This window comes from Psychrobacter sp. 2Y5 (assembly GCF_051847375.1).
Classification (GTDB): Bacteria; Pseudomonadota; Gammaproteobacteria; order Pseudomonadales; family Moraxellaceae; genus Psychrobacter.
The window spans coordinates 230686-426980 of the sequence record NZ_JBPYDA010000002.1 but is presented as its reverse complement, the minus strand read 5'-3'; the positions used below and the strand labels follow the sequence as shown (position 1 = coordinate 426980).

Here is a 196295-nt window from a genome sequence, read left to right as displayed (position 1 = left end):
TGCCCAATCAGTTCATTCATGCGAGTGGACTCTTTTTGGATACGGTCAAGATAATGCGTCGCATTAGGTGCATAGTCCCGAGTCAGCTCAGTCGCCACCTCAAGGCGCGCTAGTGGCGAGCGCAGTTCATGAGAGATGTCGCTGAGCATTTGTTTACGGGACATTTCGCTATCAGCCAGTCGATTGGACAAATGAGACACATCCTTCGCCAGGGCGCCTAGCTCATCATCCCCAAACTGTGATAAGTCATCACCAGATATATAATCGCCTGCGCTCATACGGTGTACTTTAGATTGAACACGGCGAATACGTGTCGATAAAGCACGGCTAAACCAGTAACAAGCTAATAGACTAAGCAATAAAATAATACCAAAGCGCACCGGAAAATGAGTTCTTTGTAAGGCTATTAGATCTGGCAATGGTAGGCGCGGTTGTAGTTGCACGGTATAGGTATAACCATCAGGTGTGGTGACAGATATATCTTGCAGCTCAGGATAATCCTCTGTATTTGGTACCACCTCTTGAATCATTTGATTGGGTGGTAAGGCGGGATTATTGAGTGCCTCGGGTGGTTGATTCTTTCGCACTCTTGACGGTATAAACCGAGAGTATAGGGGCATGCCTTGTTCATCAACAACTATAATCTGATTACGAAGACCGCGCTCATTGCGATAGATTTGTCGCACTCCATCATAGTCACCTGACTCTAGTGTATGTATTACCTCTTGACGCACAGTGATTAGGTGCGCCACTTGCACCGCCATTCGAGATTCTAGTGCTTGCGCGTTTATCCACCTCTCTATGGCGACTGATATCACTGATGTTAGTAGCAATAGCAATAACAGACTTAAAAATAGTCGCCAAAATAAAGGCAGTGATAGATTAAGTTTGCGCTTAGTATTTGTAGTGTCATCTAAGCGGTTGTTTAAGCTATTATTTGAGCTATTCTCTAAAGGTTTCATCATAGTACCAACTGATAGCCCTTGCCGCGAATAGCTTTGATAGGCTCATCATGAAAGGGTTGCAGTTTTTTGCGCAAGCGTGATACGTGCACATCAAGGCTGCGATCAAAGGGTTGCAGCTCACGCTGTAGCACGGTTTGCGATAGCCACTCTTTACTAACGACCTCACCTTGATGCTGTAGCAGAGCCACTAATAAATCAAACTCAGTACCCGTCACTTGTAGTTCAGTGCCATCAATGGTGCAGATACGATGACCTTGATCTAGAGTCATTCGCTCATGAATGAGGGCAGGGGTATCTACTGATGGTGTAGTGGTACGCTTGATAACGGCATTGATACGTGCCAGCAGTTCGCGCGGATTGCAGGGTTTGGCAATATAATCATCAGCACCAAGCTCAAGACCGATAATACGATCAATCTCATCGCCTTTTGCCGTGAGCATAATCACAGGGATTTGACGGGTGGCTGGCAGTTGACGCAATACGCTAAGTCCATCTATTTTGGGCATCATGATATCAAGGACTAATAGATCATACTCAAAGGCAGTATCTTGCAAGCGCTCTAGTACTTGCTCGCCATCATAGACACAATCACAGCTAACCTCATGATTAGACAAGTACTCTTGTAGTAATTGAGTCAGCTCTTCGTCGTCATCACCAAGCAAAATATGAGTCATAACTTAGTCCTAAGTTATTAATAAATAATAATTTATTATCCTACCGTTTTTTAATGCGCTCATATCAATAAATTAGATGAGGCGGTTTAGTGCATCTAGTACATTTAGTGCATAAAGTAAGTTTACAAGAGATAAGGGCTTAATAGCATCAATCGTTACCTTTCTTAAAGTTTCATAAATCTACGCAACATGCATTTGTATTATGATTTGTTTTGTCGATAGAGCACTGTTTATCAACGGGTTCATAACGATTTGCAAGACTGTAAATTGAAGAAACCCTAACATTTATAATATTCATTCCAAAAGGTAATCATAATGAAAAATTTAACCATCGCTACACTATTATCAGCGTCAACTTTATTGGGAATGGCTGGCATTGCCAGTGCTGCTCCAGACAATCAACCACTGCGCACATCCCAAATGCAACATCATAAAGGCGGTATGTCTGCAGATAGAGGTCCATTATCACAGCTCAACCTGACAGCCACGCAGCAAGCTCAAATTGAGGCTATCAAAGAGGCTAAAAAAGTGGAACGCGATAATAACCGCGCGCAAAACCAAGCGCAGCGGGAGCAAATGCGCGAGCAGATACAAGCTCTAGCAAATGCTGATACGCTAGATACCGTCGCCTTAAATCGCTTAGCAGATAAACATGCCGAGCAGGCCAGACAACGCTTTGTTGATAGGGTCCAAAGCCAACAAGCGATCGCTAAAGTATTGACTGCTGATCAGCGATCGCAGCTGCAGCAAATGAGAGCAGAACGCGGCGAGCGAGGTGGTGAGCATAGAGGTAGCAGCGACAGAGGTCATAGCCGTGGTGGTGCTTAGTGTTATTTGCTCTTGAAAACACTCTCTAAAAGTGGCACCCATAAATGTCAAAACCCTATTATCACAAGAGGCATAAACGTTACCTTTCTTAAAGTTTCATAAATCTACGCAACGTAGAAAATAAATATACTCCCTTAATAGGAATAGAGAAGTCGCTTCAAGGTACTACCTATCGATTCAGGCATTTAAATTATGGCTGTTCATAGTAAATTTAAACGTAAATGGAATTAGTATGAAGGATCAAAGAATAGGATCTGGGAGTTGTAGCTCTTAGCTTTAAAACTAAATATTTAAATTAATAGCAAAATATTAACTTTACAAAAAGGAGTATTATCATGAGAAATTATCTTAATCTGTTTAGCACGAAAGCGCGATTGCTCTATTTAGGCTCAGCATTACTCATAGCACCAGTAACCTCGACCTTTGCTATATTACCTATGATGTCACAAGAATTTGAACCTAGCTCAGTTACTGTGGCTTCTGAAGATGAAGAGCAGTGGAATAGCTATACTGATTTGAGTGGTGAAGACAGCTATTTAGATGTTGCCAATAATACAGCTAAACAATACGAATCTGAATTACTGGTATTTAATATACAACAATTACCTATTGTGAGTCTCCGTGAACGCACTATTATTATGAGCTCAACCTTATAAGTAATTTTATTGCAATATCGAAGAACAGCGTCCAACTATGCATTAAAGAATATAGCGCCACAATTAAGTTAATAGCATCTTAAAACAGCCTTTCCTAAAAAATGAGTCTCTCCTAGTATACTGGATCGACTCATCTTCTATATTATTAAAAATAAGAAATGCACTGAGCTTATAAGTCGCTTAACCTTATAGTTCCCATTATTTTGACACTGTCGACTACTTCTTAAGGGAAATGGTGGACGGGTGAGCCGTACCGCGATATCTACCTGATCACGGTCGAAATCTGCAATAGATTCAGTAGCGACAGTACGTAGATCAACGTCAGGAACAGCGATTGATAGCGCCGAAAGACTGGGTAGTAAAATTTTAGTGGCAAATGTCGGTGTCACACTAATGGTCACCGCCTGAGGTTCTTTGAGTATTTGAGTGGTGGCTTTTCTTAAAATCTCAAACGCTCGTGTGACTTCTGCAAAGTAGATTGCGCCTTGCGAGGTAAGAGCCACGCCCTTTGGCAGCCTTTGAAATAGCGCAAATCCCATGTATTCTTCTAATATACGCACCTGCTGAGCGACTGCTCCTTGGGTCACGAAAAGCTCATCTGCTGCGGCGCGAAAATTTAAATGACGCCCTGCTGCTTCAAATGCACGTAAAGCATTCAAAGAGGGTAAAGCGCGATAAGCATTTGACACAACCACCTCTTAGACAATAGATTTTCTACAGTCTAGCACTTTTTAATATCATGTGAGATATCTGCAACCATTAGTTATGATAGATAAACCAATCACTAATGGAGAAAATCATGACTAAAGAAAAAGTTGCGCTTATTATGGCAGGTGGCTCAGGTATGGGTGCTGCGGCCGCTCGTAAGCTCGCTCAGGATGGCTATAAGGTCGCTATCTTATCGTCCTCAGGCAAAGAGGGAGGCGTTAGCAAAAGAGTTGGGAGGTATTGGCGTCACGGGTTCTAACTTGGTAGATGTCGATGTACAGCGCTTAGTTGATTTGGCAATGGAAAAATGGGGCCGTATTGATGCGCTGGTAAACTCTGCCGGTCACGGTCCACGTGCGCCTATTTTAGAGATCACCGATGACGACTGGCATACAGGTATGGAGGTTTACTTCCTCAGTGCTGTGCGTCCGATTCGCCTCGTCACGCCAATCATGGTGGCACAAGGCGGCGGCGCTATTGTCAATATTTCCACGACTTGGGTCACAGAGCCGACAGCAACCTTTCCAACTTCGACAGCGTTTCGAGCCAGTCTTGGTGCTTTTACTAAGATCTTCTCTGGTGATTATGCGCCGCAAAGCATTCGCATTAATAATGTCTTACCTGGTTGGATTGACAGCTTACCTGAAGTCGATGAGCGCCGTGAGAATGTTCCGATGGGGCGTTATGGTGAAGCTGAGGAAGTTGCTGCAACGATTGCCTTTTTATTATCAGAGGCAGCTAGATATATTACGGGTCAGAGCATACGCGTTGATGGCGGTGTAACTCACTCTGTTTGATAAAAGGTAATGCTAGGTTTAGAGCACACACAGCGCTAGTATTACTTGGTGTGATTTGAGAGTCTAACTTCATTTTTATGAAGTGGGCTACCGCTTTAATTTAATAAAGCCTTTTCAAGCTGTATTTCTACGAGTGTTGTTTGGGTTTATACTTTTAGCGCTAATCGCATGGCGTCATAAAGTCATTACTCGGGAGCAGCTTGCGTATTTACCGCATTTTATTGTTATGTCAGTGCTCGCGACCTCCTTTTATTATTCTGGGTTTATTGCCGGTACTGCGTTGTTACCACTGTATTACGTTACGTTTACTTTATTCCCTGTATGTCTTACCCATAGCTGTAGACCGTCACCATCACTATGCTTATCAGGACGGCTAGGGGTGCATTTTTTACTTGGGACTAGCTTATTGATAATAGTATGAGTTAATGGCATGTTGGTATATTCCCGTGTTGATATAATATATACCAACAAATATACCTATATTCTATATGTTTCGCCACATACCAAGATATTCGTAAAACCCGCAAAACCCCATAAAAAAAGGCTTGCCGCATCGCTGCGAACAAGCCTGATTCAATATGTGGTGGGCCCAGTAGGACTTGAACCTACGACCAAAGGATTATGAGTCCTCTGCTCTAACCAACTGAGCTATGGGCCCTAACGTTAGACGCACAATGATACCTGATTTCTCTAAATTTTCAAGTAAAAGATAAGCAGAATCATGACTATTTACTAAATTTTAATACTTACCACCTGCTAAGGTGAGACCACGACCGCCATCAACATCAATAATCTGTCCGGTGACATAACTGGCTTGTATTAAATATAGCACACTATGAGCGATGTCTTCGGGTTTACCGACGCGCTGTAGAGGTATGGAGTCAACGATACTCTTTTGCAGCGCGGACTCGAGAGCTTGATCGCTATTTGCTTCTGGCAAGATATTGACGCCTGGAGCGACACCGTTGACTCGTACATCAGGCGCAAGCTCTAATGCTAGAGACTGTACCATCATCCGCTGGGCCGCTTTTGCCATATTATAAAGGGTGTAGTTTTTGAACGGTTTATTGTGCGCATGGATATCGAGTAGGCTAATGATGCAACCTTGCCTCGCTTGCAAGTAGGGCAGTAGCGCTTGGCTGAGTATCAAAGGCGCTTTAGCATTACTCAAAAACAGCTCATCCCATTGCTCATTATCGATACTATCTATAGGGGTAGGGTAAAAGCGAGAAGCATTGTGGACTAAGACGTCGAGTTGACCAAATGCAGCGATAATAACTTTGACAAAGGCCTCTAAGCTGTTTTTAGTATTAACAATTGATAAATCCGCCAGTAATACTTTGGCACTATGCGGGCGTATTTGATTGAGCTCGTCGCTGAGTTCTTGAGCTTCAGGCTGGCTATTATGGCAGTGAATGATAACGCGGTAGTTCTGATTATGGGCGGCTTTAATAATAGCCGCTCCAATACGCTTAGCGCTGCCAGTGACGAGTATAACGGGGGCAGTGTTATGATCTGTCATAAACTAGGTTTGCTCATTTTGAGTTTGTAGGTGCTGGATTCGAGCGTCGCGGAGAGCCGCTCCAATAGCTGGTCCTTTTAGCCCGCTTGTAATATCAGTCATATCAATAGCATGAAAACTACTCAGCGCTAGCATCATTTGCAGGTGGTGAATGGCCAACTGCAGCACTTGGCTAGTGACTAATAATTGCGAGAGTTTCTCAGGCGTTTTGTGAGCGTTACAAGCTTGAATAAGATCAATCTTTTGTGCCGCGTCTAGCTCCTTTATTTTATTTAGCTGCTGCGCGTGCTCGACAAAAAGATTAGCAAACTGGGTATGCGCTTTAGGGACTTTAGCGCTCTGGCCTATGTCAATAATACTTTTAGAAGCTGTGTCTTCATCGTTTTTTAAGTGAAACAAAGAGTCATCAAGACTTGCCATAAGCAGCGCCCAGCGCTGCGAGAGGTTCAGCTGCATTTGACCGGCAAAGTATAAGGCGGTTTGTACGGTTTCTTTGATAGCAATGTTTTGCCATGCCCGCGCAATTGCTGCAAAATTATTATCAAGCGCACCAATGTCAAATAGCGTCTGCCAGTAAATATGAGGAGAGGGCTGCATAGTAGCGCGGCTCGACTCTTGCCAAACACGCTCGCCACTTAAATGCGTAAGCTCGCCTGATTCCACTAATTGGCGCATTAAGTCCAGCGTTTCATCAGCGATGCTAAAGCCTAATTCATAGTAACGGCCGTAAAAACGCGCCACTCGCAGCACTCGTAGTGGATCTTCGCTAAAAGCAGTCGAGATATGACGTAAGGTTTTATTGTCGATATCATCTAGACCACCATGATAATCGATGACTTCGCCTGTGAGAGGTGTGTCATCGGTTAGGCTGGTCACCTCGATTGCCATCGCATTGATGGATAAGTCGCGGCGCTGTAAGTCATCGAATAGAGTCACATCAGGACTGGCATGGACACTGAAGCCTTGATAGCCGTGCCCTTGCTTACGCTCTGTGCGGGCAAGAGCGTACTCTTCGTGCGAGGTTGGGTGCAAGAATACTGGGAAGTCTGCGCCTACTTGCTGAAAGCCTGCCGCTAGCATTTGCTCGACACTGCTGCCTACTACTACGAAGTCTTTGTCAGTCACAGGGCGATCAAGTAGCCCATCGCGAACTGCACCGCCAACTAAGTACACTTGCATGATTACCTCGAAAACCAAAATATTAGGCAAAAAAACCAGCTAACGCGTGACGTTAGCTGGTTTTATTATAGCATAGCACTTATCAGTACATGATAAGTGCACCTAGTTCTCAAAATTGCAGAACTATTTTTGTTCTTCTTCTAAGTCCAGCGCTTCGGTAACGGCAAGCGCAGTCATATTGACAATACGGCGCGCGGTCGCTGATGGCGTTAGGATATGTACCGGCTTGCTAGCACCCAATAAGATAGGACCGATTGAAGCGCTATTAGTTGCTGTCTTTAACAAGTTAAAGGCAATATTTGCTGAATCAAGTGTTGGTAAGATGAGCAGGTTGGCCGCCCCTCTAAATTCGGTAGAAGGGAAGTCCTCTATACGAATATGCTCATCAAGCGCGGCATCCCCTTGCATCTCACCATCGAAGTCAAAGTTGACCTTCATTTCGGTCAATAGCTCATAGACTTTGCGCATTTTTACCGCGCTTGCGCGGTTTGAGGTACCAAAGTTAGAATGCGAAACCAAAGCGACTCTTGGCGTGATACCGAAGCGCTCAAGTTGCTCCGCGGCTAATACTGTCATCTCGGCCAATTGCTCAGCAGTAGGGTCTTCATGGACATAAGTATCCGCAATAAAAATATTACGATCTTGCATCAATACCGCGTTCATCGCATAAAAATCACTAACGCCTTGTTTTTTACCGATGACGTTTTGTACATATTCTAAATGCAGCTGATAATGGCTAAACGTACCGCAGATCATGCCTTCAGCATCGCCATTCTCGACTAATAAAGAGCCGATGAGTGAGGTCTTACGACGAACATCACGGCGAGCCAGCTCAATGCTAACGCCTTTACGTTTGTTCTTTTCGTAGTAGCCTTGCCAGTAATCTTTATAGCGTGGATCATCATCTTGATTGACGATAGTCATGTTGACGCCATCTTGTAGACGTAAGCCAAGTTTTTCGATATTGGCTTCAATCACTGCCGGACGACCAACCAGAATAGGCTGCGCCAATTGCTCATCGACCACAACTTGTACGGCTAATAGAACATTATTATCTTCGCCTTCACAGTAAACAATACGCTTGGGATCTGATTTGGCGCGAGCAAAGATTGGTTTCATCACAAACGCGGAATTATAGACAAACTCAGATAACTGTTGGCGATACGCTTTCATATCTAAAATAGGCAGGCTAGCGACGCCTGAGTCCATAGCTGCCTGTGCGACAGCAGAGGCAATCTCAATGATTAAGTTTGGCTCGAGTGGGCCTGGGATCAAATAGTCGCGACCGAAACGGCGCATTTTATCCGTGGTTTTGACATTACCTACAGGGGTGGCTTCAACATGAGCCATAGCCGCAATAGCACGGACGCAAGCGATTTTCATCTCTTCGTTAACGGCGGTCGCGCCGACATCTAACGCGCCGCGGAAGATATAAGGGAAGCACAGTGCGTTATTGACTTGGTTAGGGTAGTCTGAGCGACCGGTTGCCATAATCACGTCTGGACGTACTGAATGCGCCAATTCTGGCATAATCTCAGGCGTTGGGTTAGCAAGAGCAAAGACGATAGGGTCTTTTGCCATACGTTTGACCATATCAGGAGTTAAAATGCCAGGCATCGATAGTCCCAAGAACATATCGGCATCATCCATAACTTCTTCAATCGTCGTCGCGTCGGTATCGCGGGCATAGCGCTGTTTAGATTCGTCAAGATTATCACGGCTAGTAGACAAGATACCGCGTGAATCAGAGACAAAGATATTGTCTTTATTAACGCCTAAGGCACAGATAATATCCAAGCACGAAATGGCAGCAGCACCAGCCCCTGAACAGACAATCTTAATCTCTTCAATTTTTTTATCGATTAAGATTAAAGCGTTAAGCAAAGCGGCCGCAACGATAATAGAAGTACCATGCTGATCATCATGAAAGACTGGGATGTTCATACGCTCGCGCAGTTCACGCTCGATTTTGAAACATTCTGGTGCTTTGATATCTTCAAGATTGATACCACCAAAAGTTGGTTCGAGAGACGCTACCGCTTCGATGAACTTGTCAGGATCGTTTTGGGCTATTTCAATATCGAAAACATCAATACCAGCGAATTTTTTGAACAGGACGCCTTTACCTTCCATAACAGGCTTTGAAGCTAGAGGACCGATATCACCTAAGCCGAGTACTGCTGTACCATTAGTGATGACACCAACTAGATTGCTACGAGCCGTATATTTAGCCGCTAGTTTTGGATCTTTTTCGATCTCAAGACAAGGTACGGCAACTCCTGGTGAGTAAGCAAGCGCTAAGTCGCGTTGGTTGGCTAGCTGCTTGATAGGAGTGACTGAGATTTTACCTGGACGAGGATGTGAATGGTAATGAAGAGCCGCTTGTTCAAACTGTTCTATTTCTGAAGCTGGGCTGTCCGTATTCAAGGAGGTATCGTCATTCATAATAATGGCCATAGTTAGGATAAAATAGTTAGAATAAAGGTGTTATAGGAGATCCAGAGGTGTCATAAAAAAGGGTGCTTCAAGCTGACTCATAAAAAAAAGGCTAACATCAGCGCCTTAATATTGTGAAGGCCGTTATCCATAAAAGATAATGGCTAATATACAGCCAGTTTTTTATAAAGCACACAGCGTTTAGCTAGACTGCTAAAGACCATATGCTAAAAAAATAACTATTCTAGCATCAATGTCAATTCACTGCCTAGTCAACCGGCCTTAAATGTGCAAATTAATATAACGTTACAAGTCATCTATTCAGCATAAAACTGCATAGGCTTACCCATCAGCATCGACAAATCATAAATGGATAAGCCATAGGCAACAAGCCATCTAAGAAGAGCAGCTGATCGGTAATTGCGGCGCGTTAGGTGTAGGGGGAGTCGTATCAAGTTCGGTAGCGATATCTTGTACGTCATAAGGCCGACTTAATAAGTCATAAACTCTAGCCACCTCGTCGAACTGACCTTGCTGGGCTGCAGTGATAGCGCGCTGTGCCATCTCGTTACGCAGCACGTAGACTGGATTGTTGTTTTTCAAACTATCGATTACCTCATCGGTAGCTAAGGTAGCTAATCGGTTTAGATAACGCTGACGCCAGTCTTGCCAAACCGCTAGCGCTTTTGGAGGTAGTTCATGGCTTAGAATCGTTAACAATTGCTTTTCATGAGGATGTTTATTAGGAGCAACCAAGCCTAATAAAGCTCGAAAGCTATTGGTATAATCGAGTAAGTTATCTTCTAGTAGGCTCATCCACTCAAACGCTAGCTCTAAACTCTCTTGCTCGTGGGGAAGACCTAGCTTACGACACAGCCCTTGTTGATAATGCTGCATAAAGACAGTCTCGTAAGGCGCTAAACAATCTGCTAGAGTCTCACGAGTTACGCCCTCTAGGCGCATAAAATGCGGTAGCCAGACGTTAAGGTTCCAATAACCAATAGCGGGCTGATTTTGATAAGCGTAACGTCCAGTGTGATCAGAGTGATTATTAATCCAAGCCGGATTAAAGCGCTCCATAAAACCAAACGGTCCAAAATCTAAGGTGCTGCCGGTAATTGATAAATTATCGGTATTCATCACCCCATGGGCAAAGCCAATCAACTGCCAGTCGGCAATCATATGCGCTGTACGCTCGACAACATTGCTTAAAAATGCCAGTATCGGCTGCTCAGTATCGCGGCACTCTGGATAGTAAGTATCGATCATATAGTCAGTAAACTCGCCGAGTAAGTCCGGTGCAAAGCTCGCTATCCATTCGACATGACCGAGGCGTACATGACTATCTGCTACTCGCATCAAAGCGGCGCCTGCTTCCATTGTTTCGCGGCGCACGGGTGTATCTGAGACCACAAACGCTAGCGCATTGGAGGAGGGGATACCTAGCTGAGCAAAAGCATGGCCACATAAGTACTCACGGATAGTACTGCGTAACACCGCTCGGCCATCTCCCATTCGCGAGTAAGGCGTCAGGCCAATACCCTTAAGATGCAGGTCTTGTAAAGTTTCACTATTATCCAAGACTTGCGCCATCAGTAGACCGCGCCCATCGCCCAACTGTCCCGCCCATTGCCCAAACTGATGACCGGCATAAGCCATCGCTAGCGGCTCAAAATTCTCAGGCACATAGCGTCCGCCAACGATATCGACCCAATGCTCCATCAGCTCGCTATCAGCTGACCAACCTAATTGCTCAGCGACTTGTGAGTTAAAGTGGCCGGCAAGCGGGTTAATCAGAGCGCTTGGCGGTTGCTTATGATACAGACGCGGGTCTAATTTGGCATAGCTATTTTGGTAGCGCATAACGGCTTCCTATTATGATTAAATCTCTTAAAAAGCCACTATAACATAGCCACAATATCGCAATGATAAGCTCTGTTGCTTAGTGGTAATTTATATCCAGCAGGCCCTATAAATACAGAAGAAATCTAGACAAAAAAATCCCTCTATCTATAACAGATAGAGGGTAGGAGAAACTTATTGATTAGAGGAGCTAGGAGCTAGCTTAGTTCTAACTAAGCGGCTTTATTATCAAAGCCAATCGAGCGAAACGCGGTTTTGAGATTGTTATTATGCTCAAATATTTTTTGCTCAACTTTGATATATTCGTGCTTAAGCTTATCATCAACCTCATGCAAGCGATCAGCAAACTCCGTCTTTTTCATCTCCACTGCTTTGGCTTTTAGCGCTTGCCATTCTTCAACAGTTTGTTTAAACGCATCATATTCAAACTTAATACGATCTTGGAAGTTTTGCATTGCTTGTGGAATATCAATACCGTCAGAAGTTGCTTTGTCGATTTGCTGCTGAGCACGCTTAAACTGCATTTGTACTTCGGCATGCTTGATAGTGGTGTCATCCACTCTACGCAACTCACTAGTCAAACCAAGCTTAGATAAACCTACGATTAACCATTTCGTTGGATCGTACTGCCACCATTTAACACCATTGCGATAGTCGTATTGGAAGAAGTGATGATAGTTGTGATAACCCTCACCCCAAGTAAAGATAGCTAAGATTGCGTTATCACGTGCACTATTAGTATCGGTATAAGGGCGTGTACCAAACATATGGCATAAAGAGTTGATAAAGAAAGTAAAATGATGAGTCAAGACTAGACGTAGTAGGCCTGCTAGCACTAACGTACCCCAAACATCACCGATCAACCAGCCTACGGCTGCGACCATAGCGACATTAGTCGCTAATACCCAAAGACCATAATACTTATGCTGAATTTGTAGCACTTTATCTTTGGTTAGATCAGGGATGTTTTTGTAGTCAAAGCGGCCACTAGGGTAGTTACGTAGCATCCAACCAATATGGCTAAAGAAAAACCCACGCTGCGCTGAATACGGATCTTCCATACGATCATCGACGTGACGATGATGGGTGCGGTGACCTGAGACCCAGTCAAAGGCTGAACCTTGCACAGCAAGGGTTGATCCTAATAGTAAGAAGTTTTTTACTAAAGGATGCGCTTTGTAGGCGCGATGCGACAGCAAGCGATGATAGCCTGCAGTGATACTGATACCTGTCCAGACCATAAAGGCGCCAAAGACCCCCCAGACTGGCGCACTAACTTGATGCGTTAGCAGATACCAAGGAGTAATCACCGCTGCTGCAATAGGCGTTGCTATTAAAAAAATCGCGGGTACTAAGTTAATGGGCGACTTTTGGAATTCAAGCTCAAGAGGGTCGACACCTTCATAGTTAGCCGCTGAATTCGCATTCTCGTAGCCGCTTGTAGCAGCAAACTGAGTATCTGCTGCTGCATCAGTGTTGCTTTTGTTATTATCAAACCACGTCTTAAAACGTAGCGCTTGAGTGCCAGCAGTTTGTATAAGCGTATCACTAGACTTCATAGCGAGACGTAAGCCTTTAAGTGGTAAACCTATTACTTTTTTAGCAATCATGTAATATCCCTAACGGTATTAATTTCAGCGTCTATATTACCCTAAATAAAGTATAAAGTGAACAGGTATACACTAGAAAAATATTGCTAAATAACAATAACTTGTATGAGTTATGGGATATTTATAATGAAAGCCATGTTAGCTATCAGGAGTTCAGTGAAAGTGTAAAACTGTGCGGAGATATGTTACATAAGGCATGACGCTTAGTGAGTGGATAAATCGTATTACTATTCAGGGTAAGCCTATAGTTTTTAACAAAATATCAATCGAGAACTCTCAACGCTAGGGTCATAATAATTGCGAAGGAATATCGGTGATAATGACATCCACTTGCCATTCTACCAGCTGTTTTATAGCCTCGATATCATTGACCGTCCAAGCGCTTACCGGCAACTGATAGCGGTGACAGTTATCGATAATTTGCTCGTTTAACAACGCGTAATGAATACCCAGTTGTGTACAGCCTAATCTTAGCGCGGTATTAGGTGCCGATGGTATAAGACTAGGCTCGAGCACTAATAATCCACGAGGTATCGATGATAGCTGCTGATGTCGCTGTAATTGGGCTAGTAGCTTTTTATCAAAGCTAGTCAATACCAACGGCAGGCTGGATAATGGGCTATTCACTAAATAGCGCAGTAACGCTTGCACAAGCTTGTCATGATTAGTGCGCTCGTGCGTTTTAATCTCAAGCTCGATATGAGTAAACTGGCTCAAAGTATGAGCTTGACTTCTTAATTCTGTCACCTCATAAGCCTTATCAGTACTGGCTTTATCTATACCCCACAGACTATTGAGCGCTTGACGTTGAGGCTTAAATGTAGGAGTAGACATCGAGAGTGGTAAAGACTGCGCTAACATATCGAGCGTAATGATATGGTGGCCCGATTGGGTGTGACGTTGAACCTCGCGTAGACTCAATTGGTCAATCCGCGCTTGTAAACCGCATAAACGCTGTAGAGTGTCGTCATGAAAAACAATCAAATGACCATCAGCGGTGAGTTGCACATCGAGTTCAACGCCTGCTAAGCCCCTTGCTTGCAAGCGCTTAGCGTGTTGAAAGCCGAATAAAGTGTTTTCTTGTGCTTCCACGCGCGCGCCGCGATGACCAAGGAGTTGCGTTTTTTTGAAATCTATCATAATTAAAGCAAGAATTTTTTCAGTGATAAGAGCCGGTTATTATACCTATCATAAGCTGTCTTTTATGATAGAACGTTTACTTTGAAGGTTGGTTATTGACTACGGCGTCTTTAGACGTTCTGTGTTGTGTTTTTGCAACTAATGCTGATTTTACCGCTATTAGTGGCTTTTATTTGTATATCTAGAAATTGTGATGCTGAACATCTTAGACAAACCCCGTATAATGATTTAATTTTTAATTAAGTGCCATTCTCTAAAGTAGTTATTCTTTTCTTTAAAATAGCCATTTTCAAATTATCTATTGTACAGTGCTATAGATAATGAATATGGTTCACCCTTGATTTACAAAGGATGATTGGCTACAAGGCGATTGGCTATAAAGAGTAATAAAGGCAGCTATAAAAAGGTCAGTAACTCAGGAGCTAAATGAGTATGAGCGTAGTCAAAAATAAGTGGATGAAATGGCAGCAGATTGCTGGTATTAGTTTGGTGTGTGGTTTAGCCGTTGCAGGCTGTAGTCGCCCAGATGATGAGGACAGCGTTGATACCACTGACGTCAGTGCTGAGCAGCAAGCCACTGGCGATGCTGATATTGCACCCGCAATGAGGTGTGATGACCCTATGGTTCAAGACCGCCTCAGAACTGCATTAATGAACACTTTAGATCAACAAACGCAAACGCTCGCGACTAACTATGCAAACAATGCAGAAGTGGCTATTAGCAGTAGCATGCTCGATACTAAAGTGGGCAATATCAAGATTGACGTACAGAACGCAGCGATTTTACAAGAAGGCAATGCTAGTGGCATGACCACTTGTCAGGCGAGCGTCAGCATGACCTTGCCTAGCGAGGACTTGTACCAAGCAAGCTTAATAGATTCATCCAATAATAAACCAAGCTTGCAATCGCGTTTGGCTAACGAAAACATCCGTATCAATAATAATATGTTAGTAGATGATGCTTTTAGCTATGTCATTGGTGCTCAAAACGGTCTAGTGCAAGCCCGTATCGCAGGCCAACCTGCTTTGATCCGCATTGTTGCTGATGTTATGGCAGGCTCGTCACTTAAAACTATGCTAGATGAGCAGGCAGCGATTCACCGAGCCGAGGCGGCGGCTGAGCGTAGAGCAGCGGCGTCAAGCAGAGAGGAAAATCAAACTATTCGTCAGCCAAGAACGGTGACGCCAGTAGAGCCAATCCGTCAAGCGACTCCGCCAACACCACCGGCACCGCCGACGATTAATCAAAATAACAATGCTAACAATGATGATGAGAGTGTAGCCGCTGCTAGTACTAGTACGGATAATAGAGCCAGTACGCCAGTGAAACCAGCGCTCCCTAAGGCAACTCCTGAAGATAAGAGTATTGATATGATCATCGTTGAAGATGATAGTGCGACTTATTAAGCTTTGTTTTTTTTAAGCTTTATTTTTGCTGTGTCTAAAAGCTGTTCATGACCTAGTCAATAACTAAGAGACAAAGCGCTGATAGATTTAAGCTATTGGCGCTTTTTTTAGGCGTGATTAAACGGCGCTATTTACCTTCATCAAGCTTTTGTAACACTTGACTATCCCATAAGGCCTCAGAGATTTGGGCAGGATCGGTACAAAAACGTGCCGCGACAAATAACCAATCAGATAACCGATTAATCAAGCTGACAGCGGTACTACGGATAGCTTGCGGGCGCTGCTGTTGTAACAACACGGCCTGACGCTCAGCGCGGCGACATACGGTACGCGCTATGTGCAATTGACTGACCAATATTGATCCTGTGGGCAAAATAAAATCTTTGAGCGGTGGCAAGCCAGCATTCATGCTATCTATCTGCTGCTCTAACCAGTCGATATGAGTCTCGTTCACGCCTTCATACTCTGGCATCGCAAGCTCCCCACCAATGTTGAATAGTAAATGCTGAATAATCACTAAGGCATGCGCAAAGTCTGACTCATTTATAAGTGATAAATGCTCAGATAGCGCTGTGTTAGCAACCGTGTTCATTTGCGTTAATTGGGCGCGTACTAAGCCAACATGCGAGTTGAGCTCATCGATATCACCCATGACTGTGAAGAGCATATCAGCTTTGCTGACGCGGCTGCCATCCGCCATGCCTGTTGTGCCATCATCACCAGTGCGAGTGTATATCTTACTTAAACGATTGCCCATTTATAACTCCTTATCTTTTATACCTAAAATGCGTGATACGCTGAAAGGTCTGTTTCTTTAACGGTTTTATTTAACAGCGCCCTGCGCTCATTGTAGTATTTTATGTCCGTTTTCGCTAAGATAATGCGTTAATATTTATATCACTTTATTTTATCAAAAGGCTATTTTGTTATGACTACCTCAGTTACCGATGCGCAGTCTCAGCTTGTTGTATACGACTCATTGACTGCCCGCAAGCAGTCCTTGCAGCCCTTAGTGGCTGGCAAGTTAGGAATGTACGTCTGCGGCATGACGGTTTATGATTACTGTCACATCGGTCACGCTCGGGTGATGGTGGCTTTTGATATGGTAGTGCGTTGGCTGACCCAATTAGGTTATGACGTCAATTATGTGCGAAATATTACTGATATCGATGACAAGATTATCGCGCGGGCTATCGAAAATAATGAAGATATCGGCACTCTGACTGAACGCTTTACAAAAGCGATGCATGAAGATGCTGCCGCGCTTGGCTGCTTGAGTCCAGATGCAGAGCCGCGCGCGACTGATCACATCGATGAGATGCAGCAAATGATCGCCACTTTAATCGAAGGCGATTATGCCTATGCTGCCAATAACGGCGATGTTTATTATGCCGTCGATAGCTTTGCCGATTATGGCAAGCTCTCCAAGCGAAAGCTTGATGAGATGCAAGCGGGCTCTCGCGTTGAAGTTGAAAGTATCAAGCACAATCCTTTTGATTTTGTTCTATGGAAAGCGGCAAAAGCAGGCGAGCCGCAGTGGATGTCTCCTTGGGGGCAAGGGCGTCCAGGCTGGCATATTGAATGCTCCGCCATGTCGACTAAATGCTTGGGTAATACCTTTGATATCCACGGCGGTGGTCATGACCTGCAGTTTCCGCATCATGAAAACGAGATTGCGCAATCGGAGGCAGCGACAGGCTGTGAGTACGCGAACAATTGGATGCACGTTGGCTTTATTAATGTCGATGGCGAAAAAATGTCTAAGTCTTTGGGCAATTTTTTTACCATACGCGAAGTCACTAACAGATATCATCCAGAAACTGTTCGGTTTTTCTTATTATCGAGCCATTACCGCAGTCAAATAAACTTCTCTGATAGCGCCTTAGATGAAGCGCATAACAGCCTAAGTAGATTATATAATGCGCTTAAAATCGCTGAGCAACAACAGAATCAAGCGCTTGAGACTGACAATGAGCTTATCAATCAAGCGTATCAAAGCGTGGCAGGTCAAGACTTTATGGCCGCTATGAATGATGATTTTAATAGCTCAGCGGCTATTAGTGTCTTGTTTGGTCTAGCAAGCGAAGTCAATAAAGCGGCAAAAGCGGAAGATACAGCTAAGGCTTGGCAGTCAGCCCAGCAGCTGCAAGCGCTCGCCAAATCATTAAATATCTTACAGCAACCGCCAAAGCAGTTTTTGCAAGCAGTTATTGGTGAAGAGTCGGAGGATGGGCTTAGTGATGCGGCTATTGATGCGCTTATTACTGAGCGTGGCGACGCCAAAACGAATAAAGACTATGCGCGGGCTGATGAGATTCGAGGTCAACTAAAAGAGGCGGGCATTGAGCTTGAGGATAGTAGCGCTGGCACGACTTGGCGCCGCGCTTAACACAGCTGCTGCTATAAACGGACAAAACCACCAAGATAACTACAAATACTCATAGATAAAGTCAGCTTAATGCTGGCTTTTTTTAATGGACTCAATTAGCTTATATTTAAAGTAGTTTGATAAGCGATAACACTCCATGCGAATACATGTTTTCTTACTTTTTATGCTGAGTCTCTGCTCCTTTTCGCTCAATGCAGCAACGGAAGAGAGGGGAGTGTCTGCTAGCGTACAAACTCAGCAGCAAGCAAGGCAGGCCGATAAGCTACAAGTAAATACTGAGCTTAAAGGAGAGTATAACGAAAACTATTATCTGTTAGAAAAGTTGAATACGGGGTTGCCGCCATTATCACCGCCGCCCAATTTATTAACGCCGATGGCAACTTTAGAGTTTTTTCAAACGGCGGTAACGAGGGAGCAGTTTGATTTAGCTGTCTATGCGCTAAACTTGAATTTGTTTGCGCCCAGCACCCAAACTAGCCGCGGTATTGAGCTGTCTAAACGTCTTAATTATTTATTAAATAGAAAAAATCTTTATGTTTTTAATAAAATGCCGGATCGTCCTGATGGTTTGATTGAGCCTTCTTTTGGAGGAGGGAGCAGCATTCATGGCGTCTCGCGCCGCTCTATTCGGCTTGGCGACATAGAGTATTTAGAGCACCGCATACCGATATTTATCGAGCGGGTAAAGATAGAGGACAACACGCCGGTTTGGGTATTCTCAGCACAAACGGTCAGCCATATCGATAAGCTCTACGAGCAATACAAACCGGCGACGTTTGAGCGCTATCTGCCCTCATGGCTACTGTTAAGGTTTTTTGGTATCGCTGTTTGGGAGTTTTTAGCCTTACTCATTTTCTTCTTCATCACTATCGCGGTGGGATGGGTGTTCAGTAGACTCACTGGTAAACTAATAGATCACTATACGAGTAATGAAGTGCTGTCTAAAGTGGGTCATAAAAAAAGCATCACTGAATTAGTCAATAAATTTACTGTGCCGCTGACTTTTACCATTAGTTTTTCTTTAGTATTTACTTTGGTGTCAGGTGGTTTTCCCTTTATACAGGCTATCGCCACGGACACTAGGCCTATCGTATGGGTAGCTTTAGTACTGAGCGTCTTATGGCTAGGTATCCGCGTGATTAACTTTTTTGCCAATCGCTACGAGGATCTGCAAATCGAAAGTTTGGGCGAGGAGCAGTACGATGAGTATCGCCAGCGTAGTACTTATTTGTCGATATTTCGGCGCGTTTTTATCTTTGTTATGGTGCTTGGCAGTGTTTGGATAGGCTTGAGCGAGTTTGTCAATATAGAAGGACTTGGCAAGACCTTATTGACTTCAGCCGGTATCTTGAGTGTGATTATTGGTATTGCCGCGCAGCCGACACTTGGTAATATCGTCGCTGGCATGCAGATCGCCATTACTCAGCCCATACGTATCGGTGACACGATTATGATTGATGGTAATTGGAACACAGTCGAGAATTTAGGCTACACCTATGCCACTATTAAAACTTGGGACGAGCGCCGCTTATTTGTGCCGATGCGCTATTTTGTCAATCAGACTATTGAAAACTTGTCGCATCCTGAATCTCATCTAACGCGCACGGTCTCTTTACTCGTAGATTATGGCATCAATGTTGATGATATTCGGCAAAAATACAGCGAGGTGGTCAAAGCCAGTCAATACTGGGATGGCGAAACTGAGCCTATGCTGCAGGTGCTGTCAGTCGCTAGGGATACTATTGAGCTGTACGGCACTATAGCAGCTAATAATCCTGATGATGCTTGGATGCTAGAATGTGAGGTACGAGAGCAAATGCTAAAGTATCTTTATGATAAACAAAAGCCTTATCTGCCAGCTGAGCGTATCACCTTTAAAGAGAACTGAAAAAGTAGAAAAAAAGAAGTAAAAGCTAAGGGGTATGAAGAAAAACACATTAGCACGGTTTTTTATTTTTATAGTGGAGCGACTTTATAAGCTAAGTAGATAAAATACGTAGACTAACAAATAAAGTCAGTTCTATACTGGCTTTATGTTATGGACTGCTTTAATTTATCAGCATACTTCTGCCAGAAAATTATAAATATGACAAAGTTTCATGCTCTTATATCCTGTAGTGCTAAGCGGTGCAAAGTAATGCCTTGTAATACCAAGCATCATGCGTCTAAGGGCGTTACTGTTATGCCCAATACGGTTGTGCTTGATAACCCTCTGCCCAATAATGTAGCTAAGACTAAGGGTGCTACGATCTCTTTGCGCTCAAGCAGTATGGGGATAGTCTATATACTGACGGCTTGGTTATTACTCTCGATTATCTATCTACCTGTCTATGCTGCAGAAAATGTCCAAGACAGCCAAGCTAATACGGCTGATAGTTCGCCGATATCTATCACCACTCAGCCTGACAATATCGTTGATTACGCTGAAGATAAAATTAAGAGTATCGATCTAGAAGATATCAACCCTGCCAAAATGATTAACAAGGTCCTTGATCCCTCAGAAAAAATAGCAGTGCCGCAAGCTGGGTATTTGCAAGGCGATACTGAGATTATAGGAGACTATAACGCCAACTATTATCCTCTAAATAAGCTCAATGAAGGCTTGCCACCTTTGTCTGAACCACCGCATTTATCGAGTCCACTAGCAACGATGGAGTTTTTTCAATCCGCTATTATGAAACAGCAATTCGGGTTGGCAGCTTATGCACTAAATATGAACCTGATTGATAGTGAGCGCCAGCCTAACCGCGCCGTTGAGCTCTCAAAACGCCTAGATTATTTATTGCGTAAAAAAGAGCTGTATGTTTTCAACGATATGCCGGATCGTCCCGATGGTTTGATTGAGCCAACGATAGGCAGCAGTAATAGCGTGCGCGGCATTCCGCGTCGCTCAATCCGCTTGGGCTATATAGATTATCGTGAGCGCCGAGTACCTATCTCTATAGAGCGTGTGCGCGTTGGCGAGCAGCAGCCAGTTTGGGTGTTTTCGGCGCACACTGTTGGTAATATAGATAATCTGTATGAGCAATATCAACCCGCTAAGTTTGAGCGTTATTTGCCCTTAATACTGACCGCGCGTCTCTTCGGTATCGCTATATGGGAATACTGCGCTTTGCTGTTGTTTTTTCTAACGACTATGGGTCTGGGGTGGCTGCTGAGTACAGGCGTTGGTAAGCTTATCAATATGGGAGCAAGTAAAAGCGATAAGCAAACGAGCGAGAGCGTAGGACGCCGTAGTGTTAAGGATATGGCCAATAAACTGACCGTACCTTTGACCTTAACCATTAGCTTCTCTTTGGTCTATACCTTAGCTTCCGGCGGCTTTCCTTATCTTGATGCGGTAGCAACCGCGACTCGGCCGATCATTTGGGTGTTTTTAGTCATTAGTACGGTATGGCTAGGGATTCGGATCATTCATTTTTTTGCCAACCGTTATCAAGACTTACAAATCGATAGTTTGGGTGAAGAGCAGCTCGATAAATACCGTATACGTCTCACTTATGTCTCGATATTTAGGCGTGTCTTTATTTTTGTTATGATCTTGGGCAGTATTTGGATTGGCATCAGTGAGTTTACCAATGTCGAGGGATTAGGGAAAACCTTATTAACGTCAGCGGGTATTGCTGGGGTAGTGATTGGGGTGGCGGCGCAGCCTACTTTGGGCAATATAATCGCTGGCATGCAAGTAGCTATTACTCAGCCTGTGCGCATCGCTGATACTGTGATGATAGAAGGCGATTGGACGACTATTGAGGATCTGCGATATACCTATGCGGTGCTCAAAACTTGGGATGAGCGGCGGTTAATTATACCGATGCGCCATTTTGTCACTGAGATTGTCGAGAACTGGTCACATACGGAATCACATCAAACAAGGCCGGTTTATCTCTATGTTGATTATGGCGTCGATGTTGAGGTCATTAGACAAAAATTTATTGCCGTGGTTAAAGAAAACGAACTATGGGATGGTGAGACTACACCTGAGCTCATCGCCACTGTAGTTAACGAAGATACGATTACCCTACGCGGCGCGCTAGCTTCTGATAGTCCACTGAATGCTTGGATGCTCGAATGCCAAGTCCGTGAGGTCATGCTTGCTTATTTGTACGAGGAACAAAAATCGTATCTACCAACCGAACGCATAACTTTTAAAGAGGACTAGATAAAGACACTAATTAAAGAGACTTAGCGATAAAAATAGGATGTGAGAAGGCGTTGAATTTGCTATAATATGGCGTTATTTTAAAGGGATAACTAAGACATCAAGATAGCTGCTGCGTTATATTTACGCCTTTATCATCTTGTAGTCTAGCTCCCACCCATCAAAATAGCCACTATTAGGGGTATGTATGTTACGTATTGTCGATGAAGCCTTAACTTTTGATGACGTGTTATTGTTACCCGCCTATTCTGAAGTCCTGCCAAAATCTGCCGATCTCTCTACGCGCTTAACCAGAAATATCACTTTGAATCTACCTTTAGTCTCTGCTGCTATGGATACGGTGACTGAATCTGAGATGGCCATCACTATGGCGCAATTGGGCGGCATTGGTATTTTGCATAAAAGCATGGATATCGATAAGCAGGCCACGCAAGTACGCCGCGTCAAAAAGTTTGAAGCCGGCACGGTTGTCGATCCTATTACCGTCCACCCTGAGATGACTATTGGCGATCTCTTAAGGCTCACTGAGGACAATAACATCTCAGGTGTACCGGTCGTAGAAAAAGGCACTGATAAAGTCGTCGGTATTGTCACTCATCGTGATTGGCGCTTTGAGACCAATCTAAAGCAGCCTGTCAGTGAGATCATGACCCCAAAAGAGCAATTAGTAACGGTTCATGAAGGCGAGAGTAATGAGAATATCAAAAAATTGCTGCACGAGCATCGCATTGAAAAAGTGATTGTCATTGATGATGATTTTCGTCTGCGCGGTTTGATTACGGTCAATGACTTTGCTAAGGCTGAAAACAATCCGAACGCTTGTAAAGATGATAAAGGTCGTCTGCGCGTCGGCGCCGCTGTTGGCACTGGGGCGGACACTGAGTCGCGCGTAGAAGCTTTGATCGCCGCTGATGTCGATGTATTAGTCGTTGATACCGCTCATGGACATTCTAAAGGCGTGATCGAAAAGGTTTCTTGGATTAAAAAGAACTTTCCAAATATCCAAGTTATCGGTGGTAATATCGCCACAGGAGATGCTGCCTTAGCCTTACGTGATGCAGGCGCTGATGCGGTAAAAGTCGGTATTGGTCCTGGCTCTATCTGTACTACTCGCATCATCGCTGGTATCGGCGTGCCACAAATATCGGCGATTGATAATGTTGCAAGCGCGCTAAAAAACAGCATTCCGCTGATTGCTGATGGCGGTATCCGTTATTCAGGAGATATGGCGAAAGCTATCGCTGCTGGCGCCTCTTGTATCATGGTCGGATCCTTAATGGCAGGTACTGAAGAAGCGCCAGGAGAGGTTGAGCTCTTTCAAGGGCGCTATTATAAAGCTTACCGCGGTATGGGCAGCCTTGGCGCGATGTCAGGCTCAAACGGCTCCTCGGATCGCTACTTCCAAGATGCCAAAGATGGCGTAGAAAAATTAGTGCCCGAAGGTATCGAAGGCCGTGTTCCTTATAAAGGTCCAGTCGCTGGTATCGTCAATCAATTGGTCGGCGGTTTGCGCTCATCGATGGGTTATACAGGCAGCGCGACTATTGAGGAAATGCGTAGCAATCCGCAGTTTATCAAAGTCACCTCAGCAGGTATGAAAGAGTCGCATGTCCATGATGTGCAAATCACTAAAGAAGCGCCTAACTATCGTGTATAAGCTATCGCGCATAAGCGCTTAAGTGTGAAATCTTTTATCAAACTACAAGCGTTATTTATAATATAATAATAGCGAGATACAAACAGTCAACAATGCTCTGTCATTGTTGACTGTTTTTTTTCGTAAAATAACTGAGTAGTAAAGCCCCTTATAAAAGGATGGTTATACTGGTTGTTAGGTGTTTTTTAAATTAAGTGTAAGGATGTCATAATAATGAGCTATTTCGGTACAGACGGTATTCGTGGGAAATTTGGGGAGTTACCAATCACCCCTGATTTTATTCTTAAATTAGGCTATGTGACCGGACAAGTACTGATAGAGAACCAAAGCCATGCTGCGCGTAAGCCAAGTGTCGTCATCGGTAAAGATACGCGGCTGTCGGGCTATGTCATCGAAGGCGCGTTGCAAGCAGGCTTCAATGCTGCAGGCGTCGATGTCCATATGCTAGGGCCGCTGCCTACGCCTGCGATTGCCCATCTGACTCGCAGCTTTAATGCCGATGCTGGGGTAGTCATTTCAGCCTCTCACAACCCGTACTATGATAATGGTATCAAGCTGTTCTCAGGTGATGGTAAAAAACTTAACGATGAGATGCAAAACGCTATCAATGCGAAATTAGATGCCATCATGACAGCGGATCCAGCAGACGAGGCGGCGCTAATGATGCCTATTGCCGATCCTGCCAAACTAGGTAAAAACCATCGCATTGATGATGCAAAGGGCCGCTATATTGAGTTCTGTAAGGGTAGCTTCCCTTATCAGCATGATTTAGATCATCTCAAAATCGTCGTGGACTGCGCCAATGGGGCGGGTTATAGCGTAGCGCCAAGAGTGCTACGCGAGCTTGGCGCTAACGTGATTGCCATTAATAATACGCCTGATGGTATCAATATCAACTCTGAATGCGGCTCCACGCATCCTGAAGGGCTGCAAAAAGCAGTATTAGAACATAATGCAGATGTCGGCATCGCGCTTGATGGCGATGGCGACCGTATTGTGATGGTGGATGACTTAGGTCATCTAGTCGACGGTGATGGTATTCTCTATGTGCTCGCCACGCAAGGCAAGCAGCTGGCGAAAGGGGTTGCCGGTACCTTGATGAGCAATATGGGTTTAGAGCTGGCGCTACAAGCGAAAGATATTGAGTTTGCGCGCGCTAAAGTTGGTGATCGTTACGTGATGCATGAGCTGGAAGCGAAAGGCTGGATATTAGGCGGCGAGCCCTCAGGCCATATTTTATGTTTAGATAAGAGCCGCACCGGCGACGCGATTATAGCAGCGCTACAAGTACTCGCAGTGATGCAAGAACAAGATAGAGCTTTAAGCGCTTTAATTGAAGATTTCACAGTCTTACCGCAAAAGCTAGTCAACGTGCGTCTGGCGAAAATGCAAGATCCGTTTGCCAATCCAGAGCTGGTCGCAGCTTTTGATAAAGCCCGTACTAAGCTTGAGGGTCGTGGTCGCTTGCTTATTCGTCAGTCAGGCACAGAGCCGATGATTCGGGTAATGGTCGAGTCCGATGATGAGATAGAATGTGATGTGATGGCGAATGAGCTCGCCGACCAAATCAAAGCTCACTTGGGCTAGGCGCGTTTAACATTCACAAAAGGAGTCTTTATGAGTATGGATTTTACCGATCAGCGTTTGTCTTACGAAAAAGGTGAGCTTGATCAGTCCTTGGTACCAAAGTCGCCATTTACGCTATTTAAAGCTTGGATGAATGAAGCGCTAGAGCAAAAAGTACAAGAGCCTTATGCGATGAGTCTTGCGACATGCGGCGCAGATAACAAGCCTAGCGTGCGTATCGTCTTATTGCGGGAAGTGACGGATACCGGTATCGTCTTTTATACCAATTATGAGAGCGCAAAAGGCCAAGACATCGCTCAAAACCCGAATGCTGAAGTACTGTTTTTTTGGCACGAGCTTGAGCGTCAAGTGCGTATCAGTGGCTCTATTGCCAAAATAGCTGCTGATAAGTCGGCTCAGTATTTTCAGAAGCGCCCGCATGATAGTCAAGTCGGCGCTTGGGTGAGTCAACCGCAAAGCGGGGAAGTGGCCAATCGGGAAGTGATGGAGGATAAGTTTGCTCAGTTATTAAAAGAGTACCCTCAAGATGCCAAAGTGCCAACGCCTGAATTTTGGGGTGGTTATGAGATTACGATTGAGCGTATTGAGTTTTGGCAAGGTCGTGCCAATCGTGTGCATGATCGCATCGTTTATAGCAAAGAAAACAGTTGTTGGACGACCAAACGCTTATTACCGTAGCATGACGTTTAATGAGTAGTACAAAAAGCCATTTTATCGCTGTTAATTCAGTTTAAAGTGGCTTTTTTGGTATTTCAAAATTAGTTTTGTTGATTCCGTGGGTTATCACTAGCGCTAGGCCAAATTTTAGGAAATCCTATTTAAAGGACTTCCCTTGCGAACCTAAAATTGTAATACAATTTTTTAACGGTTCTCAGTATCGACCTCTACTGACACCGACATACCTGGACGTAGTTTTGCCAGCTCAGGCTGATTTTGTTCTAGATCAATACGCACTGGGATGCGCTGAGCGATTTTTATGTAGTTGCCGGTAGCAGGATTGGCCGCGCCGGCACTGAACTCACTACCAGTTGCCGGTGAGATGCTGCTGACATGACCGTTGAATTTTGCACCGTCTAGCGCGTCAACTCGAATTGATGCAGGCTCACCAATAGCTATATTTGCCACTTGAGTTTCTTTGAAATTAGCGATAATCCAAACGCCTTTGGGTACGATATACATCAGTTGAGTACCGGCATTGACATACTGACCAACTTTTACGCTGACTTGGCTTAATTGTCCTGATTCCGGAGCTTTGATAACAGTGTTGTCCAAGCTGATTTTTGCTTGTTTGGCGGCCGCTTCAGCATTTTTGATATTGGCATCTAATGAAGAGCGACTACTGCTAGTTTTTTTGCGGTTTTCGCGAGCAGCCTGTAGATTCGCCTGCGCTTGTTGTACTCCCGCTTGCGCTTGTGCTAACGCCGCTTTGGTATGAGCAACCTCAGCTTTTGATACAGCGCCGATAGCATCTAAACCTTGATAACGATTGACATCTTCAACAGCACTATCAACGCTTACTTTAGCACTATACAAATCAGCTGCACGCGCTTCGATTTGTGCTTGACTGGTTTGCGTATCCTGAGCGTTGCTGGAACGATTGGTAACGGCCACTTCTATATTCGCCTCAGCTTGCTCGAGCTGCTGCTGAAAGGTACGGTCATCAATTTTGACTAACAAATCGCCCGCTTGCACGTTAGCAAAATCCTCTACCGCAACCTCAGTGACATAACCTGAGACTTGCGGACTGATTACCGTGGTTTGACCTTTCACAAAAGCATTATTCGTTTGCTTCACAACGGGGGTAAAAGGGGGGAGCTTCCAGGCATATAAAATTAAGGCAATGCCGAGAATAATTAAGCCAATGAGTAATGCTAAATTCAGATAAGACTTCTTTTTGGGAGACCAACCTGCCGGAGAGGAGATAGGTTCTTCAGGAGGTAGGGAAGGTGCTTGCGAGTCATCATCTAAATCTGTCTTATCGGCAGCCGGAGTGGTGGTCTTAGAATCTGGAGTAGGGTTGTTTTCTACTGGCGTTTTTGAGTCAAGCTCATTAAGTTTTTCTTGGCTCATAACGCGCTCCTATAGTTTGGCATAAGCATGTGAGTTAGCTTTAATGGCATTGAGTGTTTATTGTTTCAAGTTAACAATATAGTTGTAATATAAGTGATGAGTATGAAGAAAAACATTATTTTTGTTCACGCATTTTTGCTATGGCTGCTAGCTCTTTGGCAAGAGGGTTAATCTTATGGTAACGATTATAGAGATAGCTTATTAATAATATGAGCATGGTTAGGGTAGCGATAGTCGCCATTAAAAAAAATAAATCAGCGTAAGCGGCAACGCTAGCTTGGCGCTGAATACCTTGAGCAATTTTTCCCATGGCCGCTATACTTGCTTGATTCGCGTCCAGCGTTTGAGTAGAAAGTGCTGCACGCGCATCTGTCAGCTGACTCAGCACTCCAGGGTCACCTAAATTGAGTGAGCTGACCATATCCGCATAATGCATCTGAGTACGAATAGTAGTAAAGGCTTGGATGGCGGCGGCACCTGCCAAACCACCCACGGTTTGTGAAATACTAAAAATCACCGAAAAGCTTATAATATAAGCGGGTCCATTAGAGATAGCTCGGAACATCCCTTCAAAAACCATTGGCCCCATAAAATAGACGGCGGCAAAAGCAATAAGAAATTGGCTGAGATAAAACATATAAGGGGCTGAATTTAAAGAAACATCCGTATCCAACCATGCTCCTAAGGCAATCAAAGCTAACGAAAAAATGATCGGACGCCGCAAATCTATAGCTTTGGTAGTAAAAATGCTAATGCTCAAAGCTAGCACGCTGGCGGCTAATATCACGGCATAAAAAGTAATGAGCTGCTCATTCGCGTAGCCAAGATTGGCTAGTAACCCAGCTGCTCCTACATTTTGCTCAGATAATAAAATACGCATCACAGCGCCGGTTATCATAAAGGCAATAATATTGCGGCTACGCATCCAGCGCACTTGCAGCATAGGGTTTTGGCGATGAGTTTCAATCCATAAAGCTATCGAGATAGTCGCGACCGCAATGATTAGAGGGTAGCTCAACCAAGGAGTCGTCCACCATTGAATTCTACCTTGCACTAAGAATACTGCTAAGGCTGCAAGGCCGCTAGCAAAGAAAGCAAAGCTTAAAATATCAAGTTTCTCAAAGACTTTTTCGGTAATACCCGGTGGTAGCTCTAGTAGATTAATCAGTCCAAAGCATATCAGTGCTAGACCAAGCTCAAATAAAAATAAACTCTCAAGTAAGCCATCAGCGGTTAGATAAGGCGAGATGATTCGTGATAATGGGGTGCCAAACTGCAATAAACCAAAACCTAAAATCAAGCCGCTAATACGTTTGGCGCTCGGCATACCTTGAAGGCAGTAAAAAATAGCTAGCACGGTCATAGCACTAGCGACAATGCCACTAAGAGCACGCGCGATAATTTCTAAATGATAAGCATTGATGATAATACCGGTAGTCGTACTCAATAAATGACTACTTACTAACCATTGCAAACTAGTAGCCGCTAATAAAAAAAACAGAGTAATTTTACTAAAGAGCGACATGCCAAATTGCTGACGAATTTTGTATAGCAGCACCGTAATACAAGCATTAGTCATATTATAAGCGACAGATATCCAACCACCCTCTACTGGAGTCAGTCCCATTTCGCCTTGAATTTGGGGTAAGTTAGCGACCAGAAGACCATTTTGAAAACTAGCAGTTAGACCGATGAAAATTCCAATCAGTAAATAAAGGACTTTGCGGCGCGCAGGATGATCAGGATTGGCAGGAGAGCCAACCATAAACGGTTTTTCATGAGGTTTGAACTGATAGTCAATACTCATCAGTGTTTATCAATTTAATTAAGAAGGGTGATAAGAGCATATAGTGCAGTTGCCAAATAAAGTGACCTTACTTCGGTACTATTTTATCATAACTTTTATTAGCGGCTAATAAGCTAAACTAATATTTGAAGGGTGATGGATTATGACCGCAGGTTTTACATTTTTATTAGTCCCCTATAACATATCGACTAATAAGTTCTAAAATGTTAATTGCTGACTAAAGTTTAAAATATATAATAAGATTTACTTTAGCTTTAAATAAAGCCAGTTTAAGGAAAGCAAAATGGATTTTGCCCACATTGTTCCCTCTAGTAACGCACCAAGCGCTTGGCTCGATATGGAAGCCCTCGATCATAATATCAATCTAGTCAATCAAAAAACCCAAGCCGTCAATTTACGCTTAGCGACCAAGTCTATCCGCTCTATTGATGTACTACACTATATCAAAGACAATTCTCCAAATTATGTTGGCCTCATGTCTTATGCTGCCGATGAGTCGGTTTTTTTATTAGAAAACGGCTTTGATAATATCTTATGCGCTTATCCTACTTTAGACAAAGATAGTGTCGCACAAACCTTTAGCTATACCGATAAGGGCGCGAAAATGGTTTGGATGGTTGATCGCCCTGAACATGTCGTGATACTCAATCAAGTGGCAAAAGACCATGCAGTAATCGTCGAGATTTGCCTCGATATAAATATGTCTATGCCGTTACCTAAGCTATATTTTGGCAGCAAACGCTCCGCACTTATGAGTAAAAAAGACGTTAAAGCTTTGCTCAAAATCATAAAAAAATGCCCGCAGGTTAAACTAACTAGCGTCATGGGTTACGAGGCGCAAATTGCAGGCTTGGCTGAGCACGTACCCGGTAAAACCCTGCTGACCCCTGCCATCCGTTTGCTTAAACACCGCTCCAAAAAGCAGGTCAGTCAACGCCGTAACTCGATAGTCGCTTGGCTAAAAAAACAAGGCTATGCTCTAGAGTTAGTCAATGGCGGTGGTAGCGGTAGTATGGATTTTACTTCAAGCCAAGCTGAAGTTACTGAGATTACGGTCGGCTCCGCTTATTATAAGCCTGCTTATTTTGATTATATGGAGACTATGCAGGAGTTCAAACCTGCGGCAGGATTTGTGTTACCTGTCACTCGCCACCCTGAAAAAGGGGTAATCACTTGTCATGGTGGCGGCTTTATTGCTTCAGGCGCGGTTGGTGCGGATAAAATACCGGTCGTTCATTATCCAAAATACTTATCGATACTGGCCGATGAGGGTTTTGGTGAAGTGCAAACGCCTATGGCTATTGATAAAAGAGCTACTGCTATCAATATTGGCGATTTTGTATGGTGTCGACACGCCAAAGCAGGGGAGCTAAATGAACACTTTAATGAGCTCGTTTGCTATCGGCAATCTGGTTCAATCACGATAGCTCATGCCTCAAAGGATAAAAAAGGACTTAAAACTATGATGACTTACCGAGGAGCGGGACAATGTTTTCATTAACCGAGTGGCAGCGCAGTAATAAATGGCAAAATTGGGTAGGTTACGTCAGCGCTGAGCCTGAGCAAAAGCTAACGCCTTCCTCAGTTAAAGAGCTACAAGAGATCGTCAAAAAAGCTCGCGCTGATAACAAGCGCGTCAGAGTCACGGGAGCCGCGCACTCTTTTAGTGGCTGCGCTAAACCTGAAGAGATCGCTATTAGTTTGCATCATATGCGCGGGTTGATTTCAGTTGATAAAGACGCGAAACAAGCCACGCTACATGCAGGGACTTATTTATCGGAGATAGGCGAGGCGTTAAGAGAGCATGGCTTGGCACTTGAGAACATGGGCGATGTGCAAGAGCAGACTATCGCAGGTTCAGCCAGTACCGCAACCCACGGTACAGGTCTAAGCTTAGGCTCTATCGCTAATCAGGTCATCGCTTGGGAATGGGTGGATGGCAAAGGAGAGCTATACACTCATCAAAGAGGCGAGGCACGAACTGATGAGCTTGGTAATGCCTTGCATGCTAGCCTTGGCATGCTCGGAATCTTTACCAAGCTAACTATTCAAGCCGTTGACTTGTATGGTCTAGCTGAGCGTAATGAAGTGTTGGAGTTTGAAGAGGGCTTAGCGCGCTTTCGTGATCTGGCGCAACAGCACCGCCATCTAGAGTGGTTCTTATTTCCCGGCACCAATAAACTGCAGCAAAAAACCTTATCAATCATTGCGCCAAAAGCGATGACAGGCTGGCAAAAATTTAAAGACCAATTCGATAGCAAAGTCACTTTAAATGGCGCTTTTTATTTATTGTCTGAGATGGCAAGAATGAATCCAAAGTGGACAAAAAAAGTCAGCCAAATCTCAGCCGACTCCATTCCTAATACTAAGCGAGAAGGCTATAGCTATGAGGTGTTTCCTACGCCGCGCGGCGTTAAATTCAACGAGTCAGAATACTTTATAAAACTCTCTGATTTTGACGCTTGTATCTCCGAGGTCAATAGTATTTTATTGCAAGGCAATAAAGGCTCGCACTTTCCTATTGAAGTACGTACTCATAAAGGAGAAACCGGTATGCTCAGTCCGACGCAAGGCGCGGACTGCGCGGTACTGTCTTTTCATGTCTATAAAGGTATGGATAGTGAGCCATTGTTTAACTGGCTATATGAGTACATGAAAAAGTGGCAAGGCCGTCCACACTGGGGCAAAGTTAATAAGTTAAGTGCTGATGAACTGCACGCTCTGTATCCTGATCTAAAACGCTTTTTAGAAATTAGAAAACAGTACGATCCTGATAACGTCTTTATGAATAGTTGGCTTGAGCAGAAGTTTTTAAATCAAACCGCTTGTTAAAGCCTGATACTCAAATCATCTGAACACTCCTAGAATGTCCATAAAAAAAGATAGCTCAAGAGGAGCTATCTTTTTTTATGGACATTCTATAGTTTATTACCAGCTATAAACACTCATCATTCTACTTCATTATATTAGGCTGTACAGACTCATCGTAATTGTCTTCAAGCCTCATAGCACGCTGATAGCTGTCTAAGCTGGCAAGTTGTAATGCATACTGTTTAACATGCACATAGTCGTCCAGTACTTTGCTTTGCGCCATGATTATCAAATCAAAAGAGAGCATAAAATCAGCGCCACTAAGCTTATTGGCAACAATATAAGATTTGTTTTTTACTACTTTGTCTAAGTAACTTAGCAAATTATGCTTTTCCCTTTTTATATAAGGGCCTAAATATTTATCATCACTTCTAATCGCGTTTTTGGTAAGGACTTCTAGTAGCGTAGGTACCATTAATGAGCTTTCAGCAAAGTGAATCCATTGTAGGTATTCGCCATACTCGTTACTATCGACCGCAGGGCGCAAACGCTCAGGAGCAAAACGCTCGATCAACAGCTCAGTAATCGCTCCCGACTCTGCTATGAGTCGCCCATCCAATTCTATTACTGGAGACTTACCTAAGGGGTGTACTGCTTTGAGACTATCTGGCGCCATAAAGGTTTTTGCATCACGTTGATGACTGAGAATCTCATAAGGAACGCCCAGCTCCTCTAATAACCAAAGAATACGCATGGAACGTGATTGGTTAAGGTGATGCAAACGAATCGTAGTATTAGGTTTAATACTTAATCTCCTTTAAGCTTGTAATTTATTAATCAAACGTTTGGCCGCTTCTTCTGAAGACGCTGGGTTTTGACCAGTGATGAGCAGCCCATCTTCAACCACATAAGCCTCCCAGTCGCCTGCTTTTTGATAGTTACCGCCATTAGCTTTGAGCGCATCTTCTACTAAGAAAGGCACGACATCGGTAAGGCCAACAGCGTCTTCTTCTGAGTTGGTGAATCCGGTGACAGTTTTACCTTTTACTAAATATTCACCATCGACTTTAACGTTCTTAAGCGCTGCAGGAGAATGACAAACAAAAGCAACCGGCTTGTCTTGCTGTACAAAAGTTTCAATCAAATTGATTGAGTCTTTATCGACTGCTAAATCCCATAGTGGACCATGACCACCGGGATAGAATACGCTATCGAAGTCTTCTGCTTTCATATCCGCCAGTTTTTTGGTATTGGCAAGGTGCTTTTGCGCCTCGCTATCTTCTTTGAAGCGCGTTGTATCTTTGGTTTGAGCGTCCTCAGTATCGCTACTAGGATCAAGCGGTGGCTGACCACCAGCAGGAGAGGCGAGGGTGACATCAACCCCAGCATCAATAAAAGCATAATAAGGCGCGGCAAATTCTTCTAGCCAAAAGCCTGTTTGCTTACCGGTATCGCCTAATTGGTCGTGTGAGGTTAGTACCATTAAAATTTTCATAATTATCCTTATTGTAGTTTTATTAAAATTTTTAGATTAACTGGTCTATGACTTGATAGGTATCAAAACACTTTGTTAAGTTAATCAATCGAGTCACAGTACAGTATCAGCTGTTGATTAGACGACATCCGCGACTTTGACGACGGTTTTACCAAAGTTATCGCCATTGAGCATTCCTACAAAAGCGTCAGGAGCTTGGTCTAAGCCATCAGCGACATGCTCTTTGGTTTTGACTTTGCCCGAGGCTACCATCTCGCTCATGGTTTTTAGGAATTGAGGGAAGTGATCGCCGTACTCTTCAAAGATAATAAAGCCTTTGACTGTCATACGCTGTCTTAGTACTAGACCCATCAATACACTTAAACGGTCTTTACCATCTGGTAGTTCAGTAGCATTATATTGTGACACTAAGCCGCAAACTGGAATACGCGCATGGGCATTGAGTAGCGGCATGACCGCATCAAACACTTTACCGCCGACGTTTTCATAATAGATATCGATACCATTAGGGCAAGCGGCTTTTAGCTGCTCAGCGAAGTCATCTGCATAATGGTCAATACACGCATCAAACCCGAGCTCATTGACAGCAAAATCACACTTCTCCTTGCCGCCTGCCACACCGACAGTGCGCGTACCGTAGGTATTACCAACTTGTCCGACCGTAGCGCCAACTGGGCCTGTAGCCGCAGCAACCACTAAAGTCTCACCTTCTTGCGGTTTACCGATATCGGTCAATCCCATATATCCAGTAAAGCCTGGCATACCTAAGACGCCTAAGCCATAAGAAGGATTTGCCATGTTTTTATCAAGTTTTAGCACGCCTTCGCCATCACTGATGCTATAATCCTGCCAGCCTGAGTTTGATACCACTAAATCGCCCTCAGCAAATTTATCGATATTGGACTCGACTACTTGTGCCACAGTCGCGCCCATAATGACATCACCGACTTCTAGTGGGTCGGCGTAGCTCTTAGCATCGCTCATACGTCCCCGCATATAAGGGTCTAATGAGAGATAGACAGTACGCAGTAGCATCTCATTGCTACCTACTTTGGGTATATCGTTAGTCGCCATCTCAAAGGTATCGGCTTTTGGCTCACCTGTAGGACGACTGGCTAATTTTATTTGGCGGTTTTGTTGTTTATTTTGTTGTTTATCAAAACTCATAAATGATTTCCTATTCTATTTATTGTCTATTAGGTCTGTATCAACAACAATAGAGCTCATTGTTGTGTACAAAAACTGCTAAATGCTTTGTTTGTTAAGTAGCAAAAAATCTTTTCTTAACTACCCATACTAGCAACCTATAGAGTCTCACTACTATGGGCTATTAGGGTTAAAGCGTTACGAAGCTTTGCTAGTTGTTGCCCGCTCTAGAATACGGCGAGAAACTTCTAAATCATTTTTGCCATGCTCACCCAATTTGACCATTCTATGCGTCTCTAACTGCTTGATGATAGGTTCGATAGCGGAGTCATCAAGATTGGCATCAGCCAAACTTACTGGTAAACCAAGATCACGGAAAAACTCTTCAGTGCGAACGATAGCAGCTTCTATGACCTCGTCATCGCTTTGCTGATTATCAGCTTCAAGATTCCAGACATTACGAGCGTACTGTAGTAGCTTGTCTTTTTTACTGTCTTTTAACTCGCGCATTACTGACGGCAATATAATCGTCAACGTACGGGCATGATCGATAGCGTGTAGTGATGTCAGCTCATGACCTATCATGTGCGTGGTCCAATCTTGCGGCACGCCAGTACCAATCAAGCCGTTAAGGGCCATAGTCGCCGTCCACATGATGTTTTTGCGCGTTTCCATATTGTCGGGATCGGCTTTGACTGCATGACCTTCTTCGATAAGAATTTTGAGCAGACTCTCAGCGAAGGCGTCTTGTACTTTGGCATTGACAGGATAAGTCAGGTACTGCTCCATAACATGTACAAAAGCATCTGCGACACCATTCATGACTTGGCTATCGGGTAGGGTAAGGGTTTTAGCAGGATCTAAGATAGAGAACTTAGGAAAGGCAAGCGGATTACCAAAAGGCAGTTTAGCTTGACGTTCGCTATAGTTGACTACGCCGCCTGAATTCATCTCAGAACCCGTTGCTGGAATGGTCAATACCGCACCAAGGTCCACAGCTGAGTCTAATTTTTTGGTATAACCAATCAACGCATCCCAGGCTTTCTCACGTGAGACCGTACCATCTTCTTCTTTTAAGGAAGACACTAAGGCGACAAATTTACTGCCATCAATGACTGAACCGCCACCAACCGCTAAGATAAAATCGATGTCATGCTCATTCACTTGATCAGCCGCTTTTAGCAAAGTAACAAATTCTGGATTGGCCTCGATACCACCAAATTCAAAAACTTCGCGATTACCGTTCGCTGATAAGGCCGTTCTAACCTCATCCAAAGTACCAGTGCGCTCAGCTGAGCCGCCACCATAAGTAATAAGGACACGAGCATCAATCGGTACGAGTTCTGAAAGTTGTTTGATTTGACCTTCACCAAAGACGATACGTACTGGATTGTAGTATTGAAAATTATTCATAAAAATCCCAAATGATTATTGTGGTGTTTTTCAGTGTGAATTGAATAGTTATAAGAGGTACTTTTCTAAAAGCTTCGACTAACCGCTATTTAATGAGTAGCGATAAGTAGCTATAAACTATCTTTTGATGAATAGCATTGTACAGCAATTAGACCAGTCGTCTAGTAAATGAGGTGAGAAAATACTATACAGTTACAAAACCCTACAAGAAGCGATGGCTCCTATGATATTACACGGATATTAAACGCGTACTGATAAAGTTCTCTTAGCGACCTAGTTGAATAGTTGTCATCTGCCATACTTCGGCTAATGGTGTATTCGTTTTACTAATTTTGGCTATTAAGCTAGCGCCTAACCAAGTGAAGTACCAACGCTTAGCTATGCTCTCAGCAGAGACGTTATCCAGCTTAGGGATTGACTGATCGTTCCAACCGGCTTTGATTTGTTCTGTTAACCAACGAATCGTTTGTTGATAGCCATTATGCAAAGCTTCTCGCATAGGCTCTGAGATATCAGCCACTTCAGCGCTTAATTTGACTACCAGACACTTTTCATGATCACAGCCGTTTTGCTGGGTGTCATACCAATTCTGAAAATAGTCATAGAGTTTTTGTTGAGCATTACCATCTTCATCAGCGATAAGGTCTAAGCGTCTTTTATAACGAGTGAAGTAGTGGGTAATGATTGCTTCACCAAAGGCTTCTTTGGAGGTGAAGTAATGATAAAAAGAGCCTTTAGGCACCCCTGCAGTGTCAAGGATCTGCTTGATACCTACCGCTGTAAAGCCTTTATAGGCGATAAGCTGGTAACCCGTATCTAGCAGATGGGTCTTAGTGTTGGATAAAGCGGTAGCAGAGACCTTATTATCCAAAGAGGGTAGTGAGTCAGGATTATCAGGGGTAGACATGAAAGCTATGTTCTCCTTATTTTTATAATTTTGCTTATATCAACGTTATATTTTTAGTCGGTTTGATTGTATTGAGTTTTTGCAAAATGCACTGATAGCAAAAAATCGGTTATAAGAATAGTTTGTAAAATTATAGTTTGTAAAAGTTACGTTCAATCAACAAACTTTAATGTGAAGTTATCTTAGTTTTATAAAAGCTATGTTAACATTAGACCAGTCGTCTAGCAAGTTAGCTTTTGTATTGCCCAATTAATCGATATTACAAATCTCTTGCTAGCGTCACCAATCAAAAATAAAAATCTAAAATCAATAAAAAGGATACACCATGTCAAATAACACTAATGAAGGTGCTAATACAAGCGCGTATAGCGATTTTGACTTGCAGTATATTGCAGGTGAATGGCAAAAAGGTCAGGATGAGAGCGTTAATACCAATATTAATCCCTTCAACGGCGAGACTTTAGTCAAGATTAAGCAAGCCACAGAAAAACAATTAGATGAAGCTTACAAGGCTGCAAAACAAGCGCAACTAGAGTGGGCTAAGACCATGCCCGCTGAACGTGCAGGCTTGCTTTATAAAGTCGTTGACATCTTAGATAAGCGTCAGGAAGAAATCGTTGATTGGTTAGTCAAAGAGTCGGGCAGTACCCGTATCAAAGCGATGGTCGAGTTTGGCAGTGCGCGCGCTATTACTGTTGAAGCGGCAACTTTTCCCAATCGTATGCATGGTGAGATTCGCCCCTCAAACATCCTAGGTAAAGAAAACTTCGTTTATCGCGAGCCTATTGGCGTAATTGCTGTGATTAGCCCATGGAACTTTCCGCTGCATTTGACTCAGCGCTCTATCGCTCCTGCTATAGCTTTAGGTAATGCGGTGGTACTGAAACCTGCTAGCGATACGCCTATCACTGGTGGTTTATTATTAGCGAAGATATTTGAAGAGGCTGGTCTACCTAAAGGTTTACTCAACGTAGTAGTGGGTGCTGGTAGCGAGATTGGTGATGCTATCGTCACCCATGATATTCCAAGCTTTGTCTCCTTTACCGGTTCAACCGCAGTTGGTAAACACATCGGCGAGCTTGCCAATGGCGGCGATACTATCAAACCGGTGGCGCTAGAGCTTGGTGGTAATAACCCGTTTGTGGTGCTAAAAGATGCGGATCTAGATAATGCGGTAAAAGCGGCAGTCTTCGGTAAGTTCCTGCATCAAGGTCAAATTTGTATCGCTATCAACCGTATCATCGTTGAAGATGCTATTTATGATGAATTCGTTAAGCGCTTCGTTGAACACGTAAAAACGATCAAGGTTGGCGATCCTAACGATGAGGACACCGCTGTTGGTCCTATTATCAATAAAGATCAGCTCGATTCTTTAAAAGATAAAATCGCTAAAGCTAATGATGAAGGAGCTAAGACATTACTGAGTGGCGAGATTAAAGGTCAAATAGTGCCACCGCATATCTTTACCGACGTTTCTGCCGATATGGACTTATTCCGCAATGAAATCTTTGGACCATTAGTGGGTATTGTCCGCGCTAAAGATGAGGACGAAGCACTTAAACTGGCTAACGATACTGAATATGGCTTATCAAGTTCGGTATTTACGACGGATATGGAAAAAGGCTTACGTTTCGCGCGTGGTATCAGAGCAGGTATGACCCATGTTAACGATATCACCGTCAATGATGAAAGCAATGCGCCCTTTGGTGGTGAGAAGAACTCAGGTATTGGCCGCTTTAATGGCGAGTGGGTCTTAGAAGAGATGACGCGTCTGCATTGGGTGTCTTATCAACATCAGCCGCGTAGCTACATGTTTTAAGATATTTTGAGCTTTTTGGTAATTATTTTAAGCTTTCTAATGAAGAGTTTAACTAACAAAAAGACTGCCCTAGAGCAGTCTTTTTTCTTAATAATATATATTTTATGAGTTCACAGCCTACAATTATTTATCTTAATGATGAACCTGCTACTTTAAGTTAAAGCCCAAAATGGACTGTATCTCTTCTACGCTGATATTCCTAACTAAAGCTTGCTCTTCTACGCTTAAACGATTGGTGTGCTCTTTAATCAAAGTATAAATACTGCGGGAAATCTCAGCGGTAGAGGCATAGTACATTTGCGGCTCTTCGCGGGTCAGCTGAGTCAAAAATCTATTGATGATTTTACGTTTTTCAGTGGCGGCATTGTCTTCGCTCATAATATTTTCCTAATTATAATTATTGCTCTTCGATCATTTAATCAGTCCGCACATATAGAGTCAATGTCTATCAGTGGTATAACGCTGATGATTTGTTAAACATGCTTTGATAGCCTTAAGTCGAAAGAGCTAGCAGGAGTTACCATTTTGACGGTAACGGATAATTTGATATTGAATAAATTATAACATTCATTTAAAATGAATCTTTATTAATTATCCTTTAAGTCAAACACTAATAATAAGCTGAACGCTATGCAATCAATTAAGTTACCAACGCAGCCACCAAGCTCACCGCATCCTATCCTTAATCTCAGCTTTCGCATTTTCTTTAGCGGCGCGGCAGTTTTTGCAGTAGTAGTAATGACTTTATGGGTATTGGTTTTTACTGGACATACCGATATCGACGCACAGACTTTGAATCCGTTATATTGGCATGGTCATGAGATGATTTATGGTTATGCCTTGGCGGTGGTCGCAGGGTTTTTATTGACCGCCGTGCAGACTTGGACTGGGGTTAAGATGCCTTATGGCTACAAGCTGCTAGCTATTTTTAGCTGTTGGTTGATCGCACGCTTAAGCTGGCTTGCTTTTGGTTTAGGGTTTGATTTTGGTGGTGGCTCAAGCTTATTATACCTAGCGGCTATATTTGATATGCTATTTGTTGGTCTGATGGCCATTGTGGTTTTTCGAGCGGTCTTGCAAGTTAAGCAGTATAAGCAGATGGGGATTCTGGCAAAGCTTGCGCTACTAACGTTAGGTAATGGGCTATGCTATTGGGGCATCTTTACTAGTGATATGACTATCACTAAGATAGGCGTCTATCTAGGGTTTTATCTGGTTATAGGGCTCGTATTGACCATAGGCCGGCGAGTGGTGCCGTTCTTTATCGAGCGTGGACTGGCCCATGACGGTATTGTTATCAAAGTACGCAATAGCAAATGGCAGGATATTCTAAGCTTAGCTTTTTTCTTAGCCTTTTTTATAGTCGATCTATTTTATTCGAATAAATATCTGCTCACTATCGCCGCTCTAGGGGTTGCCCTAATTAATATCGTACGCTTAGCTGGTTGGTATCATCGCGGTATCTGGCAAAAGCCGCTATTATGGTCGCTATATCTTGCGTTTTTGGGCATGTGTCTAAGCTTTCTATTGTATGCACTACAGCCTTGGCTTGGCTTTAGCCATAGCATTGCCGTACACGCCTTATCTATCGCTGGTGTTGGTATGATGACGTTGGCGATGATGGCACGAGTATCGCTTGGGCATACGGGGCGCAATATTCATCAGCCACCAAAGAGTGTGAATGCGATGTTAGCGCTAATGGTGTTAGTATTTGTCAGCCGCATCTTTTTACCTATCATCGCTACTGAGCATTACTTATTATGGGTTATGATTGCGCAAGGCGCTTGGATCGGCTGCTTTATACTATTTTGCATCAGCTACTTACCGATGCTATCCAAGCCTAGACCAGATGGTTTGTTTGGCTAAATTTTGATTACTACCCAAAGGAGCGCTTGCCCATGAAATTGACCAATTATAGTGATTACGCGCTGCGCTCCTTAATTTATCTAGCAGTAAAGCCCGAACCGCAAGCTTTGGCCAATATCAGTGATATCGCTAATAGCTATCAGATATCCAAAAGTCATTTGACAAAGATTATTCATCAGTTGGGCCAGCTTGGCTATATAGAGACGATTCGCGGTAAAAATGGCGGTATCAGGTTAGCTAAATCGCCTGAGAGTATTAATTTAGGCATACTAATCAAGCAAATAGAGCCTGATTTTGCGTTGGTAGAATGCTTTGCGGCAACCGTACCTAAGGTTGATAACACCGAGCAACAAGGGTTACCGATAACCTTGATTGATGAGACGGCTAACGAGTCCTCATCACTTACAAAACAAGGCTGCGTCATCAGTCCTGCTTGCCGATTGAAAGGCGTTTTTTTTGAGGCACTGACTGCCTTTGTTAGCGTTTTAGAGGGCTATACTTTAGCCGATATTATTAATAACAAGGTGGAGTTAGCGGCTTTGTTATCTTAGGTTGTGACAGATTTTACGAGCTTATTAAGCCACACAAAAAAGGCTGCCAACAGGCAACCTAAAATGTAATTCTATTTTCAAGTGCTTTAAGGTTTTAGCGCTCTAAGCTACTGCGCTTTTTCAAGCTTAGGACGGGCACTATCAATCGTTTTTAATAATGTCTCTTTAAATTGACCTTGCTCAAATTTGACTAAATGCGTATGTGCGGCGCAGAAGTTTCGCACATCCCAATCTTGAGCCAATTGCGTGGCCCAATCACAATACTGTTTAGCCGCATCAGGCTCATCTTTAAGCGCTTTTTTGGTATCGGGTTGTAATAACACTTCGGGTAGTACCGCATCTAGGAGCTTGATTGGTGGGGTCATAAAAGTGTCATCGACGTGCAAGCTTTTGCTCGCTGGATGGTAGACCAATAGCGAACCGGCGTGTACTGAATCATCAGGCGCAATGTAATAGATGCCTTTTGGCATAGAGAATTCCAACTCAGGATAGCGCTTAGCGACCGCTTCGCTCTCAACCAAATCGTCTGACCAATCTACATTTGGCGCTTGCTCAGGATGACGGCGACTGCCATAGAAGGTTGCTTGCGGGAAGTCCTTTGCCATCTGTTCGCAGTGTACGGTATGAAAAGGATGCACGTTTAATACTGCTTCGACGTCTTGACCGTCATTCGTTAGCTTCATCACCGTATCTCGAACGTCATCTTTTAGCTCATAGCTGTCCAAAAAGATGAATTTGCCCGATGCTAGCTTGATTAGCGAGCACTGCGCACCGACATCGAGAACGCCGCCAACTTTAAAAGAGCCGCGTATATTCCAAAATCCTGCGCCTAAATCTTTGATTTCATCTGCCATTGTCATCATCCTTATTTATTAATAATTGTGAATTATTTCAAATTTTATAGCACTGCAAATAAGGGTAGGGGATGACAAGTTTAATTAATAGTTAGGCTTTGTTATCCCTTGTGGGCTTAATATTATTTAGTCTCTCTATCTAATATCAGAGATATCGAGCTTAAATGTTATACAAAAAACGATACTTTATACAAATAGCGATATAGTGTATGAGGGGACTGCTTTATCTTAAACATTATGGTATAAAAGTGAATGACTAACCTAAATAACTTAAATAGTCTTAAACTTAACTCCAACGAGATAGCCTCATGTTTAAAATAAAAGTAGAACGCATTGTAAAAAAACCGATTAATGAGGTTTTTGAAGCGATAAGTGATCATGCCAGTTATGGGTCGTTTAAGGCGGTAGGTACGGCGAAACTAGTAACTGAAGGCGATGACGAGCGTAATGGCATTGGTGCTTTACGAACCATTCAAACGGGACCAGTCAAATTTTGGGAGCGCATTACTGCGTTTGAGCGTCCCACTCATATGCAGTACAAAATTGAAAAAGCTAAGCCAGTTAAAATGAAACACGACAGAGGGAGCATTGATCTAAAAGATTTAGGAGATGGCACTACGCAGGTGATTTGGATATCTGAAGGTCGATTAGTGATACCACTGCCGTTGATTGGCCGCTTGCTTGATCGCAAAATGCAAAAACAAGGTACAGTAGGGTTTAACAGTATACTTAAAGCAATTGAAAGCCGCTAAACAATAGTCGCTAAGATAACGGCCTTCAGATTAATCCTAAGTTAATACTGACTTCATTGTAAGCTTAATCCTCTTTATTTTTAGCCGCTTCAAGCTCATTAAAGCGCGCTAATTGCTCGGGGGTAGCCTTTTGCTGATACTTCTGTTTCCACTCAGCATAGGGCATCCCATACACAAGCTCACGAGCGTCTTCATAGTCGATATCGATACCACGCTCCTCGCCAGCCGCTTTATACCATTTGGACAAACAGTTGCGACAAAAGTCAGCTAGGTTCATCAGCTCAATATTTTGTACATCCTTACGCTCGTCTAAATGGGCTAATAACCGACGAAATGCCGCGGCTTCTAATTCGATGTTGGATTCTAATTTTGCCATAAAGTTTTTCCTAATCCTTGGTGCGTATTTATAAAGGGAGAAGCTTTAACTTAACCTAAGTATTCTCAAGCTTAGGACGAGCTTTATTCACTGCCTTGAGTAAAGCTTTTTCAAATTCACCTTCTCTGAATCGAATTAAGTAAGAGTGCGCTGCACAGAAGTTGCGAACGTCCCAGTCATGAGCGATCTTAGTTGCCCAATCACAATATTTTTTGCCTGCATTTGGCTCGTCTTTAAGGGCTTTTTTGGTAGTAGGGTGTAGCATTATCTCTGGCAACACTTTACCTAGTAGCTTAGTTGGCGGACTCATAAAAGTATCATCGACGTGCAGACTTTTACTAGCAGGATGATAAGCCAATAAGGAGCCGGCGTGAATCATCTCATTAGCATGAATATAATCGATGCCTTGTGACATAGAAAATTCAAGCTCAGCATAACGCTCAGCGACCGCTTGGCTTTCAACCAAATCCTCGCTCCACTCAACCTCAGGGACTTTTTTGGCGTGGCGAGCACTGCCATAAAAGGTCGCCTGTGGAAAGTCTCGAGCCATCTGCGCGCAGTGAATAGTATGAAACGGATGCACATTAAGTACCGCTTCTACATCTTGACCGTTATTAGTCAATGCCATCACTTTATCGCGCACTTCACCGGTAAGCTTATAGCTGTCTAAAAAGATAAACTTGCCTGATTCTAATTTGACTAGCGAGCACTGCGTACCAATATTGATGACACCGCCAAGACGAAATTCACCGCGTATATTCCAAAACCCTGAGCCTAAATCATGAATATTTTCTGACATTTATTTCTCCTAATTAGTAATTGTTTAAGTCAATGATATACCGTTTAATACTGTCAAATAAGTAGTTTGCAAATTAATCTGCTTCTAAAGTCGAGCGAGCTTTATTAATAGTTGCTGTTAGTTTTTCTGCAAACTCGCCAGTTTCAAACACTACCAATCCTGAATGTGCTCCGCAAAAATAGCGCACATCTTGCCACTCATGGGCAAGCTTGATGGCCCAATCACAATAGTCTTGACCAGCATTTGGCTCGTCTTTTAGCGCTTTTAAGGTAGTGGCATGCAAGTTAATATCGGCTTGTACCTCGTTAAATAATTTAGATGGCGCAATCTCGAAGGTGTCATCGACATAGAGACTTTGGCTGGCAGGGTGATAAACCAATAGCGAGCCTGAGTGTACCGAATCGTCAGGGGATATGTAGTCAATACCTTTTGGTAATGAGAACTCAAGCTCAGGGTAGCGCTTGGCTACCGCGTCGCTCTCTACATAATCCTCACTCCAATCGACCTCTGGTACTTGCTTATGATGGCGGGCGCTGCCATAAAAGGTAGCGTGCGGGAAGTCTTGGGCGACGCGGGCACAGTGTACAGTATGAAAGGGATGGACATTGAGCACCGCTTCGATATCTTCGCCATCGTTAGTCAGAGCCATGACTTGTTCTCTAACTTTATCGGTCAGCGTATAGCTGTCTAGTAGGATAAATTTACCAGAAGCTAATCGTACTAGTGCCGATTGATTGCCAATATCGATCATCTCGTCTCTGACAAAGGAGCCGCGAATATTCCAAAAGCCGTGACTTAAGTCGTGTAGTTGATCTTTCATTTATTATAATCCTCAGCCCAAAAACAATAGTTGTAAAAACAGCAGTTGTAGAAACAGTGGCTGTAGAATACTGCTTATACAACTAGGTTCTAAAGCTCGTTTTTATTAGTCATAAAGTGAGGTTAATCATACTGAAACCGATGAGCCATTGCAGTATTTTTCACCATTACTATACAAGGCTTACAGACAGTTAGCATGGTCATAGCTTGAGATGCGTGAGCTATCGCTATAATTTTCATTGTCACATAAAAATTTATCAAAGCGTTTGTCTTCGTTAATATAGCGCTGCATCCAAGCGATAATTGGTTTGCTTAGCAGGATCTCATTAAAGCGGTAGCTTGGACAAAAGTGGCTAGCATTGTTGACCTCGACCTTCATTTTCGGGCCTATAGCTTTATCATAAAAAACACTGCCATATTTTTTATTACGGGCGATACGATCAAATTCGCAAGCGATGACTAAGGTTGGCGTACTCACCTCGCCGTAGTCTTGGTCATGATAAGGCGCTAAGGGCACGATAGCGCGAACCTCTTTGCGGACAGTAGCTAGTTTCAGTGCACCGCCGCCGCCCATAGACCAGCCAATAGCGCCTAATCGATTGGGATCTACTATCGGGCCTACGCTGTTATCGCTGATGATGGTATCTAAAGCTGCGCTGAGTTGTTCGGCGCGGCTATCAGGATTGTCATAGATAGAGTTGGTATTGATGGTCATGACGACAAAGCCCCAAGAGGCCAATCTTGGCCCTAGCCATTTGATTGACGATTCATATGAGACGAAGCCTGGCACTACTGCGATGGCGGCAAGCAAGCCGCAGCCGCTGGCATTAATCGGATAGTGAATAGTACCGCCACCAAAACCTGTAGCGGATTGGCGTGGTATGTCTTTGCTACTGATAGTGAAGGGGCCATTGCTCTGCGCCTGCGATAAATTATCAACGGTAATATCACTGTCAGCAATACAGTTGGTAGCGGTCGCCAAAGGCAAGGTTAGAGAAGAAGGGATACTTGGTTTCTTTATTGATTTTGCTGATACCTTAACACTCTCATTGGCTCGCACGACTTGTTCTTCAGTGATAGTCATGTCAGCCATCGTCGTTACAGAAACTAATGATGCTATGAGAGCGACAACTATGTTTAATCTTATCGTTTTTGCGAATTTGACGCTTATGGAGTTAGCGTTTGTAGGCTCAATGGTCATAATGAAGAATTCTTGTTAAAAGAAGAGTTTGGGACGTATAAATTTTTCTGGCGTACTGTGCCTGCGCAGACAGCGGCTACGTAACTGATATTTAAAAGCAAGCATCCCAGTCCCGCTATATTATTTTTATACTGAACTTGCTATAGCTTAAAAAAACGATAACACATAAACGCTTAGCTTCGCCTAGGAGCGTGATACCATAATATCTGTTTGCTAGGCTAAATACTTAGCCAAAACTAGTCAAAATAGATCTACTTTTCTAACCACGCTTGTGAAGAGCGTCATAACAAATCAGAATTTTGTGAATAAAAATAATACTCTAAGCTTACCCTCCGAAAGTGATTCGTTCTACAAACCTTCTTTAGTGCTCAAACTGACTATCGGTTTGATTGGGATGTTTGCTTTTTTGCAAGTGTATTCTATCCAAGCGATTCTACCGGTATTAGTGACAGATTTTTCTGCCACTGAGGTGCAAGCGGGCATGGTCGTTGGCGCCACTATCTTAGCCATCGCTATTATGTCGCCATTTTTAGGTATGCTGTCGGACGCAGTAGGGCGCAAGTCGTTTGTTGTCGGTGCCTTGCTATTTTTGACCCTGCCTACTGCGCTGATTGCTCAGAGCACGACTATCGAATGGATAGGGCTATGGCGTTTTATACAAGGCTTGTCAGTTCCAGGTATTACCGTGGTCATTATTGCTTATATCGGTGAGGAGTTTGAAGGGCAAAGCGTGACCGGGCTGATGTCTTTTTATGTCTCAGGCTGCGTGCTCGGCGGCTTTATGGGCCGGTTTTTACTGGGTCATTTGCATGAGTTTTTTGGTTGGCGTCAGGCTTACTATGTACTAGCGGCGTTGACGTTGATTAGTGCACTGTGGGTGGCAAAAACGCTGCCTAGCTCGAAGCATTTCGAGGCCAACCCTAATTTTCGCTCCGCTATAAAAACGCTTGGCTCGCATCTGGTCAATCGCTATGTGGTCACCGCCTGCTTGCTTGGCGCTTGTGTGCTGTTTTCACTGGTAGGCTGCTTTACCTTTATCAATCTATATTTAGCCGAGACCCCTTATAGTCTAGGTACTGGCGCTCTAGCTAATATTTTTGCCGTCTATTTGATAGGGGTAGTTATTACGCCATTATCGACTATTCTACTGCGCCGCTTTGGCTCAGCGCGCACGATTATCGTTGCAGTCATTATCTCGATGCTTGGGGTGTTGTTGACGCTAGCGACACCGTTATGGCTGATTGTTATAGGCCTTGGGGTTATGTCTTCAGGGGTGTTTGTCACGCAGTCGGCGACCATCAGCTATATCGCGGTCAATGTCAAACAAGGCCGCTCGCTCGCCTCAGGGCTGTATTATATGTTCTATTATGCAGGTGGCACGCTAGGGGCTTGGCTTTGTGGCTTGGCCTATGCTTATGGTGAATGGCAATTTACCGTATGGATATTACTGTTAGTGCAAGTTTTAGCGTTACTTATCGCAAGTTTCGGCATGATAAAAACCAAATCACAATCTGCTTAATTCATTATAGAGTCAGTCTTATCACTAGTAAGCAGCATCGGCAGTAGGCAGTTAAGTTTTTGAATGAGGTTATTCTTAAATTACGCAAGCCTACTTTACATAACAAATTATTTTTTCTACCATCGAAGAGGTCATTTCAGAGTTTGAAAAGAGCCTAGTAGCCTACCTATAACTCATCAAATACTATAAATAACAAGGAAGCTCATTTATGTCAAATGCTTATCATAGCGCTCCATCTGCTTACGATTATCCGCTGATTATCAAGCAGCTATTGAACCGTGCTAAGACGGTATCGCAGGATCAAGAGATCATTTATGCCGATAAAAAGCGCTTTACTTACAGCGAGTTTTTTACCCGTGTCAATCGCTTAGCCAATGTCTTAGACGGTCTTAATTTAGACGCAGGTGATGTCATCGCTGTTATGGATTGGGATAGTCATCGCTATCTTGAGTCCTATTTTGCCATTCCGATGTCTGAGTATGTGCTGCAAACGGTCAATATTCGTCTGTCTCCTGAAAAGGTGCTGTATACCGTCAATCATGCCAAACCAAAAGTACTCATGCTCAATTCAGAATTTGCGCCTCTAGTTAAAGACTATCAGTTCGAAAACTCCAGTATCGAGCATATTATCTGGCTTGATGATAATGGTACAACAGTCGAGGGGGTATTTGGTGATAACCAAAGCCGTGTCACAGGCGAGTACGAAGCGTTATTAGCAGACGCCAGTGATGAGTTTGATTTTCCAGACTTTGATGAAAATACCATTGCTACCACCTTTTATACTTCAGGAACTACGGGTAACCCTAAAGGCGTATTCTTTAGCCATCGTCAACTGGTGCTGCATAGCATGGCGGAGGCGGCAACCTTAGGTATGCTTCCAGACAAGCAAGGCGTAAGCTATGGCGATGTCTATATGCCGATGACGCCGATGTTCCATGTGCACGCGTGGGGCTTTCCTTACACCGCGACGATGACAGGCCTCAAGCAAGTTTATCCGGGCCGCTATGCACCTGATACTTTGCTCGATCTCATTATCAATGAAAAGGTCAGTATCACCCACTGCGTACCAACGATACTCCAAATGGTGCTTAAAGAAGCCCAAGATCGCGGTAAAAGCTTTAATGGTCTAAAAATGATCATCGGCGGATCACGATTGACCGAAGGCTTAGCCAAAGCGGCTCTCGAGCAAGATATCGAAGTGTATACCGGCTATGGAATGTCAGAGACCGCGCCGCTCATTGGCTTAACTGAATTCACTATCAATGAGCCTGAAATGAGTCTTGATGAAGATATTAATCGCCGCTGTATGTCAGGCAAACCTGTGATGATGGTCGATGCGCAAGTGTGGAATACCGATAACCAGTCGGTCGGCACAGGTAAAGAAAACACTGGTGAGCTAGTGCTACGCGCGCCTTGGCTGACGCAGAGCTACTTTAAAAACGACGATGCCGGTACTGAGCTGTGGGAAAATGGCTATATGCATACCCAAGATATCGCTTATATGACTAAAGAGGGCTATTTCAAAATTACCGATCGTCTCAAAGACGTCATTAAGTCGGGCGGCGAGTGGATATCATCACTAGAGATTGAGACTATTTTATCATTGCATCCAGCGGTAGCAGATGTCTCGGTCATTGGCGTTCCTGATAAAAAATGGGGCGAGCGCCCTGTGGCACTTATCGTGCTCAAACCTAGTCATCAAGATACGACAGCTGAGGACATCATGGCTGTCGCTGAACAAGCAGTTACCAAAGGCATCATTCCTAAATACGGCATTCCTAGTGAATTCCAATTCGTGGATGATCTACCTAAGACCTCAGTCGGTAAACATGATAAAAAAGTCATGCGTGACGAGTATAGCGAGCAGAATAACAGCTAATCATCTTGCAAGAGGTTAGTACTAACCCTTTGCAAAGTTCTTTATTAGTGTCAAAAAGCTCATGAGTATTCATGGGCTTTTAAATTTAACAAGTAATGTATATTTACAAATAGTGAGTCGCTGTAAAGCGCTTGACCCTAAATTGACATTATTGCTATAGTCGATGACCATCGAATTCTCAATCTGCTACTCACTAAAACCTCAATAGCTATTTTTGTCACCTATTTTCTGATGACTCAAACAAGATAAGGATATCTTATGCATCACGTTAAACAGCTCATCAATGGTCAATTTACCCAATCCAAAACTGACGAGTGGATAGATATCACGGATCCTGCGACCCAAGAGGTAATCGCTAGAGTACCGCAAACTACTAATGATGAGATTAACGAAGCTGTCGCCACCGCAAAAGCCGCTTTTAAGACTTGGCGCAAGACGCCTATCACTACTCGTGCACGTATTTTCTTGAGATACCAAGCGCTCATTCGCGAGCATATGGACGAGTTGGCTCAAATCCTAACCGCTGAGCAAGGTAAAACTATTGCCGATGCGCGCGGCGATGTCTTTCGCGGTTTAGAAGTCGTCGAACATGCCGCTGGTATTGCCAATTTACAAATGGGAGACTTTGTCGAAAACGTCGCCTCAGATGTCGATACTTATAGTATTTGGCAGCCTCTTGGGGTTTGTGCGGGTATCACGCCATTTAACTTTCCTGCGATGATTCCACTTTGGATGTTTCCGATGGCTATCGCCACGGGTAATACCTTTATCTTAAAACCCTCCGAGCAAGACCCTATGGTCACTATGCGCTTAGTCGAGCTAGCCGTTGAGGCGGGCGTACCAGAAGGGGTGCTAAACGTCGTCCATGGTGGCAAACCAACCGTCGATGCCATCTGTGATCATCCTGATATCAAGGCCGTGTCTTTTGTCGGCTCCACCGCAGTTGGCAAACATGTCTATGAGCGTGCTAGCCAGTCAGGTAAACGTGCTCAGTGCATGATGGGAGCTAAGAACCATGGCGTTATCTTGCCAGATGCCAATAAAGAGCAGACGCTGAACCAGTTAGCAGGGGCTGCCTTTGGCGCGGCAGGACAGCGCTGCATGGCGCTATCGGTGGTGGTATTAGTCGGCGCGGCAGGCGAGTGGATTGATGAGATCAAAGCCAAAGCCGAAACCTTAGTAGTCTCTGCTGGCAAGAACGATAAAGATCTAGGCCCGCTCATCTCACCCGCGGCAAAAGCTCGCGTTGAGCACTTAATCGATACGGGCGTCGAAGAAGGCGCTAGCTTGATATTGGATGGTCGCAGTATTAAGGTCGAAGGATTTGAAAAAGGTAACTTCGTTGGACCGACGATTTTTGATCATGTCACCAGCGACATGCAAATCTATCAGCAAGAAATCTTCGGCCCTGTGCTCTGTATTATGCGAGTCGATAGCTTGGATGAAGCGATAGAACTACTGAATGCCAACCCAAATGGCAATGGTACCGCTATCTTTACCCAGTCAGGAGCCGCCGCGCATAAATTCCAGCAAGACGTGATGGTCGGTCAAATTGGGATTAACTTGCCGATTCCTGTACCGCTACCTATGTTCTCTTTCTCAGGCTCACGGGCGAGCAAACTTGGTGATTTAGGCCCTTATGGCAAGCAAGCCGTGCAGTTCTATACCCAAACCAAAACCGTCACGGCGCGCTGGTTCGATGATGAAGCGAGCCGTGGTAAAGTGAATACCACCATCTCAATGTAAGCTGCATTTTGCCTCACTATTTAAGGATAACGGCATGGATTTTTCACTAACCGATGATCAAACGGCTTTCGAGCACAGCGCTCGTCAGTTTGCATTAAAAGAGCTAAAACCCAACGCCGCTGAATGGGATCGCAGCTCGCACTTTCCTATTGAGGTGATAAAAAAATCAGGCGAGCTTGGCTTTTTAGGACTCTATACTAATCCCAACTTTGAGGGTCTAGGGCTGCCGCGATTAGATTCGGCCATGGTTTTTGAAGCGCTAGCTTGGGGCGACACCGCTGTGGCTTCTTATATGAGCATTCATAATATGGTGTCATGGATGATCGGTGAGTATGGCCATGAGGCGCTTTGTCAAAAATATCTGCCGAAGATGGTCAATGGCGACTGGTTAGGCAGCTATTGTTTGACGGAGCCTAATGCGGGCTCTGACGCCGCATCGCTGCGTACTAAAGCGGACAAACAAGGCGATTATTATATCCTTAATGGCGAAAAAACCTTTATCTCAGGAGCGGGGTCTACCGATGTGTTGGTCGTCATGGCGCGCACAGGTGCTACAGGTGCTAAGGGCGTTTCTGCCTTTGTAGTCGACGCGCAAAGCGACGGCATTGAGTATGGCAAAAACGAGCATAAAATGGGCTGGAAAGCGCAGCCTACCCGTACCATTAGCTTTAAGGATGTCAAAGTTCCTGCATCCAACCTATTAGGTGCTGAAGGTCAAGGCTTTAGCATTGCCATGAAAGGCCTCAACGGCGGCCGTATTAATATTGGCATCTGTGCGGTAGGGACAGCGCAGGCCGCGCTTGAAACAGCAACTGGGTATGTCAAAGATCGCAATCAGTTTGGCAAGCCGATAGCAGGGTTTCAATCAGTTCAATTTAAGCTTGCCGATATGCTCACGCAAACCATTACTGCAAGACAGATGATCTATCTGGCTGCCAGCAAAGTCGATAATGACGACCCGCAGGCGGCAACTTATTGCGCCATGGCAAAACGCTTAGCTACCGATTTGAGTTTTGAAGTCGCTAATGAGGCGCTACAGCTGCATGGCGGCTATGGTTATCTCAATGAGTATCCGCTTGAGCGTCATGTACGAGATCTGCGCGTGCATCAGATACTAGAAGGTACTAATGAGATTATGCGCGTCATCGTATCCCGGCAGATGTTGCAAGATGACGCTCTTAGCTCTTTGCGTTAGCAGCCGTTTTTCCAGCCAGTTTTTAAATTCTATAAAGTTTCGTAGGTAGTTTTATGAGCACAAATGATAATGTTAGTAGCCCAACAATTCCCTTTTTAAAACAAGAAGCGGCAGTACTTTTCGAGATTGAAGAGACGCATTGCGGTCATCAGCTTGGTATTATGACTTTAAATAGCCCAAAGTCGCTCAATGCTCTAAGCGTTGAGATGTGTCAACTGTTATCACAGCAGCTCGAAGCTTGGCAAACGGACAGCCAAATAGTCGCCATTATTGTTCAGGGCGCTGGCGATAAAGCTTTCTGTGCCGGAGGAGATATCCGTAAGCTTTATGACAGTATGTCAGAGTCCGCACCATTACCGAACCCTTATGCAACAGAGTTTTTTGGTCATGAGTATCGCCTGTATCGGCAAATGCACTTTTATCCTAAGCCACTGATTTTATGGGGTGATGGTATTATCATGGGCGGCGGTATGGGGCTTATGGCGGCTTGTAGCCATCGTATCGTCACGGAGCGTACCCGCTTTGCGATGCCTGAGATTACCATAGGTCTGTTTCCTGATGCTTCAGGGAGCTGGTTCTTGCAGCGTATGCCCGCCAAAACAGGTCTGTTTTTGGGTCTGACCGGCGCTATGTGTAATGCTGGAGACGCTATTATTGGTAACCTTGCTGAGTACCATGTTGAAAGTAGCGACTATGACGCTATCATTGAGCGCTTAAAAGCTGCTAATTGGCGAGCGGAGATAGAGCAGGGATCTAGTAGGCTGCCGAGTATTACCAGCCGCGCTTTAGCGGCTCAGCCATCGACTGACCTGCCTGAGAGTCATTTGGCCAAATATTGGCAAACCATCAATAAGCTTATGAATAGTGGCGGACTGGCTGAAATTGATCATCTGCTACAAAACGATGACGCTCTAGCTAAGATTGATGCTGACTTTGCTGCCGATAAATGGACACAAAAAGCGCTAGCAACTTATCGTCAGGGTTGTCCAGTAACTGCCGCTTTGACTTACGAGCTTTATTATAAAGTCAGCGCCTTATCACTAGAGCAAGTGCTCTATTTAGAAGCCAATGTCGCCGTACACTGCGCGGCCAATCCTGACTTTAGAGAAGGGGTGCGAGCACTGCTCATTGACAAAGATAAAAATCCGCAGTGGTCACGCACATTAGCTGACTGCCTAAGCGCCGAGGGGCAGGCGTATATCGAGTCACATTTTGAGAATCCTTATGCGCCTTATCAGCATCCTTTGCAAGATTGGCTTACCGCCGATGCTTTAGGCTCGCAGCACGTCCGCTAGCGTGGCACTATATTTATCTTATAGTGGATTGACTATAAGTCATTACTAAATAATTACATCAAGGAATGATGGAATGAACAACACAGATAGCGCAAGCGACTCCGTTAAAGATATAAAGCCTAGTATCGCCTTTATTGGTCTCGGTAATATGGGCGCGCCTATGGCAGAGAATCTACTCAAAGCAGGCTACGCTCTAAGCGTTTATGATCTATCATCGGCTGCGACTGAGCGTCTACAGCAAGCAGGTGCTAGCGTGGCTGACAGCCCAAAGCAAGCGGCTGCCAATGCGCAAGTGGTGATTAGTATGCTCCCCGCTGGCGAACATGTGCTATCGGTGTATTTAGGAAGTAGCCAAAATGATGCAGAGGGAGCAAACGGTGAACAAGGACTGTTATCCCATCTTTCTAAAGACACGTTAGTCATCGACAGTAGTACTATTGCCGCTGCAGACGCGCGGCAAGTAGCAGAGGCGGCAAGCACGCTTGGCATAGACTTTTTGGATGCGCCAGTCTCAGGTGGCACCGGTGGGGCGACAGCAGGTAGCTTAACTTTTATCGTAGGAGGTGAGGCTGACGCTTTCGCTAAAGCAGAGCCTATCCTTGCCGCAATGGGTAAGAACATCTTTCATGCAGGCGCTAATGGCGCCGGACAAGTCGCCAAAATCTGTAATAATATGCTGCTTGGTATCTTAATGACAGGCACGGCAGAGGCGATAAATCTCGGCGTCAAGAATGGCTTAGACGCCAAAGTACTATCGGATATTATGCTGCAAAGCTCAGGGCGTAATTGGACACTAGAGGTCTACAACCCTTATCCGCAAGTGATGGACAATGTCCCCTCTAGCAATCGCTATCAAGGCGGCTTTATGAGTAAGCTTATGCAAAAAGATCTGAATCTTGCGCTGCAAACTGCAAAAGAGACTCAGGTCGACACGCCAATGGCACAACGAGCAGCGCAGCTTTATAGCGCTCATACTAGCGAGCATGGTGATAAGGATTTTTCGAGCATTATGGCTATCCATGACAAATCAGTACTGCCTTAATAGCTTGTAAAGGGAACCAAAAACATCTGTCTTAGTAAAGTTATAGATTTAGAGCCAAATCCGCTGGTTATTTCATTTCAAACTCATAACACAGTGTTTGGATATCCTGCGCGGCGACTCTAAGTCTCGGTACATGAGTCTGTAACTTCTCTAAAGAGACGCGGATAGTAGGCGCATTCACGAAGAGGGATGCAAGATAGCGTGATTCTTTATCAAGGATAGGCACGGCTACTGATAAGGTCTCAGAGATGAACTCTTCATTATCTATGCCCACGCCTGACTCAGCGATAGCGTCTAATTCAGCATTTAAAGCATCAGCATCGGTAAAGGTATTTTCAGTAAATCTATTGAGTGAGAGCTGGCGCAGCATCTTAGTGCGGGTTTGCGCGGGCAGAAGACTGAGATATAGCTTACCCGTTGCGGTACACCACATCGGCGATTGAGAGCCGGCTGGTAAGTAGATCTGGATAGGCAGATCAGTCTGTACGCGATTGGTATATAGCATGCTCATCTCATGCGGCACGGCGATACCGCAGCTTTCCTTTATATCATCAACCAATCCTTGCAGTATCAATTGTCGCTCATGAAAGAATTGCTTTTGTTGCCACAGCTCTATACTCAAATTACGTACTCGCTTTCCTGGTATTATTCCGCCTCCTATATCCACTCCTACAAATCCTTCTTCTACCAAAGTCTGTATCAACCGATGGATAGTTGGTTTTGGAATGTCTAGATCCTTTGACAGCTCAAGGGGTGAGAGTGGCCTTTGGGCATAAGACACTGCTTCTATAATCTCTAATACACGAGTAATAGACGATACTTTAGGCATAATATTGGCTCGATAGTTAAGGGTTGATCATTCATGCGTTTGCTAATCAGGAAACTCGCTAACATATCCATTCTAGAGAAGTAGGGCTTACTATTTTCATCATTCAGGCAGGATATCAGCAATAAGCTGTACTACTCTTTTTGTATGTAAGGTTCGCTAAGATACATCATTTCACATAACACAACAAACAGTAGTAATTAGTTATATAAGCTACACTGTTTAAAATCTCATAATAAGCCAAAATAGCATTCAGTTACTTAGATATGTGCTTAATAGTTTTAAGCTTGTCGATGGCTTATTTATTGGTTATTTGTGGTTGTCGAATGTTGCACTAATTTATAGTATTACTTACTTTAAAGTGCTACTTAATACAGCTAATGTTAAATGTTAAAGGTCAACGGCATTAGCCATTATTTATTAAAGCTATTGATACACTAATAATTCTCTTGAACACATCTTGTAACACTAATGCGCTTTATGACAGAGTGTAACGGTAATAATTACAATACCTACGTAATCTTTACATAATGGCAAACAAAAAGCGCTTCTTAGGGGATGACTTTTAGAGTCAAAATTGTTTTAATCTGCTCAACAAAATGATGGTTTGTAAAAATGCTAAGTCGTCATTCACTGTGGGCAAGCTATTTCATATTTTTAGGAGATTAATGATGAAACTTATTAAACTTACAGCGGTATCTGCCGCTATTTTAGCCTCAACTGCTGCTATGGCTGCTGACCCAATTGTTGTCGTAGATGACAATGATGCAGTGGTATATGAAGCAGCAACTCCTGCTTATCAGTATAACCAAGATGCGGGTATCATTCGTAACACGACAGGCGCTCTAGTCGGTACTACCAAAACTTTATTTAACACTGCTATCAATCCAGCAGCGGTTAGTGCTGAAGTCGGTACTTTAGGTTATGGTGCTAACGTTGCATGGGGTATCAACGATAAAGTTGAGCTACAAGCTGGTTGGGCAGGTGGTGATCCAGCTGATTTATTCGGTGGTGATTTTGACGCTAACGATGTTGAGTATGATGTCGATGCTGACTTTAGTAACCCTTACTTAGGTGTTCAGGTGCGTCCAGCAGCGAACTGGTTCACTATGGGCGCTGGTGTTATCGTACCGGACAACAGTCTTGATGTAAAAGCCAACCCTGAAGGTGGTTACTATAAAATTGACGGCGTAAGATATGATGCTAATGATGTCGGTTCGTTAGAAGGTAGCATCGACCATCGTAACAAGCTAGCGCCTTACGCGACTATCGGCTTCCGTCCAAACATCACTAATAACTTTGGTGTATTCGGTGAGATTGGTGCAGCATATTTAGGTTCAACGAATGCGGATGTCCGTACGGTTGGCGGTGTTAATGGTTTCATTAGAGATGAAGATGGCAACTTAACAGGCGAAAACTCAGCTAGTGTTGCTAACAAAGCCCAACAAGAATTAGAAGATGAAGACTACTTAGAGTGGTTACCAATCGTTAAACTAGGTGCAACTTACCGCTTCTAGTTCGATAGTTGAGCTATTTTAATAGTATAAAAAAGCGGCCTTTGGGTCGCTTTTTTTTGTGTTTTGAATTCCCTAAATGCTATATGAATATTGAATAGTCGAATAGTAAAGCGAATGCTGTCTTATATCAGAATACCACTATAATCTGATGGTTTGAAATATAAGCTATTTTGTGCACAGCGTCTCGGTGCAGCTCAATAAACATCTCGTTAGTAGAGGAGGTATTATTCTGAATATTATTATCTGCGCTATTATGTTCAATAAGTGTTTGGATCAGTGGGACATAAGCGCTACCTAAACCTACTGTTAGCTCCGTTTGATTGATTTTTATTAAGCTTTCTTTGACTTGCCAAAGTAACCTAACCAAATAATCACGTTTAGCGACAGGAAGTTGCTCTAGCAGAGCAATTTCATCAGGATGATAGAAGCGTTTGGCGACTTGCCAAGCTACGCTATTGACCTCAATATCTATGCCGATAGCGCTATCATAGCTCAGAGCGACGGCTACTCTATCTGCCGAATGACTAAAACACACATAATGGCGATGATTTTTGAGTCGATAGGGAAATGCTGACTCGTCTAACGTATCAATTATACCGAGCTCAACTAACAACTTATTTAAAAGTAAGCGCACGCCAGTACGTTGGCTTTGGCGCTTAACTTTTTTGTTTGCTAGGGTTTGTTGTGCAGAATCTAGTGAAGAGGAGTCATTGGCAAGTGGGTTATGAGAGTGTTGGACTAAATAAAATGTCTGTAAAGACAGCGCTTTATTCTCGAGGCTGCTAGCGGATAAAGCTAAAGGAGTGAGGGCAGTCGAATAATTTATCCATAATTGAGCGACAGTAGCTCCTAAGCGACCAATAGCACAATAGTGGGTCGCAGTGAGCTGGGTATAGTGGATATTATTAAGTAAGATCATAAGGTGAAGTAACAATATCAATAATCATAAGAGTACTAGTATGGCAGGTGTCAACGGGTAAGCGCAAAGCTCGTTAGCTAAGCTTTTTTAAACTATAAAAAAACCCAGTAATACTTATATTACTGGGCCAAACTCAAAACAGAGAACGAATCACAAATACGCTAGCAAGGGCTATTAATACGACAGCTCAGCACGGCGGTTTAATGCGTAAGCCTCTTCAGTGTTGCCAGCTGCCGCAGGGCGTTCTTCACCGTAGCTAATCACACGGATATTATTAGCGGCGACCCCTTGTGCTGCTAAGTAGTTACGCGCAGCTTGTGCACGGCGCTCACCCAAAGCGATGTTATACTCACGGCTACCGCGCTCATCAGTATGACCAGCGATTAGCACTTGCGTACCTGGATTTGCATTTAGTAAGCTGACATGTTGATTGAGTACGCTAGCAGACTGTGCGGTGATTTCGCTACTATCAAACGCAAAATATACCACAGCTTGCATGTTCTCTGCAGCATTGACTACGCCTACTTGGTTATCAACGATAACTGCGCCTGTATAAGCCCCTTGACCACCAGGGATGCCTAAGGGTGCCACTACCACTTCAGAAGTGGCGCGCTTGGTAGCACAACCTGTGGTCAAGGCCACAGCACTAGATAAGACTACCAAAGCACTAATCTTGGCAAAACGGTTATTAAAAATAGAATGTTGTGACATTTGAAGCTCCTAAATATAATTAATTTGTTGTTTTAAATATTTTACAAGAAACTTAAGCAATTGACGTTTATCATAAAATCAATGTTACGTTGTGTAAGTAGCATTACTGTAAATAATATCAAGGTTCGGTAAATATTACAGTATGTGTCTGATAATTTATTTTCAAAAAATATATATTCTAACTTTTATCAAGTTTGGTTGTAATAAGCCGCAATTTTATTTAAGCAATTGCTACCTGTGATTACCAACGATGCTTATCCCAATTTTCAGGATTAGCCCAGTATTTATTATTTAACCAATTCGGCAAGCGTTTGTAATCATAAAGGTTAAATTGCCAAAGGGATAGGGAGGGTTGTGCGACCAGTGAATCACTAGACGCATCAGAAGCCGATGTTTTTATAGCCGTATCTAAGGGTTGGTCATTTAAAATATTAAATGGTGTAAAACCGTAGGCTCGTAGATCTGAGCTGTTATCAATAGCGAGTAGTAGATGGGCGGCATATAAGTCTCGGTAGCGCATTATGATAGGGGTAAATTGCGGTAGCTGCTCTTTTGAGAGAGTAGGTAGCCAAAAGCAGGCAAGCTCATAACGCTGCGGGTTATATTGGTTATTAAGCTCAGCTAAAGTACTTATTTTAATATCAGTGTCTCTACTATCTGCAACCCTATTCGCCTCACTTGGCTCCTTATCAGTATCACTATCAGTGTTAACTGGAGTCTTTTGCTTATTTTGTAGCTGTCGGCTTAGACTTTCTGCTTCCTGGCTGTTTTCTACTACCCATAGCATCTTAATCGGCTGATTGCTTTTGTTTTTCACCTCAGTATTGGTATCAGTATCAGCAGTCGCTTGATACAGTGATGGCAGAAGGGCTTGAGTATAAGAGATTAGTAAAGGCAGGGTGAGGGGAGAAGGGTTAACAGCAGCAAGATTGGGAGTAGTGTTCATAAAGGGCGCCAAAGTGATGAAACTGTGAGGTTGCTCTTGAAATTTACGTATTCAAGCCAATGTAGCGTTAAAGCGTAGCAGAATCAAACTTAATTTAAAGAGTGTGCTAAAAGCTAAAGCAAGCGGTACAAAAATAGCTTATCACTAGTCTTTGTTTTCTTTATAAAAATAGTAGGATGATCAATGTCAACGACCCAAACCGATGCCAACATTATCAATGCAGACATGCCTGATGTCCCTGCGCACATTCCCAGTAAAATCCACCTAAAAGACTATAAGCCACCCAGCTTCGATGTTGAAACGGTCGATTTAGATATTCAGCTGTTTGATGATAATGCCATCGTCGATAGCACTTTGGTGATGCAGCGGCAAAGCGATGGCGACTTAGTCCTCTATGGCGAGGATCTTGAGCTGATAGCTATTAAACTCAACGGTCAAACACTTGCTGATGAGCGCTACCAGCAAGCTGACGGCAAGCTTATCATTACCGATGCTCCAGCTAAGCTGACTTTGCAGCTGCAAGTGCGTATTTATCCGCACACTAATACCGCGCTTGAAGGTCTGTATATAGCGGGTAGTGGTAGCGATACCATGTTTGTGACTCAGTGTGAGCCTGAGGGCTTTCGCAAGATTACTTTTTATCCTGATCGCCCTGATGTGCTAGCAGTATTCACCACGCGCATTGAGGCGAATAAGCGCTTTCCAACTTTACTTGCCAACGGTAATTTAATCGAAGCTGGTGAAGTCGCCGAAGATAGCAATCGTCATTATGCGATTTGGCACGACCCAACCAATAAGCCCAGCTATCTATTCGCCAGCGTCATTGCTGATTTAGAAGTGTTAAGTGATAGCTATACTACTAGTGAGGGACGCGAGGTCTTGCTTGAGCTCTACGCTAAAAGCGATGACATTGAGAAATGTCATGTGGGTATGCAAGCCCTAAAAGACTCGATGCGCTGGGATGAGGTCAATTACGGCCGTGCTTATGATTTGGACCGCTATATGATAGTGGCGGTCAGTCAGTTCAATATGGGCGCGATGGAGAACAAAGGCCTCAATATCTTTAACACTGCTTGTGTGCTCTCAAGCCCTGAGACGACTACGGACGCGCGTAGCTTCAGTGTCAAAGCGATCATCGCTCACGAGTATTTTCATAACTGGACCGGTAACCGTATTACCTGCCGCGATTGGTTTCAGCTGTGTTTAAAAGAGGGGCTTACGGTCTACCGCGATCAGTCCTTTTCAGCCGATCAGCAGTCAAGCGCCGTGCAGCGTATTGATGACGTCGCCACCTTACGCGCGCATCAGTTTAGTGAGGATGCAGGGCCACTTGCGCATCCGGTACGCCCTGAGAGCTTTGTGGAGATTAATAACTTTTATACCACGACGGTGTATGAAAAAGGCGCTGAAATCGTACGGATGCTTGCTAATACTTTGGGCGCAGAGAACTTTCGCACAGGTACTGATGAATACTTCCGCCGTTACGATGGGCAAGCGGTAACGGTTGAAGACTTTTTATCAGCGCTAAGTGTTACTGATAGTAGGATTGAGGACTTTATCGACTGGTATCGCCAGCCCGGTACGCCCGTAGTATCTGGTCATCAAGACTATGATAGTGACACCCAGACTTTGACGATTCATCTACAGCAACAGACGCGCCATGTACCAGGATTTGCGGCGCCAAAGCCACTACCGATACCAGTAGCGACTGCGTTATTTGACAAAGATTCAGGCGCTATCATCAGCGAGCGTATGCTGATGCTTGATCAGGCAGAGCAGACTTTTAGCTTTGATAATGTTGCACAAGAGCCAGTGGTTTCCTTGCTGCGTGATTTCAGTGCGCCGGTGCAGCTCAACTACGACTATCAAGATGAAGATTTAGCGTTTTTACTTGAGCATGAGACCAACGGCTTTAATCAATGGCAAGTGACGCAAATGCTAGTCAATCGTATCTTGCTCAATATTCAAGGTAATAAAAAAAGCAGCCCTGATATCTATTTGCAGGCTTTAGCGAAGACTTTACCTAAGCTGGCAGCGAGTGATGCCATGCTAGCGGCGCGTCTGCTCGATATTCCATCGGCGCAGGAGCTGGCTTCAGCCATACACCAAGACTACGATCCTAAAGTGGTCAAACAGCAGCGTGATGGTTTATATAGTCAAGTGGCGCAGGCGCTCAAAGATCAGTGGACGGCCTTGTATGAGCAGCTACCAATGCAGCCTTACTCAGATACGCCAGAAGCGCTTGCTCAGCGTGCCCTACGTAATGTAGTGTTAGATATGGCATTAACCGCTAACGTAACTGGCGCAGGGGAGTGGGCACAGCAGCAATATGATAATGCCAGCTGTATGACAGAACGCTTCGGTGCACTAAAAGCGATGGTCAATCATCAAGCTGCAAATGCGAATGAATATTTAGCAGACTTTTATCAGCGTTTTAAAGACAATGATTTGGTCATTGATTTATGGTTTAGCGTGCAAGCCTCGAGCACTCATGTCACCGCACAAGATATTAAAGCTTTATTGGTGCATGATGATTTTGACTGGAACACGCCTAACCGGATACGCTCGGTGATTAGCGCCTTTACCTCGCAGCCGACAGTATTTTGGACCGCTGAGGGCTTGTCTATCTTTACAGGGGTTATCAAGTCGTTAGATAGCACCAACCCGGTGTTGGCGTCTCGCTTGTTACAAGTGCTAGCGCGCTGGTATACGCTAGTAGAGCCAACTCGGCAACTGGCAGAAGATGAGCTTGTGGCTTTGCAGCAGCAAGTATCTTCGAAGAATGTATTAGAGACATTAGATAGTGTGCTCAGTGCGGCAGATGTTTCTGCTTGATGGCAAGCCTAGCAGAAAATAAAAAGCTCATCTAATAAGATGAGCTTTTTTTGGGTTGAGTGTCAGTAATATTAGTAACTATCGGTTAGGTAGTATGTCTTTTACCGCATCACGAAGCTCATGAAGAGCGGTCACAGTACTATCCCAGTCTAAGCAGCCATCAGTGATAGACTTGCCGTACTCAAGCTGACTGAGATCAGCGGTGAGCTTTTGATTGCCACCTTTTAGATGACTCTCAATCATCATACCGATGATAGACTTGTTGCCATTTTGAATTTGCTCAGCGACGTTATTAATGACCATCGGCTGCAAATACGGATCTTTACCTGAATTAGCATGGCTTGAGTCAATCATAATCTTCGTGCTAGTTTTGCCTTTCTCAAGCTGGCTTTCAGCTTCTGCCACTGCAGTTTCATCATAGTTCGGCTTACCATTGCCGCCGCGTAATACGACATGGGCATAAGGGTTGCCTTTAGATTTAATAATAGACACTTTACCATCAGCAGATAGGCCTAAAAAGCTATGACCTGCTTTGACCGCTTGCATAGCGTTGACAGCGACTGTCATACCGCCATCGGTGCCGTTTTTGAAGCCGACAGGGCAGGATAAGCCTGAGCTCATCTCGCGATGCGTCTGACTTTCAGTAGTACGCGCGCCAATCGCTGACCAGCTGATGAGATCTTGCATGTACTGCGGCGTATTCGGATCGAGCGCTTCGGTAGCACAAGGCAAGCCTTTCTCATTGAGATCGATCAACAGCTTACGAGCGCTCCGCAGACCCTTTTCGATATCGAAACTGTCATTCATATCAGGATCGTTGATCATGCCTTTCCAGCCCACAGTGGTACGCGGCTTTTCAAAATAGACTCTCATCACTACAAATATACTATCTTCGACCTCTTTGGCCAATATAGCTAAGCGATCGGCGTATTCGTGAGCGGCTTTTATATCGTGAATAGAGCAAGGACCAATAACCACAAACAAGCGCTTGTCTTTACCATCCAAGATGTCTTGAATCGTATGACGGCCTTTTAGTACGGTTCTATAGGCGGCATCGGTAAGGGGTAGCTCAGTTTTTAGCTCAGCGGGGGTGACTAAAGGGATGAATTGTTCAATATTCACGTCATCAATATCTGCGTTGTGGGTAGCTGTTGTTGTCATGGGTATCTATCATCTAGCTGATTTGTAGGAATATTCATTATGAGGTCAAAAGTGTTCGTTGACAAGGGTAGCCTTGCAGTTAATTGACTGATAACTGGAATGTGAAAACCAAAATTTTGTTATACTTGTTTTTTTATGATTATGTTTCTCTTTATTTTTATCAACATTAAAGGTTTGTCATGACTCATTTTGCTAAGCCTACTGAAGCTTCTGAACAGATTGTTCCCTTAGATGATCAGGCATTATCATCAGTGCCATCATTAGCGCCATTGATCATAGGGATAGTTGCTGGCGAGGTGTCGGGGGATAGCTTAGGGGCAGACTTTATGCAGCAGATGAATAACTTGCGTGGTGATATCGTCTGGGTCGGGGTTGGCGGACCAAAAATGCAAGCGCAGGGGTTACAAAGTCTGTTTCCCTTATCGCGGCTAGCTGTAATGGGTTTGGTCGAAGTTGTCGCACAATTATCTGACTTATTTAAAGCGCGTCGTGAGCTTTTGACCGCCTTTGTTGATGCTAAGATTGATTGGTTTATTGGTATCGATGCACCTGACTTTAATCTACGTGTTGCTAAGAAGCTCAAGCCGAAAGGGGTATTTTGTGTACAATACGTCAGTCCCTCTATTTGGGCGTGGCGCGAGTCGCGTATCCATGGTATCAAGGAGGCGACTCACTTGGTGCTTTGCTTATTTCCATTCGAGTTGCCCGTCTATGAGCGCTACAACCATCCGGCGATATGCGTGGGCCATCCGCTACTCAGAACGCTCGATGCTGCGCTGATAGAGACGCCGACCAATCAGCTGCGTAGTGAGCTGGTTTGGCAAAATGACGGGCTACAGCAGTTCTTTATCGAGCGCTTCGATGCAGTCAGTCAGCTAATTTGTGTGATGCCAGGGTCGCGTCGCGGTGAGATTACCGCTATTTTGCCGTTGATGCTCGATGGGATGCAAAAACTGTTATTAGTCGATCCTAAGCTGTGTTTTATTATTCCGACTGTCGATCAAAACCATCAATATATCGTACAAGAGGTGATAGATAAACGCTCTGAACCACTGCGCGCCGCTATCGCCGTTGTCTATGATGAAAGTCAGCCGACTTTCAGTCAGCAAGCGATGGCTGCCTCTGATATTGTGTTATTAGCTTCAGGTACCGCTACTTTTGAGGCGATGCTCCTAGAGCGTCCTATGGTGGTCATTTATCAGCTTAATCAGCTGACTTATCAGATTGCTAAGCGCTTGGTCAAAGTTCCTTATGTGGCGCTACCTAATATCTTAGCCGGAGAGATGATAGTCACTGAGCTCATTCAAGAGCAAGCGACAGGCGAGAATATTTGCCGTACGCTGACTAAGCTTTTACAGCCGCGGGCTTATGACGAACAGCTACACAATTTACTAGCGACCAAGCGGGATTTGCAGCAGCAAAGCAACCACGATCCTGCCAATAGTGTAGTCGAGCAGTGGTTTGCACAAACGAGAGCGCATACCGCTCGCAATGAAATAGTCTAATAGCGCCTTAAGTCCTAGTAATATAAATTAATTTCAGTGATATAAAATGAGTATTGATTTTCAAGTTCTGCCTATCGACACTGGTATTGAGCACATCAATATTAAAGGTCAATATACGTCTTTAGCCGCCCCTATAAAGTTAACCGGACAGCTGCATCTGCTACAACTCGCGGCTGAATATCCAGCGCTAGCGGCGCAAAGTGAAATCTTGCCAACGCTACAAATTGGCATTGATGAGGCGGGGCGTGGGCCTTTATTAGGGAGTGTCCATGTTGCGGCGGCTATTCTACCGAATATCTGGTCAGATCTTATCGAAAACCAACCGCTAAGAGACACGCCTTTATCTATCCTGACCGACTCCAAAAAGCTCAGTGAAAAAAAGCGCGATACGCTTTATCCTTTAGTGCAGCAGTACGCGCTTGGCTATATCATTGCTGATATTCCAGCGGCAGTCATAGATCAGCTGAATGTTTTACAAGCAACGATGCTCGGTATGCGCTTATGTACCGAAGGTCTGCTAGAAGCAGTGGCTACCAATGTTGCTAATGTCCAAACAAGGCAAGTTGAGGTGTTATTCGATGGCAATCGCTACTCTGAATTGGATTATGCTAGGTTAGCTGAATTTGGACTATCCTCATCTGTTATTGATTGCCAAGCTTGGGTCAAAGGGGACGCACGGCACACCAGTATAGCGGCGGCTAGTGTCTTAGCCAAAGTCAGCCGTGATCAGACGATGTATGCCTTAGATAGTAAGCATCCTGAGTATGGTATTGCCAAGCATAAAGGCTATCCGACCAAAGCGCACCTGCAAGCTATCGAGACACATGGCGTGCTAGCTGAGCACCGCCGCAGTTTTGGACCTATTTGCAAAGCACTGGTAAATAGTGCGCTTAGCTGTGCTACTAAATAGCCTAAGTAGAATTGTTATAACTCAATACGTTTTAAATAATAGTCGATAAAACAATAGTTTGTGATTGAAACTAGCTTAGTTTGCATTTATAGTTTGTTAGAAGGGCTTCATTATGATGCTCAAACTCTTTATAGGATAGCTGATGTCGCAAATATCGTTAACTAGAAATCTAGGCGTTATTATTTTTTTCAGTGTGTTTTTGAGCGCTTGCGGCGGCGGAGGTAGCGGTTCAGAGGCTAGCTCTAATCCGCCAGCTAACCCAGCACCACCAATTCCACCTACAACAGACAATAAAGATCAGATTATTCCTCCACCCGTCACTGCTACTCCACCAGTAGATAATAATTCTCAAGCAGTTCTGATCGCAAACAATGAGTTCAGTATTGCTCGTACCAGCTGTGGCCTTGGCGGACTACAAATGGATCAACAACTAGCTAATATTGCAAGTCAGCATAGTCGTTATATCAAGCATGTGTTTGCTAATAGTACCCCAACGGTTTTTAACCCTCATTACGAAAATAAGATCAGTGATATCGCTGAGGTCACTGCCCAAAACAATCCTTTTTTTGGCGGGGTTAGTTTTTCCGATCGACTGGCTAATGCTCAATACGCGAATCTAAAATACGGCGCGACTGAAAATATCGCTCAGACTATTTATTACAGCTCTGTAGGAGCACTTATCAGTGCTGATGATGCTGCCAGCTCAATGGCGAAATCTTTACTAGCGGCGCCTTATCATCTGCGTTCACTGATGCGAGCAAGCTCAAGCGTAGTAGGAACTGAGGTGGTCGGCTACAAGCCTTTTAATAGAGATAACAAAAACAACCAAGGTTATGTATTAGTCACTCATGCTGCCGCGACCGCGGCGAGTGCAAATGATACGGCGCAAGGGATTTTTACCTATCCTTGTCAAGAGGTTCAGGGTACGGTCACTGGGCTTTATAACGAAAGCCCAAATCCGGTACAGGGCACCGGTCGCGATTTACGCGTCGATCCTATTGGGCAACCTATTTATATTCATGTACCTGCCGCACAAAGCATCAAAGTCAGCAATATAGAATTTTATGATGTCAAGCGTCAAATCACTGTGCCTGTTAGCTTGCTAGATTATGATAATGATCCGCACAGAGCGACTGCTAACAGACTGCCTGATAATGAAGCTTTTATTTTACCGTTGACAGACAATCTGCAAAGCTGTGAAGCTGGTAGAAAAAAAGGCGGCAACTGTGGTCTGTATGGTAACAGCGAATACCGCGTCAGCTTCGATGTGCTAGTCGATAATAAAGGTTTTCAAAGCAAATCATTTAGCTTTACAACGGGCGCTGTCAATTATTAGGCGCTGTCTAAATAAGCAATGTTTAAATTCATTTGCTTTGCACCGCCAAAATTGACAGCCAAAACGAACCACCAAAATTGACGACAAAATTGACGACAAAAAGGGTAGTCAGTGACCGCTAGATCTTCTTCTACAATGCCAGTGATGTTACTGGTTTTACTATTGCTGATGCCTGCCTATGATGGGGTGAAAAGAGCGTACCTACCGGAACTTTATCTCCAAGATATAAAAGCGGTGATAGCACACTTGCAGTTAGAGGAGGCGTTTGAAACCTTAGGTATAGCAGGAGAGGAGCAAGCTGATACGAGTGTTTTAGCTCATGAGGATAATGATCTAAGCTTAAGTGAAAACGCTCAAGATAATAATAGTAATGAGAATATTAACGTCAATAACAATGATAATGCCGCCGCTGTAGCGAATAAAGAGTTTAATTTAGCCAGAAGAAGCTGTGGTCTTGGCACTTTATCGCCAGATGCTGAGCTTGAAAAGGTCGCGTTAGGCCATGCGAACTATATCAAATATGTTTTTACTCATTCGCAGCCAACACTATTTTATCCGCACTATCAAAACGAAATTAAAGGTATTCAAGCGGTTACTAGCAGTAACAACCCACATTATAGCGGCCTAGATATCAAAAACCGCTTATTCAATGCCAGCTACGCCAATCTAAAGTATGGCTTTACAGAAAATATTGCGCAGAGTATGTATTATCACTCTGCAGGTGAGCTACTCTCCGCAGAGGCGGTAACCACTTCGATGGCTAGATCCTTGCTTGCAGCGCCTTATCATCTGCGCTCTTTAATGCAGCCAAGCTCGAAAGTGGTGGGAACGGCGGTCGTCGCCTACAAACCTTATGATAAAGAGGTGCGCAACAATCAAGGCTATGTGTTAGTGAGTAACGCCGCAGCAACAGCCGACACGGTGGGTGCTAGCTATAATGGTATCTTGACTTATCCTTGCCAAGGGGTAACTGGCACTGTAACCGCCCTTTATAATGAAACCCCAGATCCGGTACAGCATACCGGCCGCAACTTAAGTACTGATCCTATAGGTCAGCCTGTCTATATCAAGGTGGCAAAAGCCAACACTATTCAAATTATTAATATCCGCTTTTATGATGCGCAGCGCGGGACAACGATACCGACGCAAGTGCTCGATTATCAGTCAGACCCCTATCTGAATACAGAATATGAGCTTCCCAAAAATGAGGCTTTTATCTTGCCTATCACAGACTCAGTGGCTAGCTGTGAGACGAGCATAAAGCAGGCGATGATAAAAAAAGCAAAAAACTGCGGCCTGCATGGCAACAGTGACTATAAAGTAAGCTTCGATGTCATCATAAACGACCAGCGCATGATCCATCAGTCGTTTAGTTTTATGACAGGCGAGGTGAATTACTCATAAGGGCATTTGCTTAAAACCTAGTCGTCAGCTTAGCCCTTTGAGCTGGGCCTAAAATGAAGAGCCGGGCTGTTGTAAAAATTCTTTTTCTTTATCAGTAGACTCTCGGCCTAAAGTCTCATTACGATGCGGATAGCGACCAAACTGCTCAATAATATCTTTATGACGATGCTCAAATCCTAAAGTGCTTACATCACCTAATCGCTCAAATAATGGCAAATACTGCTGATGAATCGCTAAGGATTCAGAATGCATAAACGGCATAATAGTAAAGCGTCGCCATTCCATCGGTAAGCTAGCAAAATGCGGCTGCTTGATCGCTTCTTGTGCGAGCACCACTGCCATGCCATCTTGTGAAAAAGAACAAGGCTCACCGCGGCATAAGTTACGCGAGAATTGATCTAAGACAATAATCTCAGCCAAACGTCCTGCTAGATTGGTAATGGAGCTGTTGGCGTCGACTTTATTGTCACCGCGGCGCCAATGAGCGCATTCACCCTGTTTGGCCGCTTGCCAAATTTTGCCAAACTTTGACTCAATACGCTGATCAAAATCCTCATTTTTTTCAAACCAGTAAGGCTCGTTGTCTTTAGCAAACCAAAATTCTAACACGGCACGCGCATCAGCATCTATATGTTGTAGATTGATATCTGCAGCATTTATTTTATTATTACTCGCTTGACTAGCGCTTGTAGAATAATCGGTTGAGAGTGACATAAGCTATTCTCCTAGTAATGAATTTAGCTTACTATAACCCAAATAGTAGCTGTGGTCATGATGTTAAAATGTAGCGACCCTTGTGCTTGCAAAAGCGAATATATGCCTTATTATTAGTCGCAATAAATGATCATCAACTTTAATTTTTTGGCGCTATGCTATTTCACCTGTTTTGCTTATCTGCTTTAGGTTACCTTATATGAACTCAGTAAATCCAAACTTAGCTACTCCCAAATCGTCGTCTCAATTACCGGCAACTCCTTACTATTTGCTCGATGAGGCCGCAATCGTCAGCAACATGCAAATTATTGCAAAGCTTTGTAAGCTATCAGGAGCTAAGGCGTTGCTAGCGCTCAAGTGCTTTGCAACTTGGGGCGTGTTTGATGCTATGCAGCCTTACTTGCACGGCACTACCTCATCGTCACTCAATGAAGTGCGCTTAGGCTTTGAGACGTTTGGCAGCTCACAAGATAAGGAAACTCATGCCTATAGCGTCGCTTATAGTAGTGATGAGATAGATGAAGTATTGAGCTATGCTGATAAGATTATTTTTAATTCCATCTCGCAGCTCACGGCTTTTAAAGAGCAAGCTTATGCACAAAACATTCCTGTAGGCTTGCGTCTGAATCCTAAGACTAGCAATTCGTCTTTTATTATCGCTGATCCGGCGCGCCCCTTTAGCCGTTTGGGCGAGCATGATAAAGATAAAATTAAAGCGGTGCTCACTGACATTAGCGGAGTAATGATTCATAACAACTGTGAAAATGATAGCTTCGAAGCGTTTAGCGATAGTTTGGCAGATATCGAAACTAAGTTTGGTGATGTTTTAGCAAAGCTAGAGTGGGTCAGTCTAGGCGGTGGTATTCATTTTATTGCACCTAACTATCCATTAGAAAAATTGGCCGATAGGTTAAAAGGCTTTAGCGAAAAATACGGCGTGCAAGTGTATTTAGAGCCAGGCGAGGCGAGTATCCATAGCGCGGGCACGCTAGTAACGACGGTGCTCGATACGTTGCAAAATGAAAAAAGCATCGCGGTGGTCGATGCTTCTATCGAAGCGCATATGCTCGATTTATTAATTTATCAAGAGTCGGCGGCTATAGCGGCTATCAATGATGAGACCATCGATATCCTGCCAGTAGCGGAAAATTTTAAGCAGCAGGCGGTAGACAATACTATTGTTTGCGGCCGTTCCTGCCTAGCAGGAGATATTTTTGGCGAGTATCCGCTAGCAGATCAGCTAAAAATAGGCGATCAAATCAGCTTCGCTAATGCCGCAGGCTATACTATGGTCAAGAAAAACTGGTTCAATGGCGTCAACATGCCAGCCATTGTGATTCGCCGCTTAGATGGCAGCATTGATATCCAACGTGAGTTTGATTATCAGGATTATAAGGCAAGCTTGTCTTAGCTCTGTTATTTGAGTCGCGTTAATTTGTGCTACTGGTTAGGAGGCTATAAAGCTACGAAGCTATAAATCTAGTATTGACGACTAACAGTCACTAATTATGACTAAAAGATACGATAAAAATTGTTATAATTGCGCTGGGTAAAATTATTGAAAGAATCATAGTTTTTGCCTTACGGGTGTATGGGTTTTCCTCGGTCTTCCTTTTTAATTCATGCACATCATTCATCTGTTGCTGTTTTGCATAGCCACCTCTGTGGCATCGGCAGGAACACAAAGGAGGATTGTTCATTGAACACCAATCAAACTAAGCTCAATAAAAAAGATGTCCTTATCATTGGCGCAGGCGGCGTGGCGCAAGTGGTCGCACATAAGTGTGCCATGCATAATGACGTACTCGGCGAGATTCATATTGCCTCGCGTACTAAGCCCAAATGCGATGAGATAGCGCAAAGCGTCCATGACAAAGGTAGCTTTAAACTTCCGGCGACTTTGCATACCCATCAAGTCGATGCCATGGACAGCGAAGCGCTGATCAAACTTATCAACGATACAGGCATTCAGATCCTTATCAATGTCGGCTCGGCCTTTATTAATATGAGTGTATTAGAAGCTTGTATTGAGACAGGAACGGCTTATATTGATACCGCTATTCACGAAGATCCGCGAAAGATTTGTGAAACCCCGCCTTGGTATAACAATTACGAATGGCAACGCAAACAGCGCTGTGCTGATAATAATGTCACTGCTATCTTAGGCGCAGGGTTCGATCCTGGTATGGTCAACGCTTATGCGCGTATCGGCTACGATATGATGGATAAAGGCTCAGTGACTGATATCGACATCATTGATATTAATGCGGGTAGTCATGGCAAATACTTCGCGACTAACTTCGATCCTGAGATTAACTTTCGTGAGTTCACCGGCACCGTTTACTCTTGGCAAGATAGCCAATGGCAGTCTAATGATATGTTCGAGGTCAAGCGCACTGATGATCTGCCTGTTGTTGGCTTACAAAACAGCTATCTTAGCGGGCATGACGAAATTCATTCATTATCGGCGAACTTAGACGTGCCGAACATTCGCTTTTGGATGGGTTTCGGTGAGCACTATATCAATGTGTTTACTGTCTTGCAGAATTTAGGCTTGTTATCTGAGCAGCCGGTGATGACGGCTGAAGGTCAAGAAGTGATCCCGCTAAAAGTGGTCAAAGCGGTACTGCCTGATCCAAGCTCACTGGCGCCCAATTATACCGGCAAGACTTGCATCGGCGACAAGGTAAAAGGCCAGATAGACGGCGTTGATAGCGAAGTTTTTATCTATAACGTCTCCGACCACAAAGACGCCTATAATGAAGTGGGTAGCCAAGGTATCTCCTACACCGCAGGCGTACCGCCCGTTGCTGCCGCTATGCTTGTCGCGACTGGAGAGTGGGACACGGGCACAATGGTCAATGTCGAAGAGCTGGACGCTAAGCCCTTTATTAATCTACTCAATAAGATAGGCTTACCGACTCGCATTCAAGATGTTAATGGTGATAGAGCGCTCGAATTTTAGGCGAAAAATTAATTTTATAAAGAAGCTTATCTCTTAGAGATAGGCTTTTTTTGGCTTAGGTTTTAGAATCTAGGTATTTCAATCAAAACAGTCGTCTCTGATTTTATAACGTTACACTTTTAATCTAAATACAGCTGCTAATACTGGTCACTAACACTATGAAATTATCCAGTATATGACATAATCCTATCATTGAGCTAAAGGACTACTACAAGTGCTGCCAAAAGACACTGACAAACGCCTTCTTTTAGCAAACCTAAAATAAATACAGGAAGTACAAATGGCCAATGGACCCGATAACGATGAGTTAAATTCAGCGCAAGAGCCTCAGGCTGCAACTACTGGGTCAGAGGAGTCTTCACGTACCCCGTTTGAGCGTAGTCAGTTTGGCGGTACCGAGCGTCAATCCAAACCTTTTGATGAAGACGTACCCATATCCCGTAATGATCTACAAAAAGGCGCGCAGGAGCTATCCGAAAATAGCGTGGCTCATATTAATTGGAGCGTGCTTATTATCTCATCGGTAGTAATCGTGGCATTTTCAATATGGGCTATCTTTTTGCCGGCTAGTGCTAGTACTACCATGAAGATGGTTGTGGACTGGATTGCCAGTAATCTAGGCTGGTATTACGTCATTACGATGGTGTTGGTGATTGGCTTTGTACTTTGGGTAGCCTTATCTAAGGCAGGTAGTATCCGTCTTGGGCCTGATGACTCGCGCCCGCAATACAAGCTGGGAACGTGGGCGGCGATGTTGTTTGCCGCTGGGGTCGGCATCGACATGTTGTTTTTCTCAGTGACCGGCCCGGTCGTACAGTACCTAACACCGCCTGCTGGTGAAGGTTCAAGCGCTGCTGCCATGCAAGACGCTGTGGTCTGGACGATGTTCCATTACGGTATTGCAGGCTGGTCAATATATGCGCTGCTCGGCATGGCGATGGGCTATTTTGATTATCGCTGGGGTATGCCGTTATCGATTCGAGCGGCGCTTTATCCGCTGCTAGGTAAGCGTGTTCTAGGTCCTATCGATCACGGTATCAGTACGATAGCGCTAGTTGGGACCGTGTTTGGCGTCGCTACCACTATGGGTATTGGGGTAGTGCTGCTAAACGTCGGCTTCTCAAGATTATTTGGTTTTGAAGAAGGCTTGACCCTACAGATAGCGCTAGTGGTTGGTGCGGTTATTTTGACTATTTTAGCGACTACCTCAGGCGTTGACCGGGGTATTCGCTGGATATCGGAGCTGAATCTTTGGAGCGCAGTGGCGATGATGGCGTTTATCCTTATCGCTGGCGAGACCGCTTTTTTGTTAAATGCTTTGGTCGAGAACTTAGGTCAATTCTTTGTCACCTTGCCTGCACGGATGTTCAAAACCTTTGCTTATGTGCCGGGTAGTAGCGTCTGGATGGGCAGTTGGACACTGTTCTTCTGGGCATTTTGGCTAGCTTGGGGACCTTTTGTCGGGGTGTTTTTAGCGCGTATTTCTCGCGGCCGCACCTTGCGTGAGTTCGTCATCGCCGCGATTACCGTACCGGTATTATGCGATTTTATTATCGTTTCTTTCTTCGGCAATTCCGCGCTTTATGAGGTGCTACAAGGCAATACTGCCTTTGCTGAGTTAGCTATACAAAGCCCTGAGCGCGGCTGGTATGCTCTACTGGAGCTATTCCCCGGTGCTACTATCTTGGTCGCTCTTGCAACGCTGTCTGGGTTTTTGTTTTATATCACCAGTGCCAACTCAGGGGCGATGGTGATGTCGAACTTCTCGACTTCTATTCCCGATCCAAGCGAGGACGGCCCTAAATGGCTACGCATCTTTTGGGCGGTATTGACGGCGATGTTGACTATCTCTATGTTAATCGCTGGCGGCGTTATTACTATGGAATACGCGACGCTTATTTTCGCGCTTCCTGTGACCGTGATTGTTTATTTAGTGATGTTCTCCTTTTCCAAAGCACTGAAAATTGAGCGAGCTGAAAACGAAGGTAAAGTGCTACGCCGTCCTTCGATTACCCCAAGTGGCGGTCAGAGGCCCGAGCGTTCGTGGAAGCAGCGCCTGGGACAGATGCTAGCGTACCCCTCGAAACGTGAGGCGATACAATTTCTTGAGCGTGTTGTTCGCCCAGCGCTTAACGAGGTTGCGCATGAGTTTGAACGTCAAGGTTACAATATCGAGCGTGATAATGTTCCGCATATAGATAACGATATCGATATCGGCGGCCCTTTATTAAAAGTCGCTTCAGATGCACAAAACAACTTTTATTATCAGGTGTCAATGGTTGAGACACCGTCGCCTACCTTTAGTGGTAAAATGGCGCCCAATACCGATGTTTATTATCGGTTAGAAGTGGCGACGCAAACGGGTTCTGGCGGCTATGACTTGATGGGGCTGACCAAACAGCAAGTCATCAATGATGTACTAGAGCAATACGAGGCGTACTTGACGTTTATCAGTGCATCGGTAAACACTGATGCTGATATAAATAAAGGCGAAACGCTAGTTGGGGCAACAAAGAGTTATTGATAGAGGAACGCTGATAATCCTTTAATTCAGACAAAAAAGCTGATTATTACAGTAATTATTAGCGGGACAAGCAGTGTTATAAAGAAGCTTATCTGGTATAGATAGGCTTTTTTTATAGACAGGTTATAAACGATTTAATACGATAAAAAGAGGCAGCAAATGGCAAAAATTCTAATCACTCTTGGTATTATTTTGGTGATAATAGGGGTTATTTGGCTGATATTTCCAAGCCTATTTTCGTGGATAGGCAATCTACCAGGTGACATCAAACACAGCTCTGGCAATACCAAAATTTACTTTCCAGTAATGACAATGATTGTGATAAGCGTCTTGGCGAGCATTCTCCTGAATTTATTTAATCGCTAAAAGATCATCTAGGTTTTCACCCAAAGTTTTTGTTAAATTTTCTTAAGCAGTACTACCTAATTCTGCTATAGTAAAATGACCGTATCGCGTTATATGACCGGTACTACCTATTAGCAAGGAGTGCTTTTCTCATGGAATTTGACTATGTCATTATTGGCGGCGGCTCAGCAGGATGCGTTATGGCTAGCCGCTTATCGGAAGATCCAAATATCTCAGTTTGTTTATTAGAGTTTGGCGGCGACGGCAAAGATTTAGCTGTACGTGTGCCTGCAGGCGTTATCATGATGATGCGTGATAAGCCGGTTAAGATCAACAACTGGGCATTCAATACTGTGCCACAAACCCATCTAAATAATCGCATAGGATATCAGCCGCGCGGACAGTGTTTAGGTGGCTCCTCCGCTATCAATGCGATGGTGTATACTCGCGGTAGTGCCAAAGACTATAATCGCTGGGCAGATAACGGCTGCGAGGGTTGGGGCTACGACGATATGTTGCCTTTTTTCAAAAAAGCAGAAAACAATATTCACGGTAGCGACGAGCATCACGGCGACTCTGGGCCACTGCATGTGTCAGAATTATTGAGCCCGCGTCCTATTTCCAAAGCCTTTGTCGATGCTTGTGTGGCTAATGGACTCGATGCCAATGATGATTTTAATGGGACTAAGCAAGACGGCGCGGGTCTCTATCAAGTTACCCACTTTCATGGCGATAAGCAGGGCCAGCGCTGTTCAGCCGCCGCCGCTTACTTACATCCTGTTGACGACCGTCCGAACCTCACGATTATCACTGGCGCTATGGTGTCCAAAGTTATCATAGAAGATAAGCGGGCAACCGGTGTCGCTTACGTCAAGCATGGCGAAGAGTATATTGTCAGCGCTCTAGAAGAAGTGTTGCTATGTGCCGGCGCGTTCGGTTCACCAAAGACTTTGATGCTATCAGGTGTTGGCCCAAAAGAGCACTTAGAGCAGCACGGTATTGAGGTGATTCAAGAGTCGCCGGATGTTGGCGGTAACTTGCAAGATCACTTGGATGTGGTATTTGACTATAAGGTCAATACTAAGGATATCATCGGTATCGGCTTAGGCACGGTTGCGCAGATGATGTCCGCTTTAGGACAGTGGCGCAAGGATGGTACTGGCATACTATCGACTAATTATGCCGAAGGCGGCGCTTTTTATAGCGCTACCGATAAGACGCCCAAAGACTGGCCCGATACTCAGCTGCATTTTGTCATCTCGCGCGTGATTAATCATGGACGTGAACTGAAATGGGGCTATGGCGTCTCAGTACATAGCTGTTATTTGCGCCCTGAGAGCCGCGGAACAGTGAGGCTGGCGTCAACTGATCCTAGCGAGCCGCCGCTGATCGATCCCAATTACTTATCCAACGACAAAGATGTGGAATTCATGGTCGCGGGTGCCGAGCGTGCGCGAGCTATTATGACAGAAGCGCCGCTTGCCAAGTTTATCACTGAAGACTACGCAGCGCCTTATATCAAAAAAGATGGCTTGCTTGGGTATATTCGTAATAAGTCCGACACCATTTATCATCCTGTCGGTACTTGTCGTATGGGCGCAGATGAGCTATCGGTCGTCGATACTGATCTTAAGGTACGCGGTATTAAAGGCTTACGTGTGATTGATGCCTCGATTATGCCGACCTTGATTAGCGCTAATACCAACGCGCCCACCATCGCTATCGCCGAAAAAATAGCCGAGCAGATGAAAGCTGAGCGTCATAGCAGTGAAAGCGTACCGACCCAGATTAATAACTATGCCAAAGCTGAGCATGTAACAGCAGGGTAATTAATCTCTTTGGTCTAAGCTATTATTAGAGTTTAAATAAAGCCTTCTAGTGTTTTAAATACTAGAAGGCTTTTTAGATAATCAAAAATTTAAGGAATGATCAGTACGACAGTTTAGGATTGTTCACTGAGGAGAGGGAATAAATTGACTTTTACAAATGATATTTTAGACCTGACAAGCATCATTGAGTTTATGAGCTATCAATTGGGCTTTTATGAAAACAAATAATAGCAAAAAATATAATTCTTCAAATGTAGCTCAGAGCAATGTGGACTGTTATGCGCCAGAGTATACAAAAAAAGAAAAATTAGTATTATTAGCTAAGTATCTTACTATTGCAGCCGGTTCGATAGCTTTGATTGAGTGGTATTTACTACCAAGTTTTAGCTCATATATTGATAATATCAGTTGCTATGACTATAAATGGCTCACAGGTTTTGAAGTGGTATTTTATGGATTGTTTGCAGGGTTTCCTTTAGGACTTGCAATAATGTTATTTTGTTTTGAAGGATTTAGAAATCTTAAAGTATTACAACTAAATCAGAACCCCTTGCCTAATGAGAAGGTTTGGAAACCAACTAAATATAGCTATGGTTTTAGAGCAAAAATAAAGCCGATTGGATTTTTTGCTATGCTTATTTTACTGGTTTTGTTAAGCATTATTGGAGCCTATAAAGCTCATAGTTTGCTTGATAATAGTAGCTTTAAAAAAGATGCAACCTGTCTCAATAATTAAAAAATATAAATATCATCGTTTATCCCTTTGATGACTCTATCATTGATAAGCCCTTAGTTACGTACAAGGTAAGATTTGCTATAATGCTCCGTGATTAACCATAAATAGTTAGCCCCATGATGCACATACAGTCAGAGCAGATATAGTCAAAAATAGGGACAGTTAGATGTCTAATGAATCATCGAGTAATACGTCAAGTGTACAAACCTTAAAGTTGCACTCAGAAACTGATACCCAAGCCTTAGCGCAGCAATTGGCTGCTCTATCCATAGAGGGCAGTGTTTGGTTATCTGGTGACTTAGGCGCGGGCAAGACGACTTTGACTCGCTATTGGCTGCAAGCCTTAGGTCATAAAGGCGCGGTCAAAAGTCCGACTTATACCTTAGTTGAGCCTTATCAGATTGAACAAGAGGATGGCTCAGTAAAGGCGATTTATCACGCTGATTTATACCGCTTGCAAGATCCAGAAGAACTATCCTTTATTGGTTTCGATGAATATCTCGATGAGCCGAATGCGCTAGCCATTATAGAGTGGGCCAGTCGCGCCGATAGCTATTTGCCGCCACCCGCTTTATTTATCGATATGACAGAAGCCGATGACGGCGCTCGGCAAATTGAGCTTCGTCTCTCAAAAATAGGTCGAGCTCAAGGCTTAGACTTATCCATTTTGCACTTATGATTCTTTCATGTTAGAGAACACCGCCATTAGTCGTATAAAAAAACTCTCGCCGCTATTGATCAATCAATTGGCTGCCGGTGAAGTTGTGACGCGTCCAGCCGCCGTAGTCAAAGAGCTGCTTGAGAACGCTATCGATGCCAAAGCCACACATATTGAGGTGCACATCACTCAAGGCGGTATGGGCATGATACAGGTAGCGGACAATGGCCTGGGTATCCATCCAGATGATATGGTGATGGCCATTACTCGCCATGCTACTAGCAAAGTCGCTGATGTGGCTAACCTTCAAGGTATCCGTACTTTAGGGTTTCGCGGTGAGGCCTTAGCCGCTACCGCTGCCGTATCACGTCTGACTTTGATCAGTAGCCCTGATAACAGCGGCATAGGTCGGCAGCTGCAAGTCTCTGGAGTACTCGCTGAGGACCCACCATTAACGCCTGTGGTACACAACCGCGGCACCACAGTAACGATCAAAGATTTGTATTTCAATGTGCCTGCCAGGCGCGGCAATCTAAAGTCTATCGCTACTGAATTTACTCATACTGAAACGATTGTCCGCGAAGTTGCTTTAGCCCGTGCCGATGTGACGCTGGTTCTTTTCCATGATAATAAAAAACGTATCACCCTATCGGTAAATCAAGATGATAACACTATTAGCAACGGCTCTACTAGCAGCGCCTCGATAGCTAATATCAGCCGCTATCTCCCTATTGCTCGATTGGAGCAAGCGCTAGGTTTAGAGCTTCAGGATAATGCTGTAGAGGTTGCTGTGGATTTATCCAGTTTACAGCAGCAGTACGTTGACACGAGTAATGTCAGTCCAACAACAACGACGCAAGCGCAAATTAGCGGTTGGTTATGGCCAACTGCACAGCCGCAGCCTAGTCTTCCCAAGCTGCTTTATGTCAATGGACGCCTAGTCAAAGAAGCTATCATTAGCAATCAGCTAAGGCAATTAGCAGTGAGTGCTGAGATTGCGGCGATGGGGTATGCTTTATATTTTGAGCTGCCATTATCTTGGTTGAACGTTAATGTGCATCCTAGCAAACAGCGCATCAAAATCAGCTCGCTTAATAACATTGTGGCGCATCTGAGTTACGCCATTAGCAACAAACTCAAAAGCGTAGTGATAGACTGTCCTTCGTTAGCATCCTTGAGTCCCAAATCGTTAGAGGACGAGATAAGCGATGATCAGCCTGATGACAGTGAGCATGGCTTTCCTGCCTTTAAACCGCAAGTACAGTCTATTAAGCACTCTTATCAGTGTTCAGAAGAGCCAGTGGCAGCTACGGTCGCCAGTGAGGTTAATAAGGTTAGTGACAGCATTGCGATAACGAGAGCAAGCGATAAGCAAGCTGATACAACCTCACTGATACCTGCTATAAATCATGAGCGCTCAAAGCCTTTACCTTACTGTTTGGAGGTGATTACTGAGCTATCAGAGTATGCGCATGGAGATTCAGGTGATTTTGTGAGCGCGGTAAACTATGATGAACCTAGCGTTTTGTCACCTTGGTTATTATTTTATCGCTCAGTCCAAAATCAAGGTCAATTAATCGTGATAAAAGAAGCGGACTGGCATAAGCAGTTCGCTAGGTTATTTGCTGCCAGCGATTATCCACAGCTTAATAGGTCTGCTAGCCACTTGGCTATAAACCAAGAGATTAATGAGCAGATAAGCCATTACGCTGCGCAAATGTCGACGCCAGATTTGCAAGCTTTTATCACAGATATCATAGAGATACTCACGACCAAAGCCATTGTACAGACAGACAGCAATCATTTAATCGGGTTATTATTATCATCCGCTTTAGCCCAATAATCTCTAGCTCAGCGCTATCAAACTCTTTTTATAGGCAACTTTATGTCAGACGCTCCTCATCCTATGCCAGATAATAGCGTCATCTGCTTGATGGCGCCAACGGCTAGTGGCAAGACCGCTTTAGCTTATGAGCTTTATGATAGTGGGCGTTATGAGCTTATCTCAGTCGATTCAGCACTCATTTATCGTGAGATGAATATTGGCACGGCTAAACCGAGCGCTGCAGAATTGCAGCGCTATCCGCATCACTTAGTTGATATTATCGACCCGACGCAGAGCTATAGCGTCGCTGAGTTCGTCAGCGATGTCGAGCGGCTCATAAATGAATGTCATGCGAAAGGTAAAATTCCGCTATTAGTTGGCGGTACGATGATGTACTACATGGCGCTGATAGAAGGCCTGTCGCCCGTTCCGGATAGCGATGAGCAGGTACGCAGGCAAGTCGAACAGTGGCGACAAACAGCAGGGATTAGCGCTTTATATGATTATCTAGCTGACATCGATCCTCAAAGCCATCAACGTTTAGCGCCCGCTGATACTCAGCGAATTACGCGAGCCGTCGAGGTATATAAACAAACTAATATTCCAATAAGCGACTGGCAGCGTCAACCTAAACAAGCATTGGCCCATAATCCTAACCAGCAGTGGCATGTCTTGTCCGTACTACCGGAGCGTTCATGGTTGCATGAGCGTATTAGTCAGCGTTTAGATATGATGTGGCAAGAAGGCTTAGTTGCTGAGGTTATTGGCTTACTTGAGCGCTATCCTTTGACCCCAAACATGCCCGCCATGCGCTGCGTGGGCTATCGGCAAGTACTCGAGTATTTAGTGCATATCAATCACCCAATATTTGAGCAAGCACATTTAGATAAGTCGCTATTTTATGAGGCCTTTGCTGTCAGTACAGATGACAAAACAAAAGGCGCAACAGATGGCGATCAAGCGGTACCTCTTAATTCTACAAAACCAATGACCCAACTACAATCTCAGCGACAGCATCTCGCTTGTGAAGCGAAGCGAAATAAGGCATTATATGCTACCAGACAGTTAGCCAAGCGCCAGTACACTTGGCTGCGTAAATTATCGAGAGGCTTAGCTGCAGCAAATCAGTCGATTGTAGCGTCTGCACAAAGTGATACAAGCCTTACGGATACGCAACACAATATAGTCATAAGCTCATTTACTTCTATCAACCAAGTGAGAGATTATTTACAGTAACCGCTATCATAAGTTTGTCGAGCAACCATTTTTTGTATCAACATCTTTTAGAGTAAAAATAGTATACTCGCATCTGCTTTTTGGCACTGCGTAAGAAATGATTATATTAAATAACGATAAACGACAATAGATCAGGGTGTTAACTGTTATAATTTAGACTGATTTGTCTTGGTATGAAATCACAACACATTAAAATAAAATAATAACTATTAGGAGAATTTTTATGTCAAAAGGACAGACTCTACAAGATCCGTTTTTGAACTCATTGCGTAAAGATCGTATTCCGGTGTCCATTTTTTTAGTGAATGGTATCAAATTACAAGGCCAGATCGAATCTTTTGATCAATATGTGGTGTTATTGAAAAACACCGTCAGCCAAATGGTCTATAAGCATGCCATATCGACAGTAGTTCCAGCGCGAAACCCTCGTAGCAGTACAACGTCAGCCTCTAGCAGCGGCGTACAATCCTCAGGCGCGGCCGGTAGCTACCAAGGCGGTGGCTTTGAGCGTAGTAATCAAGCAGGCGGCATGAATAGCGGTTACGAAGAGCGCGGCTTTCCCTCAAACCGTAGTGGCTTTAACCGTAGCGGTTTTGGTCAAGATCGTGGTTTTGAGCGTGGCGGCTTTGGCCAAGACTCAGGGCGCAGCGGCTTTGGACAGAGCTCTGATCGTAGCGGTTTTGGTCAGGATCGTGGCTTTGAAAACCCAGGCGAGAATACCGGCTTAAATGATACGCCAAAAGAGGATTTTAACGATAGCGACAACCACTAATCGCCATCATTTATCCAATGTTCTATCGTCAGCTTGTATGGCTGATGGTTTTATTAAGATGTTTTATCAAATGAAGACCTACTAATGCAGTGGGTCTTTTTTGTATCAGGCCAAAATCTAATTTATCCCATTTAGAGTGCGGTTACTAAAGTTGATGATAATATAGTAAAATAAGCTATCAAATAATAGATAATGAGTTATATATGAACAGCGGTAAAAGTCATCTCACTCATGAGCAGTTCATAGCGACTGCTATTGAAGCCATCAATACAGAAATGTCAGCCTTAGCTCTATTAACAGAGCAAATAGACGATCGTTTTGCTCAGGCTTGCGATATTATTTTGGCCTGCCAAGGTCGCTTAGTGGTCACCGGTATGGGTAAGTCAGGGCTGATCGGTCGCAAAATAGCCGCGACCTTTGCTTCTACGGGCACGCCGGCATTTTTTATGCATCCAGGGGAAGCCGGACATGGTGATTTAGGGATGCTAGTGCGTGGTGATGTTTTATTGGCCATCTCCAACTCAGGTGAGTCTGATGAAATCAAAACGCTGCTACCTGTCGTCAAGCGCCTTGGCATACCGCTTATCAGCATCAGTCGCGACAAGCGGGGAATGTTGCCCCGAGCCGCTGATATTGTATTGACTTTGGGTAAGTCGCAAGAGGCTTGCCCGCTCAATTTAGCGCCAACGTCGAGTACTACCGCAACGCTAGCTTTGGGTGATGCATTAGCAGTCGCTTTGGTTCATGCGCGCAACTTCACTTCAGAGGATTTTGCTTTGTCCCATCCTGCAGGTGCACTTGGGCGTCAGCTATTGACGCGAGTTGAAGATTTGATGCACACCGGTAGTGAAAACCTGCCTTTAGTCAATCAAAAGGCTTCTCTCAATGAAGCGCTGTTTACTATGACCAATGGTCGTTTAGGTATGACGGTAGTCGTCGATGATGAAGATAAAGTAGTAGGGATATTTACCGATGGCGACTTGCGCCGAGGACTTGAAAAAGGTATCGATTTAGCCACGCCGATGCGTGAGATTATGACGATAAAGCCCCGTCATGTCAGTAAAATCATGCGCGCCTCTGATGCCTTAAGTGTGATGAATGAAAATGCAATTAGCCAGTTGTTAGTAATGGATGAGCAAGGTCACTTAGATGCTATTATTACCGTTCATGACTTATTGCAAGCAGGGGTAAAATAACAGCTTATCAGCCAGCGTATATCATAAATAAAAACCAATAATAAGAGGTAGCCTATGCAAGATTTAATCAAAAAAGCAGGTAAAGTTAAAATGCTAGTGTTAGATGTCGATGGTATTTTATCGAATGGGCAGATTATTTATGATGCAAACGGGGTTGAAACCAAAGCTTTTTCGGTACAAGATGGCGTAGGTATCAAGGCCTTAGCGCGTTATGGTATTTTGACGGCGATTATTACTGGTCGTCGTAGCCCTATGGTAGATAAGCGCGCCAAAGAGATAGGTATCGATTACGTGGTACAAGGCCGTGATGATAAAGTTGTGGCTCTAAAGGAACTGATGGCCATGGTGGATAAAGTGGCTGATATCACCACAGCAGACTGCGCGTACATGGGGGATGACTTGCCTGATATAAAAGCAATGCAAACAGTCGGATTTGCGGTCACAGTACCTAACGCACACTCTGAAGTCATCAATCGCAGTGATATGGTCACCACACGCGCTGGTGGCTATGGCGCAGTGCGTGAGATATGTGACCTTATTTTAAAGGGTCACGGACATTATGAAGAATACATTGCAGGCTATACCTTAGAGGGTAGTGCTCCCCAAAAAACAGAGTCATCAGTAGGATAAATTATAGTGAATACTCGTGTCTTAATCGTTTTGGCCTTAATCATTGCTGGTATCGCGGGTTGGTTTTTTCAGCAGCAAGCAGAGGTGACGCCGCCAGTTAGTATGGGTCCCTCAGAAGTGGACTACGAAGCTACTGATATCCAAGCGGTACAGACCAATGAACAAGGCGAAACAGAATATGAGCTTAACGCTGAATCGCTAAGACATGATCCCAATACTAATCAAGATATAATGTCCGGTATTACTATGAATTGGGAACCATCAGCTGAGCAGCTGTACCGTATCGAGTCTGGAACGGCAACGGTCAACCAAGAAACTGGCGAGCTGCATCTCTACGGCGGCTTTAGCTTAGCTAGCGAAGATCAGCAAAAAACGACTGAGACTGGCGACAAAATAGCGCCTATCACCGTGACAGGTGAAGCGCTAAAGGGCAATACAAAATCAAAGCTTGTCTATAGCGAGCAACCAGTACAAGTCTTGCAAGGCGCCAATCGTTTTGAGGCTGCCACGATGACAGCCAATCTAGAGACTGGCGAGTATGAGTTTGAGCAAGTGGCAGTTATGTTTACTCCTGCTGAGCGTCAGGATAAAGCGCTTTTTTAATTAAGTATTGTTTTTAACAATAAAACGTTTTTAACTATAAAATGCTTTTAATTATGAAAATTTTCAAAATATAAAACCGTTATTGAATAACCCCTAAATACTGCTGCTTTTAATACCTATCATATGAAGAGTATCCAAACATGAAATCAAGTTTTTTGCCTATAGTTCGTGCGCTAGCGCCTCAGCTATCAGCAGCATCTTATATACGCTCATTACCAGTGGTCATGCTGCTAGCTCTACCTATCTATAGCCATGCGCTACCTTCTGATGCCAATCAGCCTATCAAGCTGCTTGCCGATCGCGCCACTTATAGCGAGAGTACCGGCGTGACTAGCTATTCAGGTACAGTGGTTATCACCCAAGGAACGCTCAAATTGACGGCGGATAATATTACCGTCAACCTCTCAGAGCAGCGCAACATTCAATCAGCCGTTGCAACTGGTCGACCGGCGACTATGCAGCAAGTAGTGACTCAAGAAAAAGGCTTAGCAAAAGGTCGCGCTAATAAGATCGACTACAATGCGGCTACTGGTATCATGACTTTGACAGGTAATGCAAAATTAACGCAAAACGGCGCAAGCTTTGCAGGTAATGTGATTCGCTATAGTCTCAAAGCAGGGGATGTTGAGGCAACAGCGGGTGGCAATCAGCGTGTAGAGTTAATCTTCCCGCCTAATAATAATACCAATCAGACTGGCATACGTTAGTTTATAGCCACTACTAAAGACAAGTGATATGTGATGTTGTCTTAGTAGTTCAGTCATAAGCGCGAACGTATTGTCAAATTGACACGACTAGATAAACGCCTAAGTTTATGAGCCTTGAATAGAGCATGAGTAAGTTATGATAGACAATAATGAGATCAAAACCTCATCAGCGATGAGCCCTGTAGCGCCAGTACCACTGCGCTTATCGATGCAAAACTTAGGCAAACGCTACGGTAAACGCTGGGTTGTCAAAGATGTATCATTCTCTGTCGAACAAGGGCAAGTGGTTGGCTTATTAGGCCCAAATGGCGCGGGTAAGACCACTAGCTTTTATATGGTAGTTGGCTTAGTCAATATGGATAAAGGCCGCGTTACTTTAGGAAAAATGGATCTGTCTAAATACGCTATGCATGAGCGGGCGCGGGCAGGTATAGGCTATCTGCCGCAAGAGGCTTCTATCTTTCGTAAGCTCTCTATCGAAGATAACATTTTGGCTATTCTACAAACGCGCAGCGAACTCTCTGCAACTGAGCAGCGCCAAGAGCTTGAAAAATTGATCGCTGAGTTCCATCTAGAGCATGTCCGTAGCTCTTTAGGTATGAGTGTCTCAGGGGGCGAGCGTCGCCGCTGTGAGATTGCTCGAGCCTTAGCGGCAGATCCAAAGTTTGTGCTCTTGGATGAACCTTTCGCTGGCGTTGATCCTATCTCCGTCGGTGATATCAAAGAGGTGATACTAACCTTAAAAAATCGCGGTATTGGTGTATTAATCACTGATCATAATGTTCGTGAGACGCTAGCGATTTGTGAAAAGGCTTATATTGTCTCAGAAGGAGCTATTATCGCTGAGGGTACTTCTTGTGAAGTGTTAGAGAACGAGTTAGTCAAGTCCGTCTATCTTGGTAAAGACTTTCAAGTCTAAGGTTTCTTGCTGATAACAAGCTAGTGTTTTCTCTGTCGTGTCTTGTCTTTTATGACAGCTTTATTTTAATCGGTTATCAAATGGCTTATCTTAGCCAAAGCCATTGTATTGGTTACCATCTCCTATTTTTCTTATTCAAAAAATTATACCTTCATCTTTTATTCCTAGACTCTTGAGCTTATATTCATTTAAGCTTAAGGTTCATTTAAGGTGCATATATCATGGCAAAAAATAAAAGCAGCTACGTCTGCCAGAATTGTGGTGCTTATTTTGGTAAGTGGGCAGGGCAGTGCGGCGACTGCGGCGAATGGAATACTTTAGTTGAAGCGCCAAATGTCAGTATGCCGCATCACAATAAAAGCTCAGCAAAATCGGCACCTAGTCGCGCTACGCCGCGTGCTACCAGTGCCCCTGCAGGGAATTATTCAGGAACGCATAGTGCAGTGATGCCATTGAATGCGGTAAGCGTTACTTTAGATACGCGTTTGCCAACTGGCATTAGTGAGTTCGACCGTGTATTGGGCGGCGGCTTAGTGGCAGGCTCAGTTGTGCTTATCGGTGGCGATCCTGGCATCGGTAAATCTACTATTTTATTACAAACAGCAACTAATATGGCAAGGGCAGACTCGTTAGCGGGTAGCGCGCTGTATGTCACAGGGGAGGAATCACTGGCGCAAGTCGCTATGCGTGCCAAACGTTTAGACTTGCCAGCAGATAGACTGCGAGTGTTGGCTGAGACTAATGTGGAGACGATTTGCGCCGCTTTGACTCAAGAGCAGCCCGCTATCGCCATTATCGATTCTATTCAGACGATTTATACCGATGCTATCAATTCGGCTCCTGGCGGCGTCAGCCAAATTCGTGAGTCAGCGGCGATCTTGACTCGCTATGCCAAGCAGACGGGCACGGCACTATTCTTAGTGGGTCATGTGACGAAAGAAGGAACCTTAGCAGGACCTAGGGTACTTGAGCATATGGTCGATACGGTACTATATTTTGAGGGCCAGTCTGACTCGCGCTTTCGCATGATTCGCGCGGTCAAAAACCGTTTTGGCGCAGTGAATGAGTTAGGGATTTTTGGTATGACCGATATGGGCCTTAAGGAAGTCGCTAACCCATCAGCGATATTTTTAAGCCGTTATGATAAGCCAGTAGCAGGGTCTGTGGTTATGGTGAGCCGTGAGGGCACTCGGCCTTTATTAGTCGAAGTACAAGCCTTAGTCGATGATTCACAAGGGCAGCCAAGGCGTATGGCGCTAGGGCTTGATTATCAAAGGATGTCCATGCTGCTAGCGGTGATGCACCGGCACGGAGGTATCCATACGAGTGGTCAAGATGTCTACGTCAACGTTGTGGGCGGCGTAAAGGTTATCGAAACGGGCTCTGATCTAGCAGTGCTGCTAGCTTGTGCTTCTAGTATAAAAGAGAAGCCGCTACCTTCGTCGTTAGCGGTATTTGGGGAAGTTGGGTTGTCCGGTGAGATACGCCCTGTACCAAACGGACAAGAGCGCTTAAAAGAAGCGATGAAGCATGGTTTTAAACATGCCATTATTCCTAAATCAAATGCACCCGCTGCTAACTCAGCTCAGTTTAAAGGCATCAATGTCATAGCCGTAGAGCGTCTCGATGACGCTATTGAAAGCGCATTTGAGATAGACTTTTAGGTATTGAGTTCCGTGTCCATCCCTTATACGCAATAAAAAGAGCGCCTAGTTTATCAAACTAGACGCTCTTTTTAGGTTATCAAGTTATTAGATGCAAAAGTAATAAGGGCTAATCAAGATTAAGGACCTGCAACCCGTTCGATAGAAACGTTACCTACGCCTTTACTGGTGATGCCCAACTGTTTAGCTGCACCGTAAGATAGGTCCATAACGCGCTTACCATGGAAAGGCCCACGATCATTAACTTTAACAACGACGCTTTTACCATTATTTTTATTGGTCACTTTCACATAACAGTTCAATGGTAATGAGCGATGGGCGGCGGTCAAAGCATTCATATCGAAGGTTTCGCCGCTAGCCGTTTTGCGACCATGAAACTTACGGCCATACCATGACGCCAAGCCTGTTTGCTTAAATTTGCCGACAGAGTTTGAAGCGACAGCCGTTAGACGTTCAAGCACATCCTCTTCATTGCTCGCTTGTGAGCTGTCACTAGTAAGAAGTGGGCTATTTAGTGCCAATGAGGTTGGCTGACGGGCTGATTTAACTAAACTCGATGCCCCATCGTGTTGACGAGTTAACTCGCCTAATACGCGATCAATATGAGAGGCGTTATCTTGAGACAATGTGGATAGCGAAGGGCTTGTTTCTGCTGCTTGAGCGTTAGAGATTACAGCAGAGCCAGTAAACAGAACTACTGACATTGTAAGTAAACCAGATAGACGCTTATTCATATATACCTCTTTGGCTTATACTCTAAAACTTGAGCACGACAATATTAAAGAATAATAACCTAAATGGGTTATCAGTGAGCCATAAATCGGCTTTAATCGCGCTGGCTTTCTAGAATGATGCTGCTACTGTGTTCTTATAGTAATAGCAGGTATAAAGGCCATTAGTTTAAAAGTAGGGTAAGTTTGTTTTTATACAAACAATTCAATAACAAATAATATAATCAACATCGGACTATACTGGCAAGTTATGACTTTATTATATACTTATGAAAAGTTGCTTAGCAGCTCTGTATAAGTTATGTACCACATTACGATTTAAACAGGTTAACGCAATTAAATCGTAATGACAAGTATAAAAACCTTTCGGTATTATTCAAATTACATGATTAGTTAAGGTTAACTAATCAAAGCGTCTCCTTTATAAAGTTATTCATGTCTTGAAAACTTTAATATGACAATGAGGCTATAGAAATAAGGGTATTGAATGACTATAAAAAGGCTGCTAAGTAAAAAAACGCTAGACAGCTCGATGCGTATGGATAGACATTAACAGACCGAAGCCTGCCATCAGAGTGACAATCGCCGTGCCCCCATAGCTGACAAAGGGTAGCGGAACACCAACCACGGGCAAAATACCGCCGACCATGCCTACGTTGACAAACACATAGACAAAGAATGACATAGCGATAGCCCCTGCCAATAGCCGACTGTAGCTATCAGGATGAGTAAAAGCGATGAATAAAGCACGGCTTAATAAACAGGCATAAATAAACATCAATAACATGACGCCGACTAAGCCAAACTCCTCTGAGAATGCCGCGATAATAAAGTCTGTATGACCCTCAGGCAAGAAATGCAGATGCGATTGAGTGCCATCTAAATAGCCTTTGCCCGTGATACCGCCCGAACCGATAGCCGTCTTCGACTGAATGATATTCCATCCAGCGCCTTGGGCATCTGCATCTGGATTGAGCAAAGTCAAAACTCGCGTGCGCTGATAGTCATGTAATAAAAAATACCAAGCAAAAGTCACCAGCGGTATGGATAAAGCGATAGCACCGCCAATCATCCACCACGACAGACCCGCCAAAAACAACACAAAAATACCACTAGCAGCGACCAACAGCGATGTCCCTAGATCGGGCTCTTTGGCGATTAATAAAACAGGGATAGCAATAAGGGCTAACGTTCCGGCAATGCTAGTCATTGAAGGCGGCAGCTCACGTCTAGATAGAAACCAAGCGCACATCATTGGCATACCAAGCTTCATAAATTCAGAAGGTTGCACGCTACCAAAGCCGGGTAAGTTGATCCAGCGCTGTGCCCCCATCCTGACCTCGCCAATAATATCGACTAGCACTAACAAAAATAGCCCTAATACATAAAATATAGGAGTAAAGCTACGGTATATAGTCGGCGGTATCTGCGCCATAGTGATCATCACAGCAAAAGCTACCACGTAACTGATCATCTGGCGCATGACCATATCTACATTCTGAGTAGAAGCGCTATAAAGAATCGTCAGACCGATACAACACACCGCTAGTAGTAATAAGGTCAGCCAAGGATCAATGTGGATGCGCTGCCAAATGTTAGGCTCATGCCGCTGGCCGAGGTGATGGCTTTGACGTGAAAAACGATATTGCAAATTAGAGGACATAGATAAAGCCGATACTGAAGAAAGAAAAGTCTATAAGACGCCACTGATAACGCTAAGCTATAGAGGAGACGCAAAAGTCACGTGATTATGAAAATTATGATGATAAATGTTAAAAGCACGGCTATTGCCTATTATGACAGCCGATATTTTAGCCTGCTTACTCAAAATTTGATAGTATCCATAAACTATACTACAGCAATAGACTCAATACTCTTTGCTAACGCTTGCTGGCGATATTGACTTGATAGTATAGCGGCAAACGCTGTGTCCTAATAAATTCGATAAATATTTAGTGGTAATGATTGAATATGATGAACAAAAAAAATATTGCAGCTCTCAGTAAATTGTCGCTGATAACGCTGACTTGCACGACTAGTATTTATGCGAATGCCGCTATCTTAAATGACAGTAGCGAGCGCCGTATTCAAGTGCGTCAGGGCAGTAGTACCACTAATAATCAGGTTTATATCACCCCTGCAAATACAAATGTCATTAGAGGCGATAGTATGCAAGGGCTTATTGCCCAAAAAAATCGGCAGTATAATCTTGATGCCAAGCTATCTATCGAAGAGAGTCAGCGCACTATCACGCCCAGCCGCTCACCGCGTTATAATACCTCTTACAATACGCATTATAATACTCAGTACAGTAACCCGAGTAGTAATAATAGTAGCTACTATGGTGATAGCGCTACGGACTTTAATACTTGGTTAAATAGTAATCGCTATCGCGCGCAGCAAGTCGCCAACTATCAGCGTTATCTAAGCTCACAGCTAGGGGCGCAAAACGTGCCGCCGATGGAACAGTTGCTGACTACTGCTCGCAGTTGGGATCGCTGTGGTTATGAGCCTTTTCAGCTACCGCCGCAGGAGCTTTGGTCAAATATGGTGCCGACGCTAAGCTTATATAGTCAGCTAAAAAATCAAGGAGTGCTGCCAGCCAGTACCGAGATTCGTTCCGTCTACCGCAGCCCTAACCTCAATGCCTGTGCAGGCGGTGCTACTAATAGTAAGCATATGACGGCCGGCGCGATCGATATCTGGGTGCCTGAATATGATGGGGACTTATGGCAGCTTAGCCGTATGCAAGATAGCTTATGCCAGTTCTGGCAATATCAAGGGCAAGCTATGGACTTTGGCTTAGGCTTATATTCGACAGGAGCGGTGCATTTAGACTCACAAGGCTATCGCAAATGGGGGTTTAGTAATGCTAGTAGTAGCTCGTCTTGTCGTTACTAGCGCTCTATTCTGAATAATTGTTTGCTTTTTAGACCTATTAGTCATTTATTAACGCTTAACAAAAGCCTAAAGTATGTTTTAATGCTTAGCTTGCATAGCAAGATAACAGAGATGATGAGTTTTTTCTTCTGTTGTCAATTAACAGTATTGTCAAAACATCAAAGCTACCAATAAAATAGTTTATCTTAAGGTTAAAGCGCTCAAAGAGGCTAAAAACGCAAAGGGTATAAAAGTGCCAGATCAAAAATTGCCTCGAGTAGCGAATAGCTTTTCGGCTCAAAGTAATCCGTTAGGGTTAGCAAAGAAACGTCTGATATCTTTGGCTCTGGCAGTCAGTGCAGGCTTGCTCTTTATCGCTGCTTGTACTCCCGAGAATTCCAATTTGCCTATCACAGACAAACAAGCCGTACCAAGCGAGCAAGTCCAATCTGATATTGAAGATAAAATTGTCAACTCGTATGCTCGCGTTGCTTCTCAGCAATCGCATCTATGTCCAAAGCTCGTGCAAAAAGAGATAGATAATACCGTTATCGAACGCAAGGCTGAAATTATGGTAAATAACAGCTGCGATTATTTATTATACCCTAGAGTAGGTGAGCGTATCGCGATTAGTCTCAACAATAATCAGATTGAAGCGTTATTAATTACTCCAAAGACTTATAATTTTGCCAATGGTGACTACGAAGTGAAGTCTTATGATAAGCATGTGATACGCCTGGCTTATAATGGCGCAGGCTATAAGCCTGAGCATTTCAGTTATGACGTAACGATAACAATCAAAGAATAAGGTGTCTTTTTAGTAATAAAATTAGTAGTCATAAAACTAGCAAGAAGAGCTATCGATCGATAACAATGAGGCTTGCCATCTATTGTTTAGTGACTATTATTTGCCTATCTTTTTTTTCACATTTTACTCTTTAACGCTATCGCCTTTATCCTGCCAAGGATCATCCGCCCCTACAGTCACAATCAAAAACTTATCGGTATCTAGTGTGCTACGCATCGTCTCATTGACTTCTGCTAGCTTGACGCTATTAATACGGCTCATATAATCACTCAGATAGCTGTCAGGTAATTTATAAAAATTCATCATTCCAAGTAAGCCATTGATTCCCGCATTACTGGCAAAGCTCATAGGGAAGCTGTTTTTTAGATTATCGGTCGTGAGAAGTATCTCATCCTTAGTAATGCCTTTCTCTAAAGTGTTGTTAATCACGCCTAAGCTGGCATCGATGGCTGCGCGGGCTTTATCATTGCGGGTTGAAAATCCAATCTGATAGGGACCGCGCGCAAGCATTGGATTCATCGAACCTGAGATGCCATAAGTGTAGCCCAAGTTTTGGCGAATCTCAGTCATTAGCCTAGCATTGAAATCCCCGCCTGCTAGGACATCATTACCTACGGCGAAGTTCGTCTGTTGCTGCTGGGCAATAGGATCAGTGGCACGCTTTGTACCTAGTTGCCCCATCAAGACAGTCGTCTGCGTACTGGGAAAATCAATATGAATATTTTGCGACTGCGTTAAGGGTTTAGGCTCAGGTAATATCGCCGCCGTTTTGCCTTTTGGTAAATTATTGGTAATGTTATTTGCCAGCCGCTTCGCTTGAGTCAATGTCAAATTACCAGTCATCGCAAGAGAAGCATTATTCGCGACTAAATAGCGATCCTGAAAATCTCGCAAGTCTTTTTGGTTGATAGTCGGCACGGTGTCAAGGGTACCAGAGGAGGGGTGAGCGTAAGGGTGCGTGCCATATAGAGTCTTGTTAAAAGCGAGACTGGCAAGGCTACCTGGATCTTGTTTTTGTTGCTGTAGACCGACTAGGAGTCTGGCTTTATTGCGTGCCAATATTTGCTCGTCAAAAGTAGGTTGAGTAAGAATCTGAGTCATCAAGTCGATGGCGGGTAGTAAATGCTCATCATCAGACAAACTTCTGAGCGAGACGATAAACATATCCTTATAAGCGCTACTATTTAGAGTAATACCTAAAGTCTCCACCGCGCGAGTGAAGTCATCTTCGTCCCTTGTTTCGGTGCCTTGCGTGAGCATAGTGGCGGTCATGTTAGCGATACCAAAACCTTGCTCACGAATACTACCATCACGGGCGCTACCCGCATTGAAACGCAAATCGATATCGACGATAGGTAGTGCGGTAGTACGGACGAAGGAGACTGGAACGCCAGCGCTAGTCTTGAAATGCTCAATATCAGGAACAGTCATTTTTAAAGGAGCGACGTTATCAAGGCTATTGAGTTTTGATAGCGCGGCAATAGGTGCACTGCTGTCAACATTCGTAGCCGAACCTTTATACTCTTCAACCATACTAGCATCGGCAAAAGCAGGATTGGAAAAAACAGCTAGTCCTAACAGGAGGCTACTGGTTAAAGCGGCGAGTAAGGAGCTTTGAGTAGCCTTAGCAGTAGTTGTCTTGGTGACCAATGACGATTTATTATTCATAGCTTGTTTCTTATTTGTAGTAGATATTTGAGTAGCAGTGTTCTAATTAATTATGCTTTTTGATCGCATTATTAGTACTAGTATTGTCTGTGCTGTTAGGCGGTACGATATGCATAACGGTTAAATTATCTTTGACGAGATACTTTTGACTGACGGCCTTAATATCAGCTACAGAAACTTCATCGAGCTTAGCTGGTAGAGTGGCAAGTAGCCTATCGTCGAGACCAATCGTCTGTAGCGAGCCAATCATACGCGCTTGCCCTGCCATGCTGTCTTGCGCGTAGATGAGACCGGTCACGGTATTGGTTTTTGCCCGTGCAATCTCATCAGCCTTAATAGTTTCACTCATCAGCTTATCGATCTCATTGGTGATAGCTTGCTGAGCTTCCTCTAAGCTGACGCCTTCGCGCGGGGTCGCTTGAATAAGAAACAGACCATCGCCGCGATCAAACAAATCATAAGAAGTACCGACGCTAGTAAGTAGATTTTGCTCACGTATTAATCTGCTCTCAAGCCTGGCAGAGAGTCCGCCATCTAGCACGTCTTGCGCTAACGATAAAGCGTAAGCTTGGTTTTCATTACCTGAACCAACGGTCAGCAGACTAGGCACGTTATAGCCCATTAGTAATACTGGCACTTGTACCGCTTGTACTGAGTCGACTTGTTGATAGCCGCGAAAGCCTCGTTGCTGCACCGCCGGACGCTCAGGTAGCTGGCTTGCCTTAAGCTGGCCAAAGTAGCGTTTGACTTGTGACAACACCGCTTCGGGCTGCACGTCTCCTACGATGACTAACGTAGCATTATTAGGAGCATACCAAGCTTGGTACCAGTCTTTGAGTTCATCAAGCTTGATAGATTCAAGCTCAGCCATAGGACCAATCACTGACTCGCCTTTAGGGCTATCAGGTAAGGCGAGTAGACGAAATGACTCATAAGCTTTGGCTAGCGGATTATCGTCAGTGCGTTGGCGGCGCTCCTCCATGACTACTTGATGCTCTTTAGTAAACTCCTCTTCATTGAACAACAAATTTGTCATGCGATCTGCTTCAAGCTCTAATGCTAGCGGCAAACGATTGGCCGGAAATAGCTCGTAATAGCCAGTGTAATCGTAGCTAGTAAAGGCGTTGTTCGAGCCACCAAACTTAGCGATTAGGCGCTCATAGTCATCGCTTGAGACGTCAGCGGTGCCTTTGAACATCATATGCTCAAGCAAATGCGAGATACCGCCTTTATCCACCGGTTCATCTGCTGAGCCGACGCGGTACCAGATCTGGGTCATAGCGACAGGAGCGCGATGATCTTCTTTAATAATGACTTTAAGACCGTTATCTAATAGATACTCATGACGGCCTGAGAGATCCATTTGCAGATCAGAGGCGCTATTAGCCGTCTCGCTAGCCATAACTGATGGGGTAGCGGCTTGCCCTGATGAAGTTGCAGTCATTGTTGTAGACTGACAAGCGGCAAGCGTGGCTGACAAGCTCAAGGTAAAAACGGTACGCCATAATAAACGAGACGGTTTTGGTGAAAAGTTGTGACGCTTAGCAAGCATAGTATTCTCAAAGTTTAAAAACGATAAATAAGCTCTAACACAAAGATGCTAGTTAATTAAATAGACTTATGTCCACCAACCATCACGCTAGCGGTAGGTTTAAAGTCCTGCGTGGTGTTACAACCACTAGTCGCCAAAGCGAATACCGCGATAACTATAGCTAAACTACTGGTCACGACTGTCTTAGAAGCAGTAGTTTTCGGCTGAAGTTTTTTATTGCGTTTTTGAGTTGATAAAGTAGATGACATGAGCGTTCCTAATAATAAAAGCCTGAACATAAAGGCAATAAATAAATCAGAGACTAAGGATAGGCGAAACTTATTTAAACTGAGGTCAGAGTTTTGTGTCTAAACCTTAAGCTAAGCTTGCATAGCTCTTTATTGAATGAGGTTGCCGCTATTATCATATTTGCTATGACGTCTCATTAGACTCCATAAAGTCTATCTGTTTTTTATAAGCATAGATAACTACCATTAATGAGCCAGCGCCGAATTATGCTAAACTAAGATAAATACTTCTGACGTTTAGATGCTGCTAGTTATAACGTTTTTATAAAAATGCAATTCATTAAAAATTAAATAATACTTTGATCAATTTTAGGGCAAACTTATGAATAATGCTGACAATCCCAATCGTGTGGTTATCAATCTAGATGGTGATCTAGATAATTTAGATGACGATGATATTACCTTACCCAGTTTGCCGACGCAATCGGTAGCTATCGTTGATGAGGAACAGACCGAGAATACCTCTCCTAATGAGCCTATCAATGAGGATGTTGAGAGCGCTTCAGATAAAGCCACCAATGCTATTCAAGTGGGTAATATAGCCTTAGGTTCACCTATTTTGTCGCCTGAAGCCGACAGCGAATCGTCAAACCAGTCCGCCGAAGTAGCGGCTAGTGAAAAAGTAGCTAATAAAGACATAGCTCATAATGACTCACCTCACTCTGATGCCTCTAAGGTTGACGTTCCAAAAATGCCCTTGCAAGCGCAGTTAGGGAAGGCCGCAAATGCTAGAAAAGAGAGTACTCATTCAGAGCCAAGCGCCAGGCCCACAGCGCAAGACGATCTACAAACCACTGATTCTACTGAGCCTAAAGGTCGTCAAAAAGGCAGTTGGTTCAACCGGATGAAGTCAGGTCTGAGCAAGTCGCGAAAGAATCTAGCCGAGGGTATGGTTAGTATTCTTATCGGTGGCAAAGAGATTGACGATGAGCTGCTAGAGGAGGTAGAAGATCAGCTGCTTGTTGCGGATATTGGGGTAAATGCCACTAACCGTATTATCAAAAGCTTAACCGAGCAGACCGCTCGTGGCGATTTGATTTACGCGCATTCTCTCTATAAAGCCCTACAAAGCGAGCTGGTCGATATTTTAACGCCGAAAGTTGCGCCTTTGGTGATTGATACCAGCAAAAAACCCTTCGTGATCTTGGTCGTCGGGGTCAATGGGGTTGGTAAAACCACGACTATAGGTAAGCTTGCCAAACGTCTGCAAGGTGAAGGCAAATCAGTAATGCTCGCCGCTGGGGATACGTTTCGGGCGGCGGCGACTGAGCAGCTACAAATTTGGGGTGAGCGCAATAGCATTCCCGTTGTGGCGCAAGGCCATGGCTCTGATAGTGCCTCGGTTATCTTTGATGCGATGCAATCGGCTAAGGCAAAAAACATCGATGTACTGATTGCCGATACCGCTGGGCGCTTGCAAAACAAAACCCATCTGATGAGCGAGCTTGAAAAAGTAGTCAGGGTCATGCGTAAAGCGGATGAGACAGCACCGCACGAAGGCATGATCGTACTCGATGCCGGTACTGGTCAAAACGCGATCAATCAAGTCGAGTTATTTAATAAAGTAGTGCCGCTGACTGGCATTACGGTTACTAAGCTGGACGGTACTGCTAAGGGCGGGGTGGTCTTCAATATCGCCGAGACCACTGAGGTTCCTATTCGCTATATTGGTGTTGGCGAGTCTATTGATGACTTGCGTGCCTTTAGTCCTAAACAGTTCGTCGCAGCATTATTTGAGACGGATGATAAAGAGTAGAGGCTAGTGCTTAGGGTTTAAACATTAGTTTTTGAGAATAAGGAATAATGATGTTAGTCACCACGACCAAGTTACAAACTTATATGCTCGTTTTGATGGTCACTGAAAGTAATATCAGCTCAGCTGACAAAGATGAGCCCAGGCTTGTGCAAGTCAACTGGCTATCGCAAGATAAGTGGTGGACGGACTCAAAATCATTTACCAAGCTCAAAAAACACTATCAACTGGCAGATAGCGACTTTAAGTTTATTGAAAAAAATAGCCTAAGCATAGACGATCCTGCACAAGCACTGTTGATTAAGGCCATCAAACAAATCAATGAGTATGCGTTAGAAGAAAGACAAGATTTTGACTTACCACTTGATTTGACACTAGGAACTGAATTTCAGCAGCAAGTCTGGCAAGCGCTACAAAAGATCAAGCATGGCGAAACCATAAGCTATGCCACTTTAGCTCGCCGCATCGGTAACCCCAAAGCTTTTCGGGCAGTCGCCAATGCCAACGGTAACAATCCTTTTAGCCTTGTTATTCCTTGTCACCGAGTGATTGCTAGCGATGGTAAACTTGGCGGCTATACTGGTGGTCTAGATAAAAAAGAGTATCTGCTAGCACTTGAAGGCGTGAAATGTAAGTTTTAAAAATAAAGGCTAAACGTGTACCACGTTTAGCCTTTATAACGATTAGTGTTTAACTAAACTGATAGAGTCTCACCAAACTTAGTTATTCTGCTTCTAACTGCGCCATTACGTCATCTGAGATGTGCACATTGCTATACACTTCTTGCACGTCGTCGATGTCCTCCAGCATATCGATCATTTTCATCACTTTTTCGGCATCATCGATATTGTCAATCTCAGCACTGGTTGAGGGAGCCATAGTGACCTCAGCATTGTCAGAGACTAGGCCCGCTTGATTGAGCGCGTCTTTGACTTGACCGAAGTTTTCCCATTCGGTAATGACTATCAGCGACTCGCCATCATTCTCAACATCGAGCGCGCCAGCGTCAAGGGCGGCGAGCAGCACTTCATCCTCAAGGCTAACATCATCGAAGCGAATCTCGCCGCGTTTGGTAAAAAGATAAGCGACGGAACCGGTCGTTCCCAAATTACCATCAAACTTAGTAAAAGCATGACGGACTTCGCTGACCGTACGATTGAGATTATCCGTCATGGTTTCTACTAATACCGCTACGCCGCCGACACCGTAGCCTTCATAGCTGACTTCTTCCATGTTTTCGTTGTCGCCGCCGCCGGCGCCGCGATCGACAGCACGATTGATAGTGTCGCGGGTCATATTGACAGAAAGCGCTTTTTCGACAGCGGCGCGCAAACGTGGGTTCTTATCAGGATCGGCATCGCCTTGCTTGGCAGCTGAAACAATTTCACGGATGACTTTAGTAAATATTTTACCTTTTACCGCATCTTGACGGGCTTTTTTGTGTTTAATGTTGGACCATTTTGAATGACCTGCCATATTACATCCTTAAAGTTTACCTAAACGGCTGATGTCTAAGTGTGCGATTTGTATATTGTTAAAAGCTATTTTTTGCTACACTGTGACAACCTGACTGCGGGTTAGTACGCAAATTAGCCTTAGTGAATGAGCAGTATTATAAACCACTTATGGCTATTTTGACAAAACTCCCCTATGGCGACTGAGCCTATTTATCAGAATCACCTTCCTACTTAAGCCCTAAACTCTATGAAGCAACCAACCGCTGAAGCTATCACTCATATGCGTAATCGTATTCATGTCATCATCGAGGGCACCGATACGCGCTTGGGTAAGCTTTTTGATATCGTGTTACTGATTGCCATTTTGACCAGTGTAGCCGTGGTGATGTTAGATAGTGTGCTTTATATGCGTTTGCAATATGGCACTTTGTTTTTTTATGCTGAATGGTTTTTTACTATTTTATTTACCATTGAGTATTTGCTGCGTTTATTTTCAGCGCCTAACCGCTTTCGATACGTCTTTAGCTTTTTTGGTATCGTTGATTTACTATCGGTACTCCCAAGCTATTTAAGCTTACTGTTTGTGGGCGTGCAGTATCTGTTAGTAATCCGGATTTTGCGGATCTTACGCGTATTTCGGGTGCTCAAGCTCAAAGCTTATATGCAGCAAGCGGGCTTTTTGGCCTCAGCACTGAAAACCAGTCAGCAAAAGATTACCGTCTTCTTTTTATCTTTAGTACTGCTCGTGACCATTTTTGGTTCGGTGGTATACGTGGTGGAAGGTCCGGAAAACGGCTTTACTAGTATCCCACTCTCGATCTATTGGGCGGTAGTGACAGTAACGACTACTGGTTATGGTGATATGTCACCCAAAACGCCGATTGGGCAGGCGATTGCATCTATGGTGATGATTACCGGTTATGCAATTATTGCCGTACCTACGGGTATTTTTACCGCAGAGTTGGCGCGTAATATGCGTCCCCAGCTCAACCCCATTACTTGTCCGAACTGTGGTAAATTCGGCCATGCGGTAGGGGCTGAATACTGTGATCGTTGTGGTCACGCGTTACATGTCTAATCTGGTATCGGAGTGGTTGGTAGCAGGGTTATTGCCAAAGCCTACTGGTCTTGACTCTCAGTAAGCTGAGGCGATTTTGTCGCTGTTGACTCTGCTTTGGCTAGGTTAGCCGATCGGGATTCTGGTCCGGCGGCTTCTAGATACTCATCAACCAAAGGCGACAAATCAATCTCCACCCCAAGGTTAACTAAATTCCAGTACTGTCCCGACACCGTACGATCAAGCATCATCGTAGTCGCTGAGGGCTGGAACTGGCTAAAATACTTCAAAGAAGTACGCATTTGAGTGATCGCTTCGTGATGGACTTGACTATTAGCAAAGTCAAATGAGCCGTGTTGATAAGGGACAATAGATAAAGGTTTAAGACCGATAGCTAGCCACTGTTTATAAAACTCCCCTGGAATATCAGTATCATCGTTACGACGTATGCCTAGCGCAATAAGGTCTTGTTCAAGCGCGGTAACATCGCTGCGCACGGCATGCTGAGCAAAGCGGCGAAACAGCTGTACTTCATTGTCGCTATAACTACGGATACCGCCGAAATCATAAGCAATGACGCTGCCATCAGGGCGAAACGCAAAGTTGCCTGGATGCGGGTCACAGTGCATCCGGTATAAGCTAAAAAGCTGTCCAGCGCTAAAATGAAACAAACGCTCAGCGATTTTTTGTTTAATCTCGTTATCCCAAGTACTAGCCGTCGCTAAGCTCTCGCCCATCTCTTCAGTCAAAGTCAGAATACGCTTTGAGGAGTGACTGCCAATCACTTTGGGAATGATAAGCCCGGCATCGTTAGCATGAAACGCACCAAATACTCTTAGGTTGCCTGCTTCTTTAATATAATCAAGTTCGTCGTATAAGCTCTTACGAATCTCATCGAATAACTGATTTTGCAGCTCGCGACTCATATTGAGAACGCCAGCGATTTTTAGCGCCATACGCACCTGTTTTAGGTCGCTATCGCAGTTCTCATCGACATTCGGGTATTGGACTTTAACTACTACATTTTGACCGGAAGGCAAAGTCGCTTTGTGTACTTGACCGATAGAAGCGGCGGCAAAAGGCGTCTCTATAAAATCCGCAAATAGCTCATCGATAGGCGCTTTTAGTTCGCGCTCTACTTGCGAGCGTATCTGCGAGTAGGGCATAGGTGGCGCATCTTTTTGTAGCTTTTCAAGCGCCGCCGCGACTTCCGGCGGAAAAACATCTTTATATTGTGAGGCGATTTGACCCACTTTCATCACCGCACCTTTCATCTCGCCTAGCGTTTCAGCGATCTGAATACCGACATCTTGCATCAGCTCTGAGCGCGCTTGTAAGCGCTTTTCTTCGTCGCTAGATAAGTGCTTTAAAGAATTTTTAGCGGCTTTGCCTGCAATGCTCGCGGTCATACCTGCAAGCTTCATAAAGCGTTTTCCGGACGTTTTTGCCATTCATATCACCATCTATCGAGTGTTGAGTCATTACCTTTTTATTAAGGCGTTTTTATTTTAATCAAGCGACCTTAGTTATATTAACCACAAGAGTTTAGGCTTAAAGCTTTTTGCTTACTCCTTCAAGTTTGCTTGATATAAGTGTTCTAGCCAATACTCTAGCGCCATCTGATAGCCTAAATGCCCAAGCCCGCAGATGACACCAGTTGCGATATCGCTCAGATAAGAGTGCTGACGAAACGGCTCACGGCTATGAACATTGGATAAATGCACTTCGATAAAAGGCTTTTTAGTGGCGAGTAAGGCATCGCGGAGCGCCACTGAAGTATGAGTAAAGGCGCCAGGATTGATAATGATAGCATCGACTTGCGCTGCCATATCCGCTAATAAACCATAGTGCTGAATCTCATCGATTAATTGTCCTTCGTGATTGGACTGAATACAGATAAGCTCAATACGATGTTTTGCCGCTTGCGACTGTAGGCGAGACTCGATATCAGCCAAAGTGGTATGGCCGTATATCTCAGGCTCACGTTTGCCTAATAAGTTTAGATTGACGCCATTCACTACTAGTAGCTTATGGTTATAAGTAGATGCATTCATAATGGCCTCGGTAAATTAAAATAGACAATGATAATAAGTAAATATTACAGGATGAAAAATAGCAGCTACCGAAATCTTACTTGCTAGTAGCCAATTATAATAACAGTTTAGGTGATTATTCTAAAAATTTATTAAAAAAGTCTTCAACCCGCAAAAATCATGCTAAAAGTCTTTAAGTTACTAAAAACCCGTGCTATGATATTTTCAAGCAACATAGGTTACAAATTTATTACTGGTGAGTTCAATAGTAATTTTCGTCGCCTGCCTACCATTACTGCGTATCTTTATAGCTATCTGATACAAACTAATGGGTCTGTAATTCTAATATCATTATCTTAGTACCCGTTTATATGCAATGTTGCAAAGGAATTTGGGGCTAAGCGCACTGTTTAGGAAGTTTTATTATGTCAGCTCGTGAGCAAGGTATCGTTAAGTGGTTTAATGACTCAAAAGGGTTTGGTTTCATTCAACGTGATGGCGGCGAGGACATCTTTGTCCATTTCCGCGCGATTCAAGGTGATGGTTATCGTTCCTTGAAAGATGGTGAAAAAGTAGAGTTCAGTGTAGTTGAGGGTGAAAAAGGCCTACAAGCTGAAGAAGTTAGAAAACTAGAAGAGTAGTCGCTGCAGACGTTATGGCATTTTGTCATAATATTTGTAGCAACTACGCTATACTATCGAGTCAAACCTGTCTCATCTAGCCAGTATTGTATGTATTATCGTATACAGGTACAGGTAAAGATGAGCCACTAGGTTTGGCTTTTTTGTGTGTTATAGCTAGGATACTTGCTTTTGCTTTGCATTAACGCTAGCAAACGCTATCATTACTTTCAAAGTAATCGTAGTGTTGACTAGTATTGGCTGTAGGCGTTTTAATAAAAAGACGCTTCACCTATAAGGATGATTTTTTGAGTAATTTTACCACTTTTAAAGACTTACCATTATCGGCGCCGACCTTACGCGCGATTAAAGATTTAGGCTTTACCGAACTTACCGCTATTCAAGCGCAAATATTGCCTCATACTTTAGCGCATCAAGACGCTATCGGTCAGGCACAAACTGGTACTGGCAAGACGGCAACGTTTTTGATTACCATTATAGAAGCGCTGCTTAATCGACCTTTTGGTGATGATGAGGAGCGTTATCTTGGGGAGCCGCGGGCGGTTGTCATGGCCCCGACGCGAGAACTTGCGCAGCAGATATTTGATGACTGTGTTGAGCTGACCAAATACACTGACTTGCATAGCGTTTGTATCATGGGTGGTACTAGCTATGATGCTCAGCAGCACGAGCTTGAACGTAAGTATATCGATATATTAATTGCCACCCCCGGACGGCTGATTGATCTGATGCATAAAGGTATGGTTTATTTGGATCGGGTAGAGGTATTAGTGTTAGATGAAGCCGATCGTATGCTCGATATGGGCTTTATCCCTGATATCAAGCGACTAGTCGGCCGGATGCCGGCTAATAGCGATCGTCAAAGTTTATTATTTTCAGCGACTTTCAATCAAGACGTGATGAATCTAGCCTATCGCTGGCTACATGAGCCGCAGTTTGTAGAGATTGAGCCTGAGCACAAAACTAGCGAGCTGGTTGATCAGCATTTTTACCTCTTGACTGAAGAGCAAAAGCTGGCCGCTTTGCAGGGTATTATTGCAGATAACAGCGTTGATAAAGTGATAGTCTTTGCTAATCGTAAAGATCAAGTGAAGCGTCTATATCATAAGCTGCGTCAATCCCACAAAGTCGTCATGCTATCGGGTGATGTGATCCAACAAAAACGCGAGAAGTATTTGCAGCGCTTTAAAGACGGCCATGCCTCAATTTTGGTTGCGACTGATGTCGCAGGACGCGGCATCCATGTTGATGATATCAGTCATGTGGTCAACTATACTTTGCCCGATCAACCAGATGATTATGTGCATCGTATTGGCCGTACCGGACGCGCCGGACAAACGGGAATTAGCATCAGCTTTGTGAGTGAAGATGACGCATTTAATTTGCCCGCGTTAGAGAAGCACTTAGATACTAAGTTTAATCTTGAGCAGTGGCAACAGTAATAGGGCAAGCTTTGGGCTCTTAATCTAAAGCCTAAACTAAAAACCTTCTACAAGAATCGTTTGTAGAAGGTTTTTTTATATATTTAACAAGGGCTAAGTTTCAATGCTTAGCTTAATTCATTAGTTAATGCTTACTGGCTATCCATATTATGCATACTATGACCGCTATCACTCATATTTTGATGGCTATTGTTAAGGTTGGATATCATAGAACTAGAGCTCTCTTGAGTCATATGGGCGTCGCCATGAGTATCTCCATGACCGGTATGCATACTCGCCATAACTATAGGGACAAAAACGACGGCTAAGCCCGAGAGCACCATAATAGCGCCATTGAATTGGCGTAAACGCAAGCGGCCGATTTGACTACGTAGCCAGCTCACTGTCTCGTGAGTCGCAACCAACATCGGGATGGTGCCTAAACCAAATACGAACATTAAGGCGGCACCGCTAAGGGGGTCATGGGCGACGACAGCGATTAAGAGGGCACCATAGACTAAGCCGCAGGGTAAGTACCCCCACAATAGTCCCGCTGCCAAGGCGCGTGGATAAGTATTGAGCGGAAATACTTTTTGGCGTATTGGACTTAAAAATTGCCAAAAGCGCATACCAACGCGCTCAAGCTTGGTCAAAAATGGCAAGCCAAGCATAGTAGCGCCGACAAACACCAAAACTAGCCCCAATAAAATACGTGGCATGCTATTGCCCATCATTAAAGGGGCCAGTACGGTAGTACCAACCAGTCCGGCGACTAAACCTAATACTGCATAACTGGTCAGGCGCCCAACATGATAAGTAGCGATTAAGGCGCGGCGTTTGGCGGGGCTGACATCCTTCATCGATAGACTAAAAGCGGCGACCAAACCTCCACACATGCCTAAGCAGTGCGGAGAACCAAAAAAACCCATAAATAATGCCGCAACGAGTAAAGCTGTGGTCATAAAAAACCTCTCCTACCAAACAATAGCACTATTAGTCTTGAATCTAAGGATAAATGAAAATTAGAAATCAGGGTGCTGACTATCTTTGTTATTATTGATATTAGTATCAGCGGCATCAGATGGTTTATTCGTAACCTCTTCATGGGCTTGAATCACCTGACGACGCTCTTGACGATCTTCTAAGATAATACGCTGAGAGGCGTTATCTAAATCCTCGAATTGATTGGATTTGACCGCATAACGCACCGCCCAAATGGCGACGACAAATAGCATTAAACTCAAGGGAATCAATAAAAAGATACTGAGCATCATGAACCTCTAAGGGATAACTCTAAAAATATTTCTCAGCTGCTATTATACGCTTAATAACGCTTAATCAGTTGAACGCGTTAGGCTTATAATGCTGTTTTATGACTAGTTAAAAGTCTTTACTGCCTCGCCTCTAGGAGTCAATAGCTCCTCATTGCTCATCTCTTTAGCTTCACGGCAATTATTTTGCGGGCGAATGATATCGCGTAAGTAGGCTGCAATCTCATAGACTGCGCGCCGCGAATGGGTCAAGTTTTGCGCCGGCTCCATCCAGTCACGTCTAACCGGCAACGGAGCGTTGAGAGCGGTGCTATTGATACCATTTAGAGCAAACTGCCTGCGCGCACGCGGCATGTGATAACGATCAGTAATTAAATAAACGTGATGCAAAGGCACGCGTTTAGCGGTAAAACGCGCATTTTCGCAAGTATTCATACTGGCGTTTTCACTAATCAAACCGTCAATGCCGTGCTCAAGCAGCCACTGCCCAAGCCAAGGAGCCTCAGCGCCGCTAAGGACAATAGGTAAGGGCAGATCATGATAAGCTGTAGCCGCAGTTTGCGCCCGATTGAGACTATAGCCATTAAGGACAATCTGATTATTATTATCATTAGTTAACCCACCGCCTAGTACCACGTAAGCGGTTGGTGGCGAACTCATAGCCGATGAGGTCATAGCAGGGAGAGGCAGGCGCGTAAGCACATAGACAACAGCTTGCGAAAACAGGGGGGTAAATAAGCTAATAAGCACTAAAACAACAGCAGTTGAACCCACCAAAAAGGTGATATTAATAATACGAAATACTTTGACCATACGCTCAGCGGAACGTAGATAATAACGCCATAAACGTTTTGATAATGGTCGCTTAGTCGGCATATGCACTCTGTCCAATACTAGCGTTAGCATTGACCCAAATAGGTTCACGAGTTAAAGCCACCTTGAACTTATCATAGACTTGGCTGCTAATGAAATCTTGGGATTTTTCGACATCTATTTGCCGCGCTTGGTAGGGCTGCTGATTGGTCAAGACTAATGCTTGCTGCTGATGAGTGAGAATAGGCGCAATGCCGCCGCCCTTTAGCCCAGCATGCTCAATCAGCCAACCTGCAGCTACTTTGACCTGTTGCTCTGGCATCGGGTAGCCGACTATATTAGGATAGCGGCTTTGCAAATTGGCGAATTGATCATTATCAATGATAGGATTTTGAAAGAAACTGCCACAATTAGGCAGCTGCTTAGGATCGGGTATTTTTTGTTGACGAATATGGATAATGGCCTGCATCACATCGCTAGGCTCAGGCTTAGCTCGGTTTTGCTGCTCAGCAAAGCTTTGCGCGACTGCTTTGACATCACCATAATTGACGGATATTCGCGCCGCATCGGTGTGCAAACGTAAGCCAACCCGGCTAATGAGCCAAGTATTAGGCGCACGTTTAAATAGGCTATCACGGTAGCCAAATTGACAGTCATTAATCGATAAGTCATGCCAAGTTTGGCTGGGTAGATGGTAAGCTCGCACCGATAGCAAGCAGTCTTCTAATTGTACTCCATAAGCACCGATATTTTGGACGGGAGCGGCGCCAGTCAAACCTGGAATCAGCGCTAAATTTTCTAAACCATACCAGCCTTGAGCGACCGTGTAAGTCACTAACTCATGCCAGTTTTCACCAGCCATCACTTCAATGTCAATATATTCTGCTGTTTGTTTGCTTACCTTAATACCGCGCATAAAGGGACGCAGCACGATAGCATGGAGCTGTGAGGGGAGCAAAACGTTACTACCACCTGACAAGACAAATAAAGGTAGCGTATTAGATTGCTGATGATAATGAATCATAAACGCATCTAGCTGAGTTTCTTCAGTGATAACAACTGCTTTGTCCGCCATGCAAGCTAGTGCCATAGTATTAGCATGTGACAAATCATATAAATCGCATAAGTCATCTGCACTAACGTTTGGGCTATGGGGTAAAGCTGAAGCCATAAATAGTCCTATGCGAATAAAGTGGAATTATCTAAGAGTAAAGTTGAAAAAACTTATCAGCAAACCAAGCAACTGAGGGCAGAGTATTATAGAGGATAAGTCTCATCAAAGGAGCTAAAATAGTTCAGCAAAGAACAATTCAGTTAAAAATAGTTTTACTGGATTTTAATTATGACTGCAAAAACTAACAGTAAAATTTAGTCAACTTCTAAGCACCTTAATTGGTCTTCCAGCTCTCAATCCAAGCTTGCGTACTAGATTCAATACGTTCAATAACGTCCTCGAACGCTTCGCTTTCCCCTTGATAAGGATCAGGCACATCATCACCGCCATAAGTAGGATCTTCTTCACTAAATAAAGCCAATTTAGCTAAGGTCTCTACAGGCTCATCTATCCCATCCTTTATGGCCTGCAAGTCATCTAAATTTTTGGTGTCCATAGCCAAGATTAAATCAAACTCACGAAAGTCATCAGCAGTCACTTGGCGAGCGACTAATTTGCCAATATTATAGCCATTGAGTTTGGCATGACGCTGAGCACGCGCATCAGGAGCATGACCTATATGCCAATCGCCTGTTCCTGCTGAATCTATTTTCATCGTTAGACCGGCTATAGCGGCCTGTTGACGAAAAATCTCTTCAGCGGTAGGTGAGCGACAAATATTACCCAAACAAACCAAGAGTACAGATGAGGGTGCAGAGGCTTTAATCGGCATAAAGTAACCTTTTTTATCAGCATATTTACTATGTGTTGATTCTATAGCACACAAGCTATCTAAAGAAGAACAGCTGGCGTCTATTTTAAATATAAGATGAATTATTTAATATTCTTTGAAGGAGTAACGATCCGTCACACTGTCATAAAATAGCCACTAGCGTAACGATAAATGGTGACAAAGGCAAGGAGCGGAATGAGATAAAAGCTAGTGATAATAAGGGGTGTAGCGTTAGAGCTAAGTGAATACTGGCTTTATTAACACCAACTTTAGTCTTGTTTATCTTTAAAACGTTGTAACTCTCGGCGCTGCTTCTTATTAGGCTTATTATCAGGACGTGCTAGATTGGCCAGTTTACGCTGCTCAGCATAATAGGCGCGGCGCTCGGTACTTTCATCCGTCTCTGAATAGAGCACTTGCGCAGCAGAGGCGTTACCACGCTGGGCACTTAAGGCCTCAACGATCACAGTTTTTTCGGTCATTGCTGTCGCGGATCCTTGCCGAATCTGCAACTCGTCGCCAACGGCAATCTCTTTACTGGTCTTTACGCGGCTGCCAGCATAATGCACACGTCCGCTCTCAATCGCTTCTTTGGCGAGCGTGCGTGTACGATAAAACCGTGCCGCCCACAGCCATTTATCGATCCGCATGCGCGCTGTACCTGGCTGGCTATGACCTGGTTGATTATGGTTTTTATTGTGTTTACTCATCAAAACCTCATAGATATCAATAAACTATGATCATAAATGGTGATTTTTTTATAAATTAAAAGAGTGCTAGGCCTCTTTTAAAAACCGCTATTTCAAAAACAGCTGATAAGCGACATTATCGTTAAGCATAGTACAGTCATAGCCGATATCTAATAACGCATCTTGTAGTTGACGCGAGTTACTTGTCGAAGCCTGCAAGCCTACTAGTACGCGACCTTCAGCCGCGCCATGATTGCGATAATGGAACAAGGTGATATTAAAATCATCGCCAAGCTTTTCCAAAAAGCTTAGCAGCGCGCCAGGACGCTCGGGAAATACCACTTTTAATAGCTGCTCGTTTTCGACATGAGCATGGCCACCAATGAGATGGCGGATGTGCGATTTGGCGATGTCGTCGTCGGTGAGGTCATGGGCAGTATAACCATCGTCTGCCAGTTGTTTGCTGATGGTGTGTCGCTCTTTTTCGCCTTCTTTTAGAGCAATACCGACGAAGATTGAGGCAGGCTCCATCGAGTCTGGTGATTTTTGACTATCGGCGCGGTAGTTAAACTCGGTAATGTTACGTCCGTGCAAGCTGCGGCAGAAGTTTAAAAAAGCGCCCGTTTGCTCAGGAATCGTCACGCCAAAGATCGCTTCTTTTTTCTCGCCGATTTCGGTACGCTCAGCGATGTAACGCAAGCGGTCAAAGTTCATGTTGGCACCGCAGATGATGCCGACGCAGTTTTTGCCTTGCAAATCATGCGCTTTGATGTATTTTTTCATACCAGCTACTGATAAGGCGCCGGCGGGTTCAACGATACTACGGTTTTCTTCAAACACATCTTTAACCGCTGCGCAGACTTCATCGTTAGTACAAGTCACCACTTCTGGCTCGACGATAGGCCCGGAGCCATCGCTTTTTTGCGTACGCACCACATCAAAAGGCAGCTCACCGATTTGCGCCACCGCCACCCCATCGACAAACAGACCGACTTGCTCAAGCTTAACGCGCTCATTCGCTTCTAAAGCAGCTTTGAGTGATGCTGATTGCTCAGCTTCTACGGCGATGACTTTGACGTGCGGCGCGACTTCGCCTAAAAATGCGGCCACCCCTGAGACTAAGCCGCCGCCGCCAACCGCTACAAACACATAATCCATGTTGCGCCACTGCTGCGTGAGCTCAAGCCCGATGGTGCCTTGACCGGCAATGACCAGCTCATCGTCATATGGGGGGATAAAGGTCAAGCCTTCGGTCTCAGCGCGGTTAATCGCGTAGCGGTTGGCTTCATCGAAACTGTCGCCATGCAGATCGACATTGCCGCCTAAGGCGCGTACGGCCGCAACTTTGATGTCGGGTGTGGTCGTTGGCATGACGATGATGTTATTAAGCATGAGCTTGCGTGCAGAATAAGCCACGCCTTGCGCATGGTTGCCTGCTGAGGCACAAATGACGCCGCGTGCTTTTTGCTCATCAGACAGCTGACTGATACGATTGTAAGCGCCGCGCAATTTAAAGGATTTAACCGGCTGCAGGTCTTCGCGTTTAAAGCGAATGTCATTAGCAAAACGTTGGGTCAGCTTGGGAGCAGCTTCTAGTGGCGTTTGAATAGCAACGTCATAGACGGTGGCTTGCAAGATGGCGCGTACCCAATGTGATAGCATAATAATTCCTAAAAGAGAGTTAAAAAAGCAAATGGAGGCAAAAAATTTAAATAGATTAGCCTATGCTGATTTTGCCTATCTTGCAAGACACAATTGCAGTTTTTATAGCAGTTTTACTGCCTTGATGATTTTTAAGTAAAAAACAGCCTTCTTATAGGGTCGTGAATTTAAACCTATTGAATTATTTTTATATGTCTGTATTATTGGACATATGGAAATAAATAACGCTATCGCAAGCTTTGCGGCACTGTCTCAAGACACGCGTCTCAAGGCCTTTAAACTACTGGTCAGTCAAGAGCCTGACGGCCTACCTGCAGGTGAAATAGCCCGTCAGCTATGTGTGCCGCATAACACCATGTCCGCGCATTTAGCCGTGCTGGCACGAGCAGGGTGGGTGGTGTCAAAACGCCAAAGTCGGCAAATTATCTATCGCGCGTCGTTGTCGCATATGGAGGCGGTCGTGCAGTTTTTGTTGCAAGACTGCTGTGCGGGACATCCAGAGCTGTGTGCCTCGCTGCTGGATAGTTTAAGCGGCTGTGAGACTGCCAAATCTAATAAACAAGACAGTCTGTAAAGCACGCCCTAATAACTAGATTCAAAAAATAGGTGAAATCGCTATGAAACCATTAATTTTTCATAATCCAAACTGCGGTACCTCTCGCAATACGCTTGCCATTATAAAGGCATCAGGTGAACAGCCAGAAGTGGTGGAGTATCTAAAAAATCCGCCGAGCCGTGATGAGTTGGTCGAGCTATTGGCAAAGATGAATATCTCGCCAAGAGAGTTACTACGTAGCAAAGAAACCATCAATGATGAGCTGGGCTTAGATAATCCTGAGTTATCTGATGATCAAATTATCGATGCGATGATGGCCCATCCTATCTTAATCAACCGTCCTATCGTGGTCACGGATAAGGGTGCAGCATTATGCCGACCATCAGAGCGGGTGTTTGAATTGTTAGAAAATCCAGTGAGCAGCTTTACAAAAGAGGACGGCGAGACGATTTATCATGACAAAAGCGAATAAAAATCAGCCTCACGCAGAGGGTTCGTTAAAGCTAGACGACCTGCCCAATATTGATGCCAGTCAATTACAACCGATCGATATTGAGTCGCTGGTTGCGCCAACTGACCCACGTCATCCGCCTAAGATACTAGTGCTATACGGGTCATTACGTGAGCGCTCGTTTTCCAGGCTGGCGGCTGAGGAAGCAAGTCGGCTGCTGCGGTGGTATGGCTGCGAGGTGCGGATGTTTAATCCATCGGGTCTACCGCTGCCAGATGATGCTGATATCGATCATCCAAAGGTACAAGAGCTGCGCGAGTTGGCGCAGTGGTCAGAAGGCATGCTGTGGGTGAGTCCAGAGCGTCACGGTAGTATGACTAGCATTATGAAAGCACAAATCGATTGGATACCACTCGCACTGGGCGGCGTACGACCAACTCAGGGTAAAACCTTAGCGGTGATGCAAGTGAGCGGTGGCAGTCAAAGCTTTAATACCGTCAATCAGCTGCGCATTCTGGGGCGCTGGATGCGTATGATTACTATCCCCAATCAATCGTCTATCCCTAAGGCCTTTTTAGAATTCAATGATGACAATCGCATGGATATGTCGCCTTTATATCTGCGCCTTGTCGATGTCTGTGAAGAGCTGGTAAAGTTTACATGGCTGACTCGTGGACGCTCAGCTTATCTGACTGATAGATACTCTGAACGGGTAGAAAGTGCCGAAGCAGTGTCGCAACGTGTCAATCAAAAGTCGCTGTAATATCTCCTAGTTATAATCAACACGCTGTAAATAAGGTTGCTCCATGCTCGCATTAACTATCTTTATCGTGACTTTGGTTTTGGTGATATGGCAGCCTAAAGGCTTGGGTATTGGTTGGAGCGCGCTGGGTGGGGCTTTAATCGCCTTAGCTTTTGGCGTGGTGCAGTTATCCGATGTCGGTATTGTATGGGACATCGTTTGGAATGCGACCTTTACTTTTGTAGCGCTAATTATCATCTCGCTTATCTTGGATATAGCGGGGTTTTTTGGTTGGGCGGCGCTACATGTGGCCAGACTTGGCAATGGGCAGGGACGGTTGTTGTTTCCCATGATTGTGATATTGGGCGCGTTTATCTCGGCGTTTTTTGCCAATGATGGCGCTGCATTACTTCTGACACCGATTGTCATCGCTATCTTGCTACGGCTTAAGTTTTCACCGCCATCGGCGTTGGCTTTTATCATCGCCACGGGCTTTATTGCTGATACCGCCAGCCTGCCGTTAGTGACTTCTAATCTGGTCAATATCGTCAGCGCTAATTATTTTGATATTGGCTTTGGACGTTATGCGGCGGTCATGGTGCCGGTCAATATTGTCTCTGTCATCGCGACATTAGCAGTGCTGTGGGTGGTCTATGCCCGCCAAATCCCAACACACTATTCTATTGCCAATCTGAGCGCACCAGAGTCTGCTATCGAAGATCCGTTGGTGTTTAAAGCCGCTTTTCCGCTACTTGCCTTATTATTGGTTGCTTATTTTGCCACCGAGTCATTAGGTGTGCCTATTTCCCTCGTTACTGGAGCAGCGGCATTGGTATTAATGGCAATCGCAGGCCGCTGGTGGCAAGGCGGGCGAGATGCGGTTGTTTCGGTGCCTGATGTTGTACGTAACGCGCCTTGGCAAATTGTCTTGTTTTCTGTGGGTATGTATTTGGTGGTGTATGGCTTGGGTAATGCAGGGCTAACGGCTTATGGTGCCCAAATACTCAATTGGCTAGGGCAGCAAGGCAATATCATCGCCACAGTAGGCACGGGATTTCTTTCAGCGATTGTAGCTTCTATCATGAATAATATGCCATCTACCTTGGTAGGTGCATTGGCTATTGATAGCGCGCAAGTACCGGCTGCCACTCGCGAGCTGATGATTTATGCCAATGTGATTGGCAATGATTTGGGACCGAAGTTTACGCCCATTGGTAGCCTTGCGACCTTATTATGGCTACATGTCTTAGCAGAGAAGGACTATAAAATCAGCTGGGGGCAATATATGAAAATCGGCCTGCTCATTACGCCGCCAGTATTACTAGCCACGCTGTTGGCTTTGGTGTTTTGGTTACCTCATGTCTCTGGGTTTTAAAAGGCATTTATATTAGTTATCAATTCCGGGTGGAATACCTCATTATTAGAATTGGTTTTACGCTGACATATATCAAGGTCATCGGTTATAATAGCCGCGCATTTTACCTTTTTTAGCCTTTAATTTTTTCAAGACGGTACGTTTGTTCTGCCAAGGATTTATGATGAGTGATCAGCAAGCACAAAAGCAAGCCGCAGCCAACGCTGCTCTAAGTTATATCGAAGATGACATGATACTTGGCGTAGGGACGGGCAGTACGGTGAACTGCCTGATTGAGCTGCTGCCGACGGTCAAGCTTGCTGGCGCGGTTGCAAGCTCACAAGTAACAGAAGACAAATTGCGCACTTTGGGTATCGAGATTATCGATCTAAACTTTGCAGGCCAGCTTGATGTCTATATCGATGGTGCTGATGAAGTTAATGCGCATCTGCAACTTATCAAAGGCGGCGGCGGAGCACTGACGCGTGAAAAAATCGTCGCTGCAGCGTCTAATAAGTTCGTCTGTATGGTGGATGCCAGCAAGACGGTCGAGATACTAGGCCGGTCGTTTCCTGTACCGATTGAAGTCTTGCCGCAAGCGCGCTCATATGTCGCTCGTCAGCTAGCGCAAATGGGCGGTGAGCCAGTCTACCGTGAGGACTTTGTCACTGATTATGGCAATGTCATTCTCGACACTTATGACTTAGATGTCAGCAACCCTATTGCACTTGAAAAAGAGCTCAATAATATCGTTGGGGTCGTGTGTAATGGCATCTTTGCGGCGAATCAAGCTGATGTTTTATTAAAAGCCAGTAGTAGTGGTGTTGAAACGATAACGCGTTAATAGGCGTCATTGTTTATCGTTAAACGTTTGAAGCTTGGAACTAAAAAAAGGCAGATTACTATAAGTAATCTGCCTTTTTGCTATCTGTTTTAAAAAACATTTGCTCTCAAACGAATCGGTTATCGATCAGTTAAACCGATAATTTAATCTTATCTTTGAGCAAAAACTCCATCAGTGCTTTTTGCGCATGTAAGCGGTTTTCCGCTTCGTCCCAGACCACTGAGCGCGGATCATCGAGCATGTCGTGTGATATCTCTTCGCCGCGATGGGCCGGCAAGCAGTGCATAAACACTACTTCTGGATCAGCTTTATCTAATAAAGAAGGCGTGACTTGATAGGGTGCAAAACGACGGGCGCGCGTGTTTTGCTCAGACTCTTGCCCCATACTGGCCCACACGTCGGTGACGATAAGGTGCGAGTCTTTTGCTGCATCTTGTACATCCTCGACTAAGCTGACGCAATGCGAGAAGCGCTCCATAAGCTTAGGATCAGGTTCAAAGCCATATGGCGCGGCCACGCGTAGCTCAAAGCCAAATTGATTGGCCGCTTGCATGTAGGAGGCGCACATATTGTTGCCATCGCCAACCCAAGTGACGGTCTTGTTTTCAATACTGCCGCGATGCTCATAAAAGGTTTGCATATCAGCGAGTAGCTGACAAGGATGAAAGTCGTCAGTCAAAGCGTTAATAATAGGCACGCTAGAGTATTTAGCAAAAGTTTCGACCTTTTCGTGACCAAAGGTGCGAATCATTATGATATCGACCATACTCGATATGACGCGGGCTGAATCTTCTAAAGGTTCGCCGCGACCTAATTGCGTATCATTCGGCGATAAAAAAATCGCACTGCCGCCAAACTGACCCATACCGGTCTCAAACGAGATGCGCGTACGGGTAGAGGACTTCTCAAATATCATGCCAAGCGTTCGGCCAACAAAGGGTTGATAAATCTCGCCCGCGTGTTGCATTTTACGTAGCTCGCTGGCTCGTTTAATCAGGGTTTCTAGTTCTTGTTTGCTTAAATCAGATAAAGTTAGAAAATGGCGCAAGCTCATAGCAGTCCTAGCAGTCGATCACGGTCAATTAAATAATGGGCTATCAGCCGTTGTTGGTAGTCGTGCCTCAGGACACTGACCGCGGTGATAACAAACTTTTAGTATAGCGTAATTACTTTTAATGTAAATGCCCAATTTTTGCGGATTGAGCATAATAAGATGAGGCTCAAAAACTAGAAAGGTTGGAGCGCTTGGATACGCTCAGGTCGTGCGCTCAAGCGGCAGAGAAGCTCATAGCCGATAGTTCCTGCTTGGGCAGCGACTTCATCAACATGAGGGCTACTGCCCCAAAGAATCACTTTGCTATCTAAAGCAATATCGTTAGGGACGCTACTGACATCAATGACTATCATATCCATCGCCACGCGTCCGCGCACCGGGCAGAGATAGCTTTTATAGTCTTGATAGCTCTGATAGCCTTGTTCAGAGCCAACTGACTTATCTTTAACAAGTACACAAACGTGCGTTTCGTTATTTACCACGCGAGGATAGCCATCACCATAACCTATGCTGACAAGTGCCGTTCTAGTGGGTTTATCTGCAATCCAGCGACTGCCATAACCGATAGCCTCACCTGTATTTACGGTAGATAGCGCCATAATTCGGGCGCTAAATTCCATCGCCGGTTGCAACTCTAACTCAAATGCTGACTTATCAATGACTGGCGAGCTACCATAAAGCATAATACCTGGACGCACCCAATCATAATGATGATCTGGAAAATTAACGAGTCCTGCTGAGTTACAAAGCGAGCCTTGGATGTCTTCACTAACTGTATTTTTTAATAGCGCTAGCATCTTATCAAAGCGTTGAATTTGCAGGTCATTCAAAGGATGCTCGCGGTCATCAGCATTGGCAAAATGCGTGGTTAAAATAAGCTGATAACCGGCTTGATGTAGCTGTTTTGCCGCTGTAATCGTCTGCTGATCATCAAAACCTAAGCGGTTCATACCGGTGTTATATTTGAGCCAAACGTTGCGAGTTGCGCTATCAGGGCTAGGTACATTAGCAAGCGCCCAATCAAGCTGCGGCTGATGATGAATCACGCAGCTACAACCAGAGTCGATGGCTTGCCGCCACTCATCAGCGCTGAATACCCCTTCGACTAGACCAATGCTTTTGTCCCAGCCCAACTGACGCGCCTCAAATGCCTCGGTAAAGCTTGCGACCCCAATACCATCCGCTTGCTGCAAGGCCGGTAATACCATAGCGACGCCGTGACCATAAGCATTGGCCTTGACCATTGCTAGTACTTTTGACTTAGGCGCTAGGCGTTTAGCCTGCATCAGGTTATGAGTGAGGGCTTGAGGATCAATAGTGACGGTGGCGGTACGCATAATAGGTTTCTTTCTGGCAAAATTTTTGGGAAATATTTAGGGTATAAGGAGTTTTTTAAGCGAGTTCAAAGCCCCTGATTGGGTAGATGGCAAGCATTACTCATCATCGAAAGTGACGCCTTGATAGTATTCAGGTGTCAGGTTAGTAAAGCGGGTAAATTGTCCTTCAAAAGCTAGGCGTATTGTACCGATAGGGCCGTTTCGCTGCTTACCAATGATGACTTCGCCGACGCCTTTATGGTCTGAGTTTTCATTATAAACCTCATCACGATAGATAAACATAATCAAATCCGCATCCTGCTCAATAGCACCGGACTCACGAAGATCAGACATAATTGGACGCTTATTAGGGCGGTTCTCAAGGCTGCGGTTCAGCTGTGAGAGCGCAATAACTGGACATTCAAGCTCGCGTGCGAGCGCCTTTAGACTACGTGAGATCTCAGAGATCTCGCCAACGCGGTTGCCATCGAGGCTAGGGACTTTCATCAGCTGTAAGTAATCAACGATAACCGCGCCAATTTTACCATCATGGTTTTTGGCAATACGGCGACAGCGTGAGCGCAGCTCTGAAGGTGGCAGCGCAGTACTGTCATCGATGTACAGATGCTTGGATTGTAGATGCTGAATAGCATTCATCATCTTCGCCCACTCATCTTCATTCATCTGTCCAGAGCGCAAATGCGTCTGGTTGATCGCGCCCCAAGAGGACAGCAGACGCATGACGATAGATTCAGCGGGCATCTCCATCGAGAAGACCACCACTGGCAAATCTTCGTTGAATAAAATCCCTTCAGCCAAGTTCATCGCAAAAGTAGTTTTACCCATAGAAGGGCGCGCCGCGACAATGACTAGATCACCTGCTTGCAAGCCTTGGGTCTTATTATTGAGCTCAGTAAAAGGCGTTTGCAGGCCTATCATGCCATCAGGGTTGGATTTGAGTTCTTGAATTTTGTCGATGACATTGGTCAGTACGGAGGTAATGCCGACAGGGCCACGCTGTTCGGCGCGTTTATTATGTTGCTCATTAATACTAAAAATAGTCGCCTCAACGCTATCTAAGATATCGCTGACCGATTGATCTTTTGGATTGTAGGCGAGGCTGAGCATATCATTACTAGCGGCAATCAATTGACGTAAAGTCGACAGCTCGCGGACGCGCTGGGCATAAGCGGTCAGGTTAAATAAAGTCGCTGGGCTTTGACTCAAAATGTCAGCTAGATAGCTATCACCGCCAGCACTTTTTAGGAGCTTTTGCGCCTCTAACCAATCGTGTACCATCACCGTATCATAAGGCTCATTCACTGCTGCCAAGTGGGCGATAGCAGCGAAAATATGCTGATGACGCCCAGCATAAAAATCGTCCTGGGTAACGATATCGGCAATCTTGTCGTACGCCTCTTCAATACTCATCAAAGAGGCCAGTAAGGCCTTTTCGATATCAATATTGTGTGGGGGCTGCTGATTGAGTAAGTCGTCGGTTTTGTCGGTATCTGCCATGAGCGCCTAATATTAAAATGAAAAACAATACAAAATGATGCAATAACTACTATAGGTTTTAAGTCAATTATTTATAAGTGAGGATTGCTGAGTCTACTAAAACGAAAAATAAAATTTAGCTTATTGATGCTACAATTAACAGCGAAGTTTAACACATTATGCCCTTTTTTTAGCGGTGAACGTTAATTATCTCTATCTTGGTCAGTCGTTAATCATCGTCATATTGTTTTTTAAGTTTTAAACTAAAGTAGAAGAAATATAATAAAAAATTAACTAAAATCAATTATTTAATACAAAAGGAAGATTTGATATGCAAGACTTATTGCCGAAGCGACCTTTACTGATTACCACAGGAGAGCCTGCTGGTATAGGTATGGATATCGTACTGATGCTTGCTGATGCCGGTAAGCTGCAGGATTTCGATCGGCCTATTTGGGTCACTGCTGATAACAAGGCGATGACCGCGCGAGCTGAGGAATTGATCAAAGCGGGTACGCTAAAAAACTGCCCTAAATGGCAGGTGATCGATTGGCAAGTAATAAAAGACGATAACGATAAAGTTGACAATAAAAGTGCTATAACGTCAGCTGATGCTCAGACTAAGCCGAATGATAGCGGCTTTACCTTAATCAATATACCTTGTCATGCTCCGGTAGTGGCAGGGCGAATCGATACTAATAACTCAGCGATGGTCGCGCAGCAGCTCACCTTAGCTCACCAGCTGGCTACCAGTAAAAAAATAGCGGCTATCGTCACCGGTCCGCTGCAAAAGTCGGCGCTAATAGATGCTGATATCAAATTACCTGATGGCACCATGTTCAGCGGTCATACTGAGTTCTTTATGCAGCAAAGTGGCTGCGATAAAGTAGTGATGATGCTAGCCAATCAAGCGATGAAAGTGGCGCTTGTTACTACTCATTTAGCGCTTAAAGACGTGCCCACTGCTATTACCCCGGATAATGTACGGCAAACGGTACAAATCGTCCTCGATGATATGCGTACAAAGTTCGGTATGGATAAGCCGCGTATCTTGGTTTGTGGTCTCAACCCGCATGCTGGCGAGGGTGGTCATTTGGGACTTGAGGAGATCAATATTATCAATCCAGTATTGCAGGAGTTTATTGATGCGGGAGTCGATATCTCTGAGGCGATGCCAGCCGATACTTTATTTACCACTAGGCATCTAAATAACTGTGATGCGGTCATCGCTATGTACCATGATCAAGGCTTACCAGTGCTCAAGTCGCATGGTTTTGGCGATACGGTGAATCTAACTTTAGGGCTGCCTTATATCCGCACTTCAGTCGATCATGGCACCGCGCTTGACTTGGCAGGGCAAATTGGTGCTAATGACAGCAGTCTTTACCAAGCGCTGTCAATGGCTAATGATATGGCAAATAAAGCGTTATAGCTAAAGGGTTACCGTTGTTACGCTATAAACGCTAGGACGTCAATACAGCTTAATTATGAGCTATGTTATAATTCTGGTCATGTTAAATGCTGCAGCTAATAAAGCTTCGTTGCACAAAAAATTTACCCTTATTAATTCTAAATTCTATATAAAGAACCTTTATGTCAAAACCTTTGTTCGACGCTCAAACCCTCTCGGCCAGTTTGCGCACTGCCAAACATCAACCGCGTAAACGCTTCGGTCAGAACTTCTTGCATGACAGCAGCATTATTCGTCAGATTGTCGATAGTATACGTCTGGAACAGGATGATAATTTGATTGAAATTGGTCCAGGGATGGGCGCTTTGACTGAGCCATTGCTAGCGGAAGTGAATGCTATGACAGTGGTAGAGCTAGATCGCGATTTGGCCGATAGCTTACGTATTCGTATTGGGGCCAATAGTCATCCTAACTTCACCATTATCAAAGCCAATGCCATGCAAGTAGACTACCGTGAGCTTTATAGTGCAGACAAAGGCAAGCTGCGAGTCGTGGGAAATTTGCCTTATAATATCTCGACGCCGATTTTGTTTCATTTGCTTGAGTTTGCTGATGTAATCAAAGACATGCATTTTATGCTACAAAAGGAAGTGGTTGAGCGAATTACTGCGGATGTCGGCAGCAAGACTTATGGGCGTTTATCAGTGATTATGCAGTATCACTGCGAGACCGACTATCTGCTGACGGTACCGCGTGGGGCTTTTAATCCACCGCCGAAAGTGACGAGCGCGGTTTTTCGTTTGACGCCGCATATCATCAAACCTATAGTTGCTGAAGATGAAGAACACTTCGCTATCGTCGTTCGTGAAACCTTCAACCATCGCCGTAAAACCCTACGCGCTATTTTTAAACAGTCCGCTTTACTACCAACTTTAAGCGCAGATGACTTTGCGGTTTGTGAGATTGATCCGCAAGCGCGGCCTGAGACTTTGAGTGTTAGCGACTTTGTCACTCTTAGTAATCTCTCCGGTGATTTAATGCGAACAGAGTAATGCGAGCAAAGTAGGACATCAGCGTTTTTTAGCTTTTGAGAATTTAAGCTCTCAGTTTCAAAAATAATAATCGACTCTTGAGGTTTTATGAGTTTTCGTCATCAGTATGTCATAGGCGACCTACAAGGTTGCTATGCCGCCTTTAAGCAGCTACTAAAGACTTTAGATTTTGATCCAAAACAAGACAAGTTATGGTTTGCAGGCGACTTAGTCGCACGCGGTGAAGACTCGCTCAATACGCTGCGTGAGGTCAAAGCGCTGTGTGAGCAAGGCGCTGCCGTAACCGTACTAGGTAATCATGATATCAATTTGATCGCAGTATGGCGCGGGGCCGCTAAGCTAAAGAAAAAAGATAAAACCGCGCCCATCTTTGTCGCAGAGGACAAAGATGAGCTACTAGAGTGGCTGCGTCATCAGCCTATCTTAGCCTATCCTGATGAGCAAACTGTGCTAGTGCACGCGGGTATTCCCCCGCACTGGGCGATTGATGAAGCTGCAGGCTACGCTAGCGAATTAGAAGCGCAGCTGCAAGGCAGTAAAAAGAAACTCGATAAGCTGCTACCGCATTTATACAGCAAAAAAGCTGACATTTGGCACGACGATATCAGTGGCTACACCAGACTGCGCGCTATTAGCAATTACTTTACGCGGATGCGTTTATGCCAACAAGATGGCAGCTTAGAGTTTAGCTTTACGGGTAAATTAGAGGAAGCTATGCCAACAGATTTTTTACCTTGGTTTGAGTGGCAAGTACCCCGCACCCGCAAGGTGCTCTTTGGACACTGGGCCGCGCTAAAGGGCGATGTGGATCTGCCGCATGCCAAAGCTCTGGATGGCGGCTGCGTTTGGGGCAATTATCTATTAGCTTATCGATTGAGCGATGGCAAGGTAATCACCTCAAGCGCTTATTGTCCTAAGCCCTAACAAAGGTTATATAAAGGGTAAAAGAAAACTCTAAGTTCCACTTGCCGTCTCCAGGCTATAGCCAAGCCGTCCAAATTATCTTTACTAATTAGGTAATTTAGGCGGTTTTTTAGGTTTTGGTAATGGCGATTTAGCATTATTAGCCGTTTTATCCTCAGAGTCAGTTGCTGCTTTGGAATTCAAAGTTTCAGACTCTAAAGTCTTATTCATTTGCTCATATTGAATATCATCAGCATAAGGCACACTATTTAGCTCTTCATCTCTTAGCCCATCATCCAAATCGATAACTTTCTTAAGTTTATTGACAGCAGTGTTTTGCGCTGTATTTTTTGTATTGTTTTGCATTGAAGCGTTTGTAGCGCCTGCCTGCGTAGTAGAGGAGGGGTTGTTGTAATGAATATCGGTATTTTCTTGCGCGACCGATTGCACCACCTCTGGTGATATTTTGACATCAGACAGCCGTCTTATCACATAGTTGCTTGGTAGGGCTTGCTTACCTTTTTGCGCCGAGCTGTCCTCAAATATCATATGCCCCTGTCTATCGATACGGGCATAACTCATCGGCATGGAACGGGGCCAAAAGAAGTCAGAAGGATGGCTTATCACATGACCGAAGACAAGCCGTGTGAGACGACTCCATTCAAAGAAGCGTACTTCCTTGGAGCGTAAAGCAACAAAAAGCGCTAATGAAAAACTCACCATCAAGTTGACAATACCGATTAGGGCAACACCCAAAGTCGAGATCGCAATTAGGCCCCAGCTCATATCAGCAGCGGGTAAATTAAATAACCCATGGGCAAGGTTGGCTGAGGCAAAGGCGATGTGGCGAATATCAATGGGTAGACCAAAGATATAGCCAATCGTAGCGGTACTGCCTAAGAATACGCCGAATAAAAAGTTGCCCATAATCGCGCCAAGGTTAGCTTCCACAAAACCACCTAAACGCATAAGCCAAGATTTTGGTAAAATGAGCTTTAGCAGCCTATGGCGCTGAATACGCGCGCCTATATGGTTATAAACGGCCAAGTTATCATAGTAGCCTGCGATCAGACCTGATAAGAATAAATACACCCCAGCAATGGCAGCATGCGGTAGCGCAAGAGAGCGAAAGGGGTCGAGATCATGCAGTAAGCTGGCCGCCTTATCTGGATCGATCATCGGTACGCCACTATATTGCCACCAAGCAAAAGAGATAAGCAGAGCAACTGGCATAGCAAGCATAATGTTACCCATGATAGCGATAAACTGGGTGCGCAAGATATCGACGACTAACTCAGACAGCTTAGTTAACTGATGGGATTTTTTGCCGGAGCCATCAGAGATAGTAGATGCGATAGCTGCTGCCGTCATCGCCGGTTGTTTGGTCGCCACCGTACCATGGACGACGTGGATAAAGACAAAACCTAAGCCATAGATCATGCTATTAATAAAAGCGCGACCCATAGGGGCTAGGGCTAAGTGATAAGCGGATATCTTTAAGGTCGCCATAAACGCGATAAAGAAACCACCGATAGAAGCCTTTTTGAACATCTTTTTGTAGCCGGCTTTGTCAGTGCTAATATAGTGCTCACCAACGCGGCTGGCATTTTCGGTGACTTTTTTGGAGAGTAGCTTAGTATTATTATCGATCAGATAGCCGATACTATAACGACGACTGGCGGTACTGATCACAGACTGAATCAGCTCGATAATAGCGCCATCACGCTTATGGTCTACATCTGAAACCAGCTCTGTCAAGATACGAATACGCTGCAGGCTTTGCTCAAGGCGCATCATCATGTTGGTTAAGCGAATAGAGATACCCGTCTTATAGATGCGCTTTCGAACGGTTGCAACTACATCTTCACATTGCTCTAGCATAACCAATAACGGTGCAGCATCTACCGCTTGCTCAGGGGTGATGTCAGTTAAGGTATCGAGCTCATGCGCTTGACGGTACTGATTGACAAACAGCACTGCTTCTTGATTTTGGGCCACAAAAGAGGCGGAATAATTCAATATTTGCGGATAAGATTCCATCAGCTCAGGATGCAGCCCTATGCCGCTGACGCGGTAGGAGAGGATAATAATAGCGTTTAATATACTATTTTTGGCGGTAGCAACTAAGTATAAATGCTCCTCTTTAATCTGCAGAAGGGCAACCAGCTCAACCCATTTATCTTTATCGATATGAGCCAGCCAGCGCTCATCAGTGTTTTTATCAAACAGATAGCCGACCAGCTCGACGACAGAGTCCTCTTGCGGAAGCAAAGGCAAAAATCTATGTCCTATCAGGCGTCGTAAACTACTAAAAAACCCCTGATCTGACATGATACCAGTATCGGTATACAAGGCAATTTGACGATACTCAATGATCAGCTTTATCACGAAGCTGGCAAGCCCATCTCCGTATTCTGGATGTTTTTGCAAAATATCGATAAGTGCCTGTATCTTCTGGTTGGCAAGCGCAGGCTCTTTATCAGTCACTCGCAGCTCATCGATTAAGCGTTTGAGCACGGAAGGTTCTGGCACATCACTTAAGGCAGTAATTTGCTGTAAAATACGTTTTATTTCAGACACATGGTACCCTTAGTTGTTTTTATAGAGTAGGCCGTTGAGGAATAAAAATTAGCAAGCATTAAGTCAGTTGCTGATCTACGTAAACTCACAAGATATTTTAATCGCAACCCAGAGTTTAAGGTTAATTATTTTGTTAGCAGTTATTTATAGGAATAAAAAAGTAATACAGACAAAAAAAGGACAGCTCAAAACTGTCCTTTCTTATTAAATGACTACTATTTAACTTGTGAATACAATGAGCCTTGCCAATACAGATAATAAGACAAAATCCAATGTCTCATAGACCAATGCAATCTTATTAGCGCTGTAATAACGAGTAACCGTATTAGCTAGTTGCGGTGTCAAAATAAGCAAGATCAAAGTCCATCATCGGATCGCTACCCGTTTCGACCATCTGTACATGAGCATCGATGCGCGGCAAAATACGACCAACGAAATAATCCGCAAGCTTCGCTTTATTGGTATAAAACTCACCTTCCTTACCGTCAGCGGCTTCGACCATCATCGCAAACATATAAGAGTAGCAGAGATAACCAAAAGCGTGCATGAAGTCTACCGCGCAGCCATTGATCTCGTTTTTGCGCTCACTGATGTTAGCAAGTACCGTTGTCGTTAAGCTCTCGATTTTATCAGCCGCTGTTAGTGTCGCTTGCTTAACTTTATGATCCGCTTGCATGGTGTTCACAAACTCACGAATCTCGTTTAAAAAGTTATTGATGTATTTGCCATTATTACGCGCCACTTTTCGGCCTAATAAATCGAGGGCTTGGATACCGTTAGTGCCTTCATAAATCTGAGCAATACGCGTATCACGAACGATTTGCTCCATACCCCATTCGCGGACATAGCCGTGACCGCCGAATACTTGCTGACAATCAACCGTGGCTTCAAGCGCTTTGTCGGTTAAGAAGCCTTTGGCAACTGGCGTCAATAAAGCCACACGAGCTGCTGCTGCTTTGGCAACTTCAGGATCATCACTGAACTTTTCTTTGTCGAGATTTTGTGCGACATACATCGCAAAGCAGCGTGATGCTTCCGAGTTAGCTTTGGCATTGAGTAACATGCGGCGCACATCAGCGTGATGGATAATCGCATCGGCAGGTTTTTCAGGGCTTTGCAATTGAGTATCGCTACGACCTTGACCACGATCATTGGCATAGATAACGGCGTTTTGATAAGCCAGCTCAGAGCCACCTAAGCCTTGCAAGCCCATAGTTACACGCTCGTAGTTCATCATGACAAACATTGACGATAAGCCAGTGTTTTCGGCGCCGACCATCCAGCCTTTGGCATCGTCGAAATTCATCACACAAGTGGCTGAGGCTTTGATGCCCATTTTATGCTCGATAGAGCCGACAGCTAAAGTGTTGCGCTCGCCTAAGCTACCATCTTCATTAACTAAGAATTTAGGGACGATAAATAAAGAAATACCTTTTGAGCCTTCTGGTGCGTTTGGCGTTTTGGCCAATACCAAGTGAATGATATTGTCAGTTAAATCATGCTCACCGCCGGTGATGAAGATTTTAGTACCAGAGATTTTATAGCTACCGTCTTCATTAGGCACCGCTTTGGTTTTGATAATGCCTAAGTCTGTACCAGCATGGGGTTCCGTGAGGCACATAGTACCTGACCATTCGCCATTGTACATCTTCTCAAGATAAGTTTCTTTTTGCTCTTCACTTGCCGCCGCGTTCATACACAGCGTCGCGCCAACAGTTAGGTTAGGGTAGAGGGCAAAAGATTGGTTAGTGGTAAAGATCATCTCTTCAGTCAGCATCGTTACCATTTTAGGAAAGCCTTGACCACCGTACTCAGGATCACCGCTTAATCCTACCCAACCAGATTCAGCATACTGCTTATAGGCTTCTTTAAAGCCAGTAGGGGTCGTTACTACGCCATCGCCTTCAAAAGTTGCGCCTTCTTCATCACCGCTGCGGTTGATCGGTAATAAAACATTTTTTGATAACTTTGCCATCTCTTCTAAGATCATATCGACAGTATCCATGTCAACATGAGCAAGCTTATCAGTACTTTGCCAAAATTCATGGGCACGAAAGACATCGTTTAAGATAAAGCGCATGTCATTAAGAGGGGCATTGTAAACAGCCATAAAAAATCCTTTCATTCAAATGTAGTAGAAAAGCCGGCAAGTATCAGTAGCGAAACTGGCTTAGAGCCCAGCTTAAAATCTAGCGTCGTTAACTGTGACAAGCTAGGCTAGCATATCGATTATCAAAAATACTAAGAGCATTGCATTTATTAAAGTTTAGCAAATTAGCGCATTACCATGTGTGTTTGTTCGTGAATACTGGGTGCACCAAAAGTTTTATAATGACCTTGTCATCCTTAAAGCTGACTTAAAAAATAGTAAGGCACATAAAGCAGAATTAATAGACAGCTAAAGCTTATCAATAAAAATAGGCATAAAATCAAAAAGGCAATATACCTAAGTATATTGCCTCTGATAAAACCAGCTAAAATAAAGCAGACTCACCGTTCGTTATAGCAGTCGCCTAAAAAGCAAATTGGTCAACATCCATACTCATATATGGGGCAACACCTGTACCGATACGCTGTGCATGAGTAGTGGTGCGAGGAAGCAATTTAGCAAAATAGAACTGCGCTGTTTTGACTTTCGCATCATAGAAGGCTTGTTCACTATTGCCGTTGGCAAGCTCAGTTTGAGCGACTAATGCCATACGTGCCCATAGATAAGCGACAGTCACATAACCACTGAAATATAAGTAATCGACTGCTGCTGCACCAACTGCTTCTGGGTTTTCAGCCGCTTGCTTACCTATTTCAGTAGTCAGTTCGCCCCATTGTTTGACATGCTTGATGAGTGGCGCTGTGAACTGTGCCATGTCGTCATTGTCTTTATTATCATCACAGAACTTTTGAATGATAGTGACAAAGTTGGCAAGTAGTTTGCCTTGCGATCCCAAGACTTTACGGCCCAATAGATCAATAGACTGAATCTCAGTGGTACCTTCGTATAAGCAAGAAATACGCGTATCACGAACATTTTGTTCCATACCCCATTCACTAACAAAACCATGCCCGCCATAGACCTGAATACCGTGGTTAGCCGCTTCAAGGCCGGTCTCAGTTAAGAAAGCTTTGGCAATCGGTGTGAGTAATGACAACATCTGATCGGCAAACTCACGATCTTCACCTTCACCTTTGGCTACGGTATCAGCGAAGTGTGAGAGATAATAAATTAAAGCGCGGCCGCCTTCTGCAAATGCTTTTTCGGTCAATAGCATATTACGAACTGCAGGATGAACGATAATAGGATCAGCAGCTTTATCTGGCGCTTTAGCTCCAGATAGTGAACGCATCGCTAAGCGATCTTTTGCATAAGGCAGTGATCCTTGAAACGCATACTCAGCAGCAGTTACCCCTTGAACGGCAGTACCAATACGTGCCACGTTCATAAAAGTGAACATGCACTGCAAGCCGCGGTTTTCAGGGCCAATCAAATAACCAGTTGCGCCGTCAAAGTTAATCACACAAGTAGCAGAAGCTTTGATGCCCATCTTATGCTCAATAGAGCCACAAGTTACTTGGTTTGGCTCAGCTAAGCTGCTGTCTGCATTGACATTAATTTTTGGAACAATAAATAATGAGATGCCTTTAGTACCAGCAGGTGCGCCTGGCAGACGGGCTAGCACGATATGAATGATATTATCAGTTAAGTCATGCTCACCGGCTGAGATGAAGATCTTTTGACCAGTGATACTGTAAGTGCCATCGTCGTTAGGCTGCGCTTTAGTACGAATAATACCTAGATCAGAGCCTGCATGCGCTTCGGTCAGACACATCGTACCAGACCACTCGCCGGTGACCATTTTTTCTAGATAAGTGTCTTTTTGATCATCAGTGCCGTGGTGTTCGATGGTTTGAATAGCACCGTGTGAGAGGCCAGGATACATAGAAAATGACCAGTTCGCTGTACCTACCATCTCATTGATCACAGTAGATAAAGAGAAGGGTAGGTTCTGTCCACCAAACTCTTCTTCAGCAGATAGAGCCGGGAAGCCAAGCTCACAATACTGCTTATAAGCTTCTTTAAACCCTTTAGGAGTGGTTACTTTTCCATTATCAAAATGGCACCCTTCGGCATCACCACTTTGGTTCAATGGCGATAGCTCGTTTTCTGCAAAGCTTGCGGCCATCTCAAACAAACTGTTCATCAAATCGCGATCTGCTTCTTGGAACTTTGGTAGACGCTTATAGTGACTTTCACTGTCAAGTAGCTCATGCATGACGAATTGGATATCACGTAGGGGCGCTTTGTATTGCATGTTATTTTGTCCTTTGTTTTTGGATGTCACCAATAACGACCTATAGCCGTTAATTATCGATTAAAAGTGCTGATATTAGCTATCTAAAATTGCCATGATAACCATCAAAGAGGGATACTGTAATGATAACAATAGCGATCTGAAGAGTAGGCCAGTGACAGCATCACTCAGCCTTCAACGCTTACCTTTAAAAGATAGGCTTTCATAAACAATTATACAAGTTTTGAGCTAATACTGATAAGTCATCAACCTGCCTTGCAACCTTTATAGTATAAGCATTAGCGTCTATTTTTTATTAAAGTATTGCAGCTTTAATTAGTAATTCGAGCCGCTGAGCAGCTGAGTGGCAGCTTCAGCATTAACCGGATGGCCTAGCCAATAGCCTTGTCCATATATGCAGCCCATCTCGCGCAGCCGCTCATAGTGCTGCTCAGTTTCTATGCCTTCAGCGACAGCTTGCATATCTAAAGCAAGCGCTAAGTCTAATATCGCTTGCACAATAGCTTGCTGAGTTGGGTTTGAGTCGAGCTCTGATACAAAGCTTTTATCAATCTTTATAAAGTCGAAAGGGTATTGTTGTAAATAGCTCAAAGAGGCGTAACCTGTACCGAAATCATCTAACGCCAGACAGACATTGAGTGCTTTGAGATCGGTGAGTCGCTGCTGTATATTATCGTTACTTGGCAGTAGCGAGGATTCAGTCATTTCTATATGCAGCCGATAAGGCTCGATATGATATTTAACTAATAGCTGGCTAATTGTCTGATTAAAATCAGGATGACTAAATTCGGCGGCATCAGCATTGATACAGATATGCGCCAAAAAATCCATACTTTGCCATTTGACTAACAGCTGCGCGGCTTGCTCTGATAACTGAGAAAATAACGCGAAAGAGAGGCCGTAGCTGATAATATCATCGATAAAGTCTTTGGGTTTTAATAGGCCGCGAGTCGGATGCTGCCAGCGTACTAAGGCTTCAAAACCAATGATGGACTTAGTCTCTAGATTGAATTTAGGCTGATAATAAGCGACGAACTGGTTATCAGCAATCGCTTGGGCTAAGAGCTGCTTTTGATCAGGTAGACTCGCTGAGTGTTTATTGTTTATTGCAGTATTTTTTATCATATCTTCATCTAGTAGATACGCTGATCGCGGCTCCTTGATTACCCCAGCGTCAGTATCTTGTACCGCGCCAATATAAAAAATTTGGTCGTCGACAGTGAACTTTTCAAAAACAATAAGGTAATCTAAAACTTGATGATCTTTATTCGGTAAGGTAAAGGTTTTTTGGAAGCTCTTATTATATTGCAGGTGACCAGCCAGATCTTTTAAAATCTCAGGCTTATGTCTTGTGAAGCACTGAGTGATAAAAGTGCCAAAAGGGTAACCAATCAGCAGGTTTTCACGGTAGCCGGTTAATCTCTCATAGGTACTATTCATCGATAAATAGCGCTTATCAGCATCCAAAATAAAAACGGCCTGATCTAACTGCTGATAGTAATGAGTAAGCAGTTGTTGTTTGTAGGTGGGGGAGAGAGGCTCAAAAGGGGGCATCGCGAATCTCGTGATAAAAACAGAGGCTTTATATTAACTAATCATTATAAGCAAAAAGGTTGCTATAGATGTTGCTGTATATTGAACGAACTATTGTTTTATAATGCTTACTGCGACAAAGCATATAAACTCGACAGCGCGACGACGGGCGCGGTTTCAGTACGCAGTACGCGCGCACCGATTTGCCAAGGCAAAAATCCGACTTGTGCTGCTTGCTGGCATTCCTCTACACTTAATCCTCCTTCGGGTCCTATGAGGAGCTGAAGATAAGGGTGTTGTGTCGCTAACACCTCTCTTAGTGCAACTGGCATCAAGGGTTGATCAGCGGCGGGCACGCTCAATTGTAAACGTAGATCTGCTGGGCATTTAAGTTTTTGATAATACTCATCTTGACTTAAAATGGAAATACTAGCGCTGACTGCTGATGACGAGGACGATACAGACATATTTGCTGCGTCCACACTGTTGTCAGCCGCGCTTTGTGCTAGCCATTGCTGTATAGGTAAAGGAGCTAAGATCAGCGGCGGACGATTCAGGCCACATTGCTCACAGGCGGCAATAGCAATCTGCTGCCAGTGCGCAAGCTTCTTTTCGACTTGCGCCGGCTTAAGAGTGACTTCACCATGCTGACTGCTGAGCAGTTGAATAGCGGTTACGCCAAGCTCTGTTGATTTTTGGATCGCATAATCCATACGCTCGCCGCGGCTCATAACCAAGCCGATCTTAGTAATTATCGGCGCGGTGCGATCGACATCATTATAAGCGAGTAGAACCGCGGTCGCTTGCTTCTTACTGATGGTTTGTAGCTGGACTTGATATTCGCCGCCAAAACCATCGAACAATATACCTTGATCGCCAATGCTGGCCCGCAGTACGCGGCACCAATGATGAGTGATGGCTTCGTTTAACCCAAGGCTTTGACCTATGGCTACGCTGCTAAGCTTTGGATACTCGTTATTGTTAGTGGCATAGAAAAAACGTCGCACGTTGAAGGGTTCCTGTTAGGGTAGAATACGATATAAAAAGTAGCCAAAAAAAACTGGCACTTCAAGAGTACCAGTAATTATACTTTCTTAAGCTGATTTAGCAATGAGCTACCTTATTTATAGGCTTATATGCTAGCCGTCTCAGAAGCCAAGGTTTTAGAGCCTAAAGTTTCAGGGCCTAAAGTGTTAGGGACTAAAGTTTCAGGGACTAGGCCTAAAGCTTCAACTAAGCGCTTATTCGGCTCGACCTTGTTCATGCTATAAAAGTGCATGGCCGGCACGCCCTCGCTTATCAAACGCTCACAGAGGCGATAGACGACATCAAAACCAAACTCACGAATGGCTTTGCGATCATCACCAAAGTCCGCCAACTGTTTGCGCACATAGCGCGGAATATCAGCGCCGCAGCTATCTGCAAAGCGTATTAGATTGCTCGAGTTGGTAATCGGCATAATACCAGCGACTAGCGGCTGAGCGGTAGTGTCAATACCGCGCTGCTCAAGCATGTCGCGTAGGTGAAGGTAACTGTCGGCGTTATAAAAGAACTGCGTAATCGCTGTATCAGCGCCCGCTTTATACTTATTGACTAAGTTGTCAATATCGAATAAGAAGCTTTTGGCTTGCGGATGCATCTCTGGATACGCGGCGACTTCGACATGAAAGTGGTCCCCTGAATGCTCGCGGATAAATTTGACTAAATCCAGTGCAAATGGTAGCTCGCCCATGCCGACTTGTCCTGAAGGCAAATCGCCACGCAGCGCGACCAAACGGCTAATACCTAGTTCTTTATAAAGGTCTAGCAGCTCAGCAATCTCTACCTTATCATCACCGATGCAAGAGATGTGCGGTGCCACTGGCGTATCGCTGCGCTTGCATAGCGCCTGTACAATATCTAAAGTGCGACTACGAGTCGAGCCGCCAGCACCGTAGGTCACTGAAAAATACGTTGGTGACAACTGGTTCAGCTCATCAAAAGTAGCGATTAGCTTCTCATGTCCCTGCTCAGTTTTGGCGGGGAAAAACTCAAAGGAGAAAGCAGGCTTACTCATAGTCACATTCCTTGGATTTAGTATTTATATTCTTCAGGCTTGAACGGGCCTTCGACTGGTACGCCTAAGTACTCTGCCTGCTTCTCAGTCAGCTTAGTCAGCGTACCATTGAAGCCCGCTACCATAGCGGCGGCAACTTCTTCGTCAAGCTTTTTCGGTAGGACTCTGACATATAAGTTATCGAAACGTTCATCGACGGGCAGATCCGCAAATTTTTCATCGAATAGGTACATCTGCGCTAATACTTGGTTAGCAAATGAGCCATCCATCACTCGTGAAGGGTGACCAGTAGCGTTACCTAAGTTGACTAAGCGGCCTTCAGCAAGCAAAATCAAATAATCATTGTCATCATCCGAGCGGAAGATCTGATGCACTTGTGGCTTCACTTCACTCCAACGCCAGTTATCACGCATAAACTGCGTATCGATTTCGGTATCGAAATGACCGATGTTACAAACTACAGCGCCAGGCTTCAATGCCGCTAGCATGTGCTTATCACAGACGTGATAGTTACCAGTAGTGGTGACAATCATATCGGTGTCTTCTAATAGCCGAGTATTGATGCTATCGCTACCGCCAGTGTTATCACCATTGATGTATGGAGATAGCACTTCGTAGCCATCCATACATGCTTGCATTGCACAGATAGGATCGACTTCTGAGACTCGTACGATCATGCCTTCTTGGCGTAAGCTTTGCGCGGAACCCTTACCAACATCGCCATAACCGATAACCAAAGCGCGTTTGCCCGCCAAAAACATATCGGTACCACGTTTGATGGCATCGTTTAGGCTATGACGGCAGCCGTATTTATTATCATTTTTGGATTTAGTAACTGCATCATTGACGTTAATAGCGGGTACTTTGAGCGTGCCATTTTTGAGCATCTCAACCAAACGGTGCACACCAGTGGTAGTCTCTTCAGAGATACCATGAATGATATCCAGCATTTGCGGATAGTCATTATGTACAAGGGCGGTCAAATCACCACCATCATCTAAGATTAAGTTGGCATCCCAAAGCTGTTCTGATTCTTCTCCGCCAACGTGGATTTGCTGACGCAGGCACCATTCGTACTCTTCTTCAGTCTCGCCTTTCCAAGCGAACACCGGAATACCAGCTGCGGCAATAGCGGCCGCTGCATGATCTTGGGTCGAGAAGATATTACAAGAGGTCCAGCGTACTTCGGCACCAAGCGCGGTAAGCGTCTCGATAAGCACGGCAGTCTGGATGGTCATGTGGATACAACCGGCGATTTTGGCGCCTTTTAACGGCTGATTGGCCTCATAGCGGCGACGCAAACCCATTAGGGCAGGCATCTCAGCTTCGGCAAGGGTAATCTCACGGCGACCATAATCAGCAAGGCTGATGTCAGCGACTTTATAGTCAGTGAAAGTGGGATCGATGGTGTGGACAGATGGGATGTTAGACACTGCGTCCATCATATGCTCCTATTAGTAATAGATGTATGATAAAAAATAAAACGCAGGTGCCGTTGTTCATGCTTTTGATAAAAAGCTACCGAGCCTAACATAAAGAGCTATTAGCATAGTTTTAAAAGTTAAAATTACGAATTAGCTTTTATGGTGCAACACCTCTCGGAGGTCGTTATTGTAATATATGCAATGCAGATTGTCACCATTTGGTGGATATAATTAGTGAACGCTGATGGCAGAAGCTGGCATAAATAAAGGCTATCGAGTGATAGCCTTTATTATTGGTAACTTAAGTTTTAATCAGTTCTAAATAAGCTTAATACCAGTCATAGGTTAGTGAGGTGAAATAACTAGTACCTTCTGTGGCATATTCATTACCGAATTGACTGGCAAGGGTATAGTCCTCATCAGTGATATTATCTATACGTAGATTAGCCCGAAGATTAGGATTGATATAAACACTACTACTCAAGTTGACTAGGGTATAGCTATCTAGCTTGGTTTGATTGGCTACGTCTGAAAACCTATCATCAGTATGCTTAGCTTCAAGACGCAAATCATAGCTAGGTTGCTGATAACCAACATAGATTAAACCACTATTTTTGGGACGGTAGACAAGCTCGTTACCTTTATTAGAACTTCCTGAGGTATTATTCTCTGCTTTTAGGTAATCATAGCCCAAGCCAAAAATGAAAGAATTAACCTGCCAATCTGATGTCAGGCTCAATCCCTTAATTTTTGCTTCAGCAGTGTTAGTATTGCCGCCAATCAAATCTTCAACATCGGTATGATAGCCTGTCAGACGCGACACTTGATTGCCTTTGTTATATTCGACAAACACTTCTGTATTTTTACTGGTTTCAGGCTTCAAATTTGGATTGCTATAGCCGGGATAATATAAATCATTGAAAGTTGGCGCGCGAAATCCCGTAGAGTAGCTAGCACCAATACGCACACCGTCTAACGGAAGAATAGCTGCGCCTATATTGTAAGTGCTTTCATTACCATATTGTGAATTGTCATCTACGCGGTAGTTAGCTTGCAGGTCATAATACGTATCTGCTAATTGATAGCCCACAAAAGCACTTTTTACCTTTCTGTCATCAGGGTTATATGCGGTTTGAACAGGAGGAGTAGTGTCAGGGTAAGGAGGATAGACCAATACGTCTGAGGCATCCAATTTTTGCGATAACCATTCTGCGCCAACGATAACTGTGCCAGGTTGCGCATTGATGCTAGTCTCTAAGCGTGCCTGCTCTTGAGTAGTATCAAACTGGCTACCCTCGTTGTAATCAATGGAGTTAGCATCATAAGAGGTAGATTTATCTATACTTTGACCATAGCTGAGCTTAGTGATCGTTAATGGAGTTTGATACTGAACAAAAGCATTAGCACTGCCATTTTTCTGATCTGAATGAACATCAGGAAAAGCATTTCCTCCTGAATCAAACTCAGTTGTAGAGTCTGAGTATAAACCGCTGACTCCTGCAGTTAATTCGTCAGTGAATCGATGCTTTAAGGCCAAACTTGCGTTAGTAGACTCAAAGCCATCGTCATCATCGTTGTAATCATAAGAGTCAGAGTTGGCAATCGCATTAAAACCATCCGTTTCATTGCGACTGATACCTAAGCTTAATGATGAAGTATTATTTTTGAGCTGACCGGTTATACCCACTTGATAGTGATTATTACTGCCGTAACCAGCTGTGGTAGAAATGTTAGACTGCTCTACGTTATTACCTTTCGTAAAAATTTGAATAACGCCGCCCATAGCGTCTGAGCCGTAGACACTAGAACCTGATGCGCCGTATAGTATTTCAATACGATCTATTTGCTCGGCGGGTAATAGGTTTAATGATGGAGTGCCGGTTGAGATAGAACTATAACGAATGCCATCAATGATAACGAGAACCTGCTTACTATCATAGCCACGCATATAAAAATTGCTAATAGTTCCCATACCGCCGCTTTGCGAGATGTTTATACCAGATTGACTCTTAAGAACATCTACGACCGTTTGACCTTGATAACGCTGTAATTCCTCTTGATTAATCACCCGAGTCTGAGCAATAACGTTGCTGGTCTTAGTTGGCGTACGCGTAGCGGTTACCACGATTTTGTCTAGCTCAACTTCTGGTAATGAGTCATCGCTAACAGGGCTCAAAGTCGTTACAGCGGTAGCACTCATCGTGCATAGGCCAATCGTGCTCAAAATACAAAGTCGTAGGTAAGGGGTAGAAGAAGCTAACAACAGCATAGTGTTTTCCAAAGTTATTAAATCAAAAGAAAGCAGAGAAAAGCGCCAATCACACAAAAATAGTCAAAGATAATATAAGGCAAAGTCAATAAGGTTTAGGGTAGTCATAGCAAAAGTTAGAGCCACTAAAAAAGCCATACCCTTTTAAGGCTTTTATTATTGCTGAATTATAACGGTTTGTAAGCTATTTTAAATGAATAATTATTCAGTATAAGCTGAGTGCTACTCAGCCTAACTATGACGCAGGTAAGCTAAGATAAGTCTTGCTACAAAATGGCAGATTATCTTATTCCATATAAAAATGCAGCTTAGCAAAAATACGTTTTTGCAACTTACAAAATAATTTGCCTAAAAGTAGGTAAAGATAAATAATTTAGTGATAAATAGTTGTTATCATAACGATGGTTTGCAGGCTGTAGTGGTTTAAATATTTATACCAACTCAAATGTCAGGTTACCGAACCCAATAACTAAATGATGAGGTCTGTTTTGTCTATCGCGCGTCACAAAGAATCAGCTACAACACCAATACCGTCTCCCAAAGTTTTCACTATCATTGCGCTTTTGCTAGCGATATTTGTAGGGGTGCTATCGGCGCCTGCATTTGCGGCAGAGCCAAGCGCCTTGGGTGTTGGGAGTAATGGAAGCGAGAACAGTGAAGAGAGCGCTAGATCACCGATACCAGACTCTTTTGGGCGCGACACCCCTAGGCAAACGGTACAAAGCTTTATTAATGCTTTGAGTGAAAACGATTACTTACTGGCGAGTAATTATCTTAATTTATCCAAATCAGACAATCCAACGCCTATCGTTCGCCAATTCAAGCAAGCCTTGGATGCAGGAGGGCGTTTCCAGCCTGATTTGCAAATCAACAATACGCCAGAAGGTAACCTTGCAGATCAACTGCCACCCAATCAAGAAAAAGTCGGTAACATCAGTATTAATGATAAGAATGTTTCACTCATATTAGAGCGTGTCGTCGCTGAAAATGGTAAACAGTATTGGCAGTTCTCTAGTGGCACGTTGAGCTTAGTACCGGATGTTATCGAAAACACTGAGCCAACACTGATATCGCGTTATACCATGGAGAGTTTAGAGGACGAAAAGTTATTTGGCTATCAGTTGGCAGATTTGGTTGCCGCTATCATGCTGGCTTTAGGTAGTTTTTTAATCACTTATATCGCGGTATGGCTCTGCTATCAATTTTTGCGTGTGTTCTATCCACGAGTGCGTGGTGAACCGTTGCCGTTGCCGGATAAGATTATACTACCGCTGTCTGTAGTCATTATGGCGCTAATATTGTCTGAGGTCATGGTCTACTCAGGGGTCTCTGTGACGCTTCGTGAGCCGATCAATCGCTTCACTGATATTGCTTCTTGGTTGGCGGTAACTTGGCTACTGCTGCGTATGGTAGATGTGTTGTTTACCCGCGCCGTTAATTTAAGTTATAAAAAGAACTACATTGAGCGAGTCTCTATCCTGGGACTGATGCGTAAGATAACCAAGGCGCTGCTGCTCATCTTTGCTGTGATTGTCATCTTCGGTAATTTAGGCTTTGATCTAACAACCGGTATTGCCGCTCTAGGTGTCGGTGGTCTTGCCTTGGCACTTGGTGCGCAAAAAACCATTGAAAACTTAGTGGGTAGTGTGGTGGTGGTCGCGGACTCACCAGTACGGATAGGCGATTATTGTAAGTTTGGCACTTATGAAGGAACAGTGATCGATATCGGTATTCGCTCTTCACGGGTGCGCACCCTAAACCGTACTATCGTCACCGTACCTAATGGTGATTTCTCCTCCATGCAGATTGAGAACTTTACCTCGCGTGATATGTTTCATTTTTTGCATAATTTATATATCAAACGCAGTGCTGATATCAACGTGATCTTTGAGATGGTCAATGATTTAGATACGCTACTGAAAGAGCACGAACTGACCAACAAAGAGTGGAATCAGGCTAATATCTTAGAGCTACGTCAAGACTGTTATATTATTCAGCTAAGAGCCTATGTTAATTCCTTCGATGTGATTGAGTTTTATGGTAAACAAGATACTTTGCTAGTCGATATATTGACCAAAGTCAAAGACTACAAAGTGGAGCATGCGCTACCAACGCAGCAGTTACTCGTCAATCAAACTGATCTTGACGATCATTCAGAGTCTGAGACTGCTGATGATGTCGCTCAAGAGCAGCCTGATAATGGGTCAGATGGTGAAATGAAAGCTTCAGCTGCAATGGCTGAGGAGAATAGCGGTTCGCAGCTTACCCAAACATCGGTTCAAGCAGATAATATTGATAGTAGCAAGAAGGATAGTGGCAAGAGTACGGTAAAAGAGAGAAAAGAGGATAAAATGGCTAAAAACAAAGTCAGTAATCCTAATAAGTCTAAGCAAATTACCACGCTGAGGCTAGCCAAGCGCCACTTTAAACGCACTAAAAAGAGCTTCAATATCTCTATCTGGAATCAGCCTTGGAACAAGCATTAATTCTCATCATCACCTATGCACAAAACGGCGATAAAAGAAGCGATTATACCGGCACTTATACCGGCATAGCTTCTTTGTTTCGTAGCCAGCCATAGTGTGCCCATAATAGTAGGCTGGCAGCGCTAAGATAAGGGGACCAAGGCTGCGCTGCTATCTTTAGCTGTTTTGGAGTAGGGCGCTCAGGCAACTCTAACAGCGCCATAGCGGCTACTCGAATCGCTAAGTCATCGACAGCCAAAATATCAGCGCGGCCTAAAGAGAATAACAAATACATCTCAGCGGTCCAGCGTCCTATGCCAACAACCGCGGTCAGAGTATCAATGACCTCGCTATCACTCATCGCTTTTAGAGCAGGGTAATCGATATTATGCTCGAGTAAAGAGCGGACATAGCGGATTTTTTGTCTAGAGAGTCCTTGCGCTCTCAAACGCTCATCATCGGCTTGCATAAGCGCCTTTGGTGATACTAAGTTCGCATCAACCAATCTTTGCCAAATGCTACTAGCGGCAGCCACCGATAGCTGCTGGCCGACTATCGCTCGTAGTAAGGCTGCAAACCCGCCTTCATTACGCCGTAAACTCGGCACGCCTACTTGCTTATAGACAGGCGCAAATCTTGGTTCTATCTCGATAAGGGCTTGGATATGGGTTGTTAGCTCGGCTGCGGTTGTGAAGGTTTGAATACTCATTATATTTTCTCCCAACTATAAAAATAGTCATAAATTAGTGATAAAAAAGGACCGCGTTATGCAGTCCTTTTTTTATAATATTGATAACTATAGTGTTGAAAACTACAATATTGATAACTTATTCACCATCAGCTTTAGGCTTTTTTAGCAGCACTAAAACCGCGCCATTACCGCCATCTTTTGGCGGTGCTGAACAAAAAGCTAGTACTTCTGGTAGCTGACGTAACCAGCCATTGACGCAAGTTTTTAGGATAGCCTCAGAGCCTTTACCATGAACGATTTTTACCATCGTTTCATTATTTCGCTTAGCTTGCACCAATAATTGAGTCATGGCTTCGCGCGCCTCTTCGATGGTGCAGCCGTGGATATCTACTGCGTCATACCAGCGAAGCTTACCTTGCTTAAGCTGAGTAAAGACTTTATTTTGTAGCGTAGGCTGTTTGTAAGATAAGTAAGCTTCGCTCGCTACTGGGTTCAATAGCGCTTGCATATCAGATAAGCCAGTACTTAAATCACCGTCTTCGTTACCTTGCGCTGCAGCCCGTTTCGATAGGGTGGCGGCGTCAGGTTTGCTGGCTTTATTCGCTTTAACCGGCGAGCGCACATTTTTGTCTTCTAATTGATCAACGCCATGCATCGCTTGCATAAACAGTACTTTGTCATCGTCAACATGCTCGCTGTCCATTTGCTTGACCGTTTTTTTGACCTGTTTTTGCGTCGGCAGAGAGACAGGCTCAGTCGGCTTTTGATTTTCGCCTTCAGGGCTATTGGTATCACGGCCTTTACTGAGTTGTCCTTTGAGCTCTTTGAGCTGATCTTGCATTTCTTTTGAAAATAGAGAATTTGCCATAATGAGTATAAATCTGTTTGGTTGATAAGAATGAATAATTAAGCTTTTTTAGCTGCAGTGCTCTCACAGTGCTAGTAGTAGGAATACTTTACGCTTGTGTATCCACGCTCGCAAGTAAGGATTGTAACGCCTGTCCTGGATGATCGGTTTTCATAAACTGCTCACCGATTAAGAAATGCTGAATGCCTTGCCCTAGCATCAGCTCAATATCATCGGCGCTATGAATGCCACTTTCGGTGACGATAAGTGGTTCTACAGTCGCATCATCATTAGCTAGGGTTGCAAGCAAGCTATCCTTCAGCTTTAAGGTGTTTTGTAGGTCCACCGCAAAAGTATTTAGATCGCGGTTATTGATACCATAAATATTATGGATAGAGCGCGGTAATCTTAATGCGCGTTCAAGCTCATCGCTGGTATGAACTTCTATCAGCACATCCATACCCAGCTCAATACTCAGCGCGTGCAGTTCGTAGGCTTGCGCATCGTCAAGGCAAGCCATAATCAACAAAATGCAATCAGCACCAAGCAGATAAGACTCATAAATCTGATAGGTATCGATCATAAAGTCTTTGCGTAACACTGGCAGGCTAGCAGCATTATAAGCTTGCAGTAAGTACTGATCATCGCCCTGAAAATAGTCACGATCGGTCAATACTGATAAACAACTAGCACCGGCTTGCTCGTATTGCTGGGCAAATAAAGCAGGCGAGAAATTATGATTTATAATCCCTTTAGAGGGTGAGGCTTGTTTAATCTCAGCGATAATACCGATATCGGCTGCCCGTAAAGCATTAGCAAAGCCGCGACGAGGCTGCGTGTCTTTTTCAGCTTTAGCTTGTAGATCTACTAGTGAGAGCTGTTTTTTGGCCGCAGCCACCTCTAATTTTTTAGTAGCGACAATGCGCTGTAGTACTGAGGGAATGTCGATATCTGTTGTTGTATTTGCGGTCATGGGAATATCCAAATTCAGAGCGATAGAGTAGTCGTTAGATGACAGCTAAGCATGAGCGGCTAGCTGCTGAGTATAAGCGGCTAATGAATTAAGCTTAGTCAAAGCACTGCCGTTTTGAATCACCTTTTGTGCGCGGCTGACCCCATTAGGATAGTTGCTAGCGAGCCCTGCGGTGTAGATAGCTGCGCCGGCATTAAGGGCTATCATATCACGCGCTTTGAGAACGGATCGATCATGAGTCTCTTCGCCTGATAAGGCAGCTTTGATGAGCTCAAGACTTTGCTTAGGTGAGTCGACATCGAGGCCGATAAGGGTTTGTGATTCGACACCGGCATCTTCTGGCATCATCTCATAGACCGTTATTTCGCCATCTTTGAGCTCAGCAACGGTGGTAGAGGTGGCAAGACTGATTTCATCCAAACCATCTTTGGCACCGACGACCATCACATGCTGAGCGCCTAGGTTTTTCATAACCTTAGCAAGCGGCTCACAAAGCTGGGAGGTAAAGACGCCAATAACCAGATTGGGCACGCCAGCAGGGTTGGTCAAGGGCCCTAAAATATTGAAAATAGTCCGCGCTTTTAAGGCACGGCGCACGGGATTAGCATAACGCATGGCGCTATGATGATTAGGGGCAAATAAGAAGCCAATCCCTTCATTCTCTATACACTTAAGGGCCTGAGCGGGGTCTAGCGCTAAGCTAATACCGGCCTGTTCTAATAAGTCTGAGCTACCAGACTTGGTTGAGACCCCACGGTTGCCATGTTTAGCGACTTGCGCTCCTGCAGCAGCGGCCACTAAGGCAGAGGCGGTGGAGACGTTAAACAAATTCGCGCCATCACCGCCAGTACCAACGATGTCGACCAGATAATCACACCCTTTAGGCTCAATATTAGCCGCTAAGTTGCGCATCGCACTGGCAGCAGCAGTAATCTCGTCGATAGATTCGCCTTTCATCCGCAGGCCAGTCAATATAGCACCCATCAAAGCGTCGTTACATCTACCTTGCATGATGACTAGCATCACCTCACGCATCTCATCAAAGGTTAGATCGATACGCTGTAATATCCGATCTAAAGCGGAGGTCAGTAGTTTATGGACTTGCTCCTCTGAGAGTTGTGTGATCTGCTCTGGCGTATTTTGGGATAGGGGGTTAGTCGTATTTTCGGCGCTCATGATGCCTCGCTTATTATTATGTTTTGCGTTTATTACAGGGTTGATTTTAATCAGTTTTAGCAGTTTCTAATCGTTAACAGACTTTAACCGTCAGCAACCTGTCATTATCGACTGTCACTAACCGACTTGCGGTAATTCATCTGCGTCTAACACCGCTAAATGATGAGTTTGCAAAAAGTTATTTAGTAGCTGGTAGCCAGCCGTGCTTAATATTGATTCTGGGTGAAACTGCACCCCTTCAATCGCAAACTGCTTATGACGCACGCCCATGATCTCCTCAATGCTACCATCAGCGTTTTGTGTCCAAGCGGTGATCTCTAAGCAGTCGGGTAGGCTGGCTTTGTCCACGACTAAAGAATGATAACGAGTAAAGTCAGTAGGGTTAGCCAAATCTTTGAACACCCCTTCATGATTATGATAAACCGAGGACAAACGGCCGTGCATGACCGCACCAGCTTTGACGACTTGTCCGCCAAAGGCTTGACCAATTGCTTGATGTCCCAAACAAATACCTAATATAGGAATCACGCCTTTAAAGGTATCAATCAGCTCAAGGGAAATACCGGCACGATCGGGATCGCAAGGACCAGGACCGATGACAATCAGCTTAGGAGCGAGCGTTTTAACCTGCTCAATTGTGGCCTGATCGTTACGCCAAACGGTGATGTCCTGCTGTAGTTCACCGAAATACTGTACAATGTTGTACGTAAAGCTGTCGTAATTGTCGATCATTAGAATCATTGGCGTTTACTCATGTAGAGGGAGAGTGTTTGGTGCTTGGTTAGTGTTTTGCTATCTTACCACTATTTTTAGCGCTAGCAAGTTTCTAGGGTGTTAATAAGTAAAGGCGGTCAGCAATCAACAATATATATACTTCGTCTAACTTGAAATAGTGTAGGGGCAGTATAGCCAGCTGCACTATTTTAGCTTTTAAAATCTAAAAAGCACCTGTATAGTGCATTTTTGCCTCATTAAGAGGCTTGTCTTAACAATATTAAAAATAATTATACCTAAGGTCGTCTCCTTAACATGATAAATTATCTTGATTTGAGACGGCTTCATGAGCACAGGCACTTTTATTACGACATTGATGACACTTTGGCATAGCAGTTGCACCGTTACTACTGTAGACGGCGGTTTATATAACTGTATAACAGTTGAGCAGCATTGATAAGATGTTGTTAAAATAGCGTCTGATAAATGCCTTATTATATTTAGTGTATAAAGAGGTTTAGGATATAGCGCAGTTTTTCATACAGATATGGCGGTATGTATAGCGACTCTTAGACTAAGCGCCAAATCACAAAAACCATAGCAAATTTTAATAACCAAAACCTGACAACTCTAACGGAGATTATTCATGTCGAATAAATTATTAGATCTTATTGAATCCTCAAATGCTAAGTGGGTGGATTTTCGCTTCACTGATACTCGCGGTAAAGAGCAGCACATCAGCTTCCCAGCGCATAGCGTTGATGAAGAGGTGATGGAAGATGGCAAAATGTTCGATGGCTCCTCCATTGCAGGTTGGAAAGGTATCGAAGCGTCAGATATGATCTTAAGACCTGATCCAGAGACCGCTTTTTTGGACCCTTTCTTTGATGCCGTTACCGTCGTCGTGACTTGCGACATCATCGAGCCGTCAACGCTACAGGGCTATGATCGCGATCCACGCTCTATCGCTCGTCGCGCTGAAGAGTATCTCAAATCTACAGGTATTGGCGATACTGCTTATTTCGGTCCTGAGCCAGAGTTTTTTGTCTTTGACGACGTAAAATGGTCGATTGATATGTCCGGCGTTAGCCATAAAATCACTGCTGAAGAAGCGGCCTGGTCGACCAATGAGTCCTATGAGTGGGGCAATATGGGACACCGTCCGCGTGTTAAGGGTGCGTATTTCCCAGTACCTCCTATCGACAGCTCGCAAGATATGCGTTCAGTCATGTGTGAGCGTATCGAAGAGATCATCGGCGAGGGTAGTGTCGAGGTGCATCATCACGAAGTTGCGCCATGTCAGTCTGAAATAGGCGTCGCGTTTAATACGCTCGTGCGTAAAGCGGATGAAGTCCAACAATTAAAATATGTGGTACATAATGTCGCCCATCAATTTGGCAAGACTGCCACCTTTATGCCAAAGCCGATAGTCGGCGACAATGGCTCTGGTATGCACGTACATATGTCAATCTCAAAAGATGGCGTCAACACCTTCTCAGGTGATGAGTACGCTGGTCTATCTGAGACCGCTCTATATTTTATCGGCGGTATCATTAAGCATGCGCGAGCGTTAAATGCCATTACTAACCCCTCGACCAACAGCTATAGACGTCTAGTACCGCATTATGAAGCCCCGATTAAGCTTGCTTATTCTGCCTCTAATCGCTCAGCGTCTATTCGTATCCCACATGTGAGCAGCCCAAAAGCGGTGCGTGTCGAAGCCCGTTTCCCAGATCCAGCGGCTAATCCTTACTTAACTTTTGCCGCACTGCTGATGGCGGGTCTTGATGGTATCCAAAACAAGATTCATCCAGGCGATGCCGCGGACAAAAACCTATATGACTTGCCGCCAGAAGAAGAAGCGCAAATCCCAACGGTTGCTGAAAACCTAGAAATTGCACTACAAGCTCTACGTGATGATCATGAGTTTTTATTAAAAGGTGATGTGTTCACAGAAGAGATGCTAGAAGCCTTTATTGCGCTAAAAGAAGAGGAAGTGCAGCGCGTCAATGTAACCGTGCATCCGGTTGAATTTGACTTATATTATAGCTGCTAGTCGCTAGCGAATAAACAAAACGAGTTAAGATAAGTAAAACCAGCTAAGTTAATCTTAGCTGGTTTTTTTGTTTATAATTTTCAAAGTAGCTACGGCATCAACTATAAAAATAAAGCATAATAGTAAATATCACTATTATCTTGGCTAACTGACTATGACTCTCAAACTAAAACAATCAGCGATAAGCTTGCTAACGTTTTTCTCAATAATGACGGTTGGAGGCTATACGTTATCAGCAAATGCGGCAGCCATCTATAAAGTCGTCGATGAGCGTACCGGTCAAGTCACCTTTACCGATAGTCCGCAGACGTACGAGCAGCAAGCGGGCAAACAGATTAGCGAAACAGGGATTACTACTGGCAATAGTAGTAACATTAATTCTACTAATATCAATCGTACAAATACTAGCGCCAATGACAACGAGCAAGCAAGTCAGCTGGCAGCAGCACCAAAACCAACTTTACAAGCTGCGGTCAATTATCAGCTGACGATGGTTGAACCTAAGGCCGAGCGCGCTTATCAGCGTCCAGGACAAATCATCACCGTCAATCTACAATTGAGCCCAGCGCTGCAAGCAGGCGATCGCATTAGTATCTATCTAGATGATAAATTGATCTCGCAAGGCGTAACTGCGTCAATCGCCACAATCGATCTCAACCCAGGAGAGCATACGATTCAAGCGATAATAGAAAATAGTGCAGGGCAAGTTATCAATCGTCTTAGTCGTACGGTTTATGTTATTCAAAACACCGCGATATTACAAAAAAAGCGTCAACTTGCACAGCAGTTGCAAGCGTATCAGCGTCTGCCTTGGCAACAAAAACTCCTGCTCAAACTGCGACAAAAAGATAATAGCAATGACAGTACGCAATAAGTCGCTTGGCTAAGGGTTATTTGCAAATTTGATTGGATTATGAGACCGGCTATAATTGAACTGGCTGTTATTGCTGTGCTATTATTCCTAAATAATTTATCGTGGGTTTAATTGATTGGTCATATCATTTTCACAATGTATAACAGGACCAATCTTGCAACTTCCAGCACGATATAAAATAATACTGGTAAAGCGCATGAGCTTGTACTCCGACACTCTCATTTGTGCCTAATCTATTTGTCAGCTAAATACATGATGACAAAATTATCACTTATTGTCGGAGTTGCAGGAGTCTACTATGCCTACTAGCTTTAACTCGACAGCTACCCAAGATAGCTACTCTTCTATATATACTCGGCACTACCAGCCGCGTCACCTTTTAGCCCTGCAAATCATTCAGCAAATACATAAGCTTGAGCTACGACCACAACATATTACTCAAAAGATGGGGTATCTACCCAAACATACGCTACCTGCCTGTGAGCGCTTACGGCATGTGTTGTCGAATCAGTATTTAGGACTTGATGGTAGCTATATCGATGGACGCTTCACAGCGCAGAAGTTTTTAACCAAGCTGTTGTCGGTGGTGGAGATAGCCTATGAGACGGTTGAAGATGACCTCGCTCATATCCAATATCAAATAAGTATTGATGCTGATAATAGAACGAATACTGAGAGTTTACAGAATAAGCGTTCAAGGCTAGAGATAGAGGCTGATTATAGTTAACTTTTATACAAGTTAACCGTACCTATCTCAAAGTCGATACGCTAATAGTAAGGTATCGACTTTAAGATAGATCAGCTATCATATGATTGACCAAAAGTTAATTAATCACTTGATAGCTGACCGTAGGTTCAGTGCTAGGAATGGCACTTGCTATCTTAATTTGATTATTGATAGCAGCTTCAGCTATTGACAGCGAGATTGGCATTGGCGAAGTTAGCACTTGCCCGCGGCAAACATTATCGCTTGGATCTAGTGATTCATACTGCTTGAAGTAATTGACCGCCAGCTCCTGCATGGCGATACTAGCAGCGGCGTCACTGGCATTGACAAAAGCTTCGCGCGCTTGTTCAAGCCAGCGATCCGCCATCCGAAAATGCGGGCTTGAGCTACGAGAGCCATGCTCACAATGGTCGGCGGCGGCCCATACCAAGCTCACTTCACTAAAAGCAAGCTCACGCGGAGCGCTAGCGATACCGCCGCTGTCTTTTAGAGCACTGATATTGGCCCAAAGATCGGGACGCATCAGCGCTGAGGTCTCAGGGATATCTGCGATCAAGCTTAGCTGCAGCTCTTCACCTTTTTGTAATGCTTGTAAGATAGCTTTTGCCTCATCAAAGGCATAATCGCCCGCCGCAGTCGTGCTGTTGATACTGTCTTCGTGATTGGCGTAATTGAGCCAAGCTTGGGCTTTGTAGGCAAAGTACTGTTGGCGCGCGCTCATGCTAGCGAGCTGATAGCTCTTGAGCTGTAGCTGCATACAAGCAATTGCGCGCTGACGGTTGCCTTGATAATTATTTTGAGCTTTGGTTGCGTCAATATGACAGTTGACAGCGGTAGTGGTAGGACTAATGACAACATCTTCGTCAAGCGAAACAGCAGCCTGTACCGTAGAAATTCCAGTCAACCCTAACATTAGCGCAAATGATGAAGATGCTGCTGAAAGTAGGGTAGTCTTTAAAGTGCCCGATTTGTTTGTCATAGTAGTCATAGAGCAGGCCTTAAATTAAAGTAAAAGCTATTATTAAATAGCTTATAAGGTAGAGTTAGGATCTAAACGTGGGTTAGTGCTAGTATCATTACCTTTAAATAAGTCTTCGTCAAATTTAAAGCGTAATCTAAAGTAAGCGCCTTGCTGCGTGGTATCGTCATAAGCAATATCTTCATCTTCAAACCCCATAAAGTTATAGCCTAGCGACAACCAGAGGTTAGTCATTGGGCTATAGCCGACTTCAGCTCCTAGCATATAAGCCATATCATTGGCTTGCTCATTCCAATAAGTGCCGGCTTGTACGCCAATATCCCAGCGCTCAGTTAAATCATACAGACCGCGACCATATAAGGCATGGGCAGTGTTATCACTACTAATGCCTTCTGCACTAAATTCAGTGTATTTACCAGCGTAGCGACCAGACAAGGTGAGCGGGCGGGTCGGATGGTAGTTACCACTCCATGACCAGATAACCGTGTCTTTTTGATAAGTGTCATCGCCGGTATTATTATCGTCTAAACGATACTCAAGCTTGGCTAGCATATCGAGCTGGTTACTATCATAGTCACGATAGGCCGCACCTAACTGAAAGCGATTAATAGTACGATCGCCATCATCATAATCCACTTGTGAGTAAATGTCTTTAGCAAGTAAAGTTATCTCATCAGTATAGCGATAAGCAATACCAGCACTACCGAGCAGAGTATCGCTAGTCTCGCCCCAACGCTTCTCTAAACGTCCTGACACTTTGTAGTCTTCCTGCGCTAAATACTCAGCGCCAATGCCAGCTGCTGTAGCGGTATTTTCTGTATCGCCCTCTAAAGACTCAACCCGCTCAAATAAAGTGCTTAAGGTTAAGCCTTGCTGGACATACCATTTGTTTTTCAGACCGATAGCGGCTTCTGCTTCGCGGGCACTGATCGCATCACGCATACGGTATTCACTATAGACTTTGCCATCTTTCATGTAGTTGGCATCGACCCCAAATACGGTGCGTTGACGCTCCTCAGTGTCGTCTAGACCATAGCTGCCAGAGAGACTATTAATCAGATCGTGACGCGCATATAATCGGCCCAAATTACCGAGTGGCGTCTCACCACCGATAGAGGTAGCATTACGCTCGCTGTTATCGATATCTTGCTCATACTCTGCAAATACTAGCGAGTTATTAAGCTTGGGCAGACGTGCGGTAATACGAGCGCGCGCGGTAGTGCCTTCAATATCTTTATCAGCATCACTAACACCGCTAAGCGCGGATTGATTAATAACGTCATCATTAAAGAGAGTATCATCGGTGACGTCGACCACGTCTGTTGCCTCTTGAATACTGCGTGAGGCCGCTGTCGCATCTTGCTTATAGTAACGTAGACCAATCTCGCCGACGACATTAGTGCTTAGGCGCTGCTCGATACTTGCGAGCACCCCTTGGCGACTAGCGTTGGTTGTCTCATCTTTAGTACGTACGCCCTCTAACTTAAGCGCGGTCTTTTTATCATTGATTAGATGCGCGACCTCAAAGCCAGACTCTTGACGGCCAGCGGTTTGCGGAGAAGCGCCTGTGACAAAACCCTCATCAGTATCATTGTAATAAGCTTTGGCACGGGTGTTTTTCTTATTATCAAAATCAAGCTCTACGCGCAAAGCATCGCCATCAGCGTCGTTACCGTCAAGCTCTGAGGCATTGATTTGATTGCTTGGCTCAAAGTTTGGATTTTCTGCCTTATTCATCGCATATTCAGCGACGAGCTTGAGCTTGTCATTCATCTTGATAACAGTATTGACACTAGCGAGCTGTTCTTTATTTAGCGGATCATCGCTATTGATATAGCTACCACCGATAGCGACTTTTTCGGTGAGTTGCTGCTTGACAGCTACGCCGCCCACTAGATAGTCGTCACCGCCTTCATCGACTTCTACGGTGACACGTAAATAGATAGGATTACCCGCTAAATCTTGGCTAGCGATAGGGGCTTTTAGGAATAAGCTGCGGCTAATAGGATCGATCTCATAATCGGCAAAGCGTGTAAGGGTCTTACGGCTGACGATTAGGCCTGGGTTATTGGCGTCACGAGTGATAACTTCGATAGTTTCAGAGTTCTCTAGTACGGCATCGAAGTTCTCAGCGAGTGGATACGGCCCTGAGATACCGAGTCCGCGAGTCTCATTGACACGCTGGCTAGTGCTAGTCTCAGCTAAGAAAGCAGTCACGCGAGTATTGCTATCTTCATACTGGGCTTTTAGGCCAGTCAAAGTACGATTGTATTGACCAAGCTTGATGCCTTCGTCATTGTCGATCTGAGTCTTGAGATCGCCATACATCGCAAACGAGCGACCTTTATCAACGCGTACATAAAGCTTGCTCGTCGACTGCGCATCAAAACCTTTTGCTGAGCTATCACCATAGACCGGATAGTACTCGCCAGGCTCGATATCACGAAACAGACGCTCGCCTTTTTTGTCGCTGTCATAAGCAAGGGTCAATAGATAATCGCCGCGCACTTTGCCTTTGAGGAACATAGCGGCGCGACCTGAAGCGGTGTAATCATCGTCACCGGCCAAATCGTTTAGCTCTTGTTCAAACGCGCCTTGGGCGTCAGTGATTTGACCACCATCAAAGTCTTTGAGGGAAAGAGCGCCCTCGACGATACCGACAGCGATAAGCGGACGCAATTGCGCGGTAAACTGCAGCGGAATGACTTGTTTGCTACTACCGGTATCGATGACTAGCTCGCCTCTACCAGGTACGCTTGGCGCGATTACTGGGATCAGTAGCTCGCCGCCGTTGACTATGACTTGTGTCCCTGCTTGATCTTTACTACTATCTTGTAAATTAATGCGGCCAATATTGGTATCAAGTGTGATTGAAGTAGAGCCAATATAAGGACGGCCGTTAACATCTTTTAGACTGATGACCACCTGATAGTCGCTGACACCATCGGCTGGCACTAGGTTATCTTGAGTACGGTAATCAATCGCTTGTAGGCTATCTGGCGTGAGCACGTTGATCGTTTGCTCGGAGATAACTTTGCCATTGATGTCAGTTGCGACGCCGCGCAGGGTGTTGCTGCCGCGCTGCAAATCAACTGCATAATAATCAAAAGCGGTCACACTTTGCTTTTCTTGCTCAGCGGTTTTACCGATTTGTTGCTCTGATACGGCTTTACCATTAGCATAAAGCGTAAATAGTGAGCCAAGTGGCGCTTGTACTTGTATCATTTGCTTATAAGTGCTGAGCTGCTGGCCTTCATTTAGGTTAATAAAGGCCACATCATTGGTAGCAACTTCTTTTAGATACTCTTCTAGCTCTTGCTCTACTGGCGGCGCTACCGTAGTCACTGCCATATCGATACGATTGGCTGCTGGAGTAGTCATATCATTGACGATAGCTGAATCACAATTGCTACCTAAATCTAGCTCACCGTTGATATTACAGCCGCTAGCTTCTACGTTATCCTCGTAGGCACGATCATAATCTGGATCTAAAGTCAGCTCCGTTTTTACGGCTTGCTCAAGCGCATTATTTTTTGCACTGATAGACTTACTACGCGCGATAAGCTCAGCGTTTAGACGCTCGGTGCTATCACCCATACCGCCAACGATAGCGAAATCAGCACGATGCAGTTCGCCATATTTTAGGTCCACAAAACGGCTACCAGCATCGCCAGCATTACGATTGCTTTGGGTAACCAGTTCAGTAGCGTTCGGAATGGTAGTGCGATCGACTTTGAGCACGTGAGTCTTGGCACTGACGCCATAAAAGTTATATTTACCTTCAGGATCGGTGACGATAAAGTTACCGTTTTCCATATAGATACGTACGCCAGCGACACCAAGCTCGCCATCTTCTTTTTGTTGAATACCATCACGGTTGATATCGTGATAGACCTTACCGATAATGATACCATCAGTATTCATCACGCCGCGCTCAACCTCAATCTGCCACTGTGCTTCTCTGGAGACTAGGCTTTGACCTTGCTCATTATTGGCTACGGCGATGGCACGGTTGATACCGTCACCGCCCAGTGCGGATGCGCCAATCAACACGCGATAGGTAATCTGCTTACTCTGGTTAGCGGCCAAGCTGCCTAAATTAAGGACTTGGTATTTGCCTTCAGTGCTAAACTCGTTGGTCTGAGTCTGATCAATCTCGACACCGTTGCTGGCCGTGTTTTTGTCAATACGAACGCTATTTGAGACTATATCAAACCCGCGTGGCAGAGCGTCTTTAAGCGCTACATCATAAGCGGTAGAGTTACCATTATTGGTCACTGTAATAATATAGCTGACATAATCACCCAGCTCGGCGCTCTTAACCTCACTCTGTTTTGTGACGACTAAGGTTGGGTTGTCATCAATGATATCGATTTGAGTGGTTAAATCATCGATACGAATAGTAAAGTCGTCATCGCTCGGTAGTTGCTCAGCACCAGTGCCAACAGAAGGGGCGATACACGCATCTAAGCTGGCCGTTAGAGTATCATTTGCCAAGGTCTGAATGATCTGATCATTGATAGCATTGGCGTTATTTTGGGTTGGCGCGGATAGCTGATATTTGCCAGTACTGTTACCGGTTTCAATAGCTTTTAAAGAGTATTTATCACCTGTTAGTGAAGAGGTAACCGTGACCCAGGCTTGATCAGGCTTGTCTAGCTGCACATTACACTGCGCGTAGCTGGCTTCGAGATAGACGTTTTCATCGAGCTGTGAAGTTGTTTTATTATCATCAAATTGAGGAGTGGTAAAGTTAATCTCAGGCTCAACGATGATCAGTTTGTCATTAGCACTAGCAGAGACTACTGAGGCGTCCTCCAATACCACTGCGCCAAGCTTGATGCTAGCAGTGTCACCACTCTTGCCACTCGGGTCTGACAATGCTTGAACGATAAGCTGAATACTTTCGCTTTGACCAAGCTTAATCTGCGTAGTTAAGTTATCGAAGATGACTTCGCTATCTTCGCCATCAATGACGCCGTTGTTATTTAAGTCTCGATAGACTCTAATGTTCGATAATGAGGGAGCAACATCGAGGGTTAGCTCAACCGTTTGATTGCTGTAGCTGGTATTGGTAAGGACATTAACCCAATTGACAACGCTATTTGGCTCAACCGTTTGTATAGGCTGATTCGATAAGCTAATACCGTATTCAGGAAGAGCTGAGGCTTTTACTTGCACTTGGTTTGAGGTGCTAGATATCACAACGCCAGTTTGACTATTGACGTTATAGCTGGCGTTAGCGATATTATTGATAACTTGTAGATTCGGGTTTATATCATCGGCTGCGATGACGATATTTGATTGCATAAGCAACATAGCAAGCGACAGCGTAGATATCTTAGCTGTGCAACGCTTGATGGGTTTAGACGTATTGATTACATGAGATGTCATAATAAGTCGCTTATTCAATAAAACATAAAAGGTGGGGTAGTAACGCTCTAGCTTGGCTAATGAACTATGGTTCGCTCAAGCTAGAGCGTTGGTCTATAAGCAGCATTTACTGCTTATAGATTTTGTAGATATAAAATAATGGTAATGATCTTAAGGATTAACCTTGATAGCGAACGTCATGTTACCTGAGGCACCAGCGGCTAGAGAACCTAGGTTAGTTGTGACCGCTTCAGTAGTAGCATTACCTGAATTAGCTATCGTTACGGTAGTAGCGCCACCGTTTGAAGAAGATGCCGTACTAGGCTGATAGGTCGATTTTGGCTTCCACTGACTGGTCAAATCCGATAGCACTACGTTGTTTATGGCAGTACCACTAGTAGAGGTAAAAGTATTGTTCGCGGTGATTTTGTAGTAAATACAATCGCCAGGCTTAGCAGTACGACTCAGCGTATTATTAGCGCCTAAAACGCCTTCATAACTACTAATAGTGCCACTACAGTTCTCTTGCAGGGCAACTTGTTTAAGTAGCGTTAGACCTTTGACATTAGTTATGTCAGTGAAGGACGGGATAGTAGGAGCATTCGTACCACCAGCAGTTAATTTAACAACAGTATTCTCTGAGCTACCAATGACAGCAGCAGTAGAACTCATGTTGTATCTGACCTCTAGCTTACCGCCTTTAGGTATGCCACCAGGGAATTGTGAACTGTTAATAGTATAAACGTTATCATTTCTTGTAGGAGTTACCGCGATTGGCTGACCAGCTGTACCACCTGGTGGGGTATAAACCAAGAAGAACTGGTTAAGAACAGGGTCAACTGCAGCGTTCGTACCATCAGTAATTGTAAGTGTTAAGGGGTTATTAGCATCGCCTTCAACATCCTGACCAAGGTTAGTGATGGTAGCAACGTGCGTTACTTGACCATCAGTATTAGTAGTAGAAGTAGAAGTAGTCGGTGCAATCTCTCTAATAGTTGCAGACGCGAGCGTTAGATTACGATTGGTAAAGCTAATTTTCGTCGTTGTGTCTTCACCAGGTGTGCCAGCGCCTTCACCAGGTACTTTGGTGACGTTATTACCAGGGATACTGTCATCTGTACTGTCAACAATATCAAAGTCAGTCGAAGTAGGAATATCAGTATTGAATTTGTCGTAGACTGTTGCTTGGTTAGTCACCGAACTATTAGCAGTATTAAATGTGTCTTTGTTAACATTAGTCTTGAAACTAATTACTTGATTTGCACCAACTGCTAGACTAGGCACTAATACTTCGATAACCTGACGACCACCTTCATTACCTATAGCTCTAACGTTTGCACCTGTCGCAGTAACGTTACCATTTAACGTAATACCTAAAGGAAGTACGTCTCTGACGATAAAGTTAGTCGCTGTATCACTATAGTCTGTAGTAGCGTTAGTCACTTTGATGCTGTAATCGATAGTAGGATTAGCCGCAGTTAAATCGAGAGTAGTACATGCCGTATTAGAAGGTCCACAAGTGGCTGTTTTTTCGATCTTGAATACTGGAAGTTTGACTATGGTTTGGTTTTCATTTATTAGTGTACGGGCTTGAGAATTGAAATTACTAGTAGCCTGCAGGGTACCAACGCCTTTATTGTTACCGACTGCTGAAGTAGGAGTCGTAGCTGCATGAGTAATAATAGCTTTAAAGCCTGGTGGTAACTGGATAGTACCGCCATTAGTCAATGTACCAGATACAGGCTGGTTGGTAGCTAAATCAGCAGCAACTGCTGGAGTAGTACCATCAGGCTTAACGATAGCATAAGTAATAGTACCAACACCAAGTGGATAATTTGGAGCGGCAGTTACAAGTGAAGAATCAGTATCGGTTGCTCTAACAGTATAAGTATCGTTGACGTTACCTGTGTTCGTAAGCGCATGAGTAAAGGGGGTAGTACCGCCTGGAGTCGCTTTTTGATTTACGGCTATATCATCATTTGAAGTACCATCAGCAACGGTTGATACTAAAGCAAAGTTAGAAGTTTCACTAACATTGACAGTGACTGTATTAGACTTTACCTGTGGCTGAGGGACAGTTCCAACACTGTAATTAGCAGTGGCTTGGTTATTAATGGGTGCAGCAGCAGCACTTACAGCAGTAGCTTCAGCCGCATTAGCACCAGTAGATAAACCCATTACCGCGGCGACACCGACGGTAAGCAGGCTATAGTTAAAAGTGTTTGATTTCATGTATTGCTCCAAAGATAAACAGTTAGGTTGAGGGTAAATAAGAAGATCGGTGAGAGGTTAGGGACTAGTTAACGATAGTGTTCATTGCTACAGCCGCTGACTTATTGGCTGGTAAAAGCTTAATATTCCAGCGTAAGCTGCGGTATTCAGAATAAGGAATCTTGACCATCTTGCCATCAACCTTACGCATGAGAGGCATATCGGCGAAGTTTTTGCCATCTATACTCGCCTGAGCACTAGCAGGAGTAGCCTCACCGTTAAATGCCATGTTGGCAGGAATAGGTAACACCACTTCTAAGTCTTGGATATCTTGATTGATGGTATTAGAGTAAGTGGCCTTGTACTGCACGACTGTGCCAGCAGGAGCAGTGTTGACTGGCATGTAAGACACCTTGCCCTCAGCATTGGTCACGACTTTGTTGGCAGACAGCTGCATCTTTAGCGCATCTTCCGCATGAGCAAAGCTCATCAAACTAACAGAAGCTAAAGTGGCGATTAGTGCCTTACGTAGAGTAGTGGTATATTTCATAAAGGTATCCTTGCTTAGATCATGATCGTTAATAACAGTTATGTTTTTATTTCGGTCTTAGCTTGTCTCGATCTTTATCACTGATCTATTATTTAAGACCCTTGAAAGTTATCTGAGATAGCTACTTATATTTATAAAAGCAATATTCATGCCAATTTTAAGAAATAATTGCAATAACACTAACGAAGATGAGATGTTAATTACATGGTGCATTTTTACAGAGAAAAGCTAGATAAACATCTAAAAAGCGATAGATGGTATTAAAAATCTGCTAAATGGTTAACCTGCGAAGATATAAAACAGTTGTCGAATCAAGGACATAGAGAGGTCACTCAAGCCACAAGAGCTGTGGCCTGAGTAATGATGAGGTAACGAGCGATAAGAGTGAGCTAGGGAGTACTGCCGTTGGTAGTACCGTACTTAGTATTAAAATAAAAATTACGACTTGCTCTTGGGTTTAAGGTAAGCCCTTTGGTAATAACTGAACCGTTTTGTCCTATAGCGACACTGTTTGTAGCATAGTCAGAATCATTAAACGTGGGCCCAATCAAGAATGAGGTAACTAAAGCACCATCTTCCTTGGTTTGTAGCTTATCGCGCATCACAAAGTTGTTCACAGGAAGGTTTGCACGATTGGTTGCTGTGATTCTGTAAGCAATACATTGACCAGGAATAAGATTACTTCCATTAATACCACTTTCGCTAAAACCAACTCTTGGGTCTGTGTTTCCTGAGGTGTTGATATTGGAAGCAGAGTAGTTGAGTGTTGCAGGGCAATTATTGACGTACTGAGCTTTTCTGAGCACTATTGCTGCATTTGCGGCAATTACTCTGCCAAAGTTATTATCTGGGTAATTGTATTTGGTTGTTGAAAACCCTGTATTTATGTTCTCGCTAGTTGTTCTTATAGGGAAAGTAGTGTTTGTACTACTTTCTATTAGACATATATTGGTATTATTGTTGAAGGTAGAAATAGGCACACTAAATCGATATTGGCCAATAGTAGTACCGTTACTTACAACAGATTGCGTACCATAGTTGGTAGATGTATTGGCACAGTTAGTTAGTCTAATACTGCTACCACTAATACCTGACTCCTGAGGAGAGTTGAAGACGCCATTAAAATAGTTAGGTTTATTAAAGTAGGTTCCACTATTTATATTGGCATTGTTCGCATCAGCTTGAGTATTAGTGATGCCTCCGTTATCGTTAAATACAGTGCCAGAGAAATAATATTGCGGAACGTAGCAGTAGTTGTCTAGACTAAGAAAAACTTCCTGATTTGTTGGGTTACCAAAAATTCGATAATTTGCATTGGTATAACGAATTTTTACTGACTTGACAGGTTCTGAAAATTTTACGGAGCCTTGACAATTTGTGCTTAAAGAACTTGCAGGACAGTTAGCAGTATTATTAACAGCATATAACCCTACTCCAGTCGTATTCGGTCTACTATCATCAAAAGAGCGAATATTCGAACCAGCTACTGCTTGATAATTACCATTAATAGTACTTCCACTTGAAGTAACTCCCGTAAACAGGACGTAATCATCAAAAATATTGCTATTACTACTGTTTGCAAAGTCGATATCAAAAGCACTAAGTGCCACATTAGTCAAGAAAATAGGTTGTTCTGTAATACTGTTACGAAAGTCAAGATCAATTGAAGTAACGGAGGTCATAGAAGGAAAATCACGGAATACATTGAACACACCCTTGCTGCTTACCGTTCTTGCAGTAAAAGAGCTGTTACCTGTAGGGGGACCGTTACTCTCTGTTATATCTATTTTGATCTGCAAGGGAATACTACCTGAGTCATTTCCTGCAATATCAACGTAATTTGATGTGTTGACTGCTGTTGCTAAGTTTGTGTAATCAGGATTCGTCAGACTACCTTGAGAAAAGTTGCTATCACAAACTGCCCCTGGATTATCTTCTATAGCAAAAGCCGATCCACTACTCAAAAAAAACAGTAATAAGCCTGTCATAATCAACATTTGTTGCAAATACCTACGATATAAAGAAATATCGGTAGCTTCGAAAAACTTTTGAGACTGACGCATTTTGTCACCTTAGATATATGTATTTATTCGATTTTTTTACGTAGGTAGTACTGCTTTGACAGGCTAATTTCATTAAAAACTAGGATTCGATTAATTTTTATAACAAGCGTTAAACACTTAGATAAACGGTAGTAATCAATAGACAGAATGAAATGTTAATGAAATTATGTTTGCTATCTTATCGCTTATACCTAATCTATATATAGATAGATTTCTACAACTTTTCGATGAACGGTTAAATAAGCCGATATAGCAATTATGCAAATAATGCTTAATATAATTTTTGCAATAAATATGCCAAGAATATAGATACTGTGTAAGAAATGAGCTTCCATAGCAAAGGAAAGCCCGTAAACAGAAGGATTAGTGTTTTAAATATATAAAATACAAAGCTCAGTTTTAATAAAAAAGGTAAATTTCTTTGATAACTTTTTGTTATGTCATCAAGAAGGTGTTCTTACCAATATTTGTCATAGCAAAGATACATAGAGTCAGTTTGGTCAGAATTTTTATTTGTTCGGTTATTATAGGAGCTCAAAATTGTCAGATCTATTGACTGAACAACAATAAAATAACAAACTTATGTTCTTAATATTGGTAATTAAGCGGTAGAGAGATAGTAGAAGGAAGAGATTTATCATCTAGTATAGCTAGCTCTGAAAGCGCTATTTTTCTAAAAAATGCTTAGCGTATAGGTATTTACCAATAGCCATAAACATTTCGCATATAAGCGCCTATAATAGAGGTCAGTGATTGTTTGTAAACTGACTTTAAGGTTGTGATGTCTTATTAAAAGAATCGACAAAGTCACTCTCATGCCAACCTCGCATTTAAACTCAATTCAGTAGACAGTATCCCTAAGCAGCACAAGGAAGTTGCAAAATTGTCTGTTTCTTCATTATTTTAATGAATAACGGTTATACATAAAGTAATATAGAAGCCTTAATTAAAGGCTTTAACATTGCTTTATATAACTCATAAATCTCACCCTTGCTTTTAAGGGAAATAACCTATCCTGTAGCAAACAGGAACTACTCATAAAAAGGACAAGTAAAGATGAATTATTACAAGGATGCCGATAGCACCGAAACACAGGAATGGCTAGATGCTTTTGAATCGGTGATTAAGCATGCCGATAAGGATCGTGCCCAGTTTTTATTAAAAGCGCTCTACAACATGTCGGTACAAGAAGGCTTACCGTTCAACCGTTTGGATACCGCTTATATCAATAGCATCGCTGTTGAAGATGAGCCGATGTATCCAGGAGATTTGGGCATAGAGCGCAAGATTCGGGCGCTGATTCGCTACAATGCGCTAGCTATGGTTATGCGCGCTAATAAGAACGACGACGATTTGGGCGGTCACTTAGCGACATTCGCTTCTAGTGCCACGCTTTATGAAACGGGTTTTAATCACTTTTTCCGCGCCGCAAGCGATCACTTCGGTGGCGATATGATCTATTATCAAGGTCACTCCGCGCCTGGTATTTATGCTCGCTCTTACTTAGAGGGTCGTCTGAATGAGGAGCAATTAGAGAATTTTCGCCGTGAAGTCGGCGGCAAAGGTTTGTCGAGCTACCCGCATCCTTATTTGATGCCAGATTATTGGCAGTTCCCAACGGTTTCTATGGGTCTTGGCCCTATTATGTCCATTTATCATGCGCACGTGCATCGTTATATGGAAAACCGCGGCTTGCTTGAGTCGGAAGGCCGCAAGATTTGGACCTTCTTAGGTGATGGCGAGACAGATGAGCCTGAAAGCTTAGGTGCCATCTCGCTTGCTGGCCGTGAAAAGCTTGATAACCTCATTTGGGTGGTCAACTGTAACCTGCAGCGTCTCGATGGTCCAGTACGCGGTAACGGCAAAATCATTCAAGAGTTAGAGTCGGTGTTTCGCGGTGCAGGTTGGCACGTTATCAAGGTGATCTGGGGTGGCCAGTGGGATAATCTACTCGATAAAGATGATACTGGTGTGCTCAAGCACCGTATGGAAGAAGCGGTTGATGGTGAATATCAGTTATATGAAGCCCGTGATCCAAGCTTCGTGCGTAAAGAGTTTTTTGGGAAATATCCTGAGCTTGAGGAAATGGCGAATGAGCTATCAGATCAGGATATCTCACGTCTCAATCGCGGTGGCCATGATCCAGTAAAAGTCTATGCCGCCTTTAGTGAAGCGATGAAGACCAAAGGCCAGCCAACCGTGGTATTAGTCAAGACAGTCAAAGGCTACGGTCTATCTACTCAAGCACAAGCGGTAAACAAATCGCATCAGATCAAAAAGCTCGATCATGAGTCGTTGATGTATTTCCGCGATCGTTTTGATCTACCCTTTACTGATGAGCAATTAGAGACGCTGCCTTTTTATCGCCCAGAAGAAGACTCTGCTGAGATGAAGTATCTAAAAGGTCGCCGTGAAGCGTTAGGCGGGCATCTACCTAATCGGCGTAGTGGTCACATACCTCTCAATATCCCTGATTTGTCGATGTTTGATCGCGTGCTTAAGGGCAGTAAAGGCAAAGAGCAATCAACGACGATGGTGTTTGTACGTTTGCTATCGGCTATGCTCAAAAACAAAGATATCCAAGACCGCGTCGTGCCTATCGTTCCTGATGAAGCGCGTACTTTTGGTTTAGAGGGTATGTTCCGTCAGTTGGGGATCTATTCTGCTTCTGGACAAAAATATACGCCAGAAGATAGCGAAGCGCTAATGGGCTATAAAGAAGCTATCGATGGCCATATGCTAGAGGAAGGCATCAACGAAGCGGGGGCGATGAGTACTTGGATTGCGCTAGCGACCAGCTATTCAGTCAATGCTCTGCCGATGATTCCGCTTTATATTTACTATTCGATGTTTGGTTTTCAGCGTGTCGGCGATCTTGCTTGGGCGGCAGGCGACTGTCAAGCACAAGGCTTCTTATTAGGCGCAACCGCTGGTCGTACCACTCTAAACGGCGAGGGCTTACAGCATCAAGATGGCCATTCACAAATTTTGTTCGGCGTAGTGCCTAACTGCGTGACCTATGATCCTTGCTTTGGTTATGAGCTAGCCGTCATCATGCATGATGGTCTGCGCCGGATGTATGGTGAGGGCGAGCGCGTTTATTATTACTTGACGCTAATGAATGAGAACTACGACCAACCTGCTATGCCAGAAGGTGTGGAAGAGGGTATTAAGCGCGGAATGTACTTGCTCGAAGACAATGGTTCAAGCCAAGTGCAGCTACTCGGCTCGGGGGTAATCTTGCGTGAAGTACAAAAAGCGGCGCAGATTCTCAACGATGAGTTCAATATCACCGCTAACGTCTGGAGCGTGACGAGCTTCAATGAGCTGACTCGTGATGGCATGGCCTGTGATGACTACAATCGCTTGCATCCTATGGATGATGAAGTCGTGCCTTGGGTTACAGAGCTGCTTGCACCGCACGAGGGCATCGTGGTAGCCGCAACCGATTATATGCGTAACTACTCAGAGCAGATTCGCGCTTGGCTGCCTGACAACCGTCCTTATACCACACTAGGTACGGACGGCTATGGTCGCTCAGATACTCGCGAGCAGCTGCGTAGCTTCTTCCACGTAGATGCCGCTCATATCGTCGTTGCCACGCTTAAGCGCTTGGCAGATGAAGGTGAAGTAGAGATGCGCTTAGTCAAAGATGCTATTTCGAGCTTCGGTATCGAGGTCGATCAGCCGCCCGCTTGGCAGACTCAGCCTCACTATGATCATTTCCCAGATGCTCCTGCACCTGATAACGTCAATCCAAATCCTGTTCCTGATTTTGTCGGTGAAGATGATGATGAAATCTCTAGCGAAGGTCGCGCCGAAGATCAAGCCGACGCCAAATTGCTAAACGATGATGACATCAAAGAATAGCCCACAACTACGTGACGAGATAATAAGGAGAAACTAGGATGGATATTAAAGCCCCCGATTTAGGTGTCGAGAGCGCCGAAGTCAGTGAGATCATGGTAGCAGTCGGTGATGTCATTGCTAAAGACGACAATATTATTTTATTAGAGTCTGATAAAGCCTCATTTGAAGTGCCTAGCTCTGCTGCTGGTAAAGTGAGCAAAATCAGCGTTGAGGTTGGTGATCAAGTCAGTGAAGGGATGGTGCTCATTGAGGTCGATAGTGACGTTGATAGTGAAGCAGCTGATGAGTCTAGTGACAGCTCTAAAAATGAGCAAAAACAGTCTGAAACCGATACAGAAGATAGTAAATCTACAGAAGCTGAAGATGCAAAGAATGAGCAAGTACCGCAGACAAAAGATAATGCTGATTCTTCTAAGACTCAGAAGAATACCGGCAGCGCGACGACTCACGCTTTGCCAGACTTAGGCGTTGAAGAAGCGCAAGTGGCAGAGATTATGGTTAGCGTGGGCGATATGGTCGAGGCTAACGATTCTATTTTACTTATTGAGTCTGATAAAGCTTCTGTCGAAGTACCCGCGCCAGAATCTGGCAAAGTTGAGAAAATTCTTGTGCAAGCGGGTGATATGGTCGCCAATGGCCAAGACTTTATCGTTATTATCGGTAGTAACGCTGATACGTCTGATAGTTCGGCCGCGGATGATAAAGCATTTGAGTCTGAGGACTCCAAACCACAGCAGTCAGCAGATAAGTCCGAGCAAGCGACTAATGAACCCAAGCAAGCAGCATCGCCATCGAAAGATGATGCCGCTACTGATAGTAAGGCTGCTCCAAAAAGCGCAAGCAACAAGCTGACCGAAGCGCAAGTGAATGAGAAGCTTACTGAGGTTTATGCTGGTCCCGCGGTACGTAAGCTTGCGCGTCAACTAGGCGTAGATATTACGCAAGTATCAGGCTCAGCGCTCAATGATCGTATCTTAAAAGAGGATCTATTTGCGCATGTTAAGAGTAGTTTAACCGCGCAAAAAGCTGCGACTACTAGCGGCAGCGTAGAGCGTGGCAGTTTACCAAGCTTGCCAGATATGAGTAATAAAGAGATTTGGGGTGAGACAACAATAGAAGACTTAAGTCGCCTACAAAAAGTCTCGATTCCGCAGCTCAATTATAATACTTACTTGCCGCAAGTGACGCAGTTTGATTTGTCTGATATTACTGAGACCGAAAAATTACGTAGCGAGCTAAAAGGCGGGATGAAAGCAGAAGGTATCGGTTTTACGATTTTAGCCTTTATTGTCAAAGCCACGGCTTATGCTTTGACGCAGCACCCGCGTTTTAATAGCCATTTGAGCGATGATAATACGCAGATTATCTTACGTAAAACGGTCAATATGGGTATTGCGGTGGCAACCGATGACGGTCTTATTGTGCCGGTGATAAAAAACGTGCAGGACAAAGGCCTCAAACAGATTGCTATCGAGATCGGTGAGCTGGCAGGTAAGGCTCGCGATAAAAAGCTCAGCACTAAAGACCTGCAAGGGGCGAGCTTTACCATCTCAAGCCAAGGTAACTTGGGCGGTACGGCGTTTACGCCACTGGTAAACTGGCCACAAGTCGGTATTTTAGGTGTCTCTGAGGCGAGTATGCAGCCGCGCTGGAATGAGAGTAAGCAAACTTTTGAGCCGCGTCTGATGCTACCATTATCTTTGTCCTATGATCACCGGGTGATTAATGGCGCTGATGCTGCGGTATTTACTCGTTATATCACGACTTTGCTAGCGGATCCGCGCCGTATTTTATTATAGATAAACGCTAACGAACATTCGTAGTTATGATTAGAAGATCGTCTCAGGACGGTCTTTTTTTATAGCTAATTATTCAATACCCTCGGGGTTGTTAGCTATGACAAACACTAGTTACTTACTATTTTTCTCAATCATTAGCTACGAAAAAGCCAGCATTTAGCCGGCTTTTTGATGTTTTATTAGATCGTGTTTTGCTTTATATTAGAAGCTTTTTACGAAAGCAACGCCATAAACCCAAGGGCTGATGTCTACTGAGCCAATATCGCCGCCATTTAATTTTACATCAGGCTCGATATCCATATAGCGCGCATCGATACGGAAGGCTTCAGTTGGCGTGAATGGAATATCAACACCAATATGACCGGCGACCCCAACGCTGTCATCGATATCTAAGTCGTTACCGTTACCTAGATAAATTCTTTCTTTAAAGAAAGTGGTGTAGTTTACCCCAACGCCAACGAAAGGTTTGACATTCATAGGCAGGTTATAGTCATCGAAGTGATACTGCAGCGATAGCGTAGGCGGTAGATGCTGAGTTTTTGCATCGACCTTATCGCCATTGGCGTCGGTTAAAGTAATGTCGTGATGAAACGGAATAGCAGCTAGCAGCTCAATACCGACATTATTAGCGACAAAATACTCGCCACTCACGGTTGGGCGAATATCATCATCAACTTCTACAGAAAAAGCACCGTCGGCTAAGGTACCGTTATCGCTTTTTGGGTCAACCATGTGAGCGCCAGCGGCAACTGTCCAAGTACCTGCAGGTACAGCAAAAGCAGAAGTCATAGTGAGGGCAGTAGCAGCAGCTAAAACTAGGGATTGTAGTTTCATCATTTGATCCTTGAGGTAATAAATGATTATCAGCGTATTACTGGTGAGGGATGACACCAGTTCTGATATCCTATGTTACAGTGATAAGATAAAGTATTTATCTTGTATTTATTATAATATAAAAACCCTACAAAGAGTAGTGGATTAAAACAATCTAGCAATATATTAAGGCCTAGAGATAGGTTCTCAAAGGATTTATACGGTTATTGAAGATAAAAAGATAATAAAAATAAAGAGGTAATGAGAATAGAAAAATAACGAAGTTCAAGAGATTGAGATAAAGTGTTGATAGAGGTTTTGAGATAAGGAGAAACCGATGACAGGCTATTGTAGTAATTCGCCGCTTCGTTGTAGCAAAGCGATGTCAATGACGATCTTAAATGAGACGAGTAATAGCTGCCCTCAATGCGGTCTAGCATTAATCTCTGATAGTAGCAATAGCAGCTCACTTATAGAACAGCGCGCTCTACAATTAGGTTTAGTGGTTGTTATCATATTGCTGCTAACACTCATTTATAGCTATTATGAGCTCTTGATCTAAGCCGATTTTCTTGGTTAATCTTATGGATTCGTTATTCTATATCAGCTTTCGTAAGCTTTCGGATCTTCTCGATTAGTTTTGACGATCTTCTAAGCTCACAACTTTTAATCAAAACTGTCGCTATTTTCTATGAGTTTTGTTTTGTTAAATATCAGCTGAGCGCTTAGAGTGGTAAACTTTATAATTCGTAATTTCTCTTCTTTATTCAACTATCGCTCTTGTTAAAAGGATCAGCATGGCCTTTCATCCCATTCGGCAATTACGTCATTTCGTTTACAATGTTTTGCAAAATGATGAACATGACACGCTATTTAGCCGTAGTGTTGATTACTTTCTGATTTTCTTAATCATGGCCAATGTCACAGCAGTGATTGCTGAGTCTGTTGATCAATGGTATTACCCTTATCAAGAGTATTTTACTTTATTTGAAAATTTCTCAATTGTGGTGTTTTCGATAGAGTATTTATTGCGTTTATGGAGCGTAGCCGAGGCCAAACCTGATAATACGACTTGGCGTCAACGTTGGGAGTGGCTAAAAAGCCCTTCTGCTTTAGTCGATTTGGTTGCGATTGCGCCGGCTTTCTTAAACTTTTTTGTCACTATCGATCTGCGCTTCCTAAGAATACTGCGCTTGTTCCGTATTTTGAAGCTCACTCGCTATTTTGCCTCAATGCGTATCTTACTGGTAGTCATCAGTAAGGAAAAAGGCTCGTTCCAAGCGGTCATCTTTATCTTAATCATTATGATAGTGACGGCGTCAAGTGGTATCTATTTGGTTGAGAATCACGCGCAGCCAGAGGAGTTTGAGTCGATACCCAAAGCCATGTGGTGGGCGGTTGTGACTTTAACGACGGTTGGCTACGGGGATGTGACGCCGATTACCAACGCCGGTAAAATACTAGGCGCTATCATCACTATTTTGGGGGTAGGCTTGGCGGCGCTACCGGCAGGTATCTTGGCGACAGGTCTTGCTAATGAGCTGGCTCAGCGCCGTGATGAGCTAGAACAAGACTTTCGTGAGCAGTTGATTGAGAGTGATTTTGATCTGGTACAAAATCAGACGATGATCGACAAAATTCGCCGCGAGCTAGGTCTTGATAGAGAGCAAGCGCAGGATATTGTTCTACAAGTATTGCGTGAGCAGGAGCTTGAGCGCCGCGAAAAAGAAGTCTCTAAAGCAAAAAACTTCTGCCCTCACTGCGGCGAGTCATTACGCTAACGGTTATCTTCTGGGTATCTAAAGGCTAGTTGTCGTTGGCTGCGCTATCGGTAGCGCACGGGCCAGTTCGTGGGCAACTTGCTGCGCCAATTTTTCGATATTTTCAGCTTTTAGAGGCAGCTGTTGGACCGTTAGATACCAGTCGTCAACCTCGCGGCGCAAGTTTGCGACCCAAAGTCCGTAGCAGTCACGCGGCAAGTGTTTTAGATCGACGGTAAAAGCTCGGTTGTATTCGTCGTCACTTAAATGCACCTCACCTGCTTCTACGCCTGCAAGCGGTTGTTCATTGTAGGAATGGGCAATCATAGCCACGTGGCGAATATGAGCGGGAATGTGATCTAAATATAAGCGGATTTGTTCTTGATCTAATGGCGCATGATAGAGGGCTTGCTCACCGCGATCTTTGCCATTTAAGCTATCGCCTTGATGCCGCACTGACTCCGCTTTATCGCGCAGCTGCTTGAACCAAACGATGTCATCTATGACACAATTATCATCATAGAGCACGCAGGCGATATCGACATCGATAGCTTTGTCATTTTGTTTGAGCCGTTTTTTCAGTCCGGTCGCTTTTGGCGGAGTGAATTGATAATTCATCGCAAAAAACAATCTATCCGTAGCGAAACCAAGAGCGCTTAAGCTCTCTGATAAAGGCAGTGATGGGGTAGAGGCTGACATAAATTTCCTTCAATAACGGCCGTTTAAGATTATATTTTTAGCTGGTTAGGCTTGCTCTAATAGGCTGAGCTTAATAGCTTATAGCGGATTATGAGTTTTTCCTAACACTACTTGATGTAGAAGGTCAGGTTTGGCAGCCAGTAATCCATCACCGAAACCGCGCAGCCACCAGACCAATTGTGAAGTCATATTGACGGTAGCTTTTACGCTCAAAGTATCGTCATCATTGATAGTAACGGTTTGATCCTCACTCAGCTGGCTCTCCGTCAAGCTTTTACCCGCCCGCCTAGTAAAGGTTAGCTCAACAGCGGTATTTTTGCCATGATCGGGTAACTGACTGAGCAGAGGATGGCTAAAGCCCATGCCGCCAGCATCTAGATAGCTATCCAATAAGAAGTCTTCAGGTGTTATGGCACTTGTCTCTAGGATCTCAACGCTAGCAAAACGATGCAGGGCAAAGGTACGAATAATGAGCTCGGGATCATCCGTGCGCGTTGCCAGTAGATAGATAATCACCCCGCGCTGAATAATGGCGATAGGGTTTAGGATGTATTCGCTGGCCTCATTTTTATTGCTACGAGTATAACGAGCTTTGATTTGTTGTTGATAAAATAGCGCGTGATAGATGTTATCTTTACTTTCTATATCGATAGGCGGCGCGATTAGCGGCTGAGTAGCCGGCTCAATACGGACTCGATCGATCCAAGAGTGGGTGACTTTACTATTTTTGAGCTGTCGCCGTGCTAAATCAAACCAAGGAAACAGCTCATCTAAGATAGCAGGCGGTAGCAGCTGGGTCAGATTGGCTTCGACCATATTGAAGGCGACCGCTTGCGATAGGTTCATATGCGGTAAGCTTTGTAGTGGCGCATCATCACACCAGCGCCAGCCTTGCGGATTGGCGTTGTTCTTCTCAATGGGAAAGCGCTTGGCTAAGGCATTGAGATCACGCTGCACCGTACGTAAGCTAATATCAAATCCGGCTAACTTTAGCTGCTCATAAATATGAGTCGTACCGACCCAGCGATTGCGCTGTAGCTGTGATAATACTTGCCACTGCCGCGCGGTGGTGGCGGCGCCATGGCGGCTAGCTACCGAATCAGCCACCACCTCTGATACAAGATCGCTAGCTGCATTGACGGGTTCAGAATCGGTCAGTGAGTTTTTCATATTCTTTATGGTGTCGGTGTCAGTCGCCTTAGTATTTTGCGCAGTCATTTGCTGATAACCTATATAAAGTCAAGTTGGATATCTTAAGATTAAAGCTTTAGCTCAATATCAGTATGAGTATCGACATCAGTCTCAATATAGACTATAGCTGCAAATCTGTCTTACTTGTTTCAATCAATACGAATCAACCCGCCTTAATCAAAGTGTTTTATCATCGCAGAAAATATGACTAGCGTCTAGGGACGATTGTTTATCCTAATCTGTCTCATAGGGCTCATCGCTTATGTCGTGGCTGTCATAGATATCGCTATCTTCATTATCATTATGCTCTAAGTCATCTTTTGCCTGTCTAGGGTTGGTATTACCATCATCCCGTTTTTTGCTAAGCTCGTCACAGCGCTTGTCTGTCTTTTTTTGACGTTTGGCTTTGCGCTTTTTTCTGGCTTTTTTGTCGGCCTTTTTCTCTTCGATCAGCTCATCTGCCGCTTGGCTTTCATCCCATGATATAAGCCGCCTCAAAATTTTGCCAAATAAAGTGTCTTTATGATAACGCCCTTTTTTATTGAGAGTGTCAATGGGCAGACCGGTCATCAAAGTGAGCGCTTCATTGATGGTGCGCACGCCGTAAACGTAGAAGCTACCAGCTTCGACCGCTTTGATAATATCATCACGGAGCATTAACTGATTGATATTAGCCATAGGAATGACCACCCCTTGTTGCCCTGTCAGCGCTTGCTCGCGGCAAGCATCAAAGAAGCCGGCAATCTTGGCATTGATACCGCCAACGGCTTGCACTTCGCCTAACTGATTCATCGAGCCGGTAATCGCCAAGGCTTGGTTGATAGGCACATCAGCGAGCGCTGATAGTAGCGCACAAGCCTCACTCACCGTAGCGCTATCGCCATCGATATGAGCGTAGCTTTGCTCAAACGCTAGCGAGGCGCTAAAGTTCAGCGCGTGATGCTGACTAAAGAGCGCACGCAGATAGCTGGTCATAATCAACATGCCTTTAGCGTGTAAGCTGCCGCCTAGATCGACATCGCGCTCGATATCTAAGATATCTCCTGCGCCAATATTAGGCTGAATCACCGCCGTCAACCTTGCGGGCATACCAAACTCACTATCGGCGTAGCTGACGACCGTTAGCGCGTTGACTTGACCAACCGCTACTCCTTGCGTTTGAATCAGCTGTTGGCCGTTTTTTAACTCATCCCAGTACAAGTCGCGAAGATATCCTGAGCGTTCATCCATATCGCTAATGGCTTGCTCTACATGCTGAGCACTGACGACTGCTTCATTAGCGTTTTGCTGCGTAGAATTTTCATGATCTATGCGCGCGTGACGATGGGACTCATGCAGCAGCTTGATCAAGCTATCACTGTGCAAACTGAGTCGGTTTTGATCTTCTGCTTGCAAGCTTAAATGCTCAAGAAGCGCCGCTTGCGCGCGACTATCGAAGGGATAAAGATTGGCATGATCGATAATATCAGCCATCTTAGCGACTAGCGCCAGTTCATGCTCTTGACTGCGGATGACATCGTCATGAAAGTCCGCGCGCACCTTAAATACTGCATCAAACTCCGGCTCTAGCTCTAATAGCTCATAATATAGATCCGCTTCACCCAGCAAGATAACTTTCACATCGAGATCAATAGGGACAGGCGCTAAGGATAAGCTACCGGTCAAGGTTAGCATTTGCTCAAGGCTTGAGAGCTTGATTTTACGCGATTGCAGCGCGCGCTTGAGACCTTGCCAAGCATAAGGATGCTCAAGCAAATGACTGGCCTCTAACAATAGATAGCCGCCATTAGCCCGATGTAGCGCGCCTGCACGAATCATACTGACATCGGTTGTCACGGTGCCTAACTGAGTGATTTGCTCCACATGACCTAGTAGGTTCAAATGAGTCGGCAAGTCTTCAAATATCACCGGCGCGCCGCTATCAGGCTGATGATTGACCATGACGTTGACCGCATAACGACTCGGTGTGGTGGCTAGTAGTGCGGTAACAAACTCCTCATCATCACCATTGACGATGTGCGGAGCGTGAGCGACCATGTCGTTAAGCAGCGCTTGCAGGTAGTCGAGCACGGCTTGTTGGCTTGCGAACTGCTCGCGCATCTTAGTGAATAAAGGTTGCAGCGTCCGCTGGGCGATATCACGATGTAGAGTTTCAATCGTGTCGTTGGCTTCATCTTCTAATTGTTCTAAGGCGATGGTCAGCTGATTGAAGCGTTTTTGCATGTGATTTTTGTGAGTGAAATGACCTTTGTTATTTTCGGCTTGCGTAGGCTTGCTAGGTTTATTTTGCTGATTAGATTCATTTTCTTCTACATCAGCAGCGCAGCTTTCGTCAGCTGCTGATAATTGACTAGGATGCACAAACACCGCTTTATTATCCGAGGCGCGAAAGCTCAAAGCTAAGTCATATTGTTTGCCTTCAGCATTTAAGGCCTCGTAAGCATGGTTTTCTTTTTCGTGAGCGGCATTTTTAATCGCTTCGATCTGGCTTTGATAGTAGTCGCTACGAAAGCGCTGACTGAGTCGTTTTTTGGCCTGTAGCCATAAGCTATTGACTTGCTGCTGCAACTGCTTAGCTTGTCCTGCCGGTAGGCGCAAAGACAAAGGCGTACGCGGATCGGCAAAATTATGGACATAGATCCAATCATTAGGCGTGGCATCTTTGGCAGCGATTTGCTGTAATAAGCGGCTGATGATGGTACGTTTGCCAAGCCCGTTTTCGCCAGCGGCAAATACATGATAACCACTAGCATCGATATCTAGCGCAGTCTGCAAGGCTTTGAGGGCGCGCTGCTGACCGAAGCCGATATCTAAGGGGGGCGCAGTACGAGTATCATTAGGTAAAGGATTGGCCTTAGTGTAACGCTTTAACTGCTTGGTATCGATCAGGCAGCGCTGTTTGGTTTCAGCGAAGACAGGATGAGGGGGCATTGATGCTTTATCCTCATCATGATTTGTGTGATTTGAGAGATTCGATGGTTTGCTAGCAGCAGTGAACGATTTGGTCATAAGGTATAGTAATCATCTAGATAAAAGAAATTTGGTAAATAAATGGTGTTAAGGGATAAAGGTGATGAGTAGCGAAAGTCATCCTGTCTAACAGGACTAAATGTATTAACGATTAAATGTAAGGTTAAGGTAGATAGTATAAGATGACCAAGATTGACGCAATCTATAACTATTCAAGCGTTGAGGTGCATGATAAAATAATCGGTTCAAATAAATAATGGATAACGTGTTATATGTCAGCTTCTGCCACTTCCTCGTCCGCTAGCCCTACCATTGACCCTACTGGATTTGCAAAGCTTGGCTCGCAGTTGCCGCTACTGGCAGGTATCTTGGCACAGGCAACTGAGCAGTTATCTTTAACGCTAACCGATACCCAGCAGCGCCAGTTATTATTATACTTAGATCAGCTTTTATTGTGGAATAAAGCGTATAATCTGACCGCCATCACCGATCCTGTCGAAGCACTTACCAAACACGTTATCGATTGTTTGGCTATTATAGCGCATTTACCAGCCGGGGATTTGTTAGATATCGGTACGGGTGCAGGCTTGCCGGCAGTGATTATTGCCATTTGTCAGCCTGAGCGTCACTGCACCGCGCTCGATAGCAATCAAAAAAAGATTCGTTTCATCAGGCAGATCAGCAGTGAGCTTGCCCTGGATAATGTGCAGCCTATCGCTGCTCGTATTGAGGCACATGAGGCACAATATCAAGTGGTCACCTCGCGGGCTTTTGCTAGCTTAACAGATTTTGTGTCAGTGGCGCAGCCGCGGTTAGCCGAGCAAGGCTATCTATGTGCTATGAAAGGCAAGGCGCCAAGTACCGATGAATTATCAGCTCTAAAGCCAGCATGGCAGATAAAAACCATCAAACTAACCGTGCCTCGTTTGGATGACAGCCGACATTTAATTGAATTATCCAATAAAAGTGTCTAAGCTGTCGCCACTTTGTGTATGATAAAACAGCCGTGATCAAGATAAGGCAGCATAGTTTGCTAATAACAGTTTGGCGATATTTGCTGAAGGCGACTTTATCGTTAAAACTATATTAAGATAAAAACTTTGATATAAATATCAGTAATAGACCTAATAAATTGAGTGAGTGTATGGAAATCATAGCCATTGCGAATCAAAAAGGCGGCGTAGGTAAAACTACGACGGCTGTGAACTTGACCGCAAGCTTAGCCGATAAGCGTAAGCATGTTTTGCTGATTGACTTAGATCCGCAGGGCAATGCGACTACCGGCACCGGTCTGCATAAAAACGAGCTTGAGCTGACCATAGCAGATGTGCTGCTCGATGGTGTGTCGCTGCAAGAGTCAATAGTTAAAAGTCCAGCAGGGTTCGATGTCATCGCGGCAAATCGTGAGCTGGCTGGTATGGATATTACTTTGATGGGGCAAACCAACAGCCATGAGTTGCTAAAATCAGCCCTGAGCGACTTAGTCGCAGAGCAAGCGAATAAACAAAGCCAGCCTTACGACTACATCATTTTAGACTGCGCACCAAGCTTAAATCTTTTGACGGTGAATGCGTTGGTGGCTACAGATGGGGTGATTATCCCGATGCAGTGCGAGTACTATGCGCTCGAAGGTTTAGCTGACTTATCACAAACGATTGAGCGCTTGACTGAGCTTAATCCTAAGCTGCATATTCGCGGCGTCGTGCGCACCTTATTCGATGCGCGTAATACCTTAGCCAATGACGTCTCTCAAGAGCTAGATGCGCACTTTGGCGATATCATGTATCGCACCCATATTCCAAGAAACATTCGCTTGGCAGAAGCGCCTGCGCACGGCATACCGGTATTGGCTTACGAGCGCTGGTCCAAAGGCGCTAGAGCTTATCAAAAACTTGCGGATGAAGTCATCGAGCAAAGCAGTTAAGGGTACAAAGTCTTTAGAGATAAATAATTGTTAGAGATAAAGATTTAAAACATTTAGTCTTGAGCAGTATTTTTATAAATGATGGCATCGAAAAAAGAGTGAGTCGGTGTCTTCATTATCATCATTTGGTTTTTATTGTAGCGTTAGAGGATAAGGAATCATGGCGAAAAAACGAGGATTGGCTGCCAATCGAGGTTTAGATGCCTTATTAGGGTCAATAAAAAAAGAAAAGCAAATCACCGCTTCAGCATTGCAAGATGACATGGCAGCGCGCGCCGTTAATGCTGAGAACGATGTTGCCAATGATGACCTTGCAAGTGATAACACTGCTCGTAAAGATCAGAGCGCTACAACCCCTACAACCGATGATGTGACGGTCATTGAAAAGGCAGCGTCGACAAAATCTATAGCTGCTAATCAAGATGATGCCCCACAGCCAGCTAAGCGATCAGTGCGTGCTACTCGTAACCCTGCTAAAACGCGTAATCATAAATCTCGCAGCAATGAGCAGGATAATACAGCGTCAGAAGATCAAATCAGCTTAGTACAAATAGATGTCAATCGCCTGCAAGCGGGTAAATACCAACCGCGCCGAGATATGAGTGAGACGGCGCTAGCAGAACTGGCTTCTTCTATTGAGCAGCACGGCGTCATGCAGCCCATTGTGATAAGACCGCTACTAGCCAATGAAGATAAAAGTACAGATGAGGTCACGCACGAAATTATCGCTGGCGAGCGCCGCTGGCGCGCCGCTAAAATGGCAGACAAAGCGGTTATACCGGCAATTGAGCGTGCCTTGTCCGATGAGCTCGCTATAGCGCTAGCTTTGATCGAAAATATTCAACGCGAAGATTTGTCCGTTATCGAACAGGCAGCGGCGCTTCAGCGCTTTCATACAGAATTCGGTATGAGTCATGCTATGATCGCTGAGGTAGTAGGAAAAGCGCGTACGACAGTATCTAACTTATTGCGCCTTAACCAGCTCCACGATACAGTCAAAGACCATCTCTCAAATAGCGCGCTTGATATGGGTCATGCACGTACGCTTTTAGCTTTGTCCGCCAAGCAGCAGCCGATCATTGCCCAAAAGATTATTGATGGGAATATGACGGTACGTGAGGCGGAAAAGTTGGTCAAGTCCATTTTGCAGCCTACCCAAAAAGCTAAAAATAAAGACGCCTCGCAAATTCACGATGTCGAGCGCCTGACCCAGCGTTTAACAGATGCGCTAGGGGCAGAGGTGAAGCTGAAACACAAAAAAGGCGGTCAAGGTAGCGTCGAGATATTCTTCCACAATCAAGACGAGCTGACCGCTCTTATCAAACATTTAAATGTGCAAAGCTAGTTTTTGTTCTAGCCTCTATAGCTATCATTAATAGTTCCTAGAAGCTATCTGGCAAATAAAGCTTAGTAAAAATCTCAAAAAAAAGAGAAGCCTTATGTGGGAGTTGGTAAAAGCAGGCGGTTGGTTAATGATGCCCATCGTCGTCTGTTCAGTCGTGGCGCTTATTATTATCATTGAACGTAGTAGTACTCTACAGTTCAATAAAGTGGTGCCAATAAAACTGCGTGAGCAGCTGATCAATCGTTTACGCGAGAATGGTACTATCGGGCGCACACAGCTGGTTAATGTCAAAGAAAAAACCCCGCTAGGCGACATATTGGCGACTGGCTTGCTCTATCGCCAGTATGGGCTTGACTCTATGACGATGCACATGCAAAACCGAGCTAGCGTGCAGATTCATCAATTAGAAAAAAATATCAATATGCTCGGCACTATAGGGGCCATAGCGCCGTTATTAGGTCTCTTAGGTACCGTACTGGGTATAATCTCCTCGTTTTTAGCCATTACCGATGGCGCTATGCAAGATCCAACCTTACTGGCCGCTGGCGTCTCGCAAGCGCTGATTACTACTGCTGCCGGTATGATTGTCGCTATACCTGCACTAGTCGCCTATCGTTACTTTCAGCGGCGTATCGTTGATATCAATGCCCATTTTGAGACTGAAGCGGGGCTGATGATTCAAGAGCTCTATGATTATAAGCTGCTAAATGTCGCTCATGACTCACCTTTATTAGCAGCGGCTAAAGCTGAGTCAGAGCACTCTAAGCACACGCATAGCCATGACCATACTTTACACAAATCTGTTAGCTTAGAGTCTTAGTTAGAGGGTAGCGCCAATACTGATATAGATATTTTTATACTGAATTTTGAATACTGACATATTGATACTATTTAGTACCATCAAAGAGTTAGCACCATCGAAGAGATTGCTATGCGTTTTAGAAAGCCTACTGTCGAGCCGCTTGAGATTAATCTGACGCCAATGATTGATTGCTTGTTATTTTTGATTATATTTTTATTGCTCGCCACCTCCTTTAATCACTTTAGCCGTCTCAATATTATTCTGCCTGAAGCAGAGGGCGTTGAAGTAGTAGAGCAGCAAGAGAGTATTGAGGTGGCGGTACAAGAAGACGGTAGTTATCTAGTCAATGGCATAGCACTTGCCAATAGCAATGCGGCGGAATTGACCAGTTTACTTCAGCAAGAAGCAGGGAGTAATCGTCAGCTACTGTTCGTGATTGCTGCTGATGCAAACGCTACTCATCAATCAGTAGTACAAGTGATGGACGTCGCTGGCAAACTGGGATTTTTGAATATTAATATCAGCACCGTCGTGCCTTTAGGTCAGCCGCTACCGCAATAAAACACTTAAGATTACAGGGCTAAAGTAAGCGCTATCAATGAGTAGTTAGAGCACTTATCCTGAGTTTTTTGTCTGTCATACCTTGGATCTGAAGTCTTTTGCAGACATAGCTATCCTCTCCCTCATGATGGTATACTTTGTCGCAGTTTTCAGCCGCTCTCGTAAGAGTAATTCATTTTGTTTTAACTTGGGGCTTTTATGAGCCAATCTCGCCTATTACGTAATCATAACAACAAGGCTAAAACTAAGCCTGAGCGAGTAGCACCGCCCAAACATAAAACCTTACTGCGGCTACTGAGTTATTTAAAGCCATATTGGTGGGCGCTATTACTGACAGTCGTTGGTTTTGCTATCAATGCGGCTACTGAGATTTGGATCGCTAAGTTGCTGCAGTACATCACCGACGCTATTAATCAAAATGACCAAGCCAAACAAAATTTATTTCCTTTATTGATTATCGGTCTATTCTTTGTGCGCGGCGTCGGAAGCTTTTTAGGGAACTATTATTCAGCGCTAGTGTCTAGAAACTTAGTTTATGAGCTGCGAGTAGAGGTGTTTAATAAGCTTTTGCGCCTACCAAGCTCATTTTATTTGGCGAATCCTGCCGGCACCATCTCTTCAAAGCTTATCTTCGATGTGGAGCAAGTCACCGCTGCCAGCACGGACTCTATGAAAACCTTGTTACGCGATGGTCTGACTGTTGTGGCCTTAGTGGGTTTTTTACTTTATAGCAATTGGCGTTTAACCCTGATTTTGTTCTTAGTCTTACCACCTATTTTATGGCTGATCCGCATCGCCTCTAAGCGCTATCTTAAGCTTTCAAAAGGCATTCAGCAAACGATGGGTGATGTCAGTCACATTACCAATGAGGTCATTGGTGGCTATCAGGTGGTCAAAAACTATGGCGGTCAGGCTTATGAGTCCAAGCGCTTCGATAAGACTTCTAAGAAAAACCTGCGCCAAGGCATGAAAGTCGTCGTGACTAACAGTATCAATACTCCAGCAGTGCAGCTACTGATGGCGATGGCGATGTCTGTAGTGGTGTGGTTGGCATTGCGGCCGCAAGTTATCAATAACATCTCAGCAGGGGAGTTTATCTCTTATATTGCCGCAGCTGGACTACTGAGTAAGCCGGTACGCTCATTGACAGACGTCAATCAAAAATTACAAAAAGGCATCGCTGCTGGTGAATCGATATTTGCCCTTATCGATGAGCCTGAGGAGCAAGATACCGGCACCTTAAGTCTAAGGCTCTCAGGCGCTCTACAATTGAATGACGTCAGCTTAGTTTATCCTGACTCAACCGTGGCGCTACAAGACTTTAGCTTAGAAGTAAAGGCAGGCGAGACAGTGGCACTAGTCGGACGCAGTGGCGCTGGTAAATCCTCACTCGTCAATTTGCTGACGCGGACATTAGCGACATCTTCAGGTCAGATTACTATGGATGGCATGCCTATTGAGGATATTACTTTAGAGAGCCTGCGCTCGCAGATCGCGATGGTCAATCAGCAAGTGGTGCTGTTTAATACGAGTGTCTTTGAAAATATTGCTTATGGTAGTTTGGCGACTAAGAGCCAAGCTGAGGTTGAGCGCGCGGCAAAGGATGCTTTTGCGCATGACTTTATTATGAAAATGCCGCAAGGCTATCAAAGCCAAATAGGTGCAGAAGGGCTGCAGCTCTCTGGCGGTCAACGCCAGCGCTTATCAATTGCACGTGCGCTACTAAAAGACGCGCCTATTCTCATCCTAGATGAGGCGACTAGCGCCCTTGACAATGAGTCGGAGTATTATATCCAGCAAGCGCTCGATAATGTCATGAAAGATCGCACGACCTTAGTTATCGCTCACCGCTTGACCACTATCGAGTCCGCTGATCGCATCGCGGTGATGGACGGTGGACGTATCGTGGAGATTGGCACGCATGAATCGCTACTCCAAAAGCAAGGCTATTACGCGCAGATGTATGAGCGTGATTTTGAGTAGTACGTAGCCATAGCTGTATTTATATTGAGAATAGACTTTTAAAAGCAAGGCATAGGACATCTGACTCAATAAGTATCTAACTGATATGGCAATAAAAGAGTAGTGTTAACGCTATGAAACTAGAGACACTGATTACTAATGCGTGGCAGCGAAAAGCGCTTTGGCTTTGGTTATTGTTACCAATAAGCGGCTTGTATGGACTGCTAACCGCCGTGCGCCGTAAGGCTTATCAGTTAGGATGGCTGGCCAGTTACCGAGCCCCTGTGCCAGTTATGGTCATCGGTAACATCACTGTAGGTGGTAGTGGTAAAACGCCATTAATTATTAGCTTAGTGCACTATTTGCAGCAGCGGGGTATCAAAGTCGGCGTCATCAGTCGCGGCTATGGCGGCGATAGTACGCAAATGCCAGCGCTAGTGACGACAGATAGTTTACCAAGCGCCGTCGGCGACGAGCCTTGTTTGATTGTCAATATAACTGGCGTCGCTATGGCAGTCTGTCCAAATCGTAAGCAAGCGATAACGACTTTGCTTGAAGCTCATAAAGATATTCAGCTGATCATTGCTGATGATGGTTTGCAGCATTATGCTCTGCAGCGCGATATTGAATGGATTGTGGTGGATGCTGCGCGCGGCTTTGGTAATCGCCAGTTATTGCCGGTAGGCTATCTTCGCGAGCCGCTATCAAGGCTCAAAGACAGCACTGTCATCTATCACAAAAAACTCGATGCTCCGGTCTTGAGCGGTAGCCTGCAAGCGACGAATGAATTAATCATGCATTTGCAGCCTAGTCCATTAAAGCGGTTGCTAGCGCATAACGCATCAGAGAGCAGTGCCGACAGCATCAGTCAGCTAACCGCTCCTAAGCTTGGCAGTACAGTACATGGTGTGAGTGGTATTGGTTATCCGCAGCGGTTTTTTGATACCCTAAGAACGCTTGGTTTTGAGGTTGTTCAGCATCCTTATCCTGATCATTATGACTTTAGTTTGGCAGAGCTTTTACAATATATTGAGTATCCTATCGTGGTTACTAGCAAAGATGCGGTGAAAATAAAAGCGTTATGGCGGCAAAAGCGCCAACGAGTAGCAAGTAGCGAAGAAGCTAAGTCTAGTCATGACTGGGATGAGCTTGCGGCTAGGCTTTGGGTGTTACCTGTGAGCGCAGAATTATCTAAGGCTTGCTATCAGACGCTAGAGCAGCAACTCAAGGCGTTAGGTATCAATACTGCTTTGATAGACAACGCTACTTGCGCTGCCACGCATAATGCAACTATTCACTAAAATATCCAACGATAGCGCTAGTTTTATCATTCATTATGGAAATAGCTATGGCATCTGCACCTTTTAAAACTCACATCGTCATTCCGGCACGCTTCAAAAGTACGCGTTTGCCGGGTAAGCCGTTATTAACGATACATGGTAAGCCTATGATCCTATGGGTGGCAGAAAAAGCGCAAGCGGCAGGTTTTGCGGATGATATGTGTATCGCAACTGACGATGATCGCATCGCGAAGATCTGCACAGAAGCAGGATTTGAGGTGGTCATGACACGCAGTGATCATGCTTCAGGAACCGATCGTCTAGCAGAGGTGGCTGCCATTAAAGGCTGGGATAAAGAGGATATTGTTATTAATATGCAAGGCGATGAACCATTAGTACCGCCTTTGCTGTTAGAACAAGTGAAAACACTACTAGTCAATGATAGCGCTAGTGTCATGGCAACTTTATATGAGCCGATCGAAGATTTTGCCAGTTTTATGCGCCCCTCAGTAGTCAAAGTCGTGAATGCTACCGTCAATCAGCAACAGCGCGCGCTTTATTTCAGCCGTGCGCCTATCCCTTGTGATCGTGATCTCGCTTTAGCGATGGCTTGCGATAATCAAGAGGCCGTATCAAAAGATCTGCACTCTAAGCCGCCAAAAAATGCTTATCGTCATTTGGGCTTATATGCTTATCGAGTGAGTCTATTAGAGCAGTTCGTGTCATGGTCACAGACACCGCTTGAGATGCTTGAGAGCCTAGAGCAATTACGTATTTTAGAAAACGGTGGTCATATTGCGATTGCTGCTGCCGCGCTGCAATTACCGGCGGGCGTGGATACGCAAGAAGACTTAGATCGACTCAATGCTATGAGCCTAAACGATTTCCAGCAATACCATAACTCATAGGCTTATAAAAGTTAAACAGTTAAATAGCCTAAGTAAAATAAATAATAGATTATTAATAATTATTTTGCAGATGACAGTTGATGATAACGATTGAAGGTAATAAGGGATATGACCGATAGTATTTATTTTTCGCCGTTATTACCTTGGCAGCAGTCGCTATGGACTCAATTGACTGAGCGAGTACTAGTGCCGCCGCACAACCTACCGCACGCGTTGCTGGCAGCAGGGATGGCGGGCATGGGTAAGCGGGCGTTTGTCTGGCGCTTCGTCGCTTGGTTATTGTGCCATCAGCAAGCCAGTCATCGGCAAGGGGCCTGCGGTCATTGTGAAAGCTGTCAGTGGCTAAAGTCAGGGACCCATCCAAGCTTACAAGTATTGCCCTTAACGAGTATGCCGCTTGATGCCGAGCATGAGAATGCTCGAGAAGGCTCTAAGTCTAATCATAAAAAGTCGAACAGCAGTAACAAGTCAGCCAAATCGACTAGTAAGGCGCTAGTCACTATTAAGGTCGATGATATTCGCGCGCTACAGCCTTTTATTTATCAAGGCGGGCAGGGGTTACGGATTTGTGTATTGGATTATGCCGAACAAATGACTATTGCAGCCGCTAACGCGCTGTTAAAGACATTGGAGGAGCCGCAAGCGCAAGTCCATCTGTTTTTACTGAGTAATACGCCGAGCAAATTACTTCCCACTATAAAGAGCCGAGTACAGCAATTGCCTTTGCAGCACATTGAGCCTTCTATCGCAGCTGACTATGTGCAGCAGGCGCTTGGCAGTACTATTAACCGTGAAGCAGTCAGTCCAGATAAGATCCAGCAGCTGCTACAGCTCGCTAATGGCGCGCCTTTAGCTGCGGTAGCTTTGGCACAGGCCGATTGGTACAGTAACCGAGCATTATGGCTGACGACTTGGCAGGCCCTGCGTAGTGGCAAGCGTAGCAGCTTAGCGGCCAGTGATTATTGGCAGCAGCAGCTCAGTCTCAGCGACTTCATCAAATTAACCGAGCTTATGCTCCTAGATATTAGCCGGATAAATATGGGTTTAGCGAGTATTCAAAACGATACTGAGCTACCCAAAGCTGTAGCGCAGCACAAGCCGACAGAGAGGTCGATGCAGAGTCTTATCGATAGTTTGCAACAAATCAAAATTTCTCTACAACAAAATGTCCAAGAGAAGTTCGCCTATGATAAGCTCATGCAAGCATTAGCAGTGTTATAACCCATTCACTTTGAAAATATTACAGTGAGGCTAATAGCAACTGTTCTAGCTTTTATACGTAAATAGACAAACCTGCAACAAACCTTATAAAACTCTATATTTAAAAGCCTAACCTTCAAGGAGCTGATTATGGCTATGCCAGGACGCGGTGGAATTCTTACTTGTCATATTGAAGATATCACCACTTTATATGCCAGTTATTTATCTTTTGTCGATAACGGCGCCTTATTTGTGCCCAGTAACCTTGAGCAGCGCTTAGGTAATGAGGTGTTTGTGGCTTTTACTCTGCCAAACTCAAAAGAGCGCTTACCGATGAATGGCAAAGTAGTCTGGATCAATCATAAAGCCAATGCCCATCGTCCAGCAGGATTCGCGGTGCAAATCGGTAAAGATGTCACTGGTCAAAGAATTAAAAACGAAGTGGAGCGTTTGCTCGCCGGCAAGATAGACAGTCAGCAAAACACTTATACTATGTAGGTTTTTATACTACATAGATTCTTATACTACGTCGGTTCTATAATTGCCTAATACCGCGAAGGCACGTACATATCATCGGGGATAGGCTCGCGGTAATACTCGTCATCACGCTTACGATCGGGTAGGTCTACCTCATCACGGGGCACTTCAACATAAGGGATTTGCTCTAACAAGTGTGCGATGCAATTGAGCCTCGCACGCTTTTTATTATTACCTTCAACCACCCACCATGGGGCTTCTGGAATATGAGTGCGCTCGAACATCGTCTCTTTCGCTTTAGTATAATCTTCCCAGCGCCGACGCGACTGTAGGTCCATCGGTGACAGCTTCCATTGTTTTAGCGGATCATGGATGCGACTCATAAACCGTGAGTGCTGCTCATCATCAGTAATCGAAAACCAATACTTCACCAGCCGGATACCTGAGCGTACTAGCATACGCTCAAACTCAGGCACCGATTGAAAAAACTCCTCGTATTGCGCATCGGTACAAAACCCCATGACTCGCTCCACACCAACGCGGTTATACCAACTGCGATCAAATAATACGATCTCACCCGCCGCTGGCAAATGGGCCACATAGCGCTGAAAATACCATTGTGATTGCTCACGCTCGGTAGGCGCTGGTAGCGCTGCCACTCTACAAACCCTCGGGTTTAGCCGCTGAGTGATGCGCTTAATAGCGCCGCCTTTACCCGCAGAATCACGCCCTTCAAAGACCACAACGATACGCTCACCGCGATCCACCACCCAGTCTTGGAGTTTTATCAGCTCTCGTTGTAAGCGCACCAACTCTTGAAAGTAGGTACGCCGCTCTAGAATTTCATGCTCGCTCATCTCAATACCATCGAAACGAAAATCCCGCACATAATCGTCAATTTCGTTTTCAAGCTCTTCATCATAGGTATCGATTAAATCTAGATGCATTTTGCGCCGCAGCTCATCATCGAACACTTCTTTGTCCATACGCTCTACAAAACTTTCTCTCTCATACGGGCTTAATTCGCGTCGCTCTTGAATGGTCAGTGAGTCAGGGTCTATTGCTGATGGTATCTTAGTCATATAAAACTCATTAATATAAAAATGTCGTAGCAGGGCTAGGGGTATCTTTACTTTACCATATCTTTTGAAAAACCAAGAAAGAGGTTAGGTGTTATTAATAAAAGGTAGCCTCAATAAAAAATATTACATCCATAAAAAATGCCCTCTGATTATCATCAGAAGGCATTAGGATTTTACGATAGTAAAATTAACGAATCATCGATTAGCTAATAAATAATAGGATCTCAGACTACTTCTCTAAAATACAAGTGACCCCTTGACCACCAGCGGCGCAGATAGAGATAAGCGCACGACCTGAGCCTTTCTTATCTAGCAATTTGGCTGCTGTCGCTAAGATACGACCACCAGTTGCTGCAAAAGGGTGACCGGCTGCTAATGATGAACCGTTAACGTTAAGCTTGCTACGATCGATAGAGCCTAATGGCGCATCAAGACCTAAACGCTCTTGGCAGAAAGTTTCATCTTCCCAAGCTGCTAGCGTTGACAGCACTTGTGAGGCAAAGGCTTCATGAATCTCATAGAAGTCAAAGTCTTGTAGAGTCAGACCGGCACGCTCAAGCATACGCGGCACGGCATAAGCAGGTGCCATGAGTAAGCCTTCTTTTTCGCCAGACTTACCGATGAAGTCTACCGCGGCTGTCTCTTGATGCACGATATAAGCTAATGGCTTTAGACCGTGCTCTTCGGCCCACTCATCGTTGGCTAATAGTACACATGAGGCACCGTCAGTGAGCGGCGTAGAGTTCGCAGCGGTCATGGTTGGGTTGGCGTTTTTCTTACCAAATACTGGCTTGAGCTTAGCTAGCTTTTCTAAAGTGGTATCTGGACGCAGGTTATTATCACGAGTCAGACCTTTATAAGGAGTGATCAAGTCGTCAAAGAAGCCTTCGTCGTAAGCTCGAGCCAGGTTTTTGTGGCTATTGAATGCCAGCTCATCTTGATCTTCGCGGCTGATATTCCATTCAAGAGCAGTGATCGCTTGATGCTCGCCCATAGATAGGCCAGTACGTGGTTCACCATTTTGTGGAGAGTCAATGATATCTTTTGGATTAAGACCCATTAAGGCTTTTAGGCGCTGTTTGTTAGTCTTAGCCGCTCCTAGTTTGATCATAACCTTACGTAGGCCGTCACCCACTGCGATAGGCGCATCAGAAGTGGTATCAACGCCGCCGGTGATGGCTGAATCGATAATACCTAGAGCGATCTTGTTAGCAGAAGCAAAAGTCGCTTGCAAGCCAGTACCACAAGCTTGGGCGATATCATACGTCGGCGTATGTGCGTTTAGAGCGGTGTTTAGCACTGATTCACGAGTCAAGTTGATATCGCGGCTTAGTTTCATTACTGCGCCTGCAACTACTTCACCGACTACTTCGTCTTGCAAGTTATAACGCTCGATGAGACCCTTTAAAGCGGCGGTGAGCATATCGATATTACTGGCATCAGCATAAGAACCATTTGAGCGTGCAAATGGAATACGGTTACCGCCTAAGATAGCGACGCGCTGCTGCTCTGAGCTTGATGCTGTACTTTTCTTTTTAGGCGCCGTACGAGGTTTTTTAGTGGCGGCAGCTTTTGGTTCATCTTTTTTGTCTTGCATAGCTTTTTTCTCATTAGCGTTGTTTTTGGTCGTGGTGCTTTTTTTAGAGCTTTCGCTAGTAGTAGTGCGCTTACTAGCTGATTTCTTATCAGTGGCGTTTTTATCAGCATTATCTTTTTTTGCTTTGTCAGTGGTTTTAGACTCAGGAGCAGCGCCAAGGGTAGCAAGCTCTTCGTCTTTAGCTGCTTTTTTGTCACTAGCCATGTCTTCTTTGATTTTAGCTTTTTTATCCGCTTCGGCACTGACATCTTGATCAGTAACTGGATTACCTTCGGCATCAAGAATATCGGTATGTTGCTTTAGGTCAGCGATAGAATCATACTGTGCATCGTTGCCTGTAGATGGAGTAGAGCTTTGGTTGCTAGCCGTCGCTTTTTTGGTGCTAGCGCTGTTATCGTCACCTTTAACGACTGTCGTTCCAACAATAGGGCTGTCTTTTTTGTTACTCATAAAGGTATCCTTAAAGTAGTAGTGAATGTTAGGGTATAAAGAATAAAAAATTATTAATCAATATATAAGATGATAACTGCTAATCATAATAATTTTAATGACCTTCTTGTAGGGCTTTAGCAAATATTTGCAGCTCAAAAAGACAAAATTGCAAACAGTGAGCTATAAATATTAGACTGAGCAGTATTGACTAGGCTGAATACTGAGTAGCTCATTCAATAATATATTGTTATCATTGACAGGACAGATCATAACTTATAGTAAGTACCGAACAGATTTTAACATAAGCGAGTTTTTTTTGAATGATTATAGAGTAACTGTGCTGTCTACGTTTGTGATCGAGAGGGTCTATTGACTTTTATTCGGTTTGCAGATGCTGTCGATAGTTGGTTAATATAGATGCTTTGCTAAGATCGTTTAAAAGCGGTTTAACCCTATTCTCAACAAACCCTGTTTTTAATAAACATTAATAAGTTCTATCAGTGCTACTGTCAGCGATGACAAGTTGGCAGAATTTTATAATAGGCCTATTGTGGGTAAGGGTTATATAACAGTACTTACTAAACACTTATAATTATCTCCTAGGTGAGTCTTTATAATAAGTACATGTTTTGTTCAGACGCTATAGGTTAGCAACGCCTTATTGAGTGTTATGAGCTAGATGGCTGCAAAATGTAGCTGTTCGGTTTTTATCCGTAAGCGGTGATTTAGCGTTAGTCGCTAATCTTATTCGTTTTACACTATACAATTTAATAACTATTCATTATTCTTCATCTTTATATACAGGAGTATTTTATGTCAGACCGTTATGGTGATTTTGTACAATCTTCAATTGGCAAAAAAGTTGCCAAAAACTTAGGGCTACCGCAGCCAGTAAGTCTAGATCGTTTTGAAAGTGGTCAGCGCTTAGTACGTGGCAGCGTCTTAATTGGCCGTGCACAAGGCGATGACATGAGTGTCAGTAACTCAGTTGCGCGTATTTTATCGAACCTGCATGCTGAGGTTTATGTCAATAGCCGTGATGATGCCAAAGACGCGTTAATAGAAGCCGGTATCGAAGCCAAAGCAAATACAGGTAGCAAAGATAAGTTTAAAGTACTGTTATTTGATGCCAGTAATATCAGTAATGCTGATGAGCTCAAACAAGTATATGAATTTTTTCATCAAGTCGCTCGTAGCGTTGAAAAATCTGGCCGCGTGGTCATTATTGGTCGCCCGCCTGAAGATATCGACGATGTGCAAACCGCGCTTGCCCAGCGCTCGCTTGAAGGTTTTGTGAAGTCCGTAGGTAAAGAGTTCAAACGCGGCATCACCGCACAACTTATTTATGTGGCAAAGGGCAGCGAGAAAAATTTAGATTCAGCACTGCGCTTCTTTACCTCAGCTCGCTCAGCTTACGTCTCAGGTCAAGTCGTCCGTGTTGGTGCAGGTAATACCATCGATATCGATTGGTCACAGCCGCTTGCGGGCAAAACGATGCTAGTCACTGGCGCAAGTCGCGGTATCGGTGAGGCTATCTCGCGGGTATTAGCTCGTGAAGGCGCGCATGTGATTTGTCTTGACGTGCCACAGCAGCAAGCGGACTTGCAAAATGTCGCTAGCGAAATCAGTGGTTCAACTTTGACTGTGGATATCACTAGTGCGGATGCAGGCGAGCAGATTGCTGATGCAGCGAAAAAGCGCGGTGGTCTTGACGCTATTATCCATAATGCCGGTGTGACACGTGATAAGACGCTTGCCAATATGGATGAGAAAAAATGGGATATGGTTATCGATATTAACCTAAATAGCGTAGCTGAGCTCAATAAATACTTACTTGAAAAAGAAGTATTAAAAGATGATGCGCGTATCGTTTGTGTCTCTTCAATCTCAGGTATCGCCGGCAACTTAGGTCAGACCAACTATGCCACCTCAAAAGCGGGCGTTATCGGTTTAGTTGATGCAACCGCCAGACAGTTAGCGGCTGAGGGCAAAGGCATGACGATCAATGCGGTCGCACCAGGATTTATCGAAACGCAAATGACAGAAGCTATCCCATTTGCTATCCGTGAAGCGGGTCGCCGTATGAACTCTATGAGCCAAGGCGGACTTCCTGTCGATGTCGCTGAAACTATCGCCTGGCTTGCGTCTCCTGCCTCTGGTGGCTTAAACGGTAATACAGTGCGCGTCTGTGGTCAAAGCTTACTAGGCGCTTAGTCTGCTATTTTTATGTAAGTCATTGATTTTATTAATATAAATAAATTTAGCTCACATATGCTTACGAAAAAAATACCAATAAATGTTAATAAAGCTGCCCGAGGGTGGCTTTTTTATGATAAAAACACAGGAATAGATAGCCATGAGACTGAAACCGTTAGGTCATTTGTTCCATTAAAAGTTTGCCAAGCCCTACCTAGGATAGATTTATGTCAGATACCCATTATGATGCGCTGCCAAAAGCGCATACTACTTATGCCAATATCATCAAAAGCTTACTGCCAATTGGCGACAGCACAAAGGTCAGTAAAGATGCATTGCCATCAGCCACTTATACTGTAGACGATTTGCATATCGATCAAAGCAACTTAAATGATTATCGTAAGATTTGCGGCTTCAGTGACAACGGTAAAGTGCCGATTACTTATTTTGCGGTACTGTCACAAACGCTGCAGATGAATATGATGGTCAAAGAACCATTCCCATTTGCGATGTTAGGTTTAGTACATGTTGATAACTTAGTGACCCAGCATCGGCCTATCGGTGAGCGTGAGACGGTCACTTTGTCAGTCAGTTTTGCTAATCTGCGTGATCATGCGCAAGGTCAGCAGTTTGATTTTGTGACGACGGTGAAATCGCAAGAGGACGTCATATGGGAAGGTACCTCTACTTATTTGGCTCGTGGTAAAAAACCTAAAGGTAATAGCACTGAGAAAAGTAAGCCACGTCCAGTAACCGTCAAACCTATAGTTGATGAAAAAGGCGTACATAAAGTGTTTGAGGTGCCAGAGGATATCGGTCGTCGTTATGCCTTTATCTCAGGTGATTTTAATTTGATTCATTTGCATCCTTTATCGGCAAAAGCTTTTGGCTTTCCAAAAGCTATCGCTCATGGTATGTGGTCAAAAGCCAAGTGTTTAGCGATGATGAATGATCTGCCAGATGCTTATAGCGCTGAGGTGTCTTTCAAGCTGCCTATTTTCTTGCCTTCAGAAGTAGAGCTCATCGCTGAGCCAGCCGATAAGCTCGAAAGTAGCGATGATCATTGTAATTTTGGTTTATATAGCGCCAAAAACGATAAGCCGCATTTAGCTGGCGTCGTCAAATTAATAGAAGACTCGCAATAACTTGCAGTAATAAACAGCACTGTTTTATTTATATTGAAGTAATGAACGCTGATAGATATTTGCTATCAGCGTTAAAGCGCTTCGATTTCGGTGTTAAATACGGTCAATATTTTATATTGTTGCGGCAGTGAGCGAATAGTCTTTCAACTTCAACACAGCCAATAAAGCCAATCTTAATTATTCATTTACTACTTACTTCTTTTATCACTATGATCCAAAATACAACTCAATCGACACCATCACAAGATACAGATACTCTTTACGACTCTGACAACGGCGTAGCACTTGCCCAGACGCTGGCGCCTTATTTTCGTCCAGCTGAGCAGACTATCGTTTGCGGAGCGCTCGATGAGCAAAAGGTAAGTGCTCTTGCGCAAGCAGGAGTGGAGCTAATCATCAACTTACAAGCGAATGAAGAGCTAGCCTTTGATGAGGCTGAAGCGGTACATAAAGCGGGGATGGCTTACGAGCATCTGCCTATCGCTAGCGCTGCTGATCTTAAGCAGCTCAACATCCTAGCCTTTGATAATATTTTGCGTCAACACCATGGCAAAAAAACTGTCATGCACTGCGGCTCAGGCAGCCGAGTAGGCGCGGCTGTTGCTCTACGTGCAGGCTGGTTACGTGGCCGTAAGATGGACACTGCTATGGAGCGCGGTCATAGTCATGGGCTGAACGAAAAGCTAGAGCAAGAGACTTATAATCGCTTGCTAGTGCCACGTTAAGAGTATGATTTACTAGCGATTCAATTGACGTTAGATAATAACAGGCGACTTGTATCACTATAAGTCGCCTTTTTATATCGAAACTCAGGTTTATGCTGGTAGAGTGACTTAGATAATAACTTAAATGATGACTGAGATAGTAATTTGAAAATAAACAGTGATAAGACCGGATAGTGATATAAATTCCACTTTATTTTACTTTAACTATATTTTATACAAGGAAGTATTATGACCAGAAGTATTAACAGCGACTTGCAGCTTTGTTTACAACAATGGCTCAATGATCTGCAGCTAGAGGACGCGCCAGCAGGCGGCTCGGTGGTCGTTTATCAGGCAGGCGAATGCATAGCGACTGCAAGCATAGGACAGGCACGAAGCGATGATAAGTGGCAAGCAGACACTCTAGCGCTTAACTTTTCTACTGGGAAAGGGGTGCTGGCGACGCTAGCGCATGTTCTGGTCTCTGAGGGTATACTGGCTTACGATAAGCCTATTGCCAGCTATTGGCCTGAGTTTGCAGCTAATGGGAAAGCAAAGATTACCCTACGAGAGGTAATGTCGCATCAAGCCAGTTTATTCGCCATTAGTGCTATCGAAGTGGATAATGCGACTTTATTAGACTGGCCGAGAATGCTTGAAGAAGTGGCGGCGATGCCGATCAATAAGATCGATGCTGCTGAGCGTTTTGTCAGTGCTTATAGTGCGCTGGTATATGGCTGGGTATTAGGCGGCTTGATAGAAAAGGCGACTGACATGACACTTGCTGCAGCGCTACGTCATTATCTGACTGAGCCTTTAGGTCACGCTGAGAGCTGTTATTTTGGTGTGCCCGCAGACAAAGCTGATAAAGTAGCTGTATTAGCGAAAGACTTTGCCAATGCAGCGTCAGAAAATGAGCCATTGACAACGAGACGCCACAAGCCAGTACTAAAAGCAGAGTCAGAGCAGACCTTAGCGACTTATAAGCAGCTACCAAGCTATGGGTGTTGGCAACAACTGGCTGACAAGCAAAAACCCTCTTTAATAGCAGATAAAAATCAACATGATGCGCCATTGACCGCTACAAAAATCAATCGCTTATACTTCGATCACAGTGCTATTAATGCGAGTAATTACCGCGCCGCACTAGTACCTGCCAGCAAGCAGCCTATCGACTATTATAATCCGCAAACGCTTCAAGCTATTATCCCTGCTGCCAACGGTGTCGCTTCAGCGCAAGCCCTCGCTACTATCTACGGGATGCTCGCTAATGGCGGCGTATGGGAAGGTAAAACCTTGATAGATGCAGATACTTTTGCGCAGCTGTCTGAGCCACAAGCTGTAGGTATGGATGCGGTGATGCCCGCCGCAATGAATTGGTGCTTGGGCTATCATAAACTCTTTAGCGTTTGTCAAAGTGGCGATGATAGCGTTAATCCAAGCACCGATCAAGGTTTTGGGCATATGGGCTATAACGGTTCAGTGGCCTGGTGTGAGCCGACACGGCAGTTGTCTTTTGCTTTTATTCATAACTTCGATGTGACTATGCTTAATGATATTCGTCAGTTTGCCCTGACTGAAGCGGTAATAAAGATGATTGATGCTCAGTCCTAAAAGATATAAAGAATTTATTGAAATAAAAGCACGTATAGCTAAAAGTTATCGGCGCGGTTTGTCTGGCGTCATGTTTAATAGTGACGGCGCGCTCAGGCCATGAATGAAGATAGAGATCAAGATGACCATTATGCAGACTATCCAAAGCTTAGTGGCATCAGCTTCGCTAAATAGATCTTTATTAAGCGCATAGGATAGATAGTACAACGTACCAATACCGCGAATGCCCAAGGCGGATATTGCGTACTTTTCGGTATGATGCATATTCAGCCCAGTGAGGCCTATCACGCCGCTGATAGGACGTATCAAAAATAAAAAAGCAAAGCTGACAAGGTATACCGACCATGTCAGCTCAATGCCAGAGTGTAGCCACTGACCAATAAGCATACCGAAAGCCACTAAGACGACTGACATCAGCAGGCCCTCTGATTGCTCTGCAAAGTCGTGTAGCTTTTGATGATATGAGTGCTTATGTTCTGAGCGGCGAAAAGCAAAGGCGGCGATAAATACCGCGATAAAACCATAACTATGTACGTATTCTGCTAAGCCATAGGCCAGTAAAGTTAAGGCAATAACAGTATAGCCTTGCGATATATTGGTCTCGTCAGAGTTCTTAGCAAAAACAACTTTTGCTAGGAGCTTGCCAACTAAGACACCAACGACAACGCCGGCTAATATTTTCCACAATGCCTCATAAGTAAACCACGACCACAGCATCTCCCCAGTAAATCGCTGACCTTCATTGTAAGCTTCGGCGATATTAATCGCCAAATAAACAAAAGGAAAAGCAAGACCATCATTGAGACCGGCCTCTGAGGTCAGGGTAAAGCGTGGTGTATCTTCACCTCCGGTATTAGGTGGCCCTACTTGAATACTAGAAGCTAAGACAGGGTCAGTAGGAGCGAGTACCGCGCCCAATAATATTGCAGCGCCTATAGTCAATCCAAAAGTGTAATAGCCGAGTACCGCCATAGCAAAAATACAGATCGGCATAGTAATAAATAATAAGCGCAACGTAGGACGCCATAAATCCCAAGCCAGCTCAGTGTCTATTTTGATACCTGCGCCAACTAAAGACACTAACACTACAATCTCAGTCACCTTTTCGATGACGATACTATTGTCTAAAGGGTTTAAAAAGGATAGCGTGAGCCAAAAATAGCCAACTATCATCCCAAAAGCGACTTGCAGCATAGGCAACGAGATAGGTACACGTTTGGAGATGATGGGGAAGATTGCCCCTAGCAAAAACGCGACGCCGCCTATTAGAAGGATATAGTTATAGTTTTCGAGCATAAGAGTTGCGTACGCCTATAAGTTAATATTTACCAACATCTAAATAGCCTGAATCGTTACTTATAATGCAGAAAAAGTCTAAGCATTTCCGCAAAAAAACGTTATCACTTTAAATAATACGTTGGTTTTTGGTAGTAGCGGGTAGGATTACCCGAGGTTACTAAGGATAGGTCAGCTATTTTTAGACAACAAAAAGCCAGCGCGTAGGCTGGCTTTTTGTTAGGGGTAGCGGAAAGTATTTATAAAGAAGCTATTAGCGCTCTACTTGACTGACATCACGTACCGCGCCAGTATCAGCGCTAGTCGTCATTGCGGCATAAGCACGTAGAGCAGGGGATACGTGGCGTACGCGATCAACGGGCTTCCAAGCATCGCGGCCACGTGCTTCCATCTCTTCGCGGCGCGCTGCTAAATCCGCATCGCTCACGTCCATATTGATAGTACGGTTGGGGATATCAATGTGAATCGTATCGCCCTCTTGCACTAGACCAATAGCGCCGCCCTCAGCAGCTTCTGGGCTGGCATGACCAATGGATAATCCTGAAGTACCGCCAGAGAAGCGGCCATCGGTAAGTAGTGCACACTCTTTACCTAAGCCTTTGGACTTGAGATAAGTGGTCGGATAGAGCATCTCTTGCATACCAGGACCACCTTTAGGTCCTTCATAGCGAATGATAACCACATCGCCTGCAACGATTTTATCAGCTAGTACCGCCTCGACAGCAGCATCTTGCGACTCAAAGAGACGCGCGCGACCAGTGAACACTAAGATGCTCTCATCGACGCCTGCGGTTTTGACCACACAGCCACGCTCGGCGATATTGCCGTAAAGGACTGCAAGACCGCCATCCGCAGTATAAGCATGCTCAGCGCTACGGATACAGCCTGACTCACGGTTAACGTCAAGGTTTGACCATTCTTGTGACTGTGAGAAAGCTTGTGTAGTACGTACGCCACCAGGAGCAGCAATATAACGCGCGCGTGCCTCAAGATTATTAGGATTCATAATATCCCACTTATCGATCGCCTCTTTCATAGTAGCGCTATGAATGGTCGGCAAATCAGTAGTGAGCAAGCCTGCACGATCCAGCTCAGCTAACAGCGCAAATACGCCGCCCGCCCGATGCACATCTTCCATATGGTACTTTTGTGAGGCTGGGGCAACCTTAGCCAAACAAGGCACATTGCGACTTAACTCGTCGATATCGTGCATCTTAAAATCGACTTCGGCCTCATTAGCAGCAGCCAATAAATGCAAAATAGTATTGGTCGAGCCACCCATAGCGACATCTAGCGTCATGGCATTTTTAAAGGCAGCTTTGCTAGCGATAGAGCGTGGTAGCACTGAATCATCATCTTGCTCATAACGACGCTTGGCTAGAGATACAATAGTACGACCGGCTTCTAAGAATAACTCGCGGCGTAGAGAGTGCGTTGCTAGTAATGAGCCGTTGCCTGGTAAAGCCAAGCCTAAGGCTTCAGTCAAGCAATTCATGGAGTTGGCGGTGAACATACCAGAGCATGAGCCGCAAGTTGGACAAGCTGAGGCTTCAATGGTAGCGACGTCTTCGTCACTGATGCTGTCATCAGCGGCATCCATCATCGCATCGACAAGGTCAAGTTTACGTATGGCACTGCTGTCATCACCATCGGTATTGTGGCTTTTACCGACTGTACTCGCAAGAACTTTACCCGCTTCCATCGGGCCACCTGAGATAAACACCACTGGGATATTGAGACGCATAGCCGCCATCAGCATACCGGGAGTGATTTTGTCGCAGTTAGAAATACACACGAGGGCATCGGCGCAGTGAGCATTGACCATATACTCCACAGAGTCAGCGATCAAGTCGCGACTCGGCAACGAGTAGAGCATACCGCTGTGACCCATCGCAATACCATCATCAACGGCGATGGTGTTGAACTCTTTTGCTACGCCGCCTGCGCTTTCGATCTCACGTGCGACCAGTTGCCCTAAGTCTTTTAGATGGACGTGACCGGGTACGAACTGAGTAAAAGAGTTGGCAATGGCAATGATAGGCTTACCAAAGTCGCCATCCGTCATCCCCGTTGCGCGCCATAAAGCTCGTGCGCCTGCCATGTTACGACCACCGGTAGAGGTTTTTGAGCGATAATCCATGTGATATTCCTTACTAATCTAATAAAAGGTGCGTTTGTTTTTGGTTTAATCGTTGCAATTGAATAGTGATAATTATTATTGATAGCATATTGCACTCTAGCGTGCTGCATATAGTCAGTGGCTCAGATACTACTCAATGCGTTCTAGTATAGCCGCCTCAAACCAAGGTAGTTTAGATTTGTGTTCTTCAAGTTTTGAGAGGATGCTCAGAGCATGGGTAGCGGGTAGCAATTGATAATCACTGCTAGCGGCAAGGGTCAGCACCCAATCATCGACGTTGCTGTCTTTATCGATACTGTACTCATCGATGCTGATTAAAGCTTGTTTGTGGTTTTTGTAGAGTACATCAACGCGGCCAAAAAACTGCCAGTCTTTAAAGGCAGCAATCACCGCATCAGCTTTGTTTTGGGTATAAATTTGCTCAGTAGTCTTGGCAGTATTGGTCCAATGTAATCGCACTGCTAATTGCAGCGCCTCACTAAAGACAACTAACGAACCGATTACTTTGACATGCCAAGGCGTCGCTATCAAGTCGGCACTGATGCCTAAAACCGCCGCTGCCTCTTTAGCGCTCATCAGGGTGTTAAACTGTGCCAGCAGCTTTGGAGTCAAAGGATGTGTCTGTTTGATACCATCATCAAGGCTATCATAGTGATATAAGAATTGCAGCGGCAACTCCTGACTAACGGTTTTTTCGCTGATTTTGCAATTATGAATGCGCCAGCTAATAGCCGTGTCCGTTAGTGCTTGCGCCAAGATAATCGCATTAGGATCAATGACGTTTGCTTGCTTTTGTGACGTACTGTCTGCAGTCTTATCAGTAGACGTCATGTTATCTGATGACACTATATTTTGGGAGTTTAAGGGGATATTTTGATCAGTAGTCATATTAGTCGCTGATTGAGTCGGCAAGGCAGTTAAATCCATAACAGTCGTGTTATCAGAGTAGAGGTTTAATATAACATTGATAGCTAGAAAACGTTAATAAATTAGTGGAGTGACAGGGCAAAAGATTGGTTATAACTCTTTAATCTATCTGAAAGCTGCCAGTCATGGTTTATGCTCTCTTGCTATTTCGTTCACTATATTGCAGTATTCTTTTATATATAGAACCGAAAAATTACTATTAAGGATATAGATTATGAGTCAAAACAATCAACCTAGCCGCTACGATGACAATAATATTTTCGCCAAAATGCTTGACGGTGATATTCCTTATCATAAGGTTTATGAGGATGATAAAACGCTAGCTTTTATGGATATCATGCCGCAAGCCAAAGGTCATGTGCTGGTGATACCTAAGCAAAAAGCGGTAGATCTAGCCGATCTTGAGCCGGAGTATGCCGCCGCGGTATTAATGACTGCCAAAAAAGTTATGCAAGCTCAGCGTCAGGTGTTCGAGCGTGAAGGTATTATTCAAATGCAGCTCAATGGTAGTGAAGCTGGACAGACAGTGTTTCATTATCATGTGCATCTGATTCCTAGCAGCATTCATGAGTTGGGTCGCCATGCCGTTACCCAAGCAGATAGCGAAGAGCTTGCTCATGCTGCACAGCAACTTGCAGCAGCGATTTCAGCTTTTTAATATGTTTTTACTGTTTTTAGGCTTCATAAAGTAACTGCATTAAATAAGGGTATTGAGTTCTAATGATCTTATCTTAGATATAGAAAGGCAGTTGAAAAGCTGCCTTTTTTATTGCTTAGTAATAATCATGTAACAAGCGTTAAATTAATGTTACAACGCAAGCTTGTATCTGGGGTTTGATTACAGAGTATGGTAAAAAACATACTTTGTTGGGCGCATCTGTACCACTTCATCTGTACGAATGAGCTTTTCATTCGATAAAAGTGCCCTTAATTTGAGGACAATATCTTTTATGAGTAAATTACCTCGCTCCACTATTTTGTTGCCAGTATTTGTGCCAGCCGCCGCCATCATGCTGTTATTAGTCATTGGCACAGCGATTAATCCAGAAGCGGCTGGCGAGTTATTTAGTTCAGTACTGGCGTTTACCACCGATACTTTCGGTTGGTTTTATATGTTGGCAGTCGCTATATTCTTGGTCTTCATTATTGCTTTAGCATTTTCGCCCTATGGCAGTATTAAATTGGGTCCTGACCACGCCGAGGCTGAGTATAAGTTCCTTGAGTGGTTCGCTATGCTGTTTTCCGCAGGGTACGGTATTGCCTTACTATTTTATGGTGTCGCTGAACCTGTGCTACATTTTGCTAGTCCGCCACTTTCAGAACCCCAAACCATTGCTGCTGCCAAAGAAGCCATGCAGATTGCCTATTTTCACTGGGGATTCCACATCTGGGCGATATACGGCGTGGTAGGGTTGTCCCTGGCCTATTTTTCTTTTCGCCATGGGTTGCCATTATCAGTGCGCTCAACGCTATATCCGTTAATTGGTGACAAAATTCATGGGCCTATTGGTCATACCGTCGATGTATTTGCGATTCTGGGTACAATGTTTGGTATTGCCACCAGTTTGGGTTTATCAGTAGCGCAAATCAATGCAGGTTTGAATTATTT

At 44.4% G+C, this 196295-nt stretch carries 153 protein-coding genes, 1 tRNA gene and 3 pseudogenes (1 of these 157 running past the window's edge); 82 read left to right on the top strand and 75 right to left on the bottom strand.

What is annotated here, in order from left to right; all coding sequences use genetic code 11:
- Together ACS8E3_RS03660 and ACS8E3_RS03655 are read right to left on the bottom strand one after the other, a co-directional pair.
- On the bottom strand, positions 1 to 965 hold a 965-nt coding region (locus ACS8E3_RS03660), incomplete at its 3' end, for a histidine kinase dimerization/phospho-acceptor domain-containing protein (protein ID WP_439241321.1).
- Entirely contained in the window at positions 962 to 1639 is a 678-nt protein-coding gene (locus tag ACS8E3_RS03655; protein ID WP_439241319.1) for a response regulator, read from the bottom strand. The genes ACS8E3_RS03660 and ACS8E3_RS03655, both read right to left, overlap by 4 nt.
- 315 nt (positions 1640 to 1954) lie before the next feature.
- On the opposite strand from ACS8E3_RS03655, the gene ACS8E3_RS03650 reads away from it, so the two are divergent.
- A complete protein-coding gene (locus ACS8E3_RS03650; RefSeq protein ID WP_439241317.1) occupies positions 1955 to 2467 on the top strand; it encodes a Spy/CpxP family protein refolding chaperone in 513 nt (170 codons plus the stop codon).
- Positions 2468 to 2802: 335 nt separating this feature from the next.
- Positions 2803 to 3123 carry a hypothetical protein gene (locus tag ACS8E3_RS03645; RefSeq protein WP_439241315.1) on the top strand — a complete coding sequence of 107 codons (321 nt, stop codon included), beginning with the start codon at positions 2803 to 2805 and terminating at the stop codon, positions 3121 to 3123.
- 227 nt (positions 3124 to 3350) lie between these two features.
- Here ACS8E3_RS03645 and ACS8E3_RS03640 read toward each other — a convergent pair.
- Positions 3351 to 3812, bottom strand: a pseudogene (locus ACS8E3_RS03640) (LysR family transcriptional regulator); the annotation flags it as partial.
- 110 nt (positions 3813 to 3922) lie between these two features.
- Here ACS8E3_RS03640 and ACS8E3_RS03635 point away from each other — a divergent pair.
- A pseudogene (locus ACS8E3_RS03635) lies at positions 3923 to 4628 on the top strand (SDR family oxidoreductase).
- A 581-nt stretch (positions 4629 to 5209) separates the two neighbouring features.
- Here the strand turns inward: ACS8E3_RS03635 and ACS8E3_RS03630 are convergent.
- The 7 genes from ACS8E3_RS03630 to ACS8E3_RS03600 all read right to left on the bottom strand — a co-directional run bounded on the left by ACS8E3_RS03630 (position 5210) and on the right by ACS8E3_RS03600 (position 14378).
- A tRNA-Ile gene (locus tag ACS8E3_RS03630) sits at positions 5210 to 5286 on the bottom strand.
- Between the two features lie 81 nt (positions 5287 to 5367).
- Positions 5368 to 6150, bottom strand: coding sequence for a pteridine reductase (locus ACS8E3_RS03625; protein ID WP_439241313.1), 783 nt, complete (start codon positions 6148 to 6150; stop codon positions 5368 to 5370).
- 3 nt (positions 6151 to 6153) lie between these two features.
- Positions 6154 to 7329, bottom strand: coding sequence for a tRNA nucleotidyltransferase (locus tag ACS8E3_RS03620; RefSeq protein WP_439241311.1), 1176 nt, complete (start codon positions 7327 to 7329; stop codon positions 6154 to 6156).
- 123 nt (positions 7330 to 7452) lie between these two features.
- Positions 7453 to 9774, bottom strand: coding sequence for an NADP-dependent malic enzyme (locus tag ACS8E3_RS03615; protein ID WP_439241309.1), 2322 nt, complete (start codon positions 9772 to 9774; stop codon positions 7453 to 7455).
- Between the two features lie 387 nt (positions 9775 to 10161).
- Positions 10162 to 11628: a protein adenylyltransferase SelO gene (locus tag ACS8E3_RS03610; protein WP_439241307.1), complete on the bottom strand. Its 1467-nt coding sequence runs from the start codon at positions 11626 to 11628 to the stop codon at positions 10162 to 10164.
- Between the two features lie 212 nt (positions 11629 to 11840).
- Positions 11841 to 13238 (bottom strand): acyl-CoA desaturase, encoded by a 1398-nt coding sequence (locus ACS8E3_RS03605; RefSeq protein WP_439241305.1) that lies wholly within the window; start codon positions 13236 to 13238, stop codon positions 11841 to 11843.
- 288 nt (positions 13239 to 13526) lie between these two features.
- The gene (locus ACS8E3_RS03600; protein ID WP_439241303.1) at positions 13527 to 14378 is read right to left on the bottom strand and encodes a glycerophosphodiester phosphodiesterase; all 852 of its coding nucleotides are present in this window, start codon (positions 14376 to 14378) and stop codon (positions 13527 to 13529) included.
- Positions 14379 to 14804: 426 nt separating this feature from the next.
- Here ACS8E3_RS03600 and ACS8E3_RS03595 point away from each other — a divergent pair, with 426 nt between their 5' ends.
- A complete protein-coding gene (locus ACS8E3_RS03595) occupies positions 14805 to 15785 on the top strand; it encodes a hypothetical protein (protein WP_439241301.1) in 981 nt (326 codons plus the stop codon).
- A 127-nt stretch (positions 15786 to 15912) separates the two neighbouring features.
- On the opposite strand, the gene ACS8E3_RS03590 is transcribed toward ACS8E3_RS03595, so the two are convergent.
- Complete coding sequence (locus ACS8E3_RS03590) at positions 15913 to 16542, bottom strand: cob(I)yrinic acid a,c-diamide adenosyltransferase (RefSeq protein WP_439241299.1); 630 nt, start codon at positions 16540 to 16542, stop codon at positions 15913 to 15915.
- Between the two features lie 171 nt (positions 16543 to 16713).
- On the opposite strand from ACS8E3_RS03590, the gene cysS reads away from it, so the two are divergent.
- From cysS to pdxH, 6 genes are all read left to right on the top strand, one after another.
- A complete protein-coding gene (gene cysS, locus ACS8E3_RS03585) occupies positions 16714 to 18174 on the top strand; it encodes a cysteine--tRNA ligase (RefSeq protein WP_439241297.1) in 1461 nt (486 codons plus the stop codon).
- Positions 18175 to 18388: 214 nt separating this feature from the next.
- Positions 18389 to 20062: a mechanosensitive ion channel family protein gene (locus tag ACS8E3_RS03580; protein WP_439241295.1), complete on the top strand. Its 1674-nt coding sequence runs from the start codon at positions 18389 to 18391 to the stop codon at positions 20060 to 20062.
- Positions 20063 to 20356: 294 nt separating this feature from the next.
- Positions 20357 to 22336 (top strand): mechanosensitive ion channel family protein, encoded by a 1980-nt coding sequence (locus tag ACS8E3_RS03575; RefSeq protein ID WP_439241293.1) that lies wholly within the window; start codon positions 20357 to 20359, stop codon positions 22334 to 22336.
- Between the two features lie 187 nt (positions 22337 to 22523).
- Entirely contained in the window at positions 22524 to 23993 is a 1470-nt protein-coding gene (gene guaB / locus ACS8E3_RS03570; RefSeq protein WP_439241291.1) for an IMP dehydrogenase, read from the top strand.
- A 213-nt stretch (positions 23994 to 24206) separates the two neighbouring features.
- Positions 24207 to 25580 (top strand): phosphoglucosamine mutase, encoded by a 1374-nt coding sequence (gene glmM, locus ACS8E3_RS03565; protein WP_439241289.1) that lies wholly within the window; start codon positions 24207 to 24209, stop codon positions 25578 to 25580.
- Positions 25581 to 25616: 36 nt separating this feature from the next.
- Positions 25617 to 26258 (top strand): pyridoxamine 5'-phosphate oxidase, encoded by a 642-nt coding sequence (pdxH, locus tag ACS8E3_RS03560; protein ID WP_439241357.1) that lies wholly within the window; start codon positions 25617 to 25619, stop codon positions 26256 to 26258.
- A 183-nt stretch (positions 26259 to 26441) separates the two neighbouring features.
- Here the strand turns inward: pdxH and ACS8E3_RS03555 are convergent, their stop codons facing one another.
- Together ACS8E3_RS03555 and ACS8E3_RS03550 are read right to left on the bottom strand one after the other, a co-directional pair.
- A complete protein-coding gene (locus ACS8E3_RS03555; protein ID WP_439241287.1) occupies positions 26442 to 27650 on the bottom strand; it encodes an HlyD family secretion protein in 1209 nt (402 codons plus the stop codon).
- Positions 27651 to 27765: 115 nt separating this feature from the next.
- A complete protein-coding gene (locus ACS8E3_RS03550) occupies positions 27766 to 29457 on the bottom strand; it encodes an efflux MFS transporter permease (protein WP_439241285.1) in 1692 nt (563 codons plus the stop codon).
- 283 nt (positions 29458 to 29740) lie between these two features.
- Between ACS8E3_RS03550 and ACS8E3_RS03545 the strand changes: the two genes are divergently transcribed.
- Together ACS8E3_RS03545 and ACS8E3_RS03540 are read left to right on the top strand one after the other, a co-directional pair.
- Entirely contained in the window at positions 29741 to 30958 is a 1218-nt protein-coding gene (locus ACS8E3_RS03545) for an alanine racemase (RefSeq protein ID WP_439241283.1), read from the top strand.
- Positions 30946 to 32289 (top strand): D-arabinono-1,4-lactone oxidase, encoded by a 1344-nt coding sequence (locus tag ACS8E3_RS03540; protein ID WP_439241281.1) that lies wholly within the window; start codon positions 30946 to 30948, stop codon positions 32287 to 32289. Before ACS8E3_RS03545 ends, ACS8E3_RS03540 begins: the two co-directional genes overlap by 13 nt.
- Positions 32290 to 32410: 121 nt before the next feature.
- Here the strand turns inward: ACS8E3_RS03540 and ACS8E3_RS03535 are convergent, their stop codons facing one another.
- The 5 genes from ACS8E3_RS03535 to ACS8E3_RS03515 form a co-directional block, all read right to left on the bottom strand.
- Positions 32411 to 33073 (bottom strand): glutathione S-transferase family protein, encoded by a 663-nt coding sequence (locus ACS8E3_RS03535; protein ID WP_439241355.1) that lies wholly within the window; start codon positions 33071 to 33073, stop codon positions 32411 to 32413.
- A 12-nt stretch (positions 33074 to 33085) separates the two neighbouring features.
- Positions 33086 to 33763 carry a type 1 glutamine amidotransferase domain-containing protein gene (locus ACS8E3_RS03530; protein WP_439241279.1) on the bottom strand — a complete coding sequence of 226 codons (678 nt, stop codon included), beginning with the start codon at positions 33761 to 33763 and terminating at the stop codon, positions 33086 to 33088.
- Positions 33764 to 33880: 117 nt separating this feature from the next.
- Positions 33881 to 34930, bottom strand: coding sequence for an NADP-dependent oxidoreductase (locus tag ACS8E3_RS03525; RefSeq protein ID WP_439241277.1), 1050 nt, complete (start codon positions 34928 to 34930; stop codon positions 33881 to 33883).
- A gap of 177 nt (positions 34931 to 35107) precedes the next feature.
- On the bottom strand, positions 35108 to 36322 hold the full coding sequence (locus tag ACS8E3_RS03520) for an iron-containing alcohol dehydrogenase (RefSeq protein ID WP_439241274.1): 1215 nt from the start codon (positions 36320 to 36322) through the stop codon (positions 35108 to 35110).
- A gap of 265 nt (positions 36323 to 36587) precedes the next feature.
- The gene (locus ACS8E3_RS03515) at positions 36588 to 37229 is read right to left on the bottom strand and encodes a TetR/AcrR family transcriptional regulator (RefSeq protein WP_439241271.1); all 642 of its coding nucleotides are present in this window, start codon (positions 37227 to 37229) and stop codon (positions 36588 to 36590) included.
- Between the two features lie 325 nt (positions 37230 to 37554).
- On the opposite strand from ACS8E3_RS03515, the gene ACS8E3_RS03510 reads away from it, so the two are divergent.
- Positions 37555 to 39048, top strand: coding sequence for an aldehyde dehydrogenase family protein (locus ACS8E3_RS03510; protein ID WP_439241269.1), 1494 nt, complete (start codon positions 37555 to 37557; stop codon positions 39046 to 39048).
- 147 nt (positions 39049 to 39195) lie between these two features.
- On the opposite strand, the gene ACS8E3_RS03505 is transcribed toward ACS8E3_RS03510, so the two are convergent.
- Positions 39196 to 39426: a hypothetical protein gene (locus tag ACS8E3_RS03505; protein WP_439241267.1), complete on the bottom strand. Its 231-nt coding sequence runs from the start codon at positions 39424 to 39426 to the stop codon at positions 39196 to 39198.
- 252 nt (positions 39427 to 39678) lie between these two features.
- On the opposite strand from ACS8E3_RS03505, the gene ACS8E3_RS03500 reads away from it, so the two are divergent.
- Both ACS8E3_RS03500 and ACS8E3_RS03495 read left to right on the top strand, forming a co-directional pair.
- A complete protein-coding gene (locus tag ACS8E3_RS03500) occupies positions 39679 to 40914 on the top strand; it encodes an NnrS family protein (RefSeq protein WP_439241264.1) in 1236 nt (411 codons plus the stop codon).
- 32 nt (positions 40915 to 40946) lie between these two features.
- On the top strand, positions 40947 to 41465 hold the full coding sequence (locus tag ACS8E3_RS03495) for an Rrf2 family transcriptional regulator (protein WP_439241262.1): 519 nt from the start codon (positions 40947 to 40949) through the stop codon (positions 41463 to 41465).
- Positions 41466 to 41572: 107 nt separating this feature from the next.
- On the opposite strand, the gene ACS8E3_RS03490 is transcribed toward ACS8E3_RS03495, so the two are convergent.
- Positions 41573 to 42319 carry a hypothetical protein gene (locus ACS8E3_RS03490; protein ID WP_439241260.1) on the bottom strand — a complete coding sequence of 249 codons (747 nt, stop codon included), beginning with the start codon at positions 42317 to 42319 and terminating at the stop codon, positions 41573 to 41575.
- Between the two features lie 308 nt (positions 42320 to 42627).
- On the opposite strand from ACS8E3_RS03490, the gene ACS8E3_RS03485 reads away from it, so the two are divergent.
- Entirely contained in the window at positions 42628 to 43071 is a 444-nt protein-coding gene (locus ACS8E3_RS03485) for an SRPBCC family protein (RefSeq protein ID WP_439241258.1), read from the top strand.
- 64 nt (positions 43072 to 43135) lie between these two features.
- On the opposite strand, the gene ACS8E3_RS03480 is transcribed toward ACS8E3_RS03485, so the two are convergent.
- From ACS8E3_RS03480 to ACS8E3_RS03465, 4 genes are all read right to left on the bottom strand, one after another.
- The gene (locus tag ACS8E3_RS03480; protein WP_439241256.1) at positions 43136 to 43447 is read right to left on the bottom strand and encodes a DUF1244 domain-containing protein; all 312 of its coding nucleotides are present in this window, start codon (positions 43445 to 43447) and stop codon (positions 43136 to 43138) included.
- Between the two features lie 55 nt (positions 43448 to 43502).
- Positions 43503 to 44246, bottom strand: a complete 744-nt coding sequence (locus tag ACS8E3_RS03475; RefSeq protein WP_439241254.1) for a hypothetical protein — start codon at positions 44244 to 44246, stop codon at positions 43503 to 43505.
- Positions 44247 to 44319: 73 nt separating this feature from the next.
- Positions 44320 to 45066 carry a hypothetical protein gene (locus ACS8E3_RS03470; protein WP_439241252.1) on the bottom strand — a complete coding sequence of 249 codons (747 nt, stop codon included), beginning with the start codon at positions 45064 to 45066 and terminating at the stop codon, positions 44320 to 44322.
- Positions 45067 to 45246: 180 nt separating this feature from the next.
- Positions 45247 to 46149, bottom strand: a complete 903-nt coding sequence (locus ACS8E3_RS03465) for a dienelactone hydrolase family protein (protein ID WP_439241250.1) — start codon at positions 46147 to 46149, stop codon at positions 45247 to 45249.
- A gap of 418 nt (positions 46150 to 46567) precedes the next feature.
- Between ACS8E3_RS03465 and ACS8E3_RS03460 the strand changes: the two genes are divergently transcribed.
- From ACS8E3_RS03460 to mmsB, 6 genes are all read left to right on the top strand, one after another.
- Positions 46568 to 47785: an MFS transporter gene (locus tag ACS8E3_RS03460; protein ID WP_439241248.1), complete on the top strand. Its 1218-nt coding sequence runs from the start codon at positions 46568 to 46570 to the stop codon at positions 47783 to 47785.
- A gap of 208 nt (positions 47786 to 47993) precedes the next feature.
- Positions 47994 to 49664 (top strand): fatty acid--CoA ligase, encoded by a 1671-nt coding sequence (locus tag ACS8E3_RS03455; protein ID WP_439241246.1) that lies wholly within the window; start codon positions 47994 to 47996, stop codon positions 49662 to 49664.
- Positions 49665 to 49922: 258 nt separating this feature from the next.
- Positions 49923 to 51410 (top strand): CoA-acylating methylmalonate-semialdehyde dehydrogenase, encoded by a 1488-nt coding sequence (locus ACS8E3_RS03450; protein ID WP_439241244.1) that lies wholly within the window; start codon positions 49923 to 49925, stop codon positions 51408 to 51410.
- A gap of 34 nt (positions 51411 to 51444) precedes the next feature.
- On the top strand, positions 51445 to 52605 hold the full coding sequence (locus ACS8E3_RS03445; protein WP_439241242.1) for an acyl-CoA dehydrogenase family protein: 1161 nt from the start codon (positions 51445 to 51447) through the stop codon (positions 52603 to 52605).
- Positions 52606 to 52658: 53 nt separating this feature from the next.
- On the top strand, positions 52659 to 53900 hold the full coding sequence (locus tag ACS8E3_RS03440) for an enoyl-CoA hydratase/isomerase family protein (RefSeq protein WP_439241240.1): 1242 nt from the start codon (positions 52659 to 52661) through the stop codon (positions 53898 to 53900).
- Positions 53901 to 53973: 73 nt separating this feature from the next.
- Positions 53974 to 54942 carry a 3-hydroxyisobutyrate dehydrogenase gene (gene mmsB, locus ACS8E3_RS03435; RefSeq protein WP_439241238.1) on the top strand — a complete coding sequence of 323 codons (969 nt, stop codon included), beginning with the start codon at positions 53974 to 53976 and terminating at the stop codon, positions 54940 to 54942.
- 67 nt (positions 54943 to 55009) lie between these two features.
- Here the strand turns inward: mmsB and ACS8E3_RS03430 are convergent, their stop codons facing one another.
- Positions 55010 to 55771 carry an IclR family transcriptional regulator gene (locus tag ACS8E3_RS03430; protein WP_439241236.1) on the bottom strand — a complete coding sequence of 254 codons (762 nt, stop codon included), beginning with the start codon at positions 55769 to 55771 and terminating at the stop codon, positions 55010 to 55012.
- A 668-nt stretch (positions 55772 to 56439) separates the two neighbouring features.
- On the opposite strand from ACS8E3_RS03430, the gene ACS8E3_RS03425 reads away from it, so the two are divergent.
- Positions 56440 to 57285, top strand: a complete 846-nt coding sequence (locus ACS8E3_RS03425) for a hypothetical protein (RefSeq protein ID WP_439241234.1) — start codon at positions 56440 to 56442, stop codon at positions 57283 to 57285.
- Positions 57286 to 57412: 127 nt separating this feature from the next.
- Here the strand turns inward: ACS8E3_RS03425 and ACS8E3_RS03420 are convergent, their stop codons facing one another.
- From ACS8E3_RS03420 to ACS8E3_RS03410, 3 genes are all read right to left on the bottom strand, one after another.
- Positions 57413 to 58204, bottom strand: coding sequence for a 4'-phosphopantetheinyl transferase family protein (locus ACS8E3_RS03420; protein ID WP_439241232.1), 792 nt, complete (start codon positions 58202 to 58204; stop codon positions 57413 to 57415).
- A 174-nt stretch (positions 58205 to 58378) separates the two neighbouring features.
- Entirely contained in the window at positions 58379 to 58915 is a 537-nt protein-coding gene (gene pal / locus ACS8E3_RS03415; RefSeq protein ID WP_439241230.1) for a peptidoglycan-associated lipoprotein Pal, read from the bottom strand.
- 241 nt (positions 58916 to 59156) lie between these two features.
- A complete protein-coding gene (locus ACS8E3_RS03410) occupies positions 59157 to 59861 on the bottom strand; it encodes a DUF6231 family protein (protein WP_439241228.1) in 705 nt (234 codons plus the stop codon).
- Between the two features lie 183 nt (positions 59862 to 60044).
- Here ACS8E3_RS03410 and pepN point away from each other — a divergent pair, with 183 nt between their 5' ends.
- On the top strand, positions 60045 to 62696 hold the full coding sequence (gene pepN / locus ACS8E3_RS03405; protein WP_439241226.1) for an aminopeptidase N: 2652 nt from the start codon (positions 60045 to 60047) through the stop codon (positions 62694 to 62696).
- Between the two features lie 78 nt (positions 62697 to 62774).
- On the opposite strand, the gene ACS8E3_RS03400 is transcribed toward pepN, so the two are convergent.
- On the bottom strand, positions 62775 to 63857 hold the full coding sequence (locus ACS8E3_RS03400; RefSeq protein WP_439241224.1) for a 3-deoxy-7-phosphoheptulonate synthase: 1083 nt from the start codon (positions 63855 to 63857) through the stop codon (positions 62775 to 62777).
- 251 nt (positions 63858 to 64108) lie between these two features.
- Here ACS8E3_RS03400 and lpxB point away from each other — a divergent pair, with 251 nt between their 5' ends.
- The 4 genes from lpxB (at position 64109) to ACS8E3_RS03380 (ending at position 69012) form a co-directional block, all read left to right on the top strand.
- The gene (gene lpxB / locus ACS8E3_RS03395) at positions 64109 to 65362 is read left to right on the top strand and encodes a lipid-A-disaccharide synthase (RefSeq protein WP_439241353.1); all 1254 of its coding nucleotides are present in this window, start codon (positions 64109 to 64111) and stop codon (positions 65360 to 65362) included.
- Positions 65363 to 65408: 46 nt separating this feature from the next.
- Positions 65409 to 66272, top strand: coding sequence for a ribonuclease HII (locus ACS8E3_RS03390; protein ID WP_439241222.1), 864 nt, complete (start codon positions 65409 to 65411; stop codon positions 66270 to 66272).
- Positions 66273 to 66414: 142 nt separating this feature from the next.
- A complete protein-coding gene (locus ACS8E3_RS03385; RefSeq protein WP_439241220.1) occupies positions 66415 to 67608 on the top strand; it encodes a CAP domain-containing protein in 1194 nt (397 codons plus the stop codon).
- 111 nt (positions 67609 to 67719) lie between these two features.
- On the top strand, positions 67720 to 69012 hold the full coding sequence (locus tag ACS8E3_RS03380) for a CAP domain-containing protein (protein ID WP_439241218.1): 1293 nt from the start codon (positions 67720 to 67722) through the stop codon (positions 69010 to 69012).
- Between the two features lie 48 nt (positions 69013 to 69060).
- Here the strand turns inward: ACS8E3_RS03380 and ACS8E3_RS03375 are convergent, their stop codons facing one another.
- A complete protein-coding gene (locus ACS8E3_RS03375; RefSeq protein WP_439241215.1) occupies positions 69061 to 69726 on the bottom strand; it encodes a DUF924 family protein in 666 nt (221 codons plus the stop codon).
- Positions 69727 to 69925: 199 nt separating this feature from the next.
- Between ACS8E3_RS03375 and ACS8E3_RS03370 the strand changes: the two genes are divergently transcribed.
- The 16 genes from ACS8E3_RS03370 (at position 69926) to radA (ending at position 88335) form a co-directional block, all read left to right on the top strand.
- Positions 69926 to 71137, top strand: coding sequence for a carboxynorspermidine decarboxylase (locus ACS8E3_RS03370; RefSeq protein WP_439241213.1), 1212 nt, complete (start codon positions 69926 to 69928; stop codon positions 71135 to 71137).
- 288 nt (positions 71138 to 71425) lie between these two features.
- Positions 71426 to 72691 carry a saccharopine dehydrogenase family protein gene (locus ACS8E3_RS03365; protein ID WP_439241211.1) on the top strand — a complete coding sequence of 422 codons (1266 nt, stop codon included), beginning with the start codon at positions 71426 to 71428 and terminating at the stop codon, positions 72689 to 72691.
- Positions 72692 to 72971: 280 nt separating this feature from the next.
- The gene (betT, locus tag ACS8E3_RS03360) at positions 72972 to 75215 is read left to right on the top strand and encodes a choline BCCT transporter BetT (RefSeq protein WP_439241209.1); all 2244 of its coding nucleotides are present in this window, start codon (positions 72972 to 72974) and stop codon (positions 75213 to 75215) included.
- A gap of 159 nt (positions 75216 to 75374) precedes the next feature.
- On the top strand, positions 75375 to 75581 hold the full coding sequence (locus ACS8E3_RS03355; RefSeq protein ID WP_439241207.1) for a DUF2905 domain-containing protein: 207 nt from the start codon (positions 75375 to 75377) through the stop codon (positions 75579 to 75581).
- Between the two features lie 131 nt (positions 75582 to 75712).
- Positions 75713 to 77389, top strand: coding sequence for a GMC family oxidoreductase (locus ACS8E3_RS03350; protein ID WP_439241205.1), 1677 nt, complete (start codon positions 75713 to 75715; stop codon positions 77387 to 77389).
- Between the two features lie 214 nt (positions 77390 to 77603).
- On the top strand, positions 77604 to 78125 hold the full coding sequence (locus tag ACS8E3_RS03345) for a hypothetical protein (protein ID WP_439241203.1): 522 nt from the start codon (positions 77604 to 77606) through the stop codon (positions 78123 to 78125).
- Between the two features lie 166 nt (positions 78126 to 78291).
- Positions 78292 to 78804, top strand: coding sequence for a tRNA (adenosine(37)-N6)-threonylcarbamoyltransferase complex ATPase subunit type 1 TsaE (gene tsaE, locus ACS8E3_RS03340; RefSeq protein WP_439241201.1), 513 nt, complete (start codon positions 78292 to 78294; stop codon positions 78802 to 78804).
- Between the two features lie 7 nt (positions 78805 to 78811).
- The gene (gene mutL, locus ACS8E3_RS03335) at positions 78812 to 80626 is read left to right on the top strand and encodes a DNA mismatch repair endonuclease MutL (protein WP_439241199.1); all 1815 of its coding nucleotides are present in this window, start codon (positions 78812 to 78814) and stop codon (positions 80624 to 80626) included.
- 42 nt (positions 80627 to 80668) lie between these two features.
- Positions 80669 to 81844: a tRNA (adenosine(37)-N6)-dimethylallyltransferase MiaA gene (gene miaA / locus ACS8E3_RS03330; protein WP_439241197.1), complete on the top strand. Its 1176-nt coding sequence runs from the start codon at positions 80669 to 80671 to the stop codon at positions 81842 to 81844.
- A 223-nt stretch (positions 81845 to 82067) separates the two neighbouring features.
- The gene (hfq, locus tag ACS8E3_RS03325) at positions 82068 to 82616 is read left to right on the top strand and encodes an RNA chaperone Hfq (protein ID WP_439241195.1); all 549 of its coding nucleotides are present in this window, start codon (positions 82068 to 82070) and stop codon (positions 82614 to 82616) included.
- A 203-nt stretch (positions 82617 to 82819) separates the two neighbouring features.
- Positions 82820 to 83812 (top strand): KpsF/GutQ family sugar-phosphate isomerase, encoded by a 993-nt coding sequence (locus ACS8E3_RS03320; protein WP_439241193.1) that lies wholly within the window; start codon positions 82820 to 82822, stop codon positions 83810 to 83812.
- A gap of 54 nt (positions 83813 to 83866) precedes the next feature.
- Positions 83867 to 84442, top strand: a complete 576-nt coding sequence (locus ACS8E3_RS03315; protein WP_439241191.1) for a KdsC family phosphatase — start codon at positions 83867 to 83869, stop codon at positions 84440 to 84442.
- 6 nt (positions 84443 to 84448) lie between these two features.
- The gene (gene lptC / locus ACS8E3_RS03310) at positions 84449 to 85045 is read left to right on the top strand and encodes an LPS export ABC transporter periplasmic protein LptC (protein WP_439241189.1); all 597 of its coding nucleotides are present in this window, start codon (positions 84449 to 84451) and stop codon (positions 85043 to 85045) included.
- Positions 85046 to 85269: 224 nt separating this feature from the next.
- A complete protein-coding gene (gene lptA, locus ACS8E3_RS03305; protein ID WP_439241351.1) occupies positions 85270 to 85752 on the top strand; it encodes a lipopolysaccharide transport periplasmic protein LptA in 483 nt (160 codons plus the stop codon).
- Between the two features lie 172 nt (positions 85753 to 85924).
- Positions 85925 to 86671: an LPS export ABC transporter ATP-binding protein gene (lptB, locus tag ACS8E3_RS03300; protein ID WP_439241349.1), complete on the top strand. Its 747-nt coding sequence runs from the start codon at positions 85925 to 85927 to the stop codon at positions 86669 to 86671.
- Positions 86672 to 86892: 221 nt separating this feature from the next.
- Positions 86893 to 88335, top strand: a complete 1443-nt coding sequence (gene radA, locus ACS8E3_RS03295) for a DNA repair protein RadA (RefSeq protein ID WP_439241187.1) — start codon at positions 86893 to 86895, stop codon at positions 88333 to 88335.
- Between the two features lie 119 nt (positions 88336 to 88454).
- Here the strand turns inward: radA and ACS8E3_RS03290 are convergent.
- Positions 88455 to 88799 (bottom strand): annotated as a pseudogene (locus tag ACS8E3_RS03290) (septal ring lytic transglycosylase RlpA family protein); the annotation flags it as partial.
- 787 nt (positions 88800 to 89586) lie between these two features.
- Positions 89587 to 90729: a rod shape-determining protein RodA gene (gene rodA / locus ACS8E3_RS03285; protein WP_439241185.1), complete on the bottom strand. Its 1143-nt coding sequence runs from the start codon at positions 90727 to 90729 to the stop codon at positions 89587 to 89589.
- A gap of 308 nt (positions 90730 to 91037) precedes the next feature.
- On the opposite strand from rodA, the gene ACS8E3_RS03280 reads away from it, so the two are divergent.
- Together ACS8E3_RS03280 and ACS8E3_RS03275 are read left to right on the top strand one after the other, a co-directional pair.
- Entirely contained in the window at positions 91038 to 91967 is a 930-nt protein-coding gene (locus ACS8E3_RS03280; RefSeq protein WP_439241183.1) for a D-Ala-D-Ala carboxypeptidase family metallohydrolase, read from the top strand.
- Between the two features lie 232 nt (positions 91968 to 92199).
- Positions 92200 to 92754, top strand: a complete 555-nt coding sequence (locus ACS8E3_RS03275; protein ID WP_439241181.1) for a hypothetical protein — start codon at positions 92200 to 92202, stop codon at positions 92752 to 92754.
- Positions 92755 to 92877: 123 nt separating this feature from the next.
- Here the strand turns inward: ACS8E3_RS03275 and ACS8E3_RS03270 are convergent, their stop codons facing one another.
- Genes ACS8E3_RS03270 through ACS8E3_RS03260 form a run of 3 tightly spaced genes read right to left on the bottom strand, consistent with a single transcriptional unit; the run spans position 92878 to position 96222 of the window.
- Complete coding sequence (locus ACS8E3_RS03270; RefSeq protein ID WP_439241179.1) at positions 92878 to 94422, bottom strand: M16 family metallopeptidase; 1545 nt, start codon at positions 94420 to 94422, stop codon at positions 92878 to 92880.
- A gap of 46 nt (positions 94423 to 94468) precedes the next feature.
- Positions 94469 to 95974, bottom strand: a complete 1506-nt coding sequence (locus ACS8E3_RS03265) for a M16 family metallopeptidase (protein ID WP_439241177.1) — start codon at positions 95972 to 95974, stop codon at positions 94469 to 94471.
- A gap of 56 nt (positions 95975 to 96030) precedes the next feature.
- The gene (locus ACS8E3_RS03260; RefSeq protein ID WP_439241175.1) at positions 96031 to 96222 is read right to left on the bottom strand and encodes a hypothetical protein; all 192 of its coding nucleotides are present in this window, start codon (positions 96220 to 96222) and stop codon (positions 96031 to 96033) included.
- Between the two features lie 883 nt (positions 96223 to 97105).
- Between ACS8E3_RS03260 and ftsY the strand changes: the two genes are divergently transcribed.
- Together ftsY and ACS8E3_RS03250 are read left to right on the top strand one after the other, a co-directional pair.
- On the top strand, positions 97106 to 98017 hold the full coding sequence (gene ftsY, locus ACS8E3_RS03255; RefSeq protein ID WP_439241347.1) for a signal recognition particle-docking protein FtsY: 912 nt from the start codon (positions 97106 to 97108) through the stop codon (positions 98015 to 98017).
- A gap of 50 nt (positions 98018 to 98067) precedes the next feature.
- Positions 98068 to 98655, top strand: a complete 588-nt coding sequence (locus ACS8E3_RS03250; RefSeq protein WP_439241173.1) for a methylated-DNA--[protein]-cysteine S-methyltransferase — start codon at positions 98068 to 98070, stop codon at positions 98653 to 98655.
- A gap of 82 nt (positions 98656 to 98737) precedes the next feature.
- Here ACS8E3_RS03250 and ACS8E3_RS03245 read toward each other — a convergent pair whose 3' ends face one another.
- A complete protein-coding gene (locus tag ACS8E3_RS03245) occupies positions 98738 to 99490 on the bottom strand; it encodes a YebC/PmpR family DNA-binding transcriptional regulator (protein ID WP_439241171.1) in 753 nt (250 codons plus the stop codon).
- A gap of 228 nt (positions 99491 to 99718) precedes the next feature.
- Between ACS8E3_RS03245 and ACS8E3_RS03240 the strand changes: the two genes are divergently transcribed.
- Positions 99719 to 100549 carry an ion transporter gene (locus tag ACS8E3_RS03240; RefSeq protein ID WP_439241169.1) on the top strand — a complete coding sequence of 277 codons (831 nt, stop codon included), beginning with the start codon at positions 99719 to 99721 and terminating at the stop codon, positions 100547 to 100549.
- A gap of 41 nt (positions 100550 to 100590) precedes the next feature.
- On the opposite strand, the gene ACS8E3_RS03235 is transcribed toward ACS8E3_RS03240, so the two are convergent.
- Complete coding sequence (locus tag ACS8E3_RS03235; protein WP_439241167.1) at positions 100591 to 101979, bottom strand: ABC1 kinase family protein; 1389 nt, start codon at positions 101977 to 101979, stop codon at positions 100591 to 100593.
- A gap of 114 nt (positions 101980 to 102093) precedes the next feature.
- Positions 102094 to 102582, bottom strand: coding sequence for a type II 3-dehydroquinate dehydratase (gene aroQ / locus ACS8E3_RS03230; RefSeq protein ID WP_439241165.1), 489 nt, complete (start codon positions 102580 to 102582; stop codon positions 102094 to 102096).
- A gap of 404 nt (positions 102583 to 102986) precedes the next feature.
- Here aroQ and ACS8E3_RS03225 point away from each other — a divergent pair, with 404 nt between their 5' ends.
- Positions 102987 to 103202: a cold-shock protein gene (locus tag ACS8E3_RS03225; protein ID WP_025646588.1), complete on the top strand. Its 216-nt coding sequence runs from the start codon at positions 102987 to 102989 to the stop codon at positions 103200 to 103202.
- Positions 103203 to 103489: 287 nt separating this feature from the next.
- Positions 103490 to 104644: a DEAD/DEAH box helicase gene (locus tag ACS8E3_RS03220; RefSeq protein WP_439241163.1), complete on the top strand. Its 1155-nt coding sequence runs from the start codon at positions 103490 to 103492 to the stop codon at positions 104642 to 104644.
- 131 nt (positions 104645 to 104775) lie between these two features.
- On the opposite strand, the gene ACS8E3_RS03215 is transcribed toward ACS8E3_RS03220, so the two are convergent.
- The 7 genes from ACS8E3_RS03215 to ilvA form a co-directional block, all read right to left on the bottom strand.
- Positions 104776 to 105585 (bottom strand): sulfite exporter TauE/SafE family protein, encoded by an 810-nt coding sequence (locus ACS8E3_RS03215; RefSeq protein WP_439241161.1) that lies wholly within the window; start codon positions 105583 to 105585, stop codon positions 104776 to 104778.
- Between the two features lie 60 nt (positions 105586 to 105645).
- Positions 105646 to 105894: a cbb3-type cytochrome oxidase assembly protein CcoS gene (gene ccoS / locus ACS8E3_RS03210; protein WP_439241345.1), complete on the bottom strand. Its 249-nt coding sequence runs from the start codon at positions 105892 to 105894 to the stop codon at positions 105646 to 105648.
- A 105-nt stretch (positions 105895 to 105999) separates the two neighbouring features.
- A complete protein-coding gene (locus ACS8E3_RS03205) occupies positions 106000 to 106770 on the bottom strand; it encodes a YdcF family protein (RefSeq protein ID WP_439241159.1) in 771 nt (256 codons plus the stop codon).
- Positions 106760 to 107878 (bottom strand): UDP-N-acetylmuramate dehydrogenase, encoded by a 1119-nt coding sequence (gene murB / locus ACS8E3_RS03200; RefSeq protein WP_439241157.1) that lies wholly within the window; start codon positions 107876 to 107878, stop codon positions 106760 to 106762. Before murB ends, ACS8E3_RS03205 begins: the two co-directional genes overlap by 11 nt.
- 217 nt (positions 107879 to 108095) lie before the next feature.
- Positions 108096 to 108593, bottom strand: coding sequence for a low molecular weight protein-tyrosine-phosphatase (locus ACS8E3_RS03195; RefSeq protein WP_439241155.1), 498 nt, complete (start codon positions 108591 to 108593; stop codon positions 108096 to 108098).
- Positions 108594 to 108862: 269 nt separating this feature from the next.
- Positions 108863 to 109303, bottom strand: a complete 441-nt coding sequence (locus ACS8E3_RS03190; RefSeq protein ID WP_439241153.1) for an RNA-binding S4 domain-containing protein — start codon at positions 109301 to 109303, stop codon at positions 108863 to 108865.
- An 87-nt stretch (positions 109304 to 109390) separates the two neighbouring features.
- Entirely contained in the window at positions 109391 to 110944 is a 1554-nt protein-coding gene (gene ilvA / locus ACS8E3_RS03185; RefSeq protein WP_439241151.1) for a threonine ammonia-lyase, biosynthetic, read from the bottom strand.
- Positions 110945 to 111155: 211 nt separating this feature from the next.
- Between ilvA and ACS8E3_RS03180 the strand changes: the two genes are divergently transcribed.
- The 5 genes from ACS8E3_RS03180 (at position 111156) to rpiA (ending at position 114891) form a co-directional block, all read left to right on the top strand.
- Positions 111156 to 111518 (top strand): ArsR/SmtB family transcription factor, encoded by a 363-nt coding sequence (locus ACS8E3_RS03180; protein ID WP_439241149.1) that lies wholly within the window; start codon positions 111156 to 111158, stop codon positions 111516 to 111518.
- A gap of 43 nt (positions 111519 to 111561) precedes the next feature.
- The gene (gene arsC / locus ACS8E3_RS03175) at positions 111562 to 111972 is read left to right on the top strand and encodes an arsenate reductase (glutaredoxin) (protein ID WP_439241147.1); all 411 of its coding nucleotides are present in this window, start codon (positions 111562 to 111564) and stop codon (positions 111970 to 111972) included.
- Positions 111956 to 112714, top strand: a complete 759-nt coding sequence (gene arsH, locus ACS8E3_RS03170; RefSeq protein WP_439241145.1) for an arsenical resistance protein ArsH — start codon at positions 111956 to 111958, stop codon at positions 112712 to 112714. Before arsC ends, arsH begins: the two co-directional genes overlap by 17 nt.
- Positions 112715 to 112757: 43 nt before the next feature.
- The gene (locus ACS8E3_RS03165) at positions 112758 to 114068 is read left to right on the top strand and encodes an arsenic transporter (protein WP_439241143.1); all 1311 of its coding nucleotides are present in this window, start codon (positions 112758 to 112760) and stop codon (positions 114066 to 114068) included.
- A gap of 163 nt (positions 114069 to 114231) precedes the next feature.
- On the top strand, positions 114232 to 114891 hold the full coding sequence (gene rpiA, locus ACS8E3_RS03160) for a ribose-5-phosphate isomerase RpiA (RefSeq protein WP_439241141.1): 660 nt from the start codon (positions 114232 to 114234) through the stop codon (positions 114889 to 114891).
- Positions 114892 to 115021: 130 nt separating this feature from the next.
- Here the strand turns inward: rpiA and argF are convergent, their stop codons facing one another.
- The 3 genes from argF to dnaB all read right to left on the bottom strand — a co-directional run bounded on the left by argF (position 115022) and on the right by dnaB (position 118779).
- A complete protein-coding gene (gene argF, locus ACS8E3_RS03155; RefSeq protein WP_439241139.1) occupies positions 115022 to 115945 on the bottom strand; it encodes an ornithine carbamoyltransferase in 924 nt (307 codons plus the stop codon).
- 173 nt (positions 115946 to 116118) lie between these two features.
- The gene (gene alr, locus ACS8E3_RS03150) at positions 116119 to 117282 is read right to left on the bottom strand and encodes an alanine racemase (protein WP_439241137.1); all 1164 of its coding nucleotides are present in this window, start codon (positions 117280 to 117282) and stop codon (positions 116119 to 116121) included.
- A gap of 96 nt (positions 117283 to 117378) precedes the next feature.
- Positions 117379 to 118779, bottom strand: a complete 1401-nt coding sequence (gene dnaB / locus ACS8E3_RS03145; RefSeq protein ID WP_439241135.1) for a replicative DNA helicase — start codon at positions 118777 to 118779, stop codon at positions 117379 to 117381.
- 310 nt (positions 118780 to 119089) lie between these two features.
- On the opposite strand from dnaB, the gene pdxA reads away from it, so the two are divergent.
- The 3 genes from pdxA to ACS8E3_RS03130 all read left to right on the top strand — a co-directional run bounded on the left by pdxA (position 119090) and on the right by ACS8E3_RS03130 (position 122145).
- Positions 119090 to 120190, top strand: coding sequence for a 4-hydroxythreonine-4-phosphate dehydrogenase PdxA (gene pdxA / locus ACS8E3_RS03140; protein WP_439241133.1), 1101 nt, complete (start codon positions 119090 to 119092; stop codon positions 120188 to 120190).
- Between the two features lie 161 nt (positions 120191 to 120351).
- Entirely contained in the window at positions 120352 to 121221 is an 870-nt protein-coding gene (gene rsmA / locus ACS8E3_RS03135; protein WP_439241131.1) for a 16S rRNA (adenine(1518)-N(6)/adenine(1519)-N(6))-dimethyltransferase RsmA, read from the top strand.
- Between the two features lie 87 nt (positions 121222 to 121308).
- Positions 121309 to 122145: a symmetrical bis(5'-nucleosyl)-tetraphosphatase gene (locus tag ACS8E3_RS03130; protein ID WP_439241129.1), complete on the top strand. Its 837-nt coding sequence runs from the start codon at positions 121309 to 121311 to the stop codon at positions 122143 to 122145.
- 84 nt (positions 122146 to 122229) lie between these two features.
- Here ACS8E3_RS03130 and ACS8E3_RS03125 read toward each other — a convergent pair whose 3' ends face one another.
- The 8 genes from ACS8E3_RS03125 to ACS8E3_RS03090 form a co-directional block, all read right to left on the bottom strand.
- Positions 122230 to 124704, bottom strand: a complete 2475-nt coding sequence (locus ACS8E3_RS03125) for a site-specific recombinase (RefSeq protein WP_439241127.1) — start codon at positions 124702 to 124704, stop codon at positions 122230 to 122232.
- 325 nt (positions 124705 to 125029) lie between these two features.
- Entirely contained in the window at positions 125030 to 126814 is a 1785-nt protein-coding gene (locus ACS8E3_RS03120) for an acyl-CoA dehydrogenase C-terminal domain-containing protein (protein WP_439241125.1), read from the bottom strand.
- A gap of 403 nt (positions 126815 to 127217) precedes the next feature.
- On the bottom strand, positions 127218 to 129011 hold the full coding sequence (locus tag ACS8E3_RS03115; protein WP_439241123.1) for an acyl-CoA dehydrogenase C-terminal domain-containing protein: 1794 nt from the start codon (positions 129009 to 129011) through the stop codon (positions 127218 to 127220).
- 315 nt (positions 129012 to 129326) lie between these two features.
- Positions 129327 to 130565: an EAL domain-containing protein gene (locus tag ACS8E3_RS03110; RefSeq protein ID WP_439241121.1), complete on the bottom strand. Its 1239-nt coding sequence runs from the start codon at positions 130563 to 130565 to the stop codon at positions 129327 to 129329.
- A 107-nt stretch (positions 130566 to 130672) separates the two neighbouring features.
- Complete coding sequence (locus tag ACS8E3_RS03105; RefSeq protein WP_439241119.1) at positions 130673 to 131551, bottom strand: 16S rRNA (uracil(1498)-N(3))-methyltransferase; 879 nt, start codon at positions 131549 to 131551, stop codon at positions 130673 to 130675.
- Between the two features lie 125 nt (positions 131552 to 131676).
- Positions 131677 to 132600, bottom strand: coding sequence for a methylenetetrahydrofolate reductase [NAD(P)H] (gene metF / locus ACS8E3_RS03100; RefSeq protein WP_439241117.1), 924 nt, complete (start codon positions 132598 to 132600; stop codon positions 131677 to 131679).
- Between the two features lie 17 nt (positions 132601 to 132617).
- Positions 132618 to 134042: an adenosylhomocysteinase gene (gene ahcY / locus ACS8E3_RS03095; RefSeq protein WP_439241115.1), complete on the bottom strand. Its 1425-nt coding sequence runs from the start codon at positions 134040 to 134042 to the stop codon at positions 132618 to 132620.
- A gap of 310 nt (positions 134043 to 134352) precedes the next feature.
- Positions 134353 to 136224 carry a TonB-dependent receptor domain-containing protein gene (locus ACS8E3_RS03090; protein ID WP_439241112.1) on the bottom strand — a complete coding sequence of 624 codons (1872 nt, stop codon included), beginning with the start codon at positions 136222 to 136224 and terminating at the stop codon, positions 134353 to 134355.
- Between the two features lie 557 nt (positions 136225 to 136781).
- Here ACS8E3_RS03090 and ACS8E3_RS03085 point away from each other — a divergent pair.
- On the top strand, positions 136782 to 138779 hold the full coding sequence (locus ACS8E3_RS03085; RefSeq protein WP_439241110.1) for a mechanosensitive ion channel family protein: 1998 nt from the start codon (positions 136782 to 136784) through the stop codon (positions 138777 to 138779).
- Between the two features lie 55 nt (positions 138780 to 138834).
- Here ACS8E3_RS03085 and ACS8E3_RS03080 read toward each other — a convergent pair whose 3' ends face one another.
- From ACS8E3_RS03080 to ACS8E3_RS03060, 5 genes are all read right to left on the bottom strand, one after another.
- Positions 138835 to 139467: a DNA-3-methyladenine glycosylase family protein gene (locus ACS8E3_RS03080; protein WP_439241108.1), complete on the bottom strand. Its 633-nt coding sequence runs from the start codon at positions 139465 to 139467 to the stop codon at positions 138835 to 138837.
- A gap of 118 nt (positions 139468 to 139585) precedes the next feature.
- On the bottom strand, positions 139586 to 140317 hold the full coding sequence (locus ACS8E3_RS03075; protein WP_439241106.1) for a Smr/MutS family protein: 732 nt from the start codon (positions 140315 to 140317) through the stop codon (positions 139586 to 139588).
- An 88-nt stretch (positions 140318 to 140405) separates the two neighbouring features.
- Positions 140406 to 141269 (bottom strand): indole-3-glycerol phosphate synthase TrpC, encoded by an 864-nt coding sequence (gene trpC, locus ACS8E3_RS03070; protein ID WP_439241104.1) that lies wholly within the window; start codon positions 141267 to 141269, stop codon positions 140406 to 140408.
- A 45-nt stretch (positions 141270 to 141314) separates the two neighbouring features.
- A complete protein-coding gene (gene trpD / locus ACS8E3_RS03065) occupies positions 141315 to 142445 on the bottom strand; it encodes an anthranilate phosphoribosyltransferase (RefSeq protein ID WP_439241102.1) in 1131 nt (376 codons plus the stop codon).
- A gap of 117 nt (positions 142446 to 142562) precedes the next feature.
- Positions 142563 to 143186, bottom strand: coding sequence for an anthranilate synthase component II (locus ACS8E3_RS03060; RefSeq protein ID WP_439241100.1), 624 nt, complete (start codon positions 143184 to 143186; stop codon positions 142563 to 142565).
- A 619-nt stretch (positions 143187 to 143805) separates the two neighbouring features.
- On the opposite strand from ACS8E3_RS03060, the gene glnA reads away from it, so the two are divergent.
- The 3 genes from glnA (at position 143806) to ACS8E3_RS03045 (ending at position 146816) form a co-directional block, all read left to right on the top strand.
- Complete coding sequence (glnA, locus tag ACS8E3_RS03055; RefSeq protein ID WP_439241097.1) at positions 143806 to 145215, top strand: type I glutamate--ammonia ligase; 1410 nt, start codon at positions 143806 to 143808, stop codon at positions 145213 to 145215.
- Between the two features lie 154 nt (positions 145216 to 145369).
- Entirely contained in the window at positions 145370 to 146089 is a 720-nt protein-coding gene (locus ACS8E3_RS03050) for a DUF4124 domain-containing protein (protein WP_439241095.1), read from the top strand.
- Positions 146090 to 146387: 298 nt separating this feature from the next.
- Entirely contained in the window at positions 146388 to 146816 is a 429-nt protein-coding gene (locus tag ACS8E3_RS03045) for a hypothetical protein (RefSeq protein ID WP_439241093.1), read from the top strand.
- A gap of 97 nt (positions 146817 to 146913) precedes the next feature.
- Here ACS8E3_RS03045 and ACS8E3_RS03040 read toward each other — a convergent pair whose 3' ends face one another.
- The 5 genes from ACS8E3_RS03040 to ACS8E3_RS03020 form a co-directional block, all read right to left on the bottom strand.
- The gene (locus tag ACS8E3_RS03040) at positions 146914 to 147804 is read right to left on the bottom strand and encodes a hypothetical protein (protein ID WP_439241091.1); all 891 of its coding nucleotides are present in this window, start codon (positions 147802 to 147804) and stop codon (positions 146914 to 146916) included.
- A 42-nt stretch (positions 147805 to 147846) separates the two neighbouring features.
- Positions 147847 to 153105, bottom strand: a complete 5259-nt coding sequence (locus ACS8E3_RS03035; RefSeq protein WP_439241089.1) for a hypothetical protein — start codon at positions 153103 to 153105, stop codon at positions 147847 to 147849.
- A gap of 234 nt (positions 153106 to 153339) precedes the next feature.
- On the bottom strand, positions 153340 to 155400 hold the full coding sequence (locus tag ACS8E3_RS03030) for a hypothetical protein (protein WP_439241087.1): 2061 nt from the start codon (positions 155398 to 155400) through the stop codon (positions 153340 to 153342).
- Positions 155401 to 155464: 64 nt separating this feature from the next.
- On the bottom strand, positions 155465 to 155929 hold the full coding sequence (locus ACS8E3_RS03025) for a hypothetical protein (protein WP_439241085.1): 465 nt from the start codon (positions 155927 to 155929) through the stop codon (positions 155465 to 155467).
- Between the two features lie 389 nt (positions 155930 to 156318).
- On the bottom strand, positions 156319 to 157992 hold the full coding sequence (locus tag ACS8E3_RS03020) for a hypothetical protein (RefSeq protein WP_439241082.1): 1674 nt from the start codon (positions 157990 to 157992) through the stop codon (positions 156319 to 156321).
- 1056 nt (positions 157993 to 159048) lie between these two features.
- On the opposite strand from ACS8E3_RS03020, the gene aceE reads away from it, so the two are divergent.
- Together aceE and ACS8E3_RS03010 are read left to right on the top strand one after the other, a co-directional pair.
- Positions 159049 to 161862 carry a pyruvate dehydrogenase (acetyl-transferring), homodimeric type gene (aceE, locus tag ACS8E3_RS03015; RefSeq protein WP_439241080.1) on the top strand — a complete coding sequence of 938 codons (2814 nt, stop codon included), beginning with the start codon at positions 159049 to 159051 and terminating at the stop codon, positions 161860 to 161862.
- A 38-nt stretch (positions 161863 to 161900) separates the two neighbouring features.
- A complete protein-coding gene (locus ACS8E3_RS03010; protein ID WP_439241078.1) occupies positions 161901 to 163661 on the top strand; it encodes a 2-oxo acid dehydrogenase subunit E2 in 1761 nt (586 codons plus the stop codon).
- Between the two features lie 201 nt (positions 163662 to 163862).
- Here the strand turns inward: ACS8E3_RS03010 and ACS8E3_RS03005 are convergent, their stop codons facing one another.
- Positions 163863 to 164495: an OmpW/AlkL family protein gene (locus ACS8E3_RS03005; RefSeq protein ID WP_439241076.1), complete on the bottom strand. Its 633-nt coding sequence runs from the start codon at positions 164493 to 164495 to the stop codon at positions 163863 to 163865.
- A gap of 776 nt (positions 164496 to 165271) precedes the next feature.
- Here ACS8E3_RS03005 and ACS8E3_RS03000 point away from each other — a divergent pair.
- On the top strand, positions 165272 to 166255 hold the full coding sequence (locus ACS8E3_RS03000) for an ion transporter (RefSeq protein ID WP_439241074.1): 984 nt from the start codon (positions 165272 to 165274) through the stop codon (positions 166253 to 166255).
- 18 nt (positions 166256 to 166273) lie between these two features.
- Here the strand turns inward: ACS8E3_RS03000 and ACS8E3_RS02995 are convergent, their stop codons facing one another.
- The 3 genes from ACS8E3_RS02995 to ACS8E3_RS02985 all read right to left on the bottom strand — a co-directional run bounded on the left by ACS8E3_RS02995 (position 166274) and on the right by ACS8E3_RS02985 (position 171055).
- On the bottom strand, positions 166274 to 166933 hold the full coding sequence (locus tag ACS8E3_RS02995; protein WP_439241073.1) for a TerD family protein: 660 nt from the start codon (positions 166931 to 166933) through the stop codon (positions 166274 to 166276).
- Positions 166934 to 167011: 78 nt separating this feature from the next.
- Complete coding sequence (locus ACS8E3_RS02990) at positions 167012 to 168151, bottom strand: helix-turn-helix transcriptional regulator (protein WP_439241071.1); 1140 nt, start codon at positions 168149 to 168151, stop codon at positions 167012 to 167014.
- A 207-nt stretch (positions 168152 to 168358) separates the two neighbouring features.
- Positions 168359 to 171055, bottom strand: coding sequence for a Lon protease family protein (locus tag ACS8E3_RS02985; RefSeq protein WP_439241069.1), 2697 nt, complete (start codon positions 171053 to 171055; stop codon positions 168359 to 168361).
- A gap of 311 nt (positions 171056 to 171366) precedes the next feature.
- On the opposite strand from ACS8E3_RS02985, the gene rsmG reads away from it, so the two are divergent.
- The 10 genes from rsmG (at position 171367) to ACS8E3_RS02935 (ending at position 181574) form a co-directional block, all read left to right on the top strand.
- A complete protein-coding gene (gene rsmG / locus ACS8E3_RS02980; protein ID WP_439241067.1) occupies positions 171367 to 172068 on the top strand; it encodes a 16S rRNA (guanine(527)-N(7))-methyltransferase RsmG in 702 nt (233 codons plus the stop codon).
- A 170-nt stretch (positions 172069 to 172238) separates the two neighbouring features.
- A complete protein-coding gene (locus ACS8E3_RS02975) occupies positions 172239 to 173018 on the top strand; it encodes a ParA family protein (RefSeq protein ID WP_439241064.1) in 780 nt (259 codons plus the stop codon).
- Positions 173019 to 173178: 160 nt separating this feature from the next.
- Positions 173179 to 174363: a ParB/RepB/Spo0J family partition protein gene (locus ACS8E3_RS02970; protein WP_439241062.1), complete on the top strand. Its 1185-nt coding sequence runs from the start codon at positions 173179 to 173181 to the stop codon at positions 174361 to 174363.
- Between the two features lie 94 nt (positions 174364 to 174457).
- Entirely contained in the window at positions 174458 to 175183 is a 726-nt protein-coding gene (locus ACS8E3_RS02965; RefSeq protein ID WP_439241060.1) for a MotA/TolQ/ExbB proton channel family protein, read from the top strand.
- A gap of 111 nt (positions 175184 to 175294) precedes the next feature.
- On the top strand, positions 175295 to 175726 hold the full coding sequence (locus ACS8E3_RS02960) for an ExbD/TolR family protein (protein ID WP_439241058.1): 432 nt from the start codon (positions 175295 to 175297) through the stop codon (positions 175724 to 175726).
- A gap of 198 nt (positions 175727 to 175924) precedes the next feature.
- Positions 175925 to 177709 carry a lipid A export permease/ATP-binding protein MsbA gene (msbA, locus tag ACS8E3_RS02955; protein ID WP_439241056.1) on the top strand — a complete coding sequence of 595 codons (1785 nt, stop codon included), beginning with the start codon at positions 175925 to 175927 and terminating at the stop codon, positions 177707 to 177709.
- A gap of 113 nt (positions 177710 to 177822) precedes the next feature.
- Positions 177823 to 178989: a tetraacyldisaccharide 4'-kinase gene (gene lpxK / locus ACS8E3_RS02950; protein WP_439241054.1), complete on the top strand. Its 1167-nt coding sequence runs from the start codon at positions 177823 to 177825 to the stop codon at positions 178987 to 178989.
- 47 nt (positions 178990 to 179036) lie between these two features.
- The gene (gene kdsB / locus ACS8E3_RS02945) at positions 179037 to 179876 is read left to right on the top strand and encodes a 3-deoxy-manno-octulosonate cytidylyltransferase (RefSeq protein WP_439241052.1); all 840 of its coding nucleotides are present in this window, start codon (positions 179037 to 179039) and stop codon (positions 179874 to 179876) included.
- Between the two features lie 108 nt (positions 179877 to 179984).
- Complete coding sequence (locus ACS8E3_RS02940; RefSeq protein ID WP_439241050.1) at positions 179985 to 181097, top strand: DNA polymerase III subunit delta'; 1113 nt, start codon at positions 179985 to 179987, stop codon at positions 181095 to 181097.
- A 129-nt stretch (positions 181098 to 181226) separates the two neighbouring features.
- A complete protein-coding gene (locus ACS8E3_RS02935) occupies positions 181227 to 181574 on the top strand; it encodes a PilZ domain-containing protein (protein WP_439241048.1) in 348 nt (115 codons plus the stop codon).
- Positions 181575 to 181621: 47 nt separating this feature from the next.
- Here the strand turns inward: ACS8E3_RS02935 and ppk2 are convergent, their stop codons facing one another.
- Both ppk2 and ACS8E3_RS02925 read right to left on the bottom strand, forming a co-directional pair.
- Entirely contained in the window at positions 181622 to 182635 is a 1014-nt protein-coding gene (ppk2, locus tag ACS8E3_RS02930) for a polyphosphate kinase 2 (RefSeq protein WP_439241046.1), read from the bottom strand.
- A gap of 229 nt (positions 182636 to 182864) precedes the next feature.
- On the bottom strand, positions 182865 to 184436 hold the full coding sequence (locus tag ACS8E3_RS02925) for an acetyl-CoA C-acetyltransferase (RefSeq protein WP_439241343.1): 1572 nt from the start codon (positions 184434 to 184436) through the stop codon (positions 182865 to 182867).
- A gap of 1041 nt (positions 184437 to 185477) precedes the next feature.
- Between ACS8E3_RS02925 and ACS8E3_RS02920 the strand changes: the two genes are divergently transcribed.
- The 4 genes from ACS8E3_RS02920 to ACS8E3_RS02905 all read left to right on the top strand — a co-directional run bounded on the left by ACS8E3_RS02920 (position 185478) and on the right by ACS8E3_RS02905 (position 190323).
- On the top strand, positions 185478 to 186878 hold the full coding sequence (locus ACS8E3_RS02920) for a 3-oxoacyl-ACP reductase (protein WP_439241044.1): 1401 nt from the start codon (positions 185478 to 185480) through the stop codon (positions 186876 to 186878).
- A 209-nt stretch (positions 186879 to 187087) separates the two neighbouring features.
- Entirely contained in the window at positions 187088 to 188005 is a 918-nt protein-coding gene (locus ACS8E3_RS02915) for a MaoC family dehydratase (RefSeq protein WP_439241042.1), read from the top strand.
- A 209-nt stretch (positions 188006 to 188214) separates the two neighbouring features.
- Positions 188215 to 188730: a protein tyrosine phosphatase family protein gene (locus ACS8E3_RS02910; RefSeq protein WP_439241040.1), complete on the top strand. Its 516-nt coding sequence runs from the start codon at positions 188215 to 188217 to the stop codon at positions 188728 to 188730.
- Between the two features lie 228 nt (positions 188731 to 188958).
- On the top strand, positions 188959 to 190323 hold the full coding sequence (locus ACS8E3_RS02905; protein ID WP_439241038.1) for a serine hydrolase domain-containing protein: 1365 nt from the start codon (positions 188959 to 188961) through the stop codon (positions 190321 to 190323).
- A 45-nt stretch (positions 190324 to 190368) separates the two neighbouring features.
- On the opposite strand, the gene ACS8E3_RS02900 is transcribed toward ACS8E3_RS02905, so the two are convergent.
- The 3 genes from ACS8E3_RS02900 to ACS8E3_RS02890 form a co-directional block, all read right to left on the bottom strand.
- Entirely contained in the window at positions 190369 to 191619 is a 1251-nt protein-coding gene (locus ACS8E3_RS02900) for a cation:proton antiporter (RefSeq protein ID WP_439241036.1), read from the bottom strand.
- 253 nt (positions 191620 to 191872) lie between these two features.
- Positions 191873 to 193759: a dihydroxy-acid dehydratase gene (gene ilvD / locus ACS8E3_RS02895; RefSeq protein ID WP_439241034.1), complete on the bottom strand. Its 1887-nt coding sequence runs from the start codon at positions 193757 to 193759 to the stop codon at positions 191873 to 191875.
- Between the two features lie 129 nt (positions 193760 to 193888).
- Entirely contained in the window at positions 193889 to 194686 is a 798-nt protein-coding gene (locus tag ACS8E3_RS02890; protein WP_439241032.1) for a hypothetical protein, read from the bottom strand.
- Between the two features lie 214 nt (positions 194687 to 194900).
- On the opposite strand from ACS8E3_RS02890, the gene ACS8E3_RS02885 reads away from it, so the two are divergent.
- On the top strand, positions 194901 to 195344 hold the full coding sequence (locus ACS8E3_RS02885) for an HIT family protein (protein WP_439241030.1): 444 nt from the start codon (positions 194901 to 194903) through the stop codon (positions 195342 to 195344).
- A 292-nt stretch (positions 195345 to 195636) separates the two neighbouring features.
- On the top strand, positions 195637 to 196295 hold the 5' end (the start) of the coding sequence (locus ACS8E3_RS02880) for a BCCT family transporter (RefSeq protein WP_439241028.1). Its footprint extends 1387 nt past the window's final position; 659 of the gene's 2046 nt are visible here — the first part of the coding sequence; it begins with the start codon at positions 195637 to 195639; its stop codon lies off the right edge, out of view.

Bases quoted from the DNA above. Each gene is read 5' to 3' on its own strand.
- ACS8E3_RS02885 (WP_439241030.1), top strand. From the start codon at position 194,901: ATGAGTCAAAACAATCAACCTAGCCGCTACGATGACAATAATATTTTC.
- ACS8E3_RS03375 (WP_439241215.1), bottom strand. From the start codon at position 69,726: ATGTCACTCTCAACCGATTATTCTACAAGCGCTAGTCAAGCGAGTAAT.
- glnA (WP_439241097.1), top strand. From the start codon at position 143,806: ATGTCGAATAAATTATTAGATCTTATTGAATCCTCAAATGCTAAGTGG.
- ACS8E3_RS02965 (WP_439241060.1), top strand. From the start codon at position 174,458: ATGTGGGAGTTGGTAAAAGCAGGCGGTTGGTTAATGATGCCCATCGTC.
- ACS8E3_RS02975 (WP_439241064.1), top strand. From the start codon at position 172,239: ATGGAAATCATAGCCATTGCGAATCAAAAAGGCGGCGTAGGTAAAACT.
- ACS8E3_RS03355 (WP_439241207.1), top strand. From the start codon at position 75,375: ATGGCAAAAATTCTAATCACTCTTGGTATTATTTTGGTGATAATAGGG.
- ACS8E3_RS03555 (WP_439241287.1), bottom strand. From the start codon at position 27,650: ATGAGCCAAGAAAAACTTAATGAGCTTGACTCAAAAACGCCAGTAGAA.
- ACS8E3_RS03010 (WP_439241078.1), top strand. From the start codon at position 161,901: ATGGATATTAAAGCCCCCGATTTAGGTGTCGAGAGCGCCGAAGTCAGT.
- ACS8E3_RS03650 (WP_439241317.1), top strand. From the start codon at position 1,955: ATGAAAAATTTAACCATCGCTACACTATTATCAGCGTCAACTTTATTG.
- ACS8E3_RS03645 (WP_439241315.1), top strand. From the start codon at position 2,803: ATGAGAAATTATCTTAATCTGTTTAGCACGAAAGCGCGATTGCTCTAT.
- ACS8E3_RS03390 (WP_439241222.1), top strand. From the start codon at position 65,409: ATGAGTATTGATTTTCAAGTTCTGCCTATCGACACTGGTATTGAGCAC.
- ACS8E3_RS03525 (WP_439241277.1), bottom strand. From the start codon at position 34,930: ATGAGTTTTGATAAACAACAAAATAAACAACAAAACCGCCAAATAAAA.
- ACS8E3_RS03385 (WP_439241220.1), top strand. From the start codon at position 66,415: ATGTCGCAAATATCGTTAACTAGAAATCTAGGCGTTATTATTTTTTTC.
- ACS8E3_RS02925 (WP_439241343.1), bottom strand. From the start codon at position 184,436: ATGGCTAGTGACAAAAAAGCAGCTAAAGACGAAGAGCTTGCTACCCTT.
- ACS8E3_RS03465 (WP_439241250.1), bottom strand. From the start codon at position 46,149: ATGACTATCACTGAAGAACAAGTCGTGCGAGCCAATGAGAGTGTTAAG.
- ACS8E3_RS03610 (WP_439241307.1), bottom strand. From the start codon at position 11,628: ATGCGCTACCAAAATAGCTATGCCAAATTAGACCCGCGTCTGTATCAT.
- ACS8E3_RS03615 (WP_439241309.1), bottom strand. From the start codon at position 9,774: ATGAATGACGATACCTCCTTGAATACGGACAGCCCAGCTTCAGAAATA.
- ACS8E3_RS03655 (WP_439241319.1), bottom strand. From the start codon at position 1,639: ATGACTCATATTTTGCTTGGTGATGACGACGAAGAGCTGACTCAATTA.
- ACS8E3_RS03425 (WP_439241234.1), top strand. From the start codon at position 56,440: ATGAAACTTATTAAACTTACAGCGGTATCTGCCGCTATTTTAGCCTCA.
- ACS8E3_RS03225 (WP_025646588.1), top strand. From the start codon at position 102,987: ATGTCAGCTCGTGAGCAAGGTATCGTTAAGTGGTTTAATGACTCAAAA.
- ACS8E3_RS03050 (WP_439241095.1), top strand. From the start codon at position 145,370: ATGACTCTCAAACTAAAACAATCAGCGATAAGCTTGCTAACGTTTTTC.
- ACS8E3_RS03620 (WP_439241311.1), bottom strand. From the start codon at position 7,329: ATGCAAGTGTACTTAGTTGGCGGTGCAGTTCGCGATGGGCTACTTGAT.
- rodA (WP_439241185.1), bottom strand. From the start codon at position 90,729: ATGTCCTCTAATTTGCAATATCGTTTTTCACGTCAAAGCCATCACCTC.
- ACS8E3_RS03035 (WP_439241089.1), bottom strand. From the start codon at position 153,105: ATGCAATCAAATATCGTCATCGCAGCCGATGATATAAACCCGAATCTA.
- ACS8E3_RS03270 (WP_439241179.1), bottom strand. From the start codon at position 94,422: ATGAATAATAAATCGTCATTGGTCACCAAGACAACTACTGCTAAGGCT.
- ACS8E3_RS03495 (WP_439241262.1), top strand. From the start codon at position 40,947: ATGAAATTGACCAATTATAGTGATTACGCGCTGCGCTCCTTAATTTAT.
- ACS8E3_RS03410 (WP_439241228.1), bottom strand. From the start codon at position 59,861: ATGAACACTACTCCCAATCTTGCTGCTGTTAACCCTTCTCCCCTCACC.
- murB (WP_439241157.1), bottom strand. From the start codon at position 107,878: ATGGCTTCAGCTTTACCCCATAGCCCAAACGTTAGTGCAGATGACTTA.
- ahcY (WP_439241115.1), bottom strand. From the start codon at position 134,042: ATGGACGCAGTGTCTAACATCCCATCTGTCCACACCATCGATCCCACT.
- ACS8E3_RS02935 (WP_439241048.1), top strand. From the start codon at position 181,227: ATGGCTATGCCAGGACGCGGTGGAATTCTTACTTGTCATATTGAAGAT.
- ACS8E3_RS03400 (WP_439241224.1), bottom strand. From the start codon at position 63,857: ATGACAACAACAGCTACCCACAACGCAGATATTGATGACGTGAATATT.
- ACS8E3_RS03020 (WP_439241082.1), bottom strand. From the start codon at position 157,992: ATGCGTCAGTCTCAAAAGTTTTTCGAAGCTACCGATATTTCTTTATAT.
- ACS8E3_RS03165 (WP_439241143.1), top strand. From the start codon at position 112,758: ATGCTCGCATTAACTATCTTTATCGTGACTTTGGTTTTGGTGATATGG.
- ACS8E3_RS03215 (WP_439241161.1), bottom strand. From the start codon at position 105,585: ATGACCACAGCTTTACTCGTTGCGGCATTATTTATGGGTTTTTTTGGT.
- ACS8E3_RS03250 (WP_439241173.1), top strand. From the start codon at position 98,068: ATGTTAGTCACCACGACCAAGTTACAAACTTATATGCTCGTTTTGATG.
- ACS8E3_RS03530 (WP_439241279.1), bottom strand. From the start codon at position 33,763: ATGAAAATTTTAATGGTACTAACCTCACACGACCAATTAGGCGATACC.
- guaB (WP_439241291.1), top strand. From the start codon at position 22,524: ATGTTACGTATTGTCGATGAAGCCTTAACTTTTGATGACGTGTTATTG.
- ACS8E3_RS02915 (WP_439241042.1), top strand. From the start codon at position 187,088: ATGTCAGATACCCATTATGATGCGCTGCCAAAAGCGCATACTACTTAT.
- ilvA (WP_439241151.1), bottom strand. From the start codon at position 110,944: ATGCTATCACATTGGGTACGCGCCATCTTGCAAGCCACCGTCTATGAC.
- ACS8E3_RS03595 (WP_439241301.1), top strand. From the start codon at position 14,805: ATGAGTATGAGCGTAGTCAAAAATAAGTGGATGAAATGGCAGCAGATT.
- dnaB (WP_439241135.1), bottom strand. From the start codon at position 118,779: ATGGCAGATACCGACAAAACCGACGACTTACTCAATCAGCAGCCCCCA.
- ACS8E3_RS03075 (WP_439241106.1), bottom strand. From the start codon at position 140,317: ATGGCAAATTCTCTATTTTCAAAAGAAATGCAAGATCAGCTCAAAGAG.
- argF (WP_439241139.1), bottom strand. From the start codon at position 115,945: ATGAGCTTGCGCCATTTTCTAACTTTATCTGATTTAAGCAAACAAGAA.
- rsmG (WP_439241067.1), top strand. From the start codon at position 171,367: ATGTCAGCTTCTGCCACTTCCTCGTCCGCTAGCCCTACCATTGACCCT.
- ACS8E3_RS03500 (WP_439241264.1), top strand. From the start codon at position 39,679: ATGCAATCAATTAAGTTACCAACGCAGCCACCAAGCTCACCGCATCCT.
- ACS8E3_RS03520 (WP_439241274.1), bottom strand. From the start codon at position 36,322: ATGAATAATTTTCAATACTACAATCCAGTACGTATCGTCTTTGGTGAA.
- ACS8E3_RS03470 (WP_439241252.1), bottom strand. From the start codon at position 45,066: ATGAAAGATCAACTACACGACTTAAGTCACGGCTTTTGGAATATTCGC.
- ACS8E3_RS03455 (WP_439241246.1), top strand. From the start codon at position 47,994: ATGTCAAATGCTTATCATAGCGCTCCATCTGCTTACGATTATCCGCTG.
- ACS8E3_RS03370 (WP_439241213.1), top strand. From the start codon at position 69,926: ATGAACTCAGTAAATCCAAACTTAGCTACTCCCAAATCGTCGTCTCAA.
- ACS8E3_RS03430 (WP_439241236.1), bottom strand. From the start codon at position 55,771: ATGCCTAAAGTATCGTCTATTACTCGTGTATTAGAGATTATAGAAGCA.
- ACS8E3_RS03420 (WP_439241232.1), bottom strand. From the start codon at position 58,204: ATGATCTTACTTAATAATATCCACTATACCCAGCTCACTGCGACCCAC.
- ACS8E3_RS03510 (WP_439241269.1), top strand. From the start codon at position 37,555: ATGTCAAATAACACTAATGAAGGTGCTAATACAAGCGCGTATAGCGAT.
- ACS8E3_RS03350 (WP_439241205.1), top strand. From the start codon at position 75,713: ATGGAATTTGACTATGTCATTATTGGCGGCGGCTCAGCAGGATGCGTT.
- ACS8E3_RS03545 (WP_439241283.1), top strand. From the start codon at position 29,741: ATGGATTTTGCCCACATTGTTCCCTCTAGTAACGCACCAAGCGCTTGG.
- ACS8E3_RS02990 (WP_439241071.1), bottom strand. From the start codon at position 168,151: ATGACTGCGCAAAATACTAAGGCGACTGACACCGACACCATAAAGAAT.
- alr (WP_439241137.1), bottom strand. From the start codon at position 117,282: ATGCGTACCGCCACCGTCACTATTGATCCTCAAGCCCTCACTCATAAC.
- arsC (WP_439241147.1), top strand. From the start codon at position 111,562: ATGAAACCATTAATTTTTCATAATCCAAACTGCGGTACCTCTCGCAAT.
- ACS8E3_RS03090 (WP_439241112.1), bottom strand. From the start codon at position 136,224: ATGAGTGCTACCGCTGTAACGACTTTGAGCCCTGTTAGCGATGACTCA.
- ACS8E3_RS03490 (WP_439241260.1), bottom strand. From the start codon at position 42,319: ATGGCAGATGAAATCAAAGATTTAGGCGCAGGATTTTGGAATATACGC.
- ACS8E3_RS03260 (WP_439241175.1), bottom strand. From the start codon at position 96,222: ATGTCATCTACTTTATCAACTCAAAAACGCAATAAAAAACTTCAGCCG.
- ACS8E3_RS03060 (WP_439241100.1), bottom strand. From the start codon at position 143,186: ATGATTCTAATGATCGACAATTACGACAGCTTTACGTACAACATTGTA.
- ACS8E3_RS03195 (WP_439241155.1), bottom strand. From the start codon at position 108,593: ATGCCGATTAAAGCCTCTGCACCCTCATCTGTACTCTTGGTTTGTTTG.
- pdxA (WP_439241133.1), top strand. From the start codon at position 119,090: ATGCAAGACTTATTGCCGAAGCGACCTTTACTGATTACCACAGGAGAG.
- ACS8E3_RS03315 (WP_439241191.1), top strand. From the start codon at position 83,867: ATGCAAGATTTAATCAAAAAAGCAGGTAAAGTTAAAATGCTAGTGTTA.
- ACS8E3_RS03205 (WP_439241159.1), bottom strand. From the start codon at position 106,770: ATGCCGACTAAGCGACCATTATCAAAACGTTTATGGCGTTATTATCTA.
- aroQ (WP_439241165.1), bottom strand. From the start codon at position 102,582: ATGAATGCATCTACTTATAACCATAAGCTACTAGTAGTGAATGGCGTC.
- ACS8E3_RS03110 (WP_439241121.1), bottom strand. From the start codon at position 130,565: ATGCCCCCTTTTGAGCCTCTCTCCCCCACCTACAAACAACAACTGCTT.
- ACS8E3_RS03045 (WP_439241093.1), top strand. From the start codon at position 146,388: ATGCCTACTAGCTTTAACTCGACAGCTACCCAAGATAGCTACTCTTCT.
- ACS8E3_RS03345 (WP_439241203.1), top strand. From the start codon at position 77,604: ATGAAAACAAATAATAGCAAAAAATATAATTCTTCAAATGTAGCTCAG.
- hfq (WP_439241195.1), top strand. From the start codon at position 82,068: ATGTCAAAAGGACAGACTCTACAAGATCCGTTTTTGAACTCATTGCGT.
- trpC (WP_439241104.1), bottom strand. From the start codon at position 141,269: ATGACCGCAAATACAACAACAGATATCGACATTCCCTCAGTACTACAG.
- ACS8E3_RS03320 (WP_439241193.1), top strand. From the start codon at position 82,820: ATGAACAGCGGTAAAAGTCATCTCACTCATGAGCAGTTCATAGCGACT.
- ACS8E3_RS03040 (WP_439241091.1), bottom strand. From the start codon at position 147,804: ATGACTACTATGACAAACAAATCGGGCACTTTAAAGACTACCCTACTT.
- ACS8E3_RS03600 (WP_439241303.1), bottom strand. From the start codon at position 14,378: ATGATAGATTTCAAAAAAACGCAACTCCTTGGTCATCGCGGCGCGCGC.
- radA (WP_439241187.1), top strand. From the start codon at position 86,893: ATGGCAAAAAATAAAAGCAGCTACGTCTGCCAGAATTGTGGTGCTTAT.
- ACS8E3_RS03575 (WP_439241293.1), top strand. From the start codon at position 20,357: ATGCCCAATACGGTTGTGCTTGATAACCCTCTGCCCAATAATGTAGCT.
- ACS8E3_RS03265 (WP_439241177.1), bottom strand. From the start codon at position 95,974: ATGCTTGCTAAGCGTCACAACTTTTCACCAAAACCGTCTCGTTTATTA.
- ACS8E3_RS03025 (WP_439241085.1), bottom strand. From the start codon at position 155,929: ATGAAATATACCACTACTCTACGTAAGGCACTAATCGCCACTTTAGCT.
- ACS8E3_RS03240 (WP_439241169.1), top strand. From the start codon at position 99,719: ATGAAGCAACCAACCGCTGAAGCTATCACTCATATGCGTAATCGTATT.
- ACS8E3_RS02905 (WP_439241038.1), top strand. From the start codon at position 188,959: ATGACCAGAAGTATTAACAGCGACTTGCAGCTTTGTTTACAACAATGG.
- aceE (WP_439241080.1), top strand. From the start codon at position 159,049: ATGAATTATTACAAGGATGCCGATAGCACCGAAACACAGGAATGGCTA.
- ACS8E3_RS03115 (WP_439241123.1), bottom strand. From the start codon at position 129,011: ATGCAATACAAAGCGCCCCTACGTGATATCCAATTCGTCATGCATGAG.
- ACS8E3_RS03120 (WP_439241125.1), bottom strand. From the start codon at position 126,814: ATGGCTGTTTACAATGCCCCTCTTAATGACATGCGCTTTATCTTAAAC.
- ACS8E3_RS03130 (WP_439241129.1), top strand. From the start codon at position 121,309: ATGAGTTTTCGTCATCAGTATGTCATAGGCGACCTACAAGGTTGCTAT.
- mutL (WP_439241199.1), top strand. From the start codon at position 78,812: ATGTTAGAGAACACCGCCATTAGTCGTATAAAAAAACTCTCGCCGCTA.
- mmsB (WP_439241238.1), top strand. From the start codon at position 53,974: ATGAACAACACAGATAGCGCAAGCGACTCCGTTAAAGATATAAAGCCT.
- rsmA (WP_439241131.1), top strand. From the start codon at position 120,352: ATGTCAAAACCTTTGTTCGACGCTCAAACCCTCTCGGCCAGTTTGCGC.
- arsH (WP_439241145.1), top strand. From the start codon at position 111,956: ATGACAAAAGCGAATAAAAATCAGCCTCACGCAGAGGGTTCGTTAAAG.
- ACS8E3_RS03030 (WP_439241087.1), bottom strand. From the start codon at position 155,400: ATGAAATCAAACACTTTTAACTATAGCCTGCTTACCGTCGGTGTCGCC.
- ACS8E3_RS02900 (WP_439241036.1), bottom strand. From the start codon at position 191,619: ATGCTCGAAAACTATAACTATATCCTTCTAATAGGCGGCGTCGCGTTT.
- ACS8E3_RS03625 (WP_439241313.1), bottom strand. From the start codon at position 6,150: ATGACAGATCATAACACTGCCCCCGTTATACTCGTCACTGGCAGCGCT.
- tsaE (WP_439241201.1), top strand. From the start codon at position 78,292: ATGTCTAATGAATCATCGAGTAATACGTCAAGTGTACAAACCTTAAAG.
- ACS8E3_RS03475 (WP_439241254.1), bottom strand. From the start codon at position 44,246: ATGTCAGAAAATATTCATGATTTAGGCTCAGGGTTTTGGAATATACGC.
- metF (WP_439241117.1), bottom strand. From the start codon at position 132,600: ATGAGTAAGCCTGCTTTCTCCTTTGAGTTTTTCCCCGCCAAAACTGAG.
- ilvD (WP_439241034.1), bottom strand. From the start codon at position 193,759: ATGGATTATCGCTCAAAAACCTCTACCGGTGGTCGTAACATGGCAGGC.
- kdsB (WP_439241052.1), top strand. From the start codon at position 179,037: ATGGCATCTGCACCTTTTAAAACTCACATCGTCATTCCGGCACGCTTC.
- ACS8E3_RS03245 (WP_439241171.1), bottom strand. From the start codon at position 99,490: ATGGCAGGTCATTCAAAATGGTCCAACATTAAACACAAAAAAGCCCGT.
- ACS8E3_RS03080 (WP_439241108.1), bottom strand. From the start codon at position 139,467: ATGAGTATTCAAACCTTCACAACCGCAGCCGAGCTAACAACCCATATC.
- pdxH (WP_439241357.1), top strand. From the start codon at position 25,617: ATGGATTTTACCGATCAGCGTTTGTCTTACGAAAAAGGTGAGCTTGAT.
- ACS8E3_RS03235 (WP_439241167.1), bottom strand. From the start codon at position 101,979: ATGGCAAAAACGTCCGGAAAACGCTTTATGAAGCTTGCAGGTATGACC.
- ACS8E3_RS03480 (WP_439241256.1), bottom strand. From the start codon at position 43,447: ATGGCAAAATTAGAATCCAACATCGAATTAGAAGCCGCGGCATTTCGT.
- ACS8E3_RS03440 (WP_439241240.1), top strand. From the start codon at position 52,659: ATGAGCACAAATGATAATGTTAGTAGCCCAACAATTCCCTTTTTAAAA.
- ACS8E3_RS03550 (WP_439241285.1), bottom strand. From the start codon at position 29,457: ATGAGTATTGACTATCAGTTCAAACCTCATGAAAAACCGTTTATGGTT.
- lptA (WP_439241351.1), top strand. From the start codon at position 85,270: ATGCTGCTAGCTCTACCTATCTATAGCCATGCGCTACCTTCTGATGCC.
- ACS8E3_RS03190 (WP_439241153.1), bottom strand. From the start codon at position 109,303: ATGAGTAAACACAATAAAAACCATAATCAACCAGGTCATAGCCAGCCA.
- ACS8E3_RS03485 (WP_439241258.1), top strand. From the start codon at position 42,628: ATGTTTAAAATAAAAGTAGAACGCATTGTAAAAAAACCGATTAATGAG.
- pal (WP_439241230.1), bottom strand. From the start codon at position 58,915: ATGTCACAACATTCTATTTTTAATAACCGTTTTGCCAAGATTAGTGCT.
- ppk2 (WP_439241046.1), bottom strand. From the start codon at position 182,635: ATGACTAAGATACCATCAGCAATAGACCCTGACTCACTGACCATTCAA.
- pepN (WP_439241226.1), top strand. From the start codon at position 60,045: ATGTCAACGACCCAAACCGATGCCAACATTATCAATGCAGACATGCCT.
- ACS8E3_RS02940 (WP_439241050.1), top strand. From the start codon at position 179,985: ATGACCGATAGTATTTATTTTTCGCCGTTATTACCTTGGCAGCAGTCG.
- ftsY (WP_439241347.1), top strand. From the start codon at position 97,106: ATGAAGTCAGGTCTGAGCAAGTCGCGAAAGAATCTAGCCGAGGGTATG.
- rpiA (WP_439241141.1), top strand. From the start codon at position 114,232: ATGAGTGATCAGCAAGCACAAAAGCAAGCCGCAGCCAACGCTGCTCTA.
- ACS8E3_RS03515 (WP_439241271.1), bottom strand. From the start codon at position 37,229: ATGTCTACCCCTGATAATCCTGACTCACTACCCTCTTTGGATAATAAG.
- ACS8E3_RS03280 (WP_439241183.1), top strand. From the start codon at position 91,038: ATGATGAACAAAAAAAATATTGCAGCTCTCAGTAAATTGTCGCTGATA.
- ACS8E3_RS03590 (WP_439241299.1), bottom strand. From the start codon at position 16,542: ATGGGCAATCGTTTAAGTAAGATATACACTCGCACTGGTGATGATGGC.
- lpxK (WP_439241054.1), top strand. From the start codon at position 177,823: ATGAAACTAGAGACACTGATTACTAATGCGTGGCAGCGAAAAGCGCTT.
- ACS8E3_RS02995 (WP_439241073.1), bottom strand. From the start codon at position 166,933: ATGTCAGCCTCTACCCCATCACTGCCTTTATCAGAGAGCTTAAGCGCT.
- ACS8E3_RS03445 (WP_439241242.1), top strand. From the start codon at position 51,445: ATGGATTTTTCACTAACCGATGATCAAACGGCTTTCGAGCACAGCGCT.
- cysS (WP_439241297.1), top strand. From the start codon at position 16,714: ATGACTACCTCAGTTACCGATGCGCAGTCTCAGCTTGTTGTATACGAC.
- glmM (WP_439241289.1), top strand. From the start codon at position 24,207: ATGAGCTATTTCGGTACAGACGGTATTCGTGGGAAATTTGGGGAGTTA.
- ccoS (WP_439241345.1), bottom strand. From the start codon at position 105,894: ATGCTCAGTATCTTTTTATTGATTCCCTTGAGTTTAATGCTATTTGTC.
- ACS8E3_RS03450 (WP_439241244.1), top strand. From the start codon at position 49,923: ATGCATCACGTTAAACAGCTCATCAATGGTCAATTTACCCAATCCAAA.
- ACS8E3_RS03605 (WP_439241305.1), bottom strand. From the start codon at position 13,238: ATGATTGCTAAAAAAGTAATAGGTTTACCACTTAAAGGCTTACGTCTC.
- trpD (WP_439241102.1), bottom strand. From the start codon at position 142,445: ATGAGCGCCGAAAATACGACTAACCCCCTATCCCAAAATACGCCAGAG.
- ACS8E3_RS03180 (WP_439241149.1), top strand. From the start codon at position 111,156: ATGGAAATAAATAACGCTATCGCAAGCTTTGCGGCACTGTCTCAAGAC.
- ACS8E3_RS02910 (WP_439241040.1), top strand. From the start codon at position 188,215: ATGATCCAAAATACAACTCAATCGACACCATCACAAGATACAGATACT.
- msbA (WP_439241056.1), top strand. From the start codon at position 175,925: ATGAGCCAATCTCGCCTATTACGTAATCATAACAACAAGGCTAAAACT.
- ACS8E3_RS02920 (WP_439241044.1), top strand. From the start codon at position 185,478: ATGTCAGACCGTTATGGTGATTTTGTACAATCTTCAATTGGCAAAAAA.
- ACS8E3_RS03000 (WP_439241074.1), top strand. From the start codon at position 165,272: ATGGCCTTTCATCCCATTCGGCAATTACGTCATTTCGTTTACAATGTT.
- ACS8E3_RS02970 (WP_439241062.1), top strand. From the start codon at position 173,179: ATGGCGAAAAAACGAGGATTGGCTGCCAATCGAGGTTTAGATGCCTTA.
- ACS8E3_RS02960 (WP_439241058.1), top strand. From the start codon at position 175,295: ATGCGTTTTAGAAAGCCTACTGTCGAGCCGCTTGAGATTAATCTGACG.
- betT (WP_439241209.1), top strand. From the start codon at position 72,972: ATGGCCAATGGACCCGATAACGATGAGTTAAATTCAGCGCAAGAGCCT.
- ACS8E3_RS02985 (WP_439241069.1), bottom strand. From the start codon at position 171,055: ATGCCCCCTCATCCTGTCTTCGCTGAAACCAAACAGCGCTGCCTGATC.
- ACS8E3_RS03540 (WP_439241281.1), top strand. From the start codon at position 30,946: ATGTTTTCATTAACCGAGTGGCAGCGCAGTAATAAATGGCAAAATTGG.
- ACS8E3_RS03005 (WP_439241076.1), bottom strand. From the start codon at position 164,495: ATGAAACTACAATCCCTAGTTTTAGCTGCTGCTACTGCCCTCACTATG.
- miaA (WP_439241197.1), top strand. From the start codon at position 80,669: ATGTCAGACGCTCCTCATCCTATGCCAGATAATAGCGTCATCTGCTTG.
- lptB (WP_439241349.1), top strand. From the start codon at position 85,925: ATGAGCCCTGTAGCGCCAGTACCACTGCGCTTATCGATGCAAAACTTA.
- ACS8E3_RS02890 (WP_439241032.1), bottom strand. From the start codon at position 194,686: ATGGATTTAACTGCCTTGCCGACTCAATCAGCGACTAATATGACTACT.
- ACS8E3_RS03505 (WP_439241267.1), bottom strand. From the start codon at position 39,426: ATGAGCGAAGACAATGCCGCCACTGAAAAACGTAAAATCATCAATAGA.